Source organism: Micromonospora sp. CA-248212, assembly GCF_050948405.1.
GTDB lineage: Bacteria > Actinomycetota > Actinomycetes > Mycobacteriales > Micromonosporaceae > Micromonospora.
In genome coordinates, this window is record NZ_CP192023.1 from 1,925,463 (window position 1) to 2,154,796 (window position 229,334).

Annotated in this window: 191 protein-coding genes and 38 tRNA genes (2 of these 229 cut by a window edge); 134 read left to right on the forward strand and 95 right to left on the reverse strand. The window is 71.1% G+C overall.

Features of this window, described 5'->3' with window-relative positions; genetic code table 11:
* A protein-coding gene (locus ACQP03_RS09525; RefSeq protein WP_433460811.1) for a hypothetical protein crosses the window boundary here: on the forward strand, window positions 1–551 show its 3' portion. It extends 304 nt beyond the left edge of the window; 551 of the gene's 855 nt are visible here — the last part of the coding sequence; the start codon falls outside the window, past its left edge; its stop codon occupies window positions 549–551.
* Between the two features lie 45 nt (window positions 552–596).
* Here ACQP03_RS09525 and ACQP03_RS09530 read toward each other — a convergent pair whose 3' ends face one another.
* Window positions 597–3,521 carry a M36 family metallopeptidase gene (locus tag ACQP03_RS09530; protein WP_357122957.1) on the reverse strand — a complete coding sequence of 975 codons (2,925 nt, stop codon included), beginning with the start codon at window positions 3,519–3,521 and terminating at the stop codon, window positions 597–599.
* A gap of 215 nt (window positions 3,522–3,736) precedes the next feature.
* On the opposite strand from ACQP03_RS09530, the gene ACQP03_RS09535 reads away from it, so the two are divergent.
* Complete coding sequence (locus tag ACQP03_RS09535; RefSeq protein ID WP_357122960.1) at window positions 3,737–4,054, forward strand: hypothetical protein; 318 nt, start codon at window positions 3,737–3,739, stop codon at window positions 4,052–4,054.
* Between the two features lie 70 nt (window positions 4,055–4,124).
* Here ACQP03_RS09535 and ACQP03_RS09540 read toward each other — a convergent pair whose 3' ends face one another.
* Complete coding sequence (locus tag ACQP03_RS09540; protein WP_357122963.1) at window positions 4,125–4,706, reverse strand: TIGR03086 family metal-binding protein; 582 nt, start codon at window positions 4,704–4,706, stop codon at window positions 4,125–4,127.
* Window positions 4,707–4,779: 73 nt separating this feature from the next.
* Window positions 4,780–5,382, reverse strand: coding sequence for a TetR/AcrR family transcriptional regulator (locus tag ACQP03_RS09545; RefSeq protein ID WP_357122966.1), 603 nt, complete (start codon window positions 5,380–5,382; stop codon window positions 4,780–4,782).
* 389 nt (window positions 5,383–5,771) lie between these two features.
* Here ACQP03_RS09545 and ACQP03_RS09550 point away from each other — a divergent pair.
* From ACQP03_RS09550 to ACQP03_RS09560, 3 genes are all read left to right on the forward strand, one after another.
* A tRNA-Gly gene (locus ACQP03_RS09550) sits at window positions 5,772–5,844 on the forward strand.
* 34 nt (window positions 5,845–5,878) lie between these two features.
* A tRNA-Cys gene (locus ACQP03_RS09555) sits at window positions 5,879–5,949 on the forward strand.
* Between the two features lie 13 nt (window positions 5,950–5,962).
* Window positions 5,963–6,037, forward strand: a tRNA-Val gene (locus ACQP03_RS09560).
* A 96-nt stretch (window positions 6,038–6,133) separates the two neighbouring features.
* On the opposite strand, the gene ACQP03_RS09565 is transcribed toward ACQP03_RS09560, so the two are convergent.
* From ACQP03_RS09565 to ACQP03_RS09590, 6 genes are all read right to left on the reverse strand, one after another.
* Window positions 6,134–8,890, reverse strand: a complete 2,757-nt coding sequence (locus ACQP03_RS09565; RefSeq protein ID WP_357393376.1) for an FtsX-like permease family protein — start codon at window positions 8,888–8,890, stop codon at window positions 6,134–6,136.
* Window positions 8,887–12,057, reverse strand: a complete 3,171-nt coding sequence (locus ACQP03_RS09570; RefSeq protein WP_357393378.1) for an FtsX-like permease family protein — start codon at window positions 12,055–12,057, stop codon at window positions 8,887–8,889. The genes ACQP03_RS09565 and ACQP03_RS09570 overlap by 4 nt, the downstream gene beginning before the upstream one ends.
* A 7-nt stretch (window positions 12,058–12,064) precedes the next feature.
* Window positions 12,065–12,772, reverse strand: a complete 708-nt coding sequence (locus ACQP03_RS09575; protein ID WP_433460812.1) for an ABC transporter ATP-binding protein — start codon at window positions 12,770–12,772, stop codon at window positions 12,065–12,067.
* Complete coding sequence (locus ACQP03_RS09580; protein WP_357122978.1) at window positions 12,769–13,701, reverse strand: ABC transporter ATP-binding protein; 933 nt, start codon at window positions 13,699–13,701, stop codon at window positions 12,769–12,771. Before ACQP03_RS09580 ends, ACQP03_RS09575 begins: the two co-directional genes overlap by 4 nt.
* Window positions 13,702–13,789: 88 nt before the next feature.
* Window positions 13,790–14,524, reverse strand: coding sequence for a GNAT family N-acetyltransferase (locus tag ACQP03_RS09585; protein WP_357171315.1), 735 nt, complete (start codon window positions 14,522–14,524; stop codon window positions 13,790–13,792).
* A gap of 102 nt (window positions 14,525–14,626) precedes the next feature.
* On the reverse strand, window positions 14,627–14,872 hold the full coding sequence (locus ACQP03_RS09590) for a DUF6458 family protein (protein ID WP_357122984.1): 246 nt from the start codon (window positions 14,870–14,872) through the stop codon (window positions 14,627–14,629).
* 149 nt (window positions 14,873–15,021) lie between these two features.
* Here ACQP03_RS09590 and ACQP03_RS09595 point away from each other — a divergent pair.
* Both ACQP03_RS09595 and ACQP03_RS09600 read left to right on the forward strand, forming a co-directional pair.
* Window positions 15,022–15,094: transfer RNA gene (locus ACQP03_RS09595), tRNA-Gly, on the forward strand.
* 47 nt (window positions 15,095–15,141) lie between these two features.
* A tRNA-Val gene (locus tag ACQP03_RS09600) sits at window positions 15,142–15,216 on the forward strand.
* A gap of 68 nt (window positions 15,217–15,284) precedes the next feature.
* On the opposite strand, the gene ACQP03_RS09605 is transcribed toward ACQP03_RS09600, so the two are convergent.
* Complete coding sequence (locus ACQP03_RS09605) at window positions 15,285–15,986, reverse strand: IclR family transcriptional regulator (RefSeq protein WP_363661045.1); 702 nt, start codon at window positions 15,984–15,986, stop codon at window positions 15,285–15,287.
* Between the two features lie 341 nt (window positions 15,987–16,327).
* Between ACQP03_RS09605 and ACQP03_RS09610 the strand changes: the two genes are divergently transcribed.
* The 11 genes from ACQP03_RS09610 to ACQP03_RS09660 all read left to right on the forward strand — a co-directional run bounded on the left by ACQP03_RS09610 (window position 16,328) and on the right by ACQP03_RS09660 (window position 32,170).
* Window positions 16,328–19,531: a sugar-binding protein gene (locus ACQP03_RS09610; RefSeq protein WP_433460813.1), complete on the forward strand. Its 3,204-nt coding sequence runs from the start codon at window positions 16,328–16,330 to the stop codon at window positions 19,529–19,531.
* A complete protein-coding gene (locus tag ACQP03_RS09615; RefSeq protein WP_433460814.1) occupies window positions 19,528–20,424 on the forward strand; it encodes an NAD-dependent epimerase/dehydratase family protein in 897 nt (298 codons plus the stop codon). Before ACQP03_RS09610 ends, ACQP03_RS09615 begins: the two co-directional genes overlap by 4 nt.
* Complete coding sequence (locus ACQP03_RS09620; protein WP_357171318.1) at window positions 20,421–21,731, forward strand: ABC transporter substrate-binding protein; 1,311 nt, start codon at window positions 20,421–20,423, stop codon at window positions 21,729–21,731. The genes ACQP03_RS09615 and ACQP03_RS09620 overlap by 4 nt, the downstream gene beginning before the upstream one ends.
* Window positions 21,732–21,737: 6 nt before the next feature.
* A complete protein-coding gene (locus tag ACQP03_RS09625; RefSeq protein ID WP_357123000.1) occupies window positions 21,738–22,685 on the forward strand; it encodes a carbohydrate ABC transporter permease in 948 nt (315 codons plus the stop codon).
* Window positions 22,682–23,521, forward strand: a complete 840-nt coding sequence (locus ACQP03_RS09630; protein WP_357123003.1) for a carbohydrate ABC transporter permease — start codon at window positions 22,682–22,684, stop codon at window positions 23,519–23,521. The genes ACQP03_RS09625 and ACQP03_RS09630 overlap by 4 nt, the downstream gene beginning before the upstream one ends.
* Window positions 23,522–23,542: 21 nt before the next feature.
* Window positions 23,543–25,765, forward strand: coding sequence for an FAD-dependent oxidoreductase (locus ACQP03_RS09635; protein ID WP_433460815.1), 2,223 nt, complete (start codon window positions 23,543–23,545; stop codon window positions 25,763–25,765).
* A 55-nt stretch (window positions 25,766–25,820) separates the two neighbouring features.
* Window positions 25,821–27,086, forward strand: a complete 1,266-nt coding sequence (locus ACQP03_RS09640) for an enolase C-terminal domain-like protein (RefSeq protein WP_357123009.1) — start codon at window positions 25,821–25,823, stop codon at window positions 27,084–27,086.
* Complete coding sequence (dgoD, locus tag ACQP03_RS09645) at window positions 27,083–28,228, forward strand: galactonate dehydratase (RefSeq protein ID WP_357123012.1); 1,146 nt, start codon at window positions 27,083–27,085, stop codon at window positions 28,226–28,228. Before ACQP03_RS09640 ends, dgoD begins: the two co-directional genes overlap by 4 nt.
* Before the next feature lie 43 nt (window positions 28,229–28,271).
* Window positions 28,272–29,243 carry an acetylxylan esterase gene (locus ACQP03_RS09650; RefSeq protein ID WP_433460816.1) on the forward strand — a complete coding sequence of 324 codons (972 nt, stop codon included), beginning with the start codon at window positions 28,272–28,274 and terminating at the stop codon, window positions 29,241–29,243.
* A 74-nt stretch (window positions 29,244–29,317) separates the two neighbouring features.
* Entirely contained in the window at window positions 29,318–31,354 is a 2,037-nt protein-coding gene (locus ACQP03_RS09655; protein WP_357123018.1) for a beta-galactosidase, read from the forward strand.
* Between the two features lie 165 nt (window positions 31,355–31,519).
* Window positions 31,520–32,170, forward strand: a complete 651-nt coding sequence (locus ACQP03_RS09660; protein WP_357123021.1) for a TOPRIM nucleotidyl transferase/hydrolase domain-containing protein — start codon at window positions 31,520–31,522, stop codon at window positions 32,168–32,170.
* A 3-nt stretch (window positions 32,171–32,173) separates the two neighbouring features.
* Here ACQP03_RS09660 and ACQP03_RS09665 read toward each other — a convergent pair whose 3' ends face one another.
* Window positions 32,174–33,148, reverse strand: a complete 975-nt coding sequence (locus ACQP03_RS09665; RefSeq protein ID WP_357123024.1) for an Acg family FMN-binding oxidoreductase — start codon at window positions 33,146–33,148, stop codon at window positions 32,174–32,176.
* Window positions 33,149–33,341: 193 nt separating this feature from the next.
* Between ACQP03_RS09665 and ACQP03_RS09670 the strand changes: the two genes are divergently transcribed.
* On the forward strand, window positions 33,342–33,980 hold the full coding sequence (locus tag ACQP03_RS09670; RefSeq protein WP_357123027.1) for a response regulator transcription factor: 639 nt from the start codon (window positions 33,342–33,344) through the stop codon (window positions 33,978–33,980).
* 110 nt (window positions 33,981–34,090) lie between these two features.
* On the opposite strand, the gene ACQP03_RS09675 is transcribed toward ACQP03_RS09670, so the two are convergent.
* From ACQP03_RS09675 to ACQP03_RS09695, 5 genes are all read right to left on the reverse strand, one after another.
* Window positions 34,091–35,767, reverse strand: a complete 1,677-nt coding sequence (locus ACQP03_RS09675; RefSeq protein WP_433461144.1) for a GAF domain-containing protein — start codon at window positions 35,765–35,767, stop codon at window positions 34,091–34,093.
* Between the two features lie 97 nt (window positions 35,768–35,864).
* Window positions 35,865–36,860, reverse strand: coding sequence for an Acg family FMN-binding oxidoreductase (locus ACQP03_RS09680; RefSeq protein WP_363661047.1), 996 nt, complete (start codon window positions 36,858–36,860; stop codon window positions 35,865–35,867).
* A gap of 158 nt (window positions 36,861–37,018) precedes the next feature.
* On the reverse strand, window positions 37,019–37,864 hold the full coding sequence (locus ACQP03_RS09685) for a universal stress protein (RefSeq protein ID WP_357393392.1): 846 nt from the start codon (window positions 37,862–37,864) through the stop codon (window positions 37,019–37,021).
* Between the two features lie 11 nt (window positions 37,865–37,875).
* Window positions 37,876–40,269, reverse strand: a complete 2,394-nt coding sequence (locus tag ACQP03_RS09690; RefSeq protein ID WP_433460817.1) for a phosphoketolase family protein — start codon at window positions 40,267–40,269, stop codon at window positions 37,876–37,878.
* Window positions 40,270–40,336: 67 nt separating this feature from the next.
* On the reverse strand, window positions 40,337–41,197 hold the full coding sequence (locus ACQP03_RS09695) for a universal stress protein (RefSeq protein WP_357123040.1): 861 nt from the start codon (window positions 41,195–41,197) through the stop codon (window positions 40,337–40,339).
* Window positions 41,198–41,367: 170 nt separating this feature from the next.
* On the opposite strand from ACQP03_RS09695, the gene ACQP03_RS09700 reads away from it, so the two are divergent.
* From ACQP03_RS09700 to ACQP03_RS09730, 7 genes are all read left to right on the forward strand, one after another.
* Window positions 41,368–41,604 (forward strand): HTH domain-containing protein, encoded by a 237-nt coding sequence (locus tag ACQP03_RS09700; RefSeq protein WP_007457155.1) that lies wholly within the window; start codon window positions 41,368–41,370, stop codon window positions 41,602–41,604.
* Entirely contained in the window at window positions 41,604–42,182 is a 579-nt protein-coding gene (locus tag ACQP03_RS09705; RefSeq protein ID WP_357393424.1) for a Clp protease N-terminal domain-containing protein, read from the forward strand. The genes ACQP03_RS09700 and ACQP03_RS09705 overlap by 1 nt, the downstream gene beginning before the upstream one ends.
* Window positions 42,183–42,275: 93 nt before the next feature.
* Window positions 42,276–43,280 (forward strand): diacylglycerol/lipid kinase family protein, encoded by a 1,005-nt coding sequence (locus ACQP03_RS09710; RefSeq protein WP_357123043.1) that lies wholly within the window; start codon window positions 42,276–42,278, stop codon window positions 43,278–43,280.
* Window positions 43,273–44,274 carry a YihY/virulence factor BrkB family protein gene (locus ACQP03_RS09715; protein WP_355051797.1) on the forward strand — a complete coding sequence of 334 codons (1,002 nt, stop codon included), beginning with the start codon at window positions 43,273–43,275 and terminating at the stop codon, window positions 44,272–44,274. Before ACQP03_RS09710 ends, ACQP03_RS09715 begins: the two co-directional genes overlap by 8 nt.
* A 70-nt stretch (window positions 44,275–44,344) precedes the next feature.
* On the forward strand, window positions 44,345–45,835 hold the full coding sequence (locus ACQP03_RS09720) for a phosphatase PAP2 family protein (protein ID WP_357171325.1): 1,491 nt from the start codon (window positions 44,345–44,347) through the stop codon (window positions 45,833–45,835).
* A gap of 8 nt (window positions 45,836–45,843) precedes the next feature.
* Entirely contained in the window at window positions 45,844–46,641 is a 798-nt protein-coding gene (locus ACQP03_RS09725; protein WP_433460818.1) for an endonuclease/exonuclease/phosphatase family protein, read from the forward strand.
* Between the two features lie 49 nt (window positions 46,642–46,690).
* The gene (locus ACQP03_RS09730) at window positions 46,691–47,821 is read left to right on the forward strand and encodes a hypothetical protein (protein ID WP_433460819.1); all 1,131 of its coding nucleotides are present in this window, start codon (window positions 46,691–46,693) and stop codon (window positions 47,819–47,821) included.
* Between the two features lie 114 nt (window positions 47,822–47,935).
* Here ACQP03_RS09730 and ACQP03_RS09735 read toward each other — a convergent pair whose 3' ends face one another.
* Window positions 47,936–48,898 carry a TIGR03557 family F420-dependent LLM class oxidoreductase gene (locus ACQP03_RS09735; RefSeq protein ID WP_357123058.1) on the reverse strand — a complete coding sequence of 321 codons (963 nt, stop codon included), beginning with the start codon at window positions 48,896–48,898 and terminating at the stop codon, window positions 47,936–47,938.
* Window positions 48,899–49,273: 375 nt separating this feature from the next.
* Here ACQP03_RS09735 and ACQP03_RS09740 point away from each other — a divergent pair, with 375 nt between their 5' ends.
* Entirely contained in the window at window positions 49,274–50,635 is a 1,362-nt protein-coding gene (locus ACQP03_RS09740; protein ID WP_433460820.1) for a cellulase family glycosylhydrolase, read from the forward strand.
* Window positions 50,636–50,714: 79 nt separating this feature from the next.
* On the opposite strand, the gene ACQP03_RS09745 is transcribed toward ACQP03_RS09740, so the two are convergent.
* The 7 genes from ACQP03_RS09745 to ACQP03_RS09775 form a co-directional block, all read right to left on the reverse strand.
* Window positions 50,715–51,038, reverse strand: a complete 324-nt coding sequence (locus tag ACQP03_RS09745) for a DMT family transporter (protein ID WP_357123065.1) — start codon at window positions 51,036–51,038, stop codon at window positions 50,715–50,717.
* 8 nt (window positions 51,039–51,046) lie between these two features.
* Window positions 51,047–52,273 carry an RNA polymerase sigma factor gene (locus ACQP03_RS09750; protein WP_433460821.1) on the reverse strand — a complete coding sequence of 409 codons (1,227 nt, stop codon included), beginning with the start codon at window positions 52,271–52,273 and terminating at the stop codon, window positions 51,047–51,049.
* Window positions 52,274–52,336: 63 nt separating this feature from the next.
* Complete coding sequence (locus ACQP03_RS09755; protein ID WP_357123068.1) at window positions 52,337–52,738, reverse strand: YciI family protein; 402 nt, start codon at window positions 52,736–52,738, stop codon at window positions 52,337–52,339.
* A 95-nt stretch (window positions 52,739–52,833) separates the two neighbouring features.
* Window positions 52,834–54,969, reverse strand: a complete 2,136-nt coding sequence (locus tag ACQP03_RS09760; protein ID WP_357123071.1) for an alpha-galactosidase — start codon at window positions 54,967–54,969, stop codon at window positions 52,834–52,836.
* Window positions 54,966–55,847: a carbohydrate ABC transporter permease gene (locus ACQP03_RS09765; RefSeq protein ID WP_357123074.1), complete on the reverse strand. Its 882-nt coding sequence runs from the start codon at window positions 55,845–55,847 to the stop codon at window positions 54,966–54,968. Before ACQP03_RS09765 ends, ACQP03_RS09760 begins: the two co-directional genes overlap by 4 nt.
* Entirely contained in the window at window positions 55,844–56,800 is a 957-nt protein-coding gene (locus tag ACQP03_RS09770; protein WP_357171337.1) for a carbohydrate ABC transporter permease, read from the reverse strand. Before ACQP03_RS09770 ends, ACQP03_RS09765 begins: the two co-directional genes overlap by 4 nt.
* A gap of 21 nt (window positions 56,801–56,821) precedes the next feature.
* The gene (locus ACQP03_RS09775; RefSeq protein WP_357123080.1) at window positions 56,822–58,150 is read right to left on the reverse strand and encodes an ABC transporter substrate-binding protein; all 1,329 of its coding nucleotides are present in this window, start codon (window positions 58,148–58,150) and stop codon (window positions 56,822–56,824) included.
* 282 nt (window positions 58,151–58,432) lie between these two features.
* On the opposite strand from ACQP03_RS09775, the gene ACQP03_RS09780 reads away from it, so the two are divergent.
* From ACQP03_RS09780 to ACQP03_RS09790, 3 genes are all read left to right on the forward strand, one after another.
* Window positions 58,433–60,421, forward strand: a complete 1,989-nt coding sequence (locus ACQP03_RS09780; RefSeq protein WP_433460822.1) for a beta-galactosidase — start codon at window positions 58,433–58,435, stop codon at window positions 60,419–60,421.
* 37 nt (window positions 60,422–60,458) lie between these two features.
* Window positions 60,459–61,235: a DeoR/GlpR family DNA-binding transcription regulator gene (locus tag ACQP03_RS09785; protein ID WP_363661052.1), complete on the forward strand. Its 777-nt coding sequence runs from the start codon at window positions 60,459–60,461 to the stop codon at window positions 61,233–61,235.
* Window positions 61,236–61,334: 99 nt separating this feature from the next.
* Window positions 61,335–62,180 (forward strand): hypothetical protein, encoded by an 846-nt coding sequence (locus tag ACQP03_RS09790; RefSeq protein ID WP_357171341.1) that lies wholly within the window; start codon window positions 61,335–61,337, stop codon window positions 62,178–62,180.
* Here ACQP03_RS09790 and ACQP03_RS09795 read toward each other — a convergent pair.
* Both ACQP03_RS09795 and ACQP03_RS09800 read right to left on the reverse strand, forming a co-directional pair.
* A complete protein-coding gene (locus ACQP03_RS09795) occupies window positions 62,177–62,413 on the reverse strand; it encodes a hypothetical protein (RefSeq protein ID WP_357171585.1) in 237 nt (78 codons plus the stop codon). The genes ACQP03_RS09790 and ACQP03_RS09795 overlap by 4 nt on opposite strands.
* Window positions 62,414–62,496: 83 nt before the next feature.
* A complete protein-coding gene (locus ACQP03_RS09800; RefSeq protein WP_357123089.1) occupies window positions 62,497–62,745 on the reverse strand; it encodes a DivIVA domain-containing protein in 249 nt (82 codons plus the stop codon).
* Between the two features lie 335 nt (window positions 62,746–63,080).
* On the opposite strand from ACQP03_RS09800, the gene ACQP03_RS09805 reads away from it, so the two are divergent.
* From ACQP03_RS09805 to ACQP03_RS09820, 4 genes are all read left to right on the forward strand, one after another.
* Window positions 63,081–63,950, forward strand: coding sequence for a helix-turn-helix domain-containing protein (locus ACQP03_RS09805; protein ID WP_363661053.1), 870 nt, complete (start codon window positions 63,081–63,083; stop codon window positions 63,948–63,950).
* On the forward strand, window positions 63,947–64,168 hold the full coding sequence (locus ACQP03_RS09810) for a DUF397 domain-containing protein (protein WP_363661054.1): 222 nt from the start codon (window positions 63,947–63,949) through the stop codon (window positions 64,166–64,168). Before ACQP03_RS09805 ends, ACQP03_RS09810 begins: the two co-directional genes overlap by 4 nt.
* A 125-nt stretch (window positions 64,169–64,293) precedes the next feature.
* Window positions 64,294–65,448 (forward strand): HEAT repeat domain-containing protein, encoded by a 1,155-nt coding sequence (locus ACQP03_RS09815; RefSeq protein ID WP_433460823.1) that lies wholly within the window; start codon window positions 64,294–64,296, stop codon window positions 65,446–65,448.
* Window positions 65,449–65,636: 188 nt separating this feature from the next.
* Window positions 65,637–66,599: a sporulation protein gene (locus ACQP03_RS09820; RefSeq protein ID WP_363661056.1), complete on the forward strand. Its 963-nt coding sequence runs from the start codon at window positions 65,637–65,639 to the stop codon at window positions 66,597–66,599.
* Between the two features lie 68 nt (window positions 66,600–66,667).
* Here ACQP03_RS09820 and ACQP03_RS09825 read toward each other — a convergent pair whose 3' ends face one another.
* On the reverse strand, window positions 66,668–67,042 hold the full coding sequence (locus tag ACQP03_RS09825; protein ID WP_357123104.1) for a hypothetical protein: 375 nt from the start codon (window positions 67,040–67,042) through the stop codon (window positions 66,668–66,670).
* A 286-nt stretch (window positions 67,043–67,328) separates the two neighbouring features.
* On the opposite strand from ACQP03_RS09825, the gene ACQP03_RS09830 reads away from it, so the two are divergent.
* Window positions 67,329–67,754 (forward strand): hypothetical protein, encoded by a 426-nt coding sequence (locus ACQP03_RS09830; RefSeq protein WP_355051819.1) that lies wholly within the window; start codon window positions 67,329–67,331, stop codon window positions 67,752–67,754.
* Window positions 67,755–67,809: 55 nt separating this feature from the next.
* On the opposite strand, the gene ACQP03_RS09835 is transcribed toward ACQP03_RS09830, so the two are convergent.
* Together ACQP03_RS09835 and ACQP03_RS09840 are read right to left on the reverse strand one after the other, a co-directional pair.
* Window positions 67,810–70,029: a HelD family protein gene (locus ACQP03_RS09835; RefSeq protein WP_357123407.1), complete on the reverse strand. Its 2,220-nt coding sequence runs from the start codon at window positions 70,027–70,029 to the stop codon at window positions 67,810–67,812.
* Window positions 70,030–70,288: 259 nt separating this feature from the next.
* Window positions 70,289–71,413: a LolA family protein gene (locus ACQP03_RS09840; RefSeq protein WP_433460824.1), complete on the reverse strand. Its 1,125-nt coding sequence runs from the start codon at window positions 71,411–71,413 to the stop codon at window positions 70,289–70,291.
* Window positions 71,414–71,510: 97 nt separating this feature from the next.
* On the opposite strand from ACQP03_RS09840, the gene ACQP03_RS09845 reads away from it, so the two are divergent.
* Window positions 71,511–72,167, forward strand: coding sequence for a response regulator transcription factor (locus tag ACQP03_RS09845; protein WP_355051822.1), 657 nt, complete (start codon window positions 71,511–71,513; stop codon window positions 72,165–72,167).
* Between the two features lie 71 nt (window positions 72,168–72,238).
* Window positions 72,239–73,582 carry a sensor histidine kinase gene (locus tag ACQP03_RS09850; protein WP_433461145.1) on the forward strand — a complete coding sequence of 448 codons (1,344 nt, stop codon included), beginning with the start codon at window positions 72,239–72,241 and terminating at the stop codon, window positions 73,580–73,582.
* A 12-nt stretch (window positions 73,583–73,594) separates the two neighbouring features.
* On the opposite strand, the gene ACQP03_RS09855 is transcribed toward ACQP03_RS09850, so the two are convergent.
* On the reverse strand, window positions 73,595–75,280 hold the full coding sequence (locus tag ACQP03_RS09855; protein ID WP_357123112.1) for a tetratricopeptide repeat protein: 1,686 nt from the start codon (window positions 75,278–75,280) through the stop codon (window positions 73,595–73,597).
* A 57-nt stretch (window positions 75,281–75,337) separates the two neighbouring features.
* Window positions 75,338–75,799, reverse strand: coding sequence for a MarR family winged helix-turn-helix transcriptional regulator (locus tag ACQP03_RS09860; protein ID WP_357123413.1), 462 nt, complete (start codon window positions 75,797–75,799; stop codon window positions 75,338–75,340).
* 49 nt (window positions 75,800–75,848) lie between these two features.
* Between ACQP03_RS09860 and ACQP03_RS09865 the strand changes: the two genes are divergently transcribed.
* Together ACQP03_RS09865 and ACQP03_RS09870 are read left to right on the forward strand one after the other, a co-directional pair.
* On the forward strand, window positions 75,849–76,370 hold the full coding sequence (locus ACQP03_RS09865; protein WP_357123116.1) for a VOC family protein: 522 nt from the start codon (window positions 75,849–75,851) through the stop codon (window positions 76,368–76,370).
* Between the two features lie 24 nt (window positions 76,371–76,394).
* Entirely contained in the window at window positions 76,395–77,321 is a 927-nt protein-coding gene (locus ACQP03_RS09870; protein WP_396832564.1) for a hypothetical protein, read from the forward strand.
* 162 nt (window positions 77,322–77,483) lie between these two features.
* Here ACQP03_RS09870 and ACQP03_RS09875 read toward each other — a convergent pair whose 3' ends face one another.
* Window positions 77,484–77,663 (reverse strand): DUF4236 domain-containing protein, encoded by a 180-nt coding sequence (locus ACQP03_RS09875; RefSeq protein ID WP_355051826.1) that lies wholly within the window; start codon window positions 77,661–77,663, stop codon window positions 77,484–77,486.
* Between the two features lie 310 nt (window positions 77,664–77,973).
* Between ACQP03_RS09875 and ACQP03_RS09880 the strand changes: the two genes are divergently transcribed.
* A complete protein-coding gene (locus tag ACQP03_RS09880; protein ID WP_396832565.1) occupies window positions 77,974–78,534 on the forward strand; it encodes a flavin reductase family protein in 561 nt (186 codons plus the stop codon).
* Window positions 78,531–79,142 carry a malonic semialdehyde reductase gene (locus ACQP03_RS09885; protein WP_433460825.1) on the forward strand — a complete coding sequence of 204 codons (612 nt, stop codon included), beginning with the start codon at window positions 78,531–78,533 and terminating at the stop codon, window positions 79,140–79,142. The genes ACQP03_RS09880 and ACQP03_RS09885 overlap by 4 nt, the downstream gene beginning before the upstream one ends.
* Window positions 79,143–79,146: 4 nt before the next feature.
* Here ACQP03_RS09885 and ACQP03_RS09890 read toward each other — a convergent pair whose 3' ends face one another.
* Both ACQP03_RS09890 and ACQP03_RS09895 read right to left on the reverse strand, forming a co-directional pair.
* Window positions 79,147–79,602 (reverse strand): RrF2 family transcriptional regulator, encoded by a 456-nt coding sequence (locus ACQP03_RS09890; protein WP_030333674.1) that lies wholly within the window; start codon window positions 79,600–79,602, stop codon window positions 79,147–79,149.
* A gap of 7 nt (window positions 79,603–79,609) precedes the next feature.
* Window positions 79,610–80,575, reverse strand: a complete 966-nt coding sequence (locus tag ACQP03_RS09895) for a helix-turn-helix domain-containing protein (protein ID WP_396832566.1) — start codon at window positions 80,573–80,575, stop codon at window positions 79,610–79,612.
* Window positions 80,576–80,765: 190 nt separating this feature from the next.
* Here ACQP03_RS09895 and ACQP03_RS09900 point away from each other — a divergent pair, with 190 nt between their 5' ends.
* Complete coding sequence (locus ACQP03_RS09900; protein WP_357123126.1) at window positions 80,766–81,542, forward strand: glucose 1-dehydrogenase; 777 nt, start codon at window positions 80,766–80,768, stop codon at window positions 81,540–81,542.
* Window positions 81,543–81,642: 100 nt separating this feature from the next.
* On the opposite strand, the gene ACQP03_RS09905 is transcribed toward ACQP03_RS09900, so the two are convergent.
* Window positions 81,643–82,074: an SsgA family sporulation/cell division regulator gene (locus ACQP03_RS09905; protein WP_007457244.1), complete on the reverse strand. Its 432-nt coding sequence runs from the start codon at window positions 82,072–82,074 to the stop codon at window positions 81,643–81,645.
* Window positions 82,075–82,368: 294 nt separating this feature from the next.
* On the opposite strand from ACQP03_RS09905, the gene ACQP03_RS09910 reads away from it, so the two are divergent.
* The 20 genes from ACQP03_RS09910 (at window position 82,369) to ACQP03_RS10005 (ending at window position 89,440) form a co-directional block, all read left to right on the forward strand.
* Complete coding sequence (locus ACQP03_RS09910; protein WP_396832622.1) at window positions 82,369–82,926, forward strand: TIGR02611 family protein; 558 nt, start codon at window positions 82,369–82,371, stop codon at window positions 82,924–82,926.
* Between the two features lie 50 nt (window positions 82,927–82,976).
* Window positions 82,977–83,048 (forward strand) — tRNA-Val (locus tag ACQP03_RS09915).
* Between the two features lie 559 nt (window positions 83,049–83,607).
* Window positions 83,608–84,804, forward strand: a complete 1,197-nt coding sequence (locus tag ACQP03_RS09920) for a helix-turn-helix domain-containing protein (protein ID WP_433460826.1) — start codon at window positions 83,608–83,610, stop codon at window positions 84,802–84,804.
* A gap of 134 nt (window positions 84,805–84,938) precedes the next feature.
* Entirely contained in the window at window positions 84,939–85,121 is a 183-nt protein-coding gene (locus ACQP03_RS09925; RefSeq protein ID WP_357171372.1) for a hypothetical protein, read from the forward strand.
* On the forward strand, window positions 85,118–85,384 hold the full coding sequence (locus tag ACQP03_RS09930) for a hypothetical protein (RefSeq protein ID WP_357171374.1): 267 nt from the start codon (window positions 85,118–85,120) through the stop codon (window positions 85,382–85,384). The genes ACQP03_RS09925 and ACQP03_RS09930 overlap by 4 nt, the downstream gene beginning before the upstream one ends.
* Before the next feature lie 82 nt (window positions 85,385–85,466).
* Window positions 85,467–85,685 (forward strand): hypothetical protein, encoded by a 219-nt coding sequence (locus tag ACQP03_RS09935; protein WP_433460827.1) that lies wholly within the window; start codon window positions 85,467–85,469, stop codon window positions 85,683–85,685.
* Between the two features lie 187 nt (window positions 85,686–85,872).
* On the forward strand, window positions 85,873–86,949 hold the full coding sequence (locus tag ACQP03_RS09940) for a cellulose binding domain-containing protein (protein WP_433460828.1): 1,077 nt from the start codon (window positions 85,873–85,875) through the stop codon (window positions 86,947–86,949).
* Window positions 86,950–87,434: 485 nt separating this feature from the next.
* Window positions 87,435–87,507, forward strand: a tRNA-Trp gene (locus ACQP03_RS09945).
* Between the two features lie 108 nt (window positions 87,508–87,615).
* A tRNA-Pro gene (locus ACQP03_RS09950) sits at window positions 87,616–87,691 on the forward strand.
* Between the two features lies 1 nt (window position 87,692).
* Window positions 87,693–87,765, forward strand: a tRNA-Ala gene (locus ACQP03_RS09955).
* A gap of 168 nt (window positions 87,766–87,933) precedes the next feature.
* A tRNA-Glu gene (locus tag ACQP03_RS09960) sits at window positions 87,934–88,008 on the forward strand.
* 11 nt (window positions 88,009–88,019) lie between these two features.
* A tRNA-Gly gene (locus ACQP03_RS09965) sits at window positions 88,020–88,091 on the forward strand.
* 271 nt (window positions 88,092–88,362) lie between these two features.
* Window positions 88,363–88,439, forward strand: a tRNA-Thr gene (locus ACQP03_RS09970).
* Between the two features lies 1 nt (window position 88,440).
* Window positions 88,441–88,513: transfer RNA gene (locus ACQP03_RS09975), tRNA-Gly, on the forward strand.
* A gap of 60 nt (window positions 88,514–88,573) precedes the next feature.
* On the forward strand, window positions 88,574–89,017 hold the full coding sequence (locus tag ACQP03_RS09980) for an HNH endonuclease (protein WP_357123151.1): 444 nt from the start codon (window positions 88,574–88,576) through the stop codon (window positions 89,015–89,017).
* A 34-nt stretch (window positions 89,018–89,051) separates the two neighbouring features.
* Window positions 89,052–89,123: transfer RNA gene (locus tag ACQP03_RS09985), tRNA-Gln, on the forward strand.
* Between the two features lie 6 nt (window positions 89,124–89,129).
* Window positions 89,130–89,205 (forward strand) — tRNA-Leu (locus tag ACQP03_RS09990).
* A gap of 1 nt (window position 89,206) precedes the next feature.
* A tRNA-Thr gene (locus ACQP03_RS09995) sits at window positions 89,207–89,282 on the forward strand.
* Window positions 89,283–89,288: 6 nt separating this feature from the next.
* Window positions 89,289–89,361, forward strand: a tRNA-Thr gene (locus ACQP03_RS10000).
* A gap of 5 nt (window positions 89,362–89,366) precedes the next feature.
* Window positions 89,367–89,440, forward strand: a tRNA-Ile gene (locus tag ACQP03_RS10005).
* A 3-nt stretch (window positions 89,441–89,443) separates the two neighbouring features.
* On the opposite strand, the gene ACQP03_RS10010 is transcribed toward ACQP03_RS10005, so the two are convergent.
* Window positions 89,444–89,842: a hypothetical protein gene (locus tag ACQP03_RS10010; protein WP_357123154.1), complete on the reverse strand. Its 399-nt coding sequence runs from the start codon at window positions 89,840–89,842 to the stop codon at window positions 89,444–89,446.
* 60 nt (window positions 89,843–89,902) lie between these two features.
* On the opposite strand from ACQP03_RS10010, the gene ACQP03_RS10015 reads away from it, so the two are divergent.
* From ACQP03_RS10015 to ACQP03_RS10045, 7 genes are all read left to right on the forward strand, one after another.
* Window positions 89,903–89,978, forward strand: a tRNA-Leu gene (locus ACQP03_RS10015).
* 5 nt (window positions 89,979–89,983) lie between these two features.
* Window positions 89,984–90,059, forward strand: a tRNA-Ala gene (locus ACQP03_RS10020).
* Window position 90,060: 1 nt separating this feature from the next.
* A tRNA-Asp gene (locus ACQP03_RS10025) sits at window positions 90,061–90,133 on the forward strand.
* 5 nt (window positions 90,134–90,138) lie between these two features.
* A tRNA-Ser gene (locus ACQP03_RS10030) sits at window positions 90,139–90,228 on the forward strand.
* 1 nt (window position 90,229) lies between these two features.
* Window positions 90,230–90,304 (forward strand) — tRNA-Ile (locus ACQP03_RS10035).
* A 13-nt stretch (window positions 90,305–90,317) separates the two neighbouring features.
* Window positions 90,318–90,390, forward strand: a tRNA-Arg gene (locus ACQP03_RS10040).
* Window positions 90,391–90,394: 4 nt separating this feature from the next.
* Window positions 90,395–90,468: transfer RNA gene (locus ACQP03_RS10045), tRNA-Pro, on the forward strand.
* On the opposite strand, the gene ACQP03_RS10050 is transcribed toward ACQP03_RS10045, so the two are convergent.
* On the reverse strand, window positions 90,460–91,014 hold the full coding sequence (locus ACQP03_RS10050; protein WP_357394090.1) for a hypothetical protein: 555 nt from the start codon (window positions 91,012–91,014) through the stop codon (window positions 90,460–90,462). The two genes, ACQP03_RS10045 and ACQP03_RS10050, sit on opposite strands and share 9 nt — an antisense overlap.
* A 51-nt stretch (window positions 91,015–91,065) precedes the next feature.
* Between ACQP03_RS10050 and ACQP03_RS10055 the strand changes: the two genes are divergently transcribed.
* A tRNA-Pro gene (locus tag ACQP03_RS10055) sits at window positions 91,066–91,139 on the forward strand.
* 78 nt (window positions 91,140–91,217) lie between these two features.
* Here the strand turns inward: ACQP03_RS10055 and ACQP03_RS10060 are convergent.
* On the reverse strand, window positions 91,218–91,751 hold the full coding sequence (locus ACQP03_RS10060) for a hypothetical protein (RefSeq protein WP_357171384.1): 534 nt from the start codon (window positions 91,749–91,751) through the stop codon (window positions 91,218–91,220).
* 360 nt (window positions 91,752–92,111) lie between these two features.
* Between ACQP03_RS10060 and ACQP03_RS10065 the strand changes: the two genes are divergently transcribed.
* The 12 genes from ACQP03_RS10065 (at window position 92,112) to ACQP03_RS10120 (ending at window position 93,521) form a co-directional block, all read left to right on the forward strand.
* Window positions 92,112–92,183: transfer RNA gene (locus ACQP03_RS10065), tRNA-Lys, on the forward strand.
* A 7-nt stretch (window positions 92,184–92,190) separates the two neighbouring features.
* Window positions 92,191–92,264 (forward strand) — tRNA-Arg (locus ACQP03_RS10070).
* A 9-nt stretch (window positions 92,265–92,273) separates the two neighbouring features.
* Window positions 92,274–92,345: transfer RNA gene (locus ACQP03_RS10075), tRNA-Lys, on the forward strand.
* A 1-nt stretch (window position 92,346) separates the two neighbouring features.
* A tRNA-Met gene (locus tag ACQP03_RS10080) sits at window positions 92,347–92,423 on the forward strand.
* Window positions 92,424–92,425: 2 nt separating this feature from the next.
* A tRNA-Val gene (locus tag ACQP03_RS10085) sits at window positions 92,426–92,497 on the forward strand.
* Window positions 92,498–92,509: 12 nt separating this feature from the next.
* Window positions 92,510–92,587: transfer RNA gene (locus ACQP03_RS10090), tRNA-Glu, on the forward strand.
* A gap of 1 nt (window position 92,588) precedes the next feature.
* Window positions 92,589–92,662 (forward strand) — tRNA-Asn (locus ACQP03_RS10095).
* Window position 92,663: 1 nt separating this feature from the next.
* Window positions 92,664–92,735, forward strand: a tRNA-Val gene (locus ACQP03_RS10100).
* Between the two features lie 20 nt (window positions 92,736–92,755).
* A tRNA-His gene (locus ACQP03_RS10105) sits at window positions 92,756–92,829 on the forward strand.
* A gap of 1 nt (window position 92,830) precedes the next feature.
* Window positions 92,831–92,912 (forward strand) — tRNA-Tyr (locus tag ACQP03_RS10110).
* A gap of 460 nt (window positions 92,913–93,372) precedes the next feature.
* A tRNA-Arg gene (locus tag ACQP03_RS10115) sits at window positions 93,373–93,446 on the forward strand.
* Window positions 93,447–93,450: 4 nt separating this feature from the next.
* Window positions 93,451–93,521 (forward strand) — tRNA-Cys (locus tag ACQP03_RS10120).
* Window positions 93,522–93,644: 123 nt separating this feature from the next.
* On the opposite strand, the gene ACQP03_RS10125 is transcribed toward ACQP03_RS10120, so the two are convergent.
* The 6 genes from ACQP03_RS10125 to ACQP03_RS10150 all read right to left on the reverse strand — a co-directional run bounded on the left by ACQP03_RS10125 (window position 93,645) and on the right by ACQP03_RS10150 (window position 101,752).
* Window positions 93,645–94,055 carry a hypothetical protein gene (locus ACQP03_RS10125; protein ID WP_357123160.1) on the reverse strand — a complete coding sequence of 137 codons (411 nt, stop codon included), beginning with the start codon at window positions 94,053–94,055 and terminating at the stop codon, window positions 93,645–93,647.
* Between the two features lie 142 nt (window positions 94,056–94,197).
* Window positions 94,198–95,463 (reverse strand): hypothetical protein, encoded by a 1,266-nt coding sequence (locus ACQP03_RS10130; RefSeq protein WP_357394092.1) that lies wholly within the window; start codon window positions 95,461–95,463, stop codon window positions 94,198–94,200.
* Between the two features lie 210 nt (window positions 95,464–95,673).
* Window positions 95,674–96,627, reverse strand: coding sequence for a DUF5954 family protein (locus ACQP03_RS10135; RefSeq protein WP_357123167.1), 954 nt, complete (start codon window positions 96,625–96,627; stop codon window positions 95,674–95,676).
* Window positions 96,628–96,840: 213 nt separating this feature from the next.
* Entirely contained in the window at window positions 96,841–97,473 is a 633-nt protein-coding gene (locus tag ACQP03_RS10140) for a TetR/AcrR family transcriptional regulator C-terminal domain-containing protein (RefSeq protein WP_357123170.1), read from the reverse strand.
* Window positions 97,470–98,258, reverse strand: a complete 789-nt coding sequence (locus ACQP03_RS10145) for an alpha/beta fold hydrolase (RefSeq protein WP_433460829.1) — start codon at window positions 98,256–98,258, stop codon at window positions 97,470–97,472. Before ACQP03_RS10145 ends, ACQP03_RS10140 begins: the two co-directional genes overlap by 4 nt.
* 602 nt (window positions 98,259–98,860) lie before the next feature.
* On the reverse strand, window positions 98,861–101,752 hold the full coding sequence (locus tag ACQP03_RS10150; protein WP_357394094.1) for a glycosyl hydrolase family 95 catalytic domain-containing protein: 2,892 nt from the start codon (window positions 101,750–101,752) through the stop codon (window positions 98,861–98,863).
* Between the two features lie 564 nt (window positions 101,753–102,316).
* Between ACQP03_RS10150 and ACQP03_RS10155 the strand changes: the two genes are divergently transcribed.
* The gene (locus ACQP03_RS10155; RefSeq protein WP_357123179.1) at window positions 102,317–102,895 is read left to right on the forward strand and encodes a dihydrofolate reductase family protein; all 579 of its coding nucleotides are present in this window, start codon (window positions 102,317–102,319) and stop codon (window positions 102,893–102,895) included.
* Here ACQP03_RS10155 and ACQP03_RS10160 read toward each other — a convergent pair.
* From ACQP03_RS10160 to ACQP03_RS10170, 3 genes are all read right to left on the reverse strand, one after another.
* Complete coding sequence (locus ACQP03_RS10160) at window positions 102,877–103,587, reverse strand: helix-turn-helix domain-containing protein (protein ID WP_357394136.1); 711 nt, start codon at window positions 103,585–103,587, stop codon at window positions 102,877–102,879. The two genes, ACQP03_RS10155 and ACQP03_RS10160, sit on opposite strands and share 19 nt — an antisense overlap.
* A 203-nt stretch (window positions 103,588–103,790) precedes the next feature.
* A complete protein-coding gene (locus tag ACQP03_RS10165; protein WP_357394095.1) occupies window positions 103,791–105,926 on the reverse strand; it encodes a beta-galactosidase in 2,136 nt (711 codons plus the stop codon).
* A gap of 707 nt (window positions 105,927–106,633) precedes the next feature.
* A complete protein-coding gene (locus ACQP03_RS10170; RefSeq protein WP_357394097.1) occupies window positions 106,634–107,764 on the reverse strand; it encodes a LacI family DNA-binding transcriptional regulator in 1,131 nt (376 codons plus the stop codon).
* Window positions 107,765–108,320: 556 nt separating this feature from the next.
* Between ACQP03_RS10170 and ACQP03_RS10175 the strand changes: the two genes are divergently transcribed.
* Both ACQP03_RS10175 and ACQP03_RS10180 read left to right on the forward strand, forming a co-directional pair.
* Complete coding sequence (locus ACQP03_RS10175) at window positions 108,321–111,032, forward strand: RICIN domain-containing protein (RefSeq protein ID WP_357394099.1); 2,712 nt, start codon at window positions 108,321–108,323, stop codon at window positions 111,030–111,032.
* A gap of 478 nt (window positions 111,033–111,510) precedes the next feature.
* Window positions 111,511–112,080, forward strand: a complete 570-nt coding sequence (locus ACQP03_RS10180) for an NADAR family protein (RefSeq protein WP_357171397.1) — start codon at window positions 111,511–111,513, stop codon at window positions 112,078–112,080.
* A gap of 153 nt (window positions 112,081–112,233) precedes the next feature.
* Here the strand turns inward: ACQP03_RS10180 and ACQP03_RS10185 are convergent, their stop codons facing one another.
* The 6 genes from ACQP03_RS10185 to ACQP03_RS10210 all read right to left on the reverse strand — a co-directional run bounded on the left by ACQP03_RS10185 (window position 112,234) and on the right by ACQP03_RS10210 (window position 117,498).
* Entirely contained in the window at window positions 112,234–112,671 is a 438-nt protein-coding gene (locus ACQP03_RS10185; RefSeq protein WP_357394100.1) for a GNAT family N-acetyltransferase, read from the reverse strand.
* Window positions 112,672–112,797: 126 nt separating this feature from the next.
* Complete coding sequence (locus ACQP03_RS10190) at window positions 112,798–114,036, reverse strand: FAD-dependent oxidoreductase (protein ID WP_357394102.1); 1,239 nt, start codon at window positions 114,034–114,036, stop codon at window positions 112,798–112,800.
* A gap of 170 nt (window positions 114,037–114,206) precedes the next feature.
* Entirely contained in the window at window positions 114,207–114,413 is a 207-nt protein-coding gene (locus tag ACQP03_RS10195) for a hypothetical protein (RefSeq protein ID WP_357123203.1), read from the reverse strand.
* Between the two features lie 154 nt (window positions 114,414–114,567).
* Window positions 114,568–114,945, reverse strand: coding sequence for a DUF7668 domain-containing protein (locus ACQP03_RS10200; protein WP_357123206.1), 378 nt, complete (start codon window positions 114,943–114,945; stop codon window positions 114,568–114,570).
* A gap of 375 nt (window positions 114,946–115,320) precedes the next feature.
* Complete coding sequence (locus ACQP03_RS10205; RefSeq protein WP_357394104.1) at window positions 115,321–115,773, reverse strand: VOC family protein; 453 nt, start codon at window positions 115,771–115,773, stop codon at window positions 115,321–115,323.
* A gap of 162 nt (window positions 115,774–115,935) precedes the next feature.
* Window positions 115,936–117,498, reverse strand: a complete 1,563-nt coding sequence (locus tag ACQP03_RS10210; RefSeq protein WP_357123212.1) for an FG-GAP repeat domain-containing protein — start codon at window positions 117,496–117,498, stop codon at window positions 115,936–115,938.
* Between the two features lie 356 nt (window positions 117,499–117,854).
* Here ACQP03_RS10210 and ACQP03_RS10215 point away from each other — a divergent pair, with 356 nt between their 5' ends.
* Window positions 117,855–121,028, forward strand: a complete 3,174-nt coding sequence (locus ACQP03_RS10215; RefSeq protein WP_433460830.1) for an AfsR/SARP family transcriptional regulator — start codon at window positions 117,855–117,857, stop codon at window positions 121,026–121,028.
* Between the two features lie 120 nt (window positions 121,029–121,148).
* Window positions 121,149–121,742, forward strand: coding sequence for a hypothetical protein (locus tag ACQP03_RS10220; protein ID WP_357123218.1), 594 nt, complete (start codon window positions 121,149–121,151; stop codon window positions 121,740–121,742).
* Window positions 121,743–122,146: 404 nt separating this feature from the next.
* Here ACQP03_RS10220 and ACQP03_RS10225 read toward each other — a convergent pair whose 3' ends face one another.
* Complete coding sequence (locus ACQP03_RS10225; protein WP_357394108.1) at window positions 122,147–122,809, reverse strand: DUF998 domain-containing protein; 663 nt, start codon at window positions 122,807–122,809, stop codon at window positions 122,147–122,149.
* Window positions 122,810–122,944: 135 nt separating this feature from the next.
* On the opposite strand from ACQP03_RS10225, the gene ACQP03_RS10230 reads away from it, so the two are divergent.
* From ACQP03_RS10230 to ACQP03_RS10255, 6 genes are all read left to right on the forward strand, one after another.
* Window positions 122,945–124,144 (forward strand): sensor histidine kinase, encoded by a 1,200-nt coding sequence (locus ACQP03_RS10230; RefSeq protein WP_357394110.1) that lies wholly within the window; start codon window positions 122,945–122,947, stop codon window positions 124,142–124,144.
* 8 nt (window positions 124,145–124,152) lie between these two features.
* A complete protein-coding gene (locus ACQP03_RS10235; protein WP_357123227.1) occupies window positions 124,153–124,770 on the forward strand; it encodes a response regulator transcription factor in 618 nt (205 codons plus the stop codon).
* Window positions 124,771–124,899: 129 nt separating this feature from the next.
* The gene (locus tag ACQP03_RS10240; RefSeq protein ID WP_433460831.1) at window positions 124,900–125,424 is read left to right on the forward strand and encodes an SRPBCC family protein; all 525 of its coding nucleotides are present in this window, start codon (window positions 124,900–124,902) and stop codon (window positions 125,422–125,424) included.
* Between the two features lie 156 nt (window positions 125,425–125,580).
* A complete protein-coding gene (locus ACQP03_RS10245; protein WP_433460832.1) occupies window positions 125,581–126,027 on the forward strand; it encodes a hypothetical protein in 447 nt (148 codons plus the stop codon).
* 95 nt (window positions 126,028–126,122) lie between these two features.
* Window positions 126,123–126,590, forward strand: coding sequence for a nuclear transport factor 2 family protein (locus ACQP03_RS10250; RefSeq protein WP_357123237.1), 468 nt, complete (start codon window positions 126,123–126,125; stop codon window positions 126,588–126,590).
* A 70-nt stretch (window positions 126,591–126,660) separates the two neighbouring features.
* Entirely contained in the window at window positions 126,661–127,092 is a 432-nt protein-coding gene (locus ACQP03_RS10255; RefSeq protein WP_357394115.1) for a DUF6196 family protein, read from the forward strand.
* A 49-nt stretch (window positions 127,093–127,141) separates the two neighbouring features.
* Here the strand turns inward: ACQP03_RS10255 and ACQP03_RS10260 are convergent, their stop codons facing one another.
* Both ACQP03_RS10260 and ACQP03_RS10265 read right to left on the reverse strand, forming a co-directional pair.
* On the reverse strand, window positions 127,142–127,477 hold the full coding sequence (locus ACQP03_RS10260) for a hypothetical protein (protein WP_357394117.1): 336 nt from the start codon (window positions 127,475–127,477) through the stop codon (window positions 127,142–127,144).
* 52 nt (window positions 127,478–127,529) lie between these two features.
* Window positions 127,530–127,928: a DUF2809 domain-containing protein gene (locus tag ACQP03_RS10265; RefSeq protein WP_357123246.1), complete on the reverse strand. Its 399-nt coding sequence runs from the start codon at window positions 127,926–127,928 to the stop codon at window positions 127,530–127,532.
* Window positions 127,929–128,050: 122 nt separating this feature from the next.
* Here ACQP03_RS10265 and ACQP03_RS10270 point away from each other — a divergent pair, with 122 nt between their 5' ends.
* Complete coding sequence (locus tag ACQP03_RS10270) at window positions 128,051–128,521, forward strand: GNAT family N-acetyltransferase (RefSeq protein ID WP_357394119.1); 471 nt, start codon at window positions 128,051–128,053, stop codon at window positions 128,519–128,521.
* Between the two features lie 58 nt (window positions 128,522–128,579).
* Here ACQP03_RS10270 and ACQP03_RS10275 read toward each other — a convergent pair whose 3' ends face one another.
* The 4 genes from ACQP03_RS10275 to ACQP03_RS10290 all read right to left on the reverse strand — a co-directional run bounded on the left by ACQP03_RS10275 (window position 128,580) and on the right by ACQP03_RS10290 (window position 146,598).
* Window positions 128,580–129,863, reverse strand: coding sequence for a hypothetical protein (locus ACQP03_RS10275; RefSeq protein WP_357394121.1), 1,284 nt, complete (start codon window positions 129,861–129,863; stop codon window positions 128,580–128,582).
* Between the two features lie 82 nt (window positions 129,864–129,945).
* Window positions 129,946–134,568, reverse strand: a complete 4,623-nt coding sequence (locus ACQP03_RS10280) for a LamG domain-containing protein (RefSeq protein WP_357394122.1) — start codon at window positions 134,566–134,568, stop codon at window positions 129,946–129,948.
* A gap of 45 nt (window positions 134,569–134,613) precedes the next feature.
* Window positions 134,614–140,499 carry an RHS repeat domain-containing protein gene (locus ACQP03_RS10285; RefSeq protein ID WP_433460833.1) on the reverse strand — a complete coding sequence of 1,962 codons (5,886 nt, stop codon included), beginning with the start codon at window positions 140,497–140,499 and terminating at the stop codon, window positions 134,614–134,616.
* Between the two features lie 33 nt (window positions 140,500–140,532).
* Window positions 140,533–146,598, reverse strand: coding sequence for an RHS repeat-associated core domain-containing protein (locus ACQP03_RS10290; protein WP_357171425.1), 6,066 nt, complete (start codon window positions 146,596–146,598; stop codon window positions 140,533–140,535).
* A gap of 213 nt (window positions 146,599–146,811) precedes the next feature.
* Between ACQP03_RS10290 and ACQP03_RS10295 the strand changes: the two genes are divergently transcribed.
* Window positions 146,812–147,837 (forward strand): XRE family transcriptional regulator, encoded by a 1,026-nt coding sequence (locus tag ACQP03_RS10295; RefSeq protein WP_357123268.1) that lies wholly within the window; start codon window positions 146,812–146,814, stop codon window positions 147,835–147,837.
* A gap of 28 nt (window positions 147,838–147,865) precedes the next feature.
* Here the strand turns inward: ACQP03_RS10295 and ACQP03_RS10300 are convergent, their stop codons facing one another.
* Window positions 147,866–148,360: an SMI1/KNR4 family protein gene (locus ACQP03_RS10300; RefSeq protein ID WP_357123271.1), complete on the reverse strand. Its 495-nt coding sequence runs from the start codon at window positions 148,358–148,360 to the stop codon at window positions 147,866–147,868.
* Window positions 148,361–148,534: 174 nt separating this feature from the next.
* Between ACQP03_RS10300 and ACQP03_RS10305 the strand changes: the two genes are divergently transcribed.
* Complete coding sequence (locus ACQP03_RS10305; RefSeq protein WP_357171429.1) at window positions 148,535–149,164, forward strand: VOC family protein; 630 nt, start codon at window positions 148,535–148,537, stop codon at window positions 149,162–149,164.
* A gap of 322 nt (window positions 149,165–149,486) precedes the next feature.
* On the opposite strand, the gene ACQP03_RS10310 is transcribed toward ACQP03_RS10305, so the two are convergent.
* On the reverse strand, window positions 149,487–150,590 hold the full coding sequence (locus ACQP03_RS10310) for an FUSC family protein (protein WP_357394126.1): 1,104 nt from the start codon (window positions 150,588–150,590) through the stop codon (window positions 149,487–149,489).
* A gap of 153 nt (window positions 150,591–150,743) precedes the next feature.
* A complete protein-coding gene (locus tag ACQP03_RS10315) occupies window positions 150,744–151,787 on the reverse strand; it encodes a hypothetical protein (protein WP_357394128.1) in 1,044 nt (347 codons plus the stop codon).
* Between the two features lie 554 nt (window positions 151,788–152,341).
* Here ACQP03_RS10315 and ACQP03_RS10320 point away from each other — a divergent pair.
* The 4 genes from ACQP03_RS10320 (at window position 152,342) to ACQP03_RS10335 (ending at window position 155,982) form a co-directional block, all read left to right on the forward strand.
* Window positions 152,342–152,971 (forward strand): fasciclin domain-containing protein, encoded by a 630-nt coding sequence (locus ACQP03_RS10320; RefSeq protein WP_357394130.1) that lies wholly within the window; start codon window positions 152,342–152,344, stop codon window positions 152,969–152,971.
* 59 nt (window positions 152,972–153,030) lie between these two features.
* Entirely contained in the window at window positions 153,031–154,554 is a 1,524-nt protein-coding gene (locus tag ACQP03_RS10325) for a molybdopterin-dependent oxidoreductase (protein WP_357394132.1), read from the forward strand.
* 76 nt (window positions 154,555–154,630) lie between these two features.
* Complete coding sequence (locus tag ACQP03_RS10330; protein WP_357123293.1) at window positions 154,631–155,257, forward strand: sigma-70 family RNA polymerase sigma factor; 627 nt, start codon at window positions 154,631–154,633, stop codon at window positions 155,255–155,257.
* Window positions 155,254–155,982 carry an anti-sigma factor gene (locus ACQP03_RS10335; protein ID WP_357123296.1) on the forward strand — a complete coding sequence of 243 codons (729 nt, stop codon included), beginning with the start codon at window positions 155,254–155,256 and terminating at the stop codon, window positions 155,980–155,982. Before ACQP03_RS10330 ends, ACQP03_RS10335 begins: the two co-directional genes overlap by 4 nt.
* 54 nt (window positions 155,983–156,036) lie before the next feature.
* Here the strand turns inward: ACQP03_RS10335 and ACQP03_RS10340 are convergent, their stop codons facing one another.
* On the reverse strand, window positions 156,037–156,876 hold the full coding sequence (locus tag ACQP03_RS10340; RefSeq protein WP_357123299.1) for an NAD(P)H-binding protein: 840 nt from the start codon (window positions 156,874–156,876) through the stop codon (window positions 156,037–156,039).
* A gap of 108 nt (window positions 156,877–156,984) precedes the next feature.
* Between ACQP03_RS10340 and ACQP03_RS10345 the strand changes: the two genes are divergently transcribed.
* Window positions 156,985–157,347 carry a winged helix-turn-helix transcriptional regulator gene (locus ACQP03_RS10345; RefSeq protein WP_355052955.1) on the forward strand — a complete coding sequence of 121 codons (363 nt, stop codon included), beginning with the start codon at window positions 156,985–156,987 and terminating at the stop codon, window positions 157,345–157,347.
* A gap of 88 nt (window positions 157,348–157,435) precedes the next feature.
* Here ACQP03_RS10345 and ACQP03_RS10350 read toward each other — a convergent pair whose 3' ends face one another.
* Window positions 157,436–157,756 (reverse strand): winged helix-turn-helix transcriptional regulator, encoded by a 321-nt coding sequence (locus tag ACQP03_RS10350; RefSeq protein WP_357123422.1) that lies wholly within the window; start codon window positions 157,754–157,756, stop codon window positions 157,436–157,438.
* Between ACQP03_RS10350 and ACQP03_RS10355 the strand changes: the two genes are divergently transcribed.
* Both ACQP03_RS10355 and ACQP03_RS10360 read left to right on the forward strand, forming a co-directional pair.
* On the forward strand, window positions 157,673–157,855 hold the full coding sequence (locus ACQP03_RS10355; protein WP_357123425.1) for a hypothetical protein: 183 nt from the start codon (window positions 157,673–157,675) through the stop codon (window positions 157,853–157,855). The genes ACQP03_RS10350 and ACQP03_RS10355 overlap by 84 nt on opposite strands.
* An 89-nt stretch (window positions 157,856–157,944) precedes the next feature.
* A complete protein-coding gene (locus ACQP03_RS10360; protein WP_433460834.1) occupies window positions 157,945–158,748 on the forward strand; it encodes an NAD(P)H-binding protein in 804 nt (267 codons plus the stop codon).
* Window positions 158,749–158,910: 162 nt separating this feature from the next.
* On the opposite strand, the gene ACQP03_RS10365 is transcribed toward ACQP03_RS10360, so the two are convergent.
* The 3 genes from ACQP03_RS10365 to ACQP03_RS10375 all read right to left on the reverse strand — a co-directional run bounded on the left by ACQP03_RS10365 (window position 158,911) and on the right by ACQP03_RS10375 (window position 164,506).
* Window positions 158,911–161,151: a glycoside hydrolase family 44 protein gene (locus ACQP03_RS10365; RefSeq protein WP_357171435.1), complete on the reverse strand. Its 2,241-nt coding sequence runs from the start codon at window positions 161,149–161,151 to the stop codon at window positions 158,911–158,913.
* Window positions 161,152–161,307: 156 nt separating this feature from the next.
* Window positions 161,308–161,541 carry a holin gene (locus ACQP03_RS10370; RefSeq protein WP_357171436.1) on the reverse strand — a complete coding sequence of 78 codons (234 nt, stop codon included), beginning with the start codon at window positions 161,539–161,541 and terminating at the stop codon, window positions 161,308–161,310.
* 109 nt (window positions 161,542–161,650) lie between these two features.
* Window positions 161,651–164,506: a BTAD domain-containing putative transcriptional regulator gene (locus ACQP03_RS10375; RefSeq protein ID WP_433460835.1), complete on the reverse strand. Its 2,856-nt coding sequence runs from the start codon at window positions 164,504–164,506 to the stop codon at window positions 161,651–161,653.
* 209 nt (window positions 164,507–164,715) lie between these two features.
* On the opposite strand from ACQP03_RS10375, the gene ACQP03_RS10380 reads away from it, so the two are divergent.
* Together ACQP03_RS10380 and ACQP03_RS10385 are read left to right on the forward strand one after the other, a co-directional pair.
* On the forward strand, window positions 164,716–165,546 hold the full coding sequence (locus ACQP03_RS10380) for a hypothetical protein (RefSeq protein WP_357123311.1): 831 nt from the start codon (window positions 164,716–164,718) through the stop codon (window positions 165,544–165,546).
* A 92-nt stretch (window positions 165,547–165,638) separates the two neighbouring features.
* Window positions 165,639–166,337 (forward strand): Type 1 glutamine amidotransferase-like domain-containing protein, encoded by a 699-nt coding sequence (locus ACQP03_RS10385; protein WP_357396852.1) that lies wholly within the window; start codon window positions 165,639–165,641, stop codon window positions 166,335–166,337.
* A gap of 57 nt (window positions 166,338–166,394) precedes the next feature.
* Here the strand turns inward: ACQP03_RS10385 and ACQP03_RS10390 are convergent, their stop codons facing one another.
* Window positions 166,395–167,327: an aminoglycoside phosphotransferase family protein gene (locus tag ACQP03_RS10390; protein WP_357123317.1), complete on the reverse strand. Its 933-nt coding sequence runs from the start codon at window positions 167,325–167,327 to the stop codon at window positions 166,395–166,397.
* A 114-nt stretch (window positions 167,328–167,441) separates the two neighbouring features.
* On the opposite strand from ACQP03_RS10390, the gene ACQP03_RS10395 reads away from it, so the two are divergent.
* The 6 genes from ACQP03_RS10395 (at window position 167,442) to ACQP03_RS10420 (ending at window position 171,097) form a co-directional block, all read left to right on the forward strand.
* Window positions 167,442–167,996 (forward strand): hypothetical protein, encoded by a 555-nt coding sequence (locus tag ACQP03_RS10395; protein WP_357123320.1) that lies wholly within the window; start codon window positions 167,442–167,444, stop codon window positions 167,994–167,996.
* Complete coding sequence (locus tag ACQP03_RS10400) at window positions 167,987–168,247, forward strand: hypothetical protein (protein WP_357123323.1); 261 nt, start codon at window positions 167,987–167,989, stop codon at window positions 168,245–168,247. Before ACQP03_RS10395 ends, ACQP03_RS10400 begins: the two co-directional genes overlap by 10 nt.
* Before the next feature lie 122 nt (window positions 168,248–168,369).
* Window positions 168,370–168,729, forward strand: coding sequence for an NUDIX domain-containing protein (locus tag ACQP03_RS10405; RefSeq protein WP_357396925.1), 360 nt, complete (start codon window positions 168,370–168,372; stop codon window positions 168,727–168,729).
* Between the two features lie 227 nt (window positions 168,730–168,956).
* Window positions 168,957–169,529, forward strand: a complete 573-nt coding sequence (locus ACQP03_RS10410) for a GNAT family N-acetyltransferase (protein ID WP_357120737.1) — start codon at window positions 168,957–168,959, stop codon at window positions 169,527–169,529.
* Window positions 169,530–169,643: 114 nt separating this feature from the next.
* On the forward strand, window positions 169,644–170,471 hold the full coding sequence (locus ACQP03_RS10415) for a TIGR02452 family protein (RefSeq protein ID WP_357120734.1): 828 nt from the start codon (window positions 169,644–169,646) through the stop codon (window positions 170,469–170,471).
* Window positions 170,472–170,527: 56 nt separating this feature from the next.
* The gene (locus tag ACQP03_RS10420) at window positions 170,528–171,097 is read left to right on the forward strand and encodes a dihydrofolate reductase family protein (RefSeq protein WP_357120731.1); all 570 of its coding nucleotides are present in this window, start codon (window positions 170,528–170,530) and stop codon (window positions 171,095–171,097) included.
* Here the strand turns inward: ACQP03_RS10420 and ACQP03_RS10425 are convergent.
* On the reverse strand, window positions 171,079–172,308 hold the full coding sequence (locus ACQP03_RS10425) for a DUF418 domain-containing protein (protein ID WP_357396858.1): 1,230 nt from the start codon (window positions 172,306–172,308) through the stop codon (window positions 171,079–171,081). The genes ACQP03_RS10420 and ACQP03_RS10425 overlap by 19 nt on opposite strands.
* 102 nt (window positions 172,309–172,410) lie before the next feature.
* Here ACQP03_RS10425 and ACQP03_RS10430 point away from each other — a divergent pair, with 102 nt between their 5' ends.
* From ACQP03_RS10430 to ACQP03_RS10440, 3 genes are all read left to right on the forward strand, one after another.
* The gene (locus tag ACQP03_RS10430) at window positions 172,411–173,154 is read left to right on the forward strand and encodes a TetR/AcrR family transcriptional regulator (RefSeq protein ID WP_357396862.1); all 744 of its coding nucleotides are present in this window, start codon (window positions 172,411–172,413) and stop codon (window positions 173,152–173,154) included.
* A gap of 250 nt (window positions 173,155–173,404) precedes the next feature.
* Entirely contained in the window at window positions 173,405–176,590 is a 3,186-nt protein-coding gene (locus ACQP03_RS10435) for a penicillin acylase family protein (protein ID WP_433460836.1), read from the forward strand.
* Between the two features lie 209 nt (window positions 176,591–176,799).
* Window positions 176,800–177,069 carry a hypothetical protein gene (locus tag ACQP03_RS10440; RefSeq protein WP_357120713.1) on the forward strand — a complete coding sequence of 90 codons (270 nt, stop codon included), beginning with the start codon at window positions 176,800–176,802 and terminating at the stop codon, window positions 177,067–177,069.
* 77 nt (window positions 177,070–177,146) lie between these two features.
* On the opposite strand, the gene ACQP03_RS10445 is transcribed toward ACQP03_RS10440, so the two are convergent.
* The 3 genes from ACQP03_RS10445 to ACQP03_RS10455 all read right to left on the reverse strand — a co-directional run bounded on the left by ACQP03_RS10445 (window position 177,147) and on the right by ACQP03_RS10455 (window position 179,029).
* Window positions 177,147–177,512, reverse strand: a complete 366-nt coding sequence (locus tag ACQP03_RS10445; protein WP_357120710.1) for a GntR family transcriptional regulator — start codon at window positions 177,510–177,512, stop codon at window positions 177,147–177,149.
* Window positions 177,509–178,288: a hypothetical protein gene (locus ACQP03_RS10450; RefSeq protein ID WP_357171451.1), complete on the reverse strand. Its 780-nt coding sequence runs from the start codon at window positions 178,286–178,288 to the stop codon at window positions 177,509–177,511. Before ACQP03_RS10450 ends, ACQP03_RS10445 begins: the two co-directional genes overlap by 4 nt.
* A 63-nt stretch (window positions 178,289–178,351) precedes the next feature.
* Window positions 178,352–179,029 carry a GyrI-like domain-containing protein gene (locus ACQP03_RS10455; protein ID WP_357120704.1) on the reverse strand — a complete coding sequence of 226 codons (678 nt, stop codon included), beginning with the start codon at window positions 179,027–179,029 and terminating at the stop codon, window positions 178,352–178,354.
* Between the two features lie 194 nt (window positions 179,030–179,223).
* Here ACQP03_RS10455 and ACQP03_RS10460 point away from each other — a divergent pair, with 194 nt between their 5' ends.
* The 4 genes from ACQP03_RS10460 (at window position 179,224) to ACQP03_RS10475 (ending at window position 182,287) form a co-directional block, all read left to right on the forward strand.
* The gene (locus ACQP03_RS10460; RefSeq protein ID WP_357171452.1) at window positions 179,224–180,105 is read left to right on the forward strand and encodes a hypothetical protein; all 882 of its coding nucleotides are present in this window, start codon (window positions 179,224–179,226) and stop codon (window positions 180,103–180,105) included.
* Complete coding sequence (locus ACQP03_RS10465) at window positions 180,098–180,598, forward strand: SigE family RNA polymerase sigma factor (RefSeq protein ID WP_363660934.1); 501 nt, start codon at window positions 180,098–180,100, stop codon at window positions 180,596–180,598. The genes ACQP03_RS10460 and ACQP03_RS10465 overlap by 8 nt, the downstream gene beginning before the upstream one ends.
* 167 nt (window positions 180,599–180,765) lie before the next feature.
* Window positions 180,766–181,380 (forward strand): hypothetical protein, encoded by a 615-nt coding sequence (locus tag ACQP03_RS10470; RefSeq protein ID WP_357120695.1) that lies wholly within the window; start codon window positions 180,766–180,768, stop codon window positions 181,378–181,380.
* A gap of 13 nt (window positions 181,381–181,393) precedes the next feature.
* Entirely contained in the window at window positions 181,394–182,287 is an 894-nt protein-coding gene (locus ACQP03_RS10475) for a serine hydrolase (protein WP_363660932.1), read from the forward strand.
* Window positions 182,288–182,347: 60 nt separating this feature from the next.
* Here the strand turns inward: ACQP03_RS10475 and ACQP03_RS10480 are convergent, their stop codons facing one another.
* Window positions 182,348–183,886 (reverse strand): histidine decarboxylase, encoded by a 1,539-nt coding sequence (locus tag ACQP03_RS10480; protein ID WP_433460837.1) that lies wholly within the window; start codon window positions 183,884–183,886, stop codon window positions 182,348–182,350.
* Between the two features lie 6 nt (window positions 183,887–183,892).
* On the opposite strand from ACQP03_RS10480, the gene ACQP03_RS10485 reads away from it, so the two are divergent.
* Window positions 183,893–184,723: a hypothetical protein gene (locus ACQP03_RS10485; RefSeq protein ID WP_357120686.1), complete on the forward strand. Its 831-nt coding sequence runs from the start codon at window positions 183,893–183,895 to the stop codon at window positions 184,721–184,723.
* Between the two features lie 59 nt (window positions 184,724–184,782).
* Here ACQP03_RS10485 and ACQP03_RS10490 read toward each other — a convergent pair whose 3' ends face one another.
* Window positions 184,783–186,273 carry an APC family permease gene (locus ACQP03_RS10490; RefSeq protein ID WP_357421908.1) on the reverse strand — a complete coding sequence of 497 codons (1,491 nt, stop codon included), beginning with the start codon at window positions 186,271–186,273 and terminating at the stop codon, window positions 184,783–184,785.
* 345 nt (window positions 186,274–186,618) lie between these two features.
* On the opposite strand from ACQP03_RS10490, the gene ACQP03_RS10495 reads away from it, so the two are divergent.
* Window positions 186,619–187,806 (forward strand): amidohydrolase family protein, encoded by a 1,188-nt coding sequence (locus ACQP03_RS10495; RefSeq protein ID WP_357396883.1) that lies wholly within the window; start codon window positions 186,619–186,621, stop codon window positions 187,804–187,806.
* A gap of 15 nt (window positions 187,807–187,821) precedes the next feature.
* On the opposite strand, the gene ACQP03_RS10500 is transcribed toward ACQP03_RS10495, so the two are convergent.
* Together ACQP03_RS10500 and ACQP03_RS10505 are read right to left on the reverse strand one after the other, a co-directional pair.
* Complete coding sequence (locus ACQP03_RS10500; protein ID WP_357396886.1) at window positions 187,822–189,084, reverse strand: prolyl oligopeptidase family serine peptidase; 1,263 nt, start codon at window positions 189,082–189,084, stop codon at window positions 187,822–187,824.
* A gap of 148 nt (window positions 189,085–189,232) precedes the next feature.
* Window positions 189,233–189,835: a hypothetical protein gene (locus ACQP03_RS10505; RefSeq protein ID WP_357120673.1), complete on the reverse strand. Its 603-nt coding sequence runs from the start codon at window positions 189,833–189,835 to the stop codon at window positions 189,233–189,235.
* A gap of 121 nt (window positions 189,836–189,956) precedes the next feature.
* Between ACQP03_RS10505 and ACQP03_RS10510 the strand changes: the two genes are divergently transcribed.
* Both ACQP03_RS10510 and ACQP03_RS10515 read left to right on the forward strand, forming a co-directional pair.
* Window positions 189,957–192,272: an ATP-binding protein gene (locus ACQP03_RS10510; RefSeq protein ID WP_363660929.1), complete on the forward strand. Its 2,316-nt coding sequence runs from the start codon at window positions 189,957–189,959 to the stop codon at window positions 192,270–192,272.
* A 148-nt stretch (window positions 192,273–192,420) separates the two neighbouring features.
* The gene (locus tag ACQP03_RS10515) at window positions 192,421–193,086 is read left to right on the forward strand and encodes a TMEM175 family protein (RefSeq protein ID WP_357171458.1); all 666 of its coding nucleotides are present in this window, start codon (window positions 192,421–192,423) and stop codon (window positions 193,084–193,086) included.
* 40 nt (window positions 193,087–193,126) lie between these two features.
* Here the strand turns inward: ACQP03_RS10515 and ACQP03_RS10520 are convergent, their stop codons facing one another.
* The 4 genes from ACQP03_RS10520 to ACQP03_RS10535 form a co-directional block, all read right to left on the reverse strand.
* On the reverse strand, window positions 193,127–194,482 hold the full coding sequence (locus ACQP03_RS10520; RefSeq protein ID WP_357120664.1) for a carbohydrate-binding protein: 1,356 nt from the start codon (window positions 194,480–194,482) through the stop codon (window positions 193,127–193,129).
* A gap of 95 nt (window positions 194,483–194,577) precedes the next feature.
* The gene (locus tag ACQP03_RS10525) at window positions 194,578–195,309 is read right to left on the reverse strand and encodes an alpha/beta fold hydrolase (protein ID WP_357120661.1); all 732 of its coding nucleotides are present in this window, start codon (window positions 195,307–195,309) and stop codon (window positions 194,578–194,580) included.
* A 209-nt stretch (window positions 195,310–195,518) separates the two neighbouring features.
* Window positions 195,519–195,893, reverse strand: coding sequence for a hypothetical protein (locus ACQP03_RS10530; protein ID WP_357120658.1), 375 nt, complete (start codon window positions 195,891–195,893; stop codon window positions 195,519–195,521).
* Between the two features lie 172 nt (window positions 195,894–196,065).
* Window positions 196,066–196,893: an SAM-dependent methyltransferase gene (locus ACQP03_RS10535; protein ID WP_357120655.1), complete on the reverse strand. Its 828-nt coding sequence runs from the start codon at window positions 196,891–196,893 to the stop codon at window positions 196,066–196,068.
* A gap of 224 nt (window positions 196,894–197,117) precedes the next feature.
* Between ACQP03_RS10535 and ACQP03_RS10540 the strand changes: the two genes are divergently transcribed.
* Both ACQP03_RS10540 and ACQP03_RS10545 read left to right on the forward strand, forming a co-directional pair.
* Entirely contained in the window at window positions 197,118–198,308 is a 1,191-nt protein-coding gene (locus tag ACQP03_RS10540; RefSeq protein ID WP_363660928.1) for a cellulose binding domain-containing protein, read from the forward strand.
* 25 nt (window positions 198,309–198,333) lie between these two features.
* A complete protein-coding gene (locus tag ACQP03_RS10545) occupies window positions 198,334–199,461 on the forward strand; it encodes a glycoside hydrolase family 53 protein (RefSeq protein ID WP_357120649.1) in 1,128 nt (375 codons plus the stop codon).
* A 71-nt stretch (window positions 199,462–199,532) separates the two neighbouring features.
* On the opposite strand, the gene ACQP03_RS10550 is transcribed toward ACQP03_RS10545, so the two are convergent.
* Window positions 199,533–201,056: an RICIN domain-containing protein gene (locus tag ACQP03_RS10550; protein WP_357120646.1), complete on the reverse strand. Its 1,524-nt coding sequence runs from the start codon at window positions 201,054–201,056 to the stop codon at window positions 199,533–199,535.
* Window positions 201,057–201,328: 272 nt separating this feature from the next.
* Between ACQP03_RS10550 and ACQP03_RS10555 the strand changes: the two genes are divergently transcribed.
* Window positions 201,329–202,567, forward strand: coding sequence for a hypothetical protein (locus ACQP03_RS10555; protein WP_357171463.1), 1,239 nt, complete (start codon window positions 201,329–201,331; stop codon window positions 202,565–202,567).
* 11 nt (window positions 202,568–202,578) lie between these two features.
* On the opposite strand, the gene ACQP03_RS10560 is transcribed toward ACQP03_RS10555, so the two are convergent.
* The gene (locus tag ACQP03_RS10560) at window positions 202,579–203,799 is read right to left on the reverse strand and encodes an MFS transporter (protein WP_357120642.1); all 1,221 of its coding nucleotides are present in this window, start codon (window positions 203,797–203,799) and stop codon (window positions 202,579–202,581) included.
* Between the two features lie 22 nt (window positions 203,800–203,821).
* Complete coding sequence (locus tag ACQP03_RS10565) at window positions 203,822–204,382, reverse strand: hypothetical protein (protein WP_357120639.1); 561 nt, start codon at window positions 204,380–204,382, stop codon at window positions 203,822–203,824.
* Between the two features lie 93 nt (window positions 204,383–204,475).
* Here ACQP03_RS10565 and ACQP03_RS10570 point away from each other — a divergent pair, with 93 nt between their 5' ends.
* Complete coding sequence (locus ACQP03_RS10570; RefSeq protein ID WP_357120636.1) at window positions 204,476–204,976, forward strand: YcxB family protein; 501 nt, start codon at window positions 204,476–204,478, stop codon at window positions 204,974–204,976.
* On the opposite strand, the gene ACQP03_RS10575 is transcribed toward ACQP03_RS10570, so the two are convergent.
* The gene (locus ACQP03_RS10575) at window positions 204,939–206,921 is read right to left on the reverse strand and encodes a GTP-binding protein (protein ID WP_357396917.1); all 1,983 of its coding nucleotides are present in this window, start codon (window positions 206,919–206,921) and stop codon (window positions 204,939–204,941) included. The genes ACQP03_RS10570 and ACQP03_RS10575 overlap by 38 nt on opposite strands.
* A gap of 384 nt (window positions 206,922–207,305) precedes the next feature.
* Between ACQP03_RS10575 and ACQP03_RS10580 the strand changes: the two genes are divergently transcribed.
* The 3 genes from ACQP03_RS10580 to ACQP03_RS10590 all read left to right on the forward strand — a co-directional run bounded on the left by ACQP03_RS10580 (window position 207,306) and on the right by ACQP03_RS10590 (window position 211,006).
* Window positions 207,306–208,574 (forward strand): cellulose-binding domain-containing protein, encoded by a 1,269-nt coding sequence (locus ACQP03_RS10580; protein WP_357396920.1) that lies wholly within the window; start codon window positions 207,306–207,308, stop codon window positions 208,572–208,574.
* A gap of 136 nt (window positions 208,575–208,710) precedes the next feature.
* Entirely contained in the window at window positions 208,711–209,322 is a 612-nt protein-coding gene (locus tag ACQP03_RS10585; RefSeq protein ID WP_357120627.1) for a YdeI/OmpD-associated family protein, read from the forward strand.
* A gap of 88 nt (window positions 209,323–209,410) precedes the next feature.
* Window positions 209,411–211,006, forward strand: a complete 1,596-nt coding sequence (locus tag ACQP03_RS10590) for a Na+/H+ antiporter (RefSeq protein ID WP_357120624.1) — start codon at window positions 209,411–209,413, stop codon at window positions 211,004–211,006.
* A 255-nt stretch (window positions 211,007–211,261) separates the two neighbouring features.
* Here the strand turns inward: ACQP03_RS10590 and ACQP03_RS10595 are convergent, their stop codons facing one another.
* The 4 genes from ACQP03_RS10595 to ACQP03_RS10610 all read right to left on the reverse strand — a co-directional run bounded on the left by ACQP03_RS10595 (window position 211,262) and on the right by ACQP03_RS10610 (window position 213,923).
* The gene (locus ACQP03_RS10595; RefSeq protein WP_357120621.1) at window positions 211,262–211,564 is read right to left on the reverse strand and encodes a winged helix-turn-helix domain-containing protein; all 303 of its coding nucleotides are present in this window, start codon (window positions 211,562–211,564) and stop codon (window positions 211,262–211,264) included.
* A gap of 2 nt (window positions 211,565–211,566) precedes the next feature.
* On the reverse strand, window positions 211,567–212,022 hold the full coding sequence (locus ACQP03_RS10600) for a hypothetical protein (RefSeq protein WP_357120618.1): 456 nt from the start codon (window positions 212,020–212,022) through the stop codon (window positions 211,567–211,569).
* A gap of 140 nt (window positions 212,023–212,162) precedes the next feature.
* Window positions 212,163–212,915: a GNAT family N-acetyltransferase gene (locus tag ACQP03_RS10605; RefSeq protein WP_357171470.1), complete on the reverse strand. Its 753-nt coding sequence runs from the start codon at window positions 212,913–212,915 to the stop codon at window positions 212,163–212,165.
* Window positions 212,916–212,966: 51 nt separating this feature from the next.
* A complete protein-coding gene (locus tag ACQP03_RS10610) occupies window positions 212,967–213,923 on the reverse strand; it encodes an RNA polymerase sigma factor (RefSeq protein WP_363661505.1) in 957 nt (318 codons plus the stop codon).
* 248 nt (window positions 213,924–214,171) lie between these two features.
* Here ACQP03_RS10610 and ACQP03_RS10615 point away from each other — a divergent pair, with 248 nt between their 5' ends.
* The 3 genes from ACQP03_RS10615 to ACQP03_RS10625 all read left to right on the forward strand — a co-directional run bounded on the left by ACQP03_RS10615 (window position 214,172) and on the right by ACQP03_RS10625 (window position 219,412).
* Entirely contained in the window at window positions 214,172–217,072 is a 2,901-nt protein-coding gene (locus tag ACQP03_RS10615) for an AfsR/SARP family transcriptional regulator (RefSeq protein ID WP_363661504.1), read from the forward strand.
* A 91-nt stretch (window positions 217,073–217,163) separates the two neighbouring features.
* Complete coding sequence (locus ACQP03_RS10620; protein WP_363661503.1) at window positions 217,164–218,372, forward strand: alcohol dehydrogenase catalytic domain-containing protein; 1,209 nt, start codon at window positions 217,164–217,166, stop codon at window positions 218,370–218,372.
* Window positions 218,373–218,488: 116 nt separating this feature from the next.
* A complete protein-coding gene (locus ACQP03_RS10625) occupies window positions 218,489–219,412 on the forward strand; it encodes a hypothetical protein (RefSeq protein WP_357171472.1) in 924 nt (307 codons plus the stop codon).
* A 78-nt stretch (window positions 219,413–219,490) separates the two neighbouring features.
* Here ACQP03_RS10625 and ACQP03_RS10630 read toward each other — a convergent pair whose 3' ends face one another.
* The 4 genes from ACQP03_RS10630 to ACQP03_RS10645 form a co-directional block, all read right to left on the reverse strand.
* The gene (locus ACQP03_RS10630) at window positions 219,491–220,207 is read right to left on the reverse strand and encodes an anti-sigma factor family protein (protein WP_363661502.1); all 717 of its coding nucleotides are present in this window, start codon (window positions 220,205–220,207) and stop codon (window positions 219,491–219,493) included.
* Window positions 220,204–220,668 carry a sigma-70 family RNA polymerase sigma factor gene (locus ACQP03_RS10635; RefSeq protein ID WP_433460838.1) on the reverse strand — a complete coding sequence of 155 codons (465 nt, stop codon included), beginning with the start codon at window positions 220,666–220,668 and terminating at the stop codon, window positions 220,204–220,206. Before ACQP03_RS10635 ends, ACQP03_RS10630 begins: the two co-directional genes overlap by 4 nt.
* 308 nt (window positions 220,669–220,976) lie before the next feature.
* Window positions 220,977–221,540, reverse strand: a complete 564-nt coding sequence (locus ACQP03_RS10640; protein ID WP_357120598.1) for a type VII secretion system-associated protein — start codon at window positions 221,538–221,540, stop codon at window positions 220,977–220,979.
* Window positions 221,540–223,363: a putative T7SS-secreted protein gene (locus ACQP03_RS10645; protein ID WP_357120595.1), complete on the reverse strand. Its 1,824-nt coding sequence runs from the start codon at window positions 223,361–223,363 to the stop codon at window positions 221,540–221,542. The genes ACQP03_RS10640 and ACQP03_RS10645 overlap by 1 nt, the downstream gene beginning before the upstream one ends.
* 200 nt (window positions 223,364–223,563) lie before the next feature.
* On the opposite strand from ACQP03_RS10645, the gene ACQP03_RS10650 reads away from it, so the two are divergent.
* Together ACQP03_RS10650 and ACQP03_RS10655 are read left to right on the forward strand one after the other, a co-directional pair.
* On the forward strand, window positions 223,564–223,869 hold the full coding sequence (locus ACQP03_RS10650) for a hypothetical protein (protein WP_357120592.1): 306 nt from the start codon (window positions 223,564–223,566) through the stop codon (window positions 223,867–223,869).
* The gene (locus ACQP03_RS10655) at window positions 223,866–224,534 is read left to right on the forward strand and encodes a hypothetical protein (RefSeq protein ID WP_363661501.1); all 669 of its coding nucleotides are present in this window, start codon (window positions 223,866–223,868) and stop codon (window positions 224,532–224,534) included. The genes ACQP03_RS10650 and ACQP03_RS10655 overlap by 4 nt, the downstream gene beginning before the upstream one ends.
* Before the next feature lie 54 nt (window positions 224,535–224,588).
* Here the strand turns inward: ACQP03_RS10655 and ACQP03_RS10660 are convergent, their stop codons facing one another.
* Window positions 224,589–228,959, reverse strand: a complete 4,371-nt coding sequence (locus ACQP03_RS10660; RefSeq protein WP_363661500.1) for an FtsK/SpoIIIE domain-containing protein — start codon at window positions 228,957–228,959, stop codon at window positions 224,589–224,591.
* Between the two features lie 87 nt (window positions 228,960–229,046).
* On the reverse strand, window positions 229,047–229,334 hold the 3' portion of the coding sequence (locus ACQP03_RS10665) for a WXG100 family type VII secretion target (RefSeq protein WP_007457407.1). 9 nt of this gene lie beyond the right edge of the window; the window shows 288 of its 297 coding nt (coding positions 10–297); its start codon lies off the right edge, out of view; its stop codon occupies window positions 229,047–229,049.

Sequence of the window (229,334 nt, forward strand, 5' to 3'; positions counted from 1 at the left end):
CCGAGGGTGACGTGGCCCGGTTGACCGACCGGCAACTCGACCCGGGCACCCTCTGCCCGGGACGCACGGTGACCGCCCGCTACCGGGTGGCCTTCGCCGAGGACGTCACCGAGGGGCGGGTCACCCTCGCCGCCGAGGCGTACGACGCCAACCTGCGCCTGCTGGCCCGCCAGACCGCCACCCGATCGGTGGTGGGAGCGAGCGGTGCCGGCGCCCGTACGCCGACGCCGAGCCCGACCCCCGCGCGGCCGAGCGACCCACCGAGCGAACCGGCGCAGGAGGAGAGCACCCAGGCCGAGGAACCGGTCGCGGAGCAACCGGTCGACGCGGCGCCACCGTCGGCCGGCCGTCCGGTCGCGCAGACCGGCGGGTTCGGTGTGGTGCAGGCGGCGTTCCTGCTCGGCGGGTTGCTGCTCTCGCTCGGGGTGGGCCTGCTGCTGCGACTGCGCCACCTGACCCGCGCCGCGAACAAGGAGACCGAGGACCCGCCGCTGGACCGGCTCTGGGAGCGGCCCGCGCCGACCGGGCGCTGGCACCCGGCACGCCGCTGATCGGGGGTTGTCGGGGCCGGCGGGGAACCGCCGGCCCCGACGGTGTCACTTCGCGAACGCCTGGAACTCGGCGATCCTGACCTGGGCACGGGACGGGCTGGCCGTGGCGCAGTCCGTCGTCGTGGCCGGGTCGTCGTCCTGCTCACCGGCGTACTGCGGTCCGCCGGTGCACTGGCTGGCCAGCACCTCCAGGCGCAGGTGGGTGGCGACGGTGGTCGGCACCGCGAACGTGCGCAGGTTGATGTCGCGGCTGTACGCCCGGTACGCCCCGCCGGGGAACGCGTCGGCCGCGCTGGTGTAGATGCGCCGCCAGCGCGCCGGGTCGGCGCAGTCGGTGGTGGTCGCGTCGCAGGCGGACACGGCGAACGAGCGCAGCGCGCTGAGCGCGTTCTGACTGCCGGTGTCCGCGTCCCCGACGATCGCGGGCCGCAGCATCGCGCTGACGTTCACGCGCTTGACCACCTGCGGGGCGTCACCGGCCAGCGCCACGGTGAGCTGCTTGCCGGCCACCCCGTCCAGCGAGGCCCAGTTCGTCGCCTCGGTGTCGTCGGCGACCCGGTCCAGGTTGACCCCGTCACCGCTGATCGTCGCGCCGGACGCCGTGGACGCGAGGTTGCGGCTCATCCGCAGGTCCACGTAGCCAGCCTTGCCGGCGTCGGCGACCACGCTGAGCCGCTGGTGCCCGAAGCCGGGCGCGACGGCCAGCAGGTCGTACGTGCCGGCGACCATCTCCACCGTGTCCGGGATCGGCGTCGCCGGGTCGGTGTCGGCGATCGGTACGGCCCGCGCCTCGTACGCCCCGACGTACACCCGGATCGGCGCGTCGGCGCTGTCCCCACGGGGGCGCAGGGTGAGCGTCGCGTTGCCGCCCCGTGGCGAGGCGAAGCTCGGCGTCGGGTCGGTGTCCGCGGCGCCGTTGGTGGCGGCGTCCCGGCCCATCCCGGAGCGGGCGAACTCGGCCCAGATCAGGTCCTGGTTCGCGCCACCGAAGCGCAGCAGGTCGGCGGTGAGCATGTTGTCCCGCATGTCCAGCATGCTGACCTGGCTGGCCGCCTGGAGCAGGAACGAGTCGAAGACCAGTTGCGACCAGCGCCGGTTGCCCGGGCACCGGTCGGCCGGAACGGTGCCCTGCGCGCACTCCCGCTGCCGCTGCGGGGTGCCCAGGCCGTACCGCTTGACCAGCGCGGCACGTACCCGATAGTTGGTCGCGCCCCAGATCTCCCCGTCGGCGTGCACGGCCGGGCCGGCGGTGTTGTAGCCGATGTCGGAGTAGTTCAGCGGGCTGCGGCTCAGGTCGTAGTTGCGGATGCCGCTGACCAGGTTGCCGGTGACGTAGCCGCCGGTGACGAAGGGCGTTTCGCCGGGAGCGCGCAGGCCGTTCTGGTAGAGGTACTCCGCGGCCATCAGGTCGCCCCACGACTCGCCCATCGCGCCGCCCTGGTGGCCGCTGATCCCGCTGTCCGGGCCGGCGATCATCCGGTTGGTGATGGCGTGGGTGTACTCGTGGCCGATCACCGTCATGTCGTAGTCGCCGTCCACGCACGGCGGGTACGGGCCACCGGCCTGCGGCTGCCACAGGTACATGTTGGTGGTCGGCGGCAGACCGTCGCGCGGGGTGCCCTGGTTGGCGTTGTTGCGGTTGCCGGTCAGCGCGCCCTGCTGGGCGCGGCCCTGCTCGGCGTCGCCGCCGAGTCCGGACGGGGTGAGGTTGACCGCCTGGAGGTTCCACGCCGACTCGGTGAAGCCGAGCTGGTACGCCCAGTCGTGCATGCGGTTGTGCATGACGAACAGGTTCGCGATCGCCGCGTCCGCGTCGTTGCGCTGGGTGGACGTGAACACCTCCGGGTTGCACCTCGCCTGGTGCCACTGGTCCGTGAACGGGTACTCGTAGCGGCGGTCCGGGCTGGGTGTGGCCGGCCCGACCGGGGTGTTGTTGCCCCAGGAGAGCACGGTGTTCGCCGAGTTGCCGCGCGAGGTGAAGGTGGGTGTGCCGGTCGCCGCGTCGACGTCCCACGGCTGCCCGGTGGCCGGGTCGCGGAACGCCGCCTGGCAGTCGGGGGCCGGGTCGCCGCACCAGCGGACCCGGGGGTCCTGGCCGGCGGCGAGGTCGCGGGGCGGGGTGGCCGGGAAGACCGCCCAGCTCGGGTTCTCCGAGTCGAAGTCGACAAGGTCCTCGCGGATCAGCACCTTGCCCGTGCTGCCGTCCACGTAGCTGGTGAACGCCGCCGGGTGGTCGGCGTCCGCGCCGATCATGGTCACCTCGTAGGCGGCCCGGGGTCCGTCCAGCGGGGTGGGCACGGCCACGGCCCGAACGGTGTGGTCGGCCACGGCCGTCGGGCTCAACCCGGCGTCGGCGAGCGCGTCGGCGTACGCCTGCTCGGCGGTGCGGGTCGCGGGCGCGGGCGCGCGGGTGTCCCGGGCCAGCGAGGAGTTGACGGCGAGCACCGAGCCGCCGCTGACCGCGAGCGTGACCAGACCGTCGTGACCGGCCGGCAGGTCACCGAAGCGTTGCCGCAGGGTCACCACCGCACCGCTGCCGATCGGCCGGACCAGCACCCGGTCCAGGTCGGCGACCGTCGCGGCGTCCATGCCGTACAGGTCGCGGTTGGCGGTCAGGTAGGCGCGCGCGGCGGCCTCCGGGTCCGCGGGCAGTCCGGTGGCGAGGGGGGTACGACCGGGGCCGAGCGCCTGGGGGGTGCCGAGCCGGTTCCACCGCGCGTCGGGGTCCGCCGCGCGGGCCAGCCCGCGCTGCCGAGCGTCGGGTGCCGCCGTACCGGTGCGGTTGTCGAGGTCGGCGGGCTGGTGCCCCTCGGCGAACGGCCCGGACGTGCGCTCGGCGGGAGCGGCGGCGGGTGCGGCGTTGCTCGTGCCGGTGGGTAGCAGCGCGGCGAGGGTCGCCGTCGTCGCCAGGACGGCGATGAGCCGGCGTCGACGCCGGCTCATCGGGGGTGACCACTCCGGTTGTGGCACGGGACCTCCTTGTGGGAGCGGGATGGCCGGCGGCCGCCGACCGACGATGCGCGGTGACGCATGCGCATCTGTGGATATCAGTCGGCCGAGGAAGCGGCAAGGGTCCCGGGATGGTCGGCGCGCCGAATGATCGCCTGGCGGGACCGGCGCAAACCCCTCTGGCGCTGTGGGGGAGCGCCGGCGGCGCCGGGGCGTGCCGGCTCACCCCGGTCGTCGTGTTCGGTCTGATCCCGGTGATCGACCTGCTCATCGGCGACGACCGGCGCAACCCTCCCGAGGAGGCGGAGCCCCGGCTGGCCGCCGACGGCTACTACCGCTGGCTGACCTACCTCTACCTTTCGGCGCAGTACGCCGTGCTCTACGGCCCGGCGGTGCTGCCGTTCCTGGCGCTGCAGGCGGTGGTCGGCTGCTCCCTGCTGGAGGTTGTCAACTACCTGGAGCACTACGGGCCGGCCCGGCAGCGCGCCGCAACCGGGCGCTGGCCAACACCGGACCCCGATGGTGACGGCTCAGTCGCCGGACCCCGGCGGTGACGGCTCAGCCGCCCGGCGGTGACGGCTCAGCCGCCCGGCGGTGACGGCTCAGCCGCCCGGCGGTGACGGCTCAGTCGCCGGGCGCCCAGTCGGGGTCGCGGCCGAAGGCGGCCAGCAGGTGATCCTGCTCGTCGGCGTCGGCGGGCACCCGCGCCGCGTCCCGGACCAGCTTGTCGCGTCGGTAGTCGTCGACCCGGCCGGCGAACCACTGGGCGCACACGTGCACCGCGTCCGGGTCGAACCGTGGGTCGGCGCCGATCGCCACCGCCAGGTCCCAGCCGTGGATCAGGTGTTCGGCGAGGAGCTGTTGGACGTACTCGGCGGCCGGGGTCGGGCCGGCCGACAGGTGCACGGTGCGGTCGATCGTGCCGGGGTGGGTGACGGCGATCTCGGCCTGCGCGGCCGCCTCCCGGGCTGTCCGGAGCGGGTCGGCGCCGAGCTGGTCCCCGTCGAAGCGGTCGCCGACCTCGTCGATGGTGCGACCGGCGAGCAGGGGGACGCTCCACCGGTCCTCGCCGACCACGTGGTTGACCAGGGTCCGGACGTCCCAGTCGGAGCAGGGTGTCTCCTCCGACCACTGATCGGGCCCGATCTGGTCCACCCGCTCGACAAACTCGGCCAGGCTCCGGCGGTACGCCTCCAGCAGATCCATGCCGTCGATTGTTCCGTTCGGCACGCCGGCCCGAGCCGTTTTGCCCGGCCTGGCGTATGGCGCGGTCGGCCGCTCAGTCCAGGTCGGTCGGGTCCAGACCCAGCTCGCGGGCGGTGACCAGGCGTACCCACTCCCCGAACTGTCGCCGGGAGATGACCCGGTCGTGCACCGCGAGCTGCACGGCGAGGCCGTCCATCACCGCGCTGATCCGCCAAGCCGCCCCGTCCGGGTCGGCGCACTGGAAGGTGCCGTCGGCGACTCCGGTGGAGATCACGGCGGCGAGATCCTGTCGCCACCGTAGGTCGAGCCGGCGGGACACCTTCTCCAGCTCGGGGGTGCGCAGCGACTCGGACCAGCCGTCGATCCACATCGACCAGGAGGTCGCCCGGCCGGCGGGGGTGTACAGCTTGAGGATCCGGCGGAGCTTCGTCAGCGGTGGCGCGGAGGAGCGGGTGACCGCGTCCAGCCGGGCCAGATCCTGCTCGACGGCGTACGCGAAGGCCTGTGCGAGCAGCCGCTCCTTGGTGGCAAAGTGGTAGAACACCAGTGCCTGGCTCACCCCGGCGGCCTGCGCCACGTCGGCGGTTCGTGTGTTGGACAGACCCCGCTCCACGATCACGTCGCAGGCCGTGCGCAGCAGGGCATCCAGGCGGATCTCGGCCGCACGTCTCGTCACGACCGTTACCGTAGCCCATCGGCCCGAACACGAACAGTTACCGCTACCGTCCGATTCGTGGGGTAAGAGTCGGAAGTTGGACACTTGCCGACGGGTGCCGTGGCTCGTTCTCCTGATCGAGTTCGGCGAGGTGGGCGGCGTGCCGTCGGAGTGCTCTGCGGGCTGTTCGCCGCGCCGGCGCCCGCCGTCGGATGATGCCGGAGTGTGACGGTCGAGGGTCAATTGAGACATCAGGTCAGCTGACTAGGAAGCCCGCCTGCAGTGGTGGCCATCTCCCCGTTCGGCGTCGGACCGGGCGGGATGGGACGCGCCGACACGGACCCCGATTTGGCAGTCGTTCGCCGGCTCGGCTAAAGTTCTCATCCGTCACCCGGGAAAGCCGGGGGCGTGCGGACGTAGCGCAGCTGGTAGCGCATCACCTTGCCAAGGTGAGGGTCGCGGGTTCGAATCCCGTCGTCCGCTCGGAGCTGCCGCCACGCATGACGGGGGCAACCTCGGTGGGGTGGCCGAGAGGCGAGGCAACGGCCTGCAAAGCCGTGTACGCGGGTTCAAATCCCGTCCCCACCTCGGCAAGGAGCACGGGCGATTGGCGCAGTGGGAGCGCGCTTCCTTGACACGGAAGAGGTCACTGGTTCAAACCCAGTATCGCCCACCAGTTGTACGACGTGATCGTTGAGGCCCGTCACCGGATCCGGTGACGGGCCTCAACGCTGTTCCAAGAGAACTGGCCGCCCGCCGTCACCAAACAGACCTACTCGCCGGCGCGGAGCACCTCGCTCAACCGGTCGCGCCGTCGCAGCGCCGACTCGACGGGTACGACGGTGGCGGCCGCCGCCAGCAGCGCCGTGCCCAGCAGGGCGAGCAGCCACCACGGCAGGATCGCCGCCGGGTCGTCGGCCTGGCCGGTGAGCAGCCGCAGGTCGAGAGGGCCGAGCGTCGCGCGTGCGAGCAGGGCCCCGAGGAGCGGGCCGCACACCGCGACGACGGCGACCGGGGGCAGCAGCTCTCCGGCGGCCACCCAGCGGGCGTCGCGTGGCCGCAGCCCGAGGGTCCGCAGCCGGGTCAGGGTCTGCCATCGTTCGGACGCCCCCGCGGCGGCGGCGAGCGCCAGGCCGAGGAGCCCCAGCGCCAGCAGCACCGCGGCGGCGGCCCACGCCAGCCGTAGAAGCCCCGCGGTCAGCGGAGCCGCTCGCTGCGTCCGCAGGACGTCGGCGCGCGACACGACATCGGCGGCGACGCCGCTGTTCGACACCGCCCGCGCCGCGCCGGGACCGGTCACCCAGACCGTGTTCGGAACGGCGGGCAGGCCGGCGTCGGCGAGAGCCGCGGCGTCCACGAGCACGACGTCGTCGGCGCCGCCGACCGAGGGCGCGGTACCGACCACGGTGAGGTGGATGGCCGGGGCGTCGGCCCGGGGTAGCTGCAACCGCGTGCCGGCCGGCAGCTCGCCGTCGCTCGATCGGACCAGCGCGGGGACCTCTCCGGGGCCGGGACCGGGCGTCGTGAGCCGGGCCAGCGCGGGCGCGTCGGGCAGCGGGGTGGTGGCCAACAGGCGCTGGAACGCTTCGGCGTCCACGATGACCAGGCGCGGGGCGAACGGTGTCGAGTCCGTGAAGACGCGCGCCGAGTCGGTGACCTGCGCGACGACGACCTGGCCGACCCCCGGAGCGGCGGCGATCCGTTCGGCGATGGCGGGCGTGCCGGCCTTGGCGTCCGCGGCGACGTCGAGGCGGGCGTCGGCGCCGACAATGCTCCACGCGCCGTCGGCGAGGCCCCGGGTGACGGTGGAGCCGAGGATGAGCGCGAACGACGCGAGCGCCGTGGCGCTCACCAGCACCAGTAGCGGCAGCGTGCGCCCTGCCGTCGTGACCGCCCGGGCGGCACCGAAGACGGCCAGCGGGCGGCGCGAGCGCAGGGCCTGGCCGAGCGCGAACCGCGCGCCCAGCGGGAACAGTCGGATCAGGACGAGCGCGCCGACGAGCGCGCCCAGTGCGACGGCGCTGACCGGCAGGATCACGTCCCCGGTCACCTCGCCGGTGTCGCCGTCGGAGGTGACCGGCAGGAGCCCGCGCTGGTGCAGTGTGACGAGGGCGGCGACCGCGGCGATCAGGACAGCGGCCTCCACGACGGCGCGGCGCAGCTGCCCGGTGGCCCGCAACCAGCGCCGAGCGGACGGGTTGGCGGGCTGACGCCGGTCCCGGCTGGCGCGGCCGGCGGCGAGGGTGCCGAACGCCGGCCCGGCGACGGCGCCGGCCAGGACCACGGGAATGGCCCAACTCCACGAGACGCCCGGCGCCACCACGCGGGCGAGCGCGAGCCCGACCGCGGCGGCCGACAGGGACACCACTGTGGACTCGAGGGCCAGTTCCGCGCCGAGGTCGGGTAACGCCGCACCACGCTGCCGGGCGGTGCTCAGCGCCAGGGTTCGGCGGCGGACCAGCAGGTCAGCGGCGAGCAGCAGGACCAGGACCGTGGCGGTCAGCACGCCGGTGAGCAGCACGGCCGCCTGCGCCCGTACGGCGCTGACCCGGGCGCGGGTCGCGCGCAGGGTGGCGTCGAGCTGCGACTCCCACTTCAGGGAGTCGTCGCGGGCGCCTGACGAGCCGGAAGCCGCCTTGAGCGTGACCACCTGGTTGACCAGGGTCGCGCTGGTGGCCCAGGTGAGCGCGTCGGGGTCGGGGGCGAAGTGGACGGCGCGCCGCAGTTGGTCCTGGTCGACGGCGAGCCGGGCGTCCGGCAGCGAGTCGCGCGACAGCAGACCGGCGAACCGGGTGATCCCCACGCCGTCCGCGCCGGGCACGGGGCGCAGGAGCGCCGGGGCGAGTCGCCAGGCGGGGTCGGCGGTGTCCGTGGGTCGGTAGATCCCGCTGATCCGCAGGTCCTTGTCGCGCCCCCGGCTGTCCTTGGCCGGGATCCGGTCGCCGGGGCCGACATCGAGGGCGGCGGCGTCCGCCTCGGAGATGCCGACCTGCACCGGCCAGGGCGGTCCCTGGTAGGGGACTTCGACGAACCCGTCGGGGACGGCCCCGGCGGGCGCGTTTCCGGCGATCCAGGTCACCTGCGGGCCGCCGGCGTCACCGGCCAGGTAGGTGAACTGGAAGGTACGTGGCGTGGTGCCGTCGGTGATGCTCAGGACCGGGCCGTCGACGACGGCGATGGGCGGGAGCAGCGCGGCGTCCAGGTCGGGCCCGAGCGCGTACGTCGCCCGGACGCGGAGGTCGTCGACCTCCTTGGCGAGGCCTTCCACCCGCACCCGCCCACCCGTCGGACCGTCGTCGCGTTCCCAGTCGGCGTGTGCGAGGACGTTCGCGTCGTCACTGCCGCGGCGGACGCTGTCCTGGACGGTGTCGTCGGCGGCCGCGCCGAGCAGCGCCGGCACGGCCCCGGCGAGCAGCGCGACAGCCGCGATGACGGCTGCGGAGAGCAGCAGCGGGCCGGCGTCGGCCCGGCTCCGGCCGCGGACGCTGGGCCAGTGCGGCGCCGGGAACCGGCGGGTCAACCGCTTCACGGCGCCACCCGCAGGTGCGCGGCGTCGGCCCGGCGTACCTGGATGCCGACCACGATGGCGACGGCCAGCAGACATCCGGCCAGCAGTACCGCGAGCAGCGTGGCCTCGGCCGGCCACGGCCAGTGTGGCTGGGCGGCCGGGACGGGCGCGGCGCCGGTGTCGGAGCGTACGAGCAGGGGAGCGACGAGGCGGGTGGCGAGCGCGCCGACGGCCGCGCCCGCCGCGAGCAGCGGCAGCAGAACGCCGGCGTGCTGGCCGAGCAGCACGGCCCGGATGCCGCGCCGGGACATCCCCAGGCCGCGCAACCGCGCCACCTCGACGGCCCGGAGCTGCAGGTCGCAGGTCACGTGCAGGACGACGCCGGCGAGCAGCAGCAGGGCCGCGGCCGGTACGACGAGCCGGAGCGCGCCCGGCAGCCCGGCGCGCAGCGGGCCGCCGAGGAGTCGGGCGGTCTCCACCTCGCGGGTCGTGACGGTGCCCAGGTGCAGGGCGGTGGCCCGCTCGGCGGCGCCGGGGCCGGCCGGGTGACCGACCCACCAGGCGTCGACCGGGAACGTGAGGTCACCGGCGAGCACGCGCGCGCGGGACAGCGCGTCCAGGTCGGCCAGGACGGCGACGGCCCCGGGGGCGGACGGTACGGCCGGTACGACCTCGGAGACGACGACCGGGACGGGCGTGGTGCCGACCGTGACGCTGAGCTTGCTGCCGGGGTGGACGCCGAGCTCGCTGGCGAAGCGGGCGGAGACGGCGACCGGCACCTCGCCGGGGTCCGGGAAGGCGCTGGCGACGAGGGTCCGGGCGGCGTCGTCGGCGCCGTCGAGCTCGACGGTCGCGGCCATCCGCAGCGCGGTTCCGGTCGGGGTGGGGGACAGCCGGACGTTCAGGTCGCTCAGCTTGCTCGGTACCGGTGGGGCGGACGTGGCGGTCCAGTCCGATCCGTCGGTGGACGCCGCCTCCGGCACGGTCAGCGTGACGGCTACGGCCACTCCTCCGCCGGCCACGGGTTCGTCGCCGAAGTCGACGGCGACCGGTAGGGCGACCGCGACGAGGCGCAGCCCGTCGGCCGTCGCGCAGGCGGGTAGCCGCACCTCGCGGCCGTCGAGCGGTACGGCGGGACCGGTGCAGGACGTGCGCAGACCGGTGACGTCCTGCAGCAGCAGCCGGGGTGTCACGACGAGCGGGGCGTCGCCGGCCGCCGTTCCGCTGAGTACGAGGGGTGCGCCGGCCGGGACGGCGAGACCGGTGACCCGGGTTGGTGGTGCCAGCGCGGCACCCACGTGCGCCCATTCGCGGTCGCTGTCCAGCGGCCCGCGCAGCAGCGCGTCGGCGCGGGTGGTGTCCACGGCGACCAGGCGTGGCGCTTCGCCGGAGGTCCCGAGCCACTGACCGACGGCGATACCACGGTCGAGGACCGGACTCACCGCCCCCGCGGTGGCCGCGCTGACGAGCGCGCCATCGCCGGCCGAGGGCGACGTGCTGAGGGTGAGCGCCAGGTCGGTGCCGACCGAGAGCGCGGCCTGGTCGCGCTGCGACTGGTGCCAGGTGGCGTCGAAGGCCAGGCCGAAGGTTCCGGCCGCGCAGGCCAGCCCGACGAGCAGGCCGGCGGCGACCGCCTGGGGCCGGCGGGCGCTCTCGGCTACCGCCAGCGGAAGCGCCAGCCCGCGGGCGCGGTAGGCCAGGCGGTCGGCGCCGCGCAGGGCGGGCAGCACCACCCGGAGCGCCAGGGCGGCGCCAGCGGTGAGCAGCAGCGCCGGAGCGAGCACCCGGACCGCGTCGGCGCGCGGGCTGGCGGCGGTGGGCTGCGCGTACAGCTGCCACCATCCGACGGCGGCGAACACCGCGAGCAGCAGGTCGGCGCCGGAGCGGGCCAGCAGCTCGCGGCGGGTGCGCCGCTCGCCGGCCGCCGGGACGGGACGGATCGCCAGGACGGTGAGGACGGCGGCGAGCATCAGCGTGCCCCCGGCGACCGCGAGCACCTGGACGCCGGTGATGGCCGGCCGGACGGTCAGGCCGGCGTCGTCCAGTGGCGGCAGGTGGGTCAGGCCGGCGTGCAGGGCCGACGAGGCCGGTATCGCGAGCGCGATGGCGACGGCCGCGACGAGCCCGCCCTCGAGGGTCGCGGTGGCGGCGAGTTGACGACGGCTGGCGCCCAGGGCGGAGCGCAGGGCGGTCTCGTCGGCGCGGATGCCGGCGGTCAGGCGGCCGGCGAGCACGAGCGCCGTCGCGGCCAGGACACCGCCGAGGACGGCGATCGCGAGCACGACGGCGGCGGTCACGTGCCGTTGGTCGTCGGCCGACCGCAGGGTCAGCGACAGGTCGGTGGCGACGCGGGCCAGCTGGACGCGGTCGCCGAGGGCGCCGGCCAGCCGTCGGTCGGCACTGTCGACGGCCCCGGCCAAGGTCTCCAGGTCCCGGCGGTTGGCGTGGCTCAGGTCCGGATGGGCGGTGACCTCCAGGCGGTCGACGGTGGCGCCGGTGGTGACCAGGTCGGCGAGGTCGACGAGGAACGGGCCGTAGGCGTTTACCGGTTGCAGGAAGCGACCGTCCCGGTAGCCGGTGGCGGACCCGGCCGCGGCCAGCGGGTCGCGGTCCCAACCGCGCCCGGACAGCGGGCGTACGACACCGACGACGGTCACGTCGATGGCCGGGACGGGCGGGTGGGCCAGCTCGGCGCCGAGGTGCACCCGGCTACCGGGAGCGAGGCCGAGCAGGTGGGCGGTGGACTCCAGGAGCACCGCGTCGCCGGGGCGCTGGGGCCAGTGTCCGGTGACCAGCTCGGCCCGGGTCGGCAGGTCGTCGAGCCCCGACAGGTAGGCCTGTGGGCCGACGGTGGTGCCCGGGGCGAGCGCGGGCGGTAGTGCCCGCAGCACCGTCGACGCCCGCGCGGTGGTGGTCAGCGGGAACGGCGCCAGCGCGGAGGTCACCCCGGCGCGGGTGTCGGCGAGGACGGACGACGCGTCGGGGCCATCGACGGAACCGGTGTAGACGGTCGCGTCGACGGCGGCGGGTTCGGCGCGGGCCAGGGCGACCTCCAGGGCCCGCTCGGCGGTGCGGGTGACCAGCAGCGCGCAGGTGCCCAGCAGGGTCGCGCCGATCGTGACGACCCCGAGGAGGGCCGCGAGTAACGGCCACTGCGCGCGGGCGCGTCGGCGGACGAGCCTCAGCATCGTCGTGTCACCGGCCGTCCGACACGGGCTCGTACGCCTGTTCGTCGAGGTGCCCGTCGTGGATCCGGATCACCCGGTCGGCCAGGGCCATCATCACCGCGTCGTGGGTCGACACGAGCACGGTGACGCCCTCGGACTCCGCCACCCCGCGCAGCAGGGCCATCACCGACAGGCCCGTCTCGGCGTCCAGTTGGCCGGTGGGCTCGTCGGCGAGCAGGAGCCGGGGCGAGGCGGCCAGCGCGCGGGCGATCGCCACCCGCTGCTGCTGGCCGCCGGACATCTCGGCCGGCCGTTGCTGGGCGTGGTCGGCCAGGCCGACCAGTTCCAGCAGCAACTCGACCCGCCGCTCGCGCTCGGCCGGGGCGACGCGGGCCAGCCGTAGCGGCGCGGCGACGTTCTCCGCGGCCGACAGCACGGGGATCAACCCGAAGTTCTGGAAGACGTACGACACCTTCTCGCGCCGCAGCCGGGACAGGCCGTCCTCGTCCAGCGTGGTGACGTCGGTGCCGTCGACGTGCACGGTGCCGGCGTCCGGGCGGTCCAGGCCGCCGATGACGTTGAGCAGGGTGGTCTTGCCCGAGCCGGACCGGCCGACGAGCGCCACCATGGAACCGGCGGCGACCTCGAACGACACGCCGCGCAGGGCGTGCACGACGGTCGGTCCGGCGCGGAAGCTTCGGTGCACGTCCCGAACCCGCAGCAGCGGCTCGCTCATTCGCCGCTACGCGAGTCGGAGCGGATCGTGATGTGGTCGGGTTCCAGGGCCAGCCGGACCCGTCGGGTCAGCGCCAGCGCCTGGCGGAATTCGCGGGGCACCTGGACCCGCCCGGCCCGGTCCATCACGGCGTACTCCTCGGCGGTCATGTGGGTGTCGCCCTCCGCGTTGGTGGTGGTGCGGCGCAGCACCTCGCTGCTGGTGCGACCGTCGCGGATCGCGACGGTCCGTTCGACCTGGCCGCTGACCTCCGGGTCATGGGTGACCACGACGACGGTGACGCCGTAGCGCCGGTTGACGTCGCGTAGTACGCCGAAGACCTCGGCGGACGTGGCGGCGTCCAACTCGCCGGTCGGCTCGTCGGCGAGCAGGACCCGTGGCTGGTTGGCCAGGGCCACCGCGATCGCCACCCGCATCTGCTGCCCACCGGAGAGTTGGCCGGGGCGGCGGTCGGCGCAGTCGGCGACGCCGAGGCTGTCCAGCAGTTCGGCCGCGCGCTCCTGCCGCTCCTTCTTCGCGGTGCGGGCCGCCGTCATCGGCAGGTCCACCATCTCCCGCGCGGTCAGGTACGGGATGAGGTTGCTCGCCGTCTGTTGCCGGACGAACCCGACGGTGTGCCGCCGGTACTCCACCCGGTCCGCGCGGGACATCGCCAGCAGGTTCCACGTGTCGACCCGGACCCGTCCGGCGGTGGGGGCGTCGATGCCGGCCAGGATCGACAGCAGCGTCGACTTGCCCGATCCGGAGGCGCCGACCACGGCGACCAGCTCACCGCTCTCCACGGCCAGGTCCAGGCCCTGGAGTGCCTGCACCTCGACCGAACCGGTCTGGTAGATCCGTACCAGGTTCTCGCAGACGATGAGCGCGTCCCGACCGAACTCGGGTGCCCGCGCGGACGGCTGCGGCAGGGACAGCGGTGTGGTGGACATTCCCAGCAGTCTCGCAACCGGCGGCCTCGTTGACCATGCCCCCCGTGCGGTTATTTCGGGTTTGGCACGAGGAGCCGCCGTCGACCGGTCAGAAGGTCAACAGCCGGAACTCGCCCACCGGCCGGAAGCCGAGGCGGCGGTAGATTCCCTCGCCGACGGGGGACGAGGTGAGGGCCGCCGTGTGGGCGCCCCGCTCACGGGCCAGGTCGAGCGCGGCCCGGGTCATGGCGGTGCCGATGCCCTGCCGGCGCTGCTCGGGCTGGGTGCCCACGAAGTAGAGCGTGACCAGACCGTGGCTGAGCCAGGCGACAGCCGTGCCGACGATTCGGCCGTCGGGGAGGCGACCTGCCAGCCGGATCACCGTGCCGTCGCCACTGAACGCCTTTTCCCGTTCGATCGTCGCCGGGACACCCTCGGCCGGGATGCCGGACACCCGGGCGTAGGCCGTGACGAAGGTGTCGAGGTCGTCGGTCTCGGTGATGTGCACGCCGGTGGCCGTCGGGGCCCCGGCCGCCGTGGTGAGCGCCCTCGTCATGATCGGCATGCGGGCGACCTCGGTCGCGCCGAGGGCGACCAGGCCGTCGGCGGTGCCGACGTCGCTGTCCGGCCCGACCCACCAGATTCGGGGTACGCCCCGCAGGCGTCGCCGGGCCTCGACGAGCGCCTCGCCGGGCGTCGGCCCGGCCACCCGCAGCACCCCGTTGAGGGTGGCGTGCGGCACGTCACTGCGGTAGGTCGGCAGGTCCGGGCCACCGCCCGCGCCGATGTTCCAACCGAGCAGGTACGACCGGTGGGCGGCCAGCACCGTGTCGAGGGACTCCATGAGCGCGATCGTAACGCGGGCGCGTGCCGGGCCTGACCAGCGGAAACGGAAACGGGCCGGCACCCTCGCGAGGAGGTCGCCGGCCCGTTTCATCCGAGCCCTTCACAGCGGCGGGGCGATGTCCCGCCGCTCCTCGACCCGGCGGTACTCGACCGGCTGCTCGGTGGTGGTCACGACCGCGCCACGGCGGCGCTGGAAGATCAACGCCGTCATGATCAGACCGAGGACGCCGGCGCCCATCAGGATCCAGCCGACCACGTCGAGGTTGATGCCGCCGACGCTCGCGTCGAGGGCGAAGGTGAGAATCGCGCCGAGCGCGATCAGGAAGATGCTGGTGCCGATACCCACGACAGCCTCCTTAGGGGGTGTGGTGTGCTGTCGAGGTTCATCAGTACCCCGCCGTCGAGCAGCGCAATCGCGGTCGCCCGAGGGCCCCGCGCCGGCCGATCATGGCATCGGGTAGAGTTCGCTCCGTTGCCGGCGGTAGCCGGGGACGTGCGGACGTAGCGCAGCTGGTAGCGCATCACCTTGCCAAGGTGAGGGTCGCGGGTTCGAATCCCGTCGTCCGCTCGCGATCCGTCTCGACGGGCCTGACCGCCGGGTTGAGCGGGCACCATGGGCGATTGGCGCAGTGGGAGCGCGCTTCCCTGACACGGAAGAGGTCACTGGTTCAAACCCAGTATCGCCCACCATCTCTTTGAGCACGTCAGCTCGCCCGTTATCGGATCTCCGGTAACGGGCGTCTTGCTTCTGCTGCGCCTCAGCCCTTCTTGTCTATCTTCTCCGCCGCGTGGCGCAGCGCGCTGACGAGTTCAGGTAGGTGCGCGTCGGGAAAACGGCCGGACATGCCGATCGCGGCGTACGGTGCCGAGCCGACGGTGACGGCGACGGTGCGTTCGGTCTTGCCGGAGCGCAGGGCGAAACCGGCTTCGCGGATCTCCGCAAGATCGGCGAGGACCTGCTCGACCGGTATGTCGTTCGCGCTGGTCGCCCACATGGCGCGGACGTTCTCGTCGTCCTGGTCGGCCAGGAGGGCCATCCCGAGCCCGGACCGGGCGACCGGGAACAGGCCGATCCGGCCGAGGGCCGTGCTGGTGTCCATGCCCGGGTCGGCGTGGTAGAGGTACGACATCTGGTCGCGCCAGAGCACACCCATGGCCACGGTGTGACCGTGGACGTGCAGCTCGCCGAGGGGCCCGAGCGCCCGGCGGATCAGGCCGGACCCGAAGAGGCTCTGCGCGGCCAGGGCATGGATTCCCGGGCCGGGACGATAGCGGCGCCGCTCGTCCTGTTCGATCAGCCGGATGTGCGCGAGGGTCTTGAGCAGCCGGTTCGCCCGTGACGGCTCCAGCCCGAGTCGTCGTGCGACCTCGCGTGAGCCGAGGGCCTCAGCGGAGCTGGCCAGCAACTGCAGGCAGTCGAGCCCATCCTGGAGCGACTTGTTCGGCTGAGACGGCAGCATGTTGCATTTATAGCATCACTCTGAGCGCCGACGCTACGGGATCGTGTCGCGTAAGTTTCGACGGAGTGTCTTGACGGTGCTATTACTGCACCATTACGCTCGCCGCACTTGACCAACGATCCCGCCTGGTCGCCGCAGTCGACCCTGCTAGAGCAGGCGCGATGAGTGCTGCCCGGGTCGGTTTCTCACATCACGGGGTGGGTCCCGGCGGGTTGCCGCCATGGACGGAAAGGCGCCACATGCTGCGAACCGTGGCGAGCCGGTCGGCTCGCCACGCGCCCAAGTCACGGGACGACGATTCGCCAACGAGCGGACCGTGGCTGAGCCGAGAGGTGACGAACTTGACACGACCCTCGAACGTGCGCCGCCACAGGTGGCGCACGCACGTCGCGGCCGGACTGGCCGTTCTCATCGGTCTACCCATGATCGGCGTCGCGCCGCCAGCGTTCGCCGACGCCGCCGCGGCCTCCGCGGTGCTCTCGGCGCCTCCACAGTGGAACGGCATGGCCGGCAATCCCGGCGACGCCTCCGGCCAGATCTCCGCGGCGGCCACCGAGCGGGGCGGTCGCCCCTGCTGGACCACCACGCAGACGCCGATCACCAATGACTTCCTGTACTTCCGGGTCGACGCCGCCCGACAGCCGGCCACCACCGGGTACGCGTTCGTCAAGGTCAGCTACTTCGACGCCGGCCCCGGACACTTCACGATCCAGTACGACGGCACGGGGCAGAACCGGGCCGGCGACGCCGTCCCGCTGACCGGCGGGAACGTCTGGCGTTCCTACGTCTTCCAGTTGCCCGACGCCGAGTTCAAGGGCGATCTGCCGTCCGGCGCCGACTTCCGCATCGCCTCGTGGGACAGCCGGCTCGGGCGGTCGGCCACCGACCTGTGCGTCTCCGACGTCTCGGTCAGCTTCAGCACCGCCGAGGCGGTGCGCATCACCGCGACGAACCTGGTCTTCAGCGGATCCGAGCCGCGGACCATCCCGGTGACCTCCAGCGCGGCCAGCGTGAGCTGGTCGGTCGCCGACGAGCAGGGGGTGCCGGCGGCCAGCGGCACGGCCGCGGTGTCCGGTGGCGCCGCGACGGTCAACCTCGCCACGGTCAAGCCCGGCTACTACACCCTCGGCGTCACGGCCGAGGTGGGCGGACTCCCGGTCACCCGGTACACACCGGTGGCGCTGCTGGACGCGCTTCCCGCCGACGCCCGCAGGCCCGGGGCGCCATGGGGAGTCGGGACCCACTTCTCGCAGAGCGACCCGGCCAGTCTCATTCCCACGATGGCGAAGGTCGGTTACACCCACGTCCGCGACGCCCTGTCCTGGCAGCACGTGGAGAAGACCGCCGGCACCTACACCATGCCCACCTACGGCGCACCGTTCCTCAACGGGCTGGCCGCCAACGGCATGGAGCCGCTGCTGGTCGCGGCGTTCGCCAATCCGCTCTACGACGGCGGGAAGACGCCGAGCACGCCGGAGGGCCACGCCGCCTTCGCCGCCTACGCCTCGGCGATGCTCACCCTCTCCGGTACCAACAAGGTCGAGGTGTACAACGAGTTCGACGGGGGCTTCAACAACGGCCTGTGCGGTCGTACCCCGCAGTGCTACCTGCCTCTGTTGCAGAAGACCTACGCCAAGGTCAAGGCCGACCACCCGCAGGCCGAGGTCGTCGCGCCGGCCGGCGGCGGACCCGCGTGGTGGGAGGAGCTGTTCCAGATCGGCGGCCTGCAGTACATGGACCGCTTCAGCGCGCACCTCTACGGATTCCCGGCCCCGCCGGAGGTCCGCGGCGTGACCCTGATCCCGACGTTCAAGGACCTGATCCGCCGTTACAACAACGGTCGCGACATGCCGATCGACATCACCGAGAACGGATACCCGACCCACACCAACGGTGGCGTCACCGAACTGCAGCAGGGCGACTACCTGGTCCGCACGGCGAGCCTGGCCGTGGCGAACGGGGCCAGCCGCTACTACTGGTACGACTTCCTCAACGACGGCACGACCGCGTCGAACCAGGAGTACAACTTCGGCGTGATGCGCCGTCCCGGGTACCTCGGGATGAACGCCTACGCCCCGAAGCCGGCGCTGGTCACGCAGTCGGTGCTGATCCGCCAGCTCGCCGGCCTGGACTTCCGTGCCGCCGACAACCTGGGCTCGGGTGTCTACTCGTACGAGTTCGCCGGCGGGGCCGGCAAGACGCCGGTCCGGGTGATGTGGGCGACCACACCGACGCAGGTGGAGCTGAGCACCACCACCCCCGTCACGGTCACCAACGCCTACGGCCGGTCGAACACCCTGGAACCCCTACAGGGCAAGGTGACGCTGGACCTGACCGAGCACCCGGTCTTCACCAGGGGCAAGCCGACGGCCCTCGCGGTGAGCAACCCGAAGGTCTACTCCGTCTCGGTTCCGGACACGGTCGCGGTCGGCGACGACATCCCGGTGACGCTGAAGGTGGACCGGACCCACGGTGGTGGAGGCACGTGGACCAACTTCCAGATCGAGGACAGCACCTACCCGGTGTACGCGCCGGCCGGGCAGGTGGGGACGAAGACCGTCACCGTTCCCGGCAGCACGGTGAAGGGTCCGCGAACGGTACACGTGCGGGCCGGGTCCGGCGGATCGGCGTCGATGGTGCTGCGCGACGACGCGATGATCACCGATCCGGTCGTGGCGACCGTCGATCCGATCGTGACGTCGGTCGGGCCGCTCGGCGGGTCGCTGCGGGTGAAGATCACCAACAACAAGTCGGCGACGGCCCTGGACGTCGCACAGATCGCGTGGACGGTGGGGACGCAGAGCGGCACGGTCACCGGCGTCGCCCCGGTACCGCCGAACTCGGTCACCTCGGTCGACATACCGGTCGCGGGGATCGTCCCGTGGAAGTCCTACGACATGTCGGTACGCGTCGACACGACACAGTTGGGCGCGTTCCGTGCCGGTGGGACCGTCGGCTTCAACCCGATCGAGGCCGACGGACAGAACACGGTCGTACCCGTGAATCTGGCGGCCGACGGCGCGGTCGACTACCGGCGGGTTCCCTACGGCGGCACGTCGGACCTGTCGGGCACCGTCAAGCTCACCCGCACCGCGGACGCCCTCTGGTTGACGGCCGACGTGACCGACAACGTCCACGCCCAGACGAAGACGGCCGGCAGCATGTGGGACGGCGACTCCATCCAACTGGCGGTCAGCCCCGACCTTCCGGGGCGGTCGACCGCCCGCGTCGAGATCGGCGCGGCGCTGCTGGGCACCGGTCCGGCCGTGTACACCTTCACGCCGCCAGCCGGCGGCGTGGCCGGGGCGACGCCGGGCGCGACGGCGGCGATCGTCCGGAACGGGACCACCACCTCCTACCGCGTGTCGGTGCCCTGGTCCGCACTCGGGCTCAGCGGTCCGCCCACCGCACCGGTCGCCCTGTCCTTCGTGGTCAACGATGACGACGACGGCATCGGCCGGGCCGGCTGGATCCAGTGGGGCGGCGGCATCGTCCTGGCCAAGAACACCGCGGAGTTCCGGCCGGTGCAGGTGATGGCGCCGTGAGCGGGCCCCGGCGGGTCCTGGTCACCGGTGCGGCCGGACGGTTGGGCCGGGCGGCCCTGACGCTGCTCGCCGACCGACTCATCCCCACCACCGGTCTCGACCTGCACGACCCGGGCGACACCCGGGCGGGCCGGATGGTGACCGGATCCGCCGGGGACCCGATCGTGGTACGCGACGCCCTCGCGGAGGTCGACGCCGTCTTCCACTGCGCGGCCATCCCCGCGCCCACCCTGGGCACACCGCACGAGGTGTTCACCACCAACACCCAGGCGACGTTCACCGTGCTGGAGGAGGCGGCTCAGCGGGGCGTCCGCCGGGCCGTCATCGCCAGCAGCCTGTCGGTGACCGGTCTGCCCTGGTCGCCGCACCCGCAGACACCGGCCTACCTGCCCCTCGACGAGGATCTGCCGCTGCAGGTGGCCGACCCGTACGCGCTGTCGAAGCAGACCGACGAGGCGATCGGCGCCATGATGGCCCGCCGGCACGGGATGGCCGTCGTCGCCCTGCGCCTGCCGCTGCTCGGCGGTCCCGGCGATCAGTTCGAGAAGTACGCCCGCAACTACGTCGAACACCCGTCGTGGGGGGCCAACGAACTGTGGGCGTACCTGGACACCCGCGACGCCGCCCGCGCCGGCCTGTTGGCCCTCACCGCCCCCGTGACCGGATTCCACGCGGTGTTCGTCGCCGCGCCGGACACCCTGAGCGCCACCGATACGGAGGCGCTGCTGGACGAACACCTACCGGGGGTGCCCCGGCGGACGCGACTGACCGGCCGGAGCGTCGCCATCGACACCGGCCGAGCCGCGCGGCTGCTCGGCTTCACCCCCGAGCACCGCTATCCACTGTCCCCACCCGGACAGCCACCATTCTCAGCTCAGGAAGTGACGCCATGACACGTACGATCAGCCGCCGGCGCCTGCTCGCCGGCGCGGCCGGACTGGGTTCCGCCGCCCTCCTCGCGGCCTGCGGCAAGGACGACTCCGGTGACGCCGGCACGGTGACCCTCAACGTCTGGGGCGGGGTGCCTGCGGAGAACGGCCCCGACGCCCTGTTCGCCGCGTTCACCGCGAAGCACCCGAACATCAAGGTCAAGTACACCCGTTTCGTCAACGACGATCAGGGCAACCTCAAGCTCGACACCGCGCTGCAGGGCGGTCTCGACATCGACGTGGTCGTGTCGTACGCGCGCTCGGCCCTGGCCAAGCGCGTCGAGGCGGGTCTGCTCACCGACCTCACCGACCGGCTCTCCGGTGACCCGGTGTTGAAGGCCTTCGCCCCCGGCGCGAATCCGGCCAGCAACTACTTCTTCGACGGTAAGGCGTACTCCGCTCCGGCCAGCCGCAGCGTGGAGACGGTGCTGGCGAACAAGAGCCTGCTCGACAGGGCCGGCGTCACCGTCCCGGCGGACTGGACGACCGCCGACTTCCGGGCGATCGCGAAGCAGCTCTCCGGCAACGGCGTGTACGGGTGTCTCATCCCGCCGGACCTTGCCCGCCAGCAGCTCGGCCCGGACTTCACCTACAAGCCCGGTGGCCGCGAGTCCAATTTCGACCACCCGGCGTTCCGGGAGAACTTCCAGCTCCGGCTGGACATGATGGCCGAGAAGTCCGCCGTCCCGATGACCGAGATCGTCGCGCAGAAGTGGGACGCGTTCGCCCAGACCCCGTTCCTCACGGGGAAGGTCGCGATGTGGATCTCCCAGCCGTTCGTCCTGCGCTATATCAAGGACACCAAGGAGTATCCGCACGACTTCAAGACCGTTCTGCTGCCGATGCCGGCGCCGCAGAAGGGCGCGCAGTTCTGGAACACCGGTGCCTACGGCGACAACGTGGCCATCACCAAGAAGTCCAAGCACCAGGACGCCGCCTTCACGCTCCTGCAGTTCTGGCTCGGCGAAGGCGCGGCACACATGGTGCCCGGCGGCCGGCTCCCGTCGCTGCCCGGGGGCGACACCGCCAAACTGGCCGCCGATCTGGGCGGACCCGACGCCGCGAAGCTGTTCGACGAGCAGTCGCTGGTCACCAACCTGCTGACCTCGGACGCGCGGATTCCCGTGGACGCCATCCAGACGGCGCACGCGGAGATCTCCACGATCATGAACGGGCTCAACCAGCGGGTCCTGCTCGGGAACATCAGCATCGACCAGTGGGCCCGGACCGCCAGGGAACAGTGCGACGCCGCGATCAAAAAGGCGGCCTAGAGACACATGCAGACTCTGGTTGGGTCGGCCCGGTCACCGGTACCGCCCGTCGTACGGGAGAAGAAGCGCCGGCCCGCCGGGGTCCGTTCCTGGTTGCCGTGGTTGTTCATCGCTCCCAATCTCATCGGACTGATCGCCTTCACCCTCGGTCCGATGCTGGCCGGGCTGGGCATCGCGTTCACGCGTTGGAACGTGCTGTCCGGCCTGGGCGGGATCGAGTGGGTGGGCCTGGACAACTTCACGGAGCTGTTCGCCGACCCCAAGTTCTGGAAAGCCCTGGGCCGCACGGTGTTCTTCGCCGGCCTCGGCGTTCCGCTGTCGATCGCGTTCGGCCTGCTGCTCGCGCTGGCCCTCAACCGACCGCTGGTCGGCCGGGCCGCGCTGCGGGTCGTGTTCTTCGTACCCAGCATGGTCAACACGGTCGCCATCGGTATGGTCTGGCTGCTCGTGCTCAACCCCAGCGCCGGGCTGCTCAACCAGGCCCTGCGGTTCCTGGGTCTGTCCGAGCCGCCGACCTGGCTGGTGTCCGAGGACTGGGCTCTGCCGGCGCTCGTGCTCATCCAGGTGTGGGCCGGCATGGGCTACCAAGCGGTGATCTACCTGGCCGCTCTCCAGGAGCTGCCCCAGGACCTGCACGAGGCGGCGATGATCGACGGCGCCGGCGCGTGGCGTCGGTTCCGCACCATCACGTGGCCGAGCCTCATGCCGACCACCGTCTTCCTGGCGATCACGTCGTTCATCGGCACGTCACAGGGGTTCGGGTTGATCGCCTTCCTGACCGGCGGCGGCCCGGGGGAGTCCACCACCGTGCTCGCCTACTACATGTACCAGTCCGGATTCCAGGCCTACAAGTTCGGCTACGCCGCAGCGATCGGCGTCGTCACGTTCGCCGCGGTACTGCTGCTGACGCTGGTGCTGTGGCGGTTCCAGAAGGGACGGGGGCTCTACACATGACCCGCAGCCGTACTGACCGGACCCTGCGCACCTGGTTGTTGAGCGTCGTCATGTGGGCGATCGCCGTGCTCTTCGCCCTCCCGCTGTTGTGGATGATCTCGGCTTCGCTCAAACGCAACATCGACGTGTTCACGCTTCCGGTGACGTGGATTCCCGACCCGGTTCGGTGGGTCAACTACGCGGACGTGTGGGCCGGCGACCCACCCCTGCTGCGTTACTTCGCCAACTCCCTGATCGTGGCGACCGTCGCCGTCGCCGGCGAGCTGTTCACGTCCTCCCTGGCCGGGTACGCCTTCGCGCGCATGCGGTTCAAGGGTCGCGACCGCCTCTTCCTGCTCTACATCGCGACCTCGATCGTGCCGACCCAGTTGCTGCTCGTGCCCCGGTTCATGTTCTTCCAGGCCGTCGGCCTGTACGACACCCTGTGGGCGCTGATCCTGCCGAGCATGTTCACCGTCTTCGGCACCTTCCTGATGCGCCAGCACTTCTCCGCCGTACCCGGGGAACTGGCCGAGGCCGCCCGCATCGACGGCGCCGGCGAGTGGTCGATCTACTGGCGCATCTACCTGCCGATGGCGAAGCCCGTCCTCGCCGCACTGGCGATTCTCGGGTTCGTCTGGTCGTGGAACAGCTACGAGACGCCGCTGATCATGCTCTCCACCGACGAGAACTACACGCTCCCCGTCGGCCTGACCCGTTTCGTCGACGGCGACGGCGGCCTCGCCGGTGGGCTGTCGATGGCCGCGGCCACCTCCTCGGTCGTACCGATGATCATCGTGTTCCTCGTGTTCCAGCGCCAGTTCCTGTCCGCACTGAGCCGCACGGGGCTCAAGTGACACCGACGGAGGCTCATCACCATGCGTGTTGAACACGCCGGACACGACATCACCGTGGTGGGCGGTGGTCTGGCGGGTGTGTGCGCGGCCATCGCCGCCGCCCGCCTCGGCCGGACGGTCGCGCTGATCAACAACCGGCCGGTGCTGGGCGGCAACTCCAGCAGCGAGGTGCGGGTCTGGGTGGTCGGGGCCACGAGCCACGGCGACAACCACTACGCCCGCGAAGGCGGGATCATGGGTGAGCTGTTCGTGGAGAACCAGTACCGCAACCCGCAGGGCAACCCGTACGTGTGGGACACGGTCGTGCTCGACGCCGTACGGGCGGAACCGAACATCTCGCTGTATCTCAACACCGACGTCCGCGACGTCGAGGCGGACGGGCCGCCCGAGGCGCGGCAGATCCACACCGTCACCGGATGGATGATGGGCTCGGAACGGCTCATCCACTTCTCGTCGCCGATCTTCCTCGACTGCACCGGCGACGGACTGGTCGGACACCTGGCCGGCGCCGAGTACCGCATCGGCCGCGAGGCCAGCGGCGAGTACGGCGAACCCTGGGCGCCCGCCGAGGCCGACGACATCACCCTCGGCAGCACCCTGCTCTTCTACACCAAGGACGCCGGTGAGCCGGTCACCTACGTGGCGCCGTCGTTCGCCAAGGACATCACGCAGACCAGCATCCCGCAGCGACGCATCATCCGGGCCGGTGACAACGGCACCGCGTACTGGTGGATCGAGTACGGCGGGGAGCTGGACACCGTCCACGACAACGACGTCATCCGGGACGAGCTGTGGTCGGTCATCTACGGCATCTGGGACCACATCAAGAACTCGGGCCGGTTCGACGCGGACACGATGACCCTGGAATGGGTCGGGGCCGTCCCCGGCAAGCGGGAGTACCGCAGGTTCATCGGCGACTACGTGCTGACCCAGCACGACATCATGGGCCAGAAGGAGTTCCCCGACCAGATCGCCTTCGGCGGTTGGTCCATCGACATGCATCCCCCGCAGGGCATGTACGCGACGGAGGCCGCCTCCAAACACCTGCACCCGGACGGCGTCTACCCCATCCCCTACCGGTGCCTGTACTCGGTGAACACCACCAACCTGCTGTTCGCCGGACGCAACGTGTCGGCCAGCCACATCGCGTTCGGGTCGACCCGGGTGATGGCCACCTGCGCGACGCTGGGCCAGGCGGCGGGAACCGCCGCCGCCCTGTGTCTCGACGGAAAGGTGGTCCCACGCGAACTCGACGCGGGTCACCTCCAGCAGACCCTGTTGCGCTCCGACGCGTCGCTCATCGGCGTGGCCGCGGCCGACCCCACCGATCAGGCCCGCACGGCGCTGGTGACGGCGTCCTCGACGCTGGACCGGATCGACGTGGCCGGACCGGGTGCCCAGTGGCCGCTGACCGCCGACGCCGGCATCGTGCTGCCGGTCGATCCCGCCCTGGTAGGGCCGGAACTCCTCGTCGACGCGGCCGAGGCCACGACGCTCGTGGTGGACCTCTACGATCCCGGCCCCGGCCAGAACTACGTACCGGGAACGCTTGTCGACACCGCGCGGGTCCCGGTCGCCGCGGGCGTCCGGCAATGGGTCCGCCTCCCGCTGCAGTGGACGCCGCCCACCGCGCGCAACGCCTTCCTGCGGGTACGGGCCAACCCCGCCGTGACCCTGCACGTCGCGGACACGACCGTCCCCGGCGTCCTGTCCCTGTCCCACGTACCGCCGAAGACGGACCGGGACGAGCGGCAGCCGGTGCTCGAGTGGAAGAGCGCGGCCCTGCGCCGGCGGACCTTCTGCCTGCGCACCGGTCCGACGGCGGCCTACTCCGCCGACAAGGTGGTCGACGGGTACCTGCGCCCCTTCGCGGGACCGCACCTGTGGATGTCGCGGCCCCTCGCCACGGACGGTGCGCCGTGGTTGCAACTGACCTGGGCGGAGCCGGTGACGGTGAGCCGGGTCGAGGTCATCGCCAACGACGACGTCAACGAGGACCTGATCAACCTGCCCCACCACCGGATGCCGTTCACGCTCATGCCGACGCTCGTGCGCGACTACCGGATCGAGGCCCGCGCCGCCGGGACCGGTTGGCAGGCGCTCGTGTCGGTGGCCGACAACCGGCAGCGGCGCCGCACGCACAGTCTCGCGGCCCCGATCGTGACCGACCGGATCAGGGTTGTCGTCACCGCCACCAACGGCACCGGTTCGGCCCAGCTGATCGCCGTGCGGGCCTACGCCTGACGGTCCGCCGTCGCCGTCCATCCACGCAACGATCCTCGAACAGGAGACCACGTTCGTGCCCCTCAACCCCATGCCGGAGACGCAGGCACCCTGGCCCGGCCGAGACCGGCTACGCATCACCGGCGTCCGGTCGATCGTCACCGCCCCGGAGGGCGTGCCGCTCGTCGTCGTCCGGGTCGACACCAACGATCCCGGCCTGTACGGGCTCGGCTGCGCGACGTTCACCCAGCGGTTCCACGCGGTCGCCGCCACCGTCGACCGTCATGTCGCGCCGCTGCTCGTCGGCCGCCATCCGGCCGACATCGAGGACATCTTCCGCATGGTCCACTTCTCGTCGTACTGGCGCAGCGGCCCGGTCACCAACAACGCCCTGTCCGGCGTCGACCAGGCGCTGTGGGACATCGCCGGCAAACGGGCCGGCATGCCCGTCTACGAGTTGCTCGGCGGGCGGGTCCGCGCGGCGGCCGACACGTACCTGCACGCCGGCGGGGCCACCGTCGACGCCACCCTGGAGCAGGCCCGCGCCCTGCTCGACCGGGGCTACCGGCACGTCCGGCTCCAGGTCGGCAGCCCCGGTGTCGGCACCTACGGCGCCCCGGCCACGCCCGGCGAGTACCCCGGGACACCGCACCCCGGCGGGTGGGACGTGCACCGCTACCTGCGCGACACACCGGACCTGTTCGCGCAGGCCCGCGCGGCCCTCGGGCCCGAGCCGCACCTGATGCACGACGTCCACTCCCGGCTGACCGTCAAGCAGGCTGTCGGACTTGCCCGCCAGCTCGAGGAGTACCGGTTGTTCTTCCTGGAGGATCCGATCGCGCCGGAGTTCTACGACCGGCTGGGCGAGGTCCGCGCGGCCGCGCCCATGCCCATCGCGGTCGGGGAACAGGTGGCGTCGGTGGCCGACGCGGCCCGGCTCGTGACGGGTGGCGGCGTCGATCTGCTGCGCCTGCACCTCTCCTCGATCGGCGGCCTGAGCCCGGCGCGCAAACTCGTCGCCCTGTGCGAACTCCACGGCGTCGGCACCGCCTGGCACGCGCCGGCCGACGTGTCCCCGATCGGCGCGGCGGCGAACGTCGCGCTCGACGTGACCAGCGCCGCGTTCGTCGTCCAGGAGGGCCACGAGTACGCACCCGACGTCCACGCGGTGTTCCCGGGCACGCTCGCACCCCGCAACGGTTTCCTCTATCCGTCGGACGCACCCGGCTGGGGAATCGACCTCGACGAGGCGGAGGCGGCCAAGTACCCGCCCGTGGAGCACCTCCACGAACGGTGGTCGGCCCAGGTACGGCACCTCGACGGCGGGATCGTGGCCCCGTGAAGATCGACCGTCTGGAGACCTTCCTCGTCGCGCCCCGCTGGCTCTTTCTGAAGATCACCACCGATGACGGTGTCGTCGGCTGGGGCGAACCGGTCGTGGAAGGCCGCGCCGAGACCGTCCAGGCCGCCATCGGTGAGCTGTCCGACCTGCTCATCGGCAGCGATCCGATGCGCATCGAAGACCACTGGCAGGTCCTCACCCGCGGTGGCTTCTACCGCGGCGGCCCCGTACTGTCCAGCGCCGTCGCCGGCATCGACCAGGCGCTGTGGGACATCGCCGGCAAGGTTCGCGGGGCACCGGTCCACGAACTGCTCGGCGGGCCGGTACGCGACCGCGTCCGGATGTACGGCTGGGCGTACGGCGAGACCGCCGAACAGGTCGCCGAGAACGCCGCGGCGGCGATCGCGACCGGATACACCGCCGTCAAGATCGCACCGCCGGGCCCGATGGCGTTCCTGGACACACCCGCGGGCCTGAGATCCGTCGTCGATCTCCTGGCCAAGGTCCGCGACGCGATCGGCTCCGACCACGACGTGGCGATCGACCTGCACGGCCGGGCCTCGATCGCCGCCAGCCGTCGCCTCCTGCCACTGCTGGAGCCGTACGTGCCGCTGTTCGTCGAGGAACCGCTGCGGCCCGAGTACTCCAGCGATATCGCCCGGATCGTCACGGCGACCGCACTGCCGATCGCCACCGGCGAGCGGCTCTACACCCGGCGCGAGTTCCGGGACGTCCTGGACGCCGGCGTGGCCGTCGTCCAACCCGACCTCTCGCACGCCGGGGGCATCTCCGAGGTCCGGCGCATCGCCGCGGTCGCCGAGATGTACGACGCCGTCCTGGCCCCGCACTGTCCGCTCGGCCCCATCGCCCTGGCCGCCTGCCTGCAGATCGACCTGGCCATCCCCAACTTCCTCATCCAGGAACAGGCCCTGGGCATCCACTACAACAACGGCCAGGACGGCCTGAACTATCTCGTCGACGCCGACGTCCTGCGGTTGCGGGACGGGCACGTGGAGCGTCTCGGCGCGCCCGGCCTCGGCATCGACGTCGACGAGAAGGCGGTGCGCGCGGCGGCGGCACGAGGCCACCGCTTTCGTTCCCCCGTCTGGCGCGGCCCGGACGGCGCGTTCACCGAGTGGTGACGACCCACTCGACTTCCGACCACCCAGCAACCGTGGAGATGCCATGGCACAGTTCGACATGCCCGAAGACCGTCTACGCAGCTACCGGCCCGCGATCGCGGAGCCGGAAGACTTCGACAGCTTCTGGACCGCGACGCTCCAGGACGCGCGCGCCCATTCTCTCGATCTCACCGCTACGCCGGTCGACAACGGCCTCGCGCTGATCGACACCCTTGACGTCACCTTCGCCGGCTACGACGGCAACCCGGTCAAGGCATGGCTGCACCTGCCCGTCACCCGCACCGGTGCACTGCCCGCCGTGGTGGAGTACGTCGGATACGGCGGTGGCCGCGGCCTGCCACACGAACGACCGCTGTGGGCCATGGCCGGACATGCGCACTTCATCATGGACACCCGAGGTCAGGGCGCCAAGGGCCCCAGGGGGGACACACCCGATCCGGACCCCGTTGGTGACCCCGCGATCGCGGGCTTCACCACCCGAGGCATCGCCAGTCCGGAAACCTACTACTACCGCCGGGTCTTCACCGACGGGGTCCGGGCCATCGACGCCGTACGGGAACTGTCCGAGGTGGATCCGAGCAGAGTGGCCGTCGCCGGGACCAGCCAGGGCGGTGGAATCGCCACCGCCGTGGCCGGCCTCGTCCCGGGTCTGGTGGCCGCCATGCCCGACGTCCCGTTCCTGGCCGACTTCCCCCGGGCGCTGACCATCACCGACGCCTCGCCGTACGCCGAGATCACCGGCTATCTCAAGGTCCGCCGGGACCAACGCGACCAGGTGATGCGGACGCTCTCGTACTTCGACACGGTCAACCACGCCAAGCGGGCCAGCGCCTCGGCGCTGTACTCCGTCGGGCTGATGGACGCGGCCTGCCCGCCGTCGACCGTGTACGCCTCGTACAACCACTACGCCGGACCGAAGGAGATCCGCGTCTACCCGTTCAACGGGCACGAAGGGGGCCAGGCCTTCCACGAGGTCGAAAAGCTGAGGTTCGCCGCCAAGCCGCTCACCGGGTGAGCGGGGCACAGCCGACCCGGCGGCGACCGGACCCACGTCACCATCAACAACAGCACCGCGGAAGAGGAGCCGGCATGCAGCCGCAGCACAATCATCGATGGTTGCGCTGGCCATCGGACCCGTCCCGGAGCCGCCTCGCGTTCGGCGCCGACTACAACCCCGAGCAGTGGCCACGCCACATCTGGGACGCGGACGTCCGGGCCATGCAGGTGGCCGGCGTGAACATCGTCTCCTTGGGGATCTTCTCCTGGGCCCGGATCCAGCCGCAGGTGGACGTGTGGGACTTCGGGTGGCTCGACGACGTCATGGACCTGCTGCACGCCCACGGCATCGCCGTCGACCTGGCCACCGCGACCGCGTCCCCGCCGCCCTGGCTGACCACGACGCACCCGGAGATCCTGCCCGTCGACGGAGACGGCCGCACCATCTGGCCCGGCGCCCGGCAGCACTGGCGGCCGACCTCGCCGATCTTCCGACTGCATGCGCTCCGCCTGACCCGCGCACTCGCCGAGCGGTACCGCGACCACCCGGCGCTGACCGCTTGGCATGTCAACAACGAACTGGGCGGTGACAACGCCTACGACTACTCCGACGACGCCGCGACCGCGTTCCGGGACTGGCTGCGCCGCCGGTACGGCAGCCTGGACGCCCTCAACCGGGCCTGGGCGACCACGTTCTGGTCGCAGCAGTACGGCGACTGGGCGCAGATCCTGCCACCACGGCGGGCGACCACGCACCTCAACCCGACGCAGCAACTGGACTTCAAACGGTTCTCCTCCGACGCGCTCAAGGACCACCTGCGCGCCGAACGGTCCGTGCTGTACGAAGTGACCCCGGACGTACCCGTCACCACCAACTTCATGGTCATGGGCTGGTCCAAGGCGCTCAACTACGCCGACTGGGCCGCCGAGGTCGACTTCGTCGCCAACGACCACTACACGACGCCGGGCCCGCAGGCGCACGACGAACTGTCGTTCTCCGCCAACCTCACCTCGAACCTGGCCGGCGGGCGGCCGTGGTATCTCATGGAGCACTCCACCAGCGCGCTCAACTGGCAGCCGATCAACGTCGCCAAGGGGCCCGGCGAGATGGCCCGCGACTCGCTCACGCACGTCGCCCACGGCGCGGACGCGGTCTGCTTCTTCCAATGGCGTCAGTCCGCGGCGGGCGCGGAGAAGTACCACTCGGCGATGCTGCCCCACGCCGGCGTCGACAGCACCATCTTCCGCGCCGTCACCGATCTCGGTGCCACGCTGCGCGATCTCGCCGAGGTGGCCGGCACCACGCGCCGGCCGGCCGACGCGGCCATCGTCTTCGACTGGGAGTCCTGGTGGACGGCCGAGCACGACGCGCACCCCAGTGACCGGCTCCGCTACCGGCAGGAGGCCCTCGACTGGTACACGGCCTTTCTCGAACTCGGTATCCGCGCCGACGTGGTCCCCGTCGACGCGCCGCTGCATCGCTACGGTCTGCTCGTCGCCCCGATGCTGCATGTCGTGCCCGGAGCGCTCGCCGACCGGCTACGCGGCTACGTCGCCGACGGCGGCCACCTCGTTACCACCTACTTCTCCGGCATCGTCGACGAGCACGACCACGTCTGGCTCGGCGGATACCCGGGAGCCCTGCGCGATCTGCTCGGCATCAGGATCGAGGAGTTCGCCCCCCTGCCCGACGAGCAGAGCGTCGAGCTCGACAACGGCACGGTGGGCACCCTGTGGACCGACCGCATCGACCTCACGGACCCCGCGACCGAAGTCCTGGCCCGGTACGGCCAGGGCGGCCAGACCGGCCGGCCGGCCATCACCCGTCGGGCCGTCGGTTCCGGATCCGCCGCCTACGTCTCCACCCGCCTGCGGCCCGCCGGGCTCACCGTCGTCCTGGCCGACCTGGCGAAGCGGGCCGGTCTCGACAGCGAACTCCCGCCGGGCCTGCGCGGTCGCGTCGAACTGGCCGTACGCGGACCGTACTGGTTCCTGATCAACCGTACTGGGCAGCCCCTCGACATCTCCGCCGTCGACGGTGAACGGCTCGGTTCCGGGAACGACGTCCTGGCGCCGCGCGCCGTGGCGGTCCTGCGCCGCGCCACGGTCCCGGACTCGGCCGACACGTGATGGTCACCTGGCCCTCGGCGTCCCGGACGTCGCGGAACGTACGGCCGTGGACCTGGCCACCAGCCGGCAGACGCCGCCCGTTCGGGCTGCCCGGGTCACTCGACGCCGGCCAATCCGGCATGAATCCGGTGGCGGGGTGGACCAACCGTTGCGAGACTCGGTGCCGTGCCTGAGCCGGACCGCTTCCGAGCCGCCGTACACCTGTGGGCGGCCGGCGGCCCCGATGCCGCGACGGCCGCCGCAGCCGCCCGGGAGTCGGCGGCCGGCCTGCGTACGGTCGTCCTCGTCGAGGGGGTCAGCGACCAGCGCGCGGTGGAGGCCCTGGCGGAGCGACGGCACCGTGACCTCGCCGGTGAGGGTGTCTGCGTGGTGCCGCTCGGCGGCGCGATGAGCGTCGGCCGGTACCTGCGGCTGTTCGGGTCGCAGGGCCTCGCCGTCGCGGTACGGGGGCTGTGCGACGAGGCCGAGGAGGGCTTCTTCCGCCGTGGCCTGGAGCAGGCGGGCTTCGGTGCCGCCCTGGACCGGTCGGCGATGGAGGCGCTCGGTTTCGGGGTCTGCGTTACCGACCTGGAGGACGAGCTGATCCGCGCCCTGGGCAGCGACGGCGTGCGGCGGGTCATCGCGGACCAGCGGGATCTGGCGCGGTTCCGGGTCTTCCAGAACCAGCCCGCCCAACGTGGCCGGTCGATCGAGCGGCAACTGCGTCGTTTTCTGGGCACCATGAGCGGGCGCAAGGCGCGCTACGCCGAGGCGCTCGTGCGGGCGCTCGACCCGGATCGGGTGCCGCGCCCGCTGGACCGGCTGCTCGCCGACTGAGTCTCAGGCCGGCACGACCGGCAGGTCCAACACCTCGTCGACCTCCCGGCGCGGGGTGGGTCGGCCCGGCTGGCCGTACCCGACGCGCAGCACCATCTGCGGGGTGCCGAACCGCCCCAGCGACACGCGTAGCTGCTCCCGCGCCGTCGGCACCTCGATCGGCTGGGACAACATCGACACGCCCAACCCGGCGTCGACGGCGGTGAGCAGCACCCGTTGCAGGGCCTGACCGGCGACCACCTGGTCGATGGCGGTGTTACCGACCGAGCCGAGCACCCCGACCAGCGGCTCGGGTTCGAAGTCCCGCCCCGGCGCGCGGTCGCGACCGCCGAAGCCGCGCGTCGGCAGCACATCCTGTGGCTCGTGCTGCGGGCCGCCGGCCGAGGTGGGTACGCCGTCCGGCGCGGACTCGTGACGCAGCCACTGTTCCCGCTCGGCGCGGTACGCCGGGTCGCGTTCCAGCACCCGGTGCGCGCCACGGGCGATCTCGCCGAACGCGTTCACGGCGCTCACCCCGACCAGTAGCTCCAGCCAGCACCCCTCGGCGCGGGCCGCGTCGCCGAGCCGCCAGCGGGCGTCGGACGGCACCGGGTCCGGCCAGAACGGCAGCCGGTTGCTGAACCGGCGGGGGATGGCCGTGTGCAGGCTCTGCTCGGTGGGGCTGGGCCGGCGCGGGAGGTCCGGCACCAGTCGGGCCAGCAGATCCGGCTCGGCCGGGTCCGGACGCAGTCGCACCCGGGCGGGGACGCCGGCCACGGCCAACGCGATCCGCAGGTTGAACAGGGCCGCGCCGCAGGCGACCCGTACGCCCCAGCCGCTGGGGTCGGTCTCCGGCAGCCGACGTGACGGGTCGGCCAGCACCTCGATCCCGCCGGCACGCAGCCGGAACCGCCACGGCTGCGTGTTGTGCAGCGACGGCGCCCGGACCGCGCTGTCGGCGGCGGTCCGCAGGTGGTTCGCGGTGTAGCCGATGTCCATGGCGGTGCTCCTTTCCCTGGGCCGGTCGTCGAGCCGCGACGGCTGGCACACCCTCACGGTCCGCCGATCGGGCGGCGGCGAGCAGGGCCGGACGTCCCGACCCACCGGGCCCGACCGCCCCATCGACGGTCGGTCCCTCCGTTCGGGACCTTCGGCCCGTGCACCCGTCGTGCGGCGCGGGTAGAAACGAGGGATGATCCGCGTCTTCCTCCTCGACGACCACGAGGTCGTCCGCCGTGGCCTGGCCGACCTGCTGCAGAGCAGCGGCGACATCGAGGTGGTCGGTGAGTCCGGCTCCGCGCAGGAGGCGTCGCGTCGCATCCCGGCGCTGCGGCCGGACGTGGCGATCCTCGACGCCCGGCTGCCCGACGGCAACGGCATCGACGTGTGCCGCGACGTCCGGGCCGTCGACTCGTCCATCAAGGGCCTGATCCTGACCTCGTACGAGGACGACGAGGCGCTGTTCGCCGCGATCATGGCGGGTGCCGCCGGGTACGTGCTCAAGCAGATCCGCGGCACCGATCTGGTCGACGCGGTGCGCCGGGTGGCGGCCGGGCAGTCCCTGCTCGATCCGGCGATCACCACGCGGGTGCTGGACCGCATCCGCAACGGCGTCGAGCAGCCGCGCGAGTTGAAGTCGCTCACCGAGCAGGAGCGGCGGATCCTGGAGTACGTGGCCGAGGGGCTGACCAACCGGGAGATCGCGGGAAGGATGTTCCTCGCCGAGAAGACGGTGAAGAACTACGTGTCCAGCGTGCTGGCCAAGCTGGGCCTGGAGCGCCGCACCCAAGCGGCGGTCCTGGCCACCCGCCTGCTCGGCAAGACCCCCTGAGCCGCCCCCATTCTCGCGATCTTGCACTTTCTGCGCCGACAAACCCGACCTTGCTCCTCATATCGTCCACCGAAAGTGCAAGATCGGCGCGGTCGGAGGACTGGCGTCGGTCAGTCGCGCAGGGGCACTGACCAGTGCAGCTCGGTTCCGTGGGGGTCGGCGGGGCGGATCGTGAAGGCGCCGTTGCGGCGGTCGGCGCGTTCGCGGAGGTTGACCAGGCCGCCTCGGGCCGCACTCGGGTCGCAGCCCACCCCGTCGTCGGTGACCGTCACGCTCACCTGCTCGCCCTCGACGCGTACGGCCACGTCGACGCGGGTGGCCCGCGCGTGGCGGACCGTGTTGGACAGCGCCTCGCGCAGCACGGCGGCCAGCTCCGGGCGGATGGTGTCGGGGACGGCACTGTCCACCGGGCCGGTCAGCTTCAGGTGCGGCTTGAAACCCAGGGATTCGGCGGCCAGCTCGACCGCCTCGCGGATCTCGGTACGCAGCGCTGCGGTCATCGGTGTCCGCAGCTCGAAGATGGTCCGCCGGATGTCGCGGATGGTGTCGTCGAGGTCGTCGACGGCCGCGTTGATCCGTTTGGCGACCTCGGGGCGGGCCATCATCGGCGCGGCGCTCTGCAACTGCAGGCCGGTGGCGAAGAGCCGCTGGATCACCACGTCGTGCAGGTCCCGGGCGATCCGCTCGCGGTCCTCCAGGACCACCAACAGCTCGCGCTCCTCCTGACCACGCGCCCGTTCCATGGCCAGCGCCGCCTGACCGGCGAAGCTGCCCAGCAGCGCCACGTCCTCTTCGCTGGCGCCGCCGCCGCGCTCGGGCCGGTGCGCCACGATCAGCACGCCGTGCAGAGTGTCGGCGGTGGCCAGCGGCGAGACGATCGCGGGCCCGGTGTGCAGCAGCGCCGGCCACGGCGCGGCGTGGGCCAGGTCGTCCACCTGGTCGTGCCGGCCCTCGGCGACGGCCGCCCCGAAGCTGGTGTCGGCGGCCGGCAGGACCGCGCCGACCAGCGCGCGGGCCTGCTCGTCGACGCCGTCGACGACCTCCACGGTGAACTGCGCGGACTCGCTGTCGTGCAGCAGCACCAGCGCCAGCTCCGCCTCGGCGACCTCCCGGGCCCGTCGGGCGACCAGCGCCAACGCGTCGGTGCGGCGTACCTCGCCGAGCAGCACAGTGGTGATCTCGGCGGTCGCGGCGAGCCAGCGTTCCCGCCGGTGGGCCAGGGCGTACAGGCGGGCGTTCTCGATGGCCACGCCGGCGGCGGCGGCGAGCGCGACGACGATCTCCTCGTCGTCCTCGGTGAACTGCGCGCCGCCCTGCTTCTCGGCCAGGTAGAGGTTGCCGAACACCTGGTCCCGGATGAGTACCGGCACGCCCAGGAAGCTGTGCATGGGCGGGTGGTTGGCGGGGAAGCCGTAGGAGCGCGGGTGCTGGGTGATGTCCGGCATGCGCAGCGGGCGCGGATCGTCGATGAGCAGGCCGAGCACACCCCGCCCGTGCGGCAGGTCGCCGATCTGCGCGTGCTGCTCGGGCGTGATGCCGTGCACGATGAAGTCGTGCAGCAACCGGTCCGGGCCGACCACGCCCAGCGCGCCGTACTGGGCGCCGACCAGCTCGCAGGCCGCCTGCACGATGCGCCGCAGGGTGGTGCGCAGATCCAGGTTGGTGCCGATGCCGACGACCGCGTCGAGCAGCGCCCGCAGCCGCTCCCGGCTGGTCATCACCTCGCCGACCCGGTCCAGCATCTCCTGGAGCAGTTCGTCGAGGCGAACCCGCGACAGCGGGCTCAGCCCGAGCGACGGCGTCACCGGGGTTTCCGGGCGAGGCTGCGGGACGCTGCTGGTCACCGCGCGATCGTAGCGTCGACCGGCGGCGACGATCGACCCGTCAGGCCTGGTCGCCGCGCACCGCCGAGGTGTCGACCACCTGCTCGCTGGCCAGTCGCGGGGTGTGCGGCGGCCCCGCGTGCGCCGGGTCCGCGATCCCCAGGCGCAGCACGAGGTACGGGAAGCCGATGCCGGCGAGCACCTGACGCAGTGTCTGCCGGGTTCCCGGGACCTCGACGACCGCGCTGAGGGGTACCACCGACACGCCGAGCCGGGTCGCGGTCAGCCAGGCGGCGGAGAGGGCTTCACCGGCACGGAGCCAGCTGTCCCGGTCGTCCTCGTCGCCGTGCAGCAGCGCGTACACCGCCATCCGGTCGTGGCCGGGACCGATCGGCAGGCTGCCGGGGCGGCCGAAGTCGCGGCCCGGCACGGTGGTCTGTGGCGGCTCCGCGGGGAGCACGTCGGCGGGCAGGCCGGTGCCGGTCTCGGCGCGGCTCGTCCAGTACGCCATCTCGGCGCGCAGCTCCGGGTCCTCGGCCTCGACCGCGCCGGCGTGCCCGGCCGTGGCGGCCAGCTCCAGCACCTGGTCGCGGTCGAGGATCTGCAGGCGGCTGCCCTCGGCGGTGACCGCCCGGGTGATCTCCCCCATCGCGTCGGTGGGCACCGGCTCGTCGCTGACCGGCCGTCGGTCGGTGTGCCGCACCGACATGCACTGCACGAGGCGCATGGCGTCCGGATCGGCCTCGGTCCGGCTCAGGTCGGTCAGACGGGCCACCAGGCTCTCCTCGCCCGGGTCGGGCAGGCGGCGCACCACCGCGCGCCAGCCCTCGGCGGCCAGCGCCACCCGGGCGTGGTGCAGGGCGGCGCCGCAGCTGACCGCCAGCAGTCGCCCTTCCGGGTCGCCGGCCGCGAGCTGCCGGTCGGCGACCGTGTGCAGTTCCAGCGAGTCGGGGAGTACCCGCCAACGCCAGGGCTGCGTGTTGTGCACCGAGGGGGCGTGGCCGGCGGTGGCAGCGGCCTCCGCCAGCGCGGTGGTCAGCGAACTTTCCTGACTCATCGTCACGACCTTTCCGTCTCGACCATCGTGCCCAACCTTCGACTTGTAAGGAGGGTGCCCTTCCTATACACCAGGCGTTAGAAAGGGGCCCTTCCTTAGCGCGGTGTGTTGCCGTTTCATCGTGCGCTTTGCTGGGCGGTGTGCCGGAGGGTCGGGCGTCAACGCTCCCGGACGACGGCGACCGGGCAGCCGGCGTGCTGGATGACCTGCTGGCTGACCGAGCCGAGCAGCATCCCGGCCAGCCCGCCCCGTCCCCGGCTGCCGACCACCACCAACTGGGCCGACCGGCTCGCCTCGATCAGCGTCGCCGCCGGACTGCCCCCGACGAGGTCGACCGCGACCTCCAGCTCGGGGAACGTCCGCCGCCAGGGTTCGACCGCCTCCTCGACGGCCGCCCGCTCGTCGGGCGTCCCGGCCGCCCCACCCGGGCCGGGCGTCCAGGCGTGCAGCACGCGCAGCGGTACCCGTCGTTGGGTTGCCCGCTCGGCCGCGAAGCCGAGTGCCACCAGCGACGGCTCGGAGGCGTCCACCCCGACCGTCACGGGGTCGGCCGGGCCGTGGGCCGCGCCGTCGCGGACGATGACGACGGGACAGTGGGCGTGCGCGGCGACCGCCACCGCCGTCGAGCCGGCCAGCAGCCCGCCGAACCCGCCGTGGCCCCGGCTGCCGAGCACCAGCATCCCCGCGTCGGTGGAGCGTTCCTGCAACACGAGGGCGGGCGGTCCGTCGTACACCTCGCCGGTGACCGTCAGGCCGGGATGCGCGGTGGCGGCGTCCGCGGCGGCCTTGCGGACCAGCTCGTCCACCTGCCGCCGGGCGGTGTCGTCCGGCCAGATGCCGGGCGCCACGCCCGGACCGACCCAACTGGCCACGGTCAGCCATTCGAAGATGTACGCCAGCCGCACCGGCTGACCGCTGCGCTCGGCCTCGGCCAACGCCCAGTCAAGGGCCACCGACGCGTCGGTCGAGCCGTCGTAGCCGACCAGAATCTCCGCGTCCCGCACGTCGTCCTCCTTCAGGGGTTGGTCGGGTCGGTCTCGCGGACCCACCGCCACTCGGCGACCTGTGGGTCGTCCTCGCCGTACCGGCGGGTGTAGTCGCGGGCCGCCTGTCGGGCGTCGACCATCTGCTGGCGTAGGTGCGCGGCGCGCGCGCCCAGCCCCGGCACCCGGTCGATGACGTCGATGACCAGGTGGAACCGGTCCAGGTCGTTGAGCATCACCATGTCGAACGGGGTGGTGGTGGTGCCCTCCTCCTTGTAGCCGCGTACGTGCAGGTTCTCGTGGTTGGACCGGCGGTAGGTCAGGCGGTGGATGAGCCAGGGGTAGCCGTGGTAGGCGAAGATGACCGGTCGGTCCGGGGTGAAGATGGTGTCGAACTCCTTGTCGGGCAGGCCGTGCGGGTGTTCGGTGTCCGGTTGCAGGCGCATCAGGTCGACGACGTTGACCAGGCGGACCTTCAGCTCCGGCAGGTGCTGGCGCAGCAGGTCGGCGGCGGCCAGCGTCTCCAGGGTGGGCACGTCGCCGCAGCAGGCGAGGACGACGTCCGGCTCGCTGTCGTCGTCGGTGCTGGCCCACTCCCAGATGCCGAGGCCGCGGCGGGTGTGCTGGATCGCCTCGTCGACGGTGAGCCAGCTGGGCGCCGGCTGCTTGCCGGCCACGACCACGTTGATGTAGTGCCGGCTGCGCAGGCAGTGGTCCATGGTGGCGAGCAGGGTGTTGGCGTCCGGCGGCAGGTAGACGCGGACCACCTCGGCCTTCTTGTTGACCACGTGGTCGATGAAGCCCGGGTCCTGGTGGGAGAAGCCGTTGTGGTCCTGCCGCCAGACGTGGCTGGACAGCAGGTAGTTCAGCGAGGCGATCGGCTGTCGCCAGGGGATGGCCCGGGTCACCTTCAGCCATTTGGCGTGCTGGTTGAGCATCGAGTCGACGATGTGGATGAACGCCTCGTAGCTCGTGAACACCCCGTGCCGGCCGGCCAGCAGGTAACCCTCCAGCCAGCCCTGGCACAGGTGCTCGGACAGCACCTCCATGACCCGGCCGTCCGGGGAGAGGTGGTCGTCGCCGGGGACCGTGGCGGCCATCCAGGCGCGGTCGGTCACCTCGAAGGCGGCGCCCAACCGGTTGGACGCGACCTCGTCCGGGCCGAACAGCCGGAACGTCTGCGGGTTGGCGGCGATCACGTCGCGGATCCACGGACCGAGCACCCCGGTCGCGCCGGCCATCGGCTGACCCGGCTCGGGTACGTCCACGCCGTACGCGCCGAAGTCGGGCAGGGCCAGGTCGCGCAGGACCACTCCGCCGTTGGTGACCGGGTTGGCGCTCATCCGCCGGTCACCGCGCGGCGGCAGGGTCCGCAGCTCGTCGACCGGCGCTCCGGTGGCGTCGAACAGCTCCTCCGGTCGGTAGCTGCGTAGCCAGCGCTCCAGCTCGGCCAGGTGCGCCGGGTTGTCACGTACGCCGGACAGCGGCACCTGGTGCGCGCGGTAGGTGCCCTCCACCTCCGTACCGTCGACCTCGTGCGGTCCCGTCCAGCCCTTCGGCGTCCGCAGGATGATCATCGGCCAGCGGGGACGTTCGACGACGCCGCCGGAGCGGGCCCGGCGTTGGATCGTGGCGATCTCGTCCAGCGCCCGGTCCATGGTGGCCGCGAGAGTGCGGTGCACCACGCTCGGGTCGTCGCCGGCCACCACGTACGGCTCGTAACCCGAGCCCCGCATGAGGTCGAGCAGGTCCGCCTCGGGTACCCGGGCCAGCACGGTCGGGTTGGCGATCTTGTAGCCGTTGAGGTGCAGGATGGGCAGCACCGCGCCGTCGCGCGCCGGGTTGAGGAAGACGTTGGAGAGCCAACTGCCGGCCAGTGGGCCGGTCTCCGCCTCACCGTCGCCCACCACGCAGGCGACCACGAGATCCGGGTGGTCGAACGCGGCGCCGTAGGCGTGGCTCAGGGCGTACCCCAGCTCGCCGCCCTCGTGGATCGAACCTGGCACGTCCGCCGCGACGTGGCTGGGGATGCCGCCGGGGAAGGAGAACTGTCGGAACAGCCGGGCCATGCCGGTCTCGTCGCGTGCGACGTCGTGGTAGCGCTCGGACCAGGTGCCCTCCAGCCACGTGTTGGCCACGATGGCCGGGCCGCCGTGCCCGGGGCCGGTGACCAGCATGGCGTTCAGGTCGCGGGCGACGATCACCCGGTTGAGGTGGGCGTAGATCAGGTTGAGCCCGGGGCTGGTGCCCCAGTGCCCGAGCAGCCGGGGCTTGATGTCGTCGGGGGTCAGCGGCTCGCGCAGCAGGGGGTTGCCCAGCAGGTAGATCTGCCCGACGGTGAGGTAGTTCGCGGCCCGCCAGTAGGCGTCCAGCCGGCGCAGCTCGTCGTCGGTGAGTGCGCGCTGCGCGTCGAGAGCGGTGTCCATGATGCTGCCTCTCGCGGGTAGGGGGTGGGTGTTCGCCGTCCAGCCTCGCCGCTGCGGACGTGGTTGGTCAGGGTCGTTGGTCCCGGGTCGGGTGGGCGTCGGGCCCGGTCAGCGGCACCTCGGCGAGGCCGCGTACGACGACGACCGGGGCGGGGGAGTGGTAGAGCAGGGACTGGGCGACCGCGCCGAGCATGGCGCGTCCCGGTTCGTCACCCCGGGCGGCGACCAGCGCCATCTGGGCCGACCGGGACGTGTCGATGAGCACCTGCGCGGGGTCGCCGCGGACGACCCGGCACTCGGTGGGCACTGCGGTGTGCCGGCCGGCGTGCCGGGCCAGCGCCTCGCCGAGCTGCTCGGTGACCGCGTCGGTGTCCTCGTCGCTCTCCACCACCCGCAGGGCCACGAGGCGCGCGCCGCGTCGGGCGGCGCACTCCACGGCCCACCGCAGGGCGAGGTGCGAGCTGGGCGAGCCGTCCACTCCGGCCAGGACCGGTCCCTGCGGCGGCGGTTCGCGGCGGACCACCAGCAGTGGGCAGTTGGCCCGCGCCGCCAACTGCACGGCGGGCGTGTCGGCCGGTACGCACTGACCGCTGCCGGCCATTCCGCTGTCCCCGACGGCCAGCAGGAAGGCCGTCTCGGACCGGCGGATGAGGGTGGGCAGCATGGCGCTCTCGACGATCTCGGCGCGCACGGTCAGGCCTGGTTCGACCTGGTGGGCGAGCTGGGCGGCCCGGGTGATCAGACTCTCGGCGGCGTCGCGGGGCGCGGCCACGGTGTCCGCCGCGAAGGCGGCGTGCCAGTCGAAGGTGTGCACCAGGTGCAGGGGCCGCCCGTGGCCGGCGGCCTCGTGGGCGGCCTGCTCCACGACCGGTAGGTCACCGTCCGAGCCGAGGCCGACCAGCACCTCCGCGTCGGCCGATGCCGCCATCCGATACCACCTCCCGGGCGTCGCGCCCGGCACGACCACGCTGTCCCCGTACCGAGGGTAGTCGGATGACTGCGGCGTGTGGGTGGGATCGACCCATGGGGTACGCGAACCAGGGCTCGCGGTGTCAACGAATGTTGACGAACGCCGTCTGTCAACGTATGTTGACACCCATGAGTCAGGCAACGGAACTCGCGGCGGCAGCCGGCAGCACCGACCCCCGGGTCGGGCTCCGCGCCGTCCGCGCGCTGCGCCGGCTGCTCGAGCGACTCGAGGTGGTCCAGGTGGACAACGCCCGGCGACAGGGCTGGTCCTGGCAGGAGATCGCCGACGCGCTCGAGGTCAGCCGGCAGGCGGTGCACAAGAAGCACGCCGGGCGACCGGCGGTCAACTCATCCTGGGAGGCGTGATGTTCGAACGGTTCACCGATCGGGCGCGAGGCGTGGTGCGGCGGGCGCTCGAGGAGGCCCGGGCCGAGGGCCGGCGGCCGGTCGGCACCGAACACCTGCTGCTCGCCCTGCTCGCCGACGACGACGGCCTGGCCGGCCGGGTGCTGGCCGACGCCGGGGTCCGCGCCGACGACCTGCGCGAGCGGGTCCGGCGGCACACCACGGGCGGGGGCGCCGGCCTCGGCGACGCGGACGCGGCGGCGCTGCGCGAGATCGGCATCGACCTCGCCGCGATCGTGGCCCGCATCGAACAGTCCTTCGGCCCCGACGCGCTGCGCGAGGCGGTGCCGGCCCCGCGTCGCCGCTGGGGGCGTCGCCGCTACCTGGGCGGCCCGTTCTCACCCCGCTCGAAGAAGGCGCTGGAGCTGTCGTTGCGGGAGGCGCTGCGGCTGCGACACAAGCACATCGGCACCGAGCACATCCTGCTCGGGGTGCTGCGTGAGGGCCAGGGACTGGGCGCGCTGGTGCTCACCGAGGCCGGGGTCGACCTCGACGATCTGCGCCGCCGGGTGGAGGCGGCGCTGCGCGCGGCGGCGTGACGGGCACCCGCGCGTTGAAACCTGTCTGTGGCACTTCCGACGCCTGCGGTTCGCCGGGTCGCTGACAGCGGCCCGGTGCTGCACACTGACGCCGTGGATGCTGGACAGGACAGGCGCCCCTCAGGTGGCGACGGCGGGCTGCGCTCCGCCGTGGTGGTCAACCCGGCGAAGGTCACCGATCTCGACGAGCTGCGCCGCACCGTGAACGACGCGCTCGCCGCCGCCGGGTGGCCCGAGCCGCGGTGGTTCGAGACGACCGTCGACGACCCGGGCCGGGGCCAGACCGAACAGGCCGTCAAGGACGGCGTCGACCTGGTCTTCGCCTGCGGCGGCGACGGCACCGTGATGTCCTGCGTCAGCGCGCTTGTCGGCACCGACGTGGCCCTCGCCGTTCTGCCGCAGGGCACCGGCAACCTGCTCGCCGCCAACCTCGGCCTCTCCACCGACCTCCCGGCGGGCCTCCAGGTCGCCGTCGAACGCGGTCGGCGGCTGCTCGACGTCGGCGCGGTGGAGGACCAGTACTTCACCGTGATGGCCGGCATGGGTTTCGACGCCCAGATGCTCGACGCCACGAACGAGACCACCAAGGCCCGCATCGGCTGGCCGGCGTACGTGATGGGTGCCGTGAAGCACCTGCGGGACCGGCCGATGCGGGTGCAGATCCGCATCGACGACCGGCCGGCGGTGCGCCGCCGGGCCCGCTCGGTGCTGATCGCCAACGTCGGCCGGCTCCAGGGCGGCGTGACCCTGCTGACCGAGGCCGAGCCGGACGACGGTTGGCTCGACGTCGCCGTGCTCACCCCGCGTAACCTGCGGCACTGGCTCGCGCTCGGCTGGGCCGTGGTCCGCCGCAGCGGCCAGGTGCCGCAGATGGAGGTCTTCCGCGGCCGGACGGTGGTGGTCAGCAGCAACCGCCCGCAGCCACGGGAGCTGGACGGCGACCTCATCGCCCCCGGACGGCGGCTCCGCGCCGAGATCCGGCCGCAGGCGTTGTGGCTCTGCGTTCCGCAGCCCGAGGACGCTCCCGACCTGTCCGTCGACGCACAGGGCGCCGGGGAGCGGGGCGAGCAGCTGATCGAGGAAGCGCGCCGTGAGTAGCACCCGGATCGTGCCGGAGACCCGGCTGATGGCCGACGAGGAGCTGTCGGCCGACGACGCCTGGCGCACACTGCGCCGCAAGGGCGGCTGGCACCTGCTGCGGGACGCGTTCATCCGGTTCCGCTACGGCGACGGGTTCAGCCACTCCCGCGCGTTCGCGTTGCAGCTCTGCCTGGCCGTGGTGCCGTTCCTCATCGCGCTCACCGGTCTGATCAGCGAGCTGGGCGTCGAGGAGGGCGGCCGGGTCGTCGCCGACACCGTGCTGGCGCTCACCCCCGGCCAGAGCGCCGAGGTGGTCGGCGAACTGCTCGGCGAGGGTGAACGCGTCGAGGACGCGGGGGAGTTGGCGCTCACCCTGGGTCTGCTCACCGGTCTGGTCGCGCTGACCACCACGATGGCCCAGATCGAGCGGGGCGCCAACCGCATCTACGGTGTCGAGCGGGACCGCCCGGCGTTGTGGAAGTACCTGCGGGCGGCCGTCCTGGCGGTCACCGCCGGTCTGCCCGCGCTGGCCGGCTTCCTGATCCTCGTCGGCGGCGGGGCGATGGGCGACTCGGTGCGCGAGCACTACGAGTGGGGCGAGACCGCCAACATCATCTGGAACGTGATCCGGTTTCCGTTGAGCCTCGGCCTGACCGTGCTCGCCGTGGCGGTGCTGTTCCGGCACGCGCCGCGCCGCAACCAGCCCGGCCTGTCGTGGCTGTTCTTCGGCGCCGGCATAGCCACCGCCCTGTGGTGGCTGGCCAGCCTGCTGCTGGCCGCGTACGTCAAGTTCAGCGAGGGCTTCGGGCAGACGTACGGCGCGCTGACCGGCATGATGGCGCTGCTGCTGTGGGCCAACCTGACCGGCATGGCGCTCTTCGGCGGGCTGGCCTTCGCCGCCCAGTTGGAGGCGCTGCGGATCGGCGTGCAGGAGCCGGCGCAGCCCGACCTGTGGGAGCCGGAGGCCGACCGCGCCGAGTTGTTCGACACCGGTGACATGACCGCGCTCTGAGCGCGTCCGGGTGTACGCCGGACGCGGATCGGGTACCTCGCCTCGCCAGGTACGACAAGGGAGGTGCGGGGTGACCGCGGTCAAAGATGTGACTCGGCGTCCGATCGGTCACTTCGCCGAACGGAGCATCGCCGGTCTGGTCGCCGTCATCGGCGCCGGTGCGGCGTTCGGACTGTTGCTGTTGCTCGTCCGCTTCCGGTGGAGCCCGTTGCAGGACGCCGACCACGAGCTAGCCGAGTGGTTCAACTCGCTCGTCGCCCCACACCACGCGCTGGTGACCGTGCTCCAGGCGGTGACCGACCTGGGTGGCCGGCCGATCCTCATCTGGCTGGTCGCGATCCCCGCGATCGGTCTGCTGATCCGGCGGCAGCCCCGGCTGGCCGTCTACCTGATCGTCACCGGGGTCGGCGGGCTGATCCTCGACCCGTCGCTCAAGGCGCTCGTCGGTCGACTCCGCCCGGTGGTGGACGTCCCGGTGGCCAGCGCGCCCGGCAACAGCTTCCCGAGCGGGCACGCGCTCGGCTCCATCGTCGCGTACGGGGCGCTGCTGCTGGTGTTCCTGCCGGCGATGGCGCCCCGCTGGCGCAAGCCCGCGATCGTCGGCGTCGGCGTGCTGGTGGCGCTGATCGGGTTGACCCGGATCGCGCTGGGCGTGCACTTCGTCTCCGACGTGCTGGGCGCCTGGCTGCTCGGTGCCGCCTGGCTGGGCGTCACCGCGTACGCCTTCCGGCTGTGGCGGCGCGAGCGCGGCAAGCCGGTGCCGCCGCTGACCGAGGGCCTGGAGCCGGAGGCGGGGCACGACATCGCCATCGCCCCGGCCGAGGAGCATGTGCTGGCGCATCCCCGCTCGGCGGTGGCCGAACTGCTGGTCGGCTGGGTGCTGGTGTTCGGCGCGCTGTACGGCTTTGGCACGTTCGTCAGCTACCACGCCAAGGGCACCTTCTTCGCGACCCTGGACACCGAGGTCCCCCGCTGGTTCGCCGACCGGCACACCGACGTGCTGACCGACGTGAGCTGGTGGTGGAGCAAGTTCGGGGACACCCACGCCATCCTGCTCATCTCGCTGGTGTTCTGCCCGCTGGTGCTCGCGGTGTGGCGGCGGTGGCGGCCCGTGCTGTTCGTGGTGCTGGCGATGGTCGGTGAGCTGACCCTCTTCCTCGCCTCGGCGCACGTGGTCGGCCGGCCGCGTCCGCCGGTGGAGAACCTGGACGGGCAGATGCCGACCTCCTCGTTCCCGTCCGGGCACATCGCGGCCACGATCTGCGTCTGGCTGGCGATCACGCTGATCGTGTTCCCGCGTACCGACCGCTGGTGGCGGTGGATTTTCGTGGCGCTGGCCGTGATCATGCCGGCCGGGGTCGCGATCTCCCGGATGTACCGGGGGATGCACCACCCGACCGACTTCATGGGCGCGATCCTGCTCTCGGCGCTCTGGATCGGCCTGCTGTACCTCGTGATCCGCCCCAACGCCGACCTGGCCGAGGGCAACCAACCGGCCATCGAGTCGGAGGACGTGGACACCCTCGACGACGAGCTGGCGCGGGCCGGCCGACCCGACTGAGCACCGCGATGCTTCGGGTGATGACCTGGAACATCCGTACCGGCGGCCGGGGTGGCGGCTCCGACCGGCTGGACCGGGTGGTCCAGGTCGTCGACCAGCAGGCGCCGGACGTGCTGGTGTTGCAGGAGCTGCGCGGCTTCGACCGGGCGGGACTGATGGCCACCATCGCGGACCGGGTCGGGATGACGCCCCACCTGGCCCGGTCCTGCTTCGGGCAGCCGGTGGCGGTGCTGGTCCGGCCGCCGTACCGGGCGCTCGCCGCGGGGCCCCTGCGTCGGCCGTTCCACCACGCCGCCGCCCGCGTCGAGGTGTCCACCCCGGCCGGGCCGCTCACCGTGCTCGGCACCCACCTGTACCCGTACTCCGGAGGCCGCCGACGGATGGAGGTCGACTGGCTGGTCGCTGCCCTGCGCCGCGCCCCCGGGCCGCTGACCCTGCTCGCGGGTGATCTCAACTCGCTCGATCCGACGGTTGACCACACCGCCCGTCTGGACGGACTGCCCGCTCTCTACAAGCGACGGCACCTCCGTCGGCGCGGCGGTGCCGTGGACACCCGCGCGGTCGCCCGGCTGCTCGCCGCCGACCTGGTCGACCTGTGGCCGTCCGCCAACGCCGACGCACCGGAGGCCGCGGGTCTGACCGTCCCCACCCGGTTCGGCGGCGCGGAGTTCGCCGGGATGCGCCTGGACTACCTGTTGGGCAGCCGAGCGGTGGCCGAGCGGGTGCGGAGCTGCCGGGTGATCCGCGACGCGACGACGGACACAGCCTCCGACCACTATCCGCTGCTGGCCACCATCGACCTGTGACCGCGCCGGGGGCCCCGGCGGATGGCGTTGCCGGGCTACCGTGCCCACCGTGACCGACCGCCCCACCCTTCGTCCGCCGCCGGCCGCGCCGTCGATCGACCGGCCGGCCGCGCCGACGGTGACGCTCGCGGCCCGAGCTCCGTCGGCGGTGGGCACGACCGAGCCGGACACCGTCGCGCTGCCGCTCGTCGCGGCCGTCGCGCGCGGTGTCGCGCTGGTCTTCGTGCTGCCGGTACGCCTGCTCTGGGAGCTGATCGCGGCTGCCGGCCGGCTGCTGGGCCGGTACCTGCTCACCCCGGTTGGACGGTTCCTGCGCGACTGGCTGGTGGCCCCGTTGGTCTGGGCCCTGGACCGGCTGGTGTGGCGTCCGCTGCTCTGGTGCGCCGACCATCTGCTGTGGCGTCCCCTGCGCTGGGTGACCCGCAATCTCGTCTGGGTGCCCCTGGTGTGGCTGGGGCGCGGTGTCGCGTGGGTGGCCCGCAATCTCGTCTGGGTGCCCCTGGTGTGGCTGGGACGGGGTGTGGCGTGGGTGGCCCGCACGCTTGTCTGGCTGCCGCTGGTGTGGCTGGCGTACGCCTTCGCCGGGGCGGTCCGCACGATCCTCTGGACGCCGCTGGTGTGGTTGGCCCGCCACGGGCTGCGCCCACCTCTGGTGGCCCTGGGCCGGGCGCTGGTCTGGCTGGCCGAGCACCTGGTCGTGCGGCCGCTGCGCTGGCTGGGCGTGGCCCTCGCCCCCGCCGGACGGCTGCTGTGGCGCGGCGTCGCCGTGCTCGCCGGGGCGGTGGGCGCCTTGCTCGTCGCGCTGGCGCGGGCGGTCCGGTGGGTCGTGGTCGGCCTGGCGCGGGGAGTCTGGTGGCTCGTCGTCGGGTTCGGCCGGCTGGTCGTGGCCGCGCTGGTGGGGGCGTGGCGGACCGCCGGCTGGCTGCTGCGGTGGGTCTACCGACTGCTGCTGCGCCCGGTCGGGCTGGGGCTGCGCTGGCTGTGGCGGCACACCGTACGTCCGCTGCTGTCGGGCATCCGCTGGGTCTGGTCGGTGACGGTCGTGCCGGCGGCGCGTGGCCTGCGCGCGGTTTGGCGGGCCACCGTCACGCCGGCGGCCCGGTGGACCCGGCGTGCGGTGCTCGACCCGGCCCGGGTGGCGTCCCGCGAGGTGTTGAGCGCACTGGGTCTGCGCCGCTGACGACGCCTCAGCGCACCAGCTTGAGCAGGACCGTCAGCCGCAGCTCGGTCAACCCGACCCGGCCGGCGGGCGTGTGCCCGGCCGGCCGGATCCGCTCGCGGCCCGTCGGGTGGCTCACAGCTCCCGGAGCCGGGGCAGTAGCTGATCCTGCGCCCAGTCCAGGAACATCGGCTGCGTCTCTCCGCCGACCTGGATGATCGCCACGTGCGTGAATCCGGCGTCGACGAACTTGCGGAACGCGTCGACGTGCGCTTCCACGTCCGGGCCGCAGGAGATGCCCTCGGCGACGTCCTCCTCGCGGACGAACTGGGTGGCGGCGGCGAAGGACTCCGGCCCCGGCAGGTCGGCGTTGACCTTCCAGCCCATGCCGAACCAGCGGAACTGGTCGTGCACGATCTTGCGGCACTCGGCCTCGTCCGGGCCGTAGCAGATCGCCACCTGCCCGTAGCGGGGCTGGCCCGCGCCGCCCGCGTCGTCGTACATCTCGATGATGTGCCGGTCGGGCTCGGTGGAGACGAGGCCGTTGCCGTACTCGGCGGCGAGCGTGGCGGACTGCCGGCCGGAGGCGGCGATCGCCATCGGAACGGGCCGCGCGGGGCGGTCCCAGACGTAGGCGTCGGGTACGTCGAAGTGGTTACCGGAGAAGGTCAACGTCTCGCCGTTGAGCAGCGGACGGATGATCTGCAACGCCTCCTCGAACATCTCGTGGCGCTGCTGCACGTGCGGCCAGCCGCCGACCACGTGCTCGTTGAGGTTCTCCCCGGCGCCCAGGCCGAGGGTGAACCGCCCGTCCGAGAGCGCGCCGATGGTGCTGGCCTTCTGGGCGACCACGGCCGGGTGGTAGCGGCGGATCGGGCAGGTCACGAAGGACATCAGCTCCGCGCGGGAGGTGGCGTGCGCGACCGCGCCGAGCACCGACCAGGCGTACGGGGAGTGGCCCTGCGAGTCCAGCCACGGGTAGTAGTGGTCGGACATCACCAGTTGGTCGAAGCCGGCCGCCTCGGCCCGCACCGCGTGGTCCACCAGTTGCTTCGGTCCGGCCTGCTCGCACATCAGGGTGTAGCCGACGCTCACCATCCCGTTATCTCCTTCTCGCCGACGGTTCGTCCCGGGATACCCAGGTCAGCAACGGTCAACCCTCCCGTCCGGTTCGGCCGGGCGATGCTTGACGGATGTCGTGGACCCGCCTACGGTCCTCTTAACCGGTTAAGACCCTCGGTGTGGCGCACATCCTGTGGTGGGGATGACCGCCCCGTGACGGCCCGCGTCCGCGCGGGCCGTCACGGCCGTCCGCCCCTTCGAGCGTTCTACTGAACCGGTTGCGAGGGCTGATCCATCGCCCTAGGCTGATGCGCGCCGCCGGGAGTCGGACGGCGGCTGTCGGGCTGCAGCCGCCTTCCCCTGTCGTACCCCACCCTCGCCGGGCATCGGGGGTCCTCCCTGAGGAAGGCCATGAAGACTCGACTCTCCGCCGTCGGCGCCGCCCTGCTCGCGCTGCTGCTCGCCGTGCTGGCGTTCGGTCAACCGGCGCACGCCGCGGCCGGCTTCTCCGTCGCGGGCGGCAAGCTGTACGACGCCAACGGCGCCGAATTCGTCATGCGCGGCGTCAACCACGCGCACACCTGGTACCCGCAGCAGACCAACTCGTTCGCCGACGTCAAGGCGCTCGGCGCGAACACCGTGCGGGTGGTGCTCGCCAGCGGCGACCGCTGGACCCGGAACACCAACGCCGACGTCGCCAACGTCATCTCGCTGTGCAGGACCAACCGGCTGATCTGCGTGCTGGAGGTCCACGACACGACCGGGTACGGCGAGCAGAGCGGCGCGATCACCCTGGACCGTGCCGTCGACTACTGGCTCAGCCTGAAGGACGTGCTGGTCGGCCAGGAGCGGTACGTTCTCGTCAACATCGGCAACGAGCCGTACGGCAACCAGAACTACGCCTCGTGGGCCGCCGACAGCGCCAACGCGATCAAGCGGCTGCGGGCCGGGGGCCTGACCCACACCATCATGGTGGACGCCCCGAACTGGGGTCAGGACTGGTCGTTCACGATGCGCGACAACGCCCCGTCGGTCTTCGCCGCCGACCCGGCCCGCAACACGCTCTTCTCCATCCACATGTACGGCGTCTTCGACACCGCTGCCGAGATCACCGACTATCTGGGCCGGTTCCGTACGGCGGGGCTGCCCATCGTGGTCGGTGAGTTCGGCTTCAACCACTCCGACGGCGACCCGGACGAGGACACCATCCTCGCGTACAGCCAGGCCAACGGGATCGGCTGGCTCGGCTGGTCGTGGAGCGGCAACGGGGGTGGCGTCGAGTATCTCGACATGGCCACCGCGTTCAACCCGGCCAGCCTGACCACCTGGGGGCAGCGGGTCTTCAACGGCGTCAACGGCATCCGGCAGACCTCCCGCGAGGCCACCGTCTTCGGCGGCCCCCCGCCACCCACCACGCCCCCGCCGACCACGCCCCCGCCGACCACGCCCCCGCCGACCACGCCGCCGCCCGCCGGTGGCTGCTCGGCGACGTACACCATCACCAACCAGTGGCAGGGTGGCTTCCAGGGTGAGGTGCGGGTGACTGCCGGCGCGTCCGCGATCACCGGCTGGACCACCCGGTGGACCTACGCCAACGGCCAGAGCGTCACGCAGGCCTGGAACGCAACGGTGACCAGCAGCGGTTCCACGGTGACCGCGCGGAACGCGGACTACAACGGCCGACTGGCCGCCGGTGCCAGCGCTACCTTCGGCTTTCTCGGCGGCTGGAGCGGCGCCAACCCCACACCACAGGTGAGCTGCACCGCCAGCTGAGCGACCGGCGGCGACCGACGCCAGGTGGCCGGGCCCGCACCGGGCCCGGCCATCGCGTCGTTCGGGTGACCGAGAGCGGTCAGTGCTGCTCGCCGGTGAGGTTCACGATGACCACGCCCGCGATGATCAGCGCGATGCCCACGAGCTTGACCGGCCCGACCGACTCGCCCAGGAACACCGCGCCGATCGCCACGATGGCCGCGGTGCCGAGGCCCGACCAGAGGGCGTACGCGACACCGACCGGTATCTCCTTGACGGCCTGGGCGAGCAGGAGGAACGCCAGCGCGTACCCGGCGAGGCAGCCCAGTGTCGGCCAGACCCGGGTGAACCCGGCGGTGCTCTTGATCAGGCTGGTCGCCACCACCTCGGCGAGGATCGCGATTCCCAGCAGCACGTACGCCATACGGCCCCTCAGTCCTCGGTTCCCGGTCGAGCCATCGAGTGTTCCACCCCGGCATCGGCCAGGCGGGCGGCGCGCATAGTGAGGTAGCGCTGTTCGGGGAGGCTGCTCGTGCGGGCGGCGGCATCCCGGTAGTCCGCGATGGCCCGTTCCCGGTCGCCGGCCATCTCGTGCAGGTGCGCGCGGGCGGCGGGCAGCCGGTGGTGTCCGGCCAGCCGGGGATCGTCGGTCAGCGCGTCGAGAGCGCGGAGGCCGGCAGCGGGCCCGTGCACCATGGCGGTCGCGACGGCCCGGTTGAGCGCCACCACCGGGGTGCCGGCCAACCGATCCAGCACGTCGTACAGCGCCAGGATCTGGGGCCAGTCGGTCGCGTCGGTGCCGGGAGCCTCGTCGTGCAGGGCGGCGATGGCGGCCTGCACCTGGTAGGGGCCGACCGGGCCGCGCGGCAGCGCCGCCGTGACCAGTGCGACGCCTTCGGCGATGGCCGCCGCGTCCCAGCGGCTGCGATCCTGCTCGGCCAGTGGGATCAGCTCTCCGGAGGGCCCGGTTCGTGCCGGGCTGCGCGCCTCGGTGAGCAGCAGCAACGCGAGCAGCCCGGCGGTCTCACTGTCGTCGGGCAGGCGTACCTGCAGCGCCCGGGTCAGCCGGATCGCCTCGGCCGCGAGGTCGACCCGGCGCAGGTCCGGGCCGGCGGTACTGGTGTGCCCCTCGGTGAAGATCAGGTAGAGCACCTGTCGGACGGCGGCCAGCCGATCGGCCCGCTCCGCCTCCTCGGGCATCCGGAACGGCAGCCCGGACGCGCGGATCCGCTGCTTTGCCCGGCTGATCCGCTGCGCCATGGTCGCCTCGGGCACCAGGAACGCGCGGGCTATCTCGGCGGTGCTCAGACCGCCGACCGCGCGCAGGGTCAACGCGACGGCCGACGCCGCGGCGAGGGCCGGGTGGCAGCAGAGGAAGAGCAGGACCAGGGTGTCGTCCCGCTCGGCGGTCAGCTCCTCGTCCGGGGCCGGCGCGTACCGCCGGTCGTCCGGGTCCTGACGGGTGACCAGGTCCTCACGGCGACGCCGGGCCTGCTCGCCGCGGATCAGCTCGATCATCCGGCGGTAGCCGACCTGGATCAGCCAGCCCCGGGGGTTCGTCGGCAGCCCGTCGGCCGGCCACTGGCTGGCGGCGGCGAGCAGCGCCTCCTGGACGGCGTCCTCGGCGGTGGCGAAGTCACCGAACCGGCGGGTGAGCACGCCGAGGACCTGCGGCGCCAGTTCGCGCAGCAGGTCCTCGATGCGAAGGTCGGTGGTCAGCGCTCACAGCTCCTGCGACGGAGCGGACATCACCGGGTGCACCTCGATCGGCATGTTCAGCGGCCGACCGCCGGGGCCGGGCGCGGTGGAGATGTGCGCGGCCAGCCCCACCGCCCGCTGCGGGCTGTCGACGTCGACGATCCAGAAGCCCGCGAGGAACTCCTTCGTCTCGGCGAACGGCCCCTCGGTCACGACCGGCGCGCCGCCCTCGCCGGCACGTACGATCCGCGCCTGCTGCGGGCCGCCGAGGCCCTGCGCGTCGACCCACTCGCCATCGGCAGCCAGCTTCTCGTTGACCTCACCCATGAACGCGACGTGCGCCCGGACCTCGTCCTGCGTCCAGGTGTCGATGCCGGGGAAGTCGGTCCCGGTGGCGCTGAACTGCATCAACAGCATGTACTTCATCGTCTCGCTCCTCACGCCCGCGCACCGTGGTCGGTGCTCTCACCCTGAGGTAGAAGCCGACGACACCGTTCTCGACACCCCGGACAAAGAAATTTCTAGCCGACCTCGTCGACCTCGAACAGCAGGCTCTGTTCGGGGTGCAGCGCGGGTAGCTGCACGCCCACCCGGGCCAGCGCCGCTCCGCTGAGCGTGACGCCGGACGCCAGCCAGGGCGGCCCGGACAGGTCGATCGTCGCCGGAGGTGGCACGTCCGGGACCGGGCGCACCCGGTAACGCCGCGCCGGGTCGAGACCGGGCAGCCGTACCGCGCCCGGGGTCTGCGCCACCGAGGTGGCGAGCCGGGCCACCGCGTACACCGCTCGGGTCTTGTCCTTCTCGACCACGCCGTGCGCCCAGACGGCCGGGTCCGGGTGGTCGACCCGGACCACCCGCCCGGAGTGCAGCAGCGGGCGCAGCCGCTTGTGCAGTGCCACCCAGTCGGTCAGCTCGGCCTGTTCGGCGGCGCTGATCGAGGCGATGTCCCACTCGATGCCGTGGTGACCGAACAGCGCCGTGGCCGCCCGGAAACCCAGGTCGTGTACGCGGTGGGTGGTGTGCGAACGCTGCGGCCCGATGTGCGTGCCGACGAGCTCCGGTGGCAGCAGCAGCCCGGTCCAGCGCTGGATGCCGAGCCGTTCCAGGGCGTCGTTGCAGTCGCTGGCCCAGACCCGGTCGGTGCGGGCCAGGATGGCCAGGTCCACCCGGGCGCCCCCGGAGGAGCAGCTTTCGATCTCCACGCCGGGGTGGCGTCGGCGCAGCTCGTCGAGGAGGCGGTAGACCGCGAGGGTCTGCCCGTGCACCCCGGGCCGGCCGTGGTGCCCCGCCTCGGTGAGGTCCCGGTTGTGGTCCCACTTGAGGTAGCTGATCCCGGGATGCTCGGTGAGCAGCGCGTCGAGGCGTTCCAGCACGTAGTCGTACGCCTCGGGGCGGCCCAGGTCGAGCACCTGCTGCCGGCGCCAGGCGGGCGGCAGTCGTCCCGGCAGGGTTAGCAGCCAGTCGGCGTGCGCGCGGAACAGGTCCGAGTCGGGGTTGACCATCTCCGGCTCCACCCACAGGCCGAACTGAAGGCCGTGGCCGGTCACGTGGTCGATGAGCGGTTGCAGGCCGTCGGGCCAGATGTCCTCGTCGACGTACCAGTCGCCCAGCCCGGCCGTGTCGTCGCGCCGGCCGCGGAACCAGCCGTCGTCGAGCACGAACCGTTCCACGCCGATCTGCGCGGCGCGGTCGGCGAGGGCCCGCAGCCGGTCCAGGTCGTGGTCGAAGTAGACCGCCTCCCAGACGTTGAGGGTGACCGGGCGCGGGGATCGCGGGTGTCCGGGCCGCGCCCGCACGTGCGAGTGGAGTACGTCGCTGAGTCCGTCCAGCCCCTCGTCGGACCAGACGGCGTAGAGCAGTGGAGTCTCGTACGCCTCGCCGGGGGCGAGTCGGATCTCGCCGGGGGCCAGCAGTTCCCCGCCTCCGAGGGTGGAGTCGCCGGTGGGCCGGCGTTCGGCGACGGTGAGGTGGTCGCCGCTCCACGCGGTGTGCACCGCCCAGATCTCGCCGTGGCCGAAGTCGAACCCGGCGGTGCCGGCCACCAGCAGCAGGGTGGCGTCGTGTCCGGTGCGACCGTGCCGCCCCTCGCGGACCCACGCGCCGTGCTGCCACGGGTGCCGCTGCGGGGAGCGTTCGCGGCACCAGCGGCCGGTCAGGTCGAGCAGTTCGGTGGCGACCGCCGGCACCGGGAGCACCGGGGTCAGCTCCCGCACCTCGTACGTGCCGTCGCCGTCGTTGCGGAGCCGGTGCCGGATGGTCAGCAGGCCGTACGGGTCGAGCGTGATCTCGATGGTCAGGGACAGCCCGGCGGCCGCGTCGGACGCCCGTACGGTGACCCGGGCCGGGGCGTCGGCCGGATCGTCGACGGCGAGACCGTCGAGCCGGAACGCGGTGGACCAGTCCCGCCCGTCGCGGTGCCCGGCCAACCCCGGTCGGCCGCTCCACCCGGCGCTCGCCTCCGGCAGCAGCGACAGCACGGGTGGCTCGTCGAAGCTGCTCGGCACCACCGGTGGCACGGTCGCGTCCACGAGGTGGCGCAGGCCGTCGTCGTCCAGGTCGCCGACGTCGCCACCCCAGTGCGCCACGCGGGGCAGCCCCGGGCCGCGCGCGTCGAGCACCAGGCTGGTCCGCCCGCGGCGCAGGTGCAGGATCGTCATCCTTTGGAGGCTCCCAAGGTCAGGCCCCGGACGAAGTGCCGCTGGAGCATAAAGAAGATCACGAGGGTGGGGATCGCGACGAGCACGCTGCCCGCCGAGACCAGGTTGTTGTCGGTGAAGAACTGGCCGCGCAGGTTGTTGAGTGAGCTGGTCACCGGGAACTTGTCACCGGTACGCATGAGGACGGTGGCCCAGAAGAACTCGTTGTAGATCCAGGTCACCTCCAGGGTGGCCAGTGCGGCCAGGGCCGGCCGGCACAGCGGCATGGTGATCTGCCAGTACTGCCGCCAGACACTCGCGCCGTCGACCATCGCCGCCTCGTACAGGTCGTGGGGGAGCGCCTTCATGTAGTTGCTGAGCACGAAGACGCAGAACCCGCACTGGAAGGCGACGTTGATCAGGATCAGGCCCCAGTAGCTGTCGTAGAGCAGCTCGGAGTCGCTCATGAACTCCGGCAACGGCACCTCGGTGAACAGTCGGAACAGCGGGATGAGCAGCGCCTGTTGGGGTAGCAGGTTGGCGGCGGTGAACACCCCGAGCAGGAGGAGGTTGATCTTCCAGCTGAACCGGGCGATGACGAACGCCACGCAGGAGGCGAGGAGGAGCGTCAGCAGCACCGCCGGCACCGTGATGTAGACCGAGTTGAGGAAGTGCTTGCCGAACTCCGCCTGATCCCAGGCCGTGACGTAGTTGTCGATGGTCCAGCCGCCGAACGAGACGTAACCGTGGGCGGCGGTGTACTGGTACGAGCGGAACGACGTGAGGACCGCCCAGGCGATCGGGAAGAGCCAGATCAGCGCCACGGCGATGAGGAAGCCGTGCAGCAGCATCCGCAGCGGGGTCAGCCGGCGTCGGCGGATCGGGGTGTCGACGCTCATTTCCGGTTCTCCCTCATCACGGTCGCCAGGTAGATGGTGATGAAGACCAGCGAGACGACCAGCATGATCGTCGCCAGCGCCGAGCCGAAGCCGATCCGGCTCGCCTCACCCACCACGTTCTGGGTGACCAGCGCGGAGATCAACTCCAGGCCGTTGCGGCCCTTGTTGACGACCCAGACCAGGTCGAACGCCCGCAGCGACTCGATCACGGTCACCACCAGCACGATGATGTTGATCGGTCGCATGACCGGGAAGACGACCCGGAAGAACGTCCGGACCTCGGACGCGCCGTCGACCGCGGCGGCCTCGCGCAGCGACGGGTCGACGCCCTTCAGCCCGGCCAGGTAGAGCAGCATGATGTAGCCGACGTGTCGCCAACCGGAGGCGACCATGACCGCCCAGATGTTGACGTTCGAGTCGCCGTACCAGTCGGTGCCGGTGCCGAGGACCGCGTTGATCAGACCCTGGTCACGGGAGTAGAGCAGCTGCCAGACGAAGCCGATCAGCGCCAGCGAGAGCACCACCGGCAGGTACAGCGCCGTCTGGTAGAAGCGGCTGCCGCCCAGCTCCTTGTCGAGCAGCACCGCCAGGAACATGCCGAACGGCGTGGCGACCACGAACAGCACGGCCAGCCACAGCAGGTTGTGCTGGACCGCTGGCACGAACGGCGGGTAGATGTTCACCACGTCGCTGTAGTTGCGCCCGCCGACGAACTCGATCTCGTTGAGTGGACCGATGCCGTCCCAGTCGGTGCCGGACAGCACCACGGTCGCCAGGGCCGGCAGCCAGACGAGCGCGGTGACGAGCAGCAGTGGGACGAGCACCATCAGCGTGATGACCACGCGGTCGGTGGGGGACAGGAGCCGTAGCCGCCGGCGACGACCACCCGTGGAGGTGGTCGCCGGCGGCGGCGGCACGGCGCGATCCGCTTGGATCAGGGGTAGGTCGGACACGATGTCCTTCCCCTTCCGCCGTCAGTCAGTGAAGATCGACTTCTTCTGGTTCTCGATGGACGACGTCAGCCCGTCGATGTCCTTCGGGTTCTTGATGAACTGCTGGATCGCCGGGATCATCACCGTGGAGGCGAAGTCCGGCCGGGTGTCCCGGTCGAGGAACTGGGCGATCTCGGTGGCCGACCCGACCAGCTCCGCGGCCTTCTTCTGCAGCGCCGTGTAGCCGCCGACGTCCGCGCCGCTGTTGGCGACGAGGACGGCCGGGTCGTTCTTGAGGTTGATGTCCGCAGCGGCCTTGCCACCGAAGTACTCGAGCAGCTTGCGGGCGTTGTCCTCGTTCTTGGGCTTGCGGGCCATCATGTAGCCGTCGATCGGGGCGTCCAGCGCCTTCGCGCCGATGGCCGGGTCGATCTCCGGGAAGGTGAAGAAGTCGAGGTCGTCCTGCTCGTCGTTGCTGAACTGCTGACCGACGAAGAGGCCCAGCAGGTACATGCCGCTCTTCTTCTGCTGCAACGACTGCGCGGCCTCCTGCCAGGTGCGGCCGAGGCTGTCCGGCTGGTGCAGGGGGAGCAGACCGGCCCAGGTGTCGAAGACCTTCTTGACCTTGTCGGAGGTCCAGGCCTCCTTGCCGGCCATCAGGTCGACGTGGAACTGGTAGCCGTTGATGCGCAGGTTGAGGATGTCGAAGGTGCCCATCGCCGGCCAGCCGTCCTTGTCGGCGAAGGCGATCGGGGTGAGGCCGTCCTTCTTCATCTGCGCGCCGAGCGCGGTGAACTGGTCCAGCGTGGTGGGCACCTGGTAGCCGTGCTGCTGCCAGACCGACTTGCGGTAGAAGACCGCCCACGGGTAGTACGTCCCCGGCACGAAGTACTGCTTGCCGTCGTCCCCGGTGGACGCCTTCTTGAACGCGTCGGAGTAGCCGGAGATCTTGCCCCACACGTCGCTGATGTCGCTGGCCAGGCCCTTGGCGGCGAAGAAGCGCATCCGGTAGCCGGCGAACCAGGTGAAGACGTCGTCCGGCTTGCCCTGCAGGTAGTTGTTGATGTTCTCCTGGAACGTGTTGTGGTCGACCGTGTTGGTCGCGACCTGGACGCCGGACGAGGTCTTGAACCCGTCGGTGATCTTGGCGAGGACGTCCTTGGGCTTCGGGTCGGACTGGTTGGAGCCGAGTGAGACGTCCTTACTGGACCCGCCGGAGCCGGAGTCGTCGCCGCAGCCGGCGAGCAGACCGGTGCTGAGCAGCGCGCCCGTGCCGGCCGCACCGGCCAGCAGTGACCGTCGGTTGATGCCGGCCACGGAGGGCGGTACGAGCCGGGCCAGGTATTCGGCTTGCGATCGGGGACGGGACATCGGTGCCTCCTGCGGATGAAGAGGTGCTACGTCCAACGGGTCGGGTGTGGTGAGGAGCGGTGCAGCCTGGCAAAGACGCATCGTGATCCACCGAGAATCCACATTGGTGAACACGATCGGCCAGTTGGGGCCTCAAGCTACCTCTCCATAGGCCGCTGTCAAGAGGTACTTTCGCCTCTGATAACCCAGTCGTGATCCGGCTGTTACGAGGTAAACGTTGGAAAAGAAGTCGATGTTGGAACCTGTTGACTTCAGTGGATGGCGGGTGCACCCTCACCTGTCATGCGGCGATGGCAGGGCGAGGGCATCTACTTCGGCGGCGACTACAACCCCGAGCAGTGGCCCGAGCAGACCTGGTCGGAGGACGTCGAGCTGATGCGACGGGCCGGGGTCAACCTGGTCTCCGTCGGCATCTTCTCCTGGGCACGCCTGGAACCCCACCCCGGACGGTTCGAGTTCGGCTGGCTGGACCGGGTGCTCGACCTGCTGCACGACGGCGGCATCCAGGTCGACCTGGCCACCGCCACCGCCAGTCCACCGCCCTGGCTGTCCCGCGCGCACCCGGAGACGCTGCCCCGACGGGCCGACGGCGCGATCCTCTGGCCGGGCGGACGGCAGGCGTACTGCCCCAGCTCCCCGGTGTTCCGCGAGCGCTCCCTGGAGCTGGTGCGCGCGGTCGCCGGCCGGTACGCCGAGCACCCCGCCGTCGTCATGTGGCACGTCTCCAACGAGCTGGGCTGCCACAACGTGCATTGCTACTGCGACGTCAGCGCCGAGGCGTTCCGGGGGTGGCTGCGCGAGCGCTACGGCGACCTGGACCGGCTCAACGACGCGTGGGGCACCGCGTTCTGGAGCCAGCGCTACGGCGACTGGGCCGAGATCAATCCGCCGCGCACCGCGCCGACGTTCGCCAATCCGACGCAGCAGCTCGACTTCCTGCGCTTCTCCTCCGACGAGCAGCGCGCCCAACTCCGCGCCGAACGCGAGACGCTCAGGACGCTGGTCCGCCAACCGGTCACCACCAATTTCATGATCGGCATGGCCAAGCACATGGACTACCACTCCTGGGCCGGCGACGTGGACCTCGTCTCCAACGACCACTACCTGAACGCCGCCGACCCCCGGGCCCACCTCGGGTTGGCGCTCGCCGCCGACCACACCCGGGGCGTCGCCGGTGGCGAGCCCTGGCTGCTGATGGAGCACTCCACCAGCGCGGTCAACTGGCAGCCGCGCAACGTCGCGAAGCTCCCCGGCCAGCTTCGCCGCAACAGCCTGGCCCACGTCGCCCGGGGCGCCGACGGGGTGCTGTTCTTCCAGTGGCGTGCGTCCCGGGCCGGCGCCGAGAAGTTCCACTCCGCGCTGGTGCCGCACGCCGGCCCGGACACCAAGGTGTTCCGCGAGGTCTGCCAGCTCGGCGCGGACCTCAAGGCCCTCGCCGAGGTACGCGGCAGCCGGGTCGACGCCGAGGTGGCGATCCTGTTCGACTTCGAAGCGTGGTGGGCGGTCGAGTTGGACTCCCACCCGAGCGTCGACGTCACGTACGCCGACCGCCTCAACGCGTTGTACGGCGCGCTCTGGCGGGCCGGCGTGACCGCCGACATCGTCCACCCGTCGAGCGACCTCAGCGGTTACCGACTGGTCCTGGCGCCCACCCTCTACCTCGTCCGGGACGCCGACGTCGAGGCGCTGCGCCGATTCGCCGAGGCCGGCGGCACGGTTGCGGTCACCTACTTCAGCGGCATCGTCGACGAGAACGACCACATCCGTCTCGGCGGTTACCCCGGCGCGTTCCGCGACCTGCTCGGCGTCCACACCGAGGAGTTCTTCCCCCTGCGCGAGGACGAGCGCGTCGAACTCGACGACGGCGGCGCTGTCGACGTGTGGACCGAGTGGCTGCACGCCGACGACGCCGAGGTGCTGGCGTCGTACACCGATGGGCCCCTGCCGGGCGTGCCGGCGCTCACGCGGCGGCCGGTCGGCGCGGGCGTCGCGTGGTACGTCGGCGCCCGGCTCGACGAGCCGGCCACCGACCGGCTGGTCGCCCGGCTGCTCGACGAGGCCGGCGTCCGTCCGGCGGCGCAGGCGCCGACCGGCGTGGAGGTGGTACGACGCCGCGACGGCGAGCGGACCTGGCTGTTCGCGATCAACCACACGTCGTCGGACGTACGGATCTCGGCGACCGGTGTCGAGCTGTTGACCGGCACGCGGTGTGCGGGTGAGCTGACCGTGCCGGCCGGCGAGGTGGCCGTGGTCCGTGAGGACCGGTCGTAGTGTGGTCGACGGCCGCGGTGCGAAGGAGGTTCCCCAGATGCTGGCCCAGCAGCGGCAGAGCGCCATCCTCGACCTGATCCGCCAGCGCGGTGGGGTGCGGGTGAGCCACCTGGTCAGCCGGTTCGGCGTGTCCGACATGACGATCCGGCGCGACCTGGAGGTGCTGGCCGAGCGCGGTCTGGTGGACAAGGTCCACGGTGGTGCGACGCTCGCCGGGCCCGGCTCGGCCGACGAGCCCGGCTTCGCCGCGAAGTCCATCCGCCAGCAGGCGGAGAAGCGGGCCATCGCCGAGCGGGCGGCCACGATGGTGGAGCCGGGGATGGCCATCGCGCTGTCCGCCGGTACGACCACCGCCGCGCTGGCCACCCTGCTGTCCGACGTGCGCGGGCTGACCGTGGTGACCAACTCGATCCCGGTGGCCGACGCGCTCTACCAGAACCCGCGCGCCGACCAGACCGTCGTCCTGACCGGCGGCATCCGTACCCCGTCCGACGCGCTGACCGGCCCGGTCGCCGAGGCGGCGATCAGCGCGCTCAACGTCGACCTGCTCTTCCTGGGGGTGCACGGCCTCAGCCCGCGCACCGGCTTCACCACCCCGAACCTGCTGGAGGCCGGCGTCAACCGGTGCCTCATCGGGGCCGCCCGCCGGCTGGTGGTGCTCGCCGACCACACCAAGTGGGAGACGATCGGCATCGCCACCATCGCCCCGCTGGAGGCAGCCGACGTCCTGATCACCGATCCTGGCCTGCCCGCGGAGGCGCGCACCACCATCGGCGAGCAGGTCGGCGAACTCGTCGTCGTGGAGCCCGGCTAGCGCGAGTGTGTTCACCAGGTTGGCGCGGGGCCGTGCGGTGGGGTGGGCGTCCAGTCCTGATCGTCAACTGTCGGGCCAACGGGCGGAGGAGCCGGCACCATGCTCGGCAGTCAGACGGTGAATCCCGGCGAATATCTGCTCTCGGACAGCGTCTGGCGAGAGGGTGACACCCGCCGGTACGTCGAGGGTGGTTGCGATGCCGTCTTCCTCGCCTTCGACAGTGATACCGGTCGGACGCTCGACCTGAGTTTCCTGCGCGACCTGCCCAATCTGCGCCGGGTCGCGATCGAGGGTCCGTTACGTGATGACACGCTGGTATTCGAACTGGAGGATCTTCTCGGTCTGTCGTTGCTGACGCGGTCCAAGAAGGCGGCCCGGCTTGATCTGACGCCGAAGCTGGACACGCTCGTGCTGTCGGAGCGGCCGGGCCTGGAGACGATCGGCGCGCTGTCGGCCCTGCAACACCTGACGATCGACCGGTACGCCGGCTCGGACCTGACCCTGCTCGGGGCCAAGTCCGAGCTGGTGTACCTGAGGATCGAAGGGCGCAAGGCTGCCCTGTCCCTGCACGGTGTCGAAGAAGCGCACCAGCTACGGCAGCTCGAAGTGGTCGATGCCGCCGTGGATTCCCTGGAGCCGTTGGCCCGCCTGGTCGAACTGCAGGAGGTTGTGGTCCGACCCAACGCGAGGTCGGCGCCGGTCGAGCCGCTGCGGCTCGATCCGGTGGCTGGTCTTCCGAACCTGCACACCCTGCGTCTCGGCGCGATCGCGTCGGCGTCGCCCCTCGCCGCCGCGTCCGGTCTGCGGCGGCTCGTGGTCGGTACGGTGCTCGACGGTGACCTGCGTCCCCTGATCGATCTGCCCGACCACGTGGTGGTCACGGTCCTGGACAACGCCGCCCAGGACCGTGAGGTGCAGCGGTCCCGAGCCCGACCGACACCCTAGGGATCGTCGGTAGGTAGGCAGGACCCGTGGTGATCGGCCCGCCGCGCACAGCGGCGGCGATCCGGCAGGATCCGGTCACAGAAGACCCAGTGTCGTACGTCTTGAGCGTCCTCGGCCGACACCGTGGTCCCGGCGACGTCGACCTGCGGAATCGAGGCCAGCGACCGAGCGAGCCTCCGGGCCAACTCCAGCGCCTCGGCCAGTTCGGCGACCGCCACCGGCAGGTGGATCACGTGGCCGGGCGGCGGTTCGGCCGCCTCGGTGAACGCCAGCACGGCGTCCCGAGGGAGCGGTACGAAGATCCGGTCCGGTGGGATCACCACTGCCGCCCCTCGGGCCAGGCGCCCTGCCGGGCCCGCAGCGCCCGCTTGACCCGCGCGTTCTCCTCGCTGAGCAGCGCCAGATCGTGGTGCAGCGCGGTCAGGTCGAGCGCGACGCGGTGCAGGAACCGACGTACCTCCCGAGGGTCGAGCCCTCGCCGGCCGAAGCCCACGGTGGCGAACTGATGGTCGCGCACGTGCCGCGGATGCAGCCGGCCACCGTCGTAGAGCGAGCCTCTGGTCATCGGTCACCTCTGCTGTCGTCGGTCCATGGACGCGTCGGGGTCGCGGGAGCGTCCTTCTTCGTGGTAGGTATTCGTGCAAGTCGGTTCGGAGCCGGGATCACGTCATCCCGACGCTCTAGTTGAGACCCGACGAGAGCCGGTATGCGACTGCCACTCGCGAGGCCGTCTCTCGTCACCTTCTCGGCTGTTGGCACAGCCGCGGTTGCCGTGTTTGCACCGGGCTTCCCCGGGGGCCGGCGATCACCCTCACCCGCAGGTCACGTTTCCAGTGGCCTCGGTCTTGGTGCAACGACACCAACGAAATTCGTCATGAGGGACGTCAAGAGAGGGGACCCATGCCCGCCAGGCGTGAATCGTTCGTCCAGACATTGCGTGCCCAGTGGCTCGGCCAGCAGATGCGACAGTTGCGGGAGCAACGCGGCATCACTCTGAAGCAGGCGGCCGAGTTCCTGGAACGAGACTTCTCGTCCATCGCCCGCTGGGAACGCGCCGAGTGGCCGTTTCGACGGGGAGTCGTCGAAACGCTTCTCGATCTCTACGGCGAGCACGACGGGCGCGAGCGCAACCGCTTCCTCCAACTAGCCGAGGATGCCTGGCGGACCGACCGTTGGGACGACGACTACGACGAGTTGGTCGACGCCTCATTCATCGACTTTCCCTGGTTGGAGAGCAGAGCGGAGCGCATCTGCTCGTGGGACGCCTTTCTCATGCCGGGGCTCATGCAGACGGCGGCCTACGCGGAAGCGGTGATCCGTAACGCCGAGGGGGAGCAGGCATCGGATTTCTCAGTGCGCAAGTGGCTGCAATTGAGAGTCGACCGTCAGCGTGTGCTCAGGCGCGATCCCGCCCTCCAGGTGGCGGCCGTCATCGACGAAAGCGTTCTTCGCCGACCGGTCGGTAGCCCTGCCGTGATGCGCGGCCAACTACAACACCTCGTCGAGCTGATGCGGCGGCAGAACATCGACGTCCGCGTGCTGCCATCACGGGTCGGCCTACACGCCGGGCTCGACGGCTCATTCGTCCTCTTCGGAATGCCCAAGCCCTATCCCGAGGTGGCCTACGCCGAGACTCTGGGTGGGCGCCGATTCATGGAATCTCCGAAGTCGAGACGCTACGCGCTTGCGTACCATCGCCTTCAGGATGTCGCGCTCGATCAGCGCGAGGCGGCCGAGCTGATCGCGAAGATCACGGAGGAACTGCCATGAACGAAGCCCTACCGGCCGTGGCCTGGCACATCAGCACGCGGAGCAACAGTAACGGCGGGAGCTGCGTCGAGGCGGGGCCTGTTCTCGATGGCTCCGGGCGGGTGGCGGTGCGCGACAGCAAGGACCGCACGGCGGCGACCCTCGTCTACCCCGTCAGCGGCTGGACCGCCTTCGTCAACGGGGTCAAGGACGGCACTTTCCCGCGCACCGGTCGGTGATCGACCCCGACATCGCCGATGTCGGGGTGTCCCGGTCGGGTTGATACCCCCACATCGCCGATGTCGGGGTGTCCCGGTCGGAAGTCGGTGGCGGCATCCGGTGGCCGGCGGGCACCATCGTGGCCGTGGAAGCGCGCGAGGTGGCGGACCTGTTCGACCAGGCGGTGCAGAGGCTGCGGCGCACCGTCGAGGACGGCGAATCCGACGACGGGTCGGACCTGCTCCGGCAGTTGGTCGTCGATCATGGACTTGTGGTGCCCGATTCGGTGACGAACCGGCGTTTGGTCCCCCACCACAACTCCATGATCGACGATGCGGGGCGGGCGGGGCCAGGGTGGAGCGGCTCAGGTGGGGCTGCCGTGCGGGTGGCCGTTGGCCGGCTCGCCGATCCGGATCGCGTGGTGCGCGCGGCGGCGTGCGACCTGCTCGGCTTCGCGAGCGCCGTGCACGGGGATGATCTGCGCGCGGACGCCGCGACGGCCCTGATCACGCTGGCCGCCACCGAGGCCGATCCCGAGGTGCACTGGTCGATCGCGCGCGCGTTGGGTGCGACCTGCGACCCCCGCGCGCTGCCGACCCTGGTCAGCCTCGCGCACAGTCCCGACAGCGACGTACGGTTCCAGGTCGCCGCCGCGGTGCCGATGGTGCTCGACGACCCGCCGGCCGAGGCCGGCGAGGCGGTGTTGATCGACCTCTGCGCCGACCCCGACGCGAGGGTGCGGGAGTGGGCCACCTTCGGGCTCGGCTGGCTGAGCACCGCGGACGGTAACGCCGTGCGGCAGGCACTGTGGGACCGCACGCGCGACGTCGACCCGGAGGTACGCGCGGAAGGCGCCCGCGGACTGGCCCGGCGGCGGGACGCACGGGCACTTCCACTGGTACGCGAGCTGCTCGCCCAGGACGAGGTCCACAACTTCACCATCAAGGCCGCCGCGTACCTCGGCGAACCGTCATTGTTGCCACTGCTGGACGGCTTCGATCCGGACGCCGACCACGTCGCCGAGGCCCTGCGTGAGTGCGATCCGCAGCGACGCGACCGGCGCAACGACCTGGCCTGGCGGCTACTGCTCGCCGTGCACTCGCGTCGGCCCGACTGGGCGGTCACCATGGCGGGCGAGCGGTGCGACCTCGACCTTCAGCTCGACATCGCCGATGGTGCCGACCGCTCGGCGTACTGGTGTGTCGACGGGTTGCTCCGGCGGGCCGGCGACGATCCCGAGCGCGCGGCCGAGCTGGCGATCGCGGACCTGACCCCGGCCCGAGCCGCGGCGGAGCGCTGATCAACTCCACATCGCCGATAACGGGGTGTCCGGGTCGGGTCGATAGCCCGACTTCGGCGATGTCGGGGTCGATCACGCGCAAGCGGTCGATGCGCTCACAGCCACCTCACAGGGGGTCTGGATAGGGTGCGCGGTGAGTCAACGTCCGACTCCATGGTGGAGCGGTCGGCTGTCGCACAGGAGTTCCGATGGTCTTCAAGAAGATGTTGAGCGCGTTCGGTGTGGGTGGTCCCAGCGTGGACACTGTGCTGGCCAACCCCAACACCCGGCCCGGCCTGACCCTCGACGGGGAGGTCAGAATCGTCGGTGGTGACAACCCGGCGGCCATCGAGCAGGTGGTGATCGGCCTGGTCACCCGGGTCGAGGTCGAGGGCCACGACACGGAGTACGCCGGCACCATGGAGTTCCACCGGATGGCCGTCAGCGGGGCGTTCCAGCTCGCGCCCAAGCAGGAGCTGTCGATCCCGTTCCAGCTCCCGGTGCCGTGGGAGACCCCGATCACCGACGTGTACGGCCAGCGCCTGCACGGCATGACGATGGGCCTGCGGACCGAGTTGTCGGTGGCCCGCGCGGTCGACAAGACCGACCTGGATCACGTTGCGGTGCACCCGTTGCCGGTGCACGAGCGGATCCTGGAGGCGTTCCAGCGGCTGGGTTTCCGGTTCAAGACCGCTGACCTGGAGCGCGGCCACATCCGGGGCGTGCAGCAGACGCTGCCGTTCTACCAGGAGATCGAGTTCTTCGCCTCGCCGCAGTACGCGGGCACGATCAACGAGGTCGAGCTGACCTTCGTGACCAGTCAGCGTGGTGTCGAGGTGATCCTGGAGTGCGACAAGCGCGGCGGCTTCCTCAGCGCCGGGCACGACGCGTTCGGCCGCTACCAGGTGTCCCACGCCGACGTCGACCGGGTCGACTGGGCGCAGGTCGTCGACGGCTGGCTGCGCGAGACCACGTCCCGCTACGGGAGCCTGCGCTCCCAGTACGGCCACGGCTACGGTCCGGGTCACGGCCATGGTCACGGCCGGGGCGGCATGGGTGTGGGCGGCGTGGTCGCCGGCGCGGCGCTCGGCGTCGCCGGCGGCATGATCGCCGGTGAGATGATCGAGGACGCCTTCGAGGGCGACTTCGGCGACTTCGGCGGCGACGAGTAACGCGTTCCGCGGACGACGGTGGCCTCCGGGAGAACTCTCCCGGAGGCCACCGTTTCTCGTACGACGGGTCAGCGCCCGCGCATGCTCCGCTCCCGGCCGGACCGGCGCTCGGAGCCGGCCTTCGACAGGCCCCGGCTGACCAGGTAACCACCGGTCAGGATGCTCAGGAACAGCCACGTCTGGCTCGGGTTGTTGATGTTCAACCCGTTGGCGGTGCTGCCCTTCCAGAACGCGGCGATCACGAGGAGCGCGACGGCGGCGGCGTAGACCCAGAATTCCGTCGTCAGGAACGCCTGCTTGGTCTCCGTACCCGGCGACGGCATCGGGTCTCGGTGCCCGTCACGCATTGCCGGCATCTGCTGCGTGTCCCGCATCATGGCGGGGTTCTGCGGGTCGTTCATGGGCCGGTTCATCGGCCTGGTGGAAGCAGCCTGCGTGCTCATCTGGTCCTCCTCAGGATGCGATGAGTCGTACCTGCCTACCCTCGCCCCGCTACCGCGTTTCGGCCACGGCACGGTTCGCTTGCACGGCGGGGACGCCCACCGACTACCCGAGGCCGCCGACCAGGTAACACTCCCTGGCCCGGAAAAGAATCGACGACGCGCTGCCGCGCCCGCATCACGCCCGGTCGCGAGAAGTGTCCGTTTCCAAGGCGTACGAGTGCTGCGGGTTTCGTCCACGGGAGGTCGGGCACGCAGTCGGTTCCACAGCTTCTGTGAGGTGATGGACGTGCGTGAGGACGACATGCGGCAGGAGGCCGCCCGCCAGGCCGAGAACCGGATCGCCGGCGGCGTGTACGGCGAGGGCGCCCTCGATGAGGTGACGGTGCCCCCCACCGACGTGGAGTCCCAACTCCAACGTGACGACCCGCTCGACCCGGCGCAGGAACGGGTCGACCCGCGGGTGCTGCACGACGGCGGCCCGGTCGGCGGGCAGGGCGCGGTGACGACCACCGGTGGCACCGCCGGGCCGGCGAGCGTGCGCCGGGTGGCCCGCCAGCCGGAGCGACACCCCGGCAAGGTGGCGCCGACGACCACCGGCGACGCCACCACCGGCGGCCTGAGCACGCCGACCGGCGGCAGCACCAGCGACCAGTCCACCTCGGCGACCGGTCCGGGCAAGTCCATCCGGGACCGCTCGACCGACCGGCGGTGATCCCACCCGTGCCCCCGCCGACCAGCCGGTCAGCGGGGGCACGTCGGGTGTCGGGTCAGCCGCAGGGGCGCAGGACGCCCAGACGCTGGGTGGCCCGGGTGAGCGCCACATACAGGTCACTGCGCCCGCGCGGCGACTCGGCCACCATCCGGTCCGGGTCGACGACCAGCACCGAGTCGAACTCCAACCCCTTCGCCTGGGCGACGGTCAGCACGACCACCCGGCTCTCCAGCTCCGGGTTTTCGCCCACCGTGGCCTCAGGCAGCGCGGCGGTCAGCGCCGCGCCGAGCGCGTCGACCCGGCTGGCCGGCACGATGACGCCGACCCGGCCCTCGGCCAGCCAGGCGGCCTCGCGGGTCACCGCCGACACCAACTCGGCGGGTAGCTGCCCGTCGGGCACCGCCCGGTCCCACGGGGGTACGCCGCTCTCCCGCACCGAGCGGGGTGGCCGCAGCGCCGGGTCGATCTCGGTGAGCACCTCGGCGGCGACCGCCATGATCTCGGCCGGCGTGCGGTAGCTGACCGTCAGTTCGGTCAGTCGCCACCGCTGCGCCACGTACGGGGCGAGGGCGTCGGCCCAGGAGGGCGTTCCGGCGAGCGCGCCGGTCTGCGCCACGTCCCCGACGATCGTCATGGACCGGCTCGGGCAGCGGCGCATCAGCAGCCGCCACGCCATCGGCGACAACTCCTGTGCCTCGTCCACGATGATGTGGCCGAACGCCCACGTGCGGTCGGCGGCGGCGCGCTGCGCGGTGGTCAGCCGGTCGGCCTCCTCCTGCCGTTCCAGCAGCCGATCCGCGTCGATGAGGTCGGTGACGCCGAGGATCTCACCGCCCTCGGCCTCGTCCTCCACGTCGATCGACCGGGAGCCCCGGGCGATCTCCAGCACACCCTCGGCGTACTCCCGCTCCATCAGGCGGATGCGCTCGCGCCGGGCGGCGGCGGCCCGCTCGTCCTCGCCGAGCAGCTCGGCCGCCTCGTCCAGCAGCGGCACGTCGGCGGGCGTCCAGCCGCCCGGGTCGCGGCGCAGCAGCGCCCGCTCGTCGTCGGTGAGCATCGGCGCGGCGGCGGCGATCCGGTCCGGGTCCGCGTACAGGTCCGCGAGCAGTCGCTGCGGGGTGAGCACCGGCCACAACCGGTCGAGTACGGCCTGGATCTCCGTCTCCTCGCGCAGCTCCCGACGGATCTCGGCGCGGTCGGCCTCGTCGAGCAGGTTGTCGCCGCCCAGCGGGTCGGCGCCGATCCGCTCGGCCACCTGGTCGGCGAGCGCGTGCACGATCTCCACGTCGAACAGCGCCCGGGCCAGGTTGTGCGGACGGTCGGTGCGGCGTACCCGATCCCGCGCGACGCGCACGGTCTCCGGATCGAGGGTCAGCACCTCGCGCTCCACCTCGATCTCCAGCGGCTCGTCCGGCACCCACTGCCGGTCCCGCACGGCGAGGGCCAGCACCTCGGCGAGTACGGCGCGGCCCTTGAGCGCTGCGGCCTGGGCCGGCTCGGCGCGCTGGGCGCTCACTCCGGGGAACAGGTCGCCCTGGGTACGCAGCAGCACGCCCGTCTCGGCCAGCGTGGGAAGCACCTGGGAGATGTAGCGCAGGAACGTCGCGTTCGGCCCGACCAGCAGCACGCCACGGCTGGACAGCTCGCGTCGGTGTGTGTAGAGCAGGTACGCCGCCCGGTGCAGCGCAACGGCGGTCTTGCCGGTGCCGGGGCCGCCCTGGACCACCAGCACGCCGGGCAGGTCGGCGCGGATGATCCGGTCCTGCTCGGCCTGGATGGTCTCCACGATGTCGCGCATCCGGCCCGTCCGACCGGCGTTGAGCGCGGCCAGCAGGGACGCCTCGCCGGTCAGCTCCTCGTGCCCGCCGGGGGAGGCGCTGTCGATGTCGAGGACCTCGTCGTTGAGCCCGGTCACCTTGCGCTGGCGGGTACGCAGGTGTCGGCGACGGCGTACGCCCTGGGGGTTGGCGGCGGTGGCGAGGTAGAACGGCCGCGCGGCCGGGGCCCGCCAGTCCATCAACAGCGGGTCGTAGTCGCCACTGGTGTCGAAGATCCCGATCCGGCCGATGTAGCGGCGGGAGTCGTCGTCGCCGTCGAGCCGCCCGAAGCAGAGGCCATTCTCCACGGCGGAGAACTGCTCGACCTGGTCGGCGTACATGGCCACGGAGCTGTCGCGCTGGGAGCGGTCCTGCAGGGTGCCGCCGGTGTTGCGCAGCTCGGCGGTGAGCCGGTGGGCGGCCTGCTCACGCAACCCGTCCAGACGGTCGTAGAGCATCGAGACGTACTCCTGCTCGCGGCCGATCTCGTCGTCGAGCGGCAATTCACCGGTACCGCCGGAGTGCCTTGACAAGCCGTCTCCCTAAACGTTAGAATCCAATGCTAGAACGGCATTTAATGCCGTTCTTTTTTGTGCCCTCGAATTGTCGAAGATAGCGCGGCGGGCCCGCTGTCACCAAGCCGACGGGGCCGATGCGGGTCACACAGGTACGCCGGGCCGACCGTGTGGTCGACCCGGCGTAGGGAGTGTGCGGAGATCAGCCGCGCGCCACCTGGTAGAGCCGCTGGGGCGTGACCGCTCCGGCGAGCACCCGCCCGTCGTCGGTGAGCAGCACGCTGAACAGCTTGCCGGTGAGCAGCCGCCCGCTGCCCCAGTCGCCGCTGACCGCCGGCAGGCCACCGAGCAGCTTCGACAGGTCGGCGTCCGGCGCGGCGTCGGCCGGCTTCTGGCCTGCGGCGGCGTTGGCCGGCTTCTGGCCCGCGGCGGCGTCGAGGCGGGCGACCAGGACGGTGGTCCAGCCGTCGCCGACCGTGCGCACCTGGGGGTCCTTACCCGGCGCGACGTGTGCCGGCCGGCCGGCGGTCGGCCGCTCGGCGGTCTCCTCGGTGACGCTCACCCCGGGAGGCGGGTTGAAGGCGAACTGGTCGGCGTCGGGGCGGCGGTAGTCGACCTGGGTGAACGCCATCTCGAAGGCCGGCTGGTCGCTGCCGGAGGCGAGCACCTCGAAGCGCAGCGGCACGTGCTGCTTCGCGTCGATGGCGATCCGGAGCTGGTGCACCAGCGAGTCACGGTCACGCGGCGCGAGCACCAGCTCGTAGGCGTCCCGCCCGGCGACGGTGGCCGAGCGGCCGACGCTGACCTCGGTGCTCGGATCGATCGCGCTCAACGCCAGGTCGGCGGCCTCCCGGGGAGTGGCCGGCAGGCTCGGCGTCGCCTCGGGCTTCGCGGCGCCCTTCGAGTCGCCCACGGCGCGGTGGCGGGCGGTGTTGCCGCGGCTCTCCCAGGTCCACACGTCCCGACCGTTGCGGATGATGTCCCGCTGGCCGAGCGTGTCCACCAGCGCGACGCGCTGCCGATCCGGGCCGGAGTACCACACCCGCAGGGTGTGTGTGCCGCTGAGCAGGGCAGTCAGGTCGTTGCCGGGCACCAGTCCGACGAGCGGCGGCAGGCCGAGGTCGGCGCGTTGCACGACCGTGCCGGACAACCCCTCCAGGGAGGAGGTCTGGAGGTCCACCAGGAGCTGGGCGGCGGTACGCGGCGGCAGGCTCGGCTCGGCCTCGGCGGCGAACGTGCCGACGGCGGCGCCGCCACCGATGACGGCGACGCCGGCGGCCACCGGGACCAGCCACCGCAGGACGGGACGACTTCTCAGGATCGACATGGTGCACACCTCCTGCCCGACATCCTGCCCGGTCGGCGCTGTGAACGCGCTGAGGACGCCGAACCGCGAGTTGTGACCCGGGTGGCACCCTTGAGGTGTGCGGTTGTTGGTGGTGGAGGACGAGGCCCGGCTGGCGGCTGCCCTGCAACGCGGCCTGCAGGCCGAGGGGTTCGCGGTCGACGTGGCGGCGACCGGCCCCGAAGGCCTGGACGCGGCACGCCACGGTGGGTACGACGCGATGATCCTCGACGTCATGCTGCCCGGCCTCTCCGGCTACGAGGTGGTGCGCCGGCTGCGCGCCGAGCAGCACTGGTTGCCGGTGCTGATGCTGTCCGCCAAGGACGGCGAGTACGACCAGGCCGACGGCCTGGACTGCGGCGCCGACGACTACCTGACCAAGCCCTTCTCGTACGTGGTGCTGCTGGCCCGCCTGCGGGCGCTGCTGCGCCGGGGAGCGCCGGAGCGCCCCGCCGTGCTGGCGGTCGGCGACCTGCGGCTCGATCCGGCCCGTCGGCGGGTGACCCGGGCCGACGCCGAGGTGACGTTGACGGCGCGCGAGTACGCCCTGCTGGACTATCTGATGCGCCGCCCCGGCCAGGTCATTTCCAAGATCGAGCTACTGGACCACGTGTGGGACGCCAGCCTGGAGACGGCGCCCAACGTGGTCGAGGTGTACGTCGGCTACCTGCGTCGCAAGCTCGGCCGGGATCGGCTGGAGACCATCCGGGGCGCCGGCTACCGGCTGGCGACGTGAACTCCGCCGGCCCGCCGCGCGGCTGGTCGCCCCGTCGGGGCCTGCACGGCCTGGGGCTGCGGGGCCGCCTCCTGGCGCTCGGCGTGTTCGGCCTCACCATCGGTCTCGCCCTCGGCGGGGTGGTGCTGCTCGGCGCGCTCCGTTTCGTGCTCCAACGCAACGTGGACACCGAGGCGTTCCGGACCGCCGACGCGGTCGCCCTGCTCGCCGCCGAGAACGCGCTGCCCGACCCGCTGCCGGTGGCTGGCGGGCAGGTCCGGGTCCAGGTGATCGACGCGCAGGGGCGGGTCCGGGCGGCCTCGATCGACGCGGACCGGCTGGTCCCGATGGCCCGCCCGGAGTGGTTGGACACCGGCCACCGTCAACGCCTGGACGTTCCCGCCGAGCGGGTCGGGCTTCGCGGACCGGTCCGGGTGGTCGCCGTACCCGCCGGCACGTCGGCCGATCCGCTCACCGTGCTGGTCGCCCGCTCGATGGCCGATGTGCGGCAGAGCACGCACGTGGTGCGGACCATCCTGCTGGTGGCGTTCCCGCTGCTGGTGGTGGTTCTGGCCGGGGTGGCGTGGCGGGTGGTCGGCGCGACGTTGCGTCCGGTGGAGGCGCTGCGACGGGGCGCCGAGGAGATCACCGGTCGGGCCGGCGCCGGTCGCCTTCCGGTGCCCGCCTCCGCCGACGAGATCCACCGGCTGGCGGTGACCCTGAACGGGATGCTGGGCCGGTTGGAGTCGGCCCGAGCCCGGCAGCGGGCGTTCGTCTCCGATGCCGCGCACGAGCTGCGGAGCCCGCTGGCCAACATCCGGACCGAGTTGGAGGTGGCCCAGCGGCTCGCCGACCGGACGGACTGGACGGCGGTGACCGCCAACCTGCTCGCCGACACCGAGCGGTTGAGCCGGCTGGTCGACGACCTGCTGCTGCTGGCCCGCCTGGACGAGATGCCGGCGTCGCGGGGCACCGGCCCGGTCGATCTGGCGGCGCTGGTGGGCGAGGTCGCCGCCCGGTATCCGTCGCCGCCGGTGCGGGTGGAGCCGTCGCCGGGCCCGCTGTGGACGGCCGGGAACGAGGCCGAGCTACGGCGGGTGCTGGCCAACCTCGTCGACAACGCGGTCCGGCACGCGCGGAGCAGCGTCGTCCTCGCGGTCGAGCCGCACGAGACCGCGTACCACCTGGTGACGGTGACCGACGACGGCCCGGGGATCGCGGCGGCCGACCGCGGCCGCGTCTTCGACCGGTTCACGAGGTTGGACGACGGCCGGGGCCGCGACCACGGCGGCGCCGGCCTCGGCCTCGCCATCGTGTGGGAGCTGGTCCGCCGCGCGGGCGGCACCATCACCCTGGCCGACGCCGACGGCCCGCACGGCCTACGGGTACGCCTGCTGCTCCCGGCGACGCCGGCACCGACCGTTGCCCGACCCTGAGTACGGCGGACGTCAGCGGCGGCGGGTGCAGACCTGGTTGGCGCTCGCCACGGTGTCGGTGGACCAGACGACCGCGACGGTGAAGCAGTAGTCGTTGGCGCGGTTCAGCGCGTACACGATGTAGCTGTCGGTGCCGGCGGGCAGCGTGGCGATCGCGGTCTTCTCCTGCCCGGCCCGGCCGGCGGAGACGATGACCGGTCCCTCACCGCCGGCCGGGTACGTCCAGCGCAGGGCGATGTTGTCCCGGTTGTCGCGCAGCGACACCGTGCCGGGCGGGGTGCCCGGCACGGCGGCCGGCGCGGTCGTGCCGGTGGTCGGGGCGCCGGTGGTCGGGGGCGCGGCCGTGCCGCTCGGGCCGGCGCTCGGTGCCGGCCCGGACTTCGGGTCGTCGCCGACGCGGGCCACGCCGGCGATCACCGCCGCCGTGCCCAGCAGCACCACGACCACGCCGGCCACCAGCACCGGCACCAGTTTGTTGCGTGCCGCTGCCGGCGCCCGGTGCACGGGCACCGGCAGCAGCCGCGACGGCGTGTACGGCGTCAGCGACGCCGACGGTCGGTCCGGTTCGGCCGACGCGCCGGGTCGGTACAGCCGGTACACGCCGGACGACTCTTCGGTGCCGCCCGTGAACCCGGCCACCGACGGGGGCACCGGCGCGGCGGTGGGCTGCGGGACGGGATCGTCCGCCGGGTCCGGCGGCCAGCGGAAGTTCGGTTCGTCGGTTGGCGGCCAGCGGACCTCCGACGATCCCTCCGGCTCGTCGGCCGGCGGCCAGCGGAAGTCGGGGGAGCCGTCCGGCTCGTCGGCCGGTACCCGTGGGTTCGGTACCGGGCCGCCGCTGGAGACTCCGGAACCAGCCAGGCCCTCGTCGGTACGGCCGGCGGGAGCAGCGGCCTGCGGGGCCGGCGGGTAGTAGGCGGCATCGAGCGGCGGATCGGGCTGCGGCGGCGGCGTGCGCGCGGCCGGCACCACCGGTGCGTCCCGGACGGCGGACGTGTCGTCGGCGCAGACGTGGTCGGGGTTGGCGGCTGCCCGGGCCAGGGCCGCCACCTGCAGGGCCAGCGGATCGTCGGTGCTCAGATGCTGCCGGCACAGCTCGCGGGCCAGCGCGAGGTTGTCGTGCGCCTCGGCGAACTGCCCACAGTCGCGCTGCATCGAGCCGAGCCGGGCCAACATCTTGATGCCGCTGGGGTGGCCGTCGCCGTACACCTCGCGGTGCAGCTCCCAGGCGTCCTGGAGACGGTCGCGGGCGACCGTGCACTGGCCCCGGGCGTACTCGACGGTGGCCAGGTCGGCGTGTGCGGCCAGCACCCGCAGTGACTCGGGACCGTCCTGCGCGGTCAGCTCGATGATCACGTCCTGGTACAGCCGGGCGGCCCGGGAGTGACTGCCCACCCGGTGCAGCACGGCGGCCAGGGTCGCGGCGGCGGCCACCGTGCGGGGGTCGGAGCGGCCGTGCAACCGGGTCGTGGCCGCGTACGCGAAGGCGGCCCAGCCACGGGCGGAGTGGGGCTCGCCGAGGGCGACGAGCACCCGCGCCTGCAGGCTGGCCGCCTCGGCCAGCTCCGGCGTGGCGTTGGCCGGGCGGGGGTCGGCGTCGGTGAGCGCGTCGGAGAGCAGCCGTTGGGCACCGGCGATGTCGCCAGCGGACACGAGGTGGTGCGCCTGGTCAGTCAACTCGTCGAAGCCGGAGGACACGCCCCATCGTGCTCATCCGACGACGGTAAGTACAAGACCCGCGCCGGTGTCGATCGGTCAGGATCTGCTCAGGTGCTCGGCCAACGTCTCGCTGATTCGGCGTAACTGGTCGACCTGGGCGGGGCTCAGCGCGTCGAAGAGGTGCCGGCGTACGCCGTCGACGTGGCCGGGCGCAGCGGCGGCGAGGGTGGCGAAACCGTCGTCGGTGAGCACCGCGATCTGCCCGCGCCGGTCGGTGGGGCAGTCCTCGCGGCGCACCCAGCCGGCCTCCTCCAGGCGGGCCACCGCGTGCGAGAGGCGGCTGCGCGACGACCCGGCCGCCTCGGCCAGCTCGCTCATCCGCAGTTGCCGACCGGGCGCCTCGGAGAGCCGGACCAGGATCTCGTAGTAGGCGTGCGGCATTCCGGCATCGCGTTGCAGCTCACGGTCGAGCGTGTCCATCAACGCTCGGGAGGAGGCGAGGAACGCCCGCCAGGTGCGCTGCTCGTCGGGGTTAAGCCAGCGGGTCATGACGGCCATCATACTCCCGATGGTTGAACGCTCAACCAAACGGCGCTAGAGTGGGGTCATGGGTATCCACCGGCTCAACCACGCGGTTCTCTACGTCAGTGACCTCGCCCGCAGCGTCGCCTTCTACCGCGACGTGCTGGGCTTCACCCCGGTCGCGATGACCCCGGACGGTTTCCGGGGTGCGACGTTCCTCCAGGCTCCCGACTCCACCAACGACCACGACCTCGGCCTGTTCGAGATCGGCGCGGGCGCCGGGCGCTCGACCGCCGGCCGGGCCACCGTCGGGCTCTACCACCTGGCGTGGGAGGTCGACACCCTCGACGAACTGGCCGCCACCGCCGAGCGGCTCGCCGCCGCCGGGGCGCTGGCCGGCACGTCCGACCACGGCACCACCAAGAGCCTCTACGGGCAGGACCCGGACGGGCTGGAGTTCGAGGTGGTCTGGCTGGTCCCGGCCGACCTGCTCGACGACGCCACGTTGGCCGCCCGCAAGCGGATCGGCCGGCTCGACCTGGCCGCCGAGCGGCAGCGCTACGGCGGGCAGACGCGCGGCGGCGTGGGGATCTCCGTCCCGGCCTGAACGGCCATGGGGTAGAACGGACCGGTGCCAACCAACCGGACCGCCGACGTCCTCCGCGAACTCCTGGTCCGCCACCTGGCGACGTGGTTGCCCGTCGCCCTGCACCGCTCCCGCCGCGTGACCGTCGCGCTGGCCTGGGCCGGCGCCGACGGCGGTGGCGCGGAGGCGGCGCTACGGGCGGTCGTCGGTCACGCCACGCAGGTACGCGGCCGGCAGGTGACCATTTTGGCGCTGGCCGACGAGGCCAGCGACCTGCCGGCCCGGCTCGGACCGGTCGAGGCGGAGTTGCCTCCCGAGGTGACCGTGCACCTGCTGCCCGGCGGCCCCGCCCGGCTTCCGGTGGCGCTGAAGGCGGCCGCTGCGGCCGGGGCGCCGCTGTTCTGCTTCGTCGACCTGTCCGGCCCGGCGCACGCCGAGGTGTTGCGCGCCTGCGCCAACGGCCGCAACGGCGAAGTGCTGCTGCACGCCACCACCAGCGCCCGCCCGGCCCTCGGCCTCGCCGGCTTTCCGCTGGTCGCCGAGGTGGCACCGGTGGTGGAGGCGGACGGGGGAGTGGGCGACGCTTCCGCCGACGGGGACGACGAGGCGGCCGGCGTGATTGCGTTCGGGAGCCGGTCGGACCGGAGCCTGGAGGCGGTCCGCGACGCGCTCTGGACGGTCGGCGCGGGCCTCGGGGTGCGCTACCGCGATCCGGCCGACCCGACGGGCACACCCGTCGACGTGACCGAAGACCCGGACCGGGAACCGTTGGCCCGGGAGTTGCTGGCCGAACTGCGCCGCAACGGACCGCGCCCGGTCACCGAGCTGCGCCGGCACACCCTCACCGCGACGGTCTACCGCGCCACCGACGCCAACCAGGCCCTCACCGCCCTCCTCGCCGAGGGCAAGGTAGCCCGAGACCGCGAGTCCGGTCGCCTGGCCGGCGACGAACTCATCACTCCAACCCCCTGAGACCCCCGCGATCTTGCACTTGCTGCGGCGGCACAAGGGACGTTCCCGCGCAGAACGTCGACCGAAAGTGCAAGATCGACGAGATGGAGGGCGGGGGGTCGGGGCGGAGACGCCGAGCGGGGCGCCGGTGAATCACCGGCGCCCCGCTCGACTCCCGGGTCGTTACGACCGGGCCTTGTCCTGCTTCCAGGACAGTGGTCCCGGCAGGTCGACGCGGTGTGCCCGGGCCTTCGAGTTCCAGGACCAACGCCCGATCTTGATGCTCCACGAGGAGAAACCGTTCTCGGTGAAGTTCAGGATCAGCGGACCGATCTTCTTGCGCTTGCGAAACATGAGGCCCATCGGAGCACTCCCCTCGTCAACCGTTCCCTGCCGTGTTGGGATCGAATATTCCCGGACGGGCGAATTCCGAAACCCCCTCGTCGTCCCGGGTGGACCGTGCGCCGCCACGACACGGGAATTCCTATCCACCAGATGGGTGTTGCGCTGCGGTAAACGCTGCTAAAGGCGCTCCGTAACATCGTCAGCGATGCAAGTCTCATCTTGTGGAAGACCGTTGACCGGGCGTTCGCGCCGTCGGCAGCATGGGTTTCATGTTGTCGCGGACTGAGCTTCCCCTCATCGCCCACGCCGCGCCGGCCCCGGTGCCGACGTGACCACCATGGAGCGTCCGACGACGGACGCGACCGACCTGCGACCGGTGGACCGGGACCTGTTCCGCGCGCTGCTGCGCCGGCAGGCCACCAGCGTCACCGTGGTCACCGCCGTGGCCCGGTCCACCGACCCGGCCTGCCTGGGCGGGATCGGCCAACCGATCCGGGCCGGGTTCACCGCCACCTCGTTCACCTCGGTCTCACTGGAACCGCCGCTCGTCTCGTTCTGCCTCGGCACCGAGTCGTCGAGCTGGCCGGTGCTGGCCCGTGCCGAACACGTCGCGGTCCACCTGCTCGCCGCCGGGCAGCGGGAGGCGGCCGCCGTCTTCGCCACCAGCGGCATCGACCGGTTCGCCGCCTATCCGGACTGGACGGCCGGGCCGTTCGGGGTGCCACTGCTGACCGGGGTGCTGGCCCGACTGTTCTGCCGGGTGGTGCACCGCGTCCCGGTCGGCGACCACACCCTGGTCATCGCCGAACCGCTCGCCCTGGGCGACGGCGACGACGGTCCGCCGCTGGTGCACCACCGGGGCGGCTACACCACGCCGGCCGGCGGGTGAGCAGGCCCGTCACGGCCGACCCGCTCGTGTTGGATCGGGCTGCCCAGGACCTCTTGTTCCGGGCAGCCCGCACCGCCAACAGGTTCACCGACGAGCCGGTCACCGACGTCCAGGTGGCCGCGATCCACGATCTGATCCGGTACGGGCCGACCGCGTACAACGGCCAGCCGCTGCGGGTGCTGCTGCTGCGCTCGCCGCAGGCCCGAGCCCGGCTGCTGCCGTACGTGTCGTCGAGCAACCGGGCGAAGACGTCCAGCGCGCCGCTGGCGGCGGTGCTCGCCGCCGACGTCGACTTCCACGAGCGGCTGCCCGAGCTGTACCCGCACCGACCGCAGGCCCGGGAGTGGCTGGGTGATCGGACGGCCCGCGCGGAGCAGGCTCGCTTCAGCGCCACCCTCCAGATCGGCTACCTGCTGCTGGGGATACGCGCGGCGGGGCTCGCCGCCGGCCCGATGGCCGGGTTCGACGCGGCCGGGGTGACCCGGGAGTTCTTTCCCGACGGCCGGCACGAGGCGCTGCTGCTGGTGAACGTCGGCCACCCCGGTCCGGACGCCTGGGGCGACCGGCTGCCCCGACTCGACACCGACGAGGTGGTGCGCGCCCTGTGAGGCGTCAGCGTGGCTCCCACGCGTCGGGCAGCGCGGTGAGCTTGCGGACGTGCGCGGGCAGTCGACCACTGACGATCTCGGCGAGGCTCACCTCGTCGACCACCCGCCGCACCGCGGCGCGCACCGCCACCCACAGGCCGGGCAGGTTCTCCGCCGAGCCCTCGTAACGGGTCTCCTCCGGGCGCAGGCCGCGTACGCCCGCCAGCGGGCCCTCCACCGCGCGCAACACCGCGCCGACGGTCACCTCGCGAGGCGGACGGGCCAGGGTGTAACCGCCCTCCGCGCCGCGTTGGGCGCGGACGATCCCGGCCCGGCGCAGATCCGCCAGGACCGCCTCCAGGAACTTGCGCGGCATGTCCTGCTCCGCCGCGATGGCCTGGGTGGACAGCAGCGAGGGGTACGCGGTCGCGAGGCTCAGCGCCGCACGTACCGCGTAGTCGCCGCGCGCGGAGATCTGCACCCCGTCATCATGCCCGCCCGCTCGGGATACCCGGGCCACCGGGCCGGCCCGAGTTACCGGGTGCGCCGGAGCGGAACCGTCCGCTGTTGGCGCCGGTCGGCTCGACCGGTGGTCGGGGTCGGACGACCCGGCCGCCGGCCGGCTGGTCGCGGGCGGCCCGGAACGCCCCAGGGCTGACCCCGATCTCCCGGGTGAAGAACCGGCCGAAGTTGGTCGGCTCGGAGAAGCCGAGCCCCCGGCCGATCTGCGCGATCGGTTCGTCGCTCGCCGCGAGCAGCCGGGCGGCCTGCAACGCCACCCGCTCGTCGATGACCTGCTTGGCGCTGCGGCCGGTGACGGCCAGGCAGGCCCGGGTCAGGGTACGCACCGAGCAGCCGAGCGCGGCGGCGTAGTCCTCGACCCGCCGGGACACCTGGTAGCCGTGCTCCACCTCCCGGGCGAACCGCTGGAACGTCTCGGCCTCGTTACGCTGCCCGGCCGGGTCCGCGTCGGGCAGCGCCAACCGCAGCAGCAGCACGGCGAGCTGGTGCCGCAGCAGCGCGCGGCCGGCCGGGCCGTCGCCGTGCCGCTGGCAGTCCACCGCCAACTGGCTCACCTCGTTGATCACCGCGTCCTCGTCCTCGCCGGCCAACTGCCGCCAGGTCGGCGCCGCGTCCACGTCGACGGCCAGGCCGTGCAGGGCGTCGGCGGTCCAGCCGACCACCGACGCGTCGAACTGGGGGCCGGCGCAGCGCAGCACCTGACCGGCGTGGACCCGCAGCAGCGTGCCGGGTCGGCACGGCAGGAGGTGGAAATCCAGCTCGGCGTCGCCGTGGCCGCGGGTGGTGAGGATCAGCAGCTCCTGTTCGACGAACACCGGCCGCCGCCAGCCGGGGTCACCGGCCAGGTCGGCCAGCGCGAACGTGGAGATCTCGTCGGGTACGGGTGATGCCGTTCCGATCGATGGCGCGGGGGAGGGATCGGTGGAGACCATCGCCTGCGACGGTAGCCCGAACCGCAGGTCACCGCATCCCGACCGGGGTACGCGGCAACGTCGTGGCTTGTCGTGGTCCCCACGGCCGGGCTACGTTACCCGGCGGTAGCGCCGTCCGGTCCCGGTCCGCCCGGCGCCCCACCGGCCGCTCGCCGGACGACGCAAGACGCCGACTCGCGATGGGATTCCTATGACGGAGCTGTTCTCGGTCGAAGACAAGACGGTCCTGGTCACCGGCGGGTCCCGGGGAATCGGGCTGATGATCGCCCAGGGCTTCGTCCGCGCCGGCGCCCGCGTGATCATCTCGTCCCGCAAGGCGGACGTCTGCGAGCAGGTCGCCAACGAACTCTCCGCCGAGGGCCGGTGCGAGGCCATCCCCGCCGACCTGAGCGCCGACGACGGCGCGCAGGCCCTCGCCGCCGCCGTCCGCGAGCACGTCGACCGCCTCGACGTGCTGGTCAACAACGCCGGCGCCACCTGGGGCGCGCCGCTGGAGAGCTACCCGGAGGCCGCGTTCGACAAGCTCTGGGCGGTCAACGTCAAGGCCGTCTTCCGGCTCACCACTGCGCTGCTGCCGGCGCTGCGCGCCGCCGCCAGCGCCGACGACCCGGCCCGCGTGATCAACATCGGGTCCATCGACGGCATCCGGGTGCCGTTCATGGAGGTGTACGCCTACTCGGCCACCAAGGCCGCCGTGCACATGCTCACCCGCAGCCTCGCCCACCAGCTCGCCGGTGAGCAGATCACCGTCAACGCGATCGCGCCCGGCCCGTTCGAGAGCAAGATGATGGCGTTCGCCCTCGACGACCCGGCCAGCCGGTCCGCCATCGAGCAGCAGGTGCCGCTAGGCCGCATCGGCCGCCCCGAGGACATGGCCGGCACCGCCATCTACCTGTCGTCGCGGGCCGGCGCGTACCTGACCGGCGCGGTCATCCCCGTCGACGGCGGCATCACCACGCACGGCTGAGCACGGGCCAACCCGGGTCCGGCTGTGGTCGTACCCCCTGGGGTGGGTGTGCCGGGGCCGCGCGGACTCGGCAGATCCGCGCGGCCCCGTGTTGCTCTGGTCAGCGGCCGGCGAGCAGCCGGTTCACCGCAGTGTCGACGTCCAGGTGCTCGGCCTCACGGCCGCGCGGGACGACCACGTACGTGCGTCGAAGGAATCGCACCAGGACGCTGCGCGGCACCTCGAAGAGGGCGTTGCCATCCGGTGACGAGAGGGCCAGCGCGACGAAGTCGCCGCGCGGTGTGGCCCAGGGCCAGACCCGCACATCCCCGATGCCGGCCGGCTCGTCCAGGCCGGTGACCAGCAGTTCGCGAGCGAACGACCAGCTCACCGCCTCCCCACCGGCCGATTCGGCGTGGAACAGGACATGGACCGCATACGGGTCAGCAGGGTCGTAACGCAGACTGGCACGCACCGGCAAGGCGGTGGCGTCAGGCGCGACGAGCCTTAGCGACGTCTCGACCTCTACGGTCGTCGGTCGGATGACACTCATGGACGTTCTCCCCCCGGCACCGCTGCGGAACGCGCGTGTCCCGCTTTTCCCATACTCAGGTGCTACTCCTGGCTACGCTCCGCCATACGCTGACTTCACCCAGTGGTGGGAAGGGGGACGGAAGCGCCTCGTGAATGTGAACATTCATGTAGGATTTCCGGTTCTGCCCAGTGCGTGATGCCGCCCGGCGTCGGGTGGCTCAGTCGTCGACTTACTCCGGTAACGTCCAGTCGGCCGTTGCAGTGACGGGCCCGAGCGACACTGGGGGGTGAAATGGTCACGAACCGATCCTCAGTGGATCCGGTGACCGCGCCGGGCCCGCCGAACGTCGCGGTCCGAGCAGCCGAAAAGCGGGGGTACGACGTGCCGATGGAGCAGCCCGAGCGACCCGGACGGTCGACGCCCGAGCCGGGCCGCCCCGGTGGCGTCCTCGTCGTCGGCGAGCCGCCGCGCCGCCCGCACTGGCGACAGCGGATCTCCACCACGCTCGACCTGATCCGGGCCAACCCCACCGGCCGGATCGCCCTCAAGATCTTCATCGCGATCGCCGGCGCGCTGGTGGTCACCATCGGCATCGCCCTCATCCCGCTGCCCGGCCCCGGCTGGCTGCTGGTCATCGCCGGCCTCGGCATCTGGGCCGTCGAATTCCACTGGGCCCGCCGACTGCTCGGCTTCACCCGTCGACACGTCCACGGCTGGACACGCTGGGTGAGACGACAGTCACTGCCGCTGCGCTTCGTCCTCGGCGCCGTCGGCCTGGTCTTCGTCGCGGCGGTGGTCTGGCTCTCCCTCAAGCTCAGCCTCGGCATCGACGTGGTGGCCGAGGCGAGGCAGTACCTCGCGGCGCGCTGACCCCGGATTTTTGGTCTGGTTCCACGATCGGGTAGAGTCAACGGCGCTGAGGGCGATTAGCTCAGTGGGAGAGCGCTTCGTTCACACCGAAGAGGTCGCTGGTTCGATACCAGCATCGCCCACTCTCAGTTTCTGCAGGTCAGAAGCCGGTTGGACACAGTCCAGCCGGCTTTTCGCTGTCCCGTAGCAGAGATCATGAGTCACCCATGAGTCGGTCACGACTAATTGCGGGCCGCCGTTGGAGGGAAAACGAAGCGTCCGCCCAGTTAAGCGTTGCTGTCCGAGCACGTCGCCTGGTCACCTGGTTGAATCCGGCTGTCCTCGCTCAAGGCGTGGTGGCTCCGGATGACCACGCCCGCAAGGTGGAGAGGGTGGCAGCCCGTTCGAGCCGGGCCGAGTCCGGGGAGCCCCGGCGATGCCGGGGCTCCCAAGCCCTGCGCATCGATAGCGCCGCCAGCAAGGCTGACAGCAACCGGCCAGGACGAGGGCAGCGGCCGGCTGCCGAGCGCGGAGAGCCGCCCGACGCCGCAGCTAATCGGCCACCCACAGTGGGGGTACCCCGGTGCCCTGAGTACCGCAGGCAACCTCAGGCTGTCACTGCTGCGGTACGGTCGGACATGGCGGCCCCGCTGGTGTAGAGGCCGGCGGTGCCGCCGCCCAGTCCTCTACCTGGGAGCGGCCATGACCGAGCCAACGTCATTCGGTGCCCGCCTACGCGCCCACCGCGAACGAGCGGGCAAAACGCGCGTTGTCCTCGGTGGCCTGGTCGGTCGAAGCGCCGACTGGGTCAAGGCGTTGGAGTCCGGGCGGCTGCTCACGCCGCGCCTGCCCATGCTGCTGCGCCTGGCCGAGGTCCTCGACGTCTCGGACCTGGCCGAGCTGACCGGCGACCAGTCCCTGCCGGTCGCGTCGGTGACCCGGGCCGGGCACCCGGGGGTCGACAACGTCGCCGCCGCCATGCAGCGCACCACGGTGCCTGCCGGGGAGCCGACGCCCGTAGGCGTCCTGCGCGGTCTGGTCAACCAGGCGTGGACGCTGTGGCACCAGTCCAGCACCGAACGGACCGCCGTGGCCGTGGTGTTGCCCGGCCTGCTCGACGACGCCCGCCGCTCGGTCAGACGACTCGAAGGCACCGACCGGCGGGCGGCGCTGGCCGAGCTGGCACGCGTCTACCACCTGGCGCAGTTGTACGTCGCTCACCAGCCTTACCCAGAACTGGTGTGGCTGGCCGCTGACCGCGCCATGGGCGCCGCGCAGGACGCCGACGACCCGAACGCGATCGCGGCGGCGGCGTGGTACTACGCGCACGTCTACCGGTCGGCGAACCAAGTCGACGCGGCCGAGCTGGTGCTCGTCGACGCCGAGCGGTTGGTCGACAGGGAAGCGGGAGCAGAGCCGTACGCGCGCTGGGCCCAGCTTCAACTGGGGCGCGCGCTCGGTCACGCGAAGGCCGGCCGCGCCGGGCAGGCGTGGCGCGCGTGGGACGCCGCTGATGCCGCCGCTGGCCGCCTTGGAGCCGGCTACGCCCACCCGTGGCTCATGTTCGGTCCGGCCGCCTGCGCTGCGTACGCGGTGACGTTGGAGACGGACCTGTGCCACGTGGGGGAGGCTGTTCGGCGAGCCGACTCGACGAACTACAGCGCGCTTCCCTCGCGTACCCGCCGCGCTGGTCACCTGATCGACGCGGCCCGCGCGCACCTGCTGCGCCGCGAGGAAGTAGCCGCTGTGCACCTGCTCGGCCGCGCGCTACGCGAAAGCGTCGACACGGTCCGGCACAACCCGTATTCGCGGAGCGCCGCATTCGAGCTGTCCTCGCGTCCCGGGACTGTCGGAGAGGACGCGCGCGAGCTGGCACTCGCCATCGGCGTCGAGGGGTAACCGTGCCAGGGGGACGGTCTGTCCCCATCGCGTTGCGTGGTCGTACATAGCGTCCCTGGTTACTAAGTCGGGCGCGGATCAACTGCAGCGTCGTCGCGAAGATCGTCGCGCCCCTGACCTGGGGAGGTGACACCGTGCACATCGTCCAGAGGCTGCGGCGGCTGCTCACGCCCGCCGCGCCGCCCGTTCCGCCCGGCACCGGCCAGCGCATCCAGGCCGTCGAGCAGGAAGCGGCCAAGCGGCAACTCCTGGCCAGCGCCCGGACCGTGACGCAGGCGCACCGCCGCGCCAGCCGCCCCGACGGGACGGTCCGGTGAGCGGCCGGCAGATGCCCGAGCCCGGCGCGCGGGTGTCGGTGCGGCCCAGCCAGTGGCAACCCAGCCCCGGCATCGAGGGCCAGACGCACCACACCATCGTCATCGTCAAGGTCCACGAGTCCCACGACCCGCGGTTCGCGTGGGTGTACGGCCACGGCCCGGACTGCAGTTGGTCCACGGCCGACTGCGCCGTCCCGTGGTGCTTCGAGGTGTTGGTCAGCGTCGACGTCCTGGCCGCCGCCGTTGCAGGGCAGCGACCGTGACCACGTACCCATGCTGGCAGATGGCCTCGGGGACCAGTCGGCGGGCGCGGTCCCTGGCGGCGGCGCTGCTCGCAGGCCGCGCATGACCACGCACGGCCCGGTGCTGCCGATCTGGAGTTGCGGCGGCTGCGATGCGCCCTGGCCCTGCCGCACACGGCAGCGCGAGCTGCGCGCCGAGTTCGACGACGCTCCGATCTCCCTGGCAATCTACCTAGGTGCCCAGCTGGTGCGGGCCTCCCAGGACCTGAGCTGGGTGCCGGCGGGTGCGCTGCACAGACGCTTCCTCGGCTGGCTGCGGTGAGCAGCCTGCGGCCCGGCGACGGGAAGTTCGACCACAGCGACGGCTCGCACAAGTGGATCCCGTCGGACCCCGGACTACGACCTGTCCTGCCGGCGGCAGGACTGCCGTGCGTGCCTTGACAGGAAGGTGGAGCAGCAGGACAGTCGACATATTCATTGACGTTCAACTATCTGCGGCGAGGTGTGCCATGCGGAAGTCGCTGACTGCTGTGGCCGCCATCGCTGTTGCCGTGGTCGCGACGATGGCCGCGATCTCACACGCCAGTGCGGCGAACGCGGCGGCCGGGTGTCGGGTGAACTACGTCGTCACCAGCCAGTGGACCGGAGGCTTTCACGCCGACATCGCGGTCACCAACTTGGGTGACCCAGTCAACGGGTGGACGCTGCGGTTCGCGTTCCCTGCAGTCGACCAGCGGCTCACGCAAACCTGGAGCGCCACCTGGGCCCAGGCGGGCCAGCAGGTCAGCGCGACCAATCTGAGCTGGAACGCGACCCTGGGCACCAATGGCTCCGCGAACATCGGTTTCGTTGGCGCCTGGTCGGGCAGCAACCGCATACCGGAGTCGTTCACGCTCAACGGCGTCACGTGCACCGGCGGCGTCCTGCCCAGCATGACGCCGACCCGGACGACCCCACCGCCGGTCGCTGACTACCCAGCGATCGTCACCTGGCTCAGCCCGACCGCCGGCGCGGTGTACACCACACCGGGAACCGTCCCGCTGGCGGCGACCGCGACCGTGGGAGGCGGACACGGCATCACCTCGGTGTCGTTCCGGGTGGACGGCGTCACGGTGGCCCAGGGGGTGAGGACGACCGGTGACCGGTACGAGGCGCTGTGGACACCACCGATCGGGGAGCCCGGCACCAGCACCACCTTCGTGCTGTACGTCTCGGCCGGCACCGACCAGTCGCTGTCTGGTGCCGCGCCGCCGTTGCTGGTCACGGTGGTGACGCCGCCGTCCACCGGCACCAACCACCCGCCGGCGGCGGCGTTGAGCACCCCCGGCGGGCAGACCTACTTCCTCGAGCCGACGACCGTCACGCTGGTCGCCGACGTCGCCGACACCGATCCCGGGGACCTCGTCAGCCGGGTGGAGCTCTACCTCGGCGCAACCCGGCTGGCCGTGACGCCGACCAACAGCGGACAGCGCTACCAGTTCCAGACGGCCCTGTCGGCCGGCACGTCGTCCACCTTCACCGTGCGGGTCCACGATTCCCACGGCGGCCTCGGCATCTCGAACCCGCTGACCTTCACCATCCGTTAGCGCCTCGGCCCTCCGTTAAGGGCTGACCAAGGTCCAACGGCACCGAACGGCGGTCAGTGGCACCCACCCCTGCCTGCGTCCTGACCTACCGCCGCTGCGATCGGTGTCAGCCGGCGTTGTGGTCACGTACACGTCGTCCTCATCGGACGCTCACCCGAACGACTGATCACTGCCGGCTGTGGGGTACGTGAATGTGGCTTCGGAATATCCGTTGCCAACAACGGGCAGCGCGCCTACCTTGAATGAGCAAGGTCAAACCGATCCACCAGAGGAGTTCCCCGTGTCGCAGTACGCCTACACCGAAACCACGCGGCTCATGCCGCGCGGCGGTGTCGTGCTGCTCCCGATCGGGCGGGCTCACGATCTGTGCGCGAGTGAGCAGAACTGGAAGCCGGGGTGGCGACGCGAATAGCGTCAGCGCAAGCTGCGAAGCCGCCCACCCCGACGGGGACAGGGCGGCTTTTTCGTTACCGGAACAACTTCATAGGGGCGTAGCTCAACTGGTAGAGCACCGGTCTCCAAAACCGAAGGTCGCAGGTTCAAGTCCTGTCGCCCCTGCTTTCGTCCCGGCTTCGGTCGGTGGCGTTGTTGATTCTTAATTCCACAGTGAATGGCATGAGCAAGACCCCGGCCGGCGCCTGCACGGGCCGGCCGGGGGCATTACATCCGGGACGAGGGAGACGGCTGACCCGCTCGCTTTGGGAGCGAGAGACACGGGGTTCGACACCCCGGTCCCGGACCATGGGGTTGTAGCTCAGCCGGTAGAGCATCGGTCTGGCAGACCGAAGGCCGGGGGTTCGAACCCCTCCGACTCCACGCACACGGTGTGCCGCGAATACGTGGGCACACCCGCAAGAACTTGCCCACCTGGCGTGACTGGCAGCGCACGGGCGTGAAGCCCCCGAGGACCCCATTCAAGTCGGGGGGTGGGCACGTTGGTGGGGGACCTCCCGGGGCGAGGCTCCCGGCCCCCGCCGGCTGGATGGGCCGTTGGAGCTGATGGCAAAGCTCACCTGGTTCTCAGCCAGGAGATCGTCGGTTCGAGCCCGACACGGCCTACGCACGATCTCGCGGTACTAGCTCATCTGGTAGAGCGCCTGCCTTCCAAGCAGATTGGCGGGGTTCGAGTCCCCGGTACCGCTCGACGGGGCAGGGAGTGGGGCGGCGGACGCCGCGAATCCGGAGGCCGGGTTGCGCAGCCTGGCTGACGGCCGACGCGGGGCAGCTCCCCGAGTCAGCGTGGAAGGTCGCCGGCTCAAACCCGGTGTTGGTGGCGGTTCGAGTCCGCCGCAGGGCACGCAACGCCTCGTTGTGACCACGGTGAAACCGTACGGCCGGCTGACCCGGCACAGCGGGATCAATCGCCTCCGGGGCGCCAGGTACGTTCCCGCCCATTGTGGGAGAGGCACCCACGCCGCCGTAGCTCAGATTGGGAGAGCGTCCCCCTGGTACGGGGAAGGCCGCGCGTTCAATTCGCGCCGGTGGCTCCACGCGGTTGTAGCGCAGTTGGTAGCGCGTCTCCTTGCCAAGGAGAAGATCGCCGGTTCGAATCCGGCCAGCCGCTCTCAATCGACAGATCATCTGTCAATCCGTCCAACCACCCACGACCCGAAGGAGGGACCTGGTGGACGCCGTACTCGTCATCAACGCCGACCTTGGGCCCCTTCACCGGGTCACGGTCGCCCACGCGATCCGGATGCTGTGCCGGCGGGTCGCCGAGATCCACGAAGCCGAACCCGACCGGACCCTCGGCGTGTTCCCCATGCCGAAGGTCGTCCGCCTGGTGCGGTACGTCGTCACCCGGTGGCGGTATACGAAGGGCCCCGCCTGGTCCAAGGGTGGTGTCCTGGCCCGCGACAACCGGCAGTGCGGCTACTGCTCCGGTCCGGCCGCCACGGTCGACCACATCCTGCCCCGCTCGCGGGGTGGGCAGAACACCTGGCGGAACACCGTCAGCGCGTGCGCGCCCTGCAACCAGGCCAAGGGCGACCGGACCCCGGCCGAGGCCGGCATGGTGCTTCGCATCAGCCCGCTCGTGCCCGCGTGGGGGTCGCTGGCGCAGCGCTGACCCGGCCGGCGGGCCATCACCCCGCCGGCCGCGATGGGAGCTGATGTAACCGGCAGCATCGCTGGCTCTGACCCAGCGCGTAGAGGTTCGAATCCTCTGCTCCCAGCTCGATGCCCTCGTAGCCCAGCGGTAGAGGCGACGGTCTGAGGGGCCGTAAAGGGCAGGTTCGAATCCTGTCGAGGGCACCATGCCGGCGTAGCTCAGAGGCCAGAGCAGCGCCCTTGTAAGGCGACGCGCGCCGGTTCGATCCCGGTCGCCGGCTCCACACCTTGCCGCCGTAGCTCACCTGGCAGAGCGACGTCCTCGTAAGACGTAGGCACCCGGTTCAAGTCCGGGCGGTGGCTCTCTCGCCGACGTAGCTCAGGTGGTCAGAGCATCCGGCTCATAACCGGAAGGCCGCGGGCTCGACTCCCGCCGTCGGCACTCTCAGAACAGCGTGAGGGCTTCGTTGATCGGACTCCTCTGCGGCAACTCCTGCTGGGGAGGTCGTCCGCGCCGGTGAGTGCGCTCGGCGTGGCAGTTCGCGCACACCACCTCGCACAAGTCCATCTCAGCCAGCATCCGAGCGATGGAGATGTTGCGACCGGCGAACTCGCCGATATTGAAGCTCTTTTCGCCGCGCACGTGATCGAACTGCATCACATAAGGGGGGTACTGCACATTGCAGTCGGCGCATGGCTTGCTTTTGGCCCGCCTGACGAGAGCCGCTAACTTCTCGCGGTTCTTCTTATTGAACGCAACAGCGCGGGCCTTGTAGGCTGACTTGTTGGCAGCGTAGTGGGCCTGCGCGTATCGCTTTCGGTCCTCGGGATTGGAATGTGCCACACCTGATCCTACCAATTGTGGCCCCGGTTCGACACCGGGCGTCGGCACGCAACACCACCTGCCCGGGTGGGCAAACTGGCAAAGCCGCCGCCTTCAGACTGCGGAGATTCTGCGGGTTCGACTCCCGCCCCGGGTACGCATGGGCTCGTAGCTCATCTGGTAGAGCGCCGCTTTCGCACAGCGGAGGTGGCAGGTTCGAGTCCTGTCGGGTCCACCATGCCGACGTAGCTCAGTGGTGAGAGCACCCGACTGTCGATCGGGGGGCCGCGGGTTCGATCCCCGTCGTTGGCGCGCATGAAGGGTTGGCCGAGTCTGGTCGATGGCGCCGCGTTGCTAGCGCGGAGCGGGTCACACCGCCGGGAGTTCGAATCTCTCACCCTTCGCCAAGCCGTCGTAGCTCAGCCTGGTGAGAGCACCGACCTGATAAGTCGGGGGCCCCCGGTTCAAATCCGGGCGTCGGCACGCAGTAAGGCTCGCCCCCGTAGCTCAGCGGATAGAGCGCCTGATTACGGATCAGGAGGCCGGACGTTCGAATCGTCTCGGGGGCACTTACGGGATATGGCGCAGTTTGATAGCGCGCCTGACTGGGGGTCAGGGGGCCGTCGGTTCGAATCCGGCTATCCCGACTTCAGGTACTGCCCATCGCATCGCTCTAGCCCACCAACACCGATCATGCGGAGTTTCGTCGGGGCCTTTTTGACGCGACGAAAGCTTGCCACCCTCCGCGCCTCCGCCCGCGCCTCGTAGCGCATGTGTAGGAGCGTAAGTTCGGGTAGCCCTTTGATTGGCTCCTCCACCCCGTGCATCCTCAGGTGCTTCAGCTTCAGCACCAACGTTTGAGAAGGGTGCACTATGGCCGGTCCTCTGGCGAGCCAGCCGATCGCGGACCATCTCATTCCGCCAGAGATCCTGCTCGACCAGAAAGCTTCCTGGTAGAAGGCGTGAAAGGTGATGTCCACGATCGGCACGGCGGAGTCGTTGGCGATGTAGATCACCGTCTCGCCAGCTTCCTTTGAGGCCCAGACTCGGACGGTGCTCCGCTCGGCCCGGCGGCGTCGCCGAACTTCGCTGAGGTAGACGGAGAGAGCAACGAGCGCGGCAGCGAGCGTTCCGAGGGCTTCGAGCGCGCCCCACCCGGCCCAGGTCCACAGGGACGGCGATGTCGGCGGCACGCACCGGAGAGTAGTAGGTGTCAGCACGGCGCGTAAGCCCCGCGCCGCTAACGGGTACTAGCTCAGCTTGGTAGAGCGCTCGGTTCGGGACCGAGAGGCCGGGCGTTCGAATCGCCCGTACCCGACTCATGGAGGGTAGCGCCCAGTGGTGGGCAACCGGCCTCGAAAGCCGGGCCGCCGGAAACGGCGAGGGTTCGACTCCTTTACCTTCCGCGCTTGCCTGCGAGGCAGATCAGTGCTCGGTCAACGGCCACGCGGCGGCGCGATTTCAGCCACGGCCGCAGTTCCAGAAGCAGTTCGCGCAGCTCGTTGATGCGGCACACGTTCCACGTCGCGGTCGGACGCCACTTCTCGTTCCGTGACGGCCGCTCGTGGACGCGCCCTATCCCGGTCGCTGCCTGAAGCCGAACGATGGTGTCATAGTCGGTCGAGTTCACTCCGAGAGACACGTCACCTCGGGCGGAGACGCTGATGCAGCCCTCCCCTTCCACGATGCCGGCGACCCACGGGATGCCTTCGGCGAGCGTCAACTCCCGCCGGGCGGGGAAGGTGTCAACCGGCTGCCCTCCGGCCGACCAGAGGCCGATGGCAGCCGAACGGCGGCGGTGACCGAGTAGCGGTGCAAGTTCCGCGACGAGCCAAGCCGTGTGGTGATGCGCGTTGACGGTCCAGTACCACGAAGGCTTATGCGCGCGGTTCCTCGGCGTGTACGCATTGACCGTGCCGACCCCGGTCATCTGGTGGGCGTCGCTGATTACGTCTCGGTCCGTCATTTGGACCCGTACGCGGGGTGCACCTTCCTTCACCAAGAAGGTCCCTTCGCCTTCCAAGAGCCCGGCTAGCCATGCTCGCTGATCTGCGCGTAGCTCCTGCGGGGCTGGCCGCTCGCGTGTGCAGGTCGCGCACCGCACTGACTTGCGGTCCATCGGTGCGCCACACGCGCACCGCCACCTCAGCTTCAGACGCTGGTAGCGGCACGGCTCGCATTCACGCCGCCGGTCGGCTGACCAGTAAGGCTTGCCGCAGGTAACGCATCTGGGCTGACTTGTCACCCATACATATCATCTTAGGCGTGGGGTCCTCCCCCTCACCGCCATGCGCCGGTAGCTGAGTTGGTTTAGCTACGGACTCTTAATCCGAAGACGGGGGTTCGATTCCCTCCCGGCGCACGTATTTGCCCCAGTAGCTCAGCGGATAGAGCGCTGGCTTCCTAAGCCGGGTCGTCGCAGGTTCGAATCCTGCCCGGGGCACGTACACAAGCCGCTCGCGCCTGATGGCCGGGCTCCGGACTTTTACTCCGGACTGCGGGGGTTCGATTCCCTCGGGCGGCACTGCGGGGTGGAGGAGTTCGGTTGTCCTCGCCGGCCTCATAAGCCGGAGTAGCGCGGGTTCGAATCCCGCCCCCGCTCCCGCCGCGGTAGCTCAGCGGGAGAGCAGCGCCTCGACAAGGCGTAGGTCGCTGGTTCGATTCCAGCTCGCGGCACGCAACCCACCTGGCGCGGTGGACGAATGGAAGAGTCGCCCGGCTTTCACCCGGGACACGTTGCGGGTTCGAGTCCCGTCCGCGCTGCCATTCCCCTGTAGCTCAAAGGTAGAGCGGCCGGCTGTTAACCGGCTGATCTTGGTTCGAGTCCAGGCGGGGGAGCCACGCCCGTGTAGCTCAGCGGCAGAGCACCGGTCCCACACACCGGGTCGCCCTGGTTCGAGTCCAGGTACGGGCACTGGCCTCCGGGCCGCAGTTGTGGCTGTAGCTCAACGGTAGAGCGCCGGGTTGTGGTCCCGGTGATGGCGGTTCGATTCCGCTCAGTCACCCCAAGCGCGTCGTGAGCGGCTGGTCGCTCCCCCGTCTGTAAAACGGGTGCCTTACGGCACGCCTGGTTCAAGTCCAGGGGCGCGCACAGAGATCAGGTGGCCAATTGCGCTGCTGCGCCGCCGCTGGACACTGGGGATCCATGACGGCTTGTGGTGAGCCACCGTGGGCGAGTACGACCAGACCCGCGGAGCGAACGGAAGGTGCTCGGTCAGCGTCTCGATCACGTCAAGGTCGGTCATCTGAACGCGAACCACCCCTCCTCCGGACCGCCTTCGAACGAAGGCGCCCTCACCCTCGATGAGCCCGGCGATCCAGGCCAGTCGCGCCAGGTCGGGCACGCTCACGATCGGCTTGCTCTCGTACGTCCCGGATCGACGCAGCTTGGCCTTATGGGACTTGGGTGCACCGCATGCACACGGATCCTTGGCCACATGCCTGTTCTGGGCCTCCGTTCGCTGCAGCCGTGAAACCGGCCCGGCCGTCATCGCGCAGCCGGTCCCCTGCGCCCACACGGGCGCAGTTCGAATCTCTCGACTCCCACGCATGCCCACGTAGCTCAGCGGATAGAGCACCGGCTTCCGGAGCCGGGTTGGCGGAGGTTCGAATCCTTCCGTGGGCATCCTGGTCGTGTGCCCGAGTGGTCAGGGAGCGGTCTGCAAAACCGCGCACCGGGGTTCGATTCCCCGCACGGCCTCGACTGCCATTCACTGCGGATAGAGATCGACGCGCGGCCGACCGATCGGCGGCAAACCACTGAGCGTGCACGTCCTGCCTGCACCCGGCTCGCGACTGCTGAAGACCGCTGCGCCGGACTGCGTCAGAACCAGGTTCCCGGTCGTACAAGTCGCCAGAGGCGCCCACGCCAGCGCGCACGCCGAGGATGCAAGAAGGTCTCTATGTCCTCCAACGCGTTACCGGCGGTCCCCCTGACGTGAGGTCTGGCGCGTACGTGGCGGAGTGCGGGCACTACACGATCTTGGTCGAGTTGACCGTAGACCCTCGCGAGGTGCCCGAGGCAGGTGGCCGCGAGCGCCTGCACCTGGTGGTCGGGGTGATCGAGCAGGGTTAGGTAGAGCTCCTGCGAGGCTCTCCAGTCGCCGTCGCCGTACAACGCCGATCCGACCATGGCATCCGTGGCCCCGGCGATGTCGTTGCGGTCGAGAGCCTTCCGCACATCGTCGGGCGTTGCCGATGGAGGGTTGTGAAAGGTGTGGTGCTCGTGGCTCATGGCCAACATCTTTGATTACCGCATTTACCAGGAACACCCGCAGGTCGACATGGCGGCCTTATCGACGACCGGGAACAGGCAGGCTGACATCTCCAGCGGGCCCGAACGAGTAGGTGTCGGGAGCGGTTCGTCGAGTGGGTGTTCAGATGGTGGGAGGTGCCAGCGTTGGGATGACGGGGTTTCCGTGGATGTTGCCGTCGGCGCAGGGCCATGGGCCGGCGGCGAGCGGTGCCAGGCCGGTGTCGCCGAAGATGAGCAGCTCGTTGCCGAGTGCGAAAGCGACGGTTGCGTCCTGGAGGAGGAGGGTTCTGCTCATGACGGTTCGGTCGTCATCGGTGCGCCGGAACAGTTCGTGCTGGTCCAGGTTCGCGTCGACGGCCAGGAGCTTGCCGTCGCGCCAGAACACTGCGGCGCCGTTGGCGTCGAGCGCGGGATAGCTGGTGTAGTAGCCGGACAGAGGCGGGCCGTCGTCCATTGATCCGTCGGGGTTGAGAACCCGGAACTGCGACCGGGACGGCAGCCTGTTCTCCGATTCCGGGCCACGGATCGTGCCGTGCTGGTCGATGAGCATCTGGCCGTGGCTGGGCCACGTGTGGATTGGCTGGCCGTCAGGGCCGTAGAGGGTGCTGGAGAACGCCCCGTAGCCCTGGGCGCCGACGAGGAAACGGCCGTGGCCGGCGATGGCCTTGTGATGGTAGGGGCCGGGCTCTGTGGTGGAGATGATGTTTCCGGTCTCGGTGTCGAGGATGGTGCACCTCCCGATGCCGCTGCCTCCGTCACTGATCCCAGCGAGAATGCGATCGCCGGCCACGAGCAGCGGTTGCCAGTGATCCGCCTCCAGGGTTGATGGTCTCCACTCTTTCTTGGGCTGGACGTGCCATCCGGTCGCTACGCCGGCTTCGACGACGCCGGAGAAGGAGACCGTCTCGAGGGGCAGGGGAGTGAACCACATGGTGCTGCCGGTGTCGCTGAGGCGAGCCAGGCGCGCAGTGCGGCCTTGGGGAAGCCGCTGGCGTGGCGCGGTCGGTAGCCACAGGACGCAGAAGCCGTCCGGCATCCGAACGGCAGCTCCCAGGTGCTCGCCCGGCTCCTGCTGCGGGGTGACTTCATGCAGCACCGAGCCCTCGGCGCCGACGCTGGTGAGTGTGAACACGGGTGGGCTGGCACCGTCGTGGTGGGTTACCCACACGGTCCCACCCGCGTCGACGCGGGGTGGGAACGGATGGCCTGCGAATGTGCGTTGCCAGAGCGTGGCTCCGCTCAAATCGACCGCGGTGAGGACGGTGGTGTACAGGTTGCGGGTGCTCGGGCTGCGGCCCGCATAACTGGTCAGATAGATCGGCCCGTCTCGGTCCGCGGCCGCCAGGCCCCAGACCTGACCGGGCAACCCGACGATCTCGGGTTCCATCGGCATGCCACCTCCCCAGCCATGCGCTCTCGGATCATGCCTACACCAGTTCGGCGCCGTGTCGTCAGTCGCACCGCTGGTCGTGTCAGCAGCCGCAGCTCATTGTCCGGGAGTTGGTGGTGCCAGACCGGTCGACGTCGAGGGGGGCGAAGCGGCTCTCGGCGGCCGGTTGAACGATGTCCAGGGCCTGAAGTGTTGCCGTTGCTGGTCTTAGCGCTGGCGGCCCGCGCCCGGAGGCTGGTCTGGATCGGGGTCCGATGGTCGGGGCATCTCCGGGCCGCTGGCGCTCATGCGCAGCAGCGTCTCGATGCGGGTGACCCGGAAATGGCGTCCCAGCGCGGTGACGTCGTCGACGGGATTGGTATCGAGGTCGTCGGCGGTCTGCTGGTAGGCGGCTGTCTGGTCGTCGGTCAGCCTCAGCAGACGCGGTTCGATGTGGCGCAGGCCGAAGGTGATCTCGTCGCGGGCCAGCTGCGGTGTGGCGACCGCGCGACTGTACGGCCGCCACGACCCTGCTACAGATTCGGCTGCGGCGTAGCGGGTCGGCAGGATGACGCCGACTGGGTGAGAGGCGATGGCGGCGACGCTCTCGGCATATACGGTGGCGGGCACCTGGGCCCGGGGGTAGTGCGCGGTCGTCAGCTCTGCCCGCAGCATCGCCTCACTCGGCCCGGTCGCCGCGTCTGGGTCGATGACGATCTCTGGGGTGAGGAAGCTGTCGTGGTCCTCGGCGTTGCGGGGGTCGCGGTCGGTGGGTCGGGGCGGTTCGGGCCCGTCCGGGCCGAACCGCGCGAACGTGTCCACCCGCACGACGCGGTGCACGCGGCCGTTGATCACCACCTCGTCTACCTTCTCCCGGTCCAGGACGTCGAGCGCGGTGGTCAACTCCGCAGCCCGCGGGGGGTCAGTGGTTTCGTCGAGCTGCTCCATGAGGTGGTGCGCAAGCTCGTCCCGGGCGGCCTGTGGCGTATCCGACACGACGGCGTACACCTGCCACCGCCCGTCATCTACCTGCACTGCGTGGCCGAACAGGGGGGCGCCGATGCGTGTCATCGGGTAGGCGGCCGCTCGCCGTGCCGCGTCCTCCTCGGTGACCGCGCCGACTGGGTCGGTGGGCTGCTGTACCCGCAGGATTACCGGCGGCTGCACTTCGTCGGCACTCATGCCACGGATTGTGCGACGGCTCGATGGCCCGTGTCACGAGGGCGCGCCATCACCGCAGCGGCGTCATCGGTGCCGCGCGCCGCGTCCGGGTTCTCGAAGTATGTGCCTGGGGTGTCACCGAGATAGGCGACGCCGTTGCCGGGAGCGGGTGGACGATCTGCTGAGCCCAGGGCGTTGATCGGTCACGGTTGTACTTCGGTCCAGGTGGTGAGGTCAGGAGTGTTGAAAGCCGCAGAGCATAGCTTGCAGGCCTGGTTCGAAATGGTCGTCCGGTGTGGTCTCGTCGGCTGCCTGAGCCAACAGGTTGTATTGCGAGCTGCCCTTGTCAGGTTTCCTGCTTCGTGACTGTGCGCCCGCTTGAAGGATGGCCACGCTGAGCGCGTGCCCGATGGTGAATTCCCGCAGGCATCGGAGGATCCGCAAGGCGGTGGCGGGCGGCAGGCCGGCGTTCTGCAGCTTTTCCACCGCGCGGACACCCATATCGATGGACGCAGACGACCGCACGGGTCGGGTGGCGAACACCGGAACGGCGTTCGGGTGCTGTAGTAGCACGTCGCGCAGGCGGCGGCAGTACTGCGCGGCCAGTTCCGGCCACGGCGCCTGCCATGGCAGTGAGTCGGTGTCCATCTCGACGAACAGCACCTCGGCGATGCCGTCGAACAACGCCTCCTGATCCGCGAAGTGGCGGTAAGCGGCCATCGGGTCAACGCCAAGGACCGCACCGAGGCGACGCATGGAGAACTTGCGCAGCCCTTCGGCGTCGATCAGCGCGAGCGCGGCTGTGGCCAGGTACTCGCGGTTGAGTGTCGGACGCGTCGGGGGCGGCGGCACGGCGGGTGTGCTCACCTGGGGAATCCTTCGAGGATCCTCTCGAGGGTTTCGCTGAACCTGTCTGGCTGTTCGAGGTAGACGGTGTGTCCACCCGGAAACTCCTCGCACGGCACGCCGAGCCGCTCGGCGAGCATGTGCGCCGGCCGGTAGTACGGCTTGCCGACGCTGTCCCGGCCGGTGGCCAGCCGCCAGGGCACGGCGACCTCGCGCAGCGCGGGCAGGTCCGGGTGGTAGTCGAGGCCGATGAGCGGCAGTTCCCGCCGCAGCAGCAGGTCGGCATTGCCCAACTGGCGCGTCATCGAGCTGGGCTCGCGGCCGGTGACCCGGCGCACGGCCGCGCCGACCGGTAGAGCGGCCCGGGAGGCGGCTGCGACCAGGGCCTGTCCCACAGTCGAGCGGAACAGCCAGGGCGGGTCGTCCATGGTCATGGCACCGAAGGCCGCGTACGCCCGCAAAGGGCTCTTCTCTCGGGCGATCCGGGCGATCTCGGCGAGCGCCCGCCGCTCCGCGCTGTCGTCCGGGAGGAGCGAGACTAGCGGTGGTTCGTGCGCCACCACACCGGATAGCCGGTCGGTGTGGTTGGCCAGCACCTCGAGTGCGATGATCGCGCCGCCGCTGCCGCCGAAGACGTACGCCTTCTTCACCCCGTAATGGTCCAGGACCGCGACGGCGTCGCTCGCCTGCGCAGCGACTCCGATCGGTGCCTGCGGGTCGGTGAACCGGCTGCGCGAATTGCCCCGCCGGTCGTAGGTGAACACCGTGTACCGGCGCGCGAGAAGCGGGACGACCTCCTCGTACATTCCTGCATCGCCCCCGCCGCCCGAAATGAGCAGCAGCGGAGCGCCGGAGCCTGCCCGCTCTGTGTAGAGCCGAGCCCCGGGAACTGTCACATATTCCGAAGTCATGCTCGCCGCCCCTGTCAGTTCGCGACCACCGTACGCCTCGTCTACGTCGTAGATTCTATCTACGGTGTAGACGAAATCTCAAGACGAGGCGGGATGGCCTGCTCGCTGTCCCGCTTCCCCCCGACGAGACGCATGCTCATCTGCCGCGAAAACCGAAACAACCGAAGGTCAAGGTGTTGCCCTCCGGACCGCGGCGATGCTGTCGTCCCGACCAGCACGGCTCGTAACCGAGCCCACATCCGTGGCTTGTGGGAGCTCGAAGAGATCAGACACAAGCAGCCTGCGGCGGGCTGAGCCGCTCACTCCGCGACAACCATGTCTCCCGGCACGACACCGCGGCGATCGACGGTCATCGACCGTTGGGTGAGGTGTTGTACGGGCGCTCGGCGAAGCCATTGGGGGTGTGCGCTCACCGCTTGCACGATCGTCGGTGGCTGTTGAGGTGCTGGCGGCCCATCGCCCGGAGCCGCTGCGACCAGTGCCTCTGACCATCCGCCTCAGGCATCAAGGATCTGCCATTCCTGGCTGATCTCGCCGCTGACGGGTTGCTGGACCGCCCTGGCGCCGTCTGCGGTGGAGCCGCCCTCGATCCCGACACACCAGCCGTTGCTCACGTTGGCGAGCCGGTAGTATCCGCTGGTCGCTGCCGGGACGAGGTTCCACCACTGGTTACGTCCGCCGTTGTCGGCCCACTGAACGAGTGCCGCGCCCTGGCCGGAGCCGCCTGGGCTGTCGAGGACTTTCCCGCTCTTGACACCGGACAGACGGAATGAGCCATCGCTGTTGGGTAGCAGTCGCCACTGCTGATTGGCCGCGCCAGTCCACGGCCACTGGATGACAGTTGCCCCGTCCGTGGTGGAGCCGCCGTTGACGTCCAGCACCTTTGCGCTGCGCCGGTTGAGCAGTCGAACGACGCCGCCGCCGGCGGCGGCTGGTAGACCTACGACGACCTGTATCTGTTGTCCGGCCGTCATCGAGATCACCCGGGCATGCGGGCCGAGCGGCGAGGGGGTGACCGTCGCGGAAGTGGTGATGGACGCCATCCCGCGCCGGCTGATGAGGGTAATCGCCTGGGTGATCGTCGAGGTGAGTGCCACGGTTACTGAGCGACCAGGCAGATCCCAGGAGAGGCTGTGAATGCGGACCTGGTTGCGTCCGCGGACCCCGGTGATGGTGCCCTTGGCGAGCTGGCCGGGCACGGCGGGCAGCAGCTCGATGACACCGGTCCTGGTGTACACGAGCGCTTCGCTGAGCACGGCCGGCAGCGTGTTTGCCGCATCGGCGTTGTAGGTCTCCAGGTTCGGGTTGTGTGCTGTCATCAGCGACCGGAAGATCATGTTGTTGCCGATGATCTTCCGGAGGTTGTTGTAGACGCCGGCGGCGTCCTTCAGCCGAGCGGAGGCAAGGGCTCGATGCAGGCTGCCGTGCGCTGAGGTGTTCTCGTCACCGCGCAGCGCCAGGGCCCTGAGCGCGGCGGTGACCAGACCGGGCGCCTCCTCGGGATTGATCTCGTGCAGGGGCCACGCGCCGTACAGGTGATGGACGTGCCGATGGTTGTAGCGGTCCGTGAGTCCCGGCCAGGACCATTCGGCGAGGGCGCCGCTGCCGTTGACCGTGTAGGGCGGGATCCTCGCCAGCAGGGCCGTCCAGCGTGCGACACCTTGACCGGCGCCCTGCTCGACACCGAGCGCGTTGGCGGCCTCGACAGCCGCCCGCAGGGCGTGTCTGCCGGCCTGGATGTCGCCGGTGGCGTTGATCGCCAGCAGGACGTTCGTGCTGGCCGGCGAATTCTCCATCGAGAACGACGGCACGAAGACCACACGGCCGGCCGAATCGGTGCGGGTCAGGAAGTCCTCGTAGAACAGTGCTAGCTCCATCAGTGCCGGTCCCAGCTTCTCAGCCAGAAACGTCCGGTCCCCGGTGACCTGGTAATACTCCAGCAGCGGGTAGAGCAGCCAGTCCGCGCCACCGGTCCAGCACTGGCCGGGGAAGCCGGCGTCGAAGTGCAGCATGTGTCCGTACTCGCCATCGGTTCGCGATGGGGCCAGGAAGCCGCGGGCGCCGTACAGGTTGCGAGCGTTGGTACGCCAGTGCGCGAGCTGGCCGAGGATCAGGTTGAAGTAGCCCTGCATGGCATCGGTGAGGTCGAGAATGTTGCCGCCGGCGACCTGCAGGTTGATGTTGGCATCGGTGGTGAAATCGTCGGCCCAGGCGCCGTTCCAGGTGCCGGCCCAGATTCCGGTCAACCGCGGCGGCAGGACGCCGCTGGAGCTGATGAACAGGTAACGGCCGCTGTCGTAGAGGCGCTCCAGCAGGGCCACATCGATGGTGTTGCGATTGGCGTTCTGCCGGGCGATCAGCTCGGTGGTCGACAGCTGCCGGTCGGCGGCGGAGACGTTCAAGTCCAGGCGGGAGCGGTCGTACATCGCCGCGTGCAGGGTGACGTGCCGGGTCCGTAGCTCGGCATAGTCGGCGCGCACCGCGGCCAGCGCCGCGTGCAACGGTTTGCCGTCCCAGGCCGTGGGGGACTCGTAACGGTCGAGTTTGGTCAGCAGGAGGAGCCTGGTTGCCGCGGTCACGACGATGGTCGACCCGTTCGCGGCTACCGTGCCACCGCTGGCGACGACCCGGGTGACGCCCTCGAAGCCGAACGCGCCCTGTCCGGACGGGTAGGCGCCTCGCAGGTTCAGGTAGCCGGAGCCGTCAATGACGCTGGCCAGGGTGGTGAAACGGACCGAGCCGGGGACGCCCGCGAGGGATGTGTTGGCGCTCAGCGTCGCGTCGATGGATCGTCCGGATGCCGGGGTCAGTTCGTGTACGACGACGTGGTCGGCTCGGGAGGCGAAGGCGCGGCGAGTCCAGGTGCCGTAGCTGTCGATCCAGGTGGAGTTGACCTCCCCGGTCCGGAAGTCGGTGGTGCGGGCGTATCCGTTGACCGTTGTCATGCCTGGCGTGCTGATCTGCAACTCGAAGCCGGGGTGGTAGGTCTGGGTCCAGCGCAGGTTCCAGCCAGCCGCGAAGTCCGTGTTGGCTCCGCCGTAGTTCCCGGCCAGCGCCTTGTCGCGCACGCCGGCCAGCCGCCCTGAGATTACTGGCGGGGTCACACCCCGGCTGCTGTTGGGCAGTACGAAGCGGTGGTGATTGAAGATCACCTTCTCGAGGGTCGGCGTTCCGTACAGGACGGCGCCGTACTCGCCGTTGCCGGTGAGAAACCCGTCCGTCCAGGTTGTCGCCGCCGTCGCGTCGTAGATCCCCCGCTCGGGCAGCGTGACCTGAGGCGCAGCGGCGGCGGCCCGTCCGGCACCCACGGCCGGGATCACGGCCGCCGAGCCGGCGCTCAGCGCGGCGGTGGCGAGCAGGCGCCTACGGCTCACGGGCAGGTCCGTCATCAGAAGTTCCTCTCGACACCGAGGCTCAAGCGTTGTGTGCGACATGGCCCCGGCGCTGCTGCAGCCCGGTCGGGTCTGCCTACAGGCCGCGGGTCCGCGTGTTCGAATCGATTCGACAACAGTAGGGTCAGCATTGGTTCACGTCAATGAAACATCTTCGTCATGCCAGGTCGCACGGCAACGTGATCCTCCTGGTCAACCTCGCGCGGGTGGGGCTGCGACGGGTGCGCCGCTACGTGGCTTCTGCAGGGCGGTGCTCGTCTACTCACCGGATGGCGTGCTGCTCTTGGATCCGCTCTGACACGCCTGGCCAGCGGGGTCCGTGCGGGTACGGATCTGCCGCGTCCTGCGCGTCACGGAGCGCAGCCAGATAACGCCCGGGTGAGGCATCCGGACGTGCCGATGTGAGTGCGTGGCAACTAATCTTGCCGGTCCATGGCCCTGTTGGTGACGCTCTTTCGTGCTGACGGCTCCGCGGGTGTCGTTTCCGTCCAAGACGATGGGCGGTGGCGTTTCTTACCCTGGGCGGACCAGCTTGTGTTTGATCTACCAGGGGGTGTCGCCATGCGCGATCTTGTCTACACCGGCTTCATGTCGCTCGACGGCGTGCTGGATTCCCCGGGTGGCGGCCCGGGTGAGGAGCACCGCAGCGGCGGCTGGGTGATCAAGGACATTGAGGTCCTGCCCGAGGTCTTCTCGCTCAAAGATGAGGAGTTGCAGGACACGACCGCCCTGTTGTTCGGCCGGCACAGCTACGAGCTGTTCGCGCCGGTCTGGCGCGACTCGCCGGACCATGCCGCCTACAAGGAACTGCCGAAGTACGTTCTATCGACCACCCTGGCCGACGACGCGCTCCTCGACGGCTGGGGCCCGACGACGATCCTGCGCTCAACTCATGACGTCGCGGAACTCAAGAAGAGCGGTGGCGGCGCGATCTTCATACACGGGAGCGCTGCGCTTGCTCGCCGCCTCGCGGACGCGGGACTGATCGACAGGTACAACTTACTGCTCTTCCCGGTGCTACTCGGTGCCGGAAAGAGTCTGTTCAGCCGGGCAGACAACGACAAGCAGATGCTTCGTCTACGCGAGTCTGAGGCCTATCCGAACGGTGTGGTCAAGCTGATCTACGACGTCGTTCGCTGATTGAGGTCCAGCGAGATCGCGCCACGGACGCCTTCCCGCAGCTGCCGTGCCGTGTGCCCGATGTATTGGCGCAGGGCACGGGCCAGGTGCGGCTCGTCGAAGTATTCGAGTCTGGCGACGACATCGGCGACCGGCATACCGGCGGTCAGCAGGATCGATGCCTTCCTGGCACGCTCGATCTGCCGCACAGTGCCCTGGGTCAGCCCGGTTGCCGCGCGGAACCGGCGTTCGACGGTGCGTTCCGAGACCTTGGGAACGTGCCCCCGCCGGACCTCGGTGACGACCGGATCACGGACGACGGCTCCCGCGCGGACCAGACGCGTGACGAGCGCTTCGGCATCGTCGGGGCATGGGATCTCCCACCGGGCGCCGTCCAGCCGGAAGGTCCGGTGTGTGGTGTCGGGCAGCTCGATGCCGCCGTCGAGCAGCGCCCGGGTAGGCATGGTCCGCAGCGACGTGCCCAAGGCGAAGTCGATGCCGAGAAACGTCGCGCCGTCGGGCACGGGCGCGATGCTGGACCTGCTCCCCGGACCCGTGACGCTCGCGTAGGACCTGCCCTCGCGCTGCCAGAACACCAGACCCCAGCGCACCGCCGCGACGGAGGTCATCTCGAAGACCTGCTCGCTCGTCGAGGTCCAAACGGACTCGACCCACGGCGAGTCGGACGGACGCGTCTCGAGTAGCAGAGTCACACGAGCAGGGTAGTCGCCCGCACGCGACAATCCAGAGACCTCGGAAAGCTGCGCGTGATCCCGAAGGCCCGCTACCACGGCCGACGCGAACACTTCGACGCCACCAGGGCTCTTCGCCGACGTCGCGCCAAAGATCCTGATCTAGCGCGGACCCTCGGCAACGCGACGATCGGCTCGTTGATCCGCGATTCACCCCCGGCGGGTCAGCCAGAAGCTTCAGTTCCGTCCGACGCGAAGACGCGCACGTCCCACGCGCCGAGGTGCACCGCCGTGCCCGGCGCGACCGCGGCACCGCTCAGGGCGTCGGTCAGCGGCACCGGCGCCTCGACCGCGACGGGTTCCCAGCTCCAGTTGTGCACGACGTGGACCCGGCGCCCGTCCGGGGAGGTGGCGGTGGTGGCCGTGACGGAGGCCGGGAGGCGGCGCCATCCGCCGGTCGGCACCGGCGCGAGCCATGCGGCGAGGGCCTGGGCGAGGTCGCGTCCGGGTACCGTGCCGACGCAGGTGACTCGGCCCGCGCCGTGGCGGCGGGTAGTGACCGCCGGCCAGCGGCCGAAGTGCGGATGGTGGTACTCGACGAGCACATCGGCGTCCACGACGGTGAGGCCGTCGGCCCAGCGCGTCGCCGCCGCCCGCTCCGGCAGGTCGAGCGGCCCGCCCGAGGCGGCACGGACCGGGACATCGCGCACCAGGTTGCTGAACTCCTCGTAGCGGACTCCGGTGGCCTCGACGAGCCGTCCGGGCGCCGGCTCGTGTCGCGCGCGGGCCTCGTGGTCGGCGTAGCCGGTCCGCGGGCCGAGTACGAGGTGGCCGCCGGCGGCCGCGTAGGCGGCGAGCCAGTCGAGCGTCGCGTCGTCGGCGACATACAGCGCCGCGACGACCAGGACCGGATGCCGTCGCGCGGCCGACTCCGGCGTTGGGCCGGTCCGCTCACCGCTCGGGTCGTGCAACTGCCCGGCGTGGACGATGCGCACCTGCCGGCCGGCGTCGAATGCGCCGCGATAGAAGGGGTCGAAGATGCCGTGGTACGCCGCGGCGTCCGGTCCACCGTCCGCGGCAGACAGCGGCGGGTACTTCTGCATGAGCCAGTTGCTCGGCATCGAGTAGACCATCGTGATGTCGGCGTCGGGTTCGAGGGCGGCGACGAGGGGGCCGGCGGCGTCCAGTTCCGCGCCGAGGCGGGACAGCTCCGCGTACGTGCGGCCCGGCCGGCCGCTGTGCGGAAGGATCCCGCCCCAGTAGGTCTCCGCGCCGAAGTGCAGCGTGTGCCAGTGCCAGTACTCGATCATCTGCGCCCCGCGCGCGACGAGCGCCCAGGCCGCCTGCCGCCACTGGCCGTCGTACGCCGGCCGGTTGTCCCACGGCATGCCGATGGACATGGCGTTGGTCTCGGTGACCAGGAACGGCGCCTGGCGCGACGAGAACATGCGGTCTGCGCTCTGGTACAGCGCCCATACCCCGGTGGTCTTCCCGTGCTGTTCGACGTCGTCGTGGTCGCGGTCCGGCAGCGCCAGGGCATCCTGCATGACGTAGTACGGGTTGCCGGCGGCGACGTCGAGGCCTTCGGTCAGCTCGTCGTCGTGCACCGCGGGTCGGCCGTAGGCGATGCACGTGGTGACGAACTGGTCGCCGCGCGCGTACTCCCGGACGATGCCGGCCTGCCAGCCGATGAACTCGGTCGTCTGGCGGGCCTGGAACGCCCGCCAGGCGACGTCGTACTGGGGCTGGGCGTTGCCGTCCGGGGTCCACAGGTCCGCCCAGGTGGAGAGGCGGTGCGACCAGTAGACCAGGCCCCATTCGCGGTTGAGGGTCTCGACGTCGCCGTAGGTGGTGCGCAGGTGGTCCACGAATCGCTGGAAGACGCCGTGGTTGTGCAGCAGTTCGTTGCCGGGTTCGTTGTCCACCTGGAACCCGATGACTGCGGGGTGGCCGGCGTACCGGCCGACGATCTGCCGGATGACCCGCTCGGCGTGGAATCGGAAGCCCGGGTGGGTGAAGTCGACCTCCTGCCGCGCGCCCCATCCGATGCGCTGCCCGGTGGCCCGCTCGCCGGCGATCTCCGGGTACTGCCGGGCGAGCCACGGCGGCACGGCGTAGGTGGGCGTGCCGAGGATGACGGAGATGCCGCGTTCGTGTGCGCCGTCGAGCACCGGCTGGAGCCACTCGAGGTTGAACCGCCCGTTCTCCGGTTCCCAGGTCGACCAGACCGACTCGCCGACCCGGATGACGGTGAAGCGGGCGTCGACCATCAGGTCGAGGTCGGTCTTGAGTCGTTCATAGGGCTGGTACTCGACGTAGTACGCGGCGCCGAAGAGGACGCGGGCGGGGAGCACTGCCATGGGGGGAACCTCCGAGGTGGAGCGGTCGGTCATTGCTTGACGCTGTCGGTGGCCAGCTCGCTCTGCCAGTACCGCCGCAGGAGCAGGACGGCCACGACGAGCGGGACGATCGAGAGCATGGACCCGGTCACCACGAGTACGACCGTGTCGCTGTTCGTAGGTCCGCCCCCTGCGGTCTGGGAGGCGCAGGAGGCGAGGCCCCACGTCGGGAGCACCGGTACCGGCCTGCAACGCCGTGCGCAGCTTGGTGTACTCCGGGGCGCCCTGACCGGCGTTGGCCACCTTGACAGCCGGGTACTTCTGCTCGAACAGCGCCACCTCTTGCGCGATGTCCGGAACCCAGGCCCCAGAACGTCAGCTCGGTCGCGGTCGACATCGCCTTGTCGATGTCGGCCTGGCTCACCGCCGCGGTGGCGGAGGTACCGCCGCCCTTGCCGTCGCCGCCGCACGCGGCCAGCGCGGCACTCGACGACACCGCTGCGGCCGAGGCAAGCAAGGTTCGGCGGCTTACCGGGGACTGTTGGGGACGATGTGGCCATGGTCAACTCCCGTCGCAAGGGTAGCGGGACCGGCGCGTCGGGCAACGGCGTGTTGGGGACAGGGGGTATCGAGAGGTGTGCGTCCGCGCGGGTGCTACCGCCGCTGGTCGGCGACGGCCGTGGGGGCATCGGGTGACGTGCCGCCGTAGGTGGAAAAATCGACGCTGATCACGGGCGCGGCGGATGCGACTTCGCTGCCGGCGGGCTGACCGTGCGGGCCACCGTGGGCTGGGGGATCGCTCGGCGGCCACGTCCCGGGAGCGGCCGGGGCGGCGGTGGTGCCGTCGAGGCGCGGACGACGAGCTCGACCGGTTGGTCGGCCGCCGGTGCAAGCTCGACGTCCGGCTTCTCGATGACCTGAACCAGCAGCGCGAGGCCCTGCCGCGTGACCTCGTCGAACGGCTGCCGCAGGGTGGTGAGCGGGGGAGTGACGTAGGCGGCGACCGGGATGTCGTCGAACCCGACGACGCTGATGTCCTCGGGCACGCGGCGCCCGGCCTCGAGCTGCGCGCGGATGAGACCGATTGCCATGTCGTCGTTCGCGGCGAACACCGCGGTCACGGTGCTGTCGCCGGCCAGTTGCCGGCCCGCCGCGTAGCCGGACGCGGCCGACCAGTCGCCCTCGACGACCGGCGGCTCGTCCGCGCCGTGGGCTCGCAGCGCCTCGCGCCAGCCGGCGAGACGGTCCCGTGCCGAATACCACCGCTGCGGGCCGGCCAGGTGATGGACGGTCGCGTGCCCCAGCTCCAGCAGGTGCTCGGTCGCGGCCCGCGCGAGCCGGCCCGCGCCGACCCTGGCGGTCACGACCTGCCGCGCGGTGAAGGTGGGCGGCGCGCCGAGGACCAGGACCGGCACGTCGACGCTGATGGGGCCGACGCCCTCGTCGATCGGCTCGGAGATGATGACGCCGTCCACGCCCTGGTCCAGCAGCGACGCCAGGGCGCTCGCGATGCCGCCCGGGTCGCCCTCCATCGTGGTGGCCACCCGCAGCGTGTAGCCCACCTCCCGGACCGCCCGCTCGATGCCCATGAGCCACGACGCCGGCCCGTACAAGGCGCTGCCGAGCGTCACCACGCCGATCGACCGGGTCCGCCCGGAGGCCAGCGCCCGGGCCGCCTGGTTGCGCCGGTAGCCGAGCTCCTCGGCGGCGTCCAGGACCCGCCGGCGCACGTCGGCCGAGACATACGGCTCGTCGTTGAGGACCCTGGACACCGTCTTCTGGGATACGCCGGCCAGCCGCGCGACGTCCACGCTGCGCGGCGTCGGAGGGCTTCCACCCGGCCCCGCCAATCGCGTCACGGCATCTCCCATCGCCGGCCATAGTCCTGTATGTTTGCGTAGTCATGTCTACGCAGTCAGACACTCACCGTTAAGTTCCCGTAACCCGCCCGTGACGCTGGCGAAGCACGTTCCTTGCCAGCAGCCTAACTTCAGTTTCGAACCGAACAAGTCAGGCCGCGTCGCCCGCCGACTTCGCCGAGGACCACAGTGCTGTCCATATGTCACGCGGTCGGGTGCCGCAGAGGCGAATCGGTTCGCTATTCGATCGACGCTGCGGCGGTGGGTCGGCGACACGGAGTGCCTGAGCGCGATGCCCTGGCACTCCAAAGGGGTCGTACTCATCGGCAGCCACTCGAGGCTTGTGAGGCATCAGGAGCAGGAAGTAACCGTCTTGAAACCTTGACTTCACGCTCCAGACACCCATTAATACATATCTATGTATCTGGGCCGTAACCACCCTTCCCGGGTGGTCGGCGACGCCGGCAGATTTGTCGAATCGATTCGAGTATCGGCCTTGCGGCTGTGCCCTGAACCGGTGTTGCGGAGCTGTCGGGTGAGTCACAGGAGGGTTACCGTGCATCGTACGAACGTCCACTGGGGTGGCCGATTGTCGGCGTTGGCCAGAGGGCTGGCCGCGACCGTGGCGCTCGCCCTGCCCCTGACGCTGGGTGGTCTGACCCTGGCGACCCCCGGGTCGGCCCTGGCCGCGCCGGTCGCGACGCAGAGTGTCGCGGCCGCCGGAGTTGACGGTGTGGCGGCCGGTAACGCTGCGATCACCTCGGTCGATCTGAGCGGGACGTGGAACTTCACGCCCGCGGGTCGGGGGGCGACCACGATCGCGGTGCCCGGTGGCGGCTGGTACAAGCAGGGCTTCACCACCGTGAACGAGGCGGTGTACTCGCGCAGCATCACCGTGCCGGACTCGGGGCAGCCGCAGTCGACCTGGATCGAGTTCGGCGCCGTCAACCACCAGGCGACACTGTCGGTCGACGGCCGCGTGGTCGCCACCCAGACGACGGCGTTCACCCCGTCGAACTTCGACATCAGCGCATACGCGGCGCCCGGCACCACCCACACGATCACCGTGAACGTGAAGGGCCGCGGCGCGTTGAAGGCATCCAACGGCCGGTACCTGGTGCCCGACGCCGCCACGTGGTCCGAGGCGATACCGCAGGGAATCTTCGGGTCCGCGTTCCTGCGGGTGTACCCGGCGGTATACGTCAGCGACACATTCGTGCGTACGTCGGTGGCGAACAAGACGCTGACCTACGACGTGTCGGTGCGTAACACGTCGGACAGTTCCCGGTCGGTGACGTTGACCGGGTCGCTGTCGTCCAGCAACGGAACGGCTTTCAGCTACCCGGCACTGCCCAGCCGTACGGTCACCGTGGCGGCCCGCTCAACCGTGACCGTGACTGTGGGGCCGGTCGCGTGGAACCTCGACAGCACCTCGTACTGGTGGCCCAATGTGCCGTACCGGTCGGGGTACCGGGCGCAGCTGCACGGGCTGACGGTGCATGCGGTCACCGACGACGGCCGGACGAGCGACGCCACGTCCCGGTTCGGGTTCCGAGAGGCCACCCAGAACGGTGACTACTACTACCTCAACGGCGTGCGCGTGAACTTCCGTGGCGACAACCTCCAGGGTGGCGACTACGACCGGATCAACAACGGCGGCAAGGGCGACGCGTACCACACCCTGCCCGGTTTCCTGCCCCCGTCGTCCGGCAACGGCGGCTGGCCGCAGGCGGTGGACAACTACCAGCGGCTGAACTACAACGTGGTGCGCATCCACCAGGAGCCCGGAAGCCCGTACATGCTGGATGTCGCCGACGAGATGGGCCTGATGATCATCGACGAGGTCGCGATTCGCGGCTCTCAGTCCTCGCAGGAGTGGCAGAACTCCGTCGGGCGCGACAACATGATCAACCACGCCCGTGCGCTGGTCCTGCGCGACCGCAACCACCCCGCGATCATCCGCTGGAGTCAGAACAACGAGCCGAACCAGAGCGGCCAGGATTCCGAGCAGTTCGAGAAGGACCTGTACGCGGCGATGAACGGCGCCGACGGCACCCGGCCGATCATTGTCGAGGTGGGCGTCGGCAACAATGTCAGCCTGTATCCCGGGATGACGTACGCCAACTTCGCGGTGATCCCGCACTACGTCGACGGCTTCGGCAGGTACGGGGAGGGCCTGGTCAGCGTGAACGGGCGGCCCGACGGCGAGGGCGAGTTCATCTGGCCGGCATGCAACAACAAGCAGGGCTTCGAGTGGTTCGCCACCGCGACTGCTGCCAAGCGCGGCAAGGGCGCCACCGACTTGCGCCCGTACACGCTGCTGTCCGCCTGGGCCAGCGTCGTGCCGGGCGTGCGGTCCACCGACTTCACCCCGGAGGAGGGCGGTCACCCCATCTACGGCGTGGACAACCTGCCCGATCCGTGGAGCAACGCGCAGATCCAGCGTGTGCAGGCGGCGTTCAACCCGGTGGCCGCGATCGACCTCCCGTACTGGTCCGCCTCCGGCAATTCGGACTCCAACGGCAGCTTCCCGCTGGCGCAGGCGGTGCCCAGCTACGCCCGCAACGCCACGGTGACCCGCAACATCACCGTGTTCAACGACGACCTCACCAACACCTCGGTGGGCTTCACCTGGACCGCCCGGCTCGACAGCCCGACCGGCGCGGTCGTCGCGTCCGGCAACAGCACCCTGACCGTCCCACTCGGCTCGCGGGTCACCCAACCGGTGTCCTTCACCGCCCCCGCCACCGGCAGCCGCGTGTACCTACAACTGTCGACCGCCAAGTCCGGCAGCACCGTCTTCACCGACGCGGTCGAATACCTCAACCTCAGTGGAAGCGGCGGCGGAACCGGGCCCGCAGCAGGCACCTACCGCATCGTCAACCGCAACAGCGGCAAGCCCCTCGCCATCGCCGGCAACTCCACCGCCGACGGCGCCAAGGCCGTCCAGCAGAGCGGCAGCCCCACCTGGACGATCAGCACCACCCAGGACGCGTACACCCTGCGCTACACCGCCTCCGGAAAGATGCTCGACGTCAACGCCGGCAGCACCACGCAGGGCCTGCAGCTACAGCAGTGGTCGGCCAACGGCGGTGCCAACCAGTCGTGGTACCTGCGGCCCACCGGTGACGGCTACTACACCATCGTCAGCCGCAGCAGCGGACTCGTGGCCGACGTCTCCGGCGCCTCGACCAGCGACGGGGCGCAGGTCGTGCAGTGGGCCGCCAACGGCGGGACCAACCAGCAGTGGCAGTTCGTACCCGCCTGACCAGTAGCAGAGGTGGGTGTCAAGTTCGGCCGCCGGTAACGGTCTGCCGATTGTCGCGCCGACTCGGGGGCACGCTTTGTGCGCCCGAGTCGGCCGCGACCCAATCACGGTGGGACACGAGCTACCGATCCGGACAGACGCGGGCCTGGTCCGCTCGCTACCCGTACGTGGGCCAGGCCCGGGCGTCGCGGCTGAGTGCACGGACGGTCGAGCGCGCGTACAGGCAGTTGGAGTCCGCTGGCTACTCCCGAACCATCCTGCGGATGCAGCTGAGCAACCGACATGTCGGGTTCTACGGCCTCGACAACCGCCCGCGACCGGCGTGGCCCCAGTGCGTGTCCGCATGCCCGCTTCCGCATACTGATCTGCCGCCGACTGAGCGCGGTGTCGGTGAGGCGCTTACCGCCAAGCGCCCTCTCGGCTCTGCCTCGGACAATACTGTGGCGCGTCGAGGTCCGGGTCGAGGACACTCGCGATCATGCTGGCTTCATGTCGTAGCGTCACGGATCTGGTCGCCGCGCAGGCGCGCGGGGAACGGATCAAGTTTCTGTTCTTCTGGGGGCACCAGCCGGAGCGCGACGGCCGGGTCGGCGCCGGATGCTTGAGTCAGTGGTGGCCAACGCCGTTCATGATCGACGGGCTCGTCTTCGCGACCGCCGAGCACTACATGATGTGGCGCAAGGCCACCGTGTTCGGTGACGACGCGATGGCCGAGCGGGTTCTCGCCGCGCCGCACCCACACGCGGCCAAGGCGCTCGGCGGCCGGGTCGTCGGCTTCGATCAACGGACCTGGGACGATCACCGCTTCGAGATCGTGGTGGCCGGCAACCTGGCTAAGTTCGGACAGCACGCCGCGCTGCGCGAATTCCTGGTCGGTACCGGAAGACGGGTTCTCGTCGAGGCCAGCCCGGTGGACCGGATCTGGGGTATCGGGCTAACCCGAGAGGACCCCGTCGCCTCCGAACCGGCTCGCTGGCGGGGCCTCAACCTGCTCGGGTTCGCGCTCATGCAAGTTCGCGACGTCCTCCACGAACAGCCGGAACGGTAGCCGTCGCTAGACGCCTAGGTCACGGACTCGCCACGATCCGTGCGCTACGGGGCGTCATGCGAAGAAGGGCAGGCGGCGTCGGGACTGGCCGATGACAGTGCGCCTCGTCCTGGACGTACCGCCGCCGTGCCCTGCGGAAGCGGGAGTCGGGGGTTAGGTATGGAACACCCGGACGTAGATCCCTGGGCCTTGCTGCCTGAAGCCGATCTGTTCGAAGGTACTGTTTGCCACCGACAATGCCGGTTTAGACACGACCTGGACGCCAGCAGCGCCGGCCGCCACGGCACGCTGTATGGCCTCTCGGATCAGCCTTAGGGCAACCGCTTTCCCGCCTTCAGTCTGTTCGGCGACGACATCATCGATACGGGCCTTCACTCCGCCGGGCGCCTGGTAAACCGCGAGCGTGAGTGTGCCGCAGATGCTCCCGTTCTGCCGGGCGACGAATAGCTGGTACTCAGGCAACGCGATCATGCGGGCCAAAGCTTGCGGGCTCAGACGACTCGGCCGGCTCGACAACTTTGGCACATCTCGGCAAAACGCTTCGATGCTCTCCGCGTCGAGAGCCTCGACGAGTTCCACCTCGACGTCCACGGGAGGCACGATACGTCGTACAAGCCGGTTCAGCTCCTACACTGCATCCGGATCTGCCGCTTTGGGTGCCCAGTGGGCAGCTGCGGCACAGGCTGGCTCACTGCGCCAGCTCGCGGATATGCGAGATCAGCGCACCGAGCGGCGGGCGCCGCGCGGTTTGGGCAGGTGGTTGACGATCCAGAGCCACACAGGGTTTCCCCGGCCGGCGTACGCCGCATCCGCTTCCCGGGAGGCCTCCACCGCGGCGAAGCCGTAGTCGCGCATGCCTTCCTCGTATTGGGCTATCGCCGCGATGATGTCGCTGCCGGTGGTGAGGGCAGCGCACAGGTTCGCCGCGTCCATCAGCGCGGTGTTCGCGCCTGAGCCGCGGGCCGGGCTCATCGCGTGGATCCCGTCGCCGAGCAGTGTCACCCGGCTTGGCGCCCAGGCGGCGACGCGTTCGCTGCTGCGGACCCGGATGAAGAAGGTCTCATCAACGGCCGTCCGGGCCAGCAGTGCACGCAGGTCGGGGTGCCACGAACGGATCGCCCGGCACGCGACGGCATGTAAGGCCGCAGGGTCGGCCACGGCCAGTTCGGTGTCCGGCGCGCCAAGCCGATCGCGTCCGGCGGACAGACCCCACATCAGATAGTCCCCGGTCGGCGTGACGCGTATTCCAGGCGCGATCTCGGCCGCCGCGTCCTCGGGTGCCCGCTGAAACTCGACCAGCCCAGCGGCCAAACCGACATCGCCACCGATGATGGCGGTGAACCCTTCGTACATGGCCGGCGGGATCAGCCGCCGCGCAGCGTCGTCCAATGGGACCTTGCCGTAGATGACCCTCGAGCCGGTGTCCACGACCGGTGCGTCCGGCAACAGTGTGCGGCGCACGACGGAATTCACCCCGTCCGCGCCGACAAGCACGTCCGCGGCCTCGGTCGACCCGTCCGCGAAGCGCAGGGTCACACCGTCGGCCTCCTGCGCGTACCCGACGAGCTCACGGCCGAAGTGGATCCGAGCGTCGAGCCCCGCGGCGAGGATTTCCCGCAGCGTGCCCCGGTCGACCGAGGTAGACAGCGTCGCCGGATCGCCCGGGTCCAGGTTCGGGTCAACTGCCATGCGGCGCAGGACGCGCAGCTGTGCGGTCAGTACCGTGACCACGGTGCTGCGCCGGCCCGTCGTGGCGAGGAAGAGCCGGAACAACTCGGGCGGCAGACACCTCTGCAGCGCCAGCCCGGCCCGCGCGTCCAAGTGCAGCCGGTAGCCCTGCCGGCGGACGTCAAGGCCACTGTCCCGCTCGTAAACGTGCACATCGACGCCGTCCCGCACCAGCCCCTGCACCAGACACAATCCGCCAAGACCGGCGCCGGCCACCGCTACCCGCATGACGCCTCCCACCTCACGCCATCCGAACCGCGAGAAACGCCGGAGCCAAGCGGCCGACAGTGCATCCCGACAACGCTCGGCGCATCGAAACCTGCCCGCGAAACAGCCACGAACCCCCACAGTAGCGATCACCGCAACAACCGGATCTGCCGCTCCAGGTGGGCTGGCGTTCATTGCCGGTGGTGACGCACGGTCCTCGGGTGGTCCTGGGGCAGGTCGACCAGCAGTACGCCGCCCTTGCAGTCGGCTTGCTCGACGGCGAGGGTGAGTGGTCGATCACCGAGCGTTTGGGCGTAGGTTGGCCTTCCGCGCACCCGCCACCGGTAGACCACGCTGTCGACCGGGATGAGCCGAGAGCCCTTCTTGGCCAACGCCACGTCGATCCGTTCGCTATCCGATGCCAGGGCGGCAGCTAATCACGCCGTACCGGCGGGTGGGGACGCAGGCGGGCGCAAGACGTCGTCAACCGGCCACCATCGATGACAGTCAAGACGCCGCGTGAGCGATTGTCACCACCTGTGGATCGGTGGTTCAGGGGACGTAGACGAGGTTCACGCGGTAGCGGTATCCAGGTCCGTTCTCGAAGACGTCGACATCGAGCACCAGGTCGCTCCTGCCTTCCTCTTCGGTCCAGAGGTCGACCAGGCAGCGCCAGTGATCGCCGAACCACAATGCGACTGATGTGTTCCAGGATTGGTCTGGTGGGGTGATCAGCGTGACGTCACCGTAGTTGTCAATCGCCTGGCGGCATTTCTGCGAGATTTCGGTAGGAACTGGGTCTACCGGCGGCAGGCCTGCGCCGATGGCGGCGTCTCGTCCCACCAGCGAGTCCACGACCGCCTTGAGCGTCGGCCGCCAAGCCTCTGGAATGGGACCTTCGAGCGAGGCATCCTTCACCGGATCGCCCACGTGTGCCTCCTCTGCGATGCCAACGTGTGATTGGGTGATCTTGGTTGGGTGGCGGCGGGGGCCTTGGTGGCCGGGGTGGCCGCGGGGCGTCCGACGAGTTTGCCGTGTTCGAAGCGGGCGTCCACACGCACGAGCGCGACGAGGTGGGGTGCGTTGGCCGCCCGCTAGCGGGCTCGGGTACTCGTAGGAGGAGAGCCGCTCGCCGAGATCGCCGGTGGTTATCGCGACGGCGTTGGCGAACGTGGCGCCGTAGACGAGCTTGAACGCGGCGACGGCACGGCGGGCGTGGTCACGGTCCTCGGTTCCGACTTTCGGCCAGGGCCTTCTTCGCGTTCGAGCCGGGCCAGACGCGGCGTCATGAGCAGGCTCGCCCGATCAACGTGGGAACGGGCGCAGGGGCGACGTGTCGCCCACGGACCAGTTGTGACCGAACGGGTCCGTGAAGCCACCTTGACGGTGCGTCCCCCAGGGCACGCGGTGATCCTCGATTGCCGCTCCGGCGACTGCGCCGGCCGCGACGGCGCGCTCGATGAAGGTGTCGGGATCATCGACGAACACCTCGATGCGGGTGCTCGTGATTCCGACCTGGCCAGGACTCGTCTCTGTCGGGTTCTCGGGATTGACCTGGTGGAGGAAGAAGGGGGCGCCGCTGATCGCTAGGCCGGCCACGCCACCAAGGTTCCACAGCTCCGTCGCGCCGAGCGCAGTCCGGTACCAGGCGACTGCGGCCTCTGCATCGGAGACGATCAACATCACCGAGATCACTGGCGATGCGGCGAGCACCGTATCGCTGGATGAGGCGGAACGACTCTTCGGTTCCTCGGTCATGCCCACAGCATGCCGGACACCGCCAGCGGCGTCTCCCCACCTACCCAAGATGAATCGCCAGGTCGAGGCCGAGGTGACCACCGCGACCTGACCGGACGCGACTCGGGGGTCACCGGCGCAGCCGGTGACCCCCGAGTCCTGTTCGTGTGAGACGAGGTCAGGTCACCAGTTGCCGAGGACGAGGCGTCCGTTGACGGGGGTGATGTTGTAGGGGCCGGAGGTGTACCAGCGGCCGAGGCTGGTGAGGCCTTGGTTGAAGGTGTAGTAGCCGAAGGTGTTGTTGCCGAGGTCGTAGGCCATGACGATGTCGGCTTTGCCGTCGCCGGTGACGTCGCCGGCGGCGACGCGGTTGCCGACGTTGGCGAGGTCGAAGTTGCCGGTGCCGACGTAGTCGGTGGTGCGGTTGAAGGTGGTGCCGGTGCTGGTCCAGCGGTGGATGGTGGTGGTGCCGTCGCCGTCGTCGTGGATGAGGGCGGGTTCGGCTTTGCCGTCGCCGGTGAAGTCGGCGACGACGAGGCGTCCGGCGACGGGGTCGAGGTTGTATTGGCTGGAGGTGTAGAAGCGGCCGAGGCTGGTCAGGCCTTGGCTGTAGACGTAGTAGCCGAAGGTGCCGTCGCTGATTTGGTAGGCCATGACGATGTCGGCTTTGCCGTCGCCGGTGACGTCGCCGGCGGCGACGCGGTCGCCGACGTTGGCGAGGTCGAAGCTGCCGGTGCCGACGTAGTCGGTGGTGCGGTTGAAGGTGGTGCCGGTGCTGGTCCAGCGGTGGATGGTGGTGGTGCCGTCGCCGTCGTCGTGGATGAGGGCGGGTTCGGCTTTGCCGTCGCCGGTGAAGTCGGCCACGACGAGGCGTCCGGCGACGGGGTCGAGGTTGTATTGGCTGGAGGTGTAGAAGCGGCCGCGGCTGGTCAGGCCGGCGTCGAAGACGTAGAAGCCGAAGGTGCCATCGCTGATCTGGTACGCCATGACGATGTCGTCGGTGCCGTCACCATCGACGTCACCCGAGGCCATCCGATCGCCCACGTTCGCGAGGTCGAAGGAACTCTCACCCTTGTAATCGGTCGTGTGGTCGAACGCCGTACCGGTCGAATTCCAGCGGTGGATGGTCAGGGTGCCGTCGCCGTCGTCGTGCCCCAACGCCGGCCCCTTGCGCGCCGTCGCCCCCGCGATCAGGCCGGTGCGCCGGATCGGCTTGTACGTCCTCAGGTCGCTGGCGCTGTTGAACCCACGACTGCCGACGTTGTTGTCCTTGTACGGGTTCTGGACCGTCTGGCCGTCGTCGTTGAAGGAATAGACGTAGGCGCCCTTGCTGTGGTCGTTCCGGTCGGCCCAGTGCGAGAAGAGTTCGATGTGGCCGCTGCGGACCATCGCGTCGCCGGCCTGGAAGCTGTCGATGCTGCCGAGGGTGTCCCAGCGGGAGTTGTTCCCCTGGAAGTCGTCGGTGATGTAGCTGGTGTTCAGGTGCCAGGCCATCGACACGAGACCGGAGCAGTCGCGCCGGTAGGTCTTGTCGCCGTCCATGTCGCTCGCCCAGGAGCCGGTCTGGGTGTAGGTGAGGTCCCGGTCCACCCAGTTCTGTGCACGGGACAGGACCTCGCTGCGGCTGATCGGGCCCTCGATGGTGGAGGCCTGGGCCGGCGCGGACGACACGCTGACCAGGCCAGCGGCGGCCATCGTGATGGTGCCGAGGATCGCGGCCGGTCTGCGGGCTCGGAAGCGACGCATGGGTCTTCCCTTCGTGGTGGGGATGAACGGAGTGGTCGCGAACGTGGATCGAGGTGCACGACAGCCATTGGCTGGACCCAATGCGACAGGTAAAGTCGCAGCGCACAAGCCACCGTGGGGCCTGCCCTCGATGGCTGGTCCCGCTTGGTCCTGCTGTGCGGTTGTGTGTTCGCGACCCTTTCGTCGGAGGTGGGATGAGGGCCGTCCACTCCGGTGAGTGGTCCGCGAGCTGCCGGTGCGGTGGCTGGCAGAACCCTCGCAGCCACATCAGGTAGCGAACCTGGATGGATCCTTGACAACTTCGGACGCCCTGCTCGCGGGCCGTCCAGCGGCGCTACGGACGCGGGGGCGAAGCCGTGGAACTATGCATACTGGGTGATCTTCGCGTGGTCGCGGCCGGCCGGCCGCTCGAGTTGGGGCCACCGAAGCAACGGCTGGTGTTCGCCGCGCTCGCCGTGGACGTGGGCCGCAGCGTGCCGATCGAGGCGCTGGTCGACCGGGTCTGGGACGACGCCCCGCCGGCTGACGCCCGGGGCGTCCTGTACACGTACCTCACCCGAATCCGGCGGATCCTGGTCGCGGCCCAATCCGCCGAGACGGTCCCGATCACGGTCGGCCGCAGTCAGACCGGCTATCTGCTCGACATCGACCCGGACCGCGTCGACCTGCACCGCCTGCGCCGCTTCGCCGAGCAGGCCCAGGGCCTCGCGGCGGCCGACCCCGACCGGGCGGCGCTGCTGCGGGAGGCGGTCGAGCTGTGGCGGGGCGACCCGCTCGACGGGCTGCCCGGCGCCTGGGCGGCCCGGGTTCGGGAGGGCCTGTCCCAGCAGCTCGTCCGAGTCCTGCTCGACTGGGCCGACAGCGAGATCGGCCAGGGCCGGCCGGGGCAGGTCGTCGACCGACTCACGGTGGCCCTGGAGCGCAGCCCGCTCGTCGAGCCGCTGGCCGTGACCCTGATGCGCGCCCTGTACTTCGACGGTCGCCGAGCCGAGGCACTCGACCTGTACGCCCGGACCCGCGTCAAGCTCGCCGACGAGTTGGGCATCGACCCGGGCACCGACCTGCAGGACCTGCAGGACCTGCAGCGGGAGATCCTGCGGGGCACGCTGCGTGCGCCGAGGGTGGCCGCGGCCCCTGTCGAGGTGCCCGGAGTGGCGCAGCCCGCTGCCGCCGTGCCCACGCGTGTCGAGGTGAAACCGGAGCCGGCACACCATGCTCCGCCGGGACCCGGCTGTCAGCTTCCGGCCGACCTGCCCGACCACGTCGGCTGTGAACCGGAGATCTCCTGCGCGTTGAGTGTGCTGCAACCCGGCGATGGGCGCCTCAAGGACAACGCCGCGCCCGTGGTGATCCTTTCCGGCCCGGGCGGCGTGGGTAAGACGGCGCTCAGCATCCGGCTCGCATACCTCCTGCGCCACTCGTACCCCGACGGGCAGATCTTCGTCACCCTCGCCGGCCGAGGCGGCGACTCCGGGGAGGCCCTGGACCGGGTGCTGCGGGCCCTGGGCGCCACGAACATCCAGCAGTTGCCCACTTTGGAGGACAAGCTCGGACAGTACCGCGCCATGCTGAGCGGACGCCGATTCCTCATCGTGCTCGACTCGGCGGTCAGCGCCGAGGAGGTTCGCCCGCTCGCGCCCGGTGGGCCGGGCAGCGCCCTGATCGTGTCCAGCCGGGCCCTGCTGACCACCATCCCGGGCGCCGAGCAGATCGAGGTGCCGTTGCTCGACCGGGCCGACTCGGTCGTCCTGTTGGAGCGCATCGTCGGGCCAGGCCGGGTGGCCGCCGAGCCGGAGGCGACCGCCGCGCTTGTCGAGATGTGCGCTGGCCTGCCGCTCGCCCTGCGGATCGTCGGCGCCCGGATCGCGGCCCGACCGCACCGCCGGATCGCCCGCCTGGCCGAGCGGATGCGCGACGAACGCGCGAGGCTCGACGAGATGACGGCGGACGGGCTGGCCGTCCGGGTCAGCGTCGCGGTCGGCTACCAGGCGCTCGACCCACCGGCCCGTCTTGCGTTCCGGTTGCTCGGCTTTCTCGGGGTGTCGAGCTTCGCGGAGTGGCTGGTGGCGGCACTCGTCGGCGGCTCGATGGACGACGCCGAGGAACTGCTGGAACAGCTCGCCGACGCCCGCCTGGTGACCGCCGTTGCGGACCCGACGCACCGACTGCTCCGGTACCACATGCACGACCTGGTCCGGCTGTTCGCCAGGGAACGCGCCGTCGAGGAGGACAGCGACGACGCGCTGCGCGCCGCGGTGGCCAGAGTGCTGGTCACGGCCACCGAGCTGGGTGAGCGGCTCAACCAGCGGCTGCCGTACGCCATCCCGCCGCTGTACCGGCAGGCGCCGCTGCCGGTGGACGTACCGGCCGTCCCGCTTCCGGCGGATCACCAGCTACCCGGTTGGCTGGAGGTCGAGGCGCCGACGCTGATCGTCGCGGTGGAACGGGCCGCGGAGCTCGGCATGGACGTGGCGGCGTGCGCGCTGGCGGACGCGTTGGTCTACGCCTCCTTCGCGGTCCGCAACGACTTCGTCGGCTGGGGACGCACCCACGCGGCGGCGTCGGCCGCCGCCCGGGCGGCCGGCAACGTGGTCGGCGAGGCGGTGATCGAGTGCGGCATCGCGCTGCTGCGCTACAAGGAGGACCGGTTCGCCGAGGCCGAACGGAACTTCCGGACCGCCATCGACCTGTTCGAAGCCGCCGGCCACGAGCACGGGTCGGCTGCGGCGCGCAACGGTCTCGGCACCGTACTGCGTGAGGTGGGCCGGCATCGCGAGGCGGTCCCGCTGCTGACCACAGCCGCCGAGGTGCTGGGCCGCTTGGGGGGCGAGACCGCCGCCGCGCACGCGACCTACGGCATCGGCTACTGCCTGCGGGAGCTCGGCGACGACGAGGCGGCACTGAGCTGGATGGGTCGTACCGTGGACACCTACCGTTCGCTGGGCCACGCTCGCGGCGAGGCCATCGCCGCCCGGGGGATCGGCCTGGTACATCGGGCCCGGGGTGAGCTGGCCGAGGCGGAGCGCTGGTGCCTCCGCAGCCACGACCTGATCCTGGCGAGCGGCGACGAGTTGCTCGCCTGCTACACGGAGCAGGCGCTGGCGAAGGTGTGGATCCGGCAGGGCAGGTTGAGCCGGGCGCAGGAGCCGTTGGAGCGCGCCCTCGGGACGTGCCGGCGGCTGCACGACCGGTTCGGGGTGGCGCTGGTCCAGCGGACCGTCGGCGAACTGCACCTGGCGGCCGGCCGGCCGGACGTCGCCCTGGAGAACCTTCGGCTCGCGTACGACGGATGGGTCGAGCTGCACCACGATCTCGGTGCCGCACGGACGCTGCGCGACCTGGGTGCGGCTCATGCGGCGCTGGGCGACGTCGCGTCCGCCCACCAGGCATGGGAGACCGCCGCGGCGACGTTCCGCCGGCTCGGCACCCGCGAGGCCGACGAGGCGTCCGGCTGGCACGAGCGGTGGGCATGCGGTTGCGAGGCGACCGCGCCGGTGGGCGTGGCCGTGTCGGTTGCCCACCCGGCCTGAACCCACCCTGGCCTGCGCTTCCAGGTTTCGTCCAGATCGCCGGCAGGCCGGCTCCCTAGCGTCGGAGCAGCACCGGGCGCCCACCCGGGCAGCAGCTTCGACGAGATGGAGAGACGTTTCATGACGATCCGACGCAGCAGCGCGTACCTGGTGGTGGCGGTGGCCCTGGCCCTCCCGGCGGCCGGATGCGCGCACGCCGACCGCGCCGGTGCCGCGGCCGGTGGCCCGGCACCGGCCTTGTCCGGGCCGACCGCCGCGCCGGACCCGGCGGGCACCGCCGTCGGACCGCAGGCGACGCCCACCACCCTCGGCGTCCCCGCGCCACCGGCTTCCGCCCCGGACCCGGCCCGCCCCGGTACGGAATCCGGCCGAACGGTCGACCCCGCCTCCGCCGCCACCGGGCCCGCCCGGCTCGCCGCCCTGCCGAGCACCGACACCGACCCGTCCTGCCGGCCGCCGGTCCTGCTCGAGGCCACCGGCGCCGCGCTCAACGGGCAGAGCGTCACCGACGTGCAGGTGCTCGGCTGCCGCAACGGCTTCGCCCGGCTGATGGCGATCGCCCCGCAGTCGGCCTCCATCCCCGGTGGCGACCAGGTATTCCTGCGCAAGGACACCAAGGGCTGGCGGGTCGTCGGACGTACCTCGGCATCCACCGACTGCGGCGACCCCGGCCTGGTCACCGCGGTCCGGGCGGTCTGCGCCGGTCTGGCCTGACGGCCGGCGGCGGCCTCCGGGCCGGGCGGGCCGGCCGGAGGGGGAGACCGTCCGGCTCGCGGGCCCGACGAGCGGCAGTGCCGAAGACGACGGATACTCGCCTGATGACTGGACCGGATCTCGACCCCGAACAGTATCCTCCCATCGACCCACGTGAACCGGTGCCCGACGACGCGGGCGTCCTTCTGCCCGGCGGACCGGACGAGCTGCCCGAAGCCCCGCACGAACCGTCGCCAGACGATGGTGGCAACGCCGGCGGCGTGCGCGAGCCGGCATAGACAGCGCCGCGACCGGCGGATTCTCCTCGCCGACCGCGAAGGCGTCAGCGTCGGCGCCCCGGGGAGTCGGTAGGGCGGGAGTCCGCCCATGCCACTGAGCGCGCATCTGATCTTGGCGAGACGCGCTCAGCCTTGGCGAAACGGGCGAGTGATCGGGTGCTTCTGATGAGTTGCTTCGCCTTTGTGCGTGGACGTATTGCGGCGTAGGTGCAGGGCGAAGGCGGTGATCCAGGTCCAGCCGACTCCGATGGTGAGGCGCTGATACAGGCCGCGGTGTTCGGGTACGGCCAGGCCTTGGATGAGCAGGAGCATGGTCACGCCGGCCGCCGCGCTGGTTACCGTCCAGACCCAGGAGCGACGTCGGGCCGAGCAGATGGCCCAGGTGAAGGTCAAAAGCGGTAGGGACAGAAACGCGATGCCGCCGGCGGCGTTGTGCGCGGTGCCGGTCCAGGTGTGCTGAGGCTGCCCGGCGACATCGGTGGTGAACAGCCCGGAGGCGATGAGGGCTACGCCGAACAGGCCGGTCAGGGCCGCCGCGGTCCGGGCGGCTGAGCGGGGGCGCAGGGCCCGGCGGACACCGAGGGCGAATACCACGAACAGCGAACCGCACACGAGGAAGTTGGTGGTCTGGATCCAGCCGGTCGATCCGGTGGCCAGTTCGCTGACGGACTGGCGGATCGGGCGGTATCCGGGCTGCAGCGCGCCACCAACGATGATCACGATGCCGAACAGAGGACCGGCGGCGGCGCCGCATGCGAGGAGCCGCCGGGTGGTGATGTCTTTCTTCATCGCTCTATTGGGCGTGCCAGAGCTTGATCTTGGTAGCGGCAGCCGTCGGTCGGTACGGGGCCGATGGCGGGGTTCCGAACCTACTTTCGTCGGTACGGGAGGGACGGGTTCCCGGTTCCGACCTACGGTTGTCGCGTGGTGGTAGCCAGCTTGAGTGGGTCGGATGCGGTCGCCGAGCGGGATGACCCGCCGAGGCAGCGGTTGGTCGACGCTGCGGTGGTAGCGGTTGCGTTGCTCTCCGGACTGGTGTTGTTGGCCGGGACGACCGCCGATCTTCGGGGCGGTGGCGGCCTCACCGCGGTGGTCTTCGCGGCGGCGGCCGGCGCGCTGTGGTGGCGCCGGAGCGCACCGGTCACCGTGGCCTGGGTTGTTTTCGCTGGCAGTGCCGTCCTGGCCGCCGTCGAGACCATCGGCTCGGGCGGCTCGATCCGGCCGGGTGAGGACACGGTTGTGTTCCTCACTTCGGCTGCCCCGTTCGCGGCCTATGCGGTCGCGGTGTACGCGAGGCGTCGCGTGTCGGGTTGGGCGGCCGTGGTCGCTCTCTTGGTTGCGGCCACGGCACCGTGGCCGCTCTCGTGGGTGCGGCTCCGTTCCAGCCTGGTGTTGCTCGGTGTGCCGGTCTTTGCCGGCCTGTACCTGGCGGCGCGGCGCCGCATGATCAACATGCTGCGCGAGCGGGCCCGGCGGGCCGAGGCCGACCGGTACGCGGAGGCCGAGCGGGCCGCCGCAGGTGAACGTGCCCGGCTTACCGCCGAGATGCACGATGTGGTGACACATCAGGTCAGCCTCATCGTGCTGGAGGCCGGTGCGCTCGGGCTCACCGCAGCCGATGAGGCGACTCGGGTTGCCGCCGAACGGATCCGAGAGGCCGGCTGCGCCGCGCTCGACGACCTTCGCGACCTGGTCCGAGTCCTGCCTGAGCAGCCGCCTGCCCCCGAGCCGGCGCCGGAGCCGCTGCCAGATCTGCGACCACTGGTGGGTGCGGCGGCCCTGGCGGTGATCGGTACCCCGGTGCCGGTGTCCCCGGCGGTCGGTCAGGCGGTGGTCCGGGTCATCCAGGAAGCGCTGACCAATGTGCGCAAACACGCGCCTGGTGCCCGTGTCGAGGTCGGGGTGCAGTACGAGGGCGGCGGCGTGCGAGTCCTTGTCCGCAACGGAGTAGTTCGGTCGGCGGCGGACGCGCGGCTGGCCGCTTCCGGAGCGGGGACCGGGCTGCACGGGTTGCGGCGTCGGGTCGAACTGCTCGGCGGCACGTTCGCGGCCGGACCCGAGCCCGGGGGCGGCTTTACGCTGCGGGCTCTGCTGCCCGGTGCGCAACCCGACAGGCCGTCATGATCCGGGTCGTGGTGGCCGACGACGATCCGTTTGTCGGCGCTCACCTGCGGACAATCCTGGCGAGCGCCGGCGACATCGAGGTCGTGGACACCGCGACAGACGGGGCCGCAGCGGTCGAGGCCGCCATCCGGCACCGTCCGGACCTGGTCCTGATGGACCTTCGCATGCCCGGCGTCGACGGACTGGTCGCCACCGAGCAGATCGCCGCCCTGAACCCGGCCCCGGTCGTGGTGGCGCTGACCACGTTCACCGCCGATCGGTATGTGGCCGCCGCGCTGCGCGCCGGAGCCAGCGGGTACGTACTCAAGACCACGCCGCCGCGTGAGTTCGCCGACCTCATCCGCACCGCCGCCGCCGGCCACACGATCCTGCCGCCCGGTGCGGCCCAGGTCCTGCTGCCCGCCGACCCGGCGGTGACGCTGCCGAACGGACTGTCCGCACGGGACCGCGAAATCCTGACCGGCCTGGGCCGCGGCCTGACCAACGCTCAACTGGCGGCCCACCTGCACCTCACCGAGGCCACCATCAAGGGCTACGTCTCGCGGGTCCTGACCCGGCTCGGCTGCACCAACCGGACCGAGGCGGCCCTGCTCGCCCAGCGCGCCGGACTCGTCACGTACGAATGACCCGAACCCGACCGGCACCGTGGGGACAATGCCGCCTGACAACTCGATCGGCTGCACGCTCAAGCCGCTGACAAGGCGCCGCCAGCCACGCCATGGTCGCCGAGCCCACGGGAACCTTACGGTGGCGGTATGCCGCGCATCGAGCTGACTACGCACGTTCAGGCCGTCCCGGAAGCTGTCTTCGACGCCTGCCTCGATGTTGATATGCACACCGAATCCATGGGAAGTAGTGCCGAGCGGGCGGTCGGCGGCATGACGACCGGCCGGTTGACGGCCGGCGATGCCGTCACGTGGGAGGCCCGGCATCTCGGCCTTCCTTGGCGGATGACGGTTCGGATCGTTGACTACCGGCGGCCGCACGGCTTCGCGGACGAGCAGATCAGCGGCCCATTCGGCCGATGGCGCCACGAGCACAGCTTCACGTCGATCCCGGATGACTCCTCGACAACCCTCATGCGCGACGTCATCGAGTTCACCGCGCCGATGGGACCCGTTGGCGCCCTCGTTGCCAGCCTCATCCTGCGGCCCTACCTGCAACGCCTCATCGCACGCCGCAACATCTATCTTGCTGCCGCCCTGGCGGGGCTTCCTCGCTCAGCCATGAGAGGCGCGCAAGATCCGGAACATGGGCCGCATGATCAAGATCGCCGCTGACCCGCTTCCGCCTATTCGCTCCGGGCCTCTCGTTGCCGAAGCAATCCGGGCACCGCGCACCACGCGGCGATTTGATCAATTTTCGGTGCCATTGCGGAGGATGGACGCAAGCCTGCCTTCCGGCTATCTTGCTTCAAGATCAAGGGGGGGGGCAACGTGGGTGCGTCCGGGTGGAGCTACTACGTCGCATATCAGCCGGATCTCCAAGTCGCGCTGGACGGACTGCGGCGGCAGGTTTTCGAGACCGGCGACTACTGGTGGGCTGTGCCGTATGAGTACGGCAAGTCGGCGGCGGATTTTCCGAATCGGCCGATGACGGAGGCCGAGCTGTGGGCGGACGAATCCGTCCAGGAGTCCGGTACCCACTCGATACTGGATATGTCGCGAATCTTGGCCGACGGTGAAGAGCCTGGCTACGGGACGATTCAGCCGGTGATCGAGGCGGAGGCGATCGAGTACCTGGGTACCCGCAAGCTGACTCGGTCGCACGTGGAGGCGATCGAACCTCTCGCTAACCGAAGCTGGTTCGGCCGGTGTGCGGTTTTGCATGACGCTGACGGCAATCCCAGCGAGATCTACTTCTGGGGTTCCTCTGGTGACTAGGGCTGTCTCGTAGCTGGACGGCGGTCTCGGCCGTCTCCGCATCTCGTCCTCGGCATGACACGCGTGACATCTATCTGATTCGAAGGAAGCTCGGCATGACTGGTCCACGCGAAACGTTCCTCCGACTGGTGAACGGTGTCTGCGACGGTCCGTACGAAGACCTGGCCGACCTGTACGGCGAACAGACCCATGTCACGCATCCGTTTCACCCGCTCAATCCGCCACCGCTGCGCAGCCGCAGCGAGCTGCACGAGCATTTCACCGCGGCGCCTCCGGTGGGCCGGACGTTGAACCGTAAGCCGGTCGACGTGAGGATTCATGAAACCGCGGACCCGGAGGTGATTGTCGCCGAGTTTGCCTATCAGGGGCGGGTCGCCGAGACGGGTGAGGCCTTCACGGTGCCGTGCGTCTTCGTGATGCGTATCCGCGATGGGCTCATTATCGAGTCCCGGGATTACATCGACCACGTCGCCAGCGCGCGGGCGTGGGGTCAACTCGACAGCCTGTTGACCGCGCTCCGGCCGCAGACGAGCGGCACCATCGACGGCGAGCCCCGACCCTGATTCACGCCTCGCCAGCAGCGGTGTGTCGAGGGCGACTGCGTTGGCTGCCGTCCTGGGGCAGGATCGTTGCGTGGTCAGCATCAGTCAGGAATCCCGTGACGAAACCGCGCAGCGGCTGCGACGCGTCATAGCGGCCGCCGAACTGGTCATATTCGACGGCGAGTGGTCGTTTTTCGAGGCGCCGCTCACTCAGCCACCGGCCTTGACGGTTGACCTGCTGGCCGTGGTGCGCGACGAGGATCGGTGGTCCTGGCTGGCGCCAGGCGGGGCGACCGACGGTGAACGCTTCACGGTGTTCTCGTTCCACTTCCCGCCGGAACTGGACAACAGCGGGTTCGTCGGGTGGCTGGCCACCGAGTTGAAGCGCCGGCTGGGTACCGGGGTGTTCGTCATCTGTGGTCACAACGGCGACCGCGGTGGCATCTACGACTACTGGGGTTGCCCAACGCAGGTCCGCGCCGAGGTCGTACAGGTCCTGGGTGAGCTGCGAGCCGGCCGGTAGACCACAGCGGCGGTGGCCTCCAGCCGTACATGACCTCGGGACGAGCGGGTCAGGTGCCGGTCTGCCGTTCCAGTTGCCGACGAGCATTTCGCCACAGGTGCTCGAATTTTCCGGGGGACACATTTTCCAAGGCGGGATCCAACGTGGCGGCGGGCAGCGGGAACGGGGCCTCCGGCACAACCCCGTACCGCTGTTCGTACGCGCCCACCGCGCCCACTATCCCTGAGTCGCGAGCGATGAGCACCTCTGCGAGCGACGCTGCCGCAACGACGACCCCGTCCGATACGCGCACCTCAACGTGGCGCAGCGCCCACCCATCAGCGTCCAGCTCCTCGTAGTTCCAACGGTCGTCATCCGCCGAGTACCAACGGACGTAGGTGAGCACGCGACCATTAAGCCACCTCCATGGGGCACTTCGGAGGCGCTGGGACACGATGTCACGCGTCGGTTGTGCGGTGGCGGGCGCGCACCAGGTGGTGGAGCGCCACCAGGGGAGCCACGCCCACCGGATACCAGGCCAGGTCGACCGGGTCGAACTGCACACCCAGCGCGAGCCTCGCGGCGAGGCTCCGCGCCGACAGTTCGGCTGGCACCCCGGTCAGCTGTGCGAGCTCCACCACCCAGCAGAAGGCCGTGGCGACGGTCCCGGCGGGCATCGGCGCCATCCGTGGCCACAGGAACAGCACTGCGGCCCAGACCATCGACGCGTACAGCGCGGTGCCGGAGTACTGCCGCAGCGCCCCGTCGTCGACAGCGCGAATCAGCAGTGCGAGGCCCAGGAACAGCAGCGCGGCCAGGGGCATGAGCCACCGCACCGTACGGGGCTTGATCGACATTCTCGCCACGGTAGCCCTTTGCCGGACCGCGACCTGTACTCCCTCTCGGCTCGATCGAGGGCTCCCACACACGGCCTCGTCCTGAGTGCGCCGGGGCCTGGGATTGATGTGAGGATGGCGAGGTGCTGAGTATCGGCCCGTTGACACACCTCGACCGCGGCGAGTGGGAAGCGTTGACCCGGAGTTTCCACGCGCACTGGGCTGGCCGGCCGGGTCGGCCCGCGACCGAGGTCGACGACGATGGCTACGAACGGACCTGGCAACGCCTGGTGGACGGTGGGCAGATCCGGGGCATCTGCGCACGGCTCGACGGCACGATGGTCGGCATCGCGCATTACCTGTTCCACGCAAGCGTCTGGGGCGCCGGGAGGTGCTATCTGGCCGAACTGTTCGTTACGCCCGAAGTACGACGGCGAGGCATTGCCACCGCAATGATCGAATGGGTGGCGAGGGATGCCGACCAGCACGGATCCCCACGCCTGTACTGGAACACCGAGGTCGATGCCGAGGCCCGAGCTCTGTACGACAAGATCGCGGTCTACCGGGGCTATGTCGTGTACAGCTACTCACCGTCCGCGACTGCCGCCAGCTAAGCCAGGTCAGTACGCCGCCGATCACGTGATGCCGCGCGCCCCCGTGGTCGTTGACGCTTCACCGGACGACGAGCGCTTCGCCCATGCGTAACGCTCCTTCGGCGCGGTCGATGTGCTGACCGTCGTCGAACGCGGTGCTGGCTATCCGGAATCGTGACGGCTCGGCGATCTCCGCACTGGCGAGAGCCCACGGTCCTTCGGGGTCTGCGCCCGGCACCGCGGCGAGGAGGACGACGCCGCCGTGCTGAGGGACGTCGTGGTCGGCGTGGGGCTCGTCGTACCGTGCGTGACGCAGCACGACCGGGCCGGAGCGGATCGTCTCAGGCGGCACCCCGGGGGGTACGTGACGCCACCGTCGAGCAAGCTCCGCGAAGGCGGCCTGCCGGTCGGCGCCCCGACGCGTGCTCGCGGCGAGAATGGCGCTGCCCGCGTCGGCCGCGATGCGGCAGATGTCGAGGATCGGCACGCCGGCGGCCCGCTTCGGATAGTGGTGGACGAGCCGAGCGTGGTTCAGCAACATGACGAGCGCTTGGGCGGCGGCCTGTTGCGGTGCTGTGAGGGTCGTCGTCGGTACCGGCTTTCGTCGGTGCGGCCGTGTGTGCGGGGTGACGAGGTCGGCCGCCCGGCCGGCCGTTGACTCGTACCATCGTCGGTCGTCGGGCCAGACGGAAGCCTCGGTCGCCCGCAGGCGACCGGTGCGCCCGATCGTCACCCCCGGCCCGGCGTCGGTGTGGCTCACGGCAATCCCGACCCGGTCCTCGGCGTCGAACCGCAGATCGGTGACCCCGTCGAAGGTGAACCTCAGCGGCGCGGCCGGCCAGGGCTTCTGGGACCCGTCCCGCGAGACGCGTCCGGTAGCGGGGGTGAACCGTCGTGGAGTGGCCAGGGTGAGCTGTACCTGCATTCCCGCATCCGAAGGTCGGGCCGTGAGTGAGCGCACGCTGCCGGCGGCGAGGTCGTAGTCGCGGGCGAGCGCGTCGACGATTTCCTCGGTCAGCCGGAAGACGCCCGGGAAGACGCGCCCCAGGTAGTCCCGACGGACGGAACGGTCCGGCTGCGCGATGGGGAGCACCCTGTCCAGGCTCGGGTCCAGGTCGACCATCAGCCTGCGTCGGTCGGCACCGAGGTCAGCCATCCACCGTAGGCCGGCGCGCGCTCGTCTGGATCGAAGTGGCCTGGGAGCGCATGCCGCACCCACCAGAGGTACGGCGTTGTTGTCCCAGATATCGGCGATGCGGCCGATCCGAGCCGCGTCGAAGCCCCGGGCGTCCGTGGCCAGGGCGGTCATCTCGCGGATGGAGCGGTCGAGCAGCCCGGCGAAGGCTTTCAGCGGCGAACTCACGGCCGCGAGTATCGCACCCGCGACCATGGGGCACGGCACAATCCGGTGGCCGAGGTCGCTGCGGATCGGCCGCCCGCGGGGATCAGCCACCCGGGCAGCCGGCCATTATGGCCTGGACGTCTGCCTGGCTGGACGCCCGTGCGAGCGCCCGTGCGTCGTCGATCAGCCCCGGCCAGTGGTCCACCAGGTTCCCGTTCCACTGGGCCGCGCCGATCCTGGTCATGCCGACGGCGTCCCAGCTGGCGCTGACCGCCGTCGCCGTCGACGGCACGCCGTTGACGTAGAGCCGCATCACGTGTGCGGTCGCGTCGTAGACGCCGGCCAGATGGGTCCAGACTCCCGAGCGGGCCGGACCGGTCGAGAACGCGACGACGTCCTCGGGGTTCGCCGAGTCGGCGGTGGGCAGGATGAACCACCACTTGTTGAGCCTCACGTTGTAACCGAGGTAGAAGCTGCTGGCGAGCAGGCCGTCCTGACTCATGGCGGCGAAGTCACCACCCGCGCCGTCGAGGCGGACCCAGGCCGCCACGGTGAAGCTCTGGTCGGTGCGCAGGACCGGACCGGGCGCGGTGGCCCCACCGGTGTGTCCGTCCAACTGGAGCGCGTTGGCGCACCGCCCGGTCGTCCAGCTCGCACCGCCGACGAGAGCGAGTGGGAAACCGTTGCCGGAGTCGTCGGAGGCGTTGACGCCGGTGCCGGCGTTCAGCGACCACCAGGCGCCGGGCCCCAGGATGGTGGCGTCCAACAGGTCCCGAATCTCCTCGGGCGCCGAGGTCCGGTCGATGATGCGGGCCTCGTCGACCGCGCCCGGCAACCAGTTGACCGGCCCACCGCCAGCCATGGCGCGGCCGATGACGGCCGGTCCGGTGGCGGTCCAGGTGCTGGTGTGTGCGACGGTGCCGACGAGTTCGCCGTTGACGTACAGCTTGATCTCGTGTTTGAGGCCGTCGTAGGTGGCAGCCAGGTGGGTCCAGGTCTGCGCCACCGGTGACTGGGTCGACCGGACGACGGTGCTGCCGCCGGGCCGGGTCGGACCGTCCTCCTTGCTCATGGCGAATTCCCAGCGTTGCGAGGTGGCGTCATAGCCCAGGCTGAACCCGCTTGCTGCCTCGCCGTCCTGGCTGACGGCGGTGGCCGGACGATCCAGGCGGTCGAGCTTGACCCAGGCCGCGACGGTGAAGCCGGTGTTGGTTCGGGCGACCGGTCCGGCGGTCCAGGCGGCCGCGCCGGCGGTACCGGGGAACGCCAGGGCGCTGCCCCGTTTGCCGGCCTTGGTGCTCACGCCGGACGCGACGAAGAGGGTGTGCCCGTTGCCGGTGGCGTCCCTGCGGGTGGCACCCGCCGCGATATCGTCCAGATCCCACGTTGCCCGCGCACCGTACGGGACGTCACTGGCCATCCACTCCCGAACCTGGTCGGCGCCGGTGGCGACGCCGACGGCGTGCACCTCGTCGAGGGCGCCCGGCCAGTACACGTCCCGGCCGCCGAGCCGACCCCGACCCAGGGCGAAGGATCCACGGGCGTCCCAGGTGGCTTCGTGCCCGGCCGTGGCCGCCAGTCGGCCGTTGACGTAGAGGGACAGTTGGCGCCGGTCGTGGTCGTACACCCCGGCGAGGTGAAGCCACACGCCGAGTTGCGGGGGCACCCGGTACGCGGCGACGTCGGACGGGACCGTGTCGGCCGCGCTGTCGGCGCGTTTCCTGCCGAAGATCCAACCCACGCCGGCCCGGTAGCCGAGGACGAATCCGCTGTCGACCTGACCGTCCTGGCTGACCGCTACGGCGGTGGCGTCCCGGTCCAGGCGCACCCAGGCGGCGACGCTGAAGCTGGCGTCGGTGTGCACGACCGGGTTCGCCGTGTACGCCTGCGCGGCGACGCCGTCGAGGGTCAGCGCGTCGGTGCCCTGCCTCCGGGTGGTCCAGCCGGTGGCGCCGATCCGGGCGAGGGTGTGCTGGCCGCTGGTGGCGTCGCTGTCGGTGCCGTCCAGCGGCCACCAGGCGGTCGGACCCCACCGGCCGAAGGCGCCAGTGATCTCGGCGACCCGACGGCTGGACGCGGCGTACGGATAGACGTGCAGGTCGTCGAGGAGGCCCTGCCAGCGCGACGGCGTGAATCCGTACCAGTTGCGGTAGCCGACGACGAACGGACCGGCGGCGTCCCAGGTGCTGCGGTGGGGCGCCTGCCCGGCGAGCCGTCCATCGACGTAGATGCGCAGTTCGCCGGCCTCGTGGTCGTAGACGCCGGCGAGGTGGGTCCAGACGGCGACCTGTGCCAGCGTGTTGGACAGCGCGACGTCCTCGGTGCCGGCCTCGGTGTCGCTGGTACGCATGACGAAGGCCCACCGGTTGGTCACGTCGTAGCGCAGCTCCATGCCGGCGAAATTCATCCCGGACTGGCTGACCGCGACCCGCCAGTCGGCGGAAGCGTCGAGCCGGACCCAGGCGGTGACGGTGAAGCTCGTGTTGGTGTGCACGACGGGCCCCGGCGTCTGTCCGCCGGTGCCGTCGGCACCGTCCAGCGCGATGGCGTCGCCGCCGGACTGGCCCTCCCGCCAGGAGTAGCCGCCGCGCAGGGTGATGGGGTTGGCGGTACGGGTGTCGGCCAGGACGCCGGTGTCGGTGCGGTCGACCGGCCAGCCCGCCGCCTCGACGGGCAGGCCGGTCGCGAGCACCGAGAAGTCGGTGTACTGACTCCGGTTGCCGGCCCGGTCCACCCCGTAGACCCGCAGGGTGTCCAGGGTCTTGACCGGGGTGACGGTGATCGTCGCCTGGCCGTCGACGGCAGGCACGGTGGTGGCCGACCTGTCCTTGAGGGCGTAGGCGAGGGCGACGACGTCCGGCATGGCCCGGGCGTCGAGGCGGAACTGTGCGGGCTGGTCGACCTTGAACGTCGTGGGGCAGGCACCGACGCAGACCCGGGTCACGGTCGGCTTGCCGGTCGGTGCGGTGGTGTCCACGACGAACCGGCACCACGGGCTGGCCGGACCGACGTCCACCACCCCTTCGAACTCGTTGTTGTAGGCCGACGCCCGCCACTCGTAGACACGATCCTGTTCGAGCGCGGTCGACACGGGTACGGCCACCTCCTGTCCGGAGGCGTGGGCGTCCGAGTCGGCAGAGGAGATCGAGGACGAGCCGGCCTCGCGCCATTCGAACCGGGTGAAGATCGACTGACCGGCGTCGGCGTCGAAGAGCCGGACCCGGAACTCCGGTCGGGGGGTGTCCACGTAGACCGGGGTGGTGGCCGAGCAGCCGGCGACGCGGGCGGTGCTGACCTGGGTGGGCGCCGCCGGCAGACTGTTGTACCAGACGTCGACGAACGGGTCGTTGTCGAACACCTTGCCGCCGTTCCCACCGCTCGACTCGTCCGACGCGATGGCGAGGGTGACCTGTGGCAGGTGTGCGGCAGCCGCCTCGGTGACCAACGGATGGAGATCGAACTCGACCGTCTCCAGCGTCTCGCAGTCCCCGGAGGGTGTCTTGACGGAACCGAGGTTGCGCAGCAACGCCGGCTTGGCGTCCCAGCTCCCGGTCGCCGCGATTGGTGCGCTGGTCCAGAGGAACACCGGCTCCGGGCTGCACGAGTAGCGCCACTTCTCCTTGAGCGTGAAGATCGCCTTCTTGATCTGCTTGTCGGCCAGGTAGCCGGTGTCCAGTTGGAAGTACGACCGGAACCGGTCCGTCGTCGAGTCCTCCGGATCACGGCCGACCCGGGCGTCGTAGGCGGAGTCCCACCAGCCGTAGTACGAGAGGTCCTGCTCCACCATGAGCCAGTGCTGCCGGTCGGCCGACTGCGGCGGGTCGAGATACACCGGGAAGGTGGTCCGTGGGTCGGTCAGCAGGCGTCGGTCGGGCACGATGGTGAGGGAGTCCCGCTCGACGCGCAGACCCATCCGGGCCCGCCGGTCACCGAGTGCCGGCTCCCGCTCGCGGGACACCACCGGTTCGGCCCGCCCGGCCCGCCCGGACACCCCGGTCGTGGCGGCTCGCCGCCGGGCACCGGAGGAGTCCCACATCCAGGCGGTTCCGAAGGTGACCGCGGGCGTACCGTCGGCGGTCACCGCCACGGCCGTGCCGGCCGGATCGGTGCGGACGGTGAGGCCGGCGGTCCGCAGCCCGAACCGGATCCGCGCCAACTCCGGTCGCCGGGCCGCCTCCGCCGTACGGACCACGAGTACCTCGGAGAAGCCGGCGGCGGTGGCGTGCATCAGCAGGTCCACGCCGGGGATGACGTCCGGGTAGCGGGCGGTGTCGGCGGTGAGCACCGGAGGGGGCAGCGGCTGGGGCCAGCTCAGCGCCAACTCCGCCCCGGTGGCGGTGCGCAGCACGGCGAGGTCCCCGGTACCCCCGCCGGACAGGGTCAGGTCGACGGTGGTGGCCCGGGGCGCCACCCGTCCGTCGGGCCGCCGGCCCAGGGTGGTGTCGATCGGCACCCACCCCGCTCCGGTGCGGGCGCGCACCGGGCGGGCGTGGATGCGGGCCGAGTAGGTGCCGTCGGGGTGGGCGAAGACCTCCCGGTTCGCCGATCCCGACGCCGTGTCCTCGACCGGCCGCCCGGTCTGCCGGGCCCGGGCCATGGCCGAGAGGTCCTGCCCGACACCGGGCGGCTCCGGTGGCCGGGACCGCGTCGTGGTCGAACCCGACGGTCCCACCAGCAGCGCCGCCCCCATCAGGGCCGCAGCCGCGGCGTACGCCAGTCGTCCCATCGTGTTCTCCCGTTCTGCGGTTCCCGGTCGGAGCGTGCGGGGTGGTCAGCCGAGGTAGTAGACGCCGCCGCTCGACGGCCAGCCACCGGCGGAGCGCCCCGTGCCTCCGACCGTGCCGCCGCCCGTGCCACCGTGCAGGAAACGCTGTATGTCGATGCTGTTGCGCGGCGGGCCACCGTCCGGTTCGTCGTCGTAGATCTCGGTCCGTACGTTCTCGTAGGGCCGTGGGCTGAGGCAGTCGTTCCAGCCCACGCAGTCGCGCTCCTGCCACTGGTAGACCACCCGGGGCGCCGGGTCCGGCCGTTGAGCGCAGGCGATCGCCGGCGCCGGATCGCCGCTGTCGCAGGCGCTCCACCGGCTCTCCCGGATGTCCCGGCCGTAGTTGCGGGGATAGACCTCGAAGATCGGCAGGTCGATCACCCACGAGTCGGACTCCCGCACCGGTGCGGGCCCGTTGATCACCCCGGTGACGGAGCAGGTGCCGCCATGGCACTGTGGCCTCGGTACGGGCTTGCCGGTGCTCGACTGCGATGCCACCCGGACCGGGTCAGCGACGCCCAGTCGCTTGAACAGGCTGTCGTACGGTTCCGGGATCCGGACCCGGCGACCGTCCGGGTCGGTGAAGGTGGTCGGATTGTTGTTCGCGTACGCGTACCCGTTGACCTGCTGTGAGTCCTGGTGGTCGACCACCGGGTCGGCGGCGTCGAACCGACCGGACCCGGGGTCGTAGTCGCGTGCGCCGAGGTGGGTCAGGCCGGTGAGCGGGTCGACGCCGCCGTCGAGGAAGCCCCGGCCGCCCGGCCAGTTCACCGGGCCACCGCGCGGGTCGCCGAACGGCAGCGTGTGACGGCGGGTCACCTGCCGCGTCGCCGCGTCGACCGCGAGTACGGCGGTGCCGCGCTGATCCGGTATCAGCCGCGTGACGCCGCCCTTGACCCGCAGCGCGATGGTCTCCCCGTCGTGCCGGTAGTACCGGTTCCCGGTCGTCGCCGCGCCGGAGCGGCGCAACTCGGTGTCGCCGAGATAGAGGGTGCTACCGCCCGCATCCCGGCGGATCAGCCGGTTGCCGTCCGCGTCGTAGATGTACGAGGTGGTCTGCCCGTTCGTGGTCACCGACGCGACGCGACCCTCCACGTCCCAGGTCAGCGACTGACCGGGCCGGCCGGTGGCGTTGCCGGCGGCGTCGTAGCCGTACCCGTCGGAGCGGTTGCCCGTCGGGCCGGTCGTATCGACGGTCCGTAGGGTGTGCGGCTGCGCCCCACCCGGCGCGGGGTAGGTGTAGGTGCGGGTGACGTCGCCCCCCACGGCGTGCCGCACGTCCCTGGTCCGGTTGCCGGTCGGGTCGTAGGCGTAGGACTGCCAGTAGGGCGCCGGGCCGGCCAGGTCACCGGTCGCCGGGTCGGCGGTGCAGTCGCCGGAACCCGCCCACGCCTCGGTCAACCGGCGCAACCGGTCGTAGCGGAAGCACTGGTCATCGCCGGTAGCCAGATCCGCTGCCCGGGTCAGGTCGCCCGCCGGGTCGTACTCGTGCACCGTGGCGGCCAGCAGGTCCTCGCCCAGCACCACAGTGGACTGGGTGAGGGCCCGGGTGCCGTCCTGGTAGCCGAAGCCGCGCACCACCTGCTGACCCGCCGGGCCGAGCGTCGACTCCTCGGGCTCGCCGAGGTTGGTGTAGCTGGTGCCGGCCACGTAGCTGTCCAGCGGCGAGGTCAGACTCGTCGGGAAGCCCAGGTTGTCGTAGCCCTGGCGCAGGGTCTCAGCCGGCAGGTCCCCGGCGGCCGGCAACCCGGTGGAGGTGACCTGGTCGCCCTCGTTGTAGGTGTAGGTGGTGGGGTAGGTGCCGGCCAGCCCGGTCTCCGTGGCGGGGATCACCACCGCGGTCGCGGTCCGTCGGCCCCGCAGGTCGTACTCGACAACCCGGGTTTCGTACCGCTGACCGGCCACGTAGCGGACCGCCGAGGCCGGCAGTCCCTTGCCGAGCGTCGCGGTGTCGTACGTCCACTCGGCCAGTTGGGGGCCGTCGGTCGAACCGGTGTACGCGCCGGTGCGGCGACCCAACGGGTCGTAGCGGTACGCCACCGTCTGGCCCCGACCGTCGCGGACGCTGGTCACCTGACCCCGCGCGTCGTAACCGGTGAGCGTCGTACCGGTGTCCGGGGCTTCCTCGCGCACCCGCCGGCCGCTCAGGTCGTAGCCGTAGCGCCACACGTTGCCGGCCGGGTCGGTGACCGTCGCCAGTTGGCCGCCCTTGGCGTACTGGTAGAGGGTCTCGTCGAAACCGCCGGTCGGGGTCGGTCCGGCGTACTGCCGCAGTGCCGACCGCCGGCCGTGGGCGTCGAGGACCTCGGTGGTGGCGGTACCACCGGCCGGCGGTGTGGTGGAGATCCGGTCTCCGCCGTACGCCGTCGTGGTGCGCCACCGGTCCGGGTCCTCGCCGAGGACCTGGAGCGCTGTGGAGGTCGGCCGGTCCGCGCCGTCGTAGCCGTACACCGTCTGCGCCGTCACCAGTTGCGGATCGGGTGCCAGCGCTCCGTTGACGGGGTCGGGGTCGTGCCGGGGTCCGACGACCACGGCGACCCGACCGTGCGGGTCGTACTGGGTGTCGGTGACGATCCGCCCGCCCCGGGGCGAGTCCCGCTGCGTCTGGCGTTGCCGCAGGAGCCCATCGAAGATCTCGTAGCTGTTCTGGTAGGTCGACCCGGCGAGCAGGGTACGGGTCAGCACGGCGCTCGGCCCGTCGCTGCGCACCGTGTAGCTGAACTCGACGTTCGCCGGCGCGCTCAGCGACCGTCCCGGCCGCCACACCCGTGTGATCCGGCCCAGGGGGTCGTACGCCCGGATGGTGGTGCCCCCGTTGGTGTCGGTCGTGCTGGCCTGCACACCGCGCAGCGGCTCGTACTCCGTCGTGGTCGTGAAGCCGAGGGCGTCGGTGACCACCGTACGGGTCAACGGTCCGCCTTCGGACGGGGTGTACGTCGTGCGGGTGGGTTCGTCGAGCGCGTCGTACACCAGCTTGGGCCGGCCATGCTGGTCGAGCGTGCGCCGGCTGGTGGTGACGTACGTGGGACCCCCGGTCCCGGTCTGCGCCTCCTCGACCCGGGTGACGTCACCCGCGGTCGGTGGGGCGCCCCACGTCGTGTTGCCGTCGTGGTAGTAGCGCTTCTCGGCGACCAGGTCGGTCGGGTACGCCCCGGCCGCGTCGCAGGCCACGCCGAGGGTCAGCTCCCGCTTGACCGCGCTGACGACCCAGTCGGTGGTGTTCTCGGCGTACTCGACCCGGGAGCAGGTGTCGTCACCCGGCTCCGCCACGTCACCCCGGTCGTGCGTCTCGATCAGGCGGCCCCGGGCGTCGTACGTGTAGGCCCGCTCGGTGGTTCGGACACCGCCGCCGGCCAGTGCCGTCTCGACGCGTTCCCATTCCAGGTCGGTCAGGTGGGCCTCCAGCGTTCCGCCGGTCCCGCCGACGCGGGGACGCTGGGCGGTGATCCCGAGGTCGCGGGGCTCGGCGACGGTACGGCTGACGAGCGCACCACCGTCGCCATCGAAGACGGTGACGGACCGGTTGAAGCCCCGCCACATCGGTAGGTCCGGCTCACCATCGACACCCACCTGATCGGGCTGGCCGGTGCGGTTGACGTCCCCGTCCATGCCCCGCATGAACAGGTGCTCGGTCAGCGTGCGCCGACCGCCCGCCGCGCCGGTGCGGACCTTCACCCGCTGGTAGCCGCGCCACTGTCCCCAGCTCTTGCGTCCGGCCGGCACCAGTTCGGCGTCGTCGTGATGCCAGCCGGACCCGCCGAACACGTACTCGTAGGAGGTGGTCTTCGGTGGGTTGCCGCCGACCAGGTCGGACTCGGTCACCTGACTCACGACGTACTTGTGGAACCAGTCCTCGGTCGGCGTGGTCCCCCAGATCGCCGGGAAGCACCGCTTCTCATTGCTGTCGACGGCGGGCACGGTCCCGGCCCGACACTCGGTCGGCTGGTACGCGACCTGGATCAGCCCGCCGGTCTCGGTGTAGATGGAACTGATCCGCCGCTTGTACATGGCCGGTCGGGTGTCGGCCCGGTCCACCCGGTTCTCCGCCGGCTGCCCGTCGAAGGTCACCGCCGGCAGGGTGGCGGTCCCGCCGACCAGGCCCGCCCGGGTGATCGAGTCGAGCCACAGCGCCGCCGGCTGCCGGTCCGCGGGCACCGGGTACGACTGGCCGAAGGTCCAGGAGTCCACGTCCCGGGCCGCGCCGCCGGTGACCACCTGAGTCGTGATCTTCGAGAGTCGCCTGGTGGACCAGAACGTCGGTGACAGCACCAGGCACCCGGTCGTGTCGCACCACTGGTCCCACGGCGTGTCCGGCCAATTCTGCGGCTGGGAACGGACGCAACTGGTGCCCGGAACGCACCGGTCGGCCGGAGTGAACACCACCCGGGCCGCGGGCTGCGCGGTGTAGACGGAACCAATCCGCTGCCCGTAGTCGATCCGGGTCGGTTGCCCGCCCCGCACGTACGGGGTGGGCAGGTCCGTCCGCCCCGCGCGGCCGTAGTGGTTGGTCTCCGGGGCGTACCAGTACGACATCACGTCGTTGTGGCGGTCCACGACGAAGTCCAGGTTCCACCGGTACGCCTGCTGGCACCAGGACGCCTCGAAGGTGGCGCCGTGACAGGGCTCGCCGGTGCCGTTGCCAAAGACGGGGACGGTCCAGGTGGACCCGGTGGTCGGGCTGCTCGCGCTGCCCTCCGGAAGCCGCTCCCGACCGAAGTAGTACAGGGTGCCCTCGGGTGAGGCCAGCCGCCAGTACTCGCCGTCGCGGGCGCCGTTCGGCGCTCCGCCGAGTCGGTCGACCCGCCAGCCGTCGTCCTGCTCAGCCCGCCACAGATCTTTGCCCGCGTCGTAGACCAGCTCACTGGTGAGGCCCGGCAGCACCACCGTGGCGTTGTCCGTCGCCCAGCACAGGTCGCCGCTGGTCGTGGGCCCGCCGTCGTCGCCGCACCGGACGTACGACCGTTCGATGAAGCCGGGCTGGTAGTCGAACCCCTCACCGAGCCAGGACGGCTGGTTGTTGGTGGACGCGACCCGCCCGTCGACCGAACCCGACGAGTAACGCAACGCGATTTCCGGCGTCGGGCCGGGCACGTTCGGCGTGCTCACCGGATAGGACCAGCTGAAGTCGCCGCTCTGCAGGCCTACCTGCCAGGTGGCGGACGGGGCCAGCGAGGTGGGGCGGAAACTGCCGGCGCTGCCTTCGGGGGCGGCGGTCACGGCGTAGAGTCCGTCGCCGACCTCGGCGCGCAGCAGGCCGCTGTCGACCTCGTTGCGGCTCGGCACCGCCGTGCCGGTCCGGCACCCCTTCGCGGCCGGGGTCGTCAAGGCGCAGTCGGGCAGCCGGACCAGCCCGAGGCGGCTGGCGTAGTCACCGCCGTACGCCTGCCGAAAGCCCGAGTAGTCGACCTCGACCGTGGTCTGCCGGGTCACCTTGTCGGTGTGGCCGATCCGCAGCACCATCCCCCGTGCGCCGACCCGGGCGGTGGTGGCGCGGTCGAAGACCTCCACCCGCGCCGTGCCCGGGTCGGTGGCCGCCCCGGCGACCACCGTCGACGCGCCCACCTTCACCGGCAGCGCGCCGGCCCGCACCAACGCCGACGCGTCGTCGCGCGCCAGCCCGCCGACCTCACGCGGCACCAGCACCTCGGCGATGCCGGCTGCAGGCCAGACCACCTCGGGTGCCTTACGCAGGGCGACCTTCGCCTCCGGGTCCGCCCCGCGCGGCTGGGCCAGCACCCGCTGCGCCGGCTTCCCCGACCAACCCTTGCCCTCCGCCGACCCAGCGGCCGGAGCAGCCAGCCCTGGCGGCGCCGAGGCCACCACCGTCGCGACAACCACCGCCACAACCAACAACCAACAATTTCGTACGCGCACCAGGACCTCCCGGGACATCTGGTCGTCATTCGAATAGGAACGCGATGCCGATCAGCTGCAGGCGGCCCCACCGGTTCCGGCGCAGCCGATCCCAGCGAGAATTCCCAGTCCGATTCCCAGCAATGAGATGACGACCGTCTTTATCACGCCCTCGTCCGGTCGAACACGTGGCGGCTCGAACTTGGTCTGGGGTGTTGCCGTCGGCGCAGGTGTCGGCGATGCCTTGGGTTTGGCCGTTCGCGAATTATTGGAGTTTCCGTAATTGCGGGAGCCCGTGTTTTTCTGATGTTCCTTGATCTTTTTCGCTAGGTCGAAGTTCCGGTCTTTCCGCGCCTGCTTGTACATCTCATCCAGCTCCGCAGCATTCTTGCCTTGGAGGAAGGAGTGTTTACCGTCGCGTTTTCCACGTTGGCCCCCGGTGAGACACGCACAAGGGCGACCGTCGTCGGATTTCTCCTTCTTCTTAGCCGTCTTCGGCTTGACCTTGCCGCGCTTGTCGCGATCGTCGAGTTGCTTGTCCTTGGCCAGCAGTCGGTCCCGCGCCGACTTCGGCCCGGCCGCCGGCCGGCGCACGGCCTTGGCCTTGGGCTTCGGCTTGGGCTTGGGCTTCTTGACGTACTTCTTGCCGTTGTAGCGGTGCGTCTTGTTGAACTGGGTGCAGCCCTTACCGGTGCCGCAGTCGGGACGCAGCCCATCCGGGTCGGAGTAGGTGACCGGGCTGTTGTTCGCGTACGCGTAGCCCTGCATCTGCTGCGGGTCGGACTCGTCGATCACCGGATCGACGGAGAGGAACCGGCCGGTCTCCTGGTCGTACTCGCGGGCGCCGATCCGCACCAGGCCGACCCCGGCGTCCACGGTGCCGCCGACGAAGCCCCGCTGACCGGGCCAGGTGCTCGCCGCGGCGCCACGGCTCCCGCCGTACGGCAGGCTGTAGCGCCGGGTCGGGGTCAGGGTGACCGCGTCCACCGCCACCCCGGCGGTGCCGTTGTGGTCGTCCACCAACCAGCTGAGCCGGTTGTCCGCGGTCCGTACGGCGATCACGTCGCCGTCCTGGCCGTAGTAGCGGGTGCCGAGGGCGCCGCCACCGGCCGCCGGGCGGAACAGCTCGGCGTTGCCCAGGAAGTACGTGGTGCCGGTGGCGTCGCGGCGCAGCACCCGGTTGCCGTCGGCGTCGTACCCGAAGGAGGTTGTCCGGCCGCCCTCGGTGATCGCCGTCAGGTTGCCCTCGGTGTCCCAGGTCAGGGTCTGGTCCTTGCCGGCCACCGCCCGGGTGGTGGTGTTGCCGTCCGGGTCGTAGCCGAAGGTGTCGGTCCGGTTGCCGGCCGGCCCGGTGGTGATGACCGACCGCAGGGTGTGCGGCTGGGCGGTGCCGGCGGCCGGATAGTCGTACGTCCGACGGGTGTCGCCGGCGGCGTCGTGCCGGACCTCCTCGGTACGGTTGCCGACCTTGTCGAACCGGTACGACTGCCAGTAGGCGGCCGGCCCGCCGAGGACGGACAGGCTGGGGTTGGCGGCGCACTCGTCGGTGGCGGTCCACGCCTCGGTGAGCCGGCGCAGGTAGTCGGTGCGGAAGCACTGGGTGTCGCCGACCGCGGCATCGGCGATGGAGGTGACGTTGCCGGCGTCGTCGTAGCGGTAGCTGACGTCGCTGACCATGGTGGCGTCCTCGGTGCCCACGCCGATTGCCTGCGCGGTGCTCAGCCGGCGGCTGCCGGTCTCGTAGCCGAAGGTCCGCAGCAGCACCGCCTCCGGGCCGCCGAGCTGGTACGACTCGACGTCACCCAGCGGGTCGTACGCGGTGTCGTTGACGTAGGTGACGCTGCCGCCGGACGCGGTCCGCGAGGTCATCGTGGCCGGCAGACCGAGGGAGTTGTAGGTGTAGGTGACCGTCTCGCCACCGAGGCTGCCGACGGCCGGCAGGCTGGCGGAGGTGACCGCCCCCGCCGCGTTGTAACTGAACGTGCTGGCGTACCGCTCGGTCTGCCCGGCCGTGGCGGCCGGGACCGTGACGGCGGTTCCGGTCGGCCGACCCGCCGGGTCGTAGCCCAGGGTCTCCGACCGGTACGTGTCGCCGCCCGCGTACCGGGTGGCCGCGGTGGGCAACCCGATACCGCCGGGCAGCGTGTCGTAGGTCCAGTCGGCCAGCTTCGTGCCGTCCGGGGAACCGTCGTACCGGCCGGTGGGGCGGCCGAGCGGGTCGTAGGTGCTGGCGACGGTGTGCCCGCGGGCGTCGGTGGCGCTGGTCAGCTGGTCCTCGTCGTCGAAGCGGGAGGTCGAGGTACCGGTATCCGGGTCCTCGGTGTGGATCCGGCGGCCGCGCAGGTCGTAGGAGTAACGCCAGACGTTGCCGGCCGGGTCGGTGACGGTGGCCAGCTCACCGCCCCTGGTGTACGTGTACCGGGTCTCGTCGTAGGCGCCGGTGGGTGACCCGCCGGTGTACTGCCGCAGGGCGGTGACCCGGTCGTCGGCGTCGACGACCGTCGTCGTGGCGGTGCCGCCGTCGGGCGGGTCCACCGACGTCCAGTTGCCGCCGTACGCGGTGCCGGTGCGCCACTGCTCGACGCCGTGGGACAGGAAGATCTCCACCGTCTCCCGGTCCGCTCCGTCGTAGCCGTACCGGGTCTCGCCGGGCACGCTGCCGGTCGGCCGAAACAGTTCCGGGACCGGGTCGCGACTGGCCTCCCAGTAGTCGTCGTAGGTGCGGTCGACACGGCCGTGGCCGTCGTGGAACGTGTCGGTGATGATCCGGCCGCCGGCGGGGGAAGCCGTCTGGGTCTGCCGGGGACGCAGGAAGCCGTCGTAGAGGGTGTACGCGGATCGGTAACCGCCGCCGGCGTCCCCGGTCAGGGTCTCGGCGCGGGTGGCGCTGGTCCCGTCGGCGCGGACGACGTACTCGAAGCGACTGTTGGGGCTCTGGGTGTCCTTGGCCCGGCCGGGCAGCCACACCTGGCGCAACCGGCCCAGGGCGTCGTACGTCAGGTCGGTCCGTCGCCCGTTGGCATCCACGGTGCTGACCGGGCTACCCAGCAGCGGGTCCAGGGTGCTCGTGGTGGTGTGGCCCAGGGCGTTGGTGGTGCTGACCTGGGTGGTCGGCCCGCCCAGTGCCGGCGTGTACGCGGTCTTGCTGCGGCGGCCCAACGCGTCGACCACGGCGGTGGGCCGGCCGTGCCCGTCGACCTCGGTCGAGCCGGCGGTGACGTAGACCGGGCCGCCGGACCAGGAGCCGGCCTCCTCGCTGCGGGTCTCGTCGCCAGCGGTCGGCGGCGCACCCCAGCCCAACTGGCCGTCGTAGTAGCCGCGTTCGTCGGAGATGAGATCGTCCGGGTACGCCGGGGTGGTGGAGCAGCCCACGGCCACCGTCTCGGTCCGGGACACCGTGTCGGTGATCCACGCCTTCAGGTTGCGGGTGTACCAGGTACGGGTGCAGGTGTCGTCGCCCGGATCGGCCAGGTCGCCCTTGTCCTCGACCCGGGTCATCCCGGCGTAGTCGGGGTCGTAGCCGTAGTTGGTCTCGGTGGTACGGGTCGAGCCGTCACTGAGCGCGGTGAGGATCCGCTCGGTGGTGCCGGTCACCAGGTACGCGGTGAGCGGTTGCATCCCCGTACGCTCCCGGGTGGCCGTGGCCCGTACGCCGGTCAGCGCGGAGACCCTGCGCTGCAACCAGGGACCACCGTCGCCGTCGTACGTGGTGACCACCCGGTTCAAGCCACTCCACTGCGGATCGTCGGGCACACCGTCCACCTGGACGCCCTGGTCCGGCGGACCGGACTTGTTGACGTCGCCGTTCATGCCGCGCATGAAGACGTATTCGGTCAGGGAACGTTGACCACCGGTGGCCCCGGTGCGTACCCGCACGGTGCGGTAACCGCGCCACTGCCCCCAGGTCTTGCGGCCGGTCGGGACCAGTTCGGCGTCGTCGTGGTGCCAGGCGTGCCCGCCGATGTCGTACTCGTAAGAGGTGATCTCCGGCGGGTTGCCACCCACCAGGTCCTCCTCGGTCACCTGGCTGACGGCATACTTGTGGAACCACTCCAGCCGGGTGGCGGACCCGATGCCCCAGTACACCGGGAAACAGCGCCGGTTGTTGTCGTCCTCGGCCGGCAGGCCCCCGGGCCGGCACTGCACCGGCGCGTACGCCACCGAGATCTGGCCACCTGTCTCGGTGTGCACGGCGCTGATCCGGCGTTTGTACAGCGCCTGCACGGTGTCAGCGGTGTCCACCCGGTTCGGCCAGGTCTGCCCGTCGAAGGTGACCGGCGGCAGCGTGGTGGTGCCACCGACGTGACCGGACTGCCGGATCGCGTCCAGCCACAGCGGCGGGCTGGTCTGGTCCTGTGGCCGGGGGTACGACTGGGTGAGCTGCCAGGAGCTGACGTCGCGGTAGGCGCCGGCGGTGTACACCTGCGTGGTGACCCGGTCGAGGCGTTTGGTGGACCAGAACGTGGGGGCGAAGACCTGGCACGTCCCGGTCGACGTGCAGGCCTGGTCGAGTGGGGTGTCCGGCCAGTTCTGCGGCTGGGAGGTGACGCAGCTGCTCCCCGGGATGCAACGGTCGGCCGGGGCGAACACCACGCGGGCGGCGGCCGGCACGGTGAACAGGGTGTCCGCGCGCTGGCCGTACTCGATGCGGTCGAGCTGGCCGCCCCGGACGTAGGGGGTCGGCGCGGTGGCGGTGGCGTTGCGGCCGTAGTGGTTGGTCTCGGGGCGGTAGTAGTAGGACATGGCGTCGCCGTGCGGGTCGACGACGTAGTCGAGGTTCCAGCGGTACGCCTGCTGACACCAGGCGTCAGCGGGGGTGCCCCGGTAGCACCAGGCCCCGGGCTCCTTGCCGAAGACTGGCACCGTCCAGGTCGAGTTCGTCTCGGCCCGGCCGGCGGCCCAACCCGGTAGCCGGTTGAGGCCGAAGTAGTACTGGGTGCCGTCGGGTGCGGTGAGTCGCCAGTGTTCGCCCTTGTCGCCGTCGCGGCTGTCGGTCCTGTCGTCGCCGTCGTCGCCGTTGACGGCGCCGGTCAACCGCTCCACCCGCCAGCCGTCGTCGTCGGCCATCCGCCAGGTGCGGCTGGTGTCGTCCAGGACCAGCTCGCCGGCCGCGCCGGGCAGCGACACGATCGCGTTGTCACTGCCCCAGCAGAGGTCTCCCACCGGCGAGGCGGGCTCGGTCGAGCAGGGCTTGTAGGAGCGCTCGATGAAGCCGGACTGAAGTTCGAAGCCCTCGCCCACCCAGGACGGCTGGTTGTTGTTGGCGGCCACCCGCCCGTCGATAGAACCGGACGAGTAGTTCAAGGCTAGGTCGGGCTCGACGCCGGGGACCTCCGGCGTGTCGATCGGGTACGACCAGGTGAAGTCTCCGGACTGGAGGCCGACCTCCCAGGTGGCTGTCGGTGAGAGCGAGGTGGCCTGGTAGCTGCCGGCGCCGCCGGACGGCCCGGCGGTGAGCGCGTACAAGCCGTCGGGCACCCGGGCCTCGACCCGACCGGTGGCCGGCTGATTGCGACTGGAAACCGCCGTGCCGGTGCGGCAACCGGGGGCGGCCGGCGTGGTGGCCGCGCACTCGGGCATCCGGACCAGCCGCAGCCGGGAGCCGTAGTCACCGCCGTAGGCGGTACGAAAGCCGGAGTAGTCGATGCTCACCTGCGTCCGGGCCGTGTCGTCCCGGCGGGAGAGTCGGATGAGCAGGCCGGTCAACCCGGCCGCTCGGACGGCGTCCTGGCCGAGAAGCTCGACGCGCACCGTGCCGGCCCCGGTGGGCGATCCGACCCACAGAGGTAGCGCACCGGCCCGGGCGAGGGAGATCTCCGGCTCGCTCGACATCGGCCGGACGGCGGCGGCGACGGGTACGTCCACGGCGGCGGCGGACGGCCACTCAGCGCGGGCCGCCTTACGCAGCGCGGCCTGCTCCTCCAGGTCGACAGCACGCGGGCGGGCCGGTGCCGACGTCCCCTTGACCGGCGCGACCGGGTTCTTGGCAGCGGGGGAGCGGGGGCGGCCGGCGGCGGGCCCGGCCTGTGCGGGCGCCGCCCCGGCCAAACTGATGACCAGCGCCAGGACGAGAGCGCCGGCCAGCGAGCCACGACCGGCGCGTATCCAGCCGATCCGACGGGTACCTGGTATGGGCATCCTGTTCCCCCCGCGTGAAGTGGTGACTGCGAACAAGCCGGTTGCCCCGCACGCGCCGGATCGGCCATCCGACTAGGACACTGGGCGTCGGACGTCGCCGTGGGCAACGGATCCGGCGCGTTCGGGACAGTCCCGAACGGGCCCGCACGGCGAGCGTCAGATGACTAGGATCGTTAACCTCGATCGAGTCCGATCGACGCATGGGGGAGTCGAATGTCCGAAGCCGGAACGCAGCCGCCGAACCCCGACGAGGCGACGAACCCGGCCGAGTTCGTGACGGCGCTGCGGGCCCTGCGGGAATGGTCCGGCCTCACGTACCGGGAACTCGCGGCCAAGGCCGACGCCTCAGGGGACGCCCTGCCGTCGAGCACGATCGCGTCGGCTCTGAGCCGTACGACCCTGCCCCGGCAACAGGTGGTGCAGTCCTTTGCGAGAGCCTGCGGACTCGGCGACGCCGCCGCGGCCCGCTGGGTCGCGGTCCGTAACCGGCTTGCCGTCGGGCCGATCTCGAGCGGTTCTCCGGATCCCGTCGAGGAGGCCGGGGTGGCCGCCGCGGAACCGGTCGCGCCGCCCGCGCCGGCTGCTCGGCCGCGACGGTCGAGGAGGGCAATCGTGGTGATCGCCGCCCTCGCCGCCGTGATCGGCTCCGGCACGGCGTTGGCCTGGAAGGGCGCCCTCGGCTCAGACGGCTCGAACGGCTCGGGTGGCCGTGCCGTGGAATCCTCCGGGGCTTCCACGCCCGCGACTGCCGCCCTGCCCGATGGCTGGTACCTGATCCAACCCGCGCACGTGCGGGATCGTGACCTGTGCCTGGGCGAGGGGCGGGAGCGTAACGGCCGTACCGACCGGCCGCTGGCGGTGCAACGGGCGTGCGACCGGATCTCCCCGGACACCTTCCTCAAAGCGGTCGGTGTCGGGGTCTACGAGATCGAATGGCACCATCCGAAGGAGGGCGCGGGCTGTCTGACCGTCGACGAGGCGCTGACGGGGGACGGCGCGTTGCTGGCGCCGGACAACTGCACCGGTGCCGCCCACCAGCGGTACCTGTTGGAGGCCACAAACGTGCCGGTGCCCGGCGGCTATCGGCTACGTCCGATCCACAGTGGTCTCTGCGTTGGGGCGCTCGGGGGCCCGGCCGATGTGAACCCCGGCGCCGAGGCGATGCAGGCGAACTGCACCGGGGCCCTGGACCAGGAATTTCTGTTCGTCGCGACGAAACAGGCAGGCCGATCGTCCTGAATCACTGCCGTGGTTGCCGAGCGGACGATCAATCGTCCTCATCGAAATCCGTGTCGTCGACGAGGCCGCCCAGGAACGTCTCGAAATCGGGGGCGAGGACAGTGATCTGGTAATCCCACTCCTGGTCGACGTGCACGACTGTCGGCTCGCCCGTGGACCGGTAGTCAAGGGCGATCATGTCGTGGCCCGCTGAGGGGCAGTCGGCGATGTAGATACCAATGTCGGGGTAGCCCCACTCGGCTATCCAGAACGCGCTCCCGAGCTCGCCGCACAGGCTGAAGGGCGCGGTCCGGCCGATCGCCGCCAGGGTGTCCACCGCGACGTAGTTCGCCGACCAGGAGGTTCGGCTGGGCGAGGGGTAGGCGTCACGAGCCAACAATCCGCCGTTGTGTCGCCGGGCCAGGTCGACGTACGCGGCGGGTAGCTTGCGGCCGAGCTGTGCCTCCACCTGCCGTAGAACCTCGTCGGTGAGCGGACTTTCCAGCGGATCGGAGGCGTCGAAGATGATCGTGGGATCGAGCACGCGCTGACGGTAGTCGCTGAACGTCGGTTGCCGGAACGCCCCGGGGCTCCATTGTCTGAACGCTGTTCGTGTTGAGGATTCACTCCTGCCGCGACTGCGCGGACCCGGCGGGTGCGCTGCCCCGACGCTTCCTCGGCTGGCTCAGGTGAGCATCCTGCTGTTAGGTTCGCGAACGTGACGGTGCAGATCACCGCTGGGCGTTTCCACGAGGCTGACGGTGTAGAAGACTGGCGTTGTCTCTACCACCTGGTTTCGGCCTACTTCCGGACTGGCTCGCTGTCGGCGGGGATCGCGTTCGTCGACGAGATCGGCCGGCTCGCCGGCCGCGACGAGCAGGAGCATCTCAACCTGGATCTGCGCCACGCGGGCGTCACCGTGTCGCTGTCGCGGCGTGACATCTCATTGGCGCGACGGATATCGGCCGCTGCGCGGGCGCTGGGCATCCCCGCCGATCCCACGGCGGTGCAGCTCCTCAACATCACCCTCGATGCCCTGGTGAAGTCGGACGTGCTGCCGTTCTGGCAGGCGCTGCTGGGATACCGGCAGATCGGTGACGACTACCTGGCCGATCCGGCGCGACGGGGGCCCGGATTCGGGCTGCAACCCATGGAGACGGCGCGACCGCAACGCAACCGGATGCATGTCGACATCGCCGTCCCGCACGATCAAGCGAAGGACCGCGTCGCCGCCGCCCTGGCCGCCGGCGGGCGCGTCGTCTCCGACGCACACGCGCCGAAGTGGTGGGTGCTGGCCGACCCCGAGGGTAATGAGGCATGCGTCGCGACCTGGGTTGGACGCGAGTAGCGGGCCAGCCAGAGCGCGACCCGCAGATGGGCCCGAAGCTGCTGATCTTTTGGGAACCCGAACGCGGGCTCGTGAACGAACTGCGCAAGGAATTGGGCGAAAAGCGCTCCCTCGCTTTGGCTGCCCGCCGTGGCGATGGTGCTGTTGAGCGGTATTCCTCAGAGGTATGAATATGACTGTGCGGTATACCGCTTACCGCCGCATCCGCCTCCACGCAGGTGGCTGAGGGTCACGCCCGGCCACCGGCCGCGCGCGGCGGCGCGGTCCAGCCCGCAACGGGCGAGATGGGCACGAACTGCCTCTCGCCCCGACTGACCGGGCGTCACACCCGGCTCAGACCGAGCGCCTCGTCCACCCGGTCCAGCACCCCCACGTCGTCGTGGCCGACGCCGCGCAGCAGGTCGATGGCGGTCGCCCGGATCTGTCCGACGATCATGGTGACGGGCAGCGGCGGATCGGACCGCAGCAGGCCCGCGGCGATCCGGACCGCTTCCAGGGCCGCCGCGTCGGCCCGGTGCGCGTGCCGGTCGGCGTCGGCGCCGCTGAGGTCGCTGGCCAGAGCCTCCCCGGCCGACCGTACTGCGGCGGTCAGCGCGCCGATCGCGGCGGCCAGCTCCGGCGGTGTGGCGGTGTGCCGGCGGGTCAGGGTCACGCCGGCCCGCGCCAGCACCCGGATGTTGCGCGCGGCGTAGTCGAGCTGCCGCAGTGTCGCCTCCACGTCGACGAGCTTGCCCAGGTGCCGGCGGCGCAGTCCCAGCCGCAGCGTCTCACCGGTGGCGAGCACGGCGGTCTGTAGCTGGGCGACGCAGTCGTCCACCTGCCGAGCCTGGTCCAGCGCGGCGCGCGCGGCTGCCTCGTCGCAGCCCCGCAGCGCGGTGTTCACCTCGTCGAGCAGGTCGGCCAGGTCGGTGTAGCTGCGCCGGCCCTGCGCCACCAGCGGCGCCAACGGGTCGCGGGCGGCCATTAGCTGGCTGGCGGCCAACGCCACCGCGCCGCCGATGAGCGCGTCGACGAAGCGGAACGGCATCAGCGTCCCGTGCGGCGCGGCGACCACGACCAGGTACATGGCCGACACGGTGGCCTGCACGACCAGGGCACGGCGGGCTCCGATCAGCACCAGCGTCGTGGTGGTCAGCAGCAGCACCAGCAGGACCGTGCCGGTACCGGGGCCCAGCGCGTACACGAGCAGCTCCGCGACGAGCACGGCGGCGGCCACCGCGAGCAGGATCTCGACGGTCTGCCGTAGCCGTCGCCCGCGGGACTCACCGAGCACGACGAGCGCGGCGGTCGGCGCATAGAACGGGTCCGGGTGACGGATCACCACCGCCGCCACGATCCAGGCGACCACCGCGGCGGCGGTCAGCTCGACCACCGTCATCCCGTCGTCCCGCAACCGCGCTACGGCGTCGCGCCCCCACGTCCGCACCGGTGCTGCCCCTCTCGCCGGACGGACCCGACCCGGCCGCCTATTGATCTTCCGCGAGGACCGGGACTACCCCGCCTGTGAGCTGCTCAATCGTTGGGTGGCGGGCGGCACGCGGGACGAGAGGCCGATGGCAGGTCATCGTGGGCGGCCGCTTCACTGCATGGCGGTGAGCGGAGGATGATCGAATGACACGGGGCAGCGGAAGGTGTACAGCGAGTAGCCGCGCCCGATCTGCACGCCGACGATGTCGGGGGACGCGGTCGGGTCCTCCTCGGACGGGCGCCAGCTGCAATGCATCCCGTTCCAGTCGCCCGAATCCACGGTGAACATCAAGGTCATCGCGGTGCCGCAGGCGACACAGTCCATCGGGTACGGATCGGTCAGAGACCAGTTCGCGAACCCGCCGACCTTCCATCCCGGCGCCAGCGACAGGTCGCTCTGATAACGGGGACGGCTCTCGTCCTCGTCGTCATCCCACTCGTCGAGCCGGTCGCGTAGGTCAGCAGGGAGCAGATCGGCGTACTGGTACTCGTGGACCTGCTCGGGGTGCAGCACGCACGGGATCGGCAGGTACATGTCGCTGATCACCGGCGGCTCGGGAGGTGCTTCGAGCAGGGGGCCGACGGTGGAACTGTCGCGCCAGTAGAGGAAGACGCGAGGGCTGTAGTGCCGGTCCGAGTGGTCTACCGGGCACCACAGCACCTGGAGCAGGTCGGTGTCGTCCGGACCGGCGTAATCCGGGATGTCTCGTCGGTAGAGCTGCGCGACGGGGACCAACGGGATGGGATCCTCGATCAGGCCGTCCAGTTCCAGGGCGTCGGCGGCGTCGAGTTCCGCCCGCTCCTTGACGGTCAAGAAGTCCCCACCCGGCACCGGATCCCGGGCCTCTGCGGTCGCGAGGATCTCCCGCCTGCGGCGCAGGGCAGCCGGGGTCGTAAGGTTCCACGGCTCGTGCGCCCCGGCGTCGTCGCAGACCGGCCACACCTCGTGGGCCGGCCACAGCAGCGGTCCACCGACCGAGCTGTCCCTGACGGTCGGAGCGCCGGGTCGGGGATGCAGGCGGGTGGCCGTGGTGGAATGTTCCCGTAGCTCGGGAAATACCGCGGTGATATCCAGCGGACGCGGAGGCGTGGTGCGGGCCATATCGGTGGATCTTATGACCCGCGTACCGGTCCTGATACCCCGGATCGCTGGCACCAGTCGACGTCTGCGACGGCGCCCCGGCTGTCGGAGTAGCTGATTTTTCGGCGGTGATTCGGCTCCGACCGGTCAGGCCGTACCCTGGCGGTTGACTCGGCCCTCGTGGGCCGCCTTCGACCGGCCATGGTCGCGCTCGATCCCCGCTGATCCGGTAGCGGTGCGCTCGTGCCGCTGATCAGGCAAGTGCTCGACCGTCGCCCCCTGCCGGCCCCGTGCGCCGTTGCCCGGGTGCCGGCGGCCCCGCGCCGACTCGCCGCCGCTGTCGTGCTTGTTGCGCTGTTGGCTGCCCATGCCACCTCGGGCACCCGGTGCCTGGGCACTCATGCTTTCGGGCGGGACGGCTCCGGCGCAGTTCCGCAAGATGCTGCCCTGGCCGTGAGGCTGGCCAGGCCAGCTCGGATTGTGCAGGTCAGAGGCCGGTTGGACACAAGCCCGCAGGTCTGCTCCCGGTGCCGTTCCGAATTTGCTCCCTGTTGCGCCCATCCGTCTCGCGATCGGCCTCGAATGCCTCATGACAACAGCAGTGAAGTACAAGCATTTGAGGAGTTCGTATGAAGCGTCGCCTGTTCGCCTCCATTGGCGTGATCGCTGTGCTGGCCCTGTCCGCCTGCGGCGGTACCGACAACGGGGACAGCGCCAGCGGCGCGCCGAGCATGTCGGCCAGCGCGCCGATGGCATCGGCTTCGCCCTCGACGATGATGTCCGGTCAGTTCGGCTCGGGGTGCGCTGCCGTGCCGACCGATGCGTCCAACCCCGGTAGTTTCGAGGCGATGGCGAAGGTGCCGGTGGCCACGGCCGCGTCCGGCAACCCGCTGCTGTCGACGCTGGTGACGGCCGTGAAGAAGGCCAACCTGGTGGACTCGCTCAACGGCGCGCAGGGCGTCACGGTGTTCGCGCCGACCGACGATGCGTTCGCCAAGATCCCGAAGGCGGACCTGGACAAGGTCCTGGCCGATGACGCCCTGCTGAAGAAGATCCTGACCTACCACGTGGTGACGACCCAGCTGTCGCCGGACACCCTGGCGGGCACCCACAAGACGTTGCAGGGCGGCGACCTCGAGGTGACCGGCAGCGGCTCGTCGTTCACCGTCAACGGCACCTCGATGGTGGTCTGCGGGAACGTCTCGACGGCCAACGCCACCGTCTACATCGTTGACACCGTTCTGATGCCCAAGAGCTGATGGCGGCGACCGACATCGAGCCCCGGCCGGCGACTCGTCGGCCGGGGCCGACCCTCCGCATGACCGCCGTCCGCGGCGCGGTCGTCGGCCTGCTGACCGCCGGAGTGACCCTGGCCGTGGCGCATCTCCTCGCGGCACTGGTTGCCCCGGCCGCCGATCCGGTGCTGGCAGTCGGCGGCGTCGCCATCGACCTGGCACCGCAGGGCGTCAAGGCGTTCGCCATCCGCACCTTCGGCGCGAACGACAAGATCGCGCTCCTCGTCGGCGTCTACGCGCTGCTGGCCCTGGCCGCGGTTCTGCTCGGCGCGGCGGCGCTTCGACGACGACGCTACGGTCTGGCTGGTCTCGCCGTGTTCGCCGCTGTCGGTGTCGCGGCCGTCCTGTCCCGCCCGGGGGCGACACCCCTGGACGTCCTGCCGGTCCTGACGGGCGTCGGCGTCGGATCGGCCGCGATGTTGCTGTTGGCGCGCGCCGGTCGAACGGTAACGGCCATCGCGCCGAGCCGGCCGAGGCTGCTCAACCGCCGTCAGTTCCTGGCCACGACAGCGGGGACCGCGCTGACCGCCGGTGCCACGGCCGCCGTTGGCCAGGCCGTCGGTCGCGGCAGTGCGGTTGGCGCCCGTTCCCGCGCCGCCGTTCGCATTCCGCCGCCGGTACGACCGGCACCGCCGCTACCCGGCGGTGTCTCCGTCGGTGTCGACGGGGTTTCGGCGTTCCTCACCCGCAACCGGGACTTCTACCGTGTCGACACGGCACTCACCGTCCCGCAGGTCGATGTGAAGACCTGGCGGTTGACCCTGGACGGGGCAGTCGACCGTCCTCGTACCTGGACATTCGAGGATCTTCTCGCCCGTGGCCTCGTCGAGCGTGACATCACCCTGAACTGTGTCTCGAACGAGGTCGGCGGTCCCTACATCGGCACCGCCCGCTGGACGGGGGTTCCCCTTGCACCGCTGCTTCGCGAGGCGGGCCTCCACGCCGGGCAGAACCAGCTTGTCAGCCGCTCGGTGGAGGGCATGACCATCGGCACTCCGCTCGCGGCGATCCTCGACGGGCGCGACGCGCTCCTGGCCGTGGCCATGAACGGTGAACCCCTGCCCCTGGAACACGGTTTCCCTGTCCGCATGCTCGTTCCCGGCCTCTACGGCTACGTGGGGGCCTGCAAGTGGCTCACCTCGATGAAGGTGACCACCTTCGACGCGTTCGACCCCTACTGGGTGCAGCGCGGGTGGGCCGCCGACGCGCCCGTCAAGACCGCATCGCGCATCGACACTCCGAGACCTTTCGCGCAACGTCGCGCCGGGCCTGTCATCATCGCCGGTGTCGCGTGGGCGCAACGGCGCGGAATCGTGGCCGTCGAGATTCAGGTCGACGACGGGCCGTGGCGGCAGGCCCGCCTCGCCGATGGACCATCGCCGGACCTGTGGCGGCAGTGGACCTACCGCTGGGACGCCACCCCGGGTAGCCACACCCTGCGCGTACGGGCCACCGATGCGACAGGTGCGACCCAGACCGACCAACGGGCTGCGCCCTTCCCCGACGGCGCGACCGGCTGGCACAGCACCACCGTCACGATCACCTGACCTGGTGCTTGCCGTGATTCCGGCCAGGAACGAGTACGCGGCGGCAGACTGCACGGCCGCCTGCACAGGAGAGGACATGCCGAGGATGAGCGGCGACCCGGAACACGCGCGGCGGTTACGTTCGGTGCCGCCGGATACCGCGACGCCACCGAGCCCCGACGAGCTGCTGGCGCGGGTGGCACGCGGTGACGAGGCGGCGTTCGCGGCGCTGTACGACACCATGGCCGGCCGCGTCCTCGGGCTGGCCCGCCGCGTCGTGCGCGACCCGGCGCAGGCGGAGGAGGTGACGCAGGAGGTGCTGGTCGAGGTGTGGCGCACCGCCGGCCGATTCGAGGCCGGTCGTGGCTCGGCCTCCGCCTGGATCCTGACGATGGCGCACCGGCGGGCGGTGGACCGGGTGCGCTCCGAGCAGGCCCACACCGACCGCACCCAGCGGGTCGCCGCGACCGAGACGCACGTCCCCTACGACGAGGTCGTCGAGGACGTCACCGCCCGGTTGGAGCGCGAACAGGTCCGTCGCTGTCTGGGCCGGCTGACACCGGTCCAGCGGGAGGCGGTGGTCCTGGCCTACTACGGCGGCCACACCTACCGTGAGGTCGCCGAAAAGCTGAAGACACCGCTGCCGACGGTGAAGACGCGGATGCGCGACGGACTGATCCGGATGCGTGACTGCCTGGGCATCGACATGGAGGGACGGGCATGAGTGCCGACATCCACACCCTCGCCGGCGCGTACGCCCTGAACGCGGTCGACGACCTTGAGAGGGCGGCGTTCGAGCGGCACCTGGCCGACTGCGAGTCGTGCCGACAGGAGGTGACCGAGCTACGGGAGACGGTCGCCCGGCTCGCCGACGATACCGTCGTCGAGGCCCTGCCCCAGGGGTTGCGGGAGCGCACCCTCGTCCAGGCGGCGCGCACCCCGCAGGTGCGCTCCGCAGCCGCCGGGGACAGCGCCACACGGCAGGCAGGCAGGTGGCGACGCCTTACGGTGGCCGCCGCGGTGGCCGTCCTCGTGGCCGGCGGCGCGAGCGCGGCCACCTGGGCCGTGACCAACGATCGGGTCAGCGACGAGCGGGCCAGCAGCGAGCAGGCGCGGCAGATCGCCGCCGTCCTGGACGCCCCGGACGCCCGGGTGTTCGAGCGGTCTCTCCAGCCCGGTGGCGCCGCGACCGTGGTGGTCTCCCGCAGCCGGGACCGCGGGGTGGTGCTGCTGCGCGACCTGCCCGAGCCCGGCCCCGGGCGGATCTACGAGCTGTGGCTCATCCGTGGCAGCGAGCCCCGCAAGGTGGGACGGCTGGCAGAGGGAGTCAGGGAGTCGACCACGGTCATCGGCCCGGTTGCCGAGGCGGGAACGTTCGGCGTCTCCAACGAACCGGTGGGCGGTTCCGTCGCCCCCACGCGAATCGTGGGCACGGTCGCGCTGAGCTGAGCACCGGCGCCAGGAGAGATCGCTGCTCCGCCGTACCGCCACGGGCGCGAGGCGTCAGCGGAAAGCGTCGATGTTGCGCTTCGCCCAGGCGGCGAAGGGGCGTGGGGATCGGCCCAGGATCTCGGCGATGTCCGGGCTGATCCGCTGTTCGGCTTCGGTGGGCGTGCCGAGGATCGCCAGCGTGCCCTCGACCACCGGTGGCGGCATGAAGCGCAGCATCTGCTCACGGGCTTCGTTCGGCGTCTGGTCCACGAAGCCGATCGGCTCGCCGAGCGCGGCGGCGAGGTCGGCGACCCGTTCGCGAGGCGTGCTCAGAGCCGGGCCGGTCAGTTCGTAGGTGCGGCCGACGTGCGAGCTGTCGAGCAGGGCTGCGGCCGCCACTTCGGCGATGTCGGCCGGGTCGACCAAGGGTAGACCGACGTCGCCGAACGGCGCGGCCACCATCCGCGTACTCCGCACCGGTTCCGCCCAGGCGAATGCGTTGGAGGCGAAGCCGCCAGGGCGCAGTATCGTCCAGCCGAGGTCGGATCGGCGGATCAGGTCCTCAATGGCGTGCAGGGGTGCGTGTGACGGCGAGTCGGGCCGTGTGACGACCGCCTGCGAGGACTGCAGCACGATGCGCTTCACGCCACCGGCCGCGGCGACCCGCAGGATCTCGCGCATGTCGAGATGGGCTCCGGCGCCCTCGACGAGGAGGTACAGCGCGTCGGCGCCGGCGAGCACCGGGCTCAGACTTTCCGGCCGCTCCAGGTCCGCGTGATGGTGACGGACCCCGTCTGGCAGGGCGATCGGGCGTCGTCCCCGGGATACCGCCGTCACCCCACCGCCCGAGGCCGCGAGGATTGACGTGAGCGTACTGCCGACGTTTCCGGTGGCTCCAACCACGACAAACATGTCTGTGTCTCCAGTTCGACCGCGTCGTTCGCGCGGTTGCCGGAAACGCTAGTAGCGCCGATATAGTAGGTACCTAGAGGATAGTAATGGATATGTGACGGAGGGCACATGCAGCGCTCGACGGATCCCGAGCTGGCATGTCCGGTCGCGCCGGTCGTGGACATCGTGTTCAGCCGGTGGACCACGCCAATCCTGTGGGCTTTGCACGAATACGGTCGGCAGCGCTTCGTGGAGTTGGAGCGCCGACTGACGAGCATCACGCCCAAGGTGCTCACGCAGCGGCTCCGCCAACTCGAACGCGACGGACTCGTGACGCGCACCTACCACGCCGAGGTGCCGCCGCGAGTCGAGTACCAGATCACCGAGTTGGGCGCCAGTCTCGGCCCGATCTTCGCCCACCTGGCCACGTGGGCCGACGCCAGCCTCCCAGAGGTGGAACGCGCGCGGGATGCCTACGACGCCGGGCGATGAGGACCATCCACAACGCGGAAGCAGAACCTCACCGTGATGGGCGGGCCGACGAGCTGGCGCGGTCAGCTTGTCGAAGATGCGCTGCGGGTCACCGGATCTCGTTGCCGGGGTGGTCGCTGTCGTACGCCTGACGGGCTTCGGCGATGACGTCGCGGTGTGCCAGCGACCAGTCGGCGAGGGCCTTGACGAGATGGGTGAGGCTGGTGCCGGTTTCGGTGAGGCGGTAGTCGACCTGGGCGGGCACGCTCGGGTAAACGGTCCGAAGGACGAGGCCGTCTCGTTCCAGGCGGCGCACCGTGAGGGTCAGCATGCGCTGGGAGATCCCATGGATGGCGCGCTGGAGTTGGCGGAAGCGTCGCGGCCCGGCGGCGAGTTCGACGATCACGAGTACGGACCACTTGTCGCCCACCCGGTCAAGAACGTCTCGGATGCCGCAGTCCGGGTGTTCCGGCTGTCCGCACGGTTCGAGCTCGGCGGCTTCCGCGGTTACCTCGGTGTGCGCTGGTGACACGAGACTGCCTCCTTGTGGCCCGCCGGGCGTGGGTCCAGGCTGCCCGGTAGTTACTGAAGAGAACCACGGCAGGAGACCGAGCCGCAATGATCATGGTTACCGGCGCCAACGGGCAGCTCGCCTCGCGCACCCTCGCAGAGCTGGCCCAGCGAGGGACACCCGCCCTGGCGGCAAGTCGCACTCCCACTGGCGCACAGCGCCACCTCGACTTCGACGATCCCGCGACCCTTGACCTCACCGGGGTTTCGACCCTGGTCCTGATCTCGGCCGGGTACGCCGAGGACGACACAGTCATCGCGCGTCACCGAGCCCTCCTCGACGCCGCCCGGCGCGACGGAGTGGCGCACGTGACGTACACCAGCCTGACCAGCGCCGGGGACCATCTCGGGTTCGCGCTGGCCCACCGGGCTACCGAGCACCTGATCACGACCAGCGGGCTCGCCTGGACGATCCTGCGGAACGGGCTGTACGCCGAACTCTTCGGCGCCCTGCTCACGTGGACGCCCGACGGCCTGGAGTCGGCGTTCGGGACCGGCGCGCTCGCCGCGGTGGCGCGGGCCGACCTGGCCGCTGCCGCAGCCGTCGTCGCCAGCGAGCCCAGCGCCCACGCCGGAAAGGTGTACGACCTGGTCGGAACCCCGATCACCGCCGGCGACATCGCCGATCGTCTCGGCGTCGCGCACCGCACGATCGATCTTGGCGAGTACCGCGCCCGTCTGCTCGGCAACGCCATCCTGCTGCCGTTCCAGCCGCCGATGCTCGCCTCGATCGCCAGCAGTGTCCGCCACGGGTTTCTCCACCACACCGGTCCTGACCTCGGGCGCCTGCTGGATCGACCGCTCACGGATCCCCTCGCCGCCGCCGCCGATGTCACAGCCGCCGCGCGTTGACAGAACCTGCTCCGCCCGGTCCTGAGGCTCGACAGCTGCCAGGACGGCGGCGATCAGGTCCCGACCGTAGAAGCTCAGTGCTCCGCCGCTCGCGGGCGAGGGGTCCGGGGCGACGCTGCGCCCCGGACCCCTGCGGCCTGCTAACGGAGTGGGACTCTCAGGTCATCCGCAGCGTTGACCGTTGAGGGTGAAGGCGGTCGGCGCCGGGTTGGTGCCGCTCCACGTCCCGTTGAAGCCGATGCTCGTGGACGCGCCGACGGCGAGTTTGCCGTTCCAGCTCATGCTGTCCGCGGTGACGCTCGTGCCGTTCTGTTTCCAGGTGGCCGACCAGCCCTGGCTGACCTTCTGGCCGGCGGTGGGGAAGTCGAAGCCGAGTTTCCACCCGTCGATCGCGGTGGTCCCGGTGTTCTTGATCGTCACGGTCGCGGTGAAGCCGCCCGGCCAACTGTTCGCGGTGTAGCCGACCGCGCAACGGGCGGTGGGCGCGGTGGGCGCGGTCCGCACGGTCAGGCCGGGCGAGGCCGCCGAGACGTTCCCCGCCGCGTCGCGGGCGGTCACCACGAAGGTGTACGGGGTGTCCGGCGTCAGCCCGGTCACGGTGTACGTGGTGCCGGTGGCGCTGCCGATCTTCACCGTGCCGGTGGTGTCGACCCGGTGCACGTCGTAGCCGGTGACGGCGGTGTCGTCGGTGGACGGCGTCCAGGCCAGCGCGATGCTGTCGCTGGTGACCGTGCCGGCGGTCGGCTTGCCCGGGGCGGTCGGCGCCTGGGTGTCGCCGGGCGCGGTGGCGCGCGGCAGCACCAGGTGGGTGATCGAGTTGGCCGGGAAGGTGGTCGTGAGGCCACCGGCGGTCACCGGCTGGTCGGCCTCCCGGACGACGCCGGCCAGGTTCGTCCCGCTGTACCGGTAGACCTGGGCGGTGCTCGCGGAGACGCCGGTGAGGGCGACCGGGCTGGTCAGGTCGTCGCCGGTCTTGTTGACGACGACCACGGTGAGCGCCTTGTCGGCGCTGCGCTCGGCGGCGTACACGGCCAGTTTGCCCTGGTCGGCGCTGGTCGCCTGGACGGAGGTGTCACCGAACGCACCGCCGGAGCCGTCGTAGTTGCGGTAGATGCGGAAGGCGTTGGCCACCGGCTGGTCGGTCGTCGGTGCGGTCCAGAGGGTCGCCAGGTCGAGTCCTTCGCGGCCGAAGATGCCGAGGACGTCGGCCTGGGCGAGAGCGCCGTTGAGCGACCCGTAGCCGCCCCAGTTGTATTCGGTCATCGCGATCTTCGTGCCCGGGTAGTGCTGGTCGACCAGCTCGCGCAGGCGCGGGATGTACCGGACCGGCTGGTTGATCCAGCTCTCGTCCACGTAGGTCGGGTCCCAGAGTTGGCGGGTCGAGCGCAGTCGCAGCGCCTGGGTGTTGGCGTCGCCGGCCGCGTCGCCGAGCACGCCGGACTGCTGCGGGTAGAGGTGGACGTCGAAGTAGTCGAGGATGCGGGTGCCGTGCTGCTGCTCGTACTCGCGCATCCGGTCGAGGTACCACGGGCCGAGGTCCTGCCCGCCGTGCGCGGCCTTGTCCGGCGGGTTCGACCAGCAGCCGGTGCGCGAGCAGGTGTCCTGGTCGAGGCCCGAGTAGATGATCGAGTTCAGGCCCCAGCCGACGGGACCGAGCGTCTTCGCGCCGGGGTCGGCGGCCTTGATCGCGGCGGCGTACTCGTAGGTGCGGTCGCGTAGCTCGTCGTAGCCCAGCCCGGTCGGGCGGACGTCGCGGTGGGTGGAGTGCCACAGATCCGGCTCGTTGTCCAGGTTGTAGAACTGGACCCCTCCGTCGGCGGCGGCCCCGAACTGCTCCTTGAGGTGGTTGACGAAGTCGGTGGCGTACTCCGGGCCGACGGCGGTGCTGGTGTCCTCCGGATCGTTGCCGGTGATCAGTGACCCGTCCGGCTTCTTGCCGTTGCCGCAGTCCGGTGCCCAGGGATCGGTGGACTCCTGCGGGCCGTACTTGGCGACGCTGAAGCCACAGGCCCGCGTCCGGTCCTTGGCGATCCAGCCGAGCATCGGCATCGTCATGACCGTGGCGGCCCCGGTGGCCTTGTTCTGCCGCACGAACCGGTCGCTCTCCGAGCCCTTCGGGAGGTCCCCGGGACTCGGGTTGTCGTTGGGGATGTTCTCGAAGTACCAGTCCGCCGCGCGGTTGGTGGTGTCGGCGCGGAAGTTGTAACGGGTGGTGGCGTTGCCGCCGTAGCGGTGCACCGGCAGCCGCAGGTCGCGGGCGAGGGCCTCGTCCGCGAAGTTCATCCCGTAGATGTACGGGCTGATCTGGTGCCGGGCGGCGGTGGTGTCCACGGCCAGTGCCGGGCCAGCCGCGGCCAGGGCGGGCGCGGGCAGGGCCAGACCGCCGAGGGCCGTGGCGAGCACGACCGGAAGTAGAGCTGTGTGGGGACGCACGAGCATTCCTTTCGAATAGGAGCCCGTCGATGGGAGCGCTGCCACAGCGTCGCGCCTTCGTGCCTCCGAGTCAATTCGACGGCCGGGAGCGCCTTCGACGCCGAAGGGCTCCCGGCTGGGTCGGTGCTACTGCTCGCCGCCCACCAGGCTGGGCGAGTCACCCTCGCCCGACACCCTCGCGCTCACGAGCGAGGTGAGCACCGACAGCACCGCGGCGCCGGACGCGATGCCACCCGCTGCCGCCCAGTCCGCCTGCCACGCGTTGAACACCACGTCGGCCCCCCAGTAGAGGAGCAGACCCTGCGCGGCGCTCTTCACCGCCCGCTCGGCGGTGGCCTTCCAGAATCTCGTGGTGAACATGTCCGTACCTCCAGAGCCAGGTTCGTGGAATGGTCCATGAGCCAAGAATGCCTGGTCAGGAGGGGTGGATGCTCGTCGCGTTTCAGCTGTTGCCGGCGGCCCGGCTCGGTCAGAGCTCGCCACCGCCGGTGGGCGCCACGGGGACGGCCGGGACGGCCAGCTTGGCCCGGGGCCGGTCGGCGTCCGGATGGCGCAGCTCGTCGAAGATCGTCAACGCCTCCCGCCACGCCCGGCGCGCGGCGTCGAGGTCACCGGCGGCCCGCAGACTGTCACCCAGGTTGTCCAGCACCTCCGCCTCGTCGTACCGGTCGCCGAGTTCGCGGTGCAGTGCCAGCGCCCGCCGGTAGCAGTCCGCGGCCTCGTCGTGGTCGCCGAGGCCGTGCCGGACGTACCCGAGGCTGTCCCAGGTCAGCGCCGCGCCGTGCCGGTCGCCGGTCTCCTCGTGCAGCCGCAGGGCCGCCTGGCAGCACTGCAACGCCGGCCCCGGCTCGCCGAGCCGGGCGTGCATCCAGCCCAGATTGTTGAGCGCCTTGGCCTGCCCGACCCGGTAGTCGGCGGCCCGGTAGAGGTCGAGGGCCAGCCGGGTCTCGTCCAGGGCCGACCGCAGCCGACCCTGCCGGGCGAGCACCCAGCTCACCCCGAGGTGCGTGTGCGCCCGTCCGGTGTCGTCGCCCAGCTCGCGGTACAGCTCCAGGTCGCGTCGGTAGTGCCGGTGCGCCGCCTCGTGATCGCCCGACCAGGTGCAGGCGATGGCGAGGCCGCGGTGCGCCAGGGCCTGACCGGCCAGGTCACCCCGACGCCGCGCCGCCGCCAGCGCGGTCCGCTGGGCGGCGGCGAGCTCCGGCCAGTGCCCGCTGCGATCGAGGTACGTGGTGAGGGCCGCCGCCAGCGTCCACGCGTGCCGGTCCAGGCCGGCGGCTGCCGCCTGTTCCACACACGCCAACAGGACGTGGTGCTCGGCGGCGAACCACGCCGTCGCCCACCCGTGCTCCGGGCGGTCGCCCACGGTCACTCCCGTCGCCGGCGGCGGCAGCGCGGCCGGTCGCGCCAACCGGTACGGGTCGAGCAGGTGGTCCGCCGCGTGCGAGGCGTGCAGGTAGTGGTCGAACAGGCGGCGTCGGGCGGCCTCCCGCTCGACCGAGGGGTCGGTGTCGTGGCACAGCTCAGCGGCGTACGCGCGCAGCAGGTCGTGCATCGCGTACCGGCCGGCGGTGCGCTCGGTGAGCAGATTCGCGCGGGTGAGGTCGGCCAGCAGCGGACCGACCCGAGCCGGCGGCAGACCGGCGAGGCTGGCCACCGCCGTCCGTCCGGCGTCGGGGCCGGGGTGCAGCCCGAGCAGTCGGAACAACCGGGCCGAGTCGGCGTCCAGGGCCCGGTACGACCAGGAGAAGACCGCCCGCACGTCGGTCATCGGATCGCCGGTGGCCAGTGGGCTGAGCCGGTCCGGGCCGCTGTCCCGCAGTTCGGTCGCGAGCACCGCCAGCGGCACGTCCGGTTGCCCGACCGCGCGGGCCGCGACGACGGCCAGGGCCAACGGCAGGCCGGCGCAGCACCGGACGATCTCGTCCAACGCCGTCTCTTCCCGCCGGGCACGGCCGCGACCGAGCCGAGCGATCAGCAGCTCCCGCGCCTCGGCCGGTGCGAGCAGGTCCAGCATCACCGGGTGGGCTCCGGCGTTGACCACCAGGCCGGTGAGCCGGTTACGGCTGGTCACCACGACCAGGCTGCCCGGGGATCCCGGCAACAGGGGCCGTACCTGCTCGTCGTCGCGGGCATTGTCGAGCAGCACCAGGACCCGGCGGTGGGCGAGCAGCGTCCGGAACAGGGCGGCCTGCCCGGCCAGGTCGGTGGGTACGCGCTGAGGCGGCACGTGCAGCGCCTCCAGGAAGCCGCGCAGCGCCTCGCCCGGCGACACGGCCCGACCGTCGAGGTCGAACCCGCGCAGGTTGACGTAGAGCTGCCCATCCGGGTAGCGGTGCGCGACCTGGTGGGCCCAGCGCACCGCGAGGGTGGTCTTGCCGACCCCGGCCGTGCCGGCGATCGCGGAGATGACCACCGCCCGGCCGAGATCGTCCTGGCCGCCGTCCCGGGCGGCCCGCGCCGCGTCGGCGGGCAGCAGTGCGTCCAGTTGGCGCAGCGCCGTGGCGCGGCCGGTGAACCAGGCGGGGTCGCCGGGGAGCTGCGCCGGAGTCGGACCGGCGGGCCCCGCGGGTGCGGGCTCGGCCGTCGTCTGCCCCCGCAGCACCCGCAGGTGGGCCTCGCGCAGCTCGGGGCCGGGATCGACGCCCAACTCGTCGACGAGACGGCGGCGGGTCTCGGCGTAGAGCCGCAGCGCGGCGGCCTGTTGGCCACAGCCGGCAAGGGCGAGCAGGTAACCGGCCACCAGCGGCTCCCGGAGCGGATGCTCGACCACCAGCGGGCGCAGGGTGTGCGCGGTGGCGGCGTACCGGCCGAGGCCGAGTTCCACGGCGGCGAGCCGCTCGTACGCGAGCAGCCGCTGCTCGTCCAGTCCGGCGGCGGCGGCGTCGACGAAGGCGCCGGCCGCGCCGGCCAGCGCCGGCCCCTGCCACAGCGCCAGGCCGTCCCGCAGCAGCCGCGCCGCCTCGGCCCGCCGACCGGCTGTCTCCTCGACGCGGGCCCGCTCGACCGCCACGCTGAACTCGGTGAGGTCCAGCTCGGTCCCGCCTACGGTGAGCCGGTAGCCGCCGCCCTGCGTCGCCAGCAGGTCGCCCGCGCCCGCCTCGCGCAGGGCCGCCCGGATCCGGGAGACGCAGACCTGCACCTGCGTCCGTGCGCTGGCCGGCGGGTCATCGGCCCAGAGCGCCGACACGACCTGCCCGAGAGGTACCAACCGGTCCGCGTTGAGGAGCAGCAGCGCGAGCACCGCGCGTTGCTGGGGGCGGTCGATGGGGAGGACGCGCCCGCCGGCGGTCACCTGGACGGGGCCGAGGACTGACCACCGCATGGCTTTCCTCGTCAGTCGTGATGGGACGACCACAGTCTATGGACGGCGGGACCCGTGCGGCCGGCGCCAAGCGGTCGGATAGCGGACGCCAAGCGGCCTCGCCCAGGCTCTCCTCAGCCGCCGGATCCGCAGGTCCGGGGGGAGGCGGGCCGGCTCGTCCGGCCATTGTGGACAAGGGGAGCGACATGCGGGTAACCAGGGGACGGGGCGTGCTGACGGCAGTTGTGTCGACGGCTGCCGTGGTGGCGGGCATGGCCTGGGCGGCACCGGCCTGGGCGGTGCCGGCCGGGCTGGAGACGGTCACCCATTCGGCGGCCGAGAGCAGCGCGGACAAGTCGGCGCTGGCGTCCTGCCCGGCCGGCAAGGTGGTCACCGGGGGTGGCGGCTTCCTGATCGCCGGCTCGTCGGCCGCCGGGCGGGTCGGGCTGGACCGGTTGGAGCCGCTGGCGAACGGCACCGGGTTCTTCGTGACCATGCGGGAGGCAGGCCCGGCCAACTTCGCCGGCGACTGGGCGTTGCAGGCCGTCGCCCAGTGCGCCACGACGCCGGCCGGATACCAGGTGGTGGCCACGACCGGAGCGGTCGGAACGGAGTACGTCACCGCGAGCTGCGGGACGAAGAAGGTCATCGGCATGGGTGGGCGGGTCAACAGCGGCCTGGGTGACGTGGTGCTCGACCAGGTCGTGCCGTCGTTCGACCTGACCTCGGTGACCGTCCGGGCGGTCGCGGTGCAGGGCACCTCGCCGGCCGGCTGGAGCGCCACCTCGATCGCCGTCTGCGCCAACGCGCCCGCGGGGCTGGAGCGGGTCGCGTTGACCGGGACGAGCGCGAGCAATTCGTCGGACAACGCCGTCAAGTCGTGCCCGGCCGGCAAGGGCCTCTACAGCGCGGGCGCCGACATCAACGCCGGCAACGGCCAGGTGTTGCTGACCGCGATCAACATCACCGGGGGGAACACCGTTCGGGCACGGGCGGACGAGGACGCCGACGGCTTCGCCGGCTCGTGGAGCCTCAACGGGTACGCCATCTGCGGGAGCTGATTCGCCGGCCGGGGCCGCCACTGGCGGCCCCGGTCGCCGGTCCGCGTGGGCAATATGATCCTCATCAAGTGACGACCAGGGGAGCGGATGTCATGAAGTTCCTTCTCACGTCGGGGGGCATCAGTAACCCGAGCATCTCCGACGCGCTCGTCGACCTGCTGGGCAAGCCGATCGCCGAGTCCACGGCCCTGTTCATCCCGACCGGCGTTCACCCCTTCCCCGGTGGCGCCGAGAAAGCGTGGAAGGCGGTCCACGGCCACGCGTCGATCCCGCTGACCCAACTGGGTTGGAAGTCCCTGGGGATGTTGGAACTCACGGCGCTGCCGACCATTCGGCAGGAGAACTGGGTCCCGGCGGTCCGAGAGGCCGACGCCCTCCTCGTCTGGGGCGGCGACGTGCTGTACCTGACCTACTGGCTGCGCCAGTCGGGCCTGGCCGACCTCCTGCCGTCGTTGAGTGACACGGTCTATGTGGGGGTCAGCGCCGGGAGCATCGCGGTCACCCCGTACAACTGCGACGCCGAGTTCGACAGTCAGTTCGTTCCGGACGGCAGCGACATGGCGCAGGGCGCCGACCGGGCGCTGGGCCTGGTGGACTTCACTCTCTACCCCCACCTCGATCATCCGGACATGCCGGACACCACACTGTCCAGCATCGAGAAGTGGGCAACCGGCATTCCGGTCCCGACCTACGCCATCGACGACAACACCGCCATCAGGGTGGTCGACGGGGCCGTCGACGTCATCTCCGAAGGTCACTGGAGACTGCTCAACGGCGGCGCCAGGTCGTGACGATTCGGCCGCGCAGACCGGCCGATCACCGCGCCCGGGACGGGAGGCGGACGATGCTCAGGATGCCGGTGGGTCGGCGCTGATGCGCGCGAGGGTGCGTCGGCCGATCAGGCTCATCGTCGGGTTGGTCCGGTGGTAGTACCAGACCAGTCCCATCGCCTGCTGGAAGGCCCACGCCCTACCGCGCTCCCACTCGAGATCGTCGCAGCCGAGTCGTTTCCGGAACGCCTGGCGTGGCTCCCGTTCCAGCAGGTGCCAGGCGCCGACGAGGTCGAGGGCAGGATCGGCCGGGCCCAGCCCGCCCACGTCGAGAACCCCGGCCAGCCGCCCGTCGGAGACAAGGACGTTTCCGGGTATGAGATCGCCGTGGTTCATCGTGTCCGGGGCCTCGCCCCGCGGCAGTTCCCTCATCACCTCCCAGAACCGGCGGAGCGGCGGAACGTCCAGCAACGTTTCGCTGTGCCGGAAGCAGTCCTTCAGGTAGTCGTCGTGTGCGGGTAGCTCGCCACCGCGACCCTGGCCGGTGAACGTGCGGCCGCCTGTGTCGATGGCTCGCACGCCGTCGACGAACTCGGCGAGATCGTGCGCGAACGCGACCGAGTCGCCGGGGTCGTCATCGGTGGCAACAACTCCGGGTATCCACGTCTGGACCGACCAGGGAAGCGGGTAGCCGGCACCCGGTTCACCGATGTCGACCGGCTCCGGAGTGGGAAATCGCGTACGCCCCAACAGCTCTCGGGCCGCTTCCGCCTCGCGTTCCAGCCAGGCCTGTGCCACGTCGACCTCCTGAGGCTGGAGGGGGAATCGGGCCGTCAACCGCTCCCCGACACGGACGATGGCATTGACCGTCCCCTGCGAGGCGACGCGCTGGAGAGCCAGGCCCCGCCACTCGGGGAACTGCGTGTCCACCAACTGCTGCACCACGTCGAGTGAGACCGTGAGCTGGCCCTCGTGCATCGGCACATCGGGCGACAGGGGAGCGGCTGGCACGACAATCATCCTTCGTCAGGTTATCGAGGCGGCTGAGCCTAGCGGCGGGCGGCGCAGTTGCGGCGCTCTCGGCGTATCGATGGCCCATTTGCGGCGTCCGGTCACACTGCCGGTATGCGGCGGGGACATTGGGTGAGCGCCCTGGTGGTGGCCCTCTGCGTCCTGCTCTCGGTGGCCGTCGGCGGTTGGCTGGGCTGGCGGAGTGCGACGGTCGATCCGCCTGCGCCTCCCGCGGTCTGCCCGCTCATCCGGTCGGAGGTGCTCGATCGTCTCGTTCCCGGGCACGGTACCCCTGAGGCGGCCGAGCAGAACGAGTCGGCCATGCGCTCGAACTACTGCTGGGTCAAGAGCATGTCCGGGACCCAGGCCCCACGTACCTCGTTGTGGGTGTCACTCGGACGGTACGGCCGATACGAAGGCCGCGGTCCGCGTTGCCTGGACCGTGGTGGACTGCAGCCGGCCTCGAACAGAAGGAATCAACCGTTCGCGCTCGGAGACCGTGCCCTCTACTACCTCTCGGGTGACAGCGAGACCGGTCGGCGTATCCACTTCTCGGTGTGTCTCGGCACCCACGGGGTGCTCGTCGACTACGAGGCCGCCGGCGTCACCGATCCGGTGGTGGTCGAGTCAGCCGCCACCGTTGCCCAGGAGGTGCTGTCGTGGCTTTGATCGGGCCTCCGATCTGGGTATTCCGGCGCAAGAACCTGCAGCCGCCCCCGCGCGCCGACCATCGGGTGTCACCGTGGCGGTGGCTGCTCGTTGCTGGGGCGGTGGCGCTCGTGATTGCCGTCGGCGTCCTCGCCTGGCGGGTGAGCCGGCTGGCGGCGCCCACACTCGTCAACTGGCAGATCACCGTCGTCGACGAGACGGGCGACGCTCCGCCGCTACCGGACCTGCCGGCAGATCCGATCGCGCGCTGATCCGGGGGAGCTCTGATGGCCATTTCCGCGCACCTGGCCCGGCTGCGGGCCGTGATCGGACCCGAGCTGATCCAGTTGCCGTCGGTGTCGGTCTCGTCGTCGACGAGCACGGGCGGCTCCTGCTGGTACGCCACACCGGAAGTCCGGACAGGTGGGGTGTGCCGGGCGGTGCGGTCGAGATCGGCGAATCACCGGCCCAGGCGGCCGTGCGCGAGATCGGTGAGGAGATCGGCGTCCAGATCGGCCGGCTGCGGTTGCTGGACGTGCTGGGCGGTACGGACTACGAGGTCACCTACTCAAACGGTGACCAGGTCGCGTACGTCACCGCCGTCTACGAGGCGGTGATCGTCGACGGGACGCCCGCCCCGGACCAGGAGGAGATCTGCGAACTGGACTGGTTCACCCCGGCGCGGCTACGAAGTGTTGGCCTCAACCGGTTCACCCGGGCGCTGCTGGGGGCAACCGGCCACCTCGCGAGCTGACGGCGGTCGGTCTGCCCTAGGGCGTGTGTCAAAGCCCATGGCCGGCCTGCGGCGGGCCCAGCCGACGGCCGGCGGCGTTGGAGATGGGCCCGGATACAACACCGGTATCCGAGCCCATCTCCGCCTTGCCGGACCGCCGCCTGGACTCCGCCTCGGCTCGACCCAGGACTTTGACACACGCCCTATCGGGACAACGGATCGGCCGTTTCGTCGCTACGGTCACCAGGGTGACCAGTTCTGAGCCGCAGGTGGTCGGCGTCGTGCACCAGGCTTCCGAATCGACGGTACGGCTGCGTCCGGTGACCGAGGACGACTTGGAGATGTTGCGCCGGTTCGCGGTCGAACCCGGGCTGATCGGCCTCGACTGGGCTGGTTTTCGGGACGCCGCCGCGCCGGCCCGTCGCTTCGCCGAGGACGGCTATCTCGGTGAGCGGATCGGTGGCCTGGTCGTGCAGGTCGAGCCGGCGACCGACTCGCGGGCGGGTTACCTCAGCTACCTCCAGCGCCAGTACGGAGGTCGGGCGCCCTACTGGGAGATCGGCATCGTGCTGCTGCCCGAGTGGCGCGGTCAGGGCATCGGCTGGCGGGCCCAGGCGCTGCTCTGCGACTACCTGTTCAGCCACACGCCGGCGCAGCGCATCCAGGCCAGCACCCACGCCGAGAACGTCGCCGAGCAGCGGTCGCTGGAGAAGGCCGGCTTCCAGTTGGAGGGGGTCGTGCGGGCCTGTGAGTTCCGGGCCGGCGCCTGGCGGGACGCGTGGCTCTACAGCCGGTTGCGCGACGACCCGTCACCCCTGTGACCCTCGCCTACGGCTGTCGGGCGTGATCCCGAAATCCGATTGTGGGCGGCTACTGTCCCTGCCTAGCCTGCTGGCTGTGGCCCCCCTTCGTCTTCTGATCCCGCGGGTGGACCGGTGAGCGGCCGGCTTCGGGAGATCGCCCGGCAGACCGTCGCGATCGTCGAGTCGGGACGCTATCGCAATGGCAACGGCGTCGAGGTCGTCGTCGGTGAGGCGGTACGCGCCGCGGTCGCCGGGACTCGTCATCACCTCCCCGACGAGGTGTTCGAGGCGCGGGACGCGGCACCCGCCGCCGCGACGGTGGAGGTGACGCACGAGTCGACGTTGCAGGCGGCGTACCGGCTCGGGCCCGGCGCGGCATGCCTGGTGTTCGCGTCGGCGAAGAACCCGGGCGGCGGGTTCCTGGGCGGGGCGCAGGCGCAGGAGGAGAGCATCGCCCGCTCGTCGGCGCTCTACCCGTGTCTGCGTGCCGTGCCGGAGTTCTACGCGTTCCACCGTGCTGAGCAGGATCTGCGCTACAGCGACCGGGTCATCTACTCCCCGCTGGTGCCGGTGTTCCGGGACGACAGGGGAAACCTGCTCGAGCAGCCGTACCCGACGTCGTTCCTGACCGCCGCGGCGCCGAACCTCGGCGCGATCGTGCGCAACCAGCCGGCGCACGCGGCGGACGTGCCGGCCGTGCTGGCCCGGCGTGCGCGGCGGGTGTTGGAGGTCGCCGTCGCGCACGGACATCGCTCGATCGTGTTGGGCGCCTGGGGGTGCGGGGTGTTCCGCAACGAACCCGCTGCGGTGGCCGGCGCGTTCGCCGACGCTCTGCACGTGGTCGATCGGTTCGACCGCGTGGTGTTCGCCATCCACGACGGCCTGCCGGGCACCCCCGTGTACCACGCGTTCAGGAAACGCCTGGCGGGATCTGTCGAGCATTCGCCAACGTCGGGTTAGGTGGGTGCAGACCGCGATCACCGGGAGGCTACGTGTCGGGCCGTTTCGTTTACTGGATGAACGTCTCTCTCGATCTCAGGATCGAGCATGCCCCCGGCGAGGAGGGCGCCGGGAACTGGCTGCGCATCGGCGAGCCGCTGCACCGGGAGTTCAACACCAGGGCCCGCGCGCTGACGTCGATGGTCCAGGGGCGCACGATCTACGAGACGATGGAGGGGTTCTGGCCGGCCGCGCGCACGGACGAGAAACTGCCCGACTTCATGCGTGAGTACGGCGAGATCTGGACGACGAAGCCCAAGGTGCTGGTGTCCCGCACCCGCACCGAGGCCGGGTACAACACCCGGACCCTCGGCTCGGGCGGCGACGCCGTCGAGCTGCTCGCCAGGTACCGGGAGGAGCAGGACGGCGACATCGGTGTCGGCGGCGCGACGGTCGCCACCCAGCTGCTCCGCGCGGGGTTGCTGGACGAGCTTCTGATCTTCACACACCCCGTCGTCCTCGGTGGGGGTCGGCCACTCTTCGACGAGTTGGAGCGATCGGTGCAGCTGGACCTGATCGAGCAGGATTCCTTCGCCGAGGGCGTCACGCTGCACAGGTACGCCGTCCGCTACGCCGAGGACGCGTGATCGGGCCGCCGTGCGCCGTCCTCGACCGCGTGCACCCGATCGGTTCGGGCGACGAAGGCGGGACGGTGGGCGTTGGTGAGCCAGCGCAGCGCCCACTCGACCGGCCCGTAGCGGAACCGCCGCAGCCAGAGTGCGCTTGCCGCCAACTGGGCCGCGAACACCACGAGGACGAAGGCGAAGAGGGCCAGGGGTGAGAACGTCCCGGCGAGGCCGAAGCCGATGCCGGTGAAGGCGATCAGGCCGACCGCCGACTGGACGAGGTAGTTGGTGAGGGCCATCCGGCCGGCCGGGGCGAGCGCCGCCCGGACCACCGACGTACGCGGGTTGTGCATGATCCGTAGCAGCGTCGCCACATAGGCGGCGGCCAGCAGCGGCGCGGTCGAAACGCTGGCCGCGACGCCGAGAGTGTTGCCGTTGCCGCCGCTGGCCGCGTAGACGGCCGCCCCGAGCAGTCCGATCGGAAAACCGATCCACTGGATCCGGCGCAGCACCGGCTCGTTGCCCCAGGCCCGGTTCAGCCATTGCCGGCGTCCGGCGACCATGCCGAGCAGGAACAGGGCCAGGGCGGTCGGGCCCTGCAGGGTGACCGCCTGGAGCACCAGCAGGGGCAGGCCGGCGAGGTGCTCGCCGATGTTCGCCGTCCAACCGCCGAGCAGTGCCTGGGTTGCCGCCTCGCCGTTGGCCAGCGCCTCGGCCTCGCCGGGCAGGAACGCCGAGCGGTCCACGAGGAGCGCGCTGGCGACGAGGCTGATCAGCACGAGTGTGTAGAGCGCCGCCGCGATCCGAAGCGCCGTACGGTCGGCCACCTTGCGCAGCAGGAGCAGCGCGAGGCACGCCACCGCGTACGTGGTGAGGATGTCGCCGCCGTACAGGAACACGGTGTGCAGAGCGCCGAGGACGAAGAGGCCACCGATCCGGCGGAGCATGCGTGCTGGGAACGCCGCGCCGGCCCTGCTCGCTGCGGTCAGCTGGAGGGTGAAGCTGTATCCGAAGAGGAACGAGAACAGCACGTAGAACTTCATGTCGACGAAGACCGACGAGAACGTGCGGACGGCGTCGTCGAGGCCCGAGGCGAAGTCGGGATCCGTCACCAGGTTCCCCGGATAGCCGGAGGCCATGAAGGTGACGTTGACAGCGAATATGCCGAGGAGGGCGAACCCTCGGATCGCGTCGACGTCGTGCAGACGTCCGCCCGGTACCCGCGTGGTCATCACGATCTCCATCTATGTATGAGCTACAGCGTATGAGATACAGAGTCCACGAGATCTAGAGTGCAGGCAAGACCCCCGGGTGAAGAGCGAGGAGAATCGGACGTGGCGCAACGGAGGCTTCCGGCAGTGGTGGCCCGGATGTGGGGTCGTGAGACCAGCTCCCGGCACGGCCCCCGGCCCAGCCTCGAACTGGGCGGCATCGTCGACGCCGCGATCCGGATCGCCGACCGTGAGGGTCTGGCGGGGGTGACGATGGGCAGCGTCGCGACCCAACTCGGGGTGGCGGCCATGTCCCTGTACCGCTACGTCGGCAGCAAGGACGAGCTGCTGGTCATGATGGCTGACGCCGCAGCGCCCGAGCCGCCCGCGCTCGACGGACGCGCCTGGCGCGACTACCTGTTCGACTGGACGCGCGCCAACCGCGACTTCCTGCTCGCCCGACCGTGGCTGCTGGCGCTCGACCAGCGCACCCCGCCCACCGGGCCCCGGTTGCTGCGCTGGCTGGACCGCGCGCTCGCCGCGCTCGCCGGCACCGGGCTCGCCTACGGTGCACGGATCAACATCGCCACCGTTCTCAGTGGTTACGCTACCCAGCAGGCGGCCCTGGCCCACGCGCTGAGCGCCGGTCCGGCCGCCACCGACGACTCGATCGCCGGGCTGGCCGAGTACGGCGAGATCCTCGGGCAGGTACTCGACGCGGACGGCTACCCGGAGCTGACCTCGGCCATTGGCGCGAGTGCACTGGGCGGCACCGAGGAGTGGATCGACGACGCCGACTTCACCTTCGGGCTCGGCCTGCTCCTGGACGGCATCGAAGCGCTCGTCGCGCGGGGGGCGCACGACTGAGTGCGCCTGCCCGCCGGGGGTGAGCAGTGCGGCGCCAGCGCGTCGGACTTGGGCGAGTAAGCCGCGAAACGTCGGCATTCGCGCGTGGTGAACGACGGGTATCCCTAACGACGGTTCAGCGCCGATCATTGCCCGGTATCGATGTGAGTCATTCTCACCTCCGGGTGGCGCGCCCGGCACGGAGGGCGAGACGTCGGCACCGGAAGCCGGGCGCACCGAAGGCCCGACTCCGCGTCCCCGGAGGATCGCCATGCCCCGTCCCGCACTCCGCACCCGGCTCGCGGCGTTCACCGCCGCCACCCTCACCGCGAGCGTCCTGACGGTGACCCCGCCGTCACCGGCGCTGGCCGCCACCACGTTCGCCGCCAACGACTACTGCCTCGGCCAGTGCTCCGACATCCTGCCCCCCGGACAGAACGGCAACGCCACGCTCGTCGCCATCCTGGCGCACCAGGCGCTCGGCACCCGCCCCGCGCACTCCAGCGACCAGCTCGACGAGTACGCGAACCTCGTCTACAACTACGCCGGGCTGACCGACGAGCAGATCGCCCAGTTCTACAACGACGCCTCGTTCGGCGTGCCGGCCGCACAGGTCGAGAGCACCGTCTCGCCGCGCGCGGACGTGACCATCGTGCGGGACAAGGCCACCGGCGTCCCGCACGTCACCGGCACCACCCGCGGCGGCACGATGTTCGGCGCCGGCTACGCCGGGGCGCAGGATCGGCTCTGGGTGATGGACCTGCTGCGGCACGTCGGCCGCGGGAACGTCAGCTCGTTCGCCGGCGGCGCGCCCGGCAACCGGGAGCTGGAGCAGAGCGTCTGGGCCAACTCCCCGTACACCGAGGCGGACCTCCAGGCCCAGGTGGACGCGCTGCGCACCAAGGGCGCCCGGGGCCAGCAGCTCTACACCGACGTGGTGGACTACATCGCCGGCATCAACGCCTACATCGACAAGTCGATCGCCGACGACAACTACCCGGGTGAGTACGTGCTCGCCGGCGCGGGCAAGCCGAGGCACTTCACCATGACCGACCTGATCGCCACCGCCGGCGTGATCGGTGGCCTGTTCGGCGGGGGTGGCGGCAGTGAGATCCAGTCCGCCCTGGTCCGGGTGGCCGCCCGCGCCAAGTACGGCGCGACCGAGGGCGACCGGATCTGGGCGGCGTTCCGGTCGCAGAACGACCCGGAGACCGTGCTCACCCTGCACGACGGGCAGAGTTTCCCGTACGGGGGGACGCCTCCGGGCGCGACCAGCGCGGTGCTCCCCGACGCCGGGACCGTGGTCGCCGAGCCGCTCGCCCACGACGCCAGCGGCGGGGCCGCCTCCCGCACCGGCGCGAGCGCCGCTACCAAGGAGCTGATCGGCGGGCTGGCGAACCTGCGCGCGCACGGCATGTCCAACGCTGTCGTGGTCTCCGGACGGCACACCACCACCGGTAATCCGGTCGCCGTGTTCGGTCCGCAGACCGGCTACTTCGCACCGCAGCTGCTCATGCTCCAGGAGTTGCAGGGGCCGGGCATCAGCGCGCGAGGGGCCGCGTTCGCCGGGTTGAACCTCTACGTGCTGCTCGGTCGCGGCCAGGACTACGCGTGGAGCGCCACCTCGGCCTCGCAGGACCTCACCGACACGTACGCGGTGCCGCTGTGCACCACCGACGGCACCGCGCCGACGCTGCGGTCCAACCGCTACCTCTACCACGGGCAGTGTCTCGCGATGGAGGCGTTGGAGCAGCGCAACTCCTGGTCGCCCACGCTGGCGGACTCCACCCCCGCGGGCTCGTACACGTTGCGCGCGCTGCGCACCAAGTACGGGTTGGTCTCCTACCGGGGACTGGTGGACGGGCAACCGACCGCGTTCACCAAGCTGCGCTCCACCTACCGGCACGAGGCCGACTCGGCGATCGGTTTCCAGGCCTTCAACGACCCGGCGGCGATGGGCAGCGCGGCGGCCTTCCAGGGCTCCGCCGCCAGCGTCGGGTACGCGTTCAACTGGTTCTACGTCAACTCGACCGAGGCGGCGTACTTCAACTCCGGCTCGAACCCGGTCCGGTCGTCCGGCACCGACCCGAACCTCCCGTCGAAGGCCGAGCCGGCGTACGAGTGGGCCGGCTGGAATCCCGACACCAACGACGCCACGTACGCGCCGGCGTCGGCCCACCCGCAGTCGGTCAACCAGGACTACTACGTGAGTTGGAACAACAAGCAGGCGCGGGACTTCGGGGCGGCCGACGGCAACTTCAGCTTCGGCTCCGTACACCGGGGTCAGTTGCTCGACGGCCCGGTGCGGACGGCGATCTCCCAGCGCAAGCTCGGCCGCGCCGACGTCGTCAAGATCATGGCGGACGCGGCGGTGACCGACCTGCGCGGCCAGCAGGTCCTCGGCGAGCTGTTGCGGGTGCTGGACAGCACGCCGGTCACCGACCCGGCGCTGGTCGACGCGGTGGGCAAGCTGCGCGCCTGGCAGCAGGCGGGCACCCGCCGGGTCGAGACAGCCCCCGGCTCCAAGGTCTACCAGCACGCCGACGCGATCCGGATCTTCGACGCCTGGTGGCCGCTGCTGGCCTCGGCCGAGTTCCGGCCCGGCCTCGGTCCGGACCTCTACGCCGCGCTGGTCGACGCCATCGAGGTCAACGAGGCGCCGTCGGGCGGCCAGAACGGTGGGCGTGACGGCACCGCGAGCTGGGCGTCGCAAGGTCAGGCGCACAAGGGCTCGTCGTTCCAGCACGGCTGGTGGGGCTACGTCGACAAGGACCTGCGTACCGTGCTCGGCGACCCCGTCGCCGGCGGGCCGGGTCGCTCGTACTGCGGCAACGGCAACCTCGGCGCGTGCCGACAGTCCCTGTTGGACGCGCTCGGCCAGGCCGCCGCGCTGCCGGCCACCACGGTCTACCCCGGCGACAAGTCCTGCGGCGCCGGTGACCAGTGGTGCGCGGACTCGATCGCACACTCCGGGCTCGGCGGCATCACCCACCCGGTGATCGCCTGGCAGAACCGTCCCACCTACCAGCAGGTCGTCTCGTTCCCCGCCCGCCGGGGTGACGACGTCACCAACCTGGCCCAGGGCCGCCCGGCGACCGCGTCGAGCACCCAGTTCCTCACCAGCTACACCCCGGACAAGGCGGTCGACGGCAGCCTGAGCAGCCGGTGGGCCAGCAGCTACAACGACAACCAGTGGCTCCGCGTCGACCTCGGCGCGGCCCGCACCGTCAGCCGGGCGGTGCTGCGCTGGGAGTCGGCCTACGGCACCTCGTATCGGATCGAGGTCTCCGGCGACGGCAGCTCCTGGACGCCGGTGTTCGCCACCACCGCCGGCAACGGCGGCGTCGACAACGCCACCTTCGCTCCGGTCACGGCCCGCTACGTGCGGGTGTACGGCGTCAAACGGGCCACCTCGTACGGATTCTCGCTGCACGAATTCGAGCTGTACGGACGGTGACCCGACCGGGAGGGGCCGGCGAACCGTTCGCCGGCCCCTCCCGCCCTGAGCGCGGTGCCCGGGTGACCGATGGCGGTCTCGTACGCAATCATCGGCCGACCCTGGTGGCGACGGGCGACGGTCCCGTTCGCCGGGCGAGGAGCGGTGCTCTGGGTGACACCCGCGGTGTGCGGGCACCGTTCGGCCGGAGGTACGCGGACAATGGAGCGATGAAGCGAGAGACTCGGCTGAAGCGGTTGACCGGAACGCGCATCGACGGCGCGGTGGCGACGGGCGCGGTGGCCACCGGCGCGCGGGCGGCGGGGGCGGCGTCGCTCGGCGCCCTGGCGCTGGGGGCGCTGGCTGTCGGAGCAGTGGCCGTCGGGGCGCTGGTCATCGGTCGGCTGGCTGTCCGCCGCGCGGTCGTGCGGGAGCTGCGCGTCGGCCGGTTGGAGATCGGCGAGCTGGTGGTGCACAGCCGACCCGCTGCCGAGCAGTAGCCCGCCGCGGCGGTGCGCGGGAGGAGCCTCGGGCGCGTGCTCCCGTCCGCACCGGCACGCCCGATCCGCCCGGCACGTCATGGCCTCGCGGCCTGGCCCAGTGCCGCTTCGACGATTCGGATCGCCTCGGCGGCATCGATGCCGACGCGGGCGATGACGGCCGCGTAGTCGCGGGCGGCGCGGCGGGCCTGTTCGAGGGACCGCTCACCGCCGGCCGACACGTACGAGCCGGCCCGTCCGTGGGTTTCGATGAGCCCGGCGTCCTCCAGCTCCCGGTAGGCCCGTCCGACGGTGTTCACGGCGAGACCAAGGTCGGCCGCGAGCCGGCGGATCGTCGGCAGTCTGGTGCCGACGGCGAGCGTGCGGCCCTGGATCTGCCTTGCGAGTTGGGCCCGGAGCTGCTCGTACGGCGGCGTCGGTGAGGCCGCGTCGATGACGATCATCGCAGCGCCATGGCACGCCGCGCCGTCGTCCCGACGTCCGTGGTCCGGCCCTCGATCAGGCCGAGCGCGCAGACGCCCGCCAGCACGAGCGCCAGTGAGACGGCGTTCCACCAGCCGAGCGAATCCCCGTACAGGAAGATGGCCGGCAGCGACCACACGAGGCTCGGGGTGACGAGGTGGCGGGCGTCCTCGACCCGCATGATGACGTCGGCGGTGAGCGACCCCTCGTCCTCGGCCACGGCCGGGGTCGTCAGGATCTGGCGTAGCTGCATGACGATGCCAGCCCCGACGCCGGTGAGGCCGATCAGCACGACGGCCGCTCCGTACCGCAGGCCGGGGTCCGGCACGGGCAGCACGCTCACGGCGAGGAGCGCCGCGCCGCTGAACGTGGCGACCGCGAAGGCGGCGTGCGGCCGACCGAGCACCACCGGCCAGCCGAGCTCGACCGGATGGGCCACCCGACGGGACAGTCGCGCGCCGGCCGTCCGGTCGACCCGCCGTACCCACCAGCCGAGCAGCCACTGCCCCGTCAGCAGTACGACCACCAGCGCCGCGAGCACCAGCAGCGGTGGCCAGGAGAACGTGTCGTCGTCGAGTCGGCCCAGCACGTGCGTCAGCGCGGCGCCGATCAGGAACGCGGCCAACAGGACGCTGTCGACGAGCTTCGCGTGCCGCCGTACCGCCAGTCGCGTCGCGAGCAGCGGCGTCGGCCCGACGTCGGTCAGGCCGTGGCGGCTGAGCCACCGTCCGGCTTCCGCATGATCCGCTTCGCGCATGACATCCACCCCGATACGTCGCAAGCCTTGTCTCAACAAGATGAGACATAACCTGCACCAATGTCAACCCCCGTCGCGCATCGCGCCGCCTGGCCCGGCGGCCGTCCGGGCGTTGACGGTGACCGGCTGCCGGAGGATGGTCCGCTGCTTGTCGGGGGCGGTCCTGCGGAAGTCGCTGAGGTAGATCTCGTGGTGCCGACCCGCCATGCGAAGCCCTTCACGGGGGATGAACCCGTGGTGCAGTTGCCTGAGCACGGCCGCCTCGTCGTCGAAGGAACCGACGTGCAGTGTCTGGACGCACCGCCCCTCTCGTAGCGTCTGAAGGCGGACGTCGTCGAGTCGCGTCGGTCGGCGCTTCGCGCCGGCCTGCTCGACAGCGGTGGCGAAGCGGGACTGGTCGATCCAGCCGGGGACCATGAGCATCAGCGTCCAGCTCCACCGTGACTTGTCCCGTGCCGTGGTGAACGACTCCATGTCCTCGGCCCACCACAGACCTTCGAGCGGCGGGACGACGTAGTCGCGCCCGAGGTCCCGCTTGCTGGCGAACTTCAGTCGGTACGCCACCGGGTAGAGCGCCGCGATCGCGTCGGCCAGAGCGGGTGAGGTGTTGGGGTCGCCGTGACCGTCGGTCATCAGGTACCGCATGTCGGGCACGTCGATGATCCGGAAGCGGCCTCGTTGCGCTCGGTAAGCGTCAAGGGACTTCTTGAAATCGACTTTGCCGTTGGTCTCCTCGGTCATCCGGTCATTCTGCAGGGATTCGAGAGCGGGATGTAACTCTCCGGAAGTGCCTGACCACGTGGAGAAAGTGCGACCCACCTCACCACTGGCGACCGAAATTGGTGCCGGAAAAGCGAGACCAAAATGGTCCGTCGGCCCGTCTTTAGGGTGACGGATGGTCACGGCCGGCGGTCGGCCAAGGAGGGGTAAGGGACGTGGGGGACCTACGTGGGCGCTTCAGGGACGAACTGGCCCGACACGTCGCCCCGCCGCTCGGTGACCTGGTTGAGCAGTCGGTGGTGCAGGGTCGACGACTACGCCGCCGGCGTCGGCTGGCGCAGTTCGGCGCGGGCGGATCCGCGTTGGCGATGCTGCTCGTGATCGGCCTGGCGGCCGGGCCGCTCACCGGCGGCGCCGACCAGGTGGGTCAGTCCGAGACGTGGGGCGTCGGTTCGCCGGGTGGGCCGGTCGACAGCCCGACGCCGTCCCGGGCGCAGACTTCCGACAGCGCCCCGGGTGGCGGGTCCGTGGCGGGCGCAGCCGAGGCCCCGGGAGTGGCCACGTCGGCGGCTCCCACCACCACGGTGATCGACAACGTGCGGATCGGCGCGGGGCCGGACGGTCCACTGCTGACGACCACACCGCAGGGCGCCCTGGAGTTGTTGATGCGGCTCCTACCCAAGGGCGAGACCAGCGGTCAGGCGAGCTTGGGAAGCAGCGGGGCGGGCCCCGGCATGCCGTACGTCCAGACCTTCCTGGATCGGGGCGACGGACCCGGCATGGTGCGGCTCTCCGTCTACCAGGACGACCTCGGCGGCGATCCGGTCCCGGGGACGGTGGAGCTGACCGAGGTGCCCGGCAACTGCGTGCAGGACAAGATGATCACGGTGTATCACCGGGACGGCCTGCAGATCGACGTGCTGCTCTCCACCTGTCTGGCCTGGGATGGCAAGGGGAGTTCGCCCGCGCCCGCCGTTCTGTCCGTGGATGAGGCAATCGCGATCGCCGCCAATCCGAGCTGGGGGACGAGAATTCCGGCCGAGTACGTCCGGAGCGGCGCCAAGAGGTTCCCCACCCTGGCCAGGTCGAATGGCTGACGAAGACTTCGTGGAATTCGCGCAGGCGGCCGTGGGCCGCCTGCGCGACGCCGCGTTCCTGATGTGCCGCGACTGGCATCTCGCCCAGGACCTCACCCAGACCGCGCTGGCGAGGATGTACGCCAACTGGGGGCGGGTCCGACGGGCCGACGACCTCTACGCGTACGCCCGCAAGGTACTGCTGCGCTGCGTGATCGATCAGCAGCGGCGTCGCTCCAGCACCGAGTTGGCGATGTCGACGCCGCCCGACCAGGGCGAGGAGCATCCGGCTGAGCTGCGCATGACGTTGCTCGACGCGGTCGCCACCCTGCCACTGCGCGATCGGGCGATCATCGTCCTGCGCTACTGGGACGACCTGAGCGTGGAGACGACCGCCGAGGTCGTGGGCGTCTCCACGGCCGTCGTGAAGAGCCAGAGCATGCGCTCCCTCAGCCGGCTGCGCGAGTTGCTCGGCGAGACCCGTTCCGAGTTGTTCGCCGAGGAGCGGCATTGATCGGCCGGGTCTGTCCGGTGGCGGCGACGGGGGTGCCACCGCGCACCCTCGGCGACGCCGCGACCTGCGATGGCAGTCATCTGTGTGTGGGAGGTTCGGTGTCCGTGTCGAGCAGCAGGACCTGCCGGGGCCGGGTTCGCGGCAGGGTCCGGGTGCCGGCTTTGGTCGTGCCGCTGGTCCTGTCGGCGTTGGTGGTGCTGGTCGCGGGGTGTCAGCGGTCGGGGCCGGGTGACGGCCCCGAGAAGCCACCGACCGTGAACGTCGAACGGAGTGGCCTGAGCATGCTGCTGGGAGCGGGCGACCTGGGTGCGGGTTGGCGTGCGGACGACGCGCGGCCCGGTCTGCCACCCTGGCCGTGGGAGCAGGACGACTGCCCCGACTACCAGAGCAGCGACTACACCGCGAAGTCGCACCGACGGGCTGCCGTGGAGCGCTACTACCGGCTGCCGGACGGCTCGTCGCCGGCCCACCACATCGTGGAGACGTACGAACCTGGATGGGCCGAGCGCAGTGTCGACGACGTCCGTACGGTCCTCCGACGGTGCGCGAGCTACCTGATTAACGGATCACGGGTCTCGTTCGACATCATCGACCCGCACTATCTGGGCGGTGCCGGTCTGCTCGTCAGGGGCCGCATCGCACATGCCGACACCCCAACTACCGCTAGGTACTTCGTCATGGTGAAACGGGACGAGACGGTCTCGACTATCAGCCTGCCCGACTTGGGCGACCAGGCTGCGGTGGATACGATCGCGGCGAAGGCGGTGGCCCGTCTTGGCTGAGCGGGGAGGTCGGATGCTGCCACGCCGCTGGGTTGTCTCCGCGGTCACCGTGTCCCTCGCCGGCGTCGCGACGGCCGCCTACGGCACGACGCACGTCCGCGACGGCGGCGGGGGCGACGCGTCACCCGGTCGTTCGCCGGCCAGTCCGGTTCCGACGACGCCGGCCGTCGACCGGCTGAAACCGGCGCGGGCACGTATCGAGGCCTACGTCGACCGGTACGACGGCCATCTCGCGGTCGCGGCAGTGGATCGACAAAGTACGGCCGCGGTGACGGCCGGCCCCACCCGCTTCGAGACCGCCAGCATCGTCAAGGTCAATATCCTCGCGGCGCTGCTGCTGCGCCAGAACCCGCCCGGTAAGGCCCTGAGCTCGGAGACCAGACGGCTGGCCGAAGCCATGATCGTGTCCAGTGACAACGACGCCGCGGTGGCCCTGTGGCAGAAGATCGACGGCTCGCGCGGCCTCACGGCCGCGAACCGCACACTCGGTCTGCTGGAGACCAAAGCCAACAAGCACTGGGGGACGACCACGACCACGGCCGCCGACCAGATCCGTCTGCTGACGGCGCTGACGTCGTCGAAGGGCCCGCTGACGCCGCAGGACCGTACCTTCGTCATGGGCCTCATGAAGAAGGTGATCCCCGAGCAGCGGTGGGGAGTCACCGCCGCGCGTGAGCCGGGCAATTCCGTGTACGTCAAGAACGGCTGGGACACCGTGGACGTCGACGGCGGTCGCTGGCTCGTCAACAGCATCGGACGGATCGTCGAGGCCCGTCACGACTGGCTGATCGCCGTGCTCTCCGACCATCACGTCAGCCAGGAGGCGGGCGTCAGCGTGGTGGAGAAGGCGGCGAAGTTCGTCCTCAAGGAGATGCGCGCCGCCACCGCGGGCGACGGCCCTTCGTAGGGTGGGCCGTCGCCCCCGGGCGTCCCGCCGCACGGCTCGCGTTCGGGCGGTGGCCGCCGATCAGGGCCGGTCGGCGGCCGCCAGGGGCAGGTGCGCGACCGGCACGAGTCGCCGGACGCCGCGGCTCGGGCTGGGCTGTTCGGTGCCCCGGACGGTCGCGATGTCGGCCGCGAGCGCCTCGATCTGTTGGCGGGTGACGCCCGGCATGCAGATCAGGTGGCTGATGCCGCCGTCGGCGTTCGACAGGCCGTAGCGGCGGGAGACCGGCGGTGGCGGTGTCGTGAAGTAGACAGTGAAGGCGTGGACGTTGCGCCAGGCGGGCCAGCCGACGCTGGCCAGCAGGGAGTGGGCGAAACGAGCCGTTTCGCGTGCGCGCTCGGCGCGTTCACGGTGCCCGTCCTCGCCGAGCAGTCGCAGCGCGTACCACATCTGGACGGCGAGTTGGCCGCAGCGCGAGCCACTGATGGTGCTGTCGGTCGTGGCGGTGTAGGAGATCCGTCGCGCTGCCCGTTGCAGCGAGCGGCGGGTGACCACCAGACCGCCCGGGATGGTGGTCCCGTAGAACTTGTGGCAGGAGATGGCCACGGAGTCGACCACGCCGCCAAGGTCGATGGCCACCGGCCGGTCCGGCAGCAGGGCCAACGGCACACCGGCGAGTGCTCCGTCGACGTGCAGGTGAGCGTTGCGGATCGCCAGCTCGGACAGGGCGCGACGAACACGGGCTGGGTCGTCCACCGCCTCCGTCACGGTCGTGCCGGCGTTGGCCACGACGATGGCGGGCCGGTCCCTGCGCCGGGCCAACTCGCCGCGCAGATCGTCGTAGTCGATCTCACCGGTGACGTCGGTGCGGATGACGACCTCGGGGAGGTTGAGCATGCTGGCGGTCTTGCGGATCCAGTCGTGGGTCGCCTGGCTGTAGTAGAGGACGGGACTCGCGCCGGCGAACCGGTCCCGGGCGAGCAGGATGGCCGCCTGGTTGGCCTCCGTGCCACCACTGGTCAGATATCCCCACCGATCGTCGGCGGGGGCGCCGAAGAGGTTCGCGTGCCAGTCGATGACCCTGCGCTCGTAGGCCTTCGTGTGAACGGTGTCGGGGTCGGTATCCGGGTCACCGACATTATTGATCAACAGTCCGAACAGGGAGGTCACGGGTCCATAGTCGATATCCACCGCGGCCGGGAAGCCGATCGACCTGCGCGCTGACAGAGCGGCTCGTAACTGCTCGATCTCAGCGGTGAGGGAAAGGTCGTCGGGAACGCTTGTGGGGGAGGTCACGGGCTCTCCGTTGATAGGCGACTCAGCGAAGAGTGGACCATGACGCCGACGTACAGGCAACAGTCTCCGAATCGCGATCAAGCCGACTGGCGGTGCATGGTTGATCGCGGTGTGTGTGCGATGAGAGGCTGTGGCGACGTCTTTGGAGGGACTGACACCGTGGCGTACGACAGGCCGGGAACGCGCTCGAATCCTTTTGAGAGGAGCGCCGACGATTGGAGAGCGGCGGCGAGTGCCGGAAGGACGGCAGCGGTCCCCTGGGACCAGCACTCGGGCAGCCAGCCGTCCATCCCTCCGGAGCCGGCGCCGGCGGTTGGACGCCACGGTTGGGTGGCGCCCACGACCGCGATACCGTCGCCCGCCGTCGAGCAGCAGCCGCCGGTCCCCTGGCAGCCCACGCCGTCCGCGTACGCGCCGCCACCGGTGGAGCCGTCGCCGACCACGCGCGAGTCGCCGACCGCGCCCCCGGTCAGCGATCCGGAGACGCGGCGGATCTGGGCGTCGTTGCGATCGTCCGCGTTGAGCCGGGTCGGGTTGATGAACACGATGCACGGCCGGCACGCGTGGGCGCAGCGCCGGCGCAACCCGCTGTGCCCCTACGGCTTCGCCTTCCTCTACGCGGTGCCGGTCATCGGGTCCACAGCGGATCGATCGGTCTTCGAGGTGGGCGCGGCGACGCGTCTCGACAAGGCCGGCGAGGACGTCTCACACCTGCCCAGGCTGCTGTACGACCTCGCGCAGACGGCGCGACACTACCTCGATAACGGAGGTTTGGATCCGCGTCAGCCCCCGCAGATGTGCAACCGGGTCGACGAGCGGATCACCGCCGAGTCGACGTTCATCGGGCTCGCGGTCAGCTCGCTCGACGGTCCGCTCGGCACCTGGGAGCAGACGATGCGCCGGGTGGAGGGTGAGGACCGCATTCCCGGCCGCTTCTACATCCAGATGATGGATCCCGAAGAGACGCGGATCGTCGTCGACCGGCCCACCGATCCGTGGGAGAGACCGCTGATCCAGTCCACCACGCCGCTCTACGAGTCGTGGCGTCCGTTGCAGAGCTACTCGGGCGACGCTCCGATCTGGACGGGGATCGCCCAGTTGGCGACGCTGGTGCACCTCGGCGCGCAGCGGATCAGCCCGACCAGGGGCGCGACAGCCTAGAACCTGAAGCAGGCGGCGCCGCTTCGGCGGCGCCGCCTGCTTCATCGTGTGGACGCGGCTCAGAGCGTGAGGTGACCCAGGTCCTCGTCGACCTGCCGCGTCGGGTTGGTCTCCCGTTCCCCGATGCCGGTGAGCAGGTCCGGGCGGCGGGCCCGAACGCTGATCGCCCACAGCACGCCGATGACGACGAAGACGCCGACCGTTCCGGGCACCAGCCAGGCGGTGTGGGAACCGGGTGGCGTGCCGAGCGCGGCGCTGATGTTGACCAGCGTGACCAGCAGGATCACCGCGATCGCGATACCACCGAGGGTGGGAGCGATCGCCCGCGCCCACAGCGACTCGCTGCGTCCGCCGCCCCGGGCGAAGTAACGGACGGTGGCGAGTGAACTCACCGTCATCAAGAGCATCAGGCTGACCGCGGCGATGTTGCTCAGCCAGGTGAACATGGTCAACGCCTCGGCGCCGCTCACCACGAACAGCAGGATGACGATCAGAGCGGTGATCGACTGGGTGATCGAGCCGCCCAGCGGCGCGCCCGACCCACCCTCGCGGATGGCCGCCAGGCGAGCGGGCAACAGCCGGTCCTTGCCGAGCGCGAACAGGTATCTCGCCACGCTGTTGTGGAAGCTGATCATCGCCGCGAGGACGCTGCTGACCAGCAGCAGGCCACCCAGCGCCACCAGCAGGACGCCGGCGCTACCGGCGCGGGAGCCCGAGAAGACCTCGAACGGCAGCGGCGCCGCCGGGTCGCGGGCCAGGTCGACGACCCGGTCGGCGCCCACCGTTGCCACCATCGCCCACGCGCACAGCGCGTAGAGCAGGCCCAGGCCCAGGATCACGTAGATGATGCTGCGCGACACCGCCCGTGGGGTGCGCGCCTCCGCACCGTACGCGGCGATGGTCTCGGTGCCGAAGAACGCGGCGAAGCCGAGGGGAAGGACCGCGAGCCCGGCCACCACCCCGGTGTCGAACAGTTGCGCCGGGTTCAACGCCGCGAAGGTCAGTTGACCGCCCACCGGGTGAGCCAGGCCGACCAGCACGAACACCAGCAGCAACGTGATCTCGACGATCAGGATGGTGCCGAACATGGCGGTGCTGACGCCGGTGCGTTGCAGACCGAACGCCGCGACGATGGCCCACGCGAGGAGCGCGCCGACCCACCACGGTCCGCCGACCAGCCCGCTGATCACCGACCCGAGCAGCCCGTACAACGAAATCTGAATGGTGTTGTAGGCCAGGAGCACGACCGGCGCGCCCGCGACCCCGACGAGCCGGGACAGGCCGGCGGCGAGGGCGGTGTAGAAGATTCCACTGGGCTGCACGTAACGGGCGATGGCGATGTACCCCGGTGCCCACAGGAGCATCACGACCGTCAGGAGCAGGAAACTGGAGGCCACACCGGTATTGCCGGTCGCCGCATAGGTCGCGACGATACCGCCGACGAGAACGGCCATAGGAGACGACGCGGTCGCGCCGAACGTCACCAGAGAACTCGTTCGCAGAGTTTTGCGTGCCAGTCCCCGCTCGGCGGACACCGTCAGGGGGGTCACCGAAGGCGTGACCATAACTGAACCTCCCCAGGTTCTAGGCGATAGGTCAGGGACGGGACTCGATGACCTTACAGGTGATCTCGCCGTTACTGGGAGCAGCGGGTCGCAGAATTTGAGCGCCCCGGGAAGCGCAACGAAGATTCGGGACGACCCGCCTCGCGTCCTGTGTGGACAATCAGCCGTGTTGATCGTTAGCCGCCTCGGAAGAGGGAGGAAGGATCACCCCGCCGAGGGAGGCTGGACACCCGTCACCGGTGCGATGGTCGGGTCACGGCCAGTGGTTCGCCGGAGGATACGAGACGCCGCGGCGGGGGTGATGGCCGCGGTCGTGCGGATGGGGTGACGATGACAAAGCAGGCTGTCCGGGCGGCCCGGATGTTCGACGGCGAGCGGCTCACCGATGGTGGGGTGCTGGTCCTCCTCGAGGGCGGGCGCATCGCCGACGTGCACCGGGGCTGGATCGACGCCCCGGTGGGCTGGCCGGTACGCGAGGCGCGAGACGGGACAGTGTTGCCTGGTTTGGTCGACGCACACGTGCACCTGTGCGCCGACGCCGGGCCGGACGCGCTCGGTCGACTCGCCGAGCGCGCCGAGGCGGATCTCGACGCGGTCATCGAGGCGTCACTGCGCGCGCACCTGGCGGCCGGCGTCACGACGGTACGGGACCTGGGCGACCGACGCGACGCGGTGCTCCGATGGCGGGCTCGGGGAGTACGCGACGACCTGCCGACGGTGGTGGCGTCGGGTACGCCCATCACCAGCGTTGGCGGACACTGCTGGGCGCTGGGGGGTGAGGCGAGCGGTGTCGACGGTGTGCGAGAGGCCGTGCGGCTGCGGGCGGCGGCCGGCGCGGACCTGATCAAGATCATGGCCAGCGGCGGGGTCTTCACCCCTGGCACGGACACCAGTGGGTTGCAGTTCACCGATCAGGAGATGACCGCCGCCGTCGCGCAGGCGCACGACCTGGACCTGCCGGTGACCGCGCACGCGCACGCCCTGCTCGCGGTCGAGCAGGCGCTCCGCGTCGGGGTGGACGGCATCGAGCACTGCACCTGCGTGACTGCGGCCGGGGCCCGCGTCCCCGACGAACTCGCGGACCGCCTGGCCGCGTCCGGACCGGCGGTCTGCGCCACGCTCGGCACCGATCCGGCCGTGGTGACGCCGCCGGAGGTGGTGGCGATGGCGGAGCGGGCCGGGCTCAGCGCCGCCGCGCTACGTGCCGGTGCCGCCACGCTCTACCGGGCCGGGGTCCATCTGGTGGCCGGTTCGGACGCGGGCCTCGGCCCCGCGAAACCGCACGGGATTCTGCCGGAGACACTCGTCGAGTATGTGGCCTGCGGCATTCCCCCCACCGCCGTCCTCGCCGCGGCCACCGCGATCGGCGCGCAGGTGTGTGGCGTGGGCGGCGGTAAGGGCCGCGTCCGGCCCGGATTCGAGGCCGACCTGTTGATCGTCGACGGTGACCCGACGAGCGACATCGGGGTGCTGCGCCACCCGCTCGCCGTGTACCGGGCAGGTGTTCAGGTGGGCTGACCGCTGCGGGGTGGATCACCGACTGCGGCGGGCCATCCACTGCCAGATGTGGGTGCCGTGGTGGCTGGGGTCGTTGCGGGCCACGTAGATCCAGGACCAGTGACCGGGGAACTGGTAGCCGTCCCAGACGACGTGGTCGTACAGGGTGACCAGCGATCCTCGGATGAGGTCGTGCGCGTGGATCGTGTTGGTCTCCGGCGGCACGGTGTCGTCGTCGAGCGAGGTGACCAGCCAGGTCGGCGTCCGGATCGCCGCCAGCTCCGCGTCCGTGACCAGCGGCGGGCCCTGCCCGCCGAGCGGCTCGACGACGCCGCAGATCGGCACCGACGCAGCGAACAGATCGGGATACGTGACGGTCATCTCCAGGGACATGTAGCCGCCGTTGCTGCAACCGACCACGTAGATCCGGTCGGGGTCGACGCGCTCGCGACGCACGAGATCCTGGACGATCTCGCGGATCAGCGGTGCGAACCGGGGCCCGTCCTCCATCCAGTACGAGGTGCTCTGCGGAGCCACGACGTACGCGCCGGAGAAGATCCGTTGGGCCTGCGGGGTGGCGAAACCCAGCGCACCGCGGTTGGCGCGCAGCGTGGTCTCGTTGTCGTAGTAGTCGTCGGGGAGGGAGGCGCCCTCGCCGGCGCCGTGCAGCCAGAGGATCAGCGGCCGTCGGCCGTGGCGGGGCGAATGTGCCGGGGAGTACAGCCGGTACTTGAGGCCCGACCCCGAAACGTGGTGGGTGAAGGCGTCCACCTCGGGGTTCGACAGTCGCCCCTGCACGAAGCGCGTGATGGTGAGGGGGGAGCCGTGGCGGCGCGCGAGCGGCGTGTTCTGCGTGATGGTGTAGACGAGGTCCAGTCGGACGTTGCGGCCCTTGCTCAGGATGTAGCCGAGGGTGCCGCCGCCGGGTTGACCCTCGGCGTGGCTCAGCTCCAGGACGATGTTTCCGTGCCGGTCGAGCCGGGCCGCGGTCACCGTGCGGTCCAGGTCGTACTCGCTGAAGATCAGATCGCCGGGAGCGATCGGGAGCGGGCTGGTGGCCTTGGCGTGCACGGTGAACGTGTCCGGGGTGAGCCCCGCCGGGTCGATCGGGCCGAGCCGACGGGTGTCGAGGGTGACCGAGGTGACCTGCTCACCACCGTCGAGCGTCCGCGCGTCGAGGGTGAAGCCCACGCCGACCTCGTGGTGCCGGTCGTCGGCCTGGGCGGCGGCGCCCGGCAGGGTGAGACCGAGAGCGGCGCCGGCCGCACCGGCCAGCACGGTACGGCGAGTGACAGGCATGGACATACGGCCCCCCGTTTGTAGACAAACGTCGATGGCACCCCACCGTAACGGCGTGGAAATCCATCGGCAACCGACGCGGACGCGCGGCCAGGGCGCCCGGGGCCGGGAATCCCGGAGGGCGCCCTGATCGGTCACGGACGGACGGTCAGCTCAGACGCTCGAACACGGAGAACGGGTACACCCAGGCCTGGGTGAAGATCAGCCCCAGTCGGTGCAGGTAGCGCTGGCAGGTGTTCGGCTGCGCCGGGTTGGTGCAGAAGGTCACCCACAGCTCGGAGTACCCGTCCTTCTCGGTCGGGCTGTGGGCGTACACCTCGTCCCGCGTCACGAACTGCATCGAGGTCAGTCGCGGGTCCTGCACGTCGTTGGGGAAGGAGAGCGAGGTGTCCAGGTTGTACAGCACGATCTCCGTGGCGAACAGGCAGACGCTCGCCTGGAAGTACAGCTCGTAGATGGTGGAGTAGGTGGCGGTCTCGTAGACCTGCTCGGAGACCTCCTCGCGATAGCAGGGGGTACCCGGCGGGAAGGCGGCCGGCGGGGTAACCGGAATCACGTTGGCCCCGACGCCGCCGATGGCGCGGGCCGCCCGGTGCGTCGACGCCGCGGCGAGACCGCCGTCGGCGCAGGCCTTCTTCGTCGTGCAGATGGCCGTGTCGGGCGTCGCCGCCGACGCGGCCGCCGCCGGAACGGCGAGCGTCGCCGCGAGCACGGTCAGGGCCAGGGCCAGAGGCTTGAGGTGTACGGACACGTGACCTCCATCGATCGGATCGGTGCGCTGTGCTCCGCGCACGAGCAGGATCGCGGATCCGATCGGGCTCTGGCCGGAATTCCGTACACCGCCGTACACTGACGAACGTCGATTGTCGACGGTGGGGGGCAGGGCACTGGATGCCGCGGGGGCGCAGACGTCCGACGACCTCGCCGGCCTGTTGCGGGCGTTGCGACGCAGGTACGCACGCCAACACGGCGACGGCGAGCTGACCTATCGGGAGCTGGCCGCCCGCACCGGCTGGTCGCACACCGCCATCGCGGAGTACCTGACCGGGAAGACGCTGCCGCCCACCGACCGGCTCGACGCGCTGGTCCGGCTGCTCGGCGCGACGCCAGCCGAGCAGGGCGCGTTGGCCACCGCCCGGGACCGCGTCGAGGAGAACCGCCGCCGCACGCCGCGTACGCCCGGCCGGCTGGTACCCCGGCAACTGCCCGCCGACGTGGCCAGCCTCGCCGGCCGCGACGACGAGGTGGCCCTCCTCGACAAGCTCGTCGCCGCGCCCACCTCCGTCGTGGTGGCCGCGATCTCGGGAACCGCGGGCGTGGGCAAGACCGCCCTGGCCGTGCACTGGGCGCATCGCGTCGCCGATCGCTTCGACGACGGTCAGCTCTACGTCAACCTGCGCGGCTTCGACCCGCGCGGGCAGGCGGTGAGCGCGGCGAAGGCGCTGCACGGCTTCCTGGACGCGCTCGGCGTTCCGGCCACCCGGGTGCCCGCCGACCTCGACGCCCAGGCCGCCCTGTACCGCAGCGCGCTCGCCGGCAAGCGGATCCTCATCGTGCTGGACAACGCCCGGGACGCCCAACAGGTCCGCCCGCTGCTACCCGGCACGCCCACCACCATGGTGCTGGTGACGAGCCGCAGCCAGCTCACCTCGCTGGTCAGCCTGGACGGCGCGCACCCGCTCCCGCTCGGCCTGCTCAGCCGCGACGCGTCCGCTCAGCTGCTCACCCGTCGGCTCGGCGTGGAACGGGTGGCCGCCGAGCCGGACGCCGCCGAGGCGATCATCGCCGCGTGTGCCCGGCTGCCGCTGGCGCTGAACATCGCCGCTGCCCGGGCCCAGCAGTCCGGCTTTCCGCTGGCCACCCTCGCGGCCGAGCTGGGCACGGCCGGTCAACGGTTCGGCGTACTCAACGCGGGTGACGCGGTCGGCGAGGTAAGGGCGGTGTTCTCCTGGTCGTACACCGCGCTCAGCGCACCGGCCGCCGGGCTGTTCCGGCTGGTGGGCCTGCACCCCGGCCCGGACATCACGGTGGCCGCCGCGGCGAGCCTGGCCGGTCGCGCGGTGGACGACACCCGACTGCTGCTGACCGAACTGACCCGGGCGAACCTGCTGGCCGAGTACCGGCCCGGCCGGTTCACCGCGCACGACCTCCTGCGCGCGTACGCGGCCGAACTCAGCGACGGCACCGACTCCGTGCCCGACCGCAGGGCCGCCACGATCCGGCTCCTCGACCACTACACCCACACCACCCACGCCGCCGACGCCCTGCTGCGCCCGCACAGCGATCCGGTCGACCACCTCATGGCCCCGGCGGCGGCCGGTGTGCGTCCGGAACGGCCCGCCTCGCACGCGGAGGCGCTGCACTGGTTGACCGCCGAACATCCTGTGCTGCTCGCCGCGCTCCGCTTCGCCGCGAGCGCCGGCTACGACGCCCACACCTGGCGGTTGGGTCGGGCCCTCGACACGTTCCTGGACCGGCAGGGACACTGGCACGACCGGGTCGAGACCTGCCGGGCGGCCCTGCTCGCCGCCGAACGTCTCGGCGACCCGGTCGCCCAGGCGGTCGCGCACCGCTTCCTCGCCGGTGCGCACACCGTGGTCAACCGGTACGCCGACGCCCACAGCCACCTCGAACGCGCCCTCGACCTGTACGTGGCCGGTGGTGACACCGAGGGCGAGGCGCGTACGCACCAGAACCTCGCCTCGCTCTGGGACCGTCAGGGCGAGCCCCGCAAGGCGCTCGAGCACTCAAGGCGGACTTTGGTCCTGGCCCGAACCGCCGGCCACCGCAGGGCCCAGGCCGACGCGCTCAACGCCGTCGGCTGGTGCCACGCGCAGATCGGCGAACACCTCGCGGCGCTTGCCTACTGCGAGCAGGCGCTCGACCTGCTCCAGCAACTCGACGACCGGGCGGGCGAGGCGGCGACCTGGGACAGCCTCGGGTACGCACACCACCACCTCGGCCAGTTCGGCCGGGCCGTGGAGTGTTACGAGCGCACGCTCGACCTGACCCGGGATCTCGGCGACCTCTGGGGCGAGGCGGACACTCTGAGCCGGCTGGGCGACACCCGCCTCGCACTCGGCGACCCCGCCTCCGCCCGAGCCGACTGGCAGCGGGCACTGGACATCTTCACGGCCCTGGACCACCCGGACGCCGCAGCCGTCCGCGCCAGGTTGCGGGCCCGGTAGGCGTCCGCGCCGACCAGACGACGGCGCGGGTGCCGGTTTAGCTCCTTGCGCGGCGGGGATTCCCGGCAGCGCTCCGGCGGCAGCCGGGTACGGGTGGGGGAGGCTGATGCGTAGGATCCGGACCTCCCGCGGTGCCACCTCGAACGGGGTGACCAGATCCCGGAGGCCGTTCGGAGCGGAACGTGACCCGAGCCGGGTGGTCACCTTCAGCGACGCCGTCATGGCGATCGCCATCACCCTTCTCGTCCTGGAGATCAAGCCGCCCGAGGACACCGAACACCTCATGCGCGGATTGCTCGACCTGTGGCCGTCCTACCTGGCCTACGGCGTCACCTTTCTGCTGCTCGGCCAGATCTGGGTGAACCACCACGTCATGTTCGATCACATCCGCTCCGCCGACCGCCTGCTGCTACTGCTGAACACCCTGCTGCTGATGGTGATCGCGTTCCTGCCGTTCGTCTCGTCGGTGCTGGCCCGTGCCTTCGAGGAGGGGCCCGGCAAGCGGGCCGCGCTCGTCTTCTACGGCATCGTCTACGGGGCCGCCTCCATCCTCTTCAACGTCATCTGGCAGTACGCCAGCAGCGGTCACCGTCTGTTGACGTCCACCACCGACGAGGCCACCGCCCGAGCGATCAGCAGGCGTTTCCGGGTGGCCCCCGTCTGGATCGCTGTCGGAACCGCCCTGTGCGTCGTCCACCCGATCGCCGGCCTGATCGCGGTCGCGGCGTTCATTCCCTTCTACTGGCTACCGATCAACGGTGAGATCGCCAGCATCAGACGGACCCGGGCCCAGGCCGCGGACGGCCCGCCCTGAACCTGTCCTGTCGCAGGCTCGGGGCGGGCCGGCGCGGGCCTCAGCGACCCTGCAGGCGCTTCACGTTGTCGCCGAAGGTCCATCCCTTCGAGCCGTCCCAGTTCGCCGACCAGGTCATCAGGCCCTTGAGGCCGGGCACGGAGTTCCAGGCCTGCGTGACCAACGACGTCGACAGGTAGCCACCGCCCGCCCCGATCTGCGCGGGCAGGCCCGGGACCTGCTTGTCGTACGGCACCCGGATGGTGGTTCCCCCGATGGTGAGGCCGTTGTTCAGGCACTGCGTCTGCACGGTGAAGCCCTGCACGGTGCCAGCCGGGTACGAGTCGCCCGAGCAGCCGTACATGCTGCCGTTGTAGTACTGCATGTTGAGCCACCAGAGCCGGCCGTTGTCGACGTACTTCTTGATGATCGGCAGGTACGAGCCCCAGATCGAGCCGTAGACCACGCTGCCGCCGGTGACGTACGCGGTCTCCGGCGCCATGGTCAGGCCGAAGTTCGACGGCATTCGGGCCAGCACGCCGTCGATGATCCGGATCAGGTTGGCCTGCGACGTCGACAGGGTGTTGATGTTGCCGCTACCGGTGAGGCCGGTCTCGATGTCGATGTCGATGCCGTCGAAGTGGTAGTTCGTCAGGATCGGCACGATCGTCGCGATGAACCGGTCGGCGACCGCGGTGGAGCTCAGGTCGATGCCGGCGGCGGCACCGCCGATCGACATCAGGATCGTGGCGCCGGCCGCCTTGGCCTGGCACATCTCGGCGGGGGTCGCCACCTTGACGCCGGCGTCCATGCCGTTCTCCCAGAGGACCGTGCCGTCCGCGCGGATCACCGGGAACGCTGCGTTGATCACGTTGTAGCCGTGCTGTGGGAGCCGGCTGTCGGTGATCGGGATCCAGCCGAGCCCGGGGTGTACGCCGTTGGACGCGCCGTCCCAGTTCTCCCAGTAGCCCTGCAACACCTTGCCGGTCGGCCGGGACTTCACCCCGCAGGTTCCGCCGGTCGGCGGCGGCGTGGTGGGGGGAGCCGTGGTCGGGGGAGCGGTGGTCGGGGGCGGCGTGGTGGGTGGCGCGGTCGTCGGCGGTGGCGTGCTGGGTGGAGGAGTGTTTCCCGAGCAGGCTCCCAGGTCACGCCAGAGCGACGGGGTCGAAGCGGGGTTCCAACCGGCGCCGACGTACGCGGTGTGGGTGACCAGAGCCTGGTAGAGCCGGCCGCCGTAGGTGACCTGTGCGCCCACCTGGTAGGTGGTGCCCTCGGCCCAGGCGGGTGCGGTGCAGGCGACCATCGCGACGGCGTTGCCCGAGGACACGGCGGCCATGCTGCTGGGGACGAAGGCGACGGCGGCCGCGACGGACATCGCCGCCCCGGCCAGCGCTGCGACGATGCGACGGCTTCTCATGGCTCACTCCCCAGGCTTCGGCGACCCGCGACCTCCACATATTGACGTTCGTGACGTTTAATATCAAGGGTTGTTTACAGATAACCTGTGGAACGTCACCGGGCGGTGCTGTTCGGTGCCGGGCTCCGGGTGCCGTGGGTGGCCATGATGATGAGGTCGGCTATCGCCTCCGGGTGGGTGACCATGGCGAGGTGCGACGAGTCGACCTCGATCGTCGTCGCGTTCATCCGCTCGGCCAGGAACTGCTCGAGCTCGGGTGCGGTCGTACGGTCCTGCCGCGAGATGGAGTAGTAGCAGGGTTTGTCCCGCCAGGCCGCCGTTGTCGTACGGGCCTTGAACAGGTCGTCGGCGATCGGACCCTGAACGGCGTAGAGGGCACGCGCACGGGCCTCGCCGACGCCGCCGGCGAAGTCTTCGAGGAAGGCGCTCTCGCTGAGCTGCGCGTACCCGTCGTTGTGGACCAGGCCCGCGTTCGCCGGCGGCGTGGGAAATTGGGCGGCGAGCGCGGTGAAGTCCTCGCCGGCGTCCGGCGCGCGGGCCGCCACGTACACCAGGGCGGTGACCGACGGATGGTCCCCGGCCTCGGTGATGACCGTACCGGCCCAGGAGTGGCCGACGAGCACCGTCGCCCCGTCCTGGCGGTCGAGGGCCCGGCGGGTGGCGGCGACGTCGTCGGACAGAGAGGTCAGCGGATTCTGCACGGCGGTCACGGTCAGGCCGGCCCGGTGGAGGAGCGGGATGACGTCGGACCAGGAGGAGCCGTCGGCGTACGCGCCGTGCACCAGGACGACGTTGCGGGCGGGATCGCCCTGGGGTCCATCGGTCATCGGAGTCTCCTACCCGATACGCGGAATCGTCGGCGCACAGAGCTGCCTCACCCGACACTCTTCCCCAAGCGGGTAGCGGCAAGGCGCGAACGCCGAGGCTTCGACCGTGCGTGGAGATGTCCGTTCCGCCCGGCGAGGAGCGTCGACGTCAGACGGAGACCCAGGCCCCGGAGGGCGGATGCCGGGCACCCGCCCGCACGGGTGGCGTCTCAGCAGGTACGCGTCTGCCAGGTCACCTTCGTCACGAACATGGGGACGTAGAAGTTCCCGTCGCCGGGGCGGACGCACTCCGTGCCGGTGAGGGGCGTGCCGAGGTACGTGTAGGACCAGGTGATCTCGGCGTTCCGTGAGGTGTGGTTGTAGTAGTTGAAGACCGGGACGCTGCCCGACCACTCGGTGCTGGTCACCAGGGACGGCGGCGCAGTCGGGCCCTCCGCCGGGTGGTCCCAGTTGGGCCAGGCGCAGAACGTGCCCTGCGGGCAGTTCCCGGGACCCCAGACACCGGAGGCCGCGGCGGGTGCGGCGGGAGCGGTGGCCAGGACGCCCGCGACGGACGCGGTAACGGCGATGGACTTCCAGTGCACGGCTGCCCCCTTCGATAGACGACTATCAATGTAAATTTAAGCTACCGGTGGAAATTTGCGTCGTCAATAACTAGGGGTGAGCCGTCTCGGGGGTCGGTAGGGCTCGGCCGGGCACGACACGACGGATCCGTCGACGAGTGCTCTCGCCGACGGACCGCATCGGGGGTGAAGCCTATGGTTTGCGGGCGAGCAGCCCGACGAAGGTGTGATAGGTGTCGGTCTGCTGTGGCGCGGACGCGCCCGGCGCCGGCCGCCACTCGGCCAGCGGCACCAGCCCCGGCTCCAGCACCTCCAGCCCGTCGACGAACGAGAGGATCTCCTCGTCCGTACGCCAGCGGCCGGTGCCCAGCGACTCGTTGAAGACCCGCTCGACCTCGCGCGCCTTGCGGGAGCCCTCCGGGTCCCGCTCGCCGGGGTCGCGGAAGTGTGAGATCGCCACGTAGCTGCCCGAGGGCAGCGCGTCGATCAGCTCCGCCGCCACCGCGCGCGGATCCTCGTCGTCGCCCAGGTGGTGCAGGATCGCGAAGAGGAGCAGCCCGACCGGCCGATCGAAGTCGAGGAACCGCTGCACGTCCGGGTGGCGCAGGATCTCCTGCGGTGTCCGGATGTCCGCCTGGATCACCGTCGCGGTGCCGTCCGCGGCGAGCAGTGCCCGGCCGTGCGTCAGGACGATCGGGTCGTTGTCGACGTAGACCACCTGAGCCTTCGGGTTCTGCTCGGTGGCGACCTCGTGCACGTTGCCCTGGGTGGGCAGCCCCGATCCGATGTCGAGGAACTGGTCGATGCCCGCCTCGGAGACCAGGAAGCGGATCACCCGACGCAGGAAGGCCCGGTTCGCCTGGCCGGCTGCCGGCCCGTCCGGGGTGATCCGCAGGGCGTGCTCGGCGACCTGTCGGTCCGCCTCGAAGTTGTCCTTGCCGCCCAGGAAGAAGTCGTAGACCCGGGCCACGCTGGGAATGCGGGGGTCGATGCCCGGGGGTGCCGCCTTGTCGCGGGTCACAGGCGTCTCCATTCGATTCGAATCAGCGCAGGCTGAGGACTGTGGACGGTGCCGGCGTTGGGGCGAGTGTAGCGATCGGGCGGGCGGAATTCCGCCCCGGCTGGTATCGCTCCCAGTGAATCGTCTCCCCACCAGGGCACGCACCGGGTGACACGCCGAAAGAGAGGCGACCGAGTAATGAGATACGTTGGCGATCATCGATATGACGGCTGCATCGTCGACGTATGACAGGCGTCTCGTCGTCCTCGCTGTTCCGCCGTCTCGGTCCGGGTCTGCTGGTCGCCGCCATGCTCTCGACGGCGGTGGTCGTGACCGTGGCAGGCATCGCGCCGGCGGCCGACGCCGGCACCGCCGCCCCCGCCGCGTACCCCGGGGTCGCCCCGGCGCCGCACGGCGGCGCAGTGCCCGCCGCCGAACCGACCGGGACCGCGCCACCGCCGCCCACCACGCCGCCCGGCACGCCGGGCACCTCACCCTTCCCGCCGAGCCCGCCCACCAACCTGACCGCCAGCGAGGTACGCACCGGATCGGTCACCCTCACCTGGACGGCCGCCAGGCCGGGCTGCTGCGCCATCGTCGGGTACGACATCACGTACTACCAGGCGTTCGACGACGTCATCTACAGCGCCAGCGTCGGGGCCGTCACCAGCACCACGATCACCTCGTACATCGGGCCGGGCAAGCAGTACTCGTTCCGGGTGGCGGCCCGGGACACCCTCGGGCACCGGTCGACGTCCACGGACGCGCTGACCGTGGTCACGCCGGTGACGGAGACCGGCGGGGACACCACCCCGCCGAGCGCCCCGCAGAACCTGACGGTCACCGAGGTGACCGCCTCGAACGGCACCCTGTCCTGGTCGCCGTCGACCGACAACGTCGGCGTGCTCGGGTACAACGTCTACCGCTTCGACGGCTGGTTCAGCTCGACGCTGATCGCCACCGTGCCGGGAACGACGTACACGACGTCGCTGCCCGCGTCCACGCCGCTGCAGAACCTGTACTACGTACGGGCCCGGGACGCGGTGGGCAACGTGTCGATCGCGTCCAACACGGTCACCCTGCCCACGACGTCCACGCCGTCGCCCCCGCCGCCCTCGACGTGCCGCGTGACCTACCGGAACCAGTCGGAGTGGCCGACCGGCTTCGTGGCGACGGTGACGGTCCAGAACACCCAGGCCGCACCGGTCGACGGTTGGATCGTCACCTTCACCTTCAGCGGAGACCAGCAGGTGACTTCGGCGTGGAACGCCACGGTCAGCCAGACCGGCTCCACCGTGACCGCCCGTAACGTCGACTGGAACCGTGTCCTGGCGCCGAACGGCTCGACGACCTTCGGCATCCAGGGGCGGTGGAGCGCCAGCGACGCGCCGCCGCTCGGCTTCACGCTGAACGGCGCCCAGTGCGCGGTGGGTTGAGCCCGCCCCCTTCCCGAGGAGTCCCGTGAGCACACCGCACCGTCGCCGTAGGTTCCTGGCCGGGGCTGTCCTGGCCGGCGTCCTCGTCGTCTCCACCACGCTCGGCGGCCTGACCGCGCCCGCCTCCGCCGCGAACACGCTCACCATGCGGGGCGCCGACGTCTCCTCGTTGCAGCGCAGCCTCGACCTGGGCGCGCGGTACTACGACGCCGGCGGCGTCGCCCGTGACCCACTGGACATCCTGAGGTCCGTCGGCGTGAACTACGTCCGACTGCGCGTCTGGAACAACCCAACCAGCGGCTACAACAACAAGAGCAGGGTGTTGGCCCAGGCCAGGGCGGCGAAGGCGAAGGGCCTCAAGGTGCTCATCGACTTCCACTACTCGGACACCTGGGCCGACCCCGGCAAGCAGTACAAGCCGGTCGCGTGGGCCGGCCACACCCTGAGCCAACTGGGCGCCGACGTATACAACTTCACCTACGACGTCTGCGCCGGCCTGCGGGGGCAGGGCACCCTGCCGGACAGCGTGCAGATCGGCAACGAGATCAATGTCGGAATGCTGTGGGACGAGGGCAAGGTCGTCAACAACGACTTCCGCCCGCTGGCCGGCCTGCTGAAGCAGGGCTACAACGCGACCAAGGCGTGCGGGGGCGGCATCCCGGTGATGATCCACACCGCCAACGCCGACAGCAACGCCAACGCCCGCTGGTTCTACGACGGCATCCGCGCCCAGGGCGTGCAGTGGGACATCACGGCCCTGTCCTACTACTGCATGTGGCACGGCAGCCTGGCGAACCTCTACAACAACATCGTCGACCTGCGCGGTCGCTACGGCAGGCCGGTGGTGATCGCGGAGACCGCGTACCCCTTCACGCGGAACAACGCGGACAGCGAGCCGAACGCCATCGGCGACGCGACGTGCGACGGCATCAGCGCGACCTGGTCGGGTCAGGCTCAGGAGTTCGACTGGGTGCAGAACACCGCCCGCAACGCCGGGGCCATCGGTGTCTTCTACTGGGAGCCGACCTGGTACGCCGTCAACGGCAACGGCTGGGACCCGGCGAACATCAACGGCACCGGAAACCAGTGGGACAACATGGCCGTCTTCGACTGGTCCGGGCGGGTGAACCCGAACGTACGCTGGACGCCCTGATCTTCGCGGGACGGACGACGCGCCCCCGCGCACCGTTACGACGATGAGCGGGGGCGCTGGCGTGCCGGTCGTCAGACGGCCGTCCGCGACCACTGCTGGTTGGCTCCGCTGTTGCAGGTGTACTGCTTGAGGACCACCCCGTCCGCGGTCGACGCGGCGGGCACGTCCACGCACTTGCCGCTGTGCCGGGCGCGAAGTTGGAAGTAGCTGCCGTTGGTGACCATCTGGAACTGCTGGTTGGCGCCGCTGCCGCAGGTGTACTGGATCAGCTCGGCGCCGTCGGCGGTCGAGGCGCTCGTCACGTCGAGGCACTTCCCGCTGTTGCGGCTGATGATGCGCCAGTAGCCGCTGCCGGCGTCCTGGAACTGCCACTGCTGCCAGGCGTTGCCGCCGTACGTGTACTGGCCGACGCGGGCGCCGTTGTTCGTGTTCGGTGACTGGACGTCCATGGCCTTGCCGCTGTGCCGCACGTCGACCCGGTAGAAGGTCCCCGTTGTCGGGGGAGGCGTCGTGGGGTCGCCGCCGCCGATGGTGTCGCCCCAGCCGTAGCGGATCCGGTCCGCGCCGGAGGTGTTGCGAACGGTGAGGTTGAGGTCGGTGCCGCCGCCGCTGAGCGCGTACATCGAGTACCAGTCGTAGCCGATGGTGCCGGGTTTGCCGCCCAGGGCGGGCCAGTAGGTGCCGCCCATCTGGTTGTCCCGCATGACCTGGGCCATGGCGCGGATGTACCGCACGAAGTTGTCGGTGCTGTTCGGGTCGGCGTAGTTGCGGCCGTCGTTCATGGGCGCGCCGAACTCGGTGGCGACCGCCCGGGAGGCGCAGTTGCCGAGGCGCGTCTGGATGTGGCCGCGGAACGCGTCGTACGTCATCGCGCCGTAGAAGAAGGCGTAGTAGTGGAAGGAGAGCAGCGTGGCGTTGAAGCGGCTGTCGTTACAGATGTCACGCAGGTCCTGGCTGAAGCCGGTGCCGCCGATGAGCACCCGGCCGGGCGGGGCCGAGTAGTGGTAGGTGAGCCAGTTGGCCGCGACGGTGCGCCACTCCGCCGAGCTGTAGCCGTGCGGCTCGTTCATCGGCTCGAAGTAGACGTTGGTGTTCGAGCCGTACGTGTTGGTCACCGTGGACCACATCGCGTTCCACGCGGCGAGGTTCGTGATCCTGCCGCCGGAGGCGGCGCCGTCCTCCCAGTAGGCGAGGATCACCTTGAACCCACGGGCGGTGGCGGCGTCGATGGCACCGCGATACGCCTCCCACCAGGCCGTCCCGACGGTGTGGGTGTTGATGGGCAGCCGGACGGTGTTGACACCCAGCGTGGACGCCATGTCGTCGTAGAGGGCGTTGGCCTTGGCGCGCACGGTGGCGTTGCTGTCGGACATGCTCAGGCCCTGTACGACGAGAGGGCCGGTGCTGAAGTTGTCGCCCAGCACGGCCCAGTTCATGCCCCGGAACTGGCTGGTGGCGGCAGCGGCCGGCCCGGGCCGGACCGCGATGCCGCCGACCATCGCCGTCAGCACGGCCACCAGGGCGACAAGCGTCCGTCGTAACAGGCGAGGATCGTGCGTCGAATCAGGTGCGCGGTCAGCGGGTGGTGTGACCATGATGCCTCCGAGGCGGTGGTGAATGTGTTAGCGCTAACACGAACCGCGGACATGATCGGTCGAATCGCGGCGTGATTGGCGTGCCGCGCGGGTGGACCCGGCCCCTCACCCTGACGCGGACAGCGTGTGTTCCGTGTGTTAAGCGCGTGTTGCAGCCAAGTGTTAGCGATCGCATGTGGAGTGTCAAGGCATCGACGTTTCTCACTGACGAGGTGGTCGGCCGCCTCGTCGCGGGGCAGCGGAGGGCGATCGGTCGATGACAGGATCGCTCGATGCGCGTTCTCTTCGACGGCCCGGCGCCGGTCGACTATGGGCAGATCTACGTGACGAGTCGCGAGCTGCCCGACATGGACCGGGCGTTCGCCGGGCAGGTCAACGGACTATGCGGGGCCGGACACCCGGGCGCGCTGTTCCTGATGACCGGCACCCACTCCGGACGGGTCCGGTTCCGGATCGAGCTGCACGACGCCGAGCCGCCGACCGCAGCCGCCGAGTGGGAGGACGTGGTGGAGGTGTCGCTCCAGCCGAGGGCCCCGGTGGTCGACCTGGTCCCGTGGGGCGATGGGGCGCTGGCCCACCTGCCGCTGACCTCGCAGGAGAGTGACGGTGGCCGGCTGCCGGCCTACCGCGTGCGGTACTGCGCGGCGGGCATGGACGAGGGGAGCGATCCGTTCGGCGGGCTCGACCCCGACGAGATCGACGAGGACGACCACACCTACCTGGACCGACGACCGGACCGCTACCTGCTCTGCTTCTGGCCGGAGGCCAGCGCGGCCGGCGACCCGGGTGACGGCGCTGTCCGTGCCGACGCGGTGCTGCGCCAGGGCAGCGGCAACGCGGCGTACTGGCACGGTTGGGCGCACGGGTTGCCGGCTCCGCTCACGCTGTGGGAACGGGTTGAGGCCGAGGTGCGCAGGCGGGCGGAGGAGGATCGCCGCAACGAGGAGTACCGGCGGCGCGAGGAGTTGCGGCGCTGGGGCGGGCGTCTGCCGAGCGAGCGACTCCGACAGGTACGCGGCAATATCCACGGCATGCTGTTGCTGGACCGGGACCTGGTCGACGGGGTGGCCGATGCCGACGCCGTCACCCAACGCGAGATCGCGGTCTGGGCGGCGCGGCAGGCGTGCGCCCTCGCGGGCATCGCGGATCTCGACTGGATGAGGCCCGCGTGGACGGCGCTGGAACGGGGTGGACCGCTGCCCGCCGATTTCACCGACACGACGGCGCTCAGGACACGCATCCAGGGCAGGGCGACCGTCACGATCGCCGTCGCCTCGCTGCGCCGCGGGGATGCCGCGCCGACCGACCTGCTGCGCGCGGCGCTCGACGGCCCGGTGGACCCGGTCGCGATGGCCCTGCCGGCCCTCGTGGCCGCCGGCGAGTCGGATCCGTTGCAGGCCGCCCTGGAGGCGCTGTGGGCGGCGGTCGGCACCTACGCTTCCCGCCGGGACGAGTTCCTGGCGGCCGTACGGCGGGCGTTCCCGATCGTCGACCAGACGCAGGCGCGCTGACCCGCTCGTCCTCAGGTGACGGGACCTGGTTCGGCACAATCGACGACGAGCGGGCCACGGCGTCCCAGCGCCCACACGGTGAGCGCCAGACAGCCCAGGCCCGCTCCCGCGATCGCGACCGCTGACCAGCCGCCCGCCGACCAGAGCGTGCTCGCGGCGGCGGAACCGGCGGCGGCGCCGATGAAGTTGGCGGTCGCCAGAGCCGTGTTGAGCCGGCTGCGCGCCTCGTGCGCGAGGGCGAACAACCGTGCACGGTTGAGCAGGGCCTGCGTCTGGAAGGCGACGTCGACCACGACGGCCACGGTGATGAGAAGCACGAGGGACCGGCCGCCGAACGCCGCGACGACGAACGCCCCCAGGGCCAGGGCCCAGGCCGCCCCGGTGGCCGGAAGTGACCAGCCGCGGTCGTGCAGACGACCACCGCGCAGGCCGGAGAGGACACCGGCGAGTCCGACCAGCCCGAACATCCCGATCACCGCCGGCGGATAGTGGAACGGTGGACCGCTGAGCAGGAACGTCAGCGCCGTCCAGAAGAGCGAGAAGGCGGCGAAGCCGGCGGCGGCCAGGACCAGCGTCCACCGGACCGCCCGCTCCCGCCGGACCATCGCCGCGACCGAGAACAGCAGCCGTGGGTACGGGATGCGTGCTCGCGGTGGCAGCGGCGGCATCGCGCGGTGGAGCAGGACCGCGAGCAGGGCGGCGACGACCGCGGCGAGGGCGTAGGTCGCACGCCAACCGGCAGCGCCGGCGACGAGTCCGCTGATCGTGCGGGAGGCCAGGATGCCCGTGAGGGTCCCCGAGCCGACGACACCGACGATCCGACCACGGTCGGCGTCGCCGGCCAGGTCCCCGGCGAGCGGCGTGAGGATCTGCCCGGAGATCGTCGTGACGCCCAGCACGCCGAGCGCGACCAGGAGCACGCCGATCGACGGCGCCAGCGCGCACAGCATTAGCGCGGCGGCGGAGGCCAGGAACATCAGCGGGACGAAGCGGCGGCGGTCCAGGACGTCGCCGAGCGGTACGAGCAGCAGGACGCCGACGGCGTACCCGATCTGCGTCGCGGTGACGAGCCAGCCGGCCGTGGACGTCGGCGCGTCCAGGTCGTCGGCGATGACGCCGAGCAGCGGCTGCGCCCAGTACAGGTTGGCGACGGCCGCGCCGGCCGCCAGCGCGAGCAGGAACGTCAGCGGGCGGCTCAGGTGCGGGGGCGGTGCCGGGCGAGGCGCGGCCACCCCACCACGCTAAGGGCGTGTGTCAAAGCCCCTTGCCGGCCGAGGGCCCCTGGTCGATCAGCGGTCCGCGCCGTAGTTCGCGTAGCACGCCGTGCCGGCGCGCGGCCCACGCCAGCCGCCGCACGCTCGGGTGCCGGACGAACAGCGCCGCCGCCCGGCGGATCATGCCGAACCGGTGGTCGCTGAGCTGGTTCTCCATCGCCTGCCAGATCAGCTCACGCACGTTGGCGCTGTCCAGCGCCGCCCGGACCGCACGCCGTACCCCGGGATCCTCGGCGGCCGAGGCGATGGCGGCGGCGAGGCCCGGTCGGTCGGCGAGCGGTTCCACCGCCGCCGCCACGAGCGGCCGGCGCACCTCGTCCCGTTCCAGCAGCAGCAACACCGCCTCCCGGATCTCGACCGTCTCCAGGCCGGAGCGCAGCAGGTCCACCAGGCTGCGGTCGACCGCACCGTCGTGATCCGGCACGGCCAGCGTGCCGAGCAGCACGGACACCTCGTCGAGGTCGATGAGGTGTCGCAGCCCGTCGCGGAACTCCGGCAGCCCCCAAGCCACCTGGACGGCCTTCAGGAGATCGCGGTTCATGCGCCATCCGCTACCCGAAAGCCACTGCGGCCGAAACGTCCGCGACCCCACGTCCGCCGCGACCCGGGCCGATGCAGGCACTATCGTTCTGGGGTGCGCATCCGCTTCGACGTACCCGCCGACCACGCCTACCCCGCTCGGGTGGCGGCCACCCTCGCCGGTGTCCGACTGCGTCGGTTCAGCTACATCGGCGCGGTGCTGGTGGCGGTCGGGGCGGTCGGCCTGGTGTTCTCGCGCGGGCTGGGCTGGGGTGAGCGCGCGTCCCCGCTGTGGCTGACGTTGGTGCTCGCGGGCGTGCTGTCGATGCTCTACCTGCCCTGGGTACGCTCGCGGGCCCGCCGCCGCTCGGGTGACTACGCCGTCGAGGGCGCGTACGAGATCACCGACGACAACATCATGATGCGCAGCGGCTCGGAGTCCGGCGGTATCGCCTGGGACGGGGTCGCGCGGGTGGGGGACAACCCGGACTTCTGGATCGTGTTCGTCGGCCGGATGCCGGCGACCGTGATCCCCCGGTGGCTGATGTCCGCCGAGGACGCCGAGACGTTGCGCGCCTTCATGGCCGACCGGGGCCTCCTGGGCCCGCGTCCCTGACGGCTACGGGTCGGTTCTTCGGCTGGGCGAGGAAGCGCAGGTACTCCGCCCGGTCGAACGGGTTGCCGTCGGTGCGGGCCCGGCGCGGCGGCTCGCCGGACACCGGTCGGTCGCCGCCGGGCGTCGACGACCACAGCCCCTCCCCGCTGGACAGGTCGGGCAGACGCCGCTGCGCCTGGAGTTCGAGCCGCGCCGGCAGCACGCCACTGATCCGCCAGCCGGCGGCGACGTCGTCGGTGCCGTCGACCCGGGCGCCGAGCCGGCCCAGGTACGACGTGACCGGGCCGAGCCGGTCGGCCGGCACCTCCACCTCGAAGCGGCGGCACGGCTCGAAGACCCGGGTGCCGGCCTCGGCGAGCGCCTGCATGAGGACGTACGGGGCGAGGTCCCGGAAGTGCCCGGCGGTCGTGATCGGCGACCAGTAGCCGCTGTGGGTGAGGATGATCCGGATATCGGTGACCGGCCAACCGCGACAGCCCTGGTCGAGGGCGGCGCGGGCGGCCTCCTCGATGGCCGCGTGGAACGACAGCGGCAGCGAGCCCAGCTCGACCTCCCGCCGGTAGTCCACGCCGACGCCGGGCTCGACCCGGAACCCGACCGTCCCGAAGAAGCCGTGTCCGATAATCTCCACGGCGGTGCCCGTGCCGGTCGGCCGCTCCACGTGCATGAGCCGTCCCGGCCCGAACTCCGCCTGGACCCCGTACGTCTCGGCCAGCGTGGCGCTCAGCACCTCGCGCTGCACCTCGCCGTAGAGCAGCACGCTCGTGCCGCCCTCGGGGGCCACCCGGGTCCGCAGGAACGGGTCGGTGTCCGCGATGTCCAGCAGCGCGGCGTGCAGCGCCAGCGTCTGGGACGAGTCGCGGGGTCGCACCACCGCCTCCAGGGTCGGCGCGGGGAAGTACGACCGCCCGTCGAGGCCGGCCGGGCTGCCGAGCTGGTCGCCGAGGCGTACCTCGGTCAGGCCGCCGACCCGGGCGATGTGGCCGGCGGTCAGCGCGGCCTGGTCGGTGGCCGCGCCGACCACGTCGAGCCGCGTGATCCGCCCGTGCGTCGTGGTGGTCCGGCCGTCCGACTCCCGGCGGTACGCGGTGACCCGCTCCCGCGCCCGGAACTGCCCGCCGTACGAGCGCAGGTAGGCCACGCGTTCGCCGGAGGGCTCGCGCTCAATGGCGAACACCCGCGCTCGCGGGTCGGGTTCGCCCGGGGGCGCGGGCGGAAGCACTGCCGCGATGGCGTCCAGCAGCTCCGGTACGCCGGCCCCGGACAGCGCCGAGCCGAACAGCAGCGGGTACGCCTGCCCCGCCGCGACCTGTGCCCGCAGGGCCTCGTCGACGCTGTCGGCGTCGGGCGGCCGGTCGTCGACGAGGGCGGCCAGTAGTTCGTCGTCGTGTTCGGCGAGAACCTCGGCGAGGCTGTGGTCGTACCCCCGATGGCGCGGCCGGTAGGTGGCGTCGGGGGTGCCGGGCGCGCGGACCGTGCCCAGCGGGACGACGGTGGGCGCGAGGAGCCGGCGCGTGTCCGCGACCAGCTCGTCGACGCGGGCGCCGACCCGGTCGATCTTGTTGACGAAGATCAGGGTGGGCAGCCGGAGCGACCGGAGGATGCGCATGATCCGGCGGCTGTGCGGCTGGACGCCCTCGACGGCCGACAGCACCAGCACGGCCGCGTCGAGCACCCCGAGCGCGCGTTCGACCTCGGCCACGAAGTCGCTGTGCCCGGGGGTGTCGAGCAGGTTGACCTGGCGGTCGCGCACGGTGAACGAGGCGACGGCGCTGCGGATGGTGATGCCCCGCCGACGCTCGATCGCTCCGGTGTCGGTCTGGGTGGTGCCCGCGTCGACGCTGCCGAGCCGGTCGATGACCCCGGTGGCGTGGAGCAGGCGTTCGGTCAGGCTGGTCTTACCGGCGTCGACGTGGGCGACGATGCCAAGGTTGATGGTCTGCACAGGCGCTCTGGTCCTCGAAAGCTCGCGTCCGGATGGGCGGGGTTTCGAGTCCTCGCATCGCCGTGCTCCCGTCTGCTGGTGGTGCCGGGCCGTGCGGGCCCGGTCCTTCTCCGGCCAGGCTGGCACGGCCGCCGGCGTCGGGCCACCGATTTACGCGCGCTTGATTAGATAGTGGTCTGTCAATACATTGGGAGCGGGCGTCACTGCGTTCCGGGTAACAACCCGAAGCGGTGACTGACAGCTTCACCTCGAGCCGGGCACGTCGGTCGTACGCATCGACCACTCGCTGTGGCGCATCGCCGCGCCGTACCCGGCGTGTCGCCGTGTCCGCCCCGGACGCGCGCTGCCGCGCCGGTCTCCCGCTTGATGGCAGAAGGACTTCCCATGACCATTCTCCGCGCCCGCCCCGCCCCGACCCTCGCGGTCGTCGCCGCGTTGGCCGCCGCCGTGACCGCGACCGGCACGGCCCTGCTCGTCGCGCCGGCCGCGGCCGCCCAGGGCTGCCGGGTCGACTACACGCCCAACCAGTGGCCCGGCGGTTTCACCGCCAGCGTCAAGGTCAGCCCGGGCGACACCGCCGTCTCCACCTGGACCGTCACCTGGACGTACGCCGGGAACGAGCGCGTCACGAGCGGCTGGAACGCCACGGTCAGCCAGTCCGGATCGACGGTGACCGCCCGCAACATGTCGTACAACGGAAGCATTCCGGCCGGTGGCGTCACCGAGTTCGGCGTGCAGGGCACGTACGGCACCAGCGGTGGAGCGCCGACCGGCTTCAGCCTGAACGGCGTACCGTGCAACGGCGTCGCGCCGACGACGCCCCCGCCGACGACGCCGCCGCCGACGACGCCGCCGCCGACGACGCCGCCGCCGACGACGCCGCCGCCGACGACGCCGCCTCCCACGACGCCGCCGCCGACCACGCCCCCGCCCACGACGCCCCCGCCGACGACGCCGCCGCCGGTCGGCTGTGCCGGAGCGGTGCTCTGCGACGGCTTCGAGAACCAGACCGGTTCGACACCGTCCGGCGACTGGGCCGTCGTGAGCCCGGACTGCTCCGGCGCCGGAACCGCCACCATCGACACGACCACCACGCACAGCGGCAGCCGAGCCGTGCGGATCAACGGGGCGGCCGGGTACTGCAACCACGTCTTCATCAGGTCGACGAAGAACCTCGGCAGCGTGGGCAGCGTCCGCTACGGCCGGATCTGGGTCCGGCACACCACCGCCCAGCCCACCGACCACACCACGATGATGGCGATGACCGACGCCGCCGACGGTAACCGGGACCTGCGGATGGGCGGCCAGAACGGCGCCCTGCAGTGGAACCGCGCCTCCGACGACGCGACCCTGCCGGAGCAGAGCCCGGCCGGGGTGGCACAGAGCGTGCCGCTGCCCACCAACCGGTGGACCTGCCTGGAGTTCATGGTGGACGGCTCGTCCGGTCAGCTCCGCACCTGGCTGGACGGCGCCGCCGTCGCGGGGCTGACCGCGGACGGCGTACCCACGCACGACATCGACGGGCAGTGGTACAACCGCACCTGGCGACCGCAGCTCACCGACCTGAAGCTGGGCTGGGAGAGCTACGGCAACGGGTCCGACACCCTCTGGTACGACGACGTCGCGGTCGGAGCCAGTCGGATCGGCTGCTGACCACCGGAGGTGGGATCGGGGGTGTGGCACGGTCGACGTGCCGCACCCCCGGCCGTCCCCGCGCCCACCGCTGGTCGGTGCCGGAACGGCCCACCTGGTGGAGGCTGGCCGACCGGCGCGACGATAGCCTGCTGTCATGGCGAGCGCCGAACTCCAGGAGCTGATCGTCGTGGACGCCGAGGCGCTGCGCGGGTGGCTGTCCGCCAACCACGCCACGTCGCCGGGCGTCTGGCTGGCCCTGACCAAGAAGGGCGGCACGGTCACGACGCTGACCTGGCAGCAGGCGGTCGACGAGGCGCTCTGTTACGGCTGGATCGACGGGCAGGCCCGCAAGCGGGACGAGGAGTCCTCCTGGATCCGGTTCACCCCCCGCCGTCCGCGCAGTATCTGGTCACAACGCAACGTCGCGCACGTGGCGCGGCTGGAGGCCGAGGGGCGGATGACGCCCGCCGGCCGGGCCGCGGTGGAGGCCGCCAAGTCCGACGGGCGGTGGGCGGCCGCGTACGCTCCGCCATCGGAAGCCGAGGTGCCGGCCGACCTGCTCGCCGCCATCGCCGCCGATCCCGCCGCCCAGGCCATGTTCGACGTGCTCACCAAGACCAACCGGTTCTCTCTCATCCACCGCGTCAACGCGGTCAAGCGGGTTGAGACCCGCGAGCGGAAGATCGCCGAGTTCGTCGCCATGCTCGCCCGCCACGAGACCCCGTACCCGCAGAAGGCCAGGCCGTCGAGCCCTCCGTCGTCGTGACCCGGGGGAGCGTCAAGTAGCCGTCCACTGGGTCCGGTCATCCTTGCCGGGTCCGAGTCACCCCCGAACGAAGGACAGCGGAAACCTCGTGTCCAGCCTCGCCCTGGTCGTAGCGGTCGGTGTCGCGATCCTGGTCGGTACGGGCGCGGCCCGTCGGCTCCGGATCGCTCCGCCGGTGCTGCTGCTGATCGCCGGTGTCCTCCTCGGCTTCGCCCCCGCGCTGCGCGGGGTGCACCTGCCGCCCGAGGCAGTCCTGTTGGTGTTCCTTCCGGTGCTGCTCTACTGGGAGGCGTTCTCCTCCTCACTGCGCGAGATGCGCCGGAACCTGCGGGTCATCGTGCTGCTGAGCACCCTGCTCGTGGTGGCGACGGCGGCCGGTGTGGCGGTCGCCGCGCACGCGCTCGGGCTCGGCTGGGGAGCGGCATGGGTGCTGGGCGCCGCCGTCGCGCCGACCGACGCGACGGCGGTCGGCGTCCTGGGCCGGATGCTGCCCCGTCGTATCGCGACCACGTTGCGCGCGGAGAGCCTGGTCAACGACGGTACGGCGCTGGTGATCTACACGCTCGCGGTCGGGATCACCCTGGGCGAGGAGCACCTGAGCGTCGGTCGGGTCGCCGGGTTGTTCGCCTTCTCGTACCTCGGTGGCATCGCGTCCGGCGCGGTCGTGACGTTCCTCGTCCTGCAGATCCGTCGCCGGCTGACCGACCCCTTCCAGCACAATCTGCTCGCGCTGCTGACACCCCTGACCGCCTACCTGATCGCGGAGGCGGCCGAGGTGTCCGGCGTCCTCGCGGCCGTGGTCAGCGGACTGTGGGTGGGCCGGGCCTCGCCACGCCTGTTCCCTGGTAACGCGCGCCGGCAGGTCCACACCGTCATGGAGTTCGTGACCATGCTGGCGAACGCCGCGCTGTTCGTCCTGGTGGGGCTGGAGGCGCAGTCGGCGGTGCGCGGGCTGGACCACACCGGTCTGGCACACGGCATGCTCGTCGCGCTCGTGGTCTGCGCGGTCATCGTCGCGGTGCGCTTCGGCTGGCTCTTCACCAGCCCGTACGTGATCCGGGCGATCGACCGGCGACCGCAGCAGCGGGAACGACGACTGAGCGGGCGTCCCCGGGCGCTCATGTCGGCGGCCGGGTTCCGGGGCGCCGTGTCGATGGCGGCGGCGCTGGCCGTACCGCACACGCTTCCCTCCGGAGCGGAGTTCCCGGACCGTGACCTCATCGTCTTCGTCACGGCTGTCGTGATCGCCGTGACCCTGCTGGTGCAGGCGCCGCTGATGCCCCGGGTGACGCGCTGGGCCGGGCTGGGCGCCGACTCCGAGGCCGAGCGGGAACGCCGGCAGGCCGAGATCACGTCCATGGACCGGGCGTTGGAGTCCCTGCCCACGATGGCCGCCGAGCTGGGCACGAGCGACGACGTGCACGAGCAGCTGCGCACGGAGTACGACCGCCGGCTGCGGGTGCTGCGCGACGGTGACGCCCCCGCCGGCCCGGACGAGGCCGCGGCCGACTACGAGAAGCAGTACGCCGACCTGCACCTCGCGGTCATCGACCACCGCCACGAGACCGTCGTGCGCATGCGCGACGCGGGCGAGATTGACGACGAGGTGCTTCGCCGGGTCCAGGACGGACTCGACCTCGAACAGGTCCACATGACCCAGCGCCGCGACAACGACAACCGCTAGGCCGGATCTTCAAAGGTTGGAGCAGCGCGGCGATGGTGACGGTGGCCTGGAACGAGGCCGCGATCAACACGGTCGGGGCCGGTCGCTGAGCGGCGGCGGTATTGCTGATGAGCGTGATGCCTGTGAGTCATCTAGATGACTCACAGGCATCACGCTCATCAGGGTGCTGTCGCCGTCAGTCGCACGGGCCCTGGTCGCTCGACCCGGATCGCGGCCATGACGTGGGTGAAGCGGGTGCAGTCGTTGACACACGGACTAAGGCCCGTCCACGCGGGCGGCGATGTCCCGCAGGGCGGCGATGTGGCCGCTCAGGGCCGACCGCCCGGCCACGGAGAGGTTGATCCACGTGCGGGGTCGCTTGCCCACGTAGCCCTTGCGCACCTCGACGTAACCGCGGTCGCTCAGGTTCGAGATCCGCTTGGAAAGGGCGGAATCGCTCAGGTCCATGGCGTCGCGGACGAACGCGAACTCGGCCCACTCGGTCCCCGCCAGCAGCGCCAGGATGGCCAGCCGGGTGGGATCGAGCAGGACCGGGTCCAGCTTCGGGTCGGCCGCCACGGTCAGGCCGGGCGGGTGAGGACGCGGCGCTGCCACCACGGCCCGGCGGCGGCCAGCAGGACACCACCCACCAGGCCGAACCACGCCCAGAGGTGCGGGACGTCCAGGGCGGTGGCGAAGGCCGCGCCACCGATCAGGAGGGCCAGCACCAGGGCCGACCACAGCAGGCTCGACGTGTCGGGGGTGGCCCGGGGACGCACCGGACGCCGCAGCAGCGCCGCTCCCCATCGGGTGTTGGCCGCCATCGAGGCGAGCAGAAGCAGGATGACGATGGTGGTGCCGTAGGTGCGCACGAAGTCCGGATAACGGTCGGCCACGATCCCGTACGCCGCGACGAGGATTCCGGCCGCGAGCCAGGTCCAGCGTGACCGGCTGGCGGCCGCCGCCGTCTGGTCCCGGCGCCGGTCGACGTCCTCGAGAGCTCGCCGTGCCTCTTCTGGGGTCGGGGTGGTGCTCATCGCGCAACTCCTTGAGCTAGGGAAAGTACTTGCTCGTACGGAAAGTTAACACTCACTTTCCGTACGAGCAAGTTGTTGCCGAACCGGTCACCACGCTGCCGCGCCGACCGGCGTACGACCCGCCCGACAGCGCCGCGGACTCACTCCGGGAGCTGGTAGAGGCGGTAGCGGGTGACGGTGTCGAAGCCGATCTGCCGGTACACCGGCTCGCCCTCACTGCTCGCCTGGAGAGTGGCGATCCGCAGTCCGGCCGCGCGGGTGATGCGCAGCGCCTCGCGGGTGAGGGCGGTCGCGATGCCCTTGCGACGGTGGTCGGGGTGGGTGGCGATGCAGTACAGAGCGCCGACGTCGGTGCCGAGCGACAGGGTGCACGTGCCCACGGTGCGGCCGTCCACGATGCCGGCGAGGCGGATCACGTCCGGATAGGCGAAGGACAGTTCCCGGTCGACGACGAGCCCGAGGTCGCCGGGGACGCCGAGCGGCCCGGCGTACGCCTCGACGTACTCGCGCATCTCGGCCGGCGTGGCGGCGACCTGGATCCGCAGGTCGCTGGGGCCCTCGACCTCGGCCAGCGTGGTCACGTCCACCGCCATGACGGGCATGTCGGAGATCTGGGTCGCGCCGCGCGCGAGCAGTCCCTCGGCGGTGCCCTCGTCGCTGTCCGCACCCACCCACCAGCCCCAGACCGAGCCGGTCAGGTGCTTCCTCGCCTCCGTGATCGCGTCGTCGAGCTGCCGCCCGCGTACGCGCAGGACACCGTTGAGAAGCGGGTGCGGGATGTCGGTGCGATAGGTCGGCAGGTCGGTGTCGGGCTGGCCGCCGGCCCAACCGCACCAGTACGTGCGGTTCGCGGCGAGCTGTGGTTCCAGGTCGTGGATGGAGTACGTGGTCATACCCTCAGGACATGGCTCGGCGGGGGAAAGTTCGATTCCGCCGCGGATTCTCTAGAACCGGGGCGGCCGTGGGGTGTGCAGAAGGCGCACTTCGCGCACCAGGCCCTCTTTCTCCCTCAGCAACCAGGTCCCCCCGGGCGGGCAGTGGTGCGGATCCTCCGGCGGGTTGATGAAGGCGTTCTCCCAGATCGTGACGCCGGACCCGGCGAGCACTCCGGTGATCCTGGCAGCGACGCCGGACTCGTAGTCCTGCCGCATGACGGCGAAGACCGGTTCCCGACCGGTCGTCCGGATGCCGCTCGGCCACCAGAAGGTCATGTCCTCGGCCCAGCGGGCGGCCACCTTGTTCAGCCTGGCGCCGTCCGGTACCGCCGACAGGATGGTCGCCGCCTCCTGCTGTCGTTCGGCGCGCAGCGCCACGGTCTCGCCGTGCCGCTCGTCGTGCACACGGGGGAGGACCTCGGCCAACTGCCGGCGTGCCTCGCTCAGGCGACTACGGACAGTGCCGACCGGCGTACCGCAGAGGTCGGCGATCTGCTCGTACGAGTTGTTGTTGGTGAAGTACCGCAGCAACGCCACCGTCTGCGCGGCCGGCGACAACTGCTGGATCGCGTGCCAGACCCAGTCCCGCATGGCGCTGCGCTCGATGCGGGCGACCGGGTCGTCCAGCTCCGAGGCGAGCAGATTCTCGCCGGCCACCCCGACCGGAACGGGGATGCGGGCGCGGAGCATCGTCCGGCAGTTGTTGCGCACGATGGCGTGTAGCCAGGACCGCGCGGCGCCGGGGTCGCGCAGCTCACCGATGCGGCTGAACGCCGTGATCGCCGCATCCTGGCAGGCGTCCTCGGCGTCGGGCCGGGAGCCCAACAGACGGTGTGCCACCGCGAGCATGCCGGCGTAGTGGCGGTCGAGAAGCAGCGCGAAGCTGGCCGGATCGCCCTGCTGGGCGCTCCGGACCTGCTCGACCATGTCGTCGGCCGACACGTGCGTCGAGGTCGGGAGAAGCATCCGGGAACGCTAGCTCGCCGGTGGGAAAAATCCATTAAGAGGATCGAACTTTCGTCTCGCCGGCGACGTCTGCTGAACATGGGTTACGAGACAGGACCTCGCCTCCGCAGGGCCGAGCCGGTCGGTGCGTGCCGCCTTCGACCCCGGTGTCGGCTTCCCCGCGCCCGGGATTGTCGGATCCTGCGGCGAACTGTCCGATCCAGTCGTCGTCAAGTAGACCTCCACTCGGTGGACGCAGCGTGATCAACGTGACGGACGATGTCGGCTCCGGTCGGACAGCGGAACCGGCGTCGCAGGGGGGACCGCGCCTGCAGATCATGGGCCCGCTGCGGGTCTGGCGCGGTGCGGCCGAACTCGACGCGGGCCCGCGCCAGCAACGCCGCCTCCTGGCGGTCCTGCTGGCCCGGCAGGGGCGTCCCACCACCACCAGCGATCTGATGGATCTCGTCTGGGGTCCAGATTCGCCGGCCAGCGCCGTGAACCTGATCCACAAGTACGTCGCGGCGCTGCGCCGCCTGCTCGAACCCGACCTGCCCGCGCGGGCCGTCGGCTCGTACCTGTTGCGGCACGGCAACGGGTACCTCTTCGTGGCCGAGCCGGAGACGCTCGACCTCGTCGCGTTCCGCCGCGACGTCTCGGCGGCCAAGTCCAGCCTGGCGCAGGACCGCCCGGACCAGGCGTTGGAGCAGTATCTCGACGCGCTGGGGCGCTGCCACGGTTCGTCCGGTGACGGGCTTCTCGACAGCGCCGCCGCCGCGGCGGTCTGCGCGGGCATCGACGGCGAGTTCTTCGACGCCGCGATCGCCGCCGCCGCGGTGGCCGTACGGCTGCGTCAGCCCGCCCGGGTCCTGACGCCGCTGCGGCTCGCGGCGACGATGGGTGAGCTCAACGAACCGGTCCACGCGAGCCTCGTGACGACCCTCGCCGCGGCGGGGCAGCAGGCGGAGGCGTTGGCCGTGTACGGCGTCATCCGGACGCGCCTCGACGAGGAGTTGGGCATCGATCCCGGCTACCACCTACAGGACGCCCATCGGCGGGCCCTCACCCAGACGGCGCTGACACCCGCCGAGGACGCGGACCCCGTGGTGGCCCGTCCGGCACCGCTGGTCCGCCCGGCGCAGCTCCCGCCGGACCCGCCCTTCTTCGTGGGCCGCGAATCCGAACTGCTGATCCTGGGCGACCTGACCACGGGGATGCGGACCGCCGGGCGGACCAGTCCACTGGTGATCGCGATGGACGGCATGGGTGGAGTGGGCACCTCGACGCTCGCCACGCACTTCGCCCACCGGGTGGCCGACGAGTTCGCCGACGGGCAGCTCTACCTCGACCTGCGGGGGCACCTCTGCGCGGGGGAGCGCCTGTCGGCCGACGACGCCGTACGCTCGCTGCTGCACATGGTGGGCGTGCCCGCCTCCGACGTGCCCGACACGTTCGACGCGCGGATCGGCACGTACCGCAGCATGACGGCCGGTAAGCAGATGCTCTTCCTGCTGGACAACGCCCACGACGCCGCCCAGGTGCGCCCGCTGCTGCCGAACTCGGCACGGAGTCTCGTGATCGTCACCAGCCGGCGGGCCCTCGTCGGCCTCGCGGCCTTCGACGGCGCGCACCTGCTCCGGGTCGACCCGCCCGACCTGCCGACGGCCCGTCGACTGCTCGAACGTCGTCTCGCCGGCCTGCCAGGCCGGTCGACCGACGACGGGGAGGGGGCCGGCACGGCCGACGAGGTCATCGAGCTGTGTGGTCGGCTTCCGCTGGCGCTGGCCATCCTGGCGGCCCGGATCGCCGCTCGTCCGGGCCTGTCGCTCGCCACCATCGCCGCCGAGCTGCGCGACAGCGCCCACCGGCTCGAGGCGTTCGCGGCCAGCCGCGGGTTGGTCGATCCCCGGACGGCCTTCTCGTGGTCCTATCGGCAGCTCAGTCCGGAGGCCGCCCGGCTGTTCCGACTGCTGTCGGCCGCCCCGCTGCCCGGTGTCACGGCCGAGGCCTGCGTGAGCCTCGCCGACCGCGGCCCGGACACCACGCGTGCCCTGCTCGCCGAGCTGATCGACGCGGCGCTGGTGAGCGAGCACGAGGACGGCAGACTCACGTCGCACGTGCTGGTCAAGGCGTACGCCGAGGAGCTGTGGGAGGCCGAGGAGCCGGCGGCGGAACGACAGGCGGCGCTCAGCCGCCTGCTGCAGCATTATCTGCACAGCAGCTACCAGGCGCAGCTTGCGTTGAACCCGAACCGTTCGCCGATCGAGCCGGCGCCGCCGCTGCCCGGTGTCGTCGTCGAACGGCCGGACACGCACGACGAAGCGATCGCCTGGTTCGACCGCCAGCGGGAGGTGCTCACGGAGGTGGTGCGCCTCGCCGCCGACGTCGGGTACGGCATCGTGCCGTGGCAGCTCGCCATCTCGATGCAGCAGTACCTGCAGTGGGCCGGACGCTTCCAGGACTGGGAGGACGTCATGCGCAACGCGCTACGTGCCGCGCGGGCACGCCACGACGTCGTCGGGGAAGCGCACGTCCTGCGCAGCCTGGCGGGCGCCCGGTACTTTCTCGGAGCCCACGAGGAGGCGCTCGGCCTGCTCGGCGAGGCCGCACCGACCTACCAGGACCGGGGCATGCGTCTGGAACAGGCGTTGGTGCACAACAACTGCCACCAGGTGCTCAGCGTGCTGGGCCGACACGACCGCGCGCTCACGCACAGCACGCAGGCGCTGGCGTTGTTCCGGCTGCTCGGCCACCGGCAGGGCGAGATCTGCAGCCTGCTGCGGATGGGACGGTCGTTGACCGCCCTGGGGCAGGTCGCTGAGTCGATCCAGGTGCTCCGGGAGGCGCTCGACCTCAACCAGCGGGCGGGGCGTGCGCACGAGGAGAGCGCGATTCGCGCCGCCGTCGCGGACAACCTGGTCGAGACCGGCCGGGTCGCGGAGGCGGTGACGGAGCTGGAACTCGCGGCGAGCACGGCGCGGCGCGTGGGGAACCGGCCGTCGCAGTTCGCCGCGCTGCGGCAGATGGCCGACGTGCTCATCGCCGTCGGTGACCTGCCCGGTTCCCGCCGGGCGTTCGAACAGGCGCGCACGCTGCTGCGGGAGTTTCCCGACGGCGGCACCGAGGGGATGCGTGCCTCGGTCACCCGACTGGCCCAGAAACTGGCGTGAGCGGGCGGTTTGTCGTGGCCCGCCCGGGGAAGCCGGGTCCCGTTGTCGAGGGCTGGCGCCACTGCGGCGACCAGCGCGGATGGGAGTACGCGTGAAGGCCGTCGTTTTCCACGGAATCGGTGACATTCGGGTCGACGACGTGCCCGAGCCCCGCATCGAACAACCCACGGACGCGATCGTCCGGGTCACCACAGCGGCGATCTGCGGCACCGACCTGCACTTCGTCCGCGGCACCATGCCCGGGATGTCGCCGGGCAAGATCCTCGGCCACGAGGGCGTCGGGGTGGTCGAGGAGGTGGGCTCGCAGATCCACAACTTCCGACCGGGTGACCGGGTGGTGATCTCGGCGGTGCTGGGCTGCGGGTCCTGCTGGTACTGCCGCCGGGGCCTCTTCGCGCAGTGCGACAACGCGAACCCGCTCGGACCGCGGACCGGTACGGCCTCGCCCGGCTCACCCGATATGCAGGGTCCGTTCAACGGCTTGCAGGCGGAGTACGCGCGCGTGCCCTTCGCGCACACCAACCTGATCTCCCTGGGCGAGAACGTCACCGAGTCGCAGGCCATTACGCTGTCCGACATCTACCCGACCGGCTACTTCGGAGCGGTCCTCGCCGATGCCGACGACGGCAAGGTGGTGACGGTCTGGGGTTGCGGTCCGGTGGGTCAGTTCGCCATCCTCTCCGCGTACCAGCGTGGCGCGTCCCGGGTGATCGCGATCGACGGGCACGCCGACCGGCTGGAGCATGCCCGTGGCCGTGGCGCCGAGGTGATCAACTTCAACGAGGTGGACCCGGTCGACGCCATCATGGAATTGACGAACGGTATCGGCGCCGACTGCGCCATCGACGCCGTCGGAGTGGACAGTGAGAGCGCCAAGTCGGGACCTGCGGCGGGCAAGGACGCCGAGCGCAACGCCGAGGAACAACGCGGGATCTCCCCGAACCTCGACAGTCAGGGCCAGGATGGGCACTGGAAGCCGGGTGACGCGCCGAGCCAGGCGCAGACCTGGGCGGTCGACAGCCTGGCCAAGGTCGGCACGCTGGGCATCGTGGGTGTCTATCCGCCCGGCGACCGGTACTTCCCCATCGGTGTGGCCATGGGACGCAACCTGACCATCCGCGCCGGCAACGGCAACCATCCCCGGTACATCCCCAGGCTGGCGGCCATGGTCGCCGCCGGTCAGGTCCGTCCGGAGGATGTCGTGACGGAGCACGAACCGCTGACCGACGCCGTTGGGGCGTACCGGGAGTTCGACCTGCGCAGCCCCGGCTGGCTGAAGGTGGCCCTCGGCACCACCTGAGTTCCTCGGGGCCGACTGCGGCAGCACCCGCCCTGAACCGATTCCGGACCTGTTCCGTGTGAGGGGCGAACGGTTTCCGGACCTCCTGGGAGCCGGGTGACTGCTGGAGATTTCCGATGATGCGCAACCACGTGACACCCCTCATCGCCGCGCTGGCCGTCGGCGCGGTGACGCTCACGGCGTGCGGCCCGAGCCAGGTGCCACCCGGCCCAGCGCGGGCCGCCGACCTGAGCGGCAGCCCGGCGGCATCACCACAGGGCGGGGCCGGTGTCGCCGACCTCGCCCTCACGTCCGGCACCGCGAAGTCCAACAACGCGGCTCAGGGCACCGGTGACTGGGCGGTACCCAACGGCGGGGTGGCGACCGGGGCCGCCCGCGAGTCGGCGCAGCGCTGGGTCCAGCTGACCGTGGGCCGGGCGGGCAAACTCGACCCGGTCGTCGTCAACGGCGCGGGACTGACCCTGTACCGGTTCGACAAGGACAGCAACAACCCGCCGACGTCGAACTGCGACGGTGACTGCGCCACCACCTGGCCGCCGGTCACGGTGACGCCGGGCGGCAAGATCTTCGTCGCGGGGGTCAAGGCGGAGGCCGTCGGTACGGTCCGGCGCTCGGACGGCAGCCGGCAGGTCACCATCGGCGGCTGGCCGGCCTACCGCTTCGCCAAGGACACCAAGCCCGGCGAGACCAAGGGGCAGGGTGTCGGGGGGACCTGGTTCGGCGTGACCCCGACCGGCGGCAAGGCCGGCGCGTCCGGTGGCGAGCAGCCCGGCGCGGAGTCGCCGGCCCCGCCGGCCACCAGCGCCGTCTTCTTCGACGACACCAACTTCGGCGACGGCGCTGGCTCGCAGGGGGTCGCCGGCACCGGCTGCCGGAACCTGAGCCGCCCGGGTGTCTCCTCCTCGGTGGCGGCGCCCGGCTCGCTCAAGCTCTGGGCGGGCCCGGACTGCACCGGCCGCTCGAAGGTGATCAACGGGGACGTCGCGGATCTGGCGACCGTCGACTTCGACAACGCGGTCGTCTCGGTGCGCCTGGGCTGATCCCGGCGGTGCGGCTCGCGCCGGCCCGGCCACTGGCCGGGCCGGCGCGTTGCTGTCTGTCGCTGCTGGTGGTATGCCCTACAGCGTCGCGCTGACGTACACCGTGCCGTCGGTCGTCTCCACCCGGACACTGCCGATCTGGGCCTCGTCGATCAGGGCACTGCCGTCCAGGGTGACGCCCTCGGCGGCCCCGCGCTCCGACACCAGCCAACTGCCCGCCAGTACCGTGCTGCCGTCCTTGCCGACGACCAGCAGGCGACAACGCTGGCCCTGCGGGATGCCGGACACCGTGGCGTTGAGGCGTACCCAGCCGGGGGCCGGCTGGACGGCGACGGCGAGACGAGCGCCGGTGCGCGGATCGGCGGCGCTGGCGGAGCGGACCGCCCGGTCGGCCGGGACGCTCGGGCTCGGCGGCGGCGCGGTGGCGTCCGTCGTCGTGTCGCCCCGGGGAACGAGGAAGGCGCCGCCGAGGACGGCCGAGGCGACGACCGCCGCGGCGACCCCGGTCACGGCGTGACGGCGGCGGCGCTCGTCGGCGGCCTCGCCGCGGATCTGCCGCAGGGTGCGCTGCAACAGCAGGTCGCCGTCCTCCGGCGGGCCGTCGAGCAGCATCACGTCGGGTACGTTCTCGAGCGCGTCCGTCCACGTCCGCAGCGATTCGACCTCGGCCCGGCACTGCGCACAACCCGCCAGGTGCTCCTCGGCTCGGCGGGCCGAGGACTCGTCGAGCGCGCCCAGCAGGTAACCGCCGACGTCGAAGTGGTCGGCGTGGGGCGATGAGCTGTCGGATGTCATGAGGCAGGCCGTTCCACCCCGGCGCGACGCTCGGCGAGATCGCGGAGGGCTCGGAGTGCGTAGTAGGAGCGGGACTTCACGGTGCCCGGCGGGATCCCGAGGACCTGGGCGGCTTCCGCGACTGTACTCCCGCGCAGGTAGACCTGCTCGAGCACCTGTCGGTGTTCGATCGAGAGGCGATTGAGGGCGTCCGTCACGACGATCGAGTTGACCACCTGGTCGGCGTGGTCACGCTCGACCGCGGATTCCGTCGGGCCGTCGGGCACCTCGGGTGGCCGCGCGTTCCGGGCGCGGACGGTGTCGGTCACGATGTTGCGGACGACCGTCAACAGCCAACCCCGTACCGAGCCCTTGCCGTTGACCAGACTGTCGGGGTGACGCCACGCGCGTACCAGCGCTTCCTGGACGACGTCCTCCGCGGCCGCGCGGTCGCGGGTCAACTGTGTCGCGTAAGCGAGCATCGCGCGTCCGTGCTCCTCGAATATGGACCGGACCAGTGCCTCGCCTGCCACTTCGCGCCGACGAACAGGTCCTGATCCCGCCATTGCTACCACCCTTTTGCCGACCCTCACGTCTCCGGCGTGCCCGCCGGTTGTCTACGGGGCCTCAGGATGCACGTCCTGTTAGTACCGTTAGTTGATCAATAAAAGATTTGTCTACTGACCCACGTCGAGACCGATTCGAGACGTCAACCGTCGCCGATGCGTTTCCGGCGGCACCACCCCGCTGGGGCGCAGACGTCACGTCCGAGCCCCAGCGGGGTGGTGCGTCACGGGGCGGTCGGTGACGGCTCGCCCTCGACGGCGACGTCCCGCAGCGCATCCGCGAACAGGCGCATGGAGCGAGGCCCGCCCGGATTCAGCAGGACGTCGACGCCGTCCGGGAGCAGCGTCAGCAGATCACCCAGGTCGACCTGCCGCCACTCGGCGGCGTCGACCCGGGCCTGGTCCACCACCCCGGTCGCGACGAGCACACACGGCACGTCGTCGGGCGCCGGTGCCACGATGACCTCACCCTCGCTGTCCAGCGCGACGTCCACGAGGCTGTCCCGCAGCGCCAGGAGCACCACGTCGACCCCCGCGCGGCCGGAAGCGACCAACTGCGCGGCGGCGTCCACCGGGCTGGTGGGCGCCCCCGGGTCCTCCGGCCGGTACAGCGGATTCGCGGTGAAGCGGCCCACGGTGCCGTCGGGCTCCACCAGCCAGCCACCGACGATCGCCTCCACCGGGGGCACGTCGGTCGCGTCCGCCGCACCCTCGTCGGGCGCGCTCCAGCGCGCGTCCGTCAGCAGCATCCAGTTTCGCTGCCGGTCACCGTTGTCGTTCTCGTTCATCACTTTGCCCCCTTGCCCTTCGGCTTGAGCTCTGCAAATTCGCCGCCGTTCTGCACCGCCAACGTCGCGATGGGCCGGCCCGGGCTGGTCACCAGACCGTCCACGTCCACGCCCTCGGTGGTGACGACCACCTCGTTCGCCGCGAAGATCTTTCGCCGGTTGCCGAGAGCAGCCATGGCGTCGGCGAAGTCCTGCCCCGCAGAGCCGGAAGCGTTGGCGAAGTTGCAGGAGATCAGGGCGATGGACCTCTTCGAATTGGGATCGAAGAGTTCGTTGTGGTGCAGAACCTTCGCGAACTCTCCACCCGGGACGTGCAGCAGCTTGCCGTTCGCCAGGCGTACGGCGGCACCGTTCGGGTTGCCGTGCGCGATGACCAGGGTGGGATCGTTTCTCAGGCCGGCCCAGGGCGGGGGAAGGAACTCGTTGCCCGCGAAGCCGGTGTCGGTACCGGGCAGTTTGCGGACCGCCTTCGTCCCCGGGTCGGCGGCCGTCCCGCCGATGTTCCGGCCGAATGCGAGGTTGGCGTCGGTCCGGGCCCAGCTGGTGAAGTTGTCGTTGTCGGTGGCCCTGCTCGGGAAGAGCACGCCGACCAGCTTGCCGTTGTTGTCCACCAGCGGGGTCGACTCGACGTCCGAGGCGTGGAACGTCTTGAGGTGGCCCTTGCTGTTCTGGCCGATGATCAGGGTCGGGTCGTTGGCCTGCTTCTTCTTGGCGGCCTTGAGGTCCCGGTTGAACCGCAGGTCGAACAGCTTCATGTCGATCTTGTTGAACACGCCCTTGATGACCTTGCCGAGGCCGACCTCGGTGACGTTCGCGTCGATTCCGCGCCCCGGCGCCGCGCCGGCGCCCGGCACGCTGCGGCTGCCGCCGGTGACCTCCTTGGTGCTGTTCCTGATGCCGTCCGCGACGCTGCCGGGGCGAATCTTGCCGGCGAACTTGTTGGCGAACTTGAGGACCCGGCTGACGATGCGTCCGCCGGGTACGAGGCCGAGGGCGAGTCCGCCGGCGGCGAGGGCGATCTCGGCGGGGTCGCCGCCGAGGGCTGCGGCGGCGAGGTCGATGGCGCCGGAGAGGAAGCCGATCGCCGAACCGAGGGGTGGGAAGATGAACGAGGCGACCACGGAGAGCACGTCCAGGATGGTGGTGATCCACTCGATGACGGTGCTCTGCAGGAAGTCGATGAACGCGTTGAACGCTTCGACGATCTTGTCCCAGAGGGATCGTTGTGGTGCGTCCTTGGCGAGTTGACGCAGGGTGTCGGCGGCGGTGCGGGCGGCCTGGTCGCGTAGGGCGGTGGCCTGGCCGAGGAGCGACTTCGCGCCATCGAGTGCCTGTTGGGCGTCGGCGGCGCGGTTCTTGGCGGCGGTCGCGTCGTCGGTGGCCTGTTCCTTGGCGTCCGGAGTGGTCGTGGTGTCGGCGTTCATGACGAGGAGCGCGGCCGCCGCGCTGACGGCCGCCGCCTGGGCGGCGCTCTGGTCCCCGGCCGCCTGTCGGGCCTGGTCGAGGGCGCGCAGGGACATGGTCTGCGCCTCTTCCAGCGAGGGCAGGTACCGCAGGTACGCGTCGGCGGCGCTGGCGTAGGAGTTCGCCATCCCGTCCAGGCGTCCCGGCAGTTTGCCGATCAGGTCGCGGAAGGCGTCCATGGCCTTGCCCTGACCGACGTCGATCTGGCTGCCGGACGCGAGCAGGTCGTGCGCCTCCTGGGTGGTTCTGGCCAGCTCCTGGTACGCCCTGGTGATCTCCTCGAAGGACTCCGGATCACCCGGCACGGGATCTGAGTCGAGCTGCAACACGGACCACTCGGCGTCGCCCGGACGCGTCATGACGAACCTCCCCATCGCATCGTCAGGCCGGCGCCCGAGCCATCCGCCGGGAGCCGAGTCGCACACGTAGCGCGGGGTGGATCGGTTCACCTGGTGAACCGGGCCGGCCGCCGATCCGTGTACGCCCCAGTTGCCGAGACGGGTCGGGAGGGTGCGGAGATGAGCGATGCGATGAGCAGGCCGGCGGGGGAGTGCGCGCGATGAGCGAGATCCTCGTTCCGGGCGCGGAGTTGGAACGCGTACACGAGCTGCTGCGGCGTACCAAGGAGTTGATGGACAGCGCGTCGGTCCGGTCGATGGGCGCGGTGGTCGACACGCTCGGGCAGCGCGGCCTGGAGGACGCCGCCCGGCACTTCGAGAAGCGGTGGGGCGACGGTCGGCACGTCGTGGGCAAGGACCTGGGGGGCGTACGCGACGCCGCGAAGGCCGTCGCCGACGCGTTCCGGGAGACCGACACCCAGACGGTCAACGCGTTGACCGCGCCGGACCAGCAGGCGGCACAGTGAGCGCCCCGACCCAGGCCCATGCCGCGACGCCCACCCCGACCGGCTTCGAGCTGCGCACCCCGCAGGCGTGGGTCGACTTCGCGGTGGCCGACGAGGCGAGCGAGAACCGGCTCGGCGAGGAGGCGCGGGGCCACGCCCTGACCGGCGGGTTCACCGCCGACCAGGCGGGCCGCTTCGCCGAGCAGGTACGCCGGTCGGTACGCCAGGCCCGGCGCGGTGGCGCGGTGCACGCGGCCGGCGTCTTCGAGATGTACGAGGACGGCCCGCTCACCGCCACCGTGGTGGTCGCGGTGGTCACGCCACCGGCCAACGGCGACATCCTCGGCGCGTTGACGGCGGTGGCGCACCCCAACCGGGCCGACGGGACCTGGCGGCGGGTGACCACCGCGACGATTCCCCGCATCGGCACCGTCGGTCGGGTGTACGGCATCCAGAACGTCGTCCAGGACGGCGTCACGATGCGGTGCGCGGTGATGCACACCGTCGTACCGATGCCGGGATCGGCGGACGTCGTGGTGGTCACCGGGTCGAGCCCGAACCTCGCGGAGGCGGAGGACATCTTCGAGCTCTTCGGCGCGATCACCGAGTCCCTGGCGTTCACCTGGGACGACGACCGGCCGGTGCTGGCCGCGCGGCCGGAGTCTACGGGGACGACCGACGCCTGAGCGGTGATCGACGAGGGGGACACCGCAGCGCGGTGTCCCCCTCTCGTTCGGGTTCTACTCCGCTGGCGTCACCAGTGACCGCAGTGCCACCGGATCGGTGCGGGGCACCTGCACCAGGCGGACGGTGCCGTCGCCCAGGTGCAGCAACGCCCGACCCAGGCGTCCCCCGCCGAGCTGGCCCCGGCTCAGCTTGGCGCCGATCAGTTCGCCGTCACCGAGGCCCTGTGGGCTGAGCAGCGCGCCCTGCCGGTTGCGCCGGGCGTCGACGTGCCAGCCGCCGAAGCCGCCGGACAGGCCGTCGATGGTGCCCGCCATGACCAACCCGAGCCCCCGTTCCGCGCCGGTTCGGGCGATCTCCCCGAGGTCGCTGCCCGCGTCGCACTTGAGCAGCAGCTCGGCGTCGTCGAGCACGACCACGGCCGGTCCGCTTTTGCGCTCCAGCGCGGCCGTCAAGATGGCGGAGGTGAGGTTCTCGCTCGCGACGAGGTCGAGCACGCCCGGGAGGTCGGCCAGCTCGCGCAGCGGCGATCTGCGGGGCGCCGCCACGACCACCTCGGTCCCCCTGCGCAGCAGGGTGGCGACCATCGTCAGCAGCGCGGTGCTCCGTCCCGAACGAGGTGGACCCGCCAGGACCAGGGTCGGGACGACCGTCAGGTCCGGCCCGATCGCGGTGAGCTCGTCGCCGCCCACACCCACCATCGTCCACAGCGGCCCGTCGGGTCGGTGGAGCGTCTCGGTGTCCGCGAGGGTCAGTTCGTCGGGCAGCACGTCGATCCGGAACGGACGGTCGCCGGACGCGACGTCCGCGTCCCGCCGCCGGGCCGTCTCGGCGATGTCGGCGAGTACGCGCGCCTGCCCCTGACCCGAGGTGTCCTCGCCGAGCAGGGCGATCTGCGCCTCGGCGCCGTCGGACGCCCGGATCGCGCGACCCGCCTCGATCTCGTCCGGCAGTTGCCGATGGTTGATGCCGACCATGCTGTAGTCGCCGCGTTCGGTCAACCGCAACACCAGCTTGTCGTCGGTGGTGGACGAGATCCGGCTGGAGAACATCGCCCGGTCACCCGCGAGCACCACGTGGATGCCCGCCCCGGCACCCTCGCGCAGCAGGGTCAGCAGAGCGGCCATGATCGTGCCGTTGTCGTAGTCGGCGAAGGTCTTGTCGAAGACCTCGAACCGGTCCAGGAGCACCAGGATGTGTGGCGGTCGCTCACCCGGGGCGGCACCCGTCCGGTACTCCACCATGCTCGCCGAGCCCCGGGTGGCGAGCAGCTGCTGCCGCCGGCCCAGTTCGGCGACGAGACGGGCGAACAACCGGCCGAGCCGCTCCGCCTCGGTGCGCTGCACCACCGCCCCGCAGTGCGGCAGGCCGTTGAGGGCCAGCAACGCCCCGTTGCCGCAGTCGACGCCGTAGAGGTGGACGTCCGCCGTGGACTGGACGCGGGCGACCGCCCCGGCGATCGTCCGGAGCGTCTGCGATCGGCCGCTGCGCGAGGAGCCGATGACGTGCAGGTGCCCGAGCGTGGAGAGGTCCAGTGCCAGCGGCACCTGGTCCTGCTGGGCCGGAAGGTCCACCAGCCCGTAGGCGACCGCCGGGAGGTGGTAGTCGCTGGCGCGGGCCGGGGGCAACGCGTCGACGGTCAGCGAGGTGGGCAGCGCCGCCAACCAGGGGCTGTGCTGGGCCGGGATGCCGAGCCGTTCGCTCGCGTCCCGGATCGCCGTCACGAGCACCGCGAGGTCGGTCAGCTCGGCCGACGGCGCCGCCTCGCCGGAGCGGCGACGTGGCGCGGGGCGACCGAGGTCGGGAAAGGACAGTGGCGCCAACCAGGGGGCCGGGCGGTCGGTGCTGCGCGCGCCGGGGCGGAACCCGCCGACCCGGCCGGCCTGGAACGGCACCAGCGACGACTGGGCGAGACGGACGAAGGCGCGACCGGGCGTCGACTTCGAGATGGCGGCCGCGTCCGGGGCGTTCAGCACGTCCTGGCTCTCGCTGCTGTCGGTGACCCGCAGGGCGATGCGCAGGTTGGTGTTGGCCCGGATCTCGGGGGAGACCACGCCGCCCGGTCGCTGGGTCGCCAGCACCAGGTGGATGCCGAGCGATCGGCCGCGCTGGGCGATGTTGACCAGACCGGTCACGAAGTCGGGCAGGTCACGCACCATCGACGCGAACTCGTCGATCACGATGAGCAGGCGCGGCATCGGGACGCGGGACGGCTCGCGGCGCAGCAGCTCCACGTAGTCGTCGATGTCCTTCGCCCCGGCCTCGGCGAGGATGTGTTCGCGTCGGCGCAGCTCCGCCGAGAGCGACGTCAGCGCCCGGCCCACCAGGTGGGTGTCCAGGTCGGTCACCATGCCGACGGTGTGCGGCAGGAGGACGCAGTCCTTGAACGCGCTGCCGCCCTTGTAGTCGACGAGCACGAACGTCATCGCGTCCGGACGGTTGGCCACGGCGAGCGAGGCGACGAGGGTCTGCAGCAGCTCCGACTTGCCGGAGCCGGTGGTGCCGGCCACCAGGCCGTGCGGTCCGTCCCGTTTCAGGTCGAGCGCGAACGGCCCGTCGAGCGACACCCCGAGCACCGCCTCGGTGGTCCGACCACCCGAGGTCCACCGGGCCGTCACCGCATCCGGCTCCGGCGGCTCCATTCCGAGTACGTCGAGCAGCCGACTCGACCCGGGCAGGGCGCTCTCCTCGTCGGCGCCACCGATGTCCCGCAGCGGCGCCAGCGCCCGCGCCGTCCGGTACAGCCACTCCGGCGACACGACGTCCGGGTGGACGTCGCCGATCGGGGCGGCGAGGGTCTGCGTCACCAGCAGCGACCCGTCCTCCTGCTGGGCGACGACCGCCTGGCACTCCTCGGGCAGCAGCCGCTCCTCGGCGTCGAGGCAGATGGCGTACACCCCGACCGCCGGTCCTTCGCGCAGGATCTGGGTGACGCCGGGCAGGGACCGGAGTTTGCGGGCGCCGTCGAGCACCACGAGGATGTCCCGGAACGCTCCGCTGCCCCGCTCGCCGGAGCGGGACGAGATGATGGCCACCAGCTCGCCGACCCGGCGGGCCAACGTCTGGGTGTCGGTGCCGACCGTGGCGAGGGTGTCCTGACCGTCGCGGGGCCGCAGGTGCGGCAGCCACCCCGCCCAGGCCCAGCCGCTCTCGTCGGCGGTGCCGCAGAGCAGGTAGATCTGCAGGTCCTCCGGGCTGTGCAGGGCACTGGCCTGGGCCATCATCCACCGGGCCGTCGTACGCGCGACGGCGTCGCCGGCCACCCCCACGACACCGTGCTTGCGTACCGGCACGGTCGCCGGTACGTCGAGGGCGCTCCACCGGACCTCACGCCGGTTCTCGTCCTGGCTCAGGTCGCGGAGCACCACGTCCGACGGCAGGTCCGCGCTGCCGACCCGCAGCTCCAGGAAGTCAGGATCGGTGCGGCGTCGCTCCCACAGCCGACGCTGCGGGCCGGTGGCGATCAGCCCCATCGACGCGGGATCGGGAAAGTCGTCCCGGCGGACCGACCGTTCGGCGGCCAGCGCCTCCTCGGCCTCGCCGCTGATGCGGGCCCGCTTCTTCTCGTACTCGGTGAGCCGGGAGCGGTAGGTGGCCCGGCCCTGACGCCGCGCGCCGATCTGGCCGGCGATCAGCACCAGCGGCGACAGGATGGCGAAGAGCAACGTGAGCGGGTTGCGGGTGACGACGAACGCGGCACCGGAGAGCACGACCGGCGCCAGCACGGTGATCAGCGTGAGCGGCCGTCGCTCCGGAGGCGCCGGCGGCCCGGGAAGCGTGAACTGGGTGGTCCGCGCCGCGGGCAGTAGGCGGGGCGGACGGTTGTAGTCGAGGCCCGTACGGTCCTCCGAGATCTGGAGCGCCGCCTCGTCCCGCAGGGGGCGGCGAAGCTCCAGCAGGGAGGAGCCCGCGGCGAGTTGCGCTCCGGGCTTCCAGATCCGCTCCTGCTCGTCGACCTCCACCCGGTCGAGCAACAGGCCGGGCTCCATCGGACGGAGCCAGCACTCCCCGTCCTCGGTCACCCGCAGCCGGGCGAGCACGGGAGCGAGCGGGTCGTCGTGTACGCGGACGTGGTTGTCGTCGGCGGCGCCGACGGCGTGCTCGCCGATGGCGAGCGGGTACAGGTTGCCGGCGCCGAGACCGCTGACCACCCGGATCTCCAGCGGACCGGCCGCCGGTGGCGGTGACACGGACGTCGGACGATCCAGCTCGACGACGCTGCCCTGCCACAGCGGGGCGTCGGCGAGCGTCAGCCCGGGGTCGAGGGGAGCGCCGGCGACGAAGATCGTCGGTGCTCGGGTGCCGGGTTCCGGACGGCGCCCCGCCAGCACCTCGGCGAGCTCCGCGACGGTGGAGTCGAGGGCGGCCTCGACCTGGTAGTCGGTTGCGGGGGTGGACTGATCCGTGACGGTGAGCAGCAGGCGCACGGGTATCTCCTGGTCGGGCGATCCGTCGGGAACACGGTTGGGGCCGCGTGGTGATCGCTCACCACGCGGCCCCGACCGTTTGTCGCGTCAGCGGCTGAGGCTGGCGGCGGTCTGCGTGTCGGTCTCCGAGAAGGCGTCGCTGACCTGCGTGAGGTACTGGCTGATGCCCTCCATGCCGTGCAGGGTCTGGTCGACGCTGCCCTTGTACTCCTCGAAGTACGGACCGAACTGCTGCTGCGCGCCCGGGGTGTTGTAGCCACCCTGGATCAGCGTGTCGATCTTGCTCTTGGCCTGGGTCATCCCGTCCAGCAGAGTCTGCATGTTCTGCTGCAGCCAGCTCGCGGACTCCTGGATGTCCTCGCTGACGATGTGGTA

What these genes read in the sequence shown, in the direction of transcription:
- ACQP03_RS09540 (WP_357122963.1), bottom strand. Translation starts at nt 4,706, where the DNA reads ATGGATCTGCTGGAGGCGTACCGCCGGAGCCTGGCCGAGTTTGTCGAG.
- ACQP03_RS09570 (WP_357393378.1), bottom strand. Translation starts at nt 12,057, where the DNA reads ATGCTGAGGCTCGTCCGCCGACGCGCCCGCGCGCAGTGGCCGTTACTC.
- ACQP03_RS09575 (WP_433460812.1), bottom strand. Translation starts at nt 12,772, where the DNA reads ATGAGCGAGCCGCTGCTGCGGGTTCGGGACGTGCACCGAAGCTTCCGC.
- ACQP03_RS09580 (WP_357122978.1), bottom strand. Translation starts at nt 13,701, where the DNA reads ATGTCCACCACACCGCTGTCCCTGCCGCAGCCGTCCGCGCGGGCACCC.
- ACQP03_RS09585 (WP_357171315.1), bottom strand. Translation starts at nt 14,524, where the DNA reads ATGGAGTCCCTCGACACGGTGCTGGCCGCCCACCGGTCGTACCTGCTC.
- ACQP03_RS09605 (WP_363661045.1), bottom strand. Translation starts at nt 15,986, where the DNA reads ATGCTGCCGTCTCAGCCGAACAAGTCGCTCCAGGATGGGCTCGACTGC.
- ACQP03_RS09620 (WP_357171318.1), top strand. Translation starts at nt 20,421, where the DNA reads ATGACACGTACGATCAGCCGCCGGCGCCTGCTCGCCGGCGCGGCCGGA.
- ACQP03_RS09625 (WP_357123000.1), top strand. Translation starts at nt 21,738, where the DNA reads ATGCAGACTCTGGTTGGGTCGGCCCGGTCACCGGTACCGCCCGTCGTA.
- ACQP03_RS09630 (WP_357123003.1), top strand. Translation starts at nt 22,682, where the DNA reads ATGACCCGCAGCCGTACTGACCGGACCCTGCGCACCTGGTTGTTGAGC.
- ACQP03_RS09635 (WP_433460815.1), top strand. Translation starts at nt 23,543, where the DNA reads ATGCGTGTTGAACACGCCGGACACGACATCACCGTGGTGGGCGGTGGT.
- ACQP03_RS09650 (WP_433460816.1), top strand. Translation starts at nt 28,272, where the DNA reads ATGGCACAGTTCGACATGCCCGAAGACCGTCTACGCAGCTACCGGCCC.
- ACQP03_RS09655 (WP_357123018.1), top strand. Translation starts at nt 29,318, where the DNA reads ATGCAGCCGCAGCACAATCATCGATGGTTGCGCTGGCCATCGGACCCG.
- ACQP03_RS09665 (WP_357123024.1), bottom strand. Translation starts at nt 33,148, where the DNA reads ATGGACATCGGCTACACCGCGAACCACCTGCGGACCGCCGCCGACAGC.
- ACQP03_RS09670 (WP_357123027.1), top strand. Translation starts at nt 33,342, where the DNA reads ATGATCCGCGTCTTCCTCCTCGACGACCACGAGGTCGTCCGCCGTGGC.
- ACQP03_RS09680 (WP_363661047.1), bottom strand. Translation starts at nt 36,860, where the DNA reads ATGAGTCAGGAAAGTTCGCTGACCACCGCGCTGGCGGAGGCCGCTGCC.
- ACQP03_RS09690 (WP_433460817.1), bottom strand. Translation starts at nt 40,269, where the DNA reads ATGGACACCGCTCTCGACGCGCAGCGCGCACTCACCGACGACGAGCTG.
- ACQP03_RS09695 (WP_357123040.1), bottom strand. Translation starts at nt 41,197, where the DNA reads ATGGCGGCATCGGCCGACGCGGAGGTGCTGGTCGGCCTCGGCTCGGAC.
- ACQP03_RS09700 (WP_007457155.1), top strand. Translation starts at nt 41,368, where the DNA reads ATGAGTCAGGCAACGGAACTCGCGGCGGCAGCCGGCAGCACCGACCCC.
- ACQP03_RS09705 (WP_357393424.1), top strand. Translation starts at nt 41,604, where the DNA reads ATGTTCGAACGGTTCACCGATCGGGCGCGAGGCGTGGTGCGGCGGGCG.
- ACQP03_RS09725 (WP_433460818.1), top strand. Translation starts at nt 45,844, where the DNA reads ATGCTTCGGGTGATGACCTGGAACATCCGTACCGGCGGCCGGGGTGGC.
- ACQP03_RS09735 (WP_357123058.1), bottom strand. Translation starts at nt 48,898, where the DNA reads ATGGTGAGCGTCGGCTACACCCTGATGTGCGAGCAGGCCGGACCGAAG.
- ACQP03_RS09740 (WP_433460820.1), top strand. Translation starts at nt 49,274, where the DNA reads ATGAAGACTCGACTCTCCGCCGTCGGCGCCGCCCTGCTCGCGCTGCTG.
- ACQP03_RS09745 (WP_357123065.1), bottom strand. Translation starts at nt 51,038, where the DNA reads ATGGCGTACGTGCTGCTGGGAATCGCGATCCTCGCCGAGGTGGTGGCG.
- ACQP03_RS09755 (WP_357123068.1), bottom strand. Translation starts at nt 52,738, where the DNA reads ATGAAGTACATGCTGTTGATGCAGTTCAGCGCCACCGGGACCGACTTC.
- ACQP03_RS09760 (WP_357123071.1), bottom strand. Translation starts at nt 54,969, where the DNA reads ATGACGATCCTGCACCTGCGCCGCGGGCGGACCAGCCTGGTGCTCGAC.
- ACQP03_RS09765 (WP_357123074.1), bottom strand. Translation starts at nt 55,847, where the DNA reads ATGAGCGTCGACACCCCGATCCGCCGACGCCGGCTGACCCCGCTGCGG.
- ACQP03_RS09775 (WP_357123080.1), bottom strand. Translation starts at nt 58,150, where the DNA reads ATGTCCCGTCCCCGATCGCAAGCCGAATACCTGGCCCGGCTCGTACCG.
- ACQP03_RS09780 (WP_433460822.1), top strand. Translation starts at nt 58,433, where the DNA reads ATGCGGCGATGGCAGGGCGAGGGCATCTACTTCGGCGGCGACTACAAC.
- ACQP03_RS09785 (WP_363661052.1), top strand. Translation starts at nt 60,459, where the DNA reads ATGCTGGCCCAGCAGCGGCAGAGCGCCATCCTCGACCTGATCCGCCAG.
- ACQP03_RS09790 (WP_357171341.1), top strand. Translation starts at nt 61,335, where the DNA reads ATGCTCGGCAGTCAGACGGTGAATCCCGGCGAATATCTGCTCTCGGAC.
- ACQP03_RS09800 (WP_357123089.1), bottom strand. Translation starts at nt 62,745, where the DNA reads ATGACCAGAGGCTCGCTCTACGACGGTGGCCGGCTGCATCCGCGGCAC.
- ACQP03_RS09805 (WP_363661053.1), top strand. Translation starts at nt 63,081, where the DNA reads ATGCCCGCCAGGCGTGAATCGTTCGTCCAGACATTGCGTGCCCAGTGG.
- ACQP03_RS09810 (WP_363661054.1), top strand. Translation starts at nt 63,947, where the DNA reads ATGAACGAAGCCCTACCGGCCGTGGCCTGGCACATCAGCACGCGGAGC.
- ACQP03_RS09820 (WP_363661056.1), top strand. Translation starts at nt 65,637, where the DNA reads ATGGTCTTCAAGAAGATGTTGAGCGCGTTCGGTGTGGGTGGTCCCAGC.
- ACQP03_RS09825 (WP_357123104.1), bottom strand. Translation starts at nt 67,042, where the DNA reads ATGAGCACGCAGGCTGCTTCCACCAGGCCGATGAACCGGCCCATGAAC.
- ACQP03_RS09835 (WP_357123407.1), bottom strand. Translation starts at nt 70,029, where the DNA reads ATGCTCTACGACCGTCTGGACGGGTTGCGTGAGCAGGCCGCCCACCGG.
- ACQP03_RS09840 (WP_433460824.1), bottom strand. Translation starts at nt 71,413, where the DNA reads ATGTCGATCCTGAGAAGTCGTCCCGTCCTGCGGTGGCTGGTCCCGGTG.
- ACQP03_RS09860 (WP_357123413.1), bottom strand. Translation starts at nt 75,799, where the DNA reads ATGGCCGTCATGACCCGCTGGCTTAACCCCGACGAGCAGCGCACCTGG.
- ACQP03_RS09865 (WP_357123116.1), top strand. Translation starts at nt 75,849, where the DNA reads ATGGGTATCCACCGGCTCAACCACGCGGTTCTCTACGTCAGTGACCTC.
- ACQP03_RS09875 (WP_355051826.1), bottom strand. Translation starts at nt 77,663, where the DNA reads ATGGGCCTCATGTTTCGCAAGCGCAAGAAGATCGGTCCGCTGATCCTG.
- ACQP03_RS09895 (WP_396832566.1), bottom strand. Translation starts at nt 80,575, where the DNA reads ATGGTCTCCACCGATCCCTCCCCCGCGCCATCGATCGGAACGGCATCA.
- ACQP03_RS09900 (WP_357123126.1), top strand. Translation starts at nt 80,766, where the DNA reads ATGACGGAGCTGTTCTCGGTCGAAGACAAGACGGTCCTGGTCACCGGC.
- ACQP03_RS09905 (WP_007457244.1), bottom strand. Translation starts at nt 82,074, where the DNA reads ATGAGTGTCATCCGACCGACGACCGTAGAGGTCGAGACGTCGCTAAGG.
- ACQP03_RS09920 (WP_433460826.1), top strand. Translation starts at nt 83,608, where the DNA reads ATGACCGAGCCAACGTCATTCGGTGCCCGCCTACGCGCCCACCGCGAA.
- ACQP03_RS09935 (WP_433460827.1), top strand. Translation starts at nt 85,467, where the DNA reads ATGACCACGCACGGCCCGGTGCTGCCGATCTGGAGTTGCGGCGGCTGC.
- ACQP03_RS09940 (WP_433460828.1), top strand. Translation starts at nt 85,873, where the DNA reads ATGCGGAAGTCGCTGACTGCTGTGGCCGCCATCGCTGTTGCCGTGGTC.
- ACQP03_RS10060 (WP_357171384.1), bottom strand. Translation starts at nt 91,751, where the DNA reads ATGACCGGGGTCGGCACGGTCAATGCGTACACGCCGAGGAACCGCGCG.
- ACQP03_RS10125 (WP_357123160.1), bottom strand. Translation starts at nt 94,055, where the DNA reads ATGAGCCACGAGCACCACACCTTTCACAACCCTCCATCGGCAACGCCC.
- ACQP03_RS10130 (WP_357394092.1), bottom strand. Translation starts at nt 95,463, where the DNA reads ATGGAACCCGAGATCGTCGGGTTGCCCGGTCAGGTCTGGGGCCTGGCG.
- ACQP03_RS10135 (WP_357123167.1), bottom strand. Translation starts at nt 96,627, where the DNA reads ATGAGTGCCGACGAAGTGCAGCCGCCGGTAATCCTGCGGGTACAGCAG.
- ACQP03_RS10145 (WP_433460829.1), bottom strand. Translation starts at nt 98,258, where the DNA reads ATGTACGAGGAGGTCGTCCCGCTTCTCGCGCGCCGGTACACGGTGTTC.
- ACQP03_RS10150 (WP_357394094.1), bottom strand. Translation starts at nt 101,752, where the DNA reads ATGACGGACCTGCCCGTGAGCCGTAGGCGCCTGCTCGCCACCGCCGCG.
- ACQP03_RS10155 (WP_357123179.1), top strand. Translation starts at nt 102,317, where the DNA reads ATGCGCGATCTTGTCTACACCGGCTTCATGTCGCTCGACGGCGTGCTG.
- ACQP03_RS10165 (WP_357394095.1), bottom strand. Translation starts at nt 105,926, where the DNA reads ATGGCAGTGCTCCCCGCCCGCGTCCTCTTCGGCGCCGCGTACTACGTC.
- ACQP03_RS10180 (WP_357171397.1), top strand. Translation starts at nt 111,511, where the DNA reads ATGCTGGCTTCATGTCGTAGCGTCACGGATCTGGTCGCCGCGCAGGCG.
- ACQP03_RS10190 (WP_357394102.1), bottom strand. Translation starts at nt 114,036, where the DNA reads ATGCGGGTAGCGGTGGCCGGCGCCGGTCTTGGCGGATTGTGTCTGGTG.
- ACQP03_RS10205 (WP_357394104.1), bottom strand. Translation starts at nt 115,773, where the DNA reads ATGACCGAGGAACCGAAGAGTCGTTCCGCCTCATCCAGCGATACGGTG.
- ACQP03_RS10210 (WP_357123212.1), bottom strand. Translation starts at nt 117,498, where the DNA reads ATGCGTCGCTTCCGAGCCCGCAGACCGGCCGCGATCCTCGGCACCATC.
- ACQP03_RS10220 (WP_357123218.1), top strand. Translation starts at nt 121,149, where the DNA reads ATGACGATCCGACGCAGCAGCGCGTACCTGGTGGTGGCGGTGGCCCTG.
- ACQP03_RS10225 (WP_357394108.1), bottom strand. Translation starts at nt 122,809, where the DNA reads ATGAAGAAAGACATCACCACCCGGCGGCTCCTCGCATGCGGCGCCGCC.
- ACQP03_RS10240 (WP_433460831.1), top strand. Translation starts at nt 124,900, where the DNA reads ATGCCGCGCATCGAGCTGACTACGCACGTTCAGGCCGTCCCGGAAGCT.
- ACQP03_RS10250 (WP_357123237.1), top strand. Translation starts at nt 126,123, where the DNA reads ATGACTGGTCCACGCGAAACGTTCCTCCGACTGGTGAACGGTGTCTGC.
- ACQP03_RS10265 (WP_357123246.1), bottom strand. Translation starts at nt 127,928, where the DNA reads ATGTCGATCAAGCCCCGTACGGTGCGGTGGCTCATGCCCCTGGCCGCG.
- ACQP03_RS10280 (WP_357394122.1), bottom strand. Translation starts at nt 134,568, where the DNA reads ATGGGACGACTGGCGTACGCCGCGGCTGCGGCCCTGATGGGGGCGGCG.
- ACQP03_RS10285 (WP_433460833.1), bottom strand. Translation starts at nt 140,499, where the DNA reads ATGTCCCGGGAGGTCCTGGTGCGCGTACGAAATTGTTGGTTGTTGGTT.
- ACQP03_RS10290 (WP_357171425.1), bottom strand. Translation starts at nt 146,598, where the DNA reads ATGCCCATACCAGGTACCCGTCGGATCGGCTGGATACGCGCCGGTCGT.
- ACQP03_RS10295 (WP_357123268.1), top strand. Translation starts at nt 146,812, where the DNA reads ATGTCCGAAGCCGGAACGCAGCCGCCGAACCCCGACGAGGCGACGAAC.
- ACQP03_RS10320 (WP_357394130.1), top strand. Translation starts at nt 152,342, where the DNA reads ATGAAGCGTCGCCTGTTCGCCTCCATTGGCGTGATCGCTGTGCTGGCC.
- ACQP03_RS10325 (WP_357394132.1), top strand. Translation starts at nt 153,031, where the DNA reads ATGACCGCCGTCCGCGGCGCGGTCGTCGGCCTGCTGACCGCCGGAGTG.
- ACQP03_RS10330 (WP_357123293.1), top strand. Translation starts at nt 154,631, where the DNA reads ATGCCGAGGATGAGCGGCGACCCGGAACACGCGCGGCGGTTACGTTCG.
- ACQP03_RS10335 (WP_357123296.1), top strand. Translation starts at nt 155,254, where the DNA reads ATGAGTGCCGACATCCACACCCTCGCCGGCGCGTACGCCCTGAACGCG.
- ACQP03_RS10340 (WP_357123299.1), bottom strand. Translation starts at nt 156,876, where the DNA reads ATGTTTGTCGTGGTTGGAGCCACCGGAAACGTCGGCAGTACGCTCACG.
- ACQP03_RS10345 (WP_355052955.1), top strand. Translation starts at nt 156,985, where the DNA reads ATGCAGCGCTCGACGGATCCCGAGCTGGCATGTCCGGTCGCGCCGGTC.
- ACQP03_RS10355 (WP_357123425.1), top strand. Translation starts at nt 157,673, where the DNA reads ATGGATGGCGCGCTGGAGTTGGCGGAAGCGTCGCGGCCCGGCGGCGAG.
- ACQP03_RS10360 (WP_433460834.1), top strand. Translation starts at nt 157,945, where the DNA reads ATGATCATGGTTACCGGCGCCAACGGGCAGCTCGCCTCGCGCACCCTC.
- ACQP03_RS10370 (WP_357171436.1), bottom strand. Translation starts at nt 161,541, where the DNA reads ATGTTCACCACGAGATTCTGGAAGGCCACCGCCGAGCGGGCGGTGAAG.
- ACQP03_RS10375 (WP_433460835.1), bottom strand. Translation starts at nt 164,506, where the DNA reads ATGCGGTGGTCAGTCCTCGGCCCCGTCCAGGTGACCGCCGGCGGGCGC.
- ACQP03_RS10385 (WP_357396852.1), top strand. Translation starts at nt 165,639, where the DNA reads ATGAAGTTCCTTCTCACGTCGGGGGGCATCAGTAACCCGAGCATCTCC.
- ACQP03_RS10395 (WP_357123320.1), top strand. Translation starts at nt 167,442, where the DNA reads ATGCGGCGGGGACATTGGGTGAGCGCCCTGGTGGTGGCCCTCTGCGTC.
- ACQP03_RS10420 (WP_357120731.1), top strand. Translation starts at nt 170,528, where the DNA reads ATGAACGTCTCTCTCGATCTCAGGATCGAGCATGCCCCCGGCGAGGAG.
- ACQP03_RS10425 (WP_357396858.1), bottom strand. Translation starts at nt 172,308, where the DNA reads ATGACCACGCGGGTACCGGGCGGACGTCTGCACGACGTCGACGCGATC.
- ACQP03_RS10435 (WP_433460836.1), top strand. Translation starts at nt 173,405, where the DNA reads ATGCCCCGTCCCGCACTCCGCACCCGGCTCGCGGCGTTCACCGCCGCC.
- ACQP03_RS10440 (WP_357120713.1), top strand. Translation starts at nt 176,800, where the DNA reads ATGAAGCGAGAGACTCGGCTGAAGCGGTTGACCGGAACGCGCATCGAC.
- ACQP03_RS10445 (WP_357120710.1), bottom strand. Translation starts at nt 177,512, where the DNA reads ATGATCGTCATCGACGCGGCCTCACCGACGCCGCCGTACGAGCAGCTC.
- ACQP03_RS10450 (WP_357171451.1), bottom strand. Translation starts at nt 178,288, where the DNA reads ATGCGCGAAGCGGATCATGCGGAAGCCGGACGGTGGCTCAGCCGCCAC.
- ACQP03_RS10455 (WP_357120704.1), bottom strand. Translation starts at nt 179,029, where the DNA reads ATGACCGAGGAGACCAACGGCAAAGTCGATTTCAAGAAGTCCCTTGAC.
- ACQP03_RS10465 (WP_363660934.1), top strand. Translation starts at nt 180,098, where the DNA reads ATGGCTGACGAAGACTTCGTGGAATTCGCGCAGGCGGCCGTGGGCCGC.
- ACQP03_RS10475 (WP_363660932.1), top strand. Translation starts at nt 181,394, where the DNA reads ATGCTGCCACGCCGCTGGGTTGTCTCCGCGGTCACCGTGTCCCTCGCC.
- ACQP03_RS10495 (WP_357396883.1), top strand. Translation starts at nt 186,619, where the DNA reads ATGACAAAGCAGGCTGTCCGGGCGGCCCGGATGTTCGACGGCGAGCGG.
- ACQP03_RS10500 (WP_357396886.1), bottom strand. Translation starts at nt 189,084, where the DNA reads ATGCCTGTCACTCGCCGTACCGTGCTGGCCGGTGCGGCCGGCGCCGCT.
- ACQP03_RS10520 (WP_357120664.1), bottom strand. Translation starts at nt 194,482, where the DNA reads ATGAGAAGCCGTCGCATCGTCGCAGCGCTGGCCGGGGCGGCGATGTCC.
- ACQP03_RS10525 (WP_357120661.1), bottom strand. Translation starts at nt 195,309, where the DNA reads ATGACCGATGGACCCCAGGGCGATCCCGCCCGCAACGTCGTCCTGGTG.
- ACQP03_RS10540 (WP_363660928.1), top strand. Translation starts at nt 197,118, where the DNA reads ATGACAGGCGTCTCGTCGTCCTCGCTGTTCCGCCGTCTCGGTCCGGGT.
- ACQP03_RS10550 (WP_357120646.1), bottom strand. Translation starts at nt 201,056, where the DNA reads ATGGTCACACCACCCGCTGACCGCGCACCTGATTCGACGCACGATCCT.
- ACQP03_RS10555 (WP_357171463.1), top strand. Translation starts at nt 201,329, where the DNA reads ATGCGCGTTCTCTTCGACGGCCCGGCGCCGGTCGACTATGGGCAGATC.
- ACQP03_RS10565 (WP_357120639.1), bottom strand. Translation starts at nt 204,382, where the DNA reads ATGAACCGCGATCTCCTGAAGGCCGTCCAGGTGGCTTGGGGGCTGCCG.
- ACQP03_RS10580 (WP_357396920.1), top strand. Translation starts at nt 207,306, where the DNA reads ATGACCATTCTCCGCGCCCGCCCCGCCCCGACCCTCGCGGTCGTCGCC.
- ACQP03_RS10585 (WP_357120627.1), top strand. Translation starts at nt 208,711, where the DNA reads ATGGCGAGCGCCGAACTCCAGGAGCTGATCGTCGTGGACGCCGAGGCG.
- ACQP03_RS10600 (WP_357120618.1), bottom strand. Translation starts at nt 212,022, where the DNA reads ATGAGCACCACCCCGACCCCAGAAGAGGCACGGCGAGCTCTCGAGGAC.
- ACQP03_RS10605 (WP_357171470.1), bottom strand. Translation starts at nt 212,915, where the DNA reads ATGACCACGTACTCCATCCACGACCTGGAACCACAGCTCGCCGCGAAC.
- ACQP03_RS10610 (WP_363661505.1), bottom strand. Translation starts at nt 213,923, where the DNA reads ATGCTTCTCCCGACCTCGACGCACGTGTCGGCCGACGACATGGTCGAG.
- ACQP03_RS10625 (WP_357171472.1), top strand. Translation starts at nt 218,489, where the DNA reads ATGATGCGCAACCACGTGACACCCCTCATCGCCGCGCTGGCCGTCGGC.
- ACQP03_RS10630 (WP_363661502.1), bottom strand. Translation starts at nt 220,207, where the DNA reads ATGACATCCGACAGCTCATCGCCCCACGCCGACCACTTCGACGTCGGC.
- ACQP03_RS10635 (WP_433460838.1), bottom strand. Translation starts at nt 220,668, where the DNA reads ATGCTCGCTTACGCGACACAGTTGACCCGCGACCGCGCGGCCGCGGAG.
- ACQP03_RS10640 (WP_357120598.1), bottom strand. Translation starts at nt 221,540, where the DNA reads ATGAACGAGAACGACAACGGTGACCGGCAGCGAAACTGGATGCTGCTG.
- ACQP03_RS10645 (WP_357120595.1), bottom strand. Translation starts at nt 223,363, where the DNA reads ATGACGCGTCCGGGCGACGCCGAGTGGTCCGTGTTGCAGCTCGACTCA.
- ACQP03_RS10650 (WP_357120592.1), top strand. Translation starts at nt 223,564, where the DNA reads ATGAGCGAGATCCTCGTTCCGGGCGCGGAGTTGGAACGCGTACACGAG.